The organism is Sphingomonas sp. M6A6_1c (genome assembly GCF_053345135.1).
On sequence record NZ_JBKEZO010000001.1, the window covers coordinates 284,790 to 512,780 of the forward strand.

Consider the following 227,991-nt stretch of genomic DNA (forward strand, 5'->3'; position numbering starts at 1 on the left):
CCGCGCGGTGAGCTTCGACGGGTTCGGCGATACGCTGCGCGCTGACTATCATTCGCACATCGTGCATGCGGTGGCCGAGCTCGGATATGCGATCCCGCTGGGTGGCGGCACCTTCGAGCCGTTCGTGAGCGGCGCCGCCTATCGCATATCCAGCGACGCCTTCGACGAGCGCGGCGGGGCGGCAGCACTGCACGGCGAGGCGACGCATCAGAGCTTCGTCACCAGCTATGTCGGCGCACGCGTGGCGACGCCGATCGTCGACGGTTTGATGGTGAGGGGTAGCGGCGCCTGGCGGCACGGTTTTGACGATCATCGTTATGGAACCGCGACCTTGTCCTTCGCGAACGCGGCGGTGCCGTTCAACGTCGCCGGCGCGCCCTTGTCGCGCGATGCGGCGACGGCCAGCCTCGAAATGGTCTGGGCTCCGTCCGATCGCATCAGGGTCGCGGGCGGTTATGAAGGCGTGATCGGCAACCAGACGGTCGACAACGGAGCCAAGGTCAGTGTGTCCTTTGGCTTCTGACCAGCGTTAGGCAGCCAACGGCGCACCCGGCGGCGGTGCTTTGCAAGCGCGCGGGTCGGGTCCATGGTCCCGCGTTATGAAAACGCTTCTCGACCCGGATCGCGCTCTTGCCGACGCTCTCGCTCGGATCCGCACCGAATTTCAGATTGTCGCCGATTTTCCGCCACTCGTGATCGCCGCGGCGGACGCTGCGGTTCGCCGTTCTCCGACGCAGCATGTCGATCGAACACGGACGCGTTTCGTGACGCTCGACCCGGCCACCTCCAAGGACCTCGATCAGGCGTTTGCGATCGAGCAGGCGGGATCGGACCTGCTGCTGCATTATGCGATCGCTGATGTCGCCTGGTTCGTGGAGGATGGCGATGCGCTCGATATCGAAGCGTGGAAACGGGGAGAGACGCTGTATCTCCCCGACGGCAAGGCGAGCCTCTATCCGCCGATCCTGAGCGAGGGGGCTGTCAGTCTCCTGCCGAACGCGGACCGCCCGGCCGTCGTCTTCGCCGTGCGCGTCGCCCCGGACGGCGCAGCGCGGCTCGACGGTGTCGAGCGCGCGATCGTTCGATCATCCGCCAAACTCGCCTACGATACGGTGCAGCCCGCGGATCTCCCGATCGAATTCGCTGAAATCGCCCGCCGTCTTCAGGCCGCTGAGCTCGCACGCGGCGCCGCCCGGATCGATCCGCCCGAACAGGAAGTGAGCCGGCAGGCCGGCGGTCGGCTGCAACTCGGCTTTCGCCCCCGTCTCCGGTCGGAAGAGCAGAACGCGGCGCTGTCCCTGGCGACGAACCTCGCCGTCGCCGAGACGTTGCAGGCCCACCATACGGGGCTCTTCCGGGTGATGGCGGGACCCGACGATGCCGCAGTGAACCGGCTGCGTCACATCGCTCAGGCGCTGGAGCTGACCTGGCCGGTGGATGTATCGCTCGATACATTCTCGCGCACGCGCGACCCGAACGATCCGACCGACGCAGCCTTCATGCTCGCCATCCGCCGTGCCGGAAACGGAGCCTCCTATGCGCCGTTCAAAGCGGGCGAGATACCTTGGCATGCAGCGGTCGCGGCAACCTACGCCCAGGCGACCGCGCCGCTGCGCAGGCTTGCCGACCGCTACGTCATACGCGCCGCACTCGCTGTCGCGAACGGCGAGCCTGTCCCGGAACCGGTAAACACCGCATTCGAGGCGCTGCCCAAGGTGATGGGCAAGGCCGACGCTCGTGCGGGGCAGATCGAACGCGCCGTCGTCGACGTCGCAGAGGCGGTCCTGCTGTCGGAGCGTGTCGGCGAGGTCTTCGCGGCGACGATCATCGACACGGATGATCGCGGCGCGCGTATCCAGCTCAACACCGTGCCCGTTGTGGCCAGGCTGGCGGGCGCAGGCCGCAAGCCGGGTGAGACCATCGATGTGGAGTTGAGCGAGGTCGATGTCGACCGACGAACGATGCGCTTCGTCGCTGCATAGGGATGGAGCGTCGAATGATCGCGGCTTTCCAAACTTGGACCGCGAAGGTCCGGCAATAGGGCTTTTCGATCGGACCATCCGCCTTGTCATAAAAAGGCAGCTAAATGTTTCCAAACATGTCTGATGTTTATCGTCCGACCGCCTTTCGCGCTCGCGGTGCTGATCGCCGCCGCCACGTCCGCGGCGGTCGGAGCGCAGTCGCTGCCTGCGTCCCCCGCTTCCTCGGTCGAGAAGCCCGGGAAGGAGGAAACCGCCCCCAAGAAGGATGAGACCGGCCTGCTCGTCACCGCGTCGAGCCGGCTGCGCTACGAAACCGTCGATGGCAGGCCCCGGCCGGGCTACGCCACCAGCGAGGACGTCGTCCTGCTGCGAACGGGCATCGCCGCCGAATATGGGCCGGGGCCGTTCGCGATCGGCGCCGAACTCATCGACAGCCGCGGGTACGACATCGGCAAGACGAGCCAGATCGGCCGCGACGACGTCAATGCGCTCGAAGTGCCGCAAGCCTATGTCAAGCTGCGGCTCGACGATACGCCCGGGCTCGGCGGCCGGCTGGCGGTGCAGGCGGGACGGTTCCTGCTCAACCTGGGCTCGGGCCGGCTCGTCGCGACCGACGAATATCGCAACACGGTGAACGGCTTCACCGGCATCCAGGTGGAGCTCGATCCCGATCGCAACCATGCGGTCACGCTGTTCTACGTCCTGCCGCAGGAGCGCCTTCCCGATGCGGCGGAGGCGATCCGGCGGAATGCGGTGAGGATCGACCGCGAGACGTTCGATGACGTGCTGTTCGGCGGTCTCCTCCGGCGAAAGGCGGTGCTCGGCGCGGCGCAGCTCGAACTCGGCTTTTACCGGCTCGTCGAACGCGATTCGCCGGGGCGCACGACCGCCGATCGCCACCTCAACACCTTCGATGCGCGCCTTGCCCGCGAATCCGCAGCGCGGGTCGTCGATTACGATCTCGAGGGCGTCTTCCAGACCGGCCGCGCCAGCGATTCGACGATGGCGACCGCGACCAACGCGCGCGTCGCCGCAGGCTTCGCGCACGCGGCGATCGGCTATACCTTTCCGCATCGCTTCAAACCGCGGGTCAGCCTGTTCTACGATTATGCCAGCGGCGACCGGCCGGGCGGCAGGCTGACGCGGTTCGATACGCTGTTCGGCAGCCGGCGCGACGACCTCGGCCCGTCAGGGACCTATGCGGGCGTGGCGCGCGAAAATCTCAGCGCGCCCGGGGTGCGGTTCGAGGCGAAGCCGGGCAAGCGCGTCGAACTGCTCGCCGATTATCGCGGCCTCTGGCTCGCGTCGCGGTACGACCGTTTCTACAATGTCGTCGATCGCACCGGCAGATCGGGCAGCTTTGCCGGGCAGCAGCTCTCGGGCCGCCTCCGCCTGTGGCTGATCCCCGATCACCTGCGGCTGGAAAGCAATGCGGCACTTCTCTTCAAGGGCCGCTTTCTCAGGGAGGCGCCGCAGGCGCTGGCGCGCGACCACGATCTCACCCGCTTGATCGAGACGAACGTCCAGGTGACGTTCTGACCGTCGGAGCCATTTGCGCTGCCATGCGTAGCGGCAGCACGGGAAGCAGGAGCATCCTAAGATGACAGCAGCATCGGCAATCGACACGACGAAAGCGGATGCCACCGCGCCGGACGAACCGAGGATCCGCCTCGACCACAACGTGCATCCGGCCGCGACGATCGGCTTCCTCGCCGTGCTGCTGGCGGGACTGGCCTATGCCGGAACCAGCATCGTGCTCGACACGCAGCGCGTCGGCGAACCCCTGGCGATCGGCGCGTTCCTGTTCCTCGGGCTGGCGCTGGTGATCGCGCTGGGCTTCGAATTCGTCAACGGCTTCCACGATACCGCCAACGCGGTCGCCACGGTGATCTATACGCATTCGCTCAAGCCGGTGTTCGCGGTCGTCTGGTCGGGGACCTGGAATTTCATCGGCGTCCTCGTGTCGACCGGCGCCGTCGCCTACAGCATCATCACGCTGCTGCCGGTCGACCTGATCCTCAACGTCGGCAGCGCCGGCGGATATGCGATGATCTTCGCGCTGCTGATCGCCGCGGTGGTCTGGAACCTCGGCACGTGGCTGCTCGGCTTGCCCAATTCGTCGAGCCACGCGCTGATCGGTTCGGTGCTGGGCGTCGGCGTCGCCAACCAATGGCTGGCCAGCGGTGCGAGCCCGACCGCGGGCGTCGAATGGGGCCAGGCGGAAAGCGTGCTGCTCGCGCTGTTGGTCAGCCCGGTGATCGGCTTCGTCGGCGCGATGCTTCTGCTCTGGGCGATGAAGCGCGTCCTGCCCGATCGCCGGCTCTACGAGGAACCCAAAAGCGACCAGCCGCCGCCGATCCACATCCGTGCCCTGCTCGTCTTCACCTGCACCGCCGTCAGCTTCGCGCACGGCAGCAACGACGGGCAAAAGGGCATGGGGCTGATCATGCTGATCCTCATCGGCGTCGCCCCCACTGCCTATGCGCTCAACCGCACCATGCCGGACAGCTCGACGCCGGCGTTCGTCCAGACGGCGTCGATGGCGCAAGGCGTCTTCCGCGCCAAAGCGGCAGGCGAGACGATCGCCCCGCGTCGGGCGCATGCGGTCCTGCAAGAGGCGCTGCGCACCCGCCGGACCGATGCGCCCCAGGTATACGCCGCGCTCGACACCGTATCGGGCGAGATCGTCAACGATCTGAAAAGCTATGGCTCGCTCCGCAAGGTGCCCGCGGCACAGACGAAGAACGTGCGCAACGAGATGTACCTCGTCTACGACACCGTACGGCTGATGACCGAGAAAGAGGATGCGGCGGCGGCACGGTTCCCCGACGGCGGCGCCAAGGCGCTGACCGCCTATCAGCATTTGCTGGAGAAGGGGACGCGCTACATTCCGACCTGGGTCAAGATCGCCGTCGCATTGTCGCTCGGGCTCGGCACGATGATCGGCTGGAAGCGCATCGTCGTCACCGTCGGTGAAAAGATCGGCAAAGCGCATCTGACCTACGGCATGGGCGCTGCCGCCGAGCTGATCGCGGCAAGCACGATCCTCCTCGCGCAGTTCAAGGGCATGCCCGTGTCCACCACGCACATCCTGTCGAGCGGCGTCGCCGGCACGATGGTCGCCGATGGCGCCGGACTGCAACGCAGCACGATACGCAACATCGCGCTGGCGTGGATCATGACCCTGCCGGCGGCGATGGTGTTGTCGGCGGGCCTCTACGCTTTGCTCCTCACGCTCGTCCGGCTGATGGGATTGACGTAAATCTCGGCCGACAAGTGGTCATTCGCCTCCCCGGTTTCCCGCTTAGGCGACAATGGTTCGGGCTATGCGCGTGACCATATGCGATTTTATGATCCGAACCCTTCGGTTATGATCCGGATGGCCGGTTCGCTCGTTGGACCATGATGCCGTTCATGTTCCCGAAGCTTTGCCTGGTTCCCCTGCTCATCATCCTGCCCCCCGGAGCGGCGAATGCGGGAACCGGTGGAGCCGGCATTGCCGCCGAACCAGCCACCTCCGCTGCGATCGACAAGACCATTGTTGCTGACCCGCAGCTACGGTCGCTCTACACGCAATCGCAATGGCGGGCGTTGTGGTCGTCGCAAGCCGCGCAGGCATTGACCAAGGCGCTGGCCGACCGCGGTCGGCACGGCCTCGATCATCTGGCGTTTACGGTCGCCGACGCGGGCGATCCGGTCTCCGCCGACGTGGACGTGGCGCTGTCGCGGGCAGCGCTCGACTATGCGCAGGCGCTCGCCGTCGGCCGCGTCGATCCCGCATCGCTGCACGAAGTCTATACGCTGCCCCGCCCGAAGATCGATCTCGTCGCGGGTCTTAGGGGTGCGCTCGCGGCGGGTAATCTGGGTGAGTGAATGGAGTCGCTGGCTCCGCAAGACGCGGACTATCGTGCGCTGTCGGACGCGTATGTACGCTTCGACCGCGCGGCGGAGACCGGCAGGCCGGTCGAGCCCCTGTCGGGCGGGCTCATCCGGGTCGGCGATCGCGACGCGCGCGTTCCCGCCATCGCCGGCCAGCTCGCCGAAAGCGGTTATCTCGTCGCGACGGGACCTGCGGCATCCTTCGATACGGCCGCGCCGGCACTGCCCGCCACAGCCGGCAGTCCGGCACTTTATACGCAGGCAATGGCGGACGCGCTGAAGGGCCTGCAGACCGATTATGGCATCGCCGCCGATGGCGTCGTCGGCCCGGCGACGCTCAAGGTGCTCAACCTCGGCCCCGGCGATCGGGCGCGAAGCCTTGCCGTGGCGCTCGAACGTCGCCGCTGGCTGGCGCGCACGCCGCCGGCGACGCGGATCGACGTCAACACCGCCGCCGCGCAACTCTCTTATTATCGCGACGGCACGCTCACGGATAGGCGCAAGGTCGTGGTCGGCGAGCCGGGCCATGAGACGCCCGCGCTTGCCTCGCCGATCTTCCGGCTCGTCGCCAACCCGACCTGGACCGTGCCGAAATCGATCCAGAACGGCGAAATGGCGAACGTCGGCAGCGACTATCTGCAAGCGCACAACATGATCCTGCGCGACGGCTGGATCGTGCAGCAGCCCGGACCCGACAATGCGCTCGGCCTCGTCAAGTTCGACATGGCGAACGACCAGGCGATCTACCTGCACGATACCTCGGCACCGGCGCTGTTCGAGCGCAGCCAGCGCCACCTCAGCCATGGGTGTGTCCGCGTCGCGGACGCGCTGGGCTTCGCACAGATGCTCGCAGACGACGAAGGCGTGTCCGAAGCGTGGCAATCCGCGCAGGCGAGCGGCGAAACGACGTTCGTGCCGCTGCCCAAGCGCATCCCGGTGCGATTGCTCTATCACAACGTCTATGTCGGCGACGATGGAGCGGTCGCGTTTCGCACCGATCCCTATGGCTGGAATGACCCGATCGCCGAGCAATTGGGCTTTGCCAAGGGATCGGCGCGGCGTGCGGAAGCCCGGGCGATCGACGTTGGGCCCTAGCCGCGACGGTCGCCGTCGCATCCTGACGGCGATCCCGATCCTGTCCGCAACCGTGCGCAGCGCGGTCCGCGACGATTTCGGCATCGCCGCCAGCTCGATCGCCTTCGCCGCCTTCCTCGCGCTCATCCCGTTGATCGGGCTCGTCGCGGGAGCCTATGGCATGTTCGTGCCGCCCGCAGTGGTCGCGGACAATCTCGGCAAGCTCGTCGCGATCCTGCCGCGCGACGCGCAGCGCCTCGTCGCTGCCAATCTCGACACCACATTGCTGAGCGATCGCGGCGGGATCCCGACCTTGATCCTGTCGGTCGGCATCACGCTGTTCAGCGCGCGGCGGGCCGGCCGTTCGCTGTTGCACGGGATAAACCTCGCCTATCGGATCGAACGCGAACGACGCGGCCTGCGACGGCAGCTCGTCTCGACATGCCTCGTATTAGGCTGCGCCGCGCTGGTGCTGACCGCCCTCATCTCACTGTCGATACTCGCCTTCCTGCAAAGCTACGTTCCGGACGGCCTGCCCGGCGCCCGCCTCGCCTCTGCGGTCATCCTGTTCGGTTCGCTGACGCTGGGCGCGGGCGGCGGGCTGATCGTCATCTATCGCTATGCACCCGCTTCCGAGGCGATACCCTGGCGTTGCGCGCTGCCCGGCACGATCGCCGGGGTGATCCTGTGGCTGGCCGCAACGATGGCGTTCCGCGCCTATGTCGCGCGGTTCGCGCGGTTCGACGACACCTACGGCTCGCTGTCCGCGGTGGTGGTGCTGATGCTCTGGCTGATGGTGTCGGCATGGAGCCTGTTGCTTGGCGCCCGCCTGAACGCCGAGGCGATGCGCCATACCGGCGACCGGATAAAGGAGCGCATTGCATGAGACAATATTCATGGATCCTCCGCCGGATCATCAGGCAGATCTGGTTTCGCGCGGCGATCATCAGCCTGTTGAGCGTGGCCCTGGCGATCGTCGCCGGCGTCATCACGCCGTATCTGCCCTATACCTTCACCGCGGACATCGGGCAGCGCTCGGTCGGCACGATCCTCCAGATCATGGCCTCCAGCATGTTGGCGGTCACGACCTTTTCGCTCACCGCGATGGTCAGCGCCTATTCGTCCGCGACGCAGCTCGCCACCCCCCGCGCCACGCAATTGATGGTCAGCGATCCGACGTCGCAGAATGCACTGTCGACGTTCCTCGGCGCGTTCGTCTTCTCGATGGTGGGAATCGTCGGGCTGAATACCAGCGCCTACGGGCATGACGGGCGCATCATCCTGTTCGCCGCGACCGTGGTCATCATCCTGTTGGTCGTCGGCACGCTGCTGCGCTGGATCGGCCACATCACCGCGTTCGGTCGCATGGCCGATGTGATCGACCGGGTCGAGGACGCGGCGACGAAAGCGATGACGGCGTTCGTCGAGCACCCGCATTTGGGAGGGCGTCCTGCGATCCGCATACCCGACGACGCCGTGGCGCTGACCGCCCCGCAGACCGGCTACATCACCCATATCGACGTGGCCGCGCTCGGTGCGCTTGGCCGGCGCCATGATCTGACGATCCACGTTTCGGTTCTGCCCGGAGCGATGATGCATCCCGCCCGCACGCTTCTTCATGTCGAGGGCGACGCAGCCGGCGACGTCCACGCCGCGTTGATCGATGCCTTCACGATCGAGCGACATCGCAGCTTCGATCAGGACCCGCGACTGGGCCTGATCGCTTTGTCGGAAATCGCCAGCCGTGCGCTGGCACCGGCGACGAACGACCCCGGCACCGGCATCGAGGTGCTCAATGCCCTGCTGCGCGTCTTCCTGACGCTCCGTCACGACGCCGCGGCCGCCCCGCACGACGAGAACACCTATCCGGTCCATATCGCGCGGCCGACGATGTCGGACATGCTGGCCGATGCCTTCGGCCCCATCCTGCGCGAGGGAGGTGAGGAGGTAGAGGTGTCGCTGCGCCTGACCAACACGCTGGCGGCGATGCATGCCAACATGCCAGCGGCTCGGGAAGACATCGAACGCTGGGCAACGCGCCATGCGAACCGGGTCAGATCGGCAATGGCGGATCCGGACGACGTGGCTACGTTCGAGCAACGATTCGAAAGCCTATGGCACGCCCGCCGATCGGGCGATGGTTGAGATCAAATACCGGCGCGACCGACCCACAAGCGGACGTTCAGCCTGCCCTTCCCCCGCCCTCGATGTTCTACGATGCTGGATCGGCGGATGTCGGAGCCGATGAGACGGCACTTCCCGCCTCCACAATCGCGCCGTTCCGCGCCCCGGCGTTCGATCGGGCTACCGGGCCGGGATTTCACGCCGGCAGCAGACCCGTCTGTCGATAGGCGTCGACAAGGTTATCGAACAAGCCAATGTCGGACCGGCTTCTCGCCATGAGCTGCGCACCCGCGATCGATGCGAAGATCGCCCGTGCCTGCGCCTCTGCCGCTCCGGTCGAGTCGGCGATCCCGGCGGACACAAGCATATGGCTGAGCCAGGCAACGTTGACGTCGGTGAAGGCGTGGACCTCCTTCATGACGGCCTCCGGCAGATCGTCATGCTCCGCCGACATGAAGCTGCCGAGGCACAGCCGGTTCTCGCTCTCGAGCGACCGGCGAAATACCTCCGGGTATCGCCGCAACGATGCCTTGGGCTCTTCCTCCTCGGCATGGATCGCATCGAGATCGGCCGCGGCATCCTCCCAGTAGCGCTTGGCGACAGCAGCCCCCAGGTCGGCCTTGCTTGCGAAGTGATGGTAGATGCTCGCCGGCTTGATGCCGACGCGGTCGGCCAGTTCGCGAAAATTCATGCCGTTATAGCCATGCGCCTGCGCGATCCGCCGGGCCTCGGTGAGGATGATTTCCTTCACGTTCGTCGTCGCTACCATTTCCGCTCCACGCGCCTACCTAACGATCGTTAGTTAGCCGTTGACGGCTCCATTGTGAAGACCTAACAATCACTCCCTAACGAACGTTAGGTAGGAGGCATTTATGAGCGACGACATCATCTTTTCCGACGCAACCGGTCTTGCCGAGCTGATCCGCACAAAGGCGGTGTCCCCCGTGGAGGTGATGCAGAAGCACCTCGATCGAATCGAGACCGTGAACCCGGCGATCAACGCCTTCGTAACCCTCGCCGATGGCGCGATGACGGCGGCGAGGGTCGCGGAAGCGGCCGTGTTGGCGGGCGAAGACCTCGGTCCGCTGCACGGCGTGCCGTTCACCGTCAAAGACTCGATCGACACCGCGGGCGTATTGACGCAGCGCGGCTCCCCGATCTTCAAAGGCCGGCGGCCGGATGCCGACGCGACCAGCGTCGCCCGCATGAAGACGGCCGGTGCCATTCTGCTCGGCAAGACCAACCTGCCCGAGTTCTCCTATTGGATCGAGAGCGACAACCTTCTCTCCGGCCGATCGAACAATCCATGGGATGTGACCCGCACGCCGGGCGGCTCCAGCGGTGGCGAGTCCGCCGCCATTGCCGCTGGCATGTCACCGATCGGACTCGGCACGGATCTCGCTATCTCGGTTCGCGGTCCAGCGGCACAGACCGGCATCACCTCGATGAAAGCGACGCACGGCCGGGTGCCGATGACCGGCATCTGGCCGCGTGCACCCCGCCGCTTCTGGCACGTCGGCCCGATGGCGCGGTCGGTACGCGACCTCGCCCTCGCCTTCTCGCAGCTTGCGGGTCCCGACGGCCATGATGCCTTCGCGACCAGCACCGTGCAATTCGACGCCGGCATCGGGCGCCAGCCCGATCGCCCGCTGCGCGTGGGCTGGATGGTCGGCCCGGGTTTCGGCCCGGTCGACGCCGAAGTGACGGCGACGGTCAGGGCCGCAGCGGAGGCGCTGAAGAATCTCGGCATCCACGTCGAGCAGGTCGGCATTCCGGCGCTGGAGCGCGACTTCGCCCTGGACGCGTTCAACCGGATCCACGTCATGGAAATGAAGCCCGCCTTCCGCGCGGCGACCACCGGTCACGAAGACCAGATGTACACGATGGCGAAGACGATGCTGTCGCTGCCCGACACGTCGATGGCCGACTTTATCGAGGCCGAGCAGGCCGTCGAACGCATCCGTGACGGCTATGCGGAATATTTCCGCGATTTCGACGCCCTCATCACCCATGTGCTGCCGATCCCGGCACACAAACATGGCGTCGACACCTTCGTCATCGACGGGCAGACCGTCGACGCGACCTATCTTCAGGGTGCCACCGTCCCACTCAACCTCACCGGACTGCCGGGGATTTCGATGCGCTTTGGCACGAGCACGGAGGGCTTGCCCATCAACGTGCAAGTCGTCGGTAGCTGGCTTGCGGAATCCACGATCCTGCACGTGGCTTCGCTGCTGGAAGGCGTCAGCCCGGTGCGCCATCTGCGCCCTCTCCTATGACGGTGAAGTGCCCCCGGTCGGTGTCTCCGGGGGCGCTCGCCGGCTCCGGCCGCCCGAATTCCCGCAAAGCCTCCCGGCGGCGTTCGAAGGGAAACAGCGAGTACCCCTGAGACCGCCGATTGTGTATCGGGTCGTCATGCCGATGACCTTTGCACCTCCCGCACCCCGGCATGAAATGGGCTCGGCTTGAAGTGTCGGAGCGGCTGAATGGCCGATAGTGTCAGACAGGGTCGCGGCGGTGTTCCACCCCGGCCGACGACCTGGCGCGAGCGGCTGGGCGCGCTGCGCAATCTCCCGCCGTTCCTCGCCATGGTTTGGAACAGCAGCCGGCTGCTCACCGCCACGACGGTGGCCGTGCGGCTGGTGCGGGCGTTGCTGCCGATAGCGACGCTGTTCGTCGGCAAGCTCATCATCGACGAGGTCGTGCAACTGACCCACCTGACCGCGCAACCGGTCGGGCTCGCGAGCTGGCTGCGCTCCGGCCTGCTCGGCCGGCTCGAGGCGCTGCTGCTGGCCGAATTCGCTCTGGCGGTCGCCGCGGACCTTCTCGGCCGATTGGTGTCGCTCGTCGACGGTCTTCTATCCGACCGGGTCAGCAATGACGCGAGCGTACGGCTGATGGAGCACGCCGCCACGCTCGATCTCGCCGACTTCGAAGATGCCGCCTTCCAGGATCGCATGGATCGCGCGCGTATGCAGGCGAGCGGCCGCATGTCGCTGATGGGGCAGCTCTTCGGCCAGGCTCAGGACATCGTCACGGTCGTGACCTTCGCCGCCGGCCTCGTCGTCTATGCACCCTGGCTTATCGTCCTGCTCGCCATCGCCCTGATACCCTCCTTCCTCGGCGAGGCTCACTTCAACGCGCTGAGCTACGCGCTCAGCTTTTTGCGTACGCCGCAACGCCGCGAGCTCGACTACGTCCGGCAGGTCGCCGCCAGCGCGGACACGGCGAAAGAGGTCAAGATCTTCGGCCTCAGCTCTTTCCTGATCGATCGCTACCGCACCATCTCGCGCGACACCTACGACGCGAGCAGACGGTTGGCGTTGCGCCGCGCGGTCTGGGGTTCCGGCTTCGCGGCGCTCGGCACGATCGCTTATTACGCCGCTTATGCCTATATCGCCTGGCGCGCGGTCACCGGGTCGATCACCATTGGCGACCTCACCTTCCTGGCGGCGTCGTTCCTGCGGCTCCGCGGGCTATTGGAGGGCCTGCTCACCGGCTTTTCCTCGACCGCCGGGCAGGCATTGTACATCGACGACCTCTTCTCCTTCCTCCGAACCGAACCGGGCATCCGCTCGCCCGAGCAGGCGCTGCCGTTCCCCGACCCGGTTCGGCAAGGCTTCGTCTTCGACGATGTGGGCTTCCGCTATCCGGGCGCCGAACGGTGGGCGGTGCGGCACCTGTCGTTCACGCTGGCGCCGGGTGAGGTGGTGGCGCTGGTCGGCGAGAACGGTGCCGGCAAGACCACGCTCGTCAAGCTGCTGGCTCGGCTCTACGATCCCGTGGAGGGCCGCATCCTGCTCGATGGACGCGATCTGCGCGAATACGATCTCGACGCTCTGCGCGCCGCGATCGGCGTGATCTTCCAGGACTTCGTACGCTACAATCTGCCCGCCGCCGACAATATCGCGGTCGGCCGTATCGAGGCGCGTGATGATCGCGAGCGCAGCCGGGCCGCGGCCGAAGCCTCGCTCGCCGACGGCGTCGTCGCGAAGCTGCCGGATGGCTACGACCAGATGATCGGCAAAGGATTCCGGAACGGCGTCGACCTATCCGGTGGCGAATGGCAGAAAATGGCCATCGCCCGCGCCTATATGCGCAATGCTCAGGTCCTGATCCTCGACGAACCCACCGCGGCGCTGGACGCGCGCGCCGAGTACGAGGTGTTCCAGCGCTTCCGCGAATTGAGCGCCGGACGCTCGGCGGTGCTGATCTCGCACCGTTTCTCCAGCGTGCGCATGGCAGACCGCATCCTGGTGCTCAGCGACGGCAAGGTCGAGGCATCGGGGACCCATGCCGATCTTCTCACGGCCGGAGGTCGCTACGCCGAGTTGTTCGAACTTCAGGCCGCAGGCTACCGGTGACAACTCTTTCCACCATCGACCGTCAGCAAGGATTCCGCCCATGAAGACCATCGCCCTCGCCCTGCTCATCGGCGCCGCTGCCACGCCTGCCGCGGCGGCCGACATCTCGACCCATGTGCTCGATCTCGCCCGCGGCGTCGGCGGCAAGGCGGTGCCCGTCGTGCTTTCCAAGCGTGATGCGGATGGCAGATGGCAAAAGGTCGGTGCCGCTACGACCGATGCCGACGGACGCGTTCGCAGCTTCGGCGATGCCAAGGCTTTCGACGTCGGCATCTACAGGCTCCAGTTCGATATGTCGGGCTATCCCGATGCCGCATCGTCACCGTTCTTTCCCGAAATCACGTTGACGTTCCGGGTCGGCGACAAGGCCGGCCACTACCATGTACCGGTCGTCGTCAGCCCCTATGGCTATTCGACCTATCGCGGGACTTGATCATGAGCGCGGCGCTTGCCGTCACGGCGCCGGTGTTCAAGATCGCGAACCCAATCGGGTTGGATCTGCGCTGCGCGGCGCCGTTGAGGCCATAGGCCGCCGTGCGTGACGCGAAACTGGCCCCGACCGGCCGATCACCCGAAGTGACATCCGGGCGAAGGAAGCGATCGGTACCGGCTTCCCAGCGTTTCGGGAGTGCCGGCGCCGCTGGTTGAGGCGCGCCCCCCCTGCCCTGGGCCCGGCGCTCCTTGCCCACCGGCGACACCCTCGCCCGCCTGTTGTGCCTCCGCGACGAAAGAACCGGGCAACAGCGCCGCACCCGGCACGGCGGCAAGAAAAGTTCGACGACGCATGATGGTTGCTCCCCGGTGCCCGCGCGCATCCTCGCCAAGATGCTGGGCTACGACAAGGCACATCAACGTCCGTCGGACGAACTGGCAGAGTTTCGGGGGGCGCGTCAGCCGATCGGCCGCACCAAGCGCGGCATGAACACCAAGCTGTACGGCGTCAGCGATGCGGACGGGCGCCCCCTGAGCGTCTTCATGACGCCGGACAGGTCAGCGACGACGTAGCGCGGCAGCGACTTCTTCGTAAGAAAAACCGTGAAGGTTGGCTCGGCAGGAGCGCCGGGCCGGCGCTGCTTGGTGTCCGTCGACAGAACCGGAGCTTGTCGTCCTCTCACTTATGCAACAGCGCTCAAACGGTTTGCGATGGAGCCTTCGCCGCGGTCTTCGCAACTGTATAGGCATAATAGAAAAATGGTAAGAATAGGTGTCGTTATCTTTTCTACGTCAAGAATTAAGACAACATTCGACCTTCCCAAGCATAGATTTATAATAAATTGAATATTCATAACCCACGTTTGTTGACTCTTGGGATCGACAGGCAGAAGGCATTGCACCGAGAACAGCGCGACCGCAGACCACGCTTTTCTTATCGACCAAAGCGCCCATGTGGAATGCCCGCAGGTTTACGCACGTGTCTGATGGCCGATCACCTTACTAAAAGGAGGTCGAAAATGAAAAAGATTCTGTTGATCGCAATGTCTGCTTCTCAAATTCTTTTTTCGAACGCCGACGCAAAGAAGCGGATCGAGGAGATTACGGTTACGGCACCGCCGACCGTGCCTGTCTGGGCGGCGAAGCTCTCGCGTAAGCTCGACGACACGATGCGGTACCCGGCTGCCATCCTCGGCACGGACCCCGTGCACGGCTTCGTGCGGATTCGTTTTGCCATGAACGCCGACGGCAGCCTCAGCGGTATGCAGATTACGCGAAGGTCGGGTAGCAGACTGCTGGACAATGCGGCACTTAGCGCCGTGGCGAAGCTCGATCGGATCAGCGTGATGCCGATCGGCATCACGGCCGGCCGCTTTATCGAGGCTCATCTTCTGTTCGCGCAGACCGAGGGTCAAATGCGCGAAGTGGTGGCCGCCAACAAGGCGTATCGCGAAAGTCCTTCGGAGCGGATCGCCAGTGCCAATGACAGGCCGCTTCTCCTGGCCTCCCTGGCTCGGATGCCGGACAAACCTGTAGATTAAACCGGCGTCCTCGGGGGTCGCAGTTCACCGGCTCTGCGGGCGGTGAACTGCGCCTCGCGGAGAACCTGTCGTTCGTGGCGGAAGGCATCGCCCGCTTGAGATAACGGCCTATGGCAATACCGCCGTCGTTACGGTGGTCGCTGGTCCGCAGGAAGAGCCCAATCCAGCCGATCTGGCCTTCGCACCGGCGGCTGCGACCGAAGCGCTGCTCGAGGCGGAAGTGGAGCGTTCCCCGAGCGACGTTGCCGATTACGACTACAGGCGCCCCGATCGGTGGTGACGCTGCGCACGACGTACGCTAGCGCCTGCCATATGGACGAAGGGGACACCCGCGGCGGGGACGGCATCGGACGTGACGCGATCGTCGATGCAGCGATCGATATCATCGTTCGTCGCGGCTTGACCGGATTGACGCTTCGACCGCTCGCATCGAGCCTCGGGGTGAGCGTCGGCGTGATCTCGGCGAAGATCGGCGCCAAGGATCAGCTGATCGAGCGCGTGATCGATCTGGCCGCAGAGCGCGACCAGCATTTCTTCGATCGCTGGGCTGCCCTTGCGGGGCGCATCGCAGCCGGAGACCGCCGCACGCGTGCCGCTGTGGCGGACCTCGCCTTCCGGGATTGGACGATAGCGAGCCGGCAACAGGCGATCATCCTGATCGAGCTCGTTCATCATCGCGCCTTGGGGAACGTCGCTTCGGATAGGCTCGACCAATGGCTGACGCGCGCCGGGATCTTCTGGTCGACGCTGGTGTTCGGCGTGCCCGCGCTCGCCGACCTCGCGCTCGGCTATATGCTCGACGAGGCGGGTTTTGCCCTGGGTGCGGGCGGCGACCCTGCCTATGCAGCGTTGCGCGTGCTGTGCTTGCAGCGGTTCGCCGACGGATCGATCGCGCGCGACCATCGCGGCGGGCCGGAGATCGCACGGCTGATCGCGATGATGGCACCCGACGATCTACCGATCCCGGCCCCGGACGATCCGAAACGCCAGCATATCGCCGACAGCGCTGCCAGGATCATCGTCTCGCAGGGCATGAACGCGGCGACCCATCGCTCGGTGGCCGCCGCCGCCGGGGTACCGGCATCGACCGTCGTCTACCATTTCGGCGGTCGGGCGGCGCTGGTGGTGGCCGGGCTGCATGCGGTCATCGCCCGCTTCCACGGCGCGCGCGATCGCGCCCGCGCCGGAGGAGCTGCGCCTACCGACGACGCCGAGGCCAGCGACTTGGTCAAGGCGACGTCGATGATCGCGCTCGCCAGCATGCGCGAGCCGAGCCTGATCCCCTATGCCCTCGACATGCGGCGACGCCGTGGTGAGAATATCCGGCCGATTGACCTGGAAGCGCTGGGCTTCGGCCCGGGCGCCGCCGCTGGGCATGATCGCGCCGTAGCGCAGGTCGTATCGATCGCTTTGTTCGGCATGCGGATGGTCGCGATGGGAGGCGCGCAGCCGGAAGACGTAAATCATCGCAGTGCCTTTGCCGCCCTCGACGCGTGGAACGCCGGGACCCGGTAATCCCGTCGCGGACGCGGCTGTCATCGAAATGGCATATCCAACGCCTAGGCGGCGCCATGCCACGCCGGCCCACAGATTTGCGCGCGCCGTCGCGCGTGCGGCTGCTCGCGCTTTCGTTACCGACGTTCGTGTTCGCCGGATACGATCTGGCGCGTCGCAGTTTTCTGGCGGCCTATCTCTCCTACGATCTCGGCATGCCGATCGGCGACGTCGGCTGGCTGGTCATGCTCGTCGGGCTTGCATCTATCCCCGCGGAGATGATCGCCGGCGGGCTGTGCGACCGGGGATGGCGGCGGGTCGGCGCACGGACGCTGTGGATGGCCGGAGGCACCGTTTCGAGTGTCGGCGGCGGCGTGGCCCTGCTGGCACTCGACAGGTCGAGCGGCCTCCTCTCCCTTACGCTCGCGATGCTGCCGCTGGTCGCCGGCTGGGCCATCTGTAACGTCACGCATGGCGCCTGGGCGCTGGAGGCTACGCAGGACAATCGGGGCCGCGCGCAGGTGTTCGGTTTGCGCGCGCTTGCGGGTATCGGCGGCGGCGTGGCCTTTTCGCTGATCGGCGTGATGCGGACCGGGCAAATGCCGTCTCCTTTTACCGCGATCCTGATCGCGCTGCTCGTCGCCACGCCGCTTGCCCATCTCGGGCTGATCGCGCTGGTCCCCGACCGGGCCGAACCCGCCGGTGGCTTGCGCCGCGCTGCGCTGTTCGCCCCGATACGCCTGCTATTCGCCACCCGCGGTAACCGCCGGCTGGCCGGCCTGTTCGCGCTCAATGGCGCGCACACCGCGACGACGACTGTCGGCTACCTCTATCTTGTCGGCGCGGCGCTGGCGATCCCCGAATGGGGACCGACGGGCATTCTCCTTCAGTCGATTTGTGCCGCGGTGGGCATCGCCGCCGTCATTACCTATGGGTCCCGCGTGCCGCCTATCCAGACGTTGCGGGCCATATGCTGGATCAATCTGCTGCTGGCGATGGCACTGATCGCACTTCCTCCCGGCCGCCCCGCGGCGCTGATGCTCTGGTCGGCGCTGTTCGGCCTGGTATCGGCGATCGACTTCATGGCGTTGCGGGTCTTGCTGGGCGATCGACACGATCTGGCGGCGCGTGCCGACGATGCGGATGCGCGCGCCGCGGCGTATTATGCCGCCTTCCACCTGCCCTTTAATCTATGCGCCGCGTTGGCCACGGGTGTGCTGTTCGCGGGCTATCGGTTGCTCGGTTTCGATCCGGCCGCGGCGCACGGTGCCGAACACCCGTATGTCGCCGCGCAGCTTATGCCGGCGCTGTATGCGTTGATCTTGATGACCGCATCGCTCCGGCTCGTCCGGCGATACCGGCAGGAGCAGGCGGCGGCCCCCGCACCGCAAGCGCCGGCCGAACCGGAATCAACGTCGACTGAACAAGTGTAATTCTCCTGTCACGGATCACCCGTAGACGATCGCCATGCCTGCCGGCGACTCGACGGCAATCGGGGGATTTCAGAGTGACCATTTCAAAATTAGCGGGCTTGATGACCGGGACCGCCTTGCTCCTCACCAGCGCAGTTGCTGAACAAGCGTTTGCGCAGGCTGCGCCACAGACCAGCGAAAGCGCGCCGGCGCCCGCCCAGTCCACCGACGAGGGCGACAGCCTCGCCGACATCGTCGTCACCGCGCAGCGCCGCCCCGAAAAGGCGCAGTCGGTGCCGATCTCGATCACCTCTGTCAGCGGCGAGCAATTCCAGAAGACCGGCTATATCGGGCTGACCGACCTGCAATATGTCGTCCCCGGCGTGCAATATAACCCGACGCAGGGCGCCGCCTTCCAGATCCGCGGCGTCGGCAGCTCGTCGTTCGATCTCTCCAATGCCAAGTCGGTCAACGTCGTCGTCGACGACATCGTCATGGACAACCAGCGCGACAACGGTCTGATCGGCCTCGTCGACATCGCGCGCGTCGATGTGCTGATGGGTCCGCAGGGGACTCTGTTCGGCAAGAATTCGACGTCGGGCGTGATCTCGCTCACCACCAATGCCCCGGTGATCGGCCAGCTCTCCGGCAATGCCTATGGCAGCTACGGTGAGCGCAACGACCATATCGTCAACGGTACGGTCAATCTGCCGGTCGGCACCAGCGCCGCCCTGCGCGTCTCCGCGTTCCAGCAGGGGCAGGACGGCGCCGGCCGCTACGTCACGCTCGACCGCAATCTCAACCGCGTCGACGAATATGGTGTGCGCGCCAAACTGCTCTACCGCCCGCTCGACGCGCTCGAATTCGTGCTCGCCGGCGAATATACGCGGCATTACGACACCTCGGTGCGGACACCGGTCGGCGGTCCGGCCGGTTCGGTTTTCGCGCCCTCCGCGGCGATCAGCGCACAGATGGCGGCGCTCGGCGTGGTGGCGAACGAGAAGAACACCGACTCGCTTGACAGTTATCTCGGCTCGATCGGCATGACCAACAAAGGCGGATCGCTGCACGCCACTTACGATCTCGGCGACGTAACGCTGACCTCGATCACCGCCTATCGCGAAACGGTCTACGACAACGACACGCCCGCCGATCTGCTGCCGGCGAACGTCAACGCCTATCTGCCCTTCAACATGGGCCGGCTGCGCTCGAACAAAGTCAGCGAGGAGGTCCATATCACCTCGTCGAGCGGGCATTTGCTCGAATATCTCGTCGGCGCCTTCTACAACCGGCTCAACGCCACGCAGACTCAATTGCAATGGGGTCCGCTCGGCGCGCCGGTCTTCGACGCGAACGGCGTCGGCCGCCCCACGCTATCGGCGAACACCGGCGCGAACGATCCCGTCACCGGCGCGCTGCTCGGCAATACGGTGCGGTTCAAATCCTATAACGAAACCGCAGCGGTGTTCGGCCAGACCAAGTTCACCTTCACGCCGCAGCTCAGCCTGACGCTCGGCGGCCGCTACAATTACGACTGGAACGGCCAGTCGATCGGCTATTACGATACCGATCCGCTACCGATCACCGGCTATTCGCCGAGCTTCACCGCGCCCAGCGCGGCGCCGACCGCCGACTTTCGCAACGGGTCGCGCAACGGCGGCAAGTTCACCTACCGCATCGCGCCGCAGTTCGCGATCAGCCCCGACGTGATGCTCTATGCGACCTATTCGACCGGCTACAAGCCCGGCGGCATCGCGTTCGTCGGCAACAAGTTCAATCCGTACAATGCGGAATCGGTGAAGAGCTGGGAAGCCGGCATCAAATCGGAATTTCTCAATCGCCGCGTGCGGCTCAATTTCGATCTCTATTCCTCGACCTATACCGATTTCCAGGCGACGATCCTGACCCCGGTGACCACCGGCATCGGCGGTTTCATCCTCGCCTCGGCGATCGGCAACGCACCGGGCCTGCGCTCGCGCGGCGTCGAGGCGTCGCTGGCAGTGAAGCCGACGCGCGATCTCTCGCTCGGCGGAGCGGTGACCTACAACGACTCGAAATTCACCGACTATGTCGCCAGCCCGACCGCCAATTATACAGGCACGCGCCTGACCAACGCCCCGCGCTGGTCCTTCACCATCAACGGCGATTACAATACGGAGGTTAGCGCAGATCTGAAGGTGAAGGCGCATATCGATTATGCCTATCGCAGTGCCACGCAGACCGTCACCGGCGCGCTGCTCGGCGACTGGCTGGCGCCACCGGTCAGGAATGCAGACGGCACCTCGACGCCGAATGCCAGCTATTCCTTCATCCCCGCTTACGGTCTGGTAAATGCGCGCCTGAGCGTCGCCAAGATCGATGATACGGTCGAGGTCGGCGTGTACGCGCGGAACCTGTTCGATACCTATTTCTCGACCGGCTACCAGATCTACGGATCGCTCGGCCTGCTGCATTACAGCACCCCGGCCGCCTACCGGACGCTCGGCGGCTTCGTGAAAATCAACTTTTGACGGTCGGTCGGCGGTGACGGTGGACATTCTCCGAAAGGGAAAGACGATGAAGAAGCTGGTGATCGGCCTCGCCGCAAGCTGTGCGGCCGCGGCGCTCGCATCCGCGCAAGGCCCCGCATCCGAACCGCGGATCAATCAGATCCAGGTGGTCGGTACGCACAACAGTTATTCGCAGGGCATCGACCCGCGGCTGATGGCGATGGCCGAGGCGATCGTGGGGCCGGCGATGCTTGCGCGCATGAGCAGCCTCACCGGCGCCGCGAAAGCCGCCGCACTCGAATATCACCCCAATCCCGGCACCCTGACCCAGGGGCTCAATTACCGATATACGTCCCTGTCCGCGCAACTCGATGCCGGTATGCGCAGCCTGGAAATCGACATCAACAACGATCCAGAGGGCGGCCGCTATCTGCACCCCGCTGGCTATGCCGCGCTGAAGGCCAAGGGCGTGGTCGATCCATTGCCGCTGGACACCACCGACATGGAGAAACCGGGCCTGAAAGTGTTCCACATCGCCGATTTCGACGTGCGATCGAGCTGCAACCTCTTCCGCACGTGCCTCGGTCAATTGCGTCGCTGGTCGGATGCCCATCCCGATCACCAGCCGATCTTCATCCTCGTCGAGGCGAAGAGCGACGCGTTGCCGATCTTTCCGGGATCGACCGCGCCTCTGCCGTTCGACCGCAAGGCATTTGCGGAGATGGACCAGACGATCTTCGACGTGATCGGCCGGGATCATCTGATCACCCCCGACGAGGTCCGCGGAAGTTATCCCACGCTCGAGGCGGGGGTTCGAGCGCACCACTGGCCTACGGTCCGTGCCGCGCGTGGCAAGTTCGTCTTCCTGCTGCTGACCGCACTCGATCCTGCTGCGCTGGCGGCCTATCATCAGGGCCATCCCAATCTCGAAGGACGGGCCGCCTTCCTGCGCGCGAGCCCGGGGGACAGCTATGCGGCATTCCTGCTGATGGACAATGCGACGATGCGGGCGAAGGAGATCCCGTCGCTCGTCAGGCAGGGGTATCTCGTCCGCGCCCGCGCCGATATCGAGACGTACGAAGCACGGGTCAACGATCGCACCCGCGCCGATCTGGCGTTTCGCAGCGGCGCGCAGATCGTATCGACGGATTTCTATCAGCCGGGCAACGGTTACGGCACGCCCTATGTCGTGCGCCTGCCCGGTGGCGGTGCCGCACGCTGCAATCCGGTCAACGCACCCGCTGGCTGTTTGCTGCAGCGAGGCCGGTGAGAGGAACGGCGTCGGCGAAGGCGACCTCGCCGTCATCGCCTCACGGTTCGAAATTGCCGACTGGTACTCCTGCCCACCAGCCAGAAACCGGACAGAGCCGGTTCCGGACCGCTCCGGCCTAGCCGCGCGCCGCCGCCGCCATGGCACGGTTGCGCGCTGCGGAGGCGGCGAGCGTTTCGGTCAGCAGCGTAACGAGGCGATCGTCGCGATCGAGGACGTTGAGCCCCTCGCGGGTCGAGCCGCCGGGGCTGGCGACGCGATCGGCGAGCGTGGCGGGGGTGACGTCGGCCTCGGCGGCCAGCGACGCCGAACCGGCGAGCGTCGCCAGCGCGAGCCGGGCGGCCTGATCCTGCGGCAGGCCTAACGCCGTGCCGGCCTGCGCAAGCGCGTCGGCGAAGCGGAAGACGAAGCCGGGGCCGCAACCGGCGAGCGCGGTGACGTCGTCGAGTTGGGCTTCGTCGGCGATCCACTCGACGAGGCCGAGCGGCAGCATCCATTCAGTCAGTTCGGCGCGCGCCGCATCATCCGCGGCGGTGGAGAAGAGCGCGACGACACCCTGCCCGATCGCGACCGGTAGATTGGGCATCGCGCGGACCACCGCATCGGCCTTGCAGAGCGTGGCGAGCGTCGCCTCCTCGACACCGGCGAGGATCGACACCAGCACGCGCGGCGCGTGGCCGGCGAGCGGACCATCGCGGAGCAGCGCGAGCTGTTGCGGCTTGAGGCCGAGCAGGATGACGTCGAAGCCACCCTCCCCCGCATCCGGGACCGCCGGCACGACGCGGATGCCGTCGGGCATCGCGCGACCGCTGGGACTGACGACGGTGACGTCGGCGGGCGATAGGCCGGCGGCGAGCCAGCGGCGCAGCATCGCGCCGCCCATGTTGCCGGCGCCGACCATCAGCAGGCGCATCAGGCCTCGCCCTGCGTCTCGATCAGCGCGGCGGCGAGCGCCTCCTTGGGGGTCTTGCCGCCCCACAGGACGAACTGGAACACGGGATAGAAGCGCTCACACTCCTCGATCGCCGATTCGACGAGCAATTCGGTGGCGCCGAGCGACATCGTGCCCTCCTCCTCGCCGTCGATCATCGCGGCATGGCGGTAGAGCAGCACGCCCGAGGACGACCAGAGTTCGAAATGGCCGATCCACAATTGCTCGTTGACCAGACCGATCGCCTCGTACACCGCGGCGCGGCGATCATCGGTGACCTTGATGTCGGGGAAGGCCAGGAATTGCAGGACGCTGTCGTCCTCACGCCAGAGCGCGCGCAATTCGTAGCTGGTCCAGCTGCCCTTGACGGTCGCGACGATCTCGTCGTCGTGACGCTCATGCTCCCAGCCATGCGCAGCATAATAAGCCTCGAGCATGTCGATCGGGGCGTCGGGTTCGGATTCGTGTTCAGCGTGGTCGAGCATCGTTACGCCTCTATCGCACGACAAGGCTGCCTAGGCAAAAACGCCCAGGCAACCCCGTCGTGGACAACACCGTCGATAAAGCTGTGGAAAAGTCGGTCAGGCGGTGGGGACCGGGTCGGCGGACGGCGTCGCGGTGGTGCCGAGCCGCGCTTCGAGCGCGTCCAGCCGCGCTTTCAGCGCGTCATTTTCGTCGCGTGCGGCGACGGCCATTGCCTTCACCACCTCGAATTCGTCGCGGCTGACGAAATCGAGGCCGCCGATCCATTCGCGCGCCCGTGCCCGCGCACCCGATTCGGCTTCGCGGCCGACGCCGGCCAGCGTGCCGGCGGCACCATTCACCAGCTTCACCAGATCGTCGAACAGGCGGTTGTCGGATTGCATATCGAAAGGATCCCGGAAAAACGATGCGAACGTGTCAAAGCATCTGGGAGGTATGCGCCGCCGGCACAAGGGTTTCGGCGTCGGGGTTGAGCTGGCCGATCCGCCAGGTCAGCACGCCGGCGAAGCTGATCCACACCAGATAGGGCACCATAAGCCACGCGGCGAGCGGGCGGATACGACCGAACAACACGGTGGTGATCGTCGCGACGACGAGGATCGCGACGATGACCAGCAGGGCGGCGCCGACCTGGTGCATGCCGAAGAACAAGGGCGTCCACGCCAGATTGAGCACGAACTGGACCGCAAAGGCCGCCAGCGCCAGTCCCCGCCCGCGCGCGCCGCGCGCATGGAGGATCATCGCCACCGCGAGGCCGAGCAGGATGTAGAGCGAGGTCCAGGCGACCGGGAAGACCCAGCCGGGCGGGGTCAGCGCCGGTTTCTGCAACGCGACGTACCAGCCGTTGTCGGCGCCCGCCGGCACCGCCCGTCCGGAGGCGAAGCCGAGCAACAGGATCAGCGGTACGGTAAAGACGGCCCAGCGCAGGAACGACACCCGCAACTGCCCCTTTGAAGCGATCCCGCCCACCCGATGCTCCTCAACAGCGTTCACGTCTGCTTTGCCGCGACGCGCAGCCTTCGTAAAGCACCCGTATCGGTGATCGTTCCCATTGTAGATCAATCGCGTATCGCGGCGACCAAATATTCCACATTGCCCTCAGGCCCGGTGATCGGACTCTCGACCACACCGTCCACCGGCCAGCCCGATGCGGACAGCCACGCGACCACCGTATCGCAGACGCGGGTGCGCACCTCGGGATCGCGGACGACGCCGCCCTTGCCGACCTCGGTCCGTCCCGCCTCGAACTGCGGCTTGATCAGCGCCAGCAGCCGGGCGCCGGGCCGGGCGAAGCTCATCGGCCGTTCCAATACCTTGGCAAGGCCGATGAAACTGGCGTCGCAGACGATCAGGTCGATGGCTTCGGGGATATGCGTGGCGGTGAGGATACGCGCGCTGGTCTGTTCGTGGACGATGACGCGCGGGTCCTGGCGCAGCTTCCAGGCAAGCTGGTTGGTGCCGCTGTCGACCGCATAGACGCGCGCCGCGCCGCGGCTGAGCAGCACGTCGGTGAAGCCGCCGGTCGACGAGCCCACGTCGATCGCCACCGCATCGGCGACGGCCCAACCGAAATGGTCCAGTCCATGCGCCAGCTTGATGCCGCCACGCGACACCCAGGGATGATCGCGGCCGCGCACGTCGAGCGCGACGTCCTCGGGGAACGTCTGCCCCGGCTTGTCGACCTTGCGCGTGCCGGCGAACACGAGCCCCGCCATGATCAGCGCCTGTGCGCGCGTCCGCGATTCCGCGAGGCCGCGATCGACGAGCATCTGGTCCGCACGGGTCTTTGCCATGACGCCCCCTAGCGCCGAACGCGCGCCCGCGTCACCCCGCATACGCCGGCCCTTCGCTCCGGCGCTCACCACCTTCAACTGGGCGCATCGGCGATTGCCTAGCGGAACAGTAGGATTATCTTCGCGGTTGTGCTGGTGTGGAGGACGGAGGGTCCGAACGCCGGCCCGACACGCCCTTTCACACGGAGGGAGATGCAGCCATGACCGGATTTTCCAGTTTCGAAAGCGTGCAACCGACCATCCTGACCGTGCCGGGCCTCGGCGGCTCCGGGCCGTCGCACTGGCAGACGCTGTGGGAGGATTCGCGTCCCGACACGCTGCGCGTCGAGCTCGGTATGTGGAACACGCCGCATCGCAATGCCTGGGTGACCAAGCTCGACCAGGCGATTTCCCGCGCCGAGGCGCCGGTGATCCTCGCCGCGCACAGCCTCGGCTGCCTCGCGGTGGCGTGGTGGGCGGAGCTGAGCCCGCAGCCTTATGGCTGGCCGGTCGCCGGCGCGCTGCTGGTGGCGCCCGCCGACGTCGACCGGCCGGGTGCGCCCGACGAATTGCGCGGCTTCGCGCCGACGCCGCGCACGCCCCTGCCCTTTCCATCGATCCTCGTCGCGTCGAGCGACGATCCGTGGATCGGCATCGACCGCGCGCACAGCCTCTCGGCGCAATGGGGCAGCCATTTCATCGATGCCGGGCCGCAGGGGCACCTCAACGCCGCCAGCGGGATCGGCTGGTGGGAAGAGGGCCAGGAGCTGCTCAACCGGGTGATCGCCGCGGGTACCGACAGAAGCGGCCGCGCCCGCCCGGCGAGCGACGCACGCTCGATCCTCGCGATCAACGCCACCGAAGCGGCGCAGGCGCATTATCTCAGGCGCTGAGGCGTGTCAGCCGGGCGCGAACGGGTTCACGATCCGGACGCGCCCGTCGATGACGAGGCCGTGGTGCATGTCTTCCGAATAGAGAATGTCGCACCCGGCGACGACGGCCGCCGCCGCGATCATCCCGTCGTAGATCGAGAGGGTATAGCGTTCGGCCAGACGCAGGCCGAGTTGGTGGAGAGCAAGATCCAGCACGACGAGTCTCGGACATCGATCGACAACGGTTTCGACGGCCAATCCGATCTTCAGCCAGTCCCAACCCTGCTTGCGGCGCAGGACGTTCGCCAGTTCGTTCAACGATTGTGCGCTCACGACGCCGCCTTGCTGCAGCAGCTGGTAGGCGACCAGGCTTCGCAGATCGTCCGTGAACGCATAGACCAGAATATTGGAATCGAAGAAGGCGCTCATCGGCGCGCGTTGGCTTCTTCCCGGTCGAACTTGTAATCGGGGGGTAATGGGCGAGCGAGCTTCTTCATCCGGTCGATAGCGGAATCCCGTGCCTCGTCGGATACGGGGATGGTTATCACGCCCGGCGGGGTCAGGCTCACATCGTCACCGTCGTGCAGCCCCAACGAGGCCACGACCTCGTCGGGGACCTTCACGATATAGCCATCCGATGTCTTGGTCAGCTTCATGGCCCGCTCATACCATAATATCGTGACAGGTACGAGACGGGGGCGTTCAGCCCCCTTCGCGCTCCTGCTCGCGTCCCCTGGCGGTGGCGGCCTTCATCGCGCGGTAGAGGCGGACGTTGAGGCCGATCAGCACCACCAGCGCGAGGCCGGTGATGACGACGACCGCGGTCCACTCCTTCATGCGCGCGCGCCCTCGGTCACCTCGGTGCTGTTGTGGCGCAGCGTCCGAAGCACGGTCTGGACGATATGGTCCGCGTCGAGGCCCGCTTCGGCATATTGCTTCTCGGGCTTGTCCTGGTCCTGGAAGACGTCGGGGAGGCGCATCGTGCGCAATTTGAGCCCGCCGTCGATCAGCCCCTCGTCGCTCGCCAGCGTCAGCACGTGCGCGCCGAACCCGCCGACCGCATTCTCCTCGATCGTGACCGCGACCTCGTGACTGGTCAGCAGGCGACGGATCAGCGCCTCGTCGAGCGGCTTGGCGAAGCGCAGATCGGCGACCGTGGTCGACAGGCCCTTGGCCTCGAGCACGTCGGCGGCCTTGAGCGCCTCCTCAAGCCGGGTGCCGAGCGACAGGATCGCCACGGTCTTGCCCTCGCGGACGATACGGCCCTTGCCGATCTCGAGCCGCTGGGGCACCTCGGGCAAATCGACGCCGACGCCGTTGCCGCGCGGATAGCGGAGCGCGATCGGACCGCTGTCGTGCAGCGCGGCGGTGTGCGTCATATGGACCAGCTCGGCCTCGTCGGCCGCCGCCATCACGACGAAATTGGGCAGGGTCGCCAGATAGGTGACGTCGAACGAGCCGGCATGCGTCGCGCCATCGGCGCCGACCAGGCCCGCGCGGTCGATCGCGAAGCGCACCGGCAGGTTCTGGATCGCGACGTCGTGGACGACCTGATCGTAGGCGCGCTGGAGGAAAGTCGAATAAATCGCGCAGAACGGCCGCATCCCCTGCGCGGCAAGGCCCGCGGCGAAGGTCACCGCATGCTGTTCGGCGATCCCAACATCGAAGGCGCGATCAGGGAAGGCCTTGGCGAAGCGGTCGACGCCGGTGCCCGACGGCATCGCCGCGGTGATCGCGACGATCGTCGGGTCGCGCTCGGCTTCCCTCACCAGCGCGTCGCCGAAGACGTTCTGATATTGCGGCGGTCCCGGCGGTGCCTTGGCCTGCGCGCCGGTGATGACGTCGAACTTCTGGACGCCGTGATATTTGTCCGCCGCCGCCTCGGCCGGGCCATAGCCCTTGCCCTTCTTGGTGACGACATGGACGAGGATCGGCCCCTCCTCGGCGTCGCGGACATTCTCCAGCACCGGGATAAGATGGTCGAGATTGTGGCCGTCGATCGGGCCGACGTAATAGAAGCCGAGTTCTTCGAACAAGGTACCGCCCATCGTCATGCCGCGGGCGAATTCGTCGGTCTTGCGCGCGGCGGCGTAGAAGGGCCGCGGCAGGCGGCGGGCGAATTTGCGCAGGATGTCGCGGACGCCGAGGAATTCGCGGCTCGACACGATCCGCGACAGATAGGCAGACAGGCCGCCGACCGGCGGGGCGATCGACATGTCGTTGTCGTTGAGGATGACGACCAGCCGGTTGCCCGCCTGTTCGGCGTTGTTCATCGCTTCATAGGCCATGCCGGCGGACATCGAACCATCGCCGATCACCGCGATGCCGCGGCCCGGCGTGCCGGCGAGCTTGTTCGCCACCGCGAAGCCGAGCGCCGCCGAGATCGAGGTCGAGCTGTGCGCGGCGCCGAACGGGTCGTATTCGCTTTCCGACCGTTTGGTGAAGCCGCTGAGCCCGCCACCCTGACGCAGGGTGCGGATCCGGTCGCGACGGCCGGTCAGGATCTTATGCGGATAGCATTGGTGGCCGACGTCCCACACCAGCCGGTCGCGCGGCGTGTCGAAGACATAGTGGAGCGCGGTGGTCAGCTCGACCACGCCGAGCCCCGAACCCAGGTGCCCGCCGGTCGATCCGACCGCCGAGATCGTCTCCTGCCGCAGTTCGTCGGCCAATTGGCGCAACTGCTCGGGCGGGAGTTTTCGCAGCTCTTCCGGTGTGTTGACGGTATCGAGCAGCGGCGTTTCGGGTAATTCGGCCATCGGACCCGTCTACGCGCTTGTACGTTGGGTGTCGATTGTCGGCGCGCGCAACTTCAGGCGCAGTCGGCACACTTGCCGCGCACCTCGATCACGGGACGAATTGGAGCAAAACCAACGGCTTGCGCGGCATTCCTGACACCGCGTGTGACCGTGTCGTCGTCGAGATGCACGGTTTGTCCACACGAATCGCACACGAGAAAGATGCAGTCGTGCAGGCAATCGGGATGCGCGTTGGCCACGTAAGCATTTGAGCTTTCGACCTTCCGCGCCAGGTTGGCGGCCACGAACACGTCGAGGATGCGGTAGATGCTGTTGGCGGCGACGCGGCGGCCCTCGCTCTTCGACATCGCCTCCGCGATATCATAGGCGCTGGCCGGCTTGGTGAAACCGACGAGTGCGGCGAAGACGTTGGCGCGCATCTGCGTCCATTGCTCGCCGGACTTCTCCAGCGTCGCCCGCGCGGCCTTGGTGAGATCGGCGCCCTGCGGCTCGTGATGATCGTGATGCGCGTGGGATGCCATGAGCGGGACTTAGGTGGCGGCGACCGCGATCACAAGCCGCGTCAGATGACGGCGCGGCGGTTGAGATCGTGCCCGAAGGCGAGCAACCCGACGCCGATCACCGTCCACAAGGTCTCGGCGCCACCGCCGCCTTCGTGCGGCAAGGTCATTGCGCCGGCCATGATGCCGAGCCCAAAGGCGCCCATCGACGCCGGCATGACATAGCCATGATCCCAGACGCCGCGACCGAGCGCGACCGCACCGAGGAAGATGGCGATCGTCAGGCCGATCTCATGAAAGATCGGGTTGAGCAGCAGCCCGCCCGCCGCCGACAGCATCGCCAGCAGCACCGCGCTCGCGAGGCAGTGGACGACGCACAGGCCCGACAGCGCGATCGCGGCGCGATCGAGCCAGGCCCAGCCGAAGCGGCGTACAGAATGCGTCTGATGCGTCATTGCTGCCGCCCATCTAGGCCGGCCGGCGAAAGGTTACAATATCACATGTCGCTTGCGGCGGAGATTTTCTCTTAGCGTTTCACCGACAAGCCGGCGTGCTCCGCAGAGGGGGGCGATCGGTCAACTGGCGGCGAGCGACGGATTGTCGGTGCCGGGATGGACCAGCGCCAGCTGGGAGGCACGCGCGTCGCGCACCGGTCCGGGGGAAGACGGCGTGGCACCGAGCTTGAACCCGTCGACATCCTGCGCCAGCGCATCCGCCTCGCCGGCCAGTTCGCGCGCCGCCGCGGTCGCCTGTTCGACCATCGCCGCATTCTGCTGGGTCATGCCGTCCATCTCGCCGACCGCGACATTGACCTGGCTGAGCCCCCTCGCCTGCTGTTCCGACGAGCGCGCGATGCCGGAGACGAGATCGCTGACCTCGCCGATCCTGACGAAGATGCTGTCGAGCGTGCGGCCGGTGTCGGTCACGAGACCGACGCCGTCCTGCACCAGCGCGCCAGAGGCGAGGATGCGGCCCTTGACGTCGCGCGCGGCATCCGCCGACCGCTGCGCGAGCGCCCGCACCTCGGACGCGACGACGGCGAAGCCGCGGCCGGCGTCGCCCGCGCGGGCCGCCTCGACGCCGGCGTTGAGCGCGAGCAGATTGGTCTGGAAGGCGATGCCGTCGATGACCGAGATGATCTCCGATATCTCATTGGACGACCGCTCGATCGCGCCCATTGCCTCGACCGCGCGACGGACGATCGCCCCCGATTCCTCGGTCTCGCGGCGGACGCCGCGGACGATCGTATCGGTCCGGTTCGCGCCATTCGCCGCCTCGCTGACCGCGGAGGTGATCTCGTGGACCGCCGCCGCGGTCTGTTCGAGCGCCGCCGCCTGCTGCTCGGTACGCTGCGAAAGGTCGTCCGAGGCGCTGCGCAACTCGACCGTCGCGACCTTCACCCGCGTCGCGGATTCGGCGACGCGGCCCAGCGTCTGCGACAGTCGTTCCATCGCGGCATCGAACGAGCGCGCCAATGTACCATATTCGTCGGGCAGCGCGTCGCCGATCCGGTAGCTGAGATCGCCATCGCCGAGATCGCCGAGCGCCTTGGTCAGTTCGTGGACGACGGTCTCCTGCTTGCGGGCGTTGGCCACCTGCGCCTGCGCCGCTTCGCGGAACACCTCGACCGCGGCGACCATCGTGCCGATCTCGTCGGTGCGCTCGCCGCCGGTGAGGGAGAGTGTGAGGTCACCATCCGCCATGCGGCGCATCGCATCCGCGGTATCCCCGATCGGCCGCAGCACGCGACGGAGCAGATAGGCGAGCGCCGCCGCGGTCAGCGCGACGAGGATCAGGCCGATCGCCACCAGCAGGGCGACCGTTCTGGCGAGTTGGCGCTGGCCGTGCTCGGCAAGCGCCTGCTGGACCTTGGCGGTGGCGACGACGAGTTGGTCGATATGCTGCCGATGGGTGGCATAGAGCGCCGCCAGCCGCGCGTAGCTGGCCTGCGTCGCCGCGGTGTCGCCACGCCGGACCGCGGGCAGCATGACGTGATCGAGTTCGTCCCAGAACAGCTCGGCATCCTGCACCGCGCGATCGAGCGGCTGCCGGATCGCCGGCTCCGACAGCGACGATGCCTTCCAGCGGGCGACGCTGGCGCGGAACGCCTGTTCGGCGCGGGCGAGCGACGCCTGGCCGCGGGGCAGCGAAGCGGGGTCGCGCGCGAGGAGCGTCGCGTCGAGGAAGGGCTCGATGATATAGGCGGGGGGCGGCAGAATGTCCGCGTCGAGGTCGCTAATCTCCTGATTTTGCCGCGCGATCGGGCCACCGATACGGATCGTGTCAATCTCGAACCCGGCGACGATGCCGCAGAACAGCACCAGCGCTATCGCCGATAATCCTGCTATCCTGCATTTTTCCTTGATATTCATATGAATGATCAGCCCACCCCGACGTGCCGCATGCCGCAGCATTTCATCATATTGCTAGTATAGTTTGGTGGATGCGTTGAAGGCTTTCGCAAACCGTATTGCGCCAGAACAAGCGCTACCGAAATTTCATCTCGTGCAACCTCATCCCAAGCGGCCGGTATCGATCATCGGGAGTATCTCAACCACTTGGCCGACAGCGGACGCGTGCGGACGGCGGCACAGGGCGGTTTAGAAAAACTCCCTCGCCACCCCGCCGCGACCGGCACATGGTCGGGCGCATGAAGGGACCATGGCGTTGAGGACGGTCGGCGAGCTGAGCGCGCGCCATCGTGGGTTGCTGTTCGCGCTGGTGATCACCGCGGGCGTGCTCAATCTGGTCGATCGCCAGATCATCGCGGTGCTCAAGCCGACGATCGCCGCCGAGCTCGGCTGGAGCGACGACGATTACGGCACGCTCGCCGCCTGGTTCCAGACCGGCGCGGCGGTCGGTTTCCTGTTCAGCGGCTGGATCGCCGACCGGCTCGGCGTCAAATGGGCCAATCCGGCGGGCGTCGCGGCGTGGAGCGTCGCCGCGTTGCTGCACGGCTGGGCATTGACCATCGGACAGTTCACCGCGGTGCGGATCGCGCTCGGCGCGACCGAAGCAATGGGGACGCCGACCGGCGCCAAGACCGTCGCCGCGGTGCTGTCGCCGCGCTGGCGGTCGACCGGCTTCGGCGCCACCAATGCGGCGAGCAGCCTCGGCGCGATCCTCGCCCCGCTGGCGATCCCCGCGGTGGCGCTGGCGTTCGGCTGGCGCGGGACGTTCGTCGCTGCCGGGCTCTTCGGGCTGGTGTGGGCGGGCGGCTGGCTGATCGCGGCGCGCGGCGTGCGCTTCACGCCGCATCGGCCCGCCACGGCGACGCCGCTGGCGGCGCTCGATGGGCCGATCCTGCGCGACCGCCGGACCTGGGCGGTGGCGGGCGCCAAGATCCTGTCGGACGCGACCTGGTGGCTGCTGTTGTTCTGGCTGCCCGACTTCTTCCATCGCCAGTTCGGGCTCTCGGGCGTCGCGCTCGGCGTGCCGCTCGCCATCGCTTATGGCGGCGCGGCGGTGGGGTCGCTGCTCGGCGGCAGCGTGTCAACACGGCTGCTCGGCGCGGGCCATGCGGTGGACCGGGTGCGCAAGGGCATAATGCTGGTCGCGGCGCTGGCGGTGGTGCCGATCCCGTTCGCGCTGCTCATCCACGATTACGCGCTGGCGATCGCGCTGATGGCGCTGGCGCTCGCCGGGCATCAGGCCTTCTCGACCAATTTGTTCGCGCTGATCGCCGACATCGTGCCGCAGCACCGGGTCGGGCGGGTCACCGCTTTCGGGTCGTTCTGCGGCAACGTCGGCGGCATCGGCATCGCCAAGGTCGCCGGACTGACGCTGGCGGGGGGGCTCGGCTATCTGCCGCTACTGCTGTTCGCGAGCGTCGCCTATCTCGCCGCGCTCGGATGGATCCAATTGCTGCTGCCCCGCCTGCAGCCGCTGGAGGGCACGACCGGAGACGCGGTGTAAAGCCGCGCTGTCGGCGACCGCGATGCTTCTTTATACCCCAGCGCACAGATGGATTATAAGGTCGCGCGGCCAAAGGGGAATTTGATGAACGCCAACCGTTTGTTCGCGCTGCTCGCCACCACCTGCCTGTCCGCCGCGCTGCCCGCCTTCGCCCAGGAGGCGCCCGCGTCGGCGCCGGCGCCCGTGAACGACGCGCCGGCCGATGCGCAGGACGATCGCGATATCGTCGTCACCGCGCGCTTCCGCAACGAAAGCCTGCAGCAGGTACCGATCGCGATCACCGCGATCAGCGGCAGCTCGCTCGCCGAGCGGCAGTTGAACACGGTCGAGACGATCAGCGCGGCGATCCCCTCGGTCGGGTTCCGCAGCGGCGCGTCGAACAAGGACCGGACGATCTTCATCCGCGGCATCGGCACGATCGCCACCTCCCCCGGCGTCGAGCCGTCGGTGTCGACCGTGCTCGACGGCGTCGTGCTCACCCGGCCCGGCCAGTCGACGCTCGATCTCGGCGAGGTCGAGCGGATCGAGGTGCTGCGCGGCCCGCAGGGGACGCTGTTCGGCAAGAACGCCTCGGCGGGCGTCGTCAACATCGTCACGCGCAACCCCACCGACGACGTCCACGCCTTCGGCGAAGCGGGTGCGACGACCGATCAGGAATATCGCATCAAGGCGGGCGTGTCGGGAGCGATCGTGCCGGGCAAGCTCCAGGCGTTGATCGGCGGCCTCTACAGCGACTTCGACGGCAACACGCGCAACGCGACCACCGGCAACGACACCAACGGCTCGCAGCGTTACGGCGTGCGCGGCAAATTGGTCGCGATTCCGGTCGACGCGCTCAAGCTAACGCTGATCGGCGATTACCTCAACACCTATGAGACGGTCGCGCCGGTCTATGCCTCGACGCGGCAGGTCGCTTATCCCACCGGGATCGTCAGCGTGTCGGCGCCGCTCGCCGCGGTGCTCGCCGACGCCGGGGTGCGGCCGTCCGCGACCAATCGCGTCGCGGCGACCAACATCGACACCAACGTCCGCGACGAAAATTACGGCGTCTCGCTGACCGCCGAACTGTCGCTGGGCGACTATCGCGTCACCTCGATCACCGCATGGCGGCAGTGGCTCAACCATCAGCAGCAGGATTACGACGGCCTGCCGACGCTCACCGCCGCCTTCCCGCAGGGGATCGACGACGGCCGCGTCGACAGCAGGCAAGTCTCGCAGGAGCTGCGCCTCGCCTCGCCGCGCGGCGGGCTGATCGACTATGTCGTCGGCGCCTACTACCTCCACGCCAAGACCGACGAAGTCTACGCCCGTACGCTGACGACGCTCGCCGGCACGGTGCAGACGACGACGAGCGGCGTCGCCGATTACGGCATCACCGACGACAATTACGCGCTATTCGGCGAGGCGAACATCAACTTCACCAAGGCGTTCCGCGGCATCGCCGGCTATCGCTCGACCTGGGACGATCTGTCCTTCTACCATCTGCGCACCTCGTCCGCCGATCCGACCGACAGCGGCGCACCGGCGCTCGATCGCCCCGGCATCCGCGCCTATCACCGGGCGCAGGGCAGCACCGCCCGGCGCGGCGACAGCTATCGTCTCGGCCTGCAGCTCGACCTCGGCGACCATGCGCAGACCTATTTCACCTATTCGCGGGGCTATAAGGGGCCGGCGTACAACGTCTATTTCAACATGCGCTCGCTCAACGCCACCACCCCGCTCGACGAATTGCCGCTGAGCCCGGAGACGTCGAAGTCGTTCGAGATCGGGCTGAAGGGCAGCACCGCCGACCGCACGCTCAGCTACAGCCTCGCGGCGTATACGACGACGTTCGACGGCTATCAGGCGAATTTCGCCGACGTGGTCAATGGCGCGCAGGTGACGCGGCTGATCAACGCCGGCTCGGTGCGCTCGCGCGGTGTCGAGGCGGACGTGACGCTGCGACCGGTCAAGGGCTTCACCGTCGATCTGTCGGGCGCCTTTACCGATGCCAAGGTACGCGACTTCCTCTGCCCGCCGGGCGCGCCGGTCAGCTGCAACGTCGACGGGCAGCCGCTGCCCTACGCACCGCGCATCAAATTGTACGAGACTGCCGCCTATCGCTTCGCGCTGTCCGACGCCTTGTCGTTCGAAGTGCAGAGCGACGTGACCTACAGCAGCAAGGTGCAATATTCGCTCAGCGAGACGGCGAATACGATCCAGCCGGCCTATGCGATCTGGAACGCCAGCGTCGCGCTCGTCCGCCCCGGCGACGGTTGGCAATTGCGCGCCTATGTCAAGAACATCACCGACACGTCCTACGCCAGCTTCCTCGCGCCGGGGACCTTCGCCGGCACCGTCCGCTTCGTACCGCGCGACGACCGCCGTTACGGTGGACTGCTGCTGCGCAAGGACTTTTGAACGACGCCTTCCGTCACGGCCCCCCGCCCGGCAACGGGACGGGGGATCGGGGCGCCGATACCCACGCCGCGCGACGTAGAAGCTGACATATATGGTGCGGGTGGTCGGGCTCGAACCGACACTCCTTGCGGAACGGGATTTTGAGTCCCGCGCGTCTACCAATTTCACCACACCCGCACGGAGCCGCCGATCCGACCATCGTCCGCGGCACCCGAAGGCGTCGCGGGCAACCGGCCCGGTTGCGGCTCTGCTCGTCGCCCGTGGCGCTCTCCGGACCGTGTCCGCGAACCCGCCACCCGGCGATGAGGCAAGTGCCGGTAGCCGGTTGGCGATGCGATCGCAAGCGCCTTGGGCGCGCACTAATGCCCGTTATGCTGATCCATGTCGTTGCGGTCGGGTCGCCAGCCATGCTGGATTGCACGCTCCGCTTACAGATGGTGCGACTGGCATGATGGTCGAGCAGGATACGTTGGAGCAAAAGGTGACGCGCGCGCTGCAACAGGCCGACGCCACCGGGGATTGCCTCATTGCCGCACTCCTCAGCCAGTGTCTGGAGTTGATGCTCCATCGCGACGCGGCACCCGGGCTGGCCGCCGCGGTCAATTGATCGGCGCGCGACGGCGGTAGCTCAGCGCTTCCGCGATGTGGACGCGGGTGACGGCCCGGGCATCCGCGAGATCGGCGATGGTCCGTGCGACGCGGAGGATGCGGGTATAGCCGCGGGCAGACAGCCGCATCGCCTCCGCCGCCTGGGCGAGCAGACGGCGGCCGGCGTCGTCCGGCGTGGCGACGCGGTCGAGCAACGCGCCGTCGGCTTCGGCGTTGGTGCGGATCGCCTCCTGCGCATAGCGTTCGCGCTGGATCGCGCGGGCGGCGGCGACCCGCACCGCGACCTCCGCCGAGCCTTCCACCGGCGGCGGCAGGATGAGATCGACGGCGGTCACGGCGGCGACGTCGACGTGCAGGTCGATACGGTCGAGCAGCGGTCCCGACACCTTGGCCTGATAATCGGCGGCGCAGCGCGGCGCGCGGGCGCAGGCGAGACTCGCATCGCCGAGATGGCCGCAGCGACACGGGTTCATCGCCGCGATCAACTGGACACGCGCCGGGAAGGTGACGTGCGCGTTGGCGCGCGCGACGCTGACGATCCCGGCTTCGAGCGGCTGGCGCAGCGAATCGAGCACCGCGCGCTGGAATTCGGGCAGTTCGTCGAGGAACAGCACGCCGAGATGCGCGAGGCTGACCTCGCCCGGCTTCACCTTGAGCCCGCCACCGGTCAAGGCCGCCATCGAGGCGCTGTGATGCGGGCTGCGGAACGGCCGGTTGCGGGTCAGGCGTCCGCCCGCGAGCGTCCCCGCGACCGACTGGACCATCGACACCTCCAGCGCTTCCGCGGCATCGAGCGGCGGCAGGATGCCGGGCAGGCACGATGCCATCAACGACTTGCCGGCGCCGGGCGGCCCGACCATCAGCAAATTGTGGCCACCGGCGGCGGCGATCTCCAACGCGCGCTTGGCGACCTCCTGCCCCTTCACCTGACGCAGATCGGGGCCGTGGCCGATCGGCTCGACCTCGCCGGCGACCGGTGCGGCGAGCAGGCCATGGCCCTTGAAATGGTTGATGAGGGCGAGAAGGTCGGGCGCGGCGAGCACCTCGATCGAGCCCGCCCAGGCCGCCTCTGCCCCTTGTGCGGCGGGACAGACCAGCCCCCTGCCCTCCGCGCTCGCGTGCATCGCGGCGAGCAGCACGCCCGGGGATGGCGCGATCCGCCCGTCGAGGCCGAGTTCGCCGACGACGACATAGTCGGCGAGATGCTCGACATCGATCACCGCCATCGCCCCGAGCAAGGCGAGCGCGATCGGCAGATCGAAGTGCGAGCCCTCCTTGGGCAGATCGGCGGGCGACAGGTTGACGACGATCCGCTTGGGCGGCAGCGCAAGGCCGAGCGCGGAGATCGCCGCGCGCACGCGTTCGCGGCTTTCCGCCACCGCCTTGTCGCCGAGCCCGACGACGTAGAAGGCCGGTATGCCCGGGATGAGTTGCACCTGTACCTCGACCCCGCGTGCCTCCAGTCCGAGATACGCCACCGTCTGGACGATCGCCGCCATGTCTAACCCCTTTGGCTACACCATAGCGGCGTTCCGGCGCGGACGGTGCGCGTGCGGCGATCGGAGCCGTCTTGCCAGGATAACACACGCTGCCTATCTCACCCGGCATGACGCATCGAAACCCCGCCCTTGCGTTGACTTCCGCCCCCCGTCTGGCTAAGCGCGCCCCATCAAGGCCGTCCGCGTGGCGGCCCTTTTCTATTCAGACGATCAGGGAATGAATCATGAAGCGGACCTTTCAGCCGAGCAATCTGGTGCGTGCACGTCGCCACGGCTTCCGCGCCCGGATGGCCACGGTCGGCGGCCGTGCGGTGATCCACGCGCGCCGCGCGCGTGGCCGCAAGAAGCTGTCGGCGTAAGTCCGGTGCCGGACGTCGGTCCTGCCGATGTCCGGACCCCCTTCGGCGCAGCCGACAGGGTTGCGACCGTCGGCGATGCCGGCAAACCGGCGACCGTCGGCGATGCCGACAAACCGGCGACCGTCGGTTCAGCCGATATACGCACGCTGACGTTGCGCCGCGACTTCCTCGCGGCCAATGCGGGGAAACGCGCACCGATGCCGGGATTCGTCCTGCTGGTGCACGACCGCGGCGATGGCGACCCGGCGATCCGCGTCGGCTTCACCGTCACCAAGAAGATCGGCAACGCCGTCGTCCGGAACCGCATGAAACGGCGGTTGCGGGCGTTGGCGCGCGAGCTGTTGCCCGCGGGCGGCATTCGCGGCGCGGATCACGTGCTGATCGGCCGCGACGGCGGCATCGAGCGCGACCATGGCCTGTTGAAAGCCGAATTCGCTAAGGCGCTGGGCAAGGTAGCACGCGGCGAGGATTCGCCGTCGCGGCCGCGCGGACCGCGTAAAGCCCGCCGATGATCGCGCAGCTCCTCATCTGGATCGCGCGCGGCTGGCAATTGGGGCCGTCGCTGATCCTGCCATCCTCGTGCCGCTATCAACCCTCCTGTTCGGCCTATGCAATCACCGCGCTTCGCCGCTATGGCGCCGCCAAGGGCGGATGGCTGGCGGCGAAGCGGATTGCGCGCTGCCATCCCTGGGGCGGGTACGGACCCGATCCCGTCCCTTGAGCTACGGGGCTGTATTTTGAACAAAGAACGCCAGAATTTCATCCTGTTCGCGGTCTTCGCGGCGGTGATCCTGTTCGCCTGGCCGCTGATCCAGGGCAAGTTCTTCCCCGTGGCCAACCCGCCGGTGACGAAGATCGTCAACGGCAAGTCGGTGCCGGTGACGACCAAGACCGCCGATCCCACCGCGGACGCACCCGCCGCCACGCGCAGCCGGCAGGCGGTGCTCGGCGAATCGCCGCGCGTACGCATCAGCACGCCGACGCTGCAGGGCTCGATCAACCTCAAGGGCGCGCGGATCGACGACCTCGTGCTGGTCAAGTACAAGGAAACGATCGCCAAGGATGCGCAGCCGATCCGGCTGCTCTCCCCCGCCGGCGCGCCCGAGGCCTATTTCGCCGGCTTCGGCTGGCGCGACGACGGGCTGAAGCCGCCCGCCGCCGACGCGGTCTGGACCGCCTCGTCGCAGTTGCTCGCGCCGGGTCGCCCGGTCACGCTGACCGCCGCCAATGCGACCGGCCAGCGGTTCGCGATCGAGCTGTCGGTCGACGACCAATATATGTTCACCGTCAAGCAGACGGTGCAGAACGCCGGCACCGCGCCGGTGCCGGTCGCGCCGTACGGCTATGTCAGCCGCGTCGGCGTGTCGAAGGACCCCGGCACCTGGCAGATCCACACCGGCCCGATGTCGGTCCATGGCGGCGGCGCCGATTACGGCACCAAGTTCAAGGACCTCGACAAGGCGCCCGAGAAGTTCACGACGACCGGCGGCTGGCTCGGCTTTACCGACAAATATTGGCTGACCGCGCTCGTCCCCGATCAGGCGGCACAGTTCGACGGCCAGTTCCGGGCCGGCGCCAACACCGCCTATCAGGCGGATTACGCCTTCGCGCCGAAGCTGCTCCCCGCCGGCCGCGCGCTGACCCAGACCAGCCGCTTCTTCGCCGGTGCCAAGGAGGTGAAGGCACTCCAGCATTACGAGAATGACGCTGGCGTCGCCAAGCTCGACAAGGCGATCGACTGGGGATGGTTCGAGATCGTCGAAAAGCCGATCTTCACCTATCTCGACTGGCTGTTCCGCATGGTCGGAAATTTCGGCCTCGCGATCATTCTGCTGACCTTCACGATCCGCGGCCTGATGTTCCCGATCGCGCAGCGCCAGTTCGCCAGCATGGCCAAGATGCGCGCGATCCAGCCGAAGATGAAGGCGATCCAGGAGCGCTACAAGGACGACAAGCCGCGCATGCAGCAGGAGGTGATGGCGCTCTACAAGACGGAGAAGGTCAATCCCGTCGCGGGCTGCCTGCCGACGCTGATCCAGATCCCGATCTTCTACGCGCTCTACAAGGTGCTGATGCTGACGATCGAGATGCGGCACCAGCCGTTCGTCGCGTGGATCAAGGATCTGTCCGCGCCCGATCCGCTGACCCCGCTCAACCTGTTCGGCTATCTGCACTTCACCCCGCCGCACATGATCGCGATCGGCGTCGTGCCGATCATCCTCGGCATCTCGATGTACTTCCAGTTCAAGCTGAACCCGGCGCCGATGGACGACACGCAGAAGCAGGTGTTCGCGATCATCCCCTGGGTGCTGATGTTCGTGATGGCGAGCTATCCCGTCGGCCTGCAGGTCTATTGGATCGCCTCGAACTTCCTCGCGATCCTGCAGCAGCGCATCCTGTATGCGCGGCACCCCGGCCTCAAGATCGCGGCCGCAAAGTGAGCGAGGATGTCGCCATCCCCGAAGACGAGGGCTTCTCGGCCGAGCTGATCGAGCATGCGCGCAAGACCTTCGCGGGTCCGGTGAGCTTCCTCAAATCGGCGCCCGCGCTCGAACATCTGCCGGCGCCGGTGGTGCCGGAGGTGGCGTTCGCCGGTCGCTCCAACGTCGGAAAGTCGTCGCTGCTCAACGCGCTGACCGGGCGCAACGGTCTCGCCCGCACCTCGAACACGCCGGGGCGGACGCAGGAGCTGAACTTCTTCGATGTCGGCCTGCCGCTCGCCTTCCGGCTGGTCGACATGCCCGGCTATGGCTTCGCCAAGGCGCCCAAGGATGTCGTCAAGAAATGGCGCTTCCTGGTCAACGACTTCCTGCGCGGGCGCGATACGTTGAAGCGCGCGCTGGTGCTGATCGATTCGCGGCACGGCATCAAGGATGTCGATCGCGAGATCCTCGAGATGCTCGACAAGGCGGCGGTGAGCTATCGCCTCGTCCTCACCAAGGCGGACAAGGTCAAGGCGACCGAACTCGCCGACGTGATGGACAGCGTCGCGGCAGAGGCGCGCAAGCGACCGGCGGCGCACCCCGACATCCTCGCGACGTCGAGCGAGGGCGGTATGGGAATCGCCGAACTGCGCGCCGCGGTGCTGGAAGCGGTGGGCTGACCGGTCGGGTCACACCGCTGTTGGTCGGCGGTCGCGGCTATACGTTGCGATTGCTCGCCGAATGGCGGCCCCCTGTCCTATTGCCTGCCTGCCGGGCATAGCGCCCGGCATGACCCGCTCGCCGCGCCGCACCACCCCATTGGCACAGGAATGGAAACGATCGGGCGCGATCGTTTCCATTAAGGTGTCCAACTTGTCCATGTCGGCGGGCGCACCAACGGCTGGACCCGTCGCCCGCCCCCGGCTAGTCCCTTGGCCATGAAGCTCATCATCGGCAACAAGGCCTATTCGAGCTGGTCGCTGCGCGGCTGGCTGGCGTGCAAGCAATCGGCGCTTCCGTTCGAGGAGGTCGTCGTGCCGCTCTACGACGCGGAATGGGACCGCCGCCGCGAGGGCGCCGAATTCGCGCCATCGTCGGGCAAGGTGCCGATCCTGTGGGACGGCGCGGCGGTGGTGTGGGACAGTCTCGCCATCGTCGACTATCTCGCCGACAAGGTCGGCCGCGAGCGCTTCTGGCCCGCCGACGAGGCTGCGCGCGCGATGGCACGGTCGATGGCGGCGGAGATGCATTCGAGCTTCACCGCGCTGCGTCGCAAACATGCGATGAACATCCGCCAGGTCTTCCCGGCCAGGCGCCCCGACGACGACGTGCTCGCCGATCTCGCGCGGATCATGGAATTGTGGGCGCAGGCGCGCGCCCGCTTCGGTGGCGACGGCGACTTCCTGTTCGGCCAGTTCGGCGCGGCGGACATCATGTATGCGCCGGTGGTGACCCGGATCATCACCTACCAGCTGCCGATCGCGCGCTTCGCCACCGGTTACATCGATGCGGTGGTCCGCCATCCGTTCATGCAGGACTGGATCGCCGGCGCACAGGAAGAGGATTGGGTGATCCAGCAATACGAGCAGCAACCCGCGTGACCGATGTCGTCGCGCTGGCGCAGGCGCTGCTGCGGGCGGAGAGCGTCACGCCGGCGCGCGGCGCGGTGTTCGACGTCCTCGACGCGGCGCTGGTCGCGGCCGGCTTCGACGTCGATCGGTTCGTCGTCGGCGAGGCGCCGGACGGGCCGGTCGAGAATCTGATCGCGGTGCGCGCGGGCGCAGGACAGCATCTCGCCTTCGCCGGCCATGTCGACGTGGTGCCGCCGGGCGCGGGCTGGACCGGCTCGCCGTGGTCGGGCGAGGTGCGCGGCGATCTGCTCTACGGGCGCGGCGCGGTCGACATGAAGGGCGCGGTCGCCGCCTTCGTCGCCGCGGCGGCGCACGCGAGCGGACCGACGCTGAGCCTGCTCGTCACCGGCGACGAGGAAGGGCCGGCGACGTTCGGCACCCCGGCGCTGATCGAGCGGATGGCGGCGCGCGGCATCGCGCCTGACCTGTGCCTCGTCGGCGAGCCGACCTCGGTGCGCCAGCTCGGCGACATGGTGAAGATCGGCCGGCGCGGCTCGGTCAATATCTGGATCGTCGTGGCGGGGCGGCAGGGCCATGTCGCCTATCCGCATCTCGCCGACAATCCGGCGGGCAAGCTCGCCAAGGCGCTGGCGGCGTTGCAGGACATGGGGCTCGACCACGGCAACGACTGGTTCCAGCCGTCGAACCTGGAGATCACCGATATCGCGGTCGGCAATCCTGCGCACAACGTCATCCCGGCGCGGGCCGAGGCGCGCGTCAACATCCGCTTCAACGACGGACAGCGCGGCGACGAACTGGTCGAGCGGGTGACCGCGCTGGTGCAGGAACATGCGCCGGGCGCGGTGGTGACCGGCAAGGTGTCGGGCGAGGCGTTCCTCACCGCGCCGGGGCCGTGGACCGCGGTGGTGAGCGCGGCGATCGAGGCGCAGACCGGGTTGGTCGCCGAGCTGTCGACCTCGGGCGGCACGTCGGATGCGCGCTTCCTGTCGCGGCTGTGCCCGACCGTCGAATTCGGGCTGGTCAATGCGACGATGCATCAGGTCGACGAGGCGGTCGCGGTAAGGGATCTGGAAACGCTGACGGCGGTCTATGCCGATGTCATCGGACGGGTCGCCCAGCTCTAGGTCTTCCCACGCCGCAGCACGATGTACAGCGCCCCCTGACCGCCGTGGCGCGGGTGGGCGCCCCTGACCGCGGCGATCGCATCGGCGTGGCGCGACGCCGCGAGCCAGTCGGCGATCGCGGCGCGGATCGCGCCCCTGGCGTGGGGGCGCTCGCTTTCCGGGCGGGGCGGCTTGCCCGTAACCAGCAGCAGGACGCGGTCCCCGCGGGCGATCGCGCGCGACAGGCCGTCGTCGAGCATCGCATGCGCCGAGCTCAAGGTATGGCCATGGAGATCGATCGAGCTGTCGGGGCTGACGATGCCGCGGGTCAGCCTTTTGTCCCAGCTGCCGTCGAGCGTGTTCTGGCGCGGCGGGGGCGGCGCGGCGACGGGTTTGGCCGGCGACGGGCGGACCGCCATCGCGCGGGTCAGCGCCTTCGACGGCTTGGTCGCCTTGGGCGGCGCCGGCGCGGCCGGGGCGGGCGCCGGGCGCGCGGGCGCGGCGACCGCGCGCAGCGGCTTCACCGTCGCCATCACGCGCGCCCAGAGATCGGCCTCGTCAGGGTTGAGCTGGCGCACCGGCCGCTGTCCCATAAACCGACGGATCGGGGATGTAGCGTTGCGGCTGCGTACGCGCGAGCGTGCCGATCGGCAGCAGCAGGAAGGCGGTGCCGCGCGCCGCCATGCCGCCCGCGGTCGCCTCCGCCACCGCGCCCGCACCCCAGAAGGTATCGAAGCGGTTGGCGCCCTTGATCGCACCCCCGGTATCCTGCGCCACCCACAGGCCGCTGGCGTCCTGCCGGTCCATCGACAGGAACACCGGCGCGCCGAGCGGCACGTATTTGACGTCGGCGGCGGCGCTGACCCCGCCATTGACGACATAGCCCATCGCGCCGACCGGCGGCGTGTCGAGTTCGCGGAAGAAGACGAAGCTCTTGTTCTCCGCCATGATCGCGCGACCTTCCTCGGGATGGGCGCGGAGCCAGGCGACGATGCCCTGCATCGAGGTCTGGCCGGGCTGGAGCAGCCCGCGCGCCTTCATCAACGCGCCGATGCCGGTATAGTCGCGGCCGTTCTGCGTATCGTAGCCGACGCGCATGATCTCGCCGTTGGGCAGGCGCAGCCGGCCCGACCCCTGGATCTGGAGGAAGAACACCGACGCCTCGTCGGCGCCCCAGGCGAACACCGGCGCCTTGCCGTCGAGCACGCCGGTGTCGATCGCGGCGCGGTCGTAATAGGGTACGAAAGTGCTGCCCTGAACGCGGCCGCGGATCTTCTTGCCTTTCAGCGCATCGCTGAACTTGCCGAGATCGACGTCGATCAGGTCGTTAGGACGAGCGTAGATCGGCACGGTGTAACCGGCGCGGCGATCGCGCGAGGCGGCGATCTCCGGCTCGTAATAGCCGGTGGCAAAGGCCTTGCCGTCGCCGACCTGTACCGTTTCGAAATAGCCGGCGAAGAAGGCCCGCGCGCCGCCGCGCAGCACGCCGGCGGCGGCGGCGCAGGCCGCCTGCCAGTCGGTGCCGCGGGTGAGGCCGGACGCGTCGGTGCGGCGCATCAGGCCCGGGCAACTGGTGAGGAACGCCTGCCGCGCCGCCTCGGCCTGCGCCTCGGTGATCGGCAGCGTCGCGAGGTTCGGGCCGGGGACGATGCCGGCGGTGGCGGCAGTCGTCGAGCCGGGATTGGCAACGACGGGCGCGGCGAGCAGGGGCGTCGCCCCCTGGATGCGTCCGTCGAAGCTGCGGCCACTGGCGATCTGCTGGCCGGGGCCGCTCGGGCGGGGTGCCGGGCGGCCGGGCTGGCTGGTCGGCTGCCGGCCCGGCTGGCGCGGTGGCGGGGTGTCGGTGCCGAGCGGCACGACGCGGCCGCCGCACGCGCTGAGGGCCAGAGCCAGCGCGATGCTGGCGAATACGCGATTACCGGTCATCCTGATCCCCGTATGTCCGCCCATTGCCTGCGGAAAGGTGCGGCTGTGCCGAAGCGGGCGGGTGGCGACAAGGGCTAAGCGCTCGCAAATGCGGTGCGGCGTGTTGGACGACATGGACAAGATGGACACCTTAACGGAAACGATGGCGGGGGATCGTTTCCATTCCTGTCGTAATCGGCGGGTGGGGAGGTCGGCCGGCATCGTGGCGGCATAGCAGAGCGCGGTGGGTGTAGGACAGCGGTCGGAGGCGGTCTGGTTGCGGGTGTGGTTCTACGGCCGTTGCATGAACCAGGCGGGAGCGACGTTCATCGTCGTAGCGTAAGTCCTCCCCCTGGCGGGGGAGGAATTTGCCTGAATGTCGATCGCCCTAGTGGCTTCCCAACCCCACCGCGTCACCCCGGACTTGTTCCGGGGTCCACCCTGCGGCGAGGAGAAAGGCTTGAGGCGACACCATTCGCGGGCGGCCCGGTGGAACCCGGAACGAGTCCGGGGTGACGAACCTGAAGAGGAAGGCGGGCCGCCTTTATCAACGAGCCCTAAGCAATCACCCTTATTCCTCGTCGGTGTCCGCCAGCTTCCAGTTCGGGTCGCGGCTCTTGAGCGTGCGGGCGAAGGTCCAGACGTCGTGGGTCTCGACCGCGTCGGTCAGCGAACCGGCGATGACCTGGCCTTCGGCGTCGCGGGTGACCGCGGCGATGTCGGCGTCGAAGCGGACGGTGATCCGCGCGTCGCGACCGTCGAGCGAAGCGTCGGCGATCACCGCGCGCTCGATTGAGACCAGCCGGTTCTCCAGCGTCTCGCCGGCCTCGCGGCGGGCGGCGATCGCATCGCCGAAGGCGCGCGCGACGTCGGGCTCGGCGAGATCGGCCAGCGTCGCTTCGTCGCCAGCCCAATAGGCTTCCAGCGTCATGCGATAGGCGGCCTGTGCCCCAGACAGGAATTGGTTGACGTCGAAGCCCTGCTCGCCGGCGATGATCGCGCGCAGACCTGCTTCGGCGCGCGGCTCGATGTTGCGGTTGACCGGCTCACGCGATTCGATCGCGGCATCGATCGGGCGCGGCGCCAGCGCGACCGCAGCGGGGCGATCGTCGGCAGCGCGCGGCAGCGGCTGCTGTTCGTGGCCGGTGCGTTTGCCGAGCACGCTGTACAGGCGCAGCGCCAGGAACGCCGCCACCATCGCGAGTAGAACTACGTAAAACACCGTGCCTCCGATCTTGATGGATACATAGGCCCAAAACCCCTTCAATTCAAACCGGGGCTTTTGCCCCCCAGGCTTTTCGACCCAGCCCGTTGAAACCCGGTTCGGGCGCTGCTAGGCGCGGGCGCCAAAGGCATCGAACGCCCGACATGCGGCTTCGGTCCCCTCTTTTTCCGCTTCATTCGAGGATCATTCTTATGGCCGACCAGGACAACGGCACTTCGATCGATACCCAGTCGCCGCTCAACGGCGCGGACACCGCCCCCGCCGCCGGCCTGATCTCGCAATACGTCAAGGATCTCTCGTTCGAGAACCCCAATGCGCCGGGCATCTTCCAGAACGCCAATCCGCCCGCGATCGACGTCCAGTTCAACATCGGCACCGCGCAGGTCGGCGAAGAGGTGCACGAGGTGCTGCTCAAGATCGACGTCAAGGCCGAGGTCGAGGGCCAGACCGCGTTCATCGTCGATTTGACCTATGCCGGCCTGTTCGGCCTGCGCAACGTACCCGCCGATGCGGTGCAGCCGTTCCTGCTCGGCGAAGCGCCGCGCCTGCTGTTCCCGTTCGCGCGCCGCGTGCTCGCCGATTGCGTGCGCGACGGCGGCTTCCCGCCGCTGCTGCTCGAGCCGATCGATTTCGCGCAGCTGTATCTGCAGCAGGCCGAGCAGAACGGCGCCTTCTCGGTCAGCGACGTCGGCCACGCCTGATCCATCAGGCGGGGGGCGCAAGCGGGTGAATCTGACGAAGGCGCTCGGCTCGGTGGGCGGGCTGACGCTCGCCAGCCGGGTGCTGGCGCTCGTCCGCGATACGTTGCAGGCCTCCTATGTCGGCGCGGGTTTCGCGTCCGATGCGTTTTTCGTCGCCTTCCGCCTGCCCAACATGTTCCGCGCGCTCTTCGCGGAAGGTGCGTTCTCGGCTGCGTTCATCCCGCTGTTCAACCGCAAGGTGGCAGAGGGCGGCGGCACCGCGGCGGGGGTGGATTTCGCCGAGCGCGCCATGGCGGTGCTGTTCCCGGTGCTGCTGCTGTTCACCGCGGCGATGCTGGTCGCGGCCTATCCCGTCACCTGGGCCCTGTCGGGCGGGTTCGAGCGGCAGCATCCCAGCGCGGTGCAATTCGCCTTCGCGGTGTCGCTGTCGCGTTTCACAATCCCGTATCTGATGCTGATCTCGCTGGTGTCGCTGCTCGGCGGCATCCTCAACTCGCTCGACCGGTTCTGGGTGAATGCCGCGGCGCCGATCCTGCTCAACGTCGCGATGGTCGGCAGCCTGATCTTCTTCCATGGCGGCGATCCCTATGCGACCGCCCGCGCGCAGGCGATCTCGGTCACCGTCGGTGGCGTGTTGCAGCTCGCCTGGCTCTGGTGGGCGTGCCGGCAAGCCGGCGTGAGCCTCAAGCTGCGCCGGCCGCGGATCGACGACGACGTCCGGCGGATGCTCAAGCTGATCATCCCCGCCGCGGCCGGCGCGGGTGCGGCGCAGATCAACCTCGCGATCTCCACCGCGCTCGCCGGCAACCTGCTGGCGGCGGGATCGATCTCCGCAATCTATTACGCCGACCGGCTCAACCAGCTGCCGCTCGGCATGATCGGCATCGGCCTCGGCACCATCCTGTTGCCCGTCGTCTCGCGGCTGCTGTCGCAAGGGCGCGATAGCGAGGCGATGGAGATGCAGAACCGCGGGCTCGAACTGGCGCTGTTCCTGACCTTGCCCGCCACCGCCGCCTTCGTCTTCGCGGCGGAGCCGATCGTGCGCGGATTGTTCCAGCATGGCGCATTCGTCGCCAGCGACAGCGTCCGCGCCGCGCAGGCGCTCGCCGCCTTCTCGCTCGGGCTGCCGAGCTATGTGCTGGTCAAGGTGCTGACGCCTGGTTTCTACGCGCGCTCAGATACGAAGACGCCGCTGCGCCTCGCGCTCTATTCGGTGGCGATCAACCTCGTCGGCAATCTGGTGCTGATCCCCAGCCTCGCGCCGTGGAACCTCGGCCAGATCGGGCCGCCGCTGTCGACCGCGATCGCCTCGACCGTCAACGTCGCGTCGCTCTATTTCGTCCTCGCCCGTCGCGGCCATTTCGCGCTCGATCCGCAGGTCAAGCGCAAGCTGCCGCGGCTCGCGCTGTCGGCGCTGCTGATGGGCGCCGCGCTGCTGCTGGTCGCGCCGCTGGTCGATCCCTATCTGACCGGCTCGCTGCCGGTCCGCGGTGCGGCGCTAGCGGTGCTGGTCGGCGCGGGCGTCGCGATCTATACGATCGCCTGTTTCGCTACCGGCGCCTTCCGCCTCGCCGATCTTCGTTCCCTCCTCCGTCGCAGAGCCTCGTCCCGATGACCAAGCGTGTCGTGTCCGGTATCAAACCCACCGGCGATCTCCACCTCGGCAATTATCTCGGCGCGGTGAAGCAATGGGTCGCGCAGCAGGATGCGATCCAGGCCGAGGGCGGCGAGACGCTGTATTTCATCGCCGACCTGCACGGGCTGACCGAGTGGATCGCGCCCGCGGACCTGCGCGCCAACACGATCGAGATGACCGCGACCCTGGTCGCGGCGGGGATCGATCCCGACCGCTCGATCCTGTTCAACCAGGCGCGTGTGCCCGCGCACAGCGAGATGGCGTGGCTGCTCAACAATGTCGCGCGGGTCGGCTGGCTGAACCGCATGACGCAGTTCAAGGACAAGGCCGGCAAGAACCGCGAGGGCGCGAGCGTCGGGCTGTACGATTATCCGGTGCTGATGGCGGCGGACGTGCTGCTCTACAATACGACGCACGTGCCGGTCGGCGACGACCAGAAACAGCATCTCGAGCTGGCGCGCGACATCGCGACCAAGTTCAACGGCGATTATGCCACCGATCTGTTCACCCTGCCCGAGCCGTTGGTGAGTGCCGCGGCGCCGCGGATCATGTCGCTGCGCGATGCGTCGGCGAAGATGTCCAAGTCGAACCCGTCGGAGCAATCGGTGGTCAAGCTGATCGATCCGGACGAGGTGATCGCCGACAAGTTCCGCAAGGCGAAGACCGATCCCGACGTGCTGCCGGCGACCGTCGAGGAGCTGGCGGAGCGGCCGGAAGCGCGCAACCTGCTGACGATCTTCGCCGCGCTCGCGGACCGGACGCCGGCGGACGTGCTGGCGGATTATGCCGGCAAGGGGTTCGGCGCGTTCAAGCCCGACCTCGCCGATCTCGCGGTGGCGACGCTCGGGCCGATCCGCAACGAGATGGTGCGGCTGCTCGACGACCGCAGCGCGATCGATGCGATCCTGGAGAAGGGTGCGGAGAAAGCGCGGGCGCTGGCGGTGCCGGTGCTGCGCCGCGCGCAGGAGGCGATGGGGCTGGTACTTTAGTCCCTTCCCTCCCTGAAAGGCGGGAACGGCGCTCTTAGGCGCCGGCGCCGCCGTTACGCCTCCAGTTCGCGCATCAGCGTGCGGACGGCGGCGTCGATGTCGCGGTCCTGGTCGCGGAGCTCCTCGATCTTGCGGACGGCGTGGATGACGGTCGAATGGTCGCGGCCGCCGAACTTGCGGCCGATCTCGGGCAGCGAGCGCGTCGTCAGGCGCTTGGCGAGATACATCGCGATCTGGCGCGGGCGGGCCACCGCGCGGCTGCGGCGCGCGGAGACGAGGTCGAGCGGCTTCAGCTCGAAATGCTGGCTGACCAGCTTCTGGATCTCGTCGATCGTCACCCGGCGCTGCGCGCCGCGAAGCACGTCGCCGAGCGTCGCCACCGCGAAATCGAGATCGATGCGATCGCCGGTGAGCTGTGCATAAGCGACGACGCGGTTGAGCGCGCCCTCCAGCTCGCGGATGTTGGCGTGGATGCGCGCCGCGAGCAGGTCGAGCACCTCGTTGGGGACCTTCGCCTCGGGCAGGTCTGCGAGTTTCCTGTCCAGTATAGTGCGGCGCAACGTCAGGTCGGGTGCCTTGATGTCGGCGACGAGGCCGACCGACATGCGGCTGACGATCCGCGCCTCGACCCCGTCCAGCGCCTGCGGGCAGCGGTCTGCGGAGATGACGAGGCGCTTGCCGGCGCTCATGATCTCGTTGACCGTGTGGAAGAACTCCTCCTGCGTCGCGTCCTTGCCGGCGATGAACTGGAGGTCGTCGATCAGCAGCAGGTCGGCGCCGCGCAGGCGCTGCTTGAAGCTGTGCGTGTCGCGCGCGCGCATCGCCGCGACGAAATCGAACATGAAGCGCTCGGCCGACATGCACAGCACGGTCGCGTCGGGATGCGCGGCCAGGAAGGCGTGGCCGATCGCGTGCATCAGATGCGTCTTGCCCTGCCCCGTCCCCGAATGGAGGAACAACGGGCTGAAGCGCGGCACGCCGGGCTCGGCGAGCATGCGCGCGGCGTTGAAGGCGACGCGGTTGGCGGCATCGACGACGAATCGGTCGAAGGTGAAGCGCGCGTCGAGCGGCGGGCGCTCGGCGGCCGGGCGGAGCGGCGCGACCACCGGCGCCGGTGCGGGCACAGCGGCGACCGCGGCAGCGACCGGCTCGGGCGTCTCGGCGACCAGCTTGATCGCGACCGGGGCGGCGAGGCGCGTCTCGATCGACACGCCGCGCACGTCGGGCAACAGCGCACGGAATTCGAGCAGCAGCCGGTCGGCGTAATGGTTGCGGACCCAGTTGGTCATGAACGCCGACGGCAGGCCGAGGCGGATCGATTCGGGGTCGCCGTCCTCGATCAGCTCCATCGGCTTCAGCCATTGCTCGAAGAGCCGCGCGCCGGCGGATTCGCGCAGGTTGCAGCGGACGCGAGCCCAGGCGCGCTGCGCCTCAGTCTCCGTCACTGCCGCTGCCTGTCGATCGTTCAACGCATACCCCTTCGTTGCCGAAAGCGACGAAATGTCGCCCGGCGGCCGTATTCAAGACAGACAAATCCCCCTTACGGCCAACGGCCGTCCGGCATGCCCACGCTGTTCAGGTCCCCGACTGCGATGAACATCGCTGCGGTGGAGTCGAGTTATGAAGCCTGGGCCGAGTCGATCAACCCCTGCCCGGGTCACATTGGTGAAATAAACGGGATTGACAGCCCGAAGCCCGCAGAAACGCGTCCGGAAATCGTATAAGCCTTTGAAATCGTTAGATTTTACCGGGGGCATCGCGCATCTCCCGCCGAGGGGGCTCGGCACGAATCGCGGTATTTCCTCGCTTTCCCGGTTCGTTCCTTTTGCGCCCGTTCCGGACATCAAAAAACCCGCCGGGACATGCGTCCCGACGGGTCTAAACTTACTATAAAGTAAGGCTTATGCGAGCGTGCCGACCGCCTTGGTCAGGCGCGAGAACTTGCGGCTCGCGGTATTCTTGTGGAGGACGCCCTTGGCGACGCCGCGCTGCAGCTCGGGCTGCACCGCTGCGAGTGCCGTGTCCGCCGCAGCCTTGTCGCCCGACGCCAGTGCCGCTTCGACCTTCTTGATGAAGGTACGGATGCGGCCGATGCGGTTACCGTTGATTTCGGCGCGGCGATCGTTGCGACGGATGCGCTTCTTGGCTTGCGGCGTATTCGCCATTCGGTACGTCCTTGCGAGTAGATTGGTCGATGTCAGAAGAGGCGCCGGATCACCCTACGCCCTCTCGAAGGCAGCGCCCTTAGCGAAGCCGGGGGTCGGGGTCAACCGTTGCGGGGCGTTTTGCGCCTCGTTCCTCGTCATACTCCGCCCTCCCTGTTTCGTCATCCCGGCGAAGTTGGGTGGCGGGCATCAACTCTTCTGGCATTTCGGGCAATAGAAGGTCGACCGGCCGCTATCCACCCGGCGTTTGACGGTGCCGCCGCAGTGACAGGGTTCGCCCTCGCGGCCGTAGACGAGGAATTGCTTCGAGAAATAGCCGAGCTCGCCGTCGGGGCGGGCATAGTCGCGCAAGGTCGAGCCGCCCGCGTCGATCGCGGCGAGCAACACCTCGCGCACCGCCACCGCGAGCCGGTCGAGTCGCGGCAGCGCGATCTGGCCGGCGGCGCGGGTCGGCGCGATGCGGGCGACGTGGAGCGCCTCGCAGACGTAGATGTTGCCGAGCCCGGCGACGATACGCTGGTCGAGCAGCATCGCCTTGATCGGCGCGGCGCGCGCCTTGAGCGCCTCGCCGAGATAGGCGCCGGTGAAATCCTCCCCCAGCGGCTCCGGCCCCATCGCGGCGAAGGGGGGATAAGCGGCGAGCGCGTCGGTCGCGACGAGATCGAGGAAGCCGAAGCGCCGCGGGTCGTTGAGCGCGAGGCTGCGCCCCTCCCCCGTCTCGATCAGCAGATGGTCGTGGGCGAGGCGCTCGGCGGGGTCGACGCGCCAGCGCCCGGACATGCCGAGATGGAAGATCAGCGTATCGCCGCGGTCGGTGTCGATCATGCCGTATTTGGCGCGGCGGCCGAGCGCGGTGACGGTGGCGCCGGTGAGCCGCTGGCGCAGGTCGGGCGGGATCGCCTTGCGCAGGTCGGCGCGGCGCGGCTCGACGAGGGTCAGGCGCTGGCCGGCGAGCACGGGGGTGAGGCCGCGGACGGTGGTTTCGACTTCGGGGAGTTCTGGCACGTCAAACAGCTAGGTTGCGTTTGCCCCCGCCACAAGCGGCGGCTAGGGCGGTGGCATGACCGACACCGCCACCACCGGAACCGTATCCTTCGGCTACGAGGACGTCGCCCCCGACGAGAAGACCGCGCGCGTCGGCGGCGTCTTCTCCAGCGTCGCCAAGAACTACGACCTGATGAACGACGCGATGTCGGGCGGCATGCACCGGTTGTGGAAGGACCGCTTCGTCCGGCGGGTGCAGCCGCAGGAGGGGCAGCAGATCCTCGACATGGCGGGCGGCACCGGCGACATCGCCTTCCGCCTCGCCGCATCGGGCGCCTCGGTAACGGTGGCGGACATCAACCCGGCGATGCTGGAAGTCGGCATGGAACGCGCCGCCAAGCGGGGTATCGACGGACTGGTGTGGACCGAGGCCAATGCCGAGACGCTGACCTTCCCCGACCGCTTCTTCGACGCCTATACGATCGCCTTCGGCATCCGCAACGTCACCGACATTCCCAAGGCGCTGCGCGAGGCGCATCGCGTGCTGCGCCGCGGCGGGCGGTTCTTCTGCCTCGAATTCTCGACGACGACCTGGCCGGGGTTCAAGGAAGTCTATGACGGCTATTCGCACAAGATGGTGCCGAAGCTGGGGCAGCTGCTCGCGCAGGATGCCGACAGCTATCGCTATCTGATCGAATCGATCCGGCGCTTTCCGGACATGCCGACGTTCAGGGGCATGATCGCCGATGCCGGCTTCGTGCGCACCAAGGCGGAACCGATCCTGGGCGGGCTGGTCGCGATCCACTCCGGGTGGAAGATTTGATGGGGCGCACAATCAAGCCCCTCCCCTCCAGGGGAGGGGTTGGGGGTGGGCGACTTCTCATCGACACAATCGCTCGTGTTCTCCACCCCGACCCCTCCCCTGAAGGGGAGGAGCTTTTTTCATGACCGCATCGGTCGTCCACGTCTGGCGGCTCCTGAAATGGGGGCGCATCCTCGCGCGGCACGGTGCGCTGCGCGGGATCGAGCGCGATCCCAATACGCCGGCGCCGGTGCGGCGGCTGGCGCGGGTCGCGCGGCTGGGCGCGCGGGTGCCCAAGGTGCCGCGCTATGCCGATGCGTTCCAGGCGATCGGGCCGGCGGCAATCAAGCTCGGGCAGACATTGGCCACCCGGCCCGATCTGGTCGGCGAGGAGGCGACGCAGGACCTGCTGCGGTTGCAGGATCAGCTGCCGCCCGTCCCTTATGCGACGATCGCCGCGGCGATGGAGGGCAGCTTCGGCCGCCCGCCGTCGGACCTGTTCGCGAGCATCGAAGAGGAGCCGGTCGGCGCCGCGTCGATCGCGCAGGTGCATCGCGCGATCACCACCGACGGGCGGACCGTCGCGGTCAAGGTGCTGCGCCCCGGCGTGGAGGCGGATTTCACCCGCGCGATCGCGACCTACGAATGGGCGGCGGCGCAGCTCGAGGGGATGAGCATCGAGGCGCGGCGGCTGCGGCCACGGCTGACGGTGGAGAATTTCAAGCGCTGGACCGCGCGCGAACTCAACTTCCGGCGCGAGGCGGCATCCGCCTCCGAACTCGCCGAATCGATGACCGCCGAGCCCGATTTCGTCGTGCCGGCGATCGACTGGCAGCGCTCGACCGCGCGGGTGCTGACCGTCGAATGGATCGACGGGATCAAACTGTCGGATCGCGCTTCGCTGGTCGCGGCGGGCTACGACCTGCCCAAGCTCGCCAATACGCTGGTGCAGGCGTTCCTGCGCCAGGCGATCGCGGAAGGGTTCTTCCACGCCGACATGCATCAGGGCAATCTGTTCGCCTTGCCCGGCAATCGCATCGCGGCGATCGACTTCGGCATCATGGGCCGGATCGACCGGCGCGCGCGGGTGTGGCTGGCGGAGATCCTCTATGGGCTGATCACCGGCAATTACCGCCGCGTCGCCGAGATCCATTTCGAGGCGGGCTATGTGCCGAGCCATCACAATGTCGCCGAATTCGCGACGGCGCTGCGTGCGGTCGGCGAGCCGATGCGCGGGCTGCCGGTCAAGGACATGTCGATCGGGATGATGCTCGACGGGCTGTTCTCGATCACGCGCGACTTCGACATGGTGACGCAGCCGCATTTGTTGTTGTTGCAGAAGACGATGGTGATGGTGGAGGGGGTCGCGACGCGGCTCGATCCCGACATCAATCTGTGGGAATCGGCGGCGCCGTTCGTGCGCGAGTGGATCCGCACCGAATTGGGGCCGGAAGCCGCGATCGCCGACCGGCTGATCGCCGACGTCAAGACCATCGCGGGCCTGCCCGAGCTGATCCGGCGGATCGAGGCGCGCTATCCGGCGCCGGGGGGCGAGCCCCCTGCCCCGCCGCTGCGCGAGATCGAGGTGGTGCGGATCGGCGGCGGCTGGCGCTATGCCGCGGTCGCGGCGGCCAGTGCGGCGGCGAGCGTCGTCGCGACCTGGCTGGTCGTCCATTGAGGCGATGATGCGGCGCGTCCCCGCCCCGCTGTGGCTGGCGCAGCCGTCGCGGTTCGCCGGGCTGGCGCCGCGCAACGCCGCGGCAGCGCTGGTCGCGCTGGCGCTGCTGCTGCTCGCGTGCCTGCTCGTCTTCGCCGCGCCGGTCCCGGCGGCGGCGAGCGGCGATGCCGCGCGGCGCAGCGACGATCAGGCCGATGTCGTGCTGTACGAGACGATCGTCGCCAACGTGCGCCACGGCGGCGCCTATTACGCCACCGCGGCGGATGCGATGCGCGCCGGCGATTACCCGCTCAAGCCGTTCGTCACCTTCCGCCTGCCGACGCTGGCGATGGTGCAGGCGGCGGTGCCGCATGCGATCGTGGTGATATTGCTCTACGTGCTGGCCGCGGCGGTGGCACTCGCCTGGTATCGGCGGCTGGCGCCGGCGTTCGCGCGGCCGCCGCCGCGGATCGTCGCGATGGTGCTGCTCGCCGCGGGGCTGATGGCGTTCGTGCAGCGCGACCTCATCGCCTTCCACGAGATCTGGGCGGGGTTGCTGATCGCGCTGTCGCTGGCGGTGCATCGCGACGGGCAATGGCTGCCCGCGGTCGCCTTCGGCCTGTCGGCGGCGCTGATCCGCGAGACCGCGGGCCTGTACCTGCTGCTGATGGCGATCCTGGCGGTCGCCGGCGGCGACCGGCGCGAGGGCGCGGCATGGGTCGTCGCCGGGGCGATCCTGGCGCTGGCGCTGGCGGCGCATGCGCATGCGGTGGCCGAGGTGGTCGGGCCGCTCGATCCGCAGTCGCCGGGCTGGTCGGGGCATCTCGGCTTCGGCTTCTTCGTGCGGACGATGACGCTGTCGACCGCGCTGATGATCGTGCCCTTGTGGCTCGCCGCGCCCTTGGTCGGGCTGGCGCTGTTCGGCTGGGCGGCGTGGCGCGACGTGCTGGGGCTGCGCGTGCTGGTCGTGATCGCCGCTTATGCCGCGGTGCTGAGCGTGTTCGGGCGGGTCGATACCTTCTATTGGGGGCTGCTGGTGGCGCCGTTGCTGCTCGTCGGCCTCGTCTTCGTGCCCGATGGCGCGCGCGACCTGCTGGCGGCGGTGAGCGACCGGCGGCGGATCACGGTGAAGAGGATCGTTCGATGACGCGTATCCTGCTGATCGTCGGCGGCGGCATCGCCGCCTATAAGGCGTGCGAGCTGATCCGGCTGCTGCGCCGGCGCGGCTATGCGGTGCGCTGCGTGATGACCGAGGGGGCGAGCCATTTCGTCACGCCGATGACGCTCGCCGCGTTGAGCGAGGACCAGGTCTATACCAGCCTGTGGGACCTCAAGGACGAGGCGGAGATGGGGCATATCCAGCTCAGCCGGCAGGCGGATCTGATCGTCATCGCGCCCGCCACCGCCGATCTGCTCGCGCGGATGGCCGGGGGACTCGCCGACGACCTCGCGACGACCTTGCTGCTCGCCACCGACACGCCGGTGCTGGCGGCGCCGGCGATGAACGTGCGGATGTGGCAGCATGCCGCGACCGTCCGCAACGTCGCGCAGCTCCGCGCCGACGGCATCTCGGTGATGGAGCCCGACGCGGGCGCGATGGCGTGCGGCGAATTCGGCCCCGGCCGCTTGCCCGAGCCCGAGGCGATCGCCGCCGCGGTCGACCGCATGCTCGCGCCGCGCGCGACGCCGCTGGCCGGCCGGCACGTGCTGGTCACCGCGGGTCCCACGCACGAGCCGATCGATCCGGTCCGCTATATCGCCAACCGCTCGTCGGGGCGGCAGGGGTTCGCGATCGCCGGTGCGCTCGCCGAGCTCGGAGCGGCGGTGACGTTGGTCGCCGGGCCGGTGACGCTGCCGACGCCGGCGGGCGTGCGGCGGCGGGTCGACGTGGTCACCGCGGCAGAGATGGCGAGCGCGGTGCAGGACGCGCTGCCCGCCGATGCCGCGGTGATGGTCGCCGCGGTCGCCGACTGGCGGGTCGCCGCCGCGCCCCAGAAGGTCAAGAAGGGCGACGCGCCGCCGGCGCTGGTGCTGGCCGAGAATGAGGACATCCTCGCGACGCTGGCGCACGGGCCGCGGCGGCCGCGGCTGGTGGTCGGCTTCGCCGCGGAGACCGAGCGCGTCGTCGAGCAGGCGGTCGCCAAGCGGCTGCGCAAGAACGCCGACTGGATCGTCGCCAACGACGTGTCGGGCGACGTGTTCGGCGGCGACGCCAACACCGTGCATCTCGCCACCGCCGACGGCGTCGAACATTGGGAGCGCTTGCCCAAGGCCGACGTCGCCCGGCGGCTGGCGCAGCGGATCGCGGAGACGCTGTCCGGTTCTTGATCTGTTCGCGCAGGCAGGCTAGCCCTGCGCCATGAGCCACGCCATCGCCATCCGCCTCCGCCGCCTGCCGCACGGCGAGGGGCTGCCGCTGCCCGCCTATGCGACCGCGGGCGCGGCGGGGATGGACGTGGTGGCGGCCGAGGCGATGACGCTGGCGCCGGGTGCGCGCGCGGCGGTGGCGACCGGCTTCGCGATCGCGATCCCCGAAGGCTATGAGGTGCAGGTGCGGCCACGTTCGGGGCTGGCGATCAAGCACGGCATCACCTGTCTCAACACGCCCGGCACGATCGATTCGGACTATCGCGGCGAGGTGAAGGTGATCCTCATCAACCTCGGCGACGCCCCCTTCCCGATCGCCCGCGGCGAACGCATCGCCCAACTCGTCCCCGCCCCGGTTCAGCGCGCGACGCTGGCAATCGTCGACGCGCTCGACGATACCGACCGTGGAAGCGGAGGGTTCGGATCGACCGGCCGATGATCACAGCATTTCTCCTGGCCGCCCAGCTCGCCGGTGCATCGCCCATGCCGATGCCGCCGCAGGATTGGAGCACGCTGCATCCGCTGCCTTACAGCCGCGATCCCGACGATGGTGCCAATCTGTCGAGCTTCGTCCGCGCCGAGGTGAAGGCGGGGCGGTGCACCGCCGCGACACCGTCGCCGCAGGGCTATGTGCTCAAGGTCGATCTCGCCGTGCTGGTCGGCCCCGGCGGCCAGCCCAAGCGGGTGGTGCCGCGGGCGATCGCCTGCCCCTCGGTCGAGCAATATGCCGCCGGCCTCGTCTCCAGCATGGCGCGCGGCAATATCGATCCCGGCGCGGCGGATGCCGATATCTGGTATCGGACCAGCCTCACCTTCTCCTGGCCGGCGTGACGCTCTCCGACGAGGAACTGACCCGCTACGCCCGGCACATCGTCCTGAAGGAGGTCGGCGGCGCCGGTCAGCAGCGCTTCGCCGCCGCGCATGTCGTGGTGATCGGCGCGGGCGGGATCGGATCGCCGGCGATCCCCTATCTCGCCGCGGCGGGGATCGGGCGGCTGACGATCGTCGATGACGATGCGATCGATCTGTCCAACCTGCAACGCCAGACGATCTATGCCACCGCCGATATCGGCGCGGGCAAGGCGGACACGGCAGCGGCGGCGGCACGGCGGCTCAACCCGCACGTCGTCGCGGTGGCGCGGGCGGTGCGGGTCGACGCCGGCAACGTCGCCGCCTTGCTCGCCGATGCCGACGCGGTGCTCGACGGGTGCGACAATTTCGCGACGCGGCTGATCGTCGCCGATGCGGCTTATGCGGCGCGGGTGCCGCTCGTCTCGGCGGCGATCGGCCAGTTCGACGGGCAATTGGGCGTGTTCCGCGGCTGGGAGCGGGGCAAGCCCTGCTATCGCTGCTTCGTCGGCAGCGATCCCGACCGCCCCGGTGCGAGCTGCGCCGAGGACGGCGTGCTGGGGCCGATGGCGGGGGCGATCGGCAGCCTCGCCGCGCTGGAGGTGCTGCGCGCGCTCCATGCCTTCGGCGAGGACAGCGCCGGCAAGCTGCTGCTCGCCGATACGCTGTCGCTGCGCTTCCGCACGCTGACGCTGCCAAAGGACCCCGGCTGCCCGACCTGTGGCTTAGTCCGAAATTAAGCGACGGGCGCTAGTTAGCCGGCATGACCAGCGCCAGCCGCCCCAAGATCCTGACCGTCTTCGGCACCCGCCCCGAGGCGATCAAGCTGTTCCCCGTCGTGCGGGCGCTGCAGGCGGCGGGCGGGATGGAGACGGTGACCTGCGTCACCGCGCAGCATCGCGGACTGCTCGACCAGGTGCTCGCCATCGCCGGACTGTCCCCCGACATCGACCTCGACCTGATGGAACCGGGCCAGTCGCTCGACCGGCTGACCGCGCGGCTGCTCACCGGGCTGAGCGAGGTGATGGACCGGGTGCGGCCCGATCGCGTCGTCGTCCAGGGCGACACCGCGACCGCGATGGTCGGTGCGCTCGCCGCTTATTACCGCAAGATCCCGGTCGCGCACGTCGAGGCGGGACTGCGTTCGGGCGACATCTACCAGCCCTGGCCCGAAGAGGTGAACCGGCGCATCGTCGCACCGATCGCCGATCTGCATTTCGCGCCCACCGACACCGCCGCGGCGGCGCTGGCGCGCGAGAACGTCACCGCGGGCGTTCATGTCACCGGCAATACGGTGATCGACGCGCTGCTCTGGACGCGCGGCCGCATCGCCGAGACGCCGGCGCTGGCCGGCGATCTCGACCCGCTCGCGACGCGGTTCGCGGGGAAGCGCATCGTCCTCGTCACCACGCATCGCCGCGAGAATTTCGGCGACGGCATGGCGGCGATCGCGCGCGGGATCGCGCGGATCGCGGCGCGCGACGATGTCGCGGTGATCTTTCCGATGCACCCCAATCCCAATGTCGGCGCGGTGATGGACGAATGGCTGGGGACGCCGGACAATGTCGCGCGGATCGCGCCGCTCGACTATCCGCATTTCATCCGTGCGCTCGAATTGTGCGACCTCGCGCTGACCGATTCGGGCGGCGTGCAGGAGGAAGCGCCCGCGCTCGGCAAGCCGGTGCTGGTGATGCGCGACACCACCGAACGGCCCGAAGGCGTCGCGGCGGGCACCGCGCGCTTGATCGGCACCGACGAAGACCGCATCGTTTCCGAAGTGTTCACGCTTCTCGATGACAAGGCTGCCTATTCCGCCATGGCGCGCGCCCACAATCCCTTCGGCGACGGCCAGGCCAGCACCCGGATCGCAAGGATCATCGCCGATGATTTCGGACTCTGAACTCAAGGTCGTCGTTCTCGGCCTCGGCTATATCGGCCTGCCGACCGCGGCGGTGATCGCGCGGACGGGGGCGAAGGTGCTCGGCGTCGACGTCACCGAATCGGTGGTCGAGACGGTCAATTCCGGGCGCGTCCATATCGAGGAGGTCGATCTCGACGGCCTCGTCTCCGGCGTGGTGGCGCGCGGATCGCTGCGCGCGTCGACGCGGATCGAGCCCGCCGACGTCTTCGTCATCGCGGTGCCGACCCCGTTCGGCGAGGACCACGCACCCGACATCGCATATGTGCTGCAGGCGGCGACGACGATCGCATCGGTGCTCAAGCCGGGCGACGCCATCATCCTCGAATCGACCTCGCCGGTCGGCACCACCGAGCGGGTGCGCGACCTGCTCGCCGAACTGCGCCCCGATCTGCGCGTGCCCGGCCGCGCCGGCGAGGCGGCCGACGTCGCGATCGCTTATTGCCCGGAGCGCGTGCTGCCCGGCCGCATCCTCGTCGAGCTGATCGACAACGACCGCGTCATCGGCGGCATCACGCCGCGCTGCGCGCGCAAGGCGCTGACCTTCTACCGCCGCTTCGTGCGCGGCGCCTGCGTCACCACCACCGCGCGCGCGGCGGAGATGACCAAGCTGACCGAAAACGCCTTCCGCGACGTCAACATCGCCTTCGCCAACGAACTCAGCCTGATCGCGGATACGATGGGGGTCGACGTGTGGGAGGTGATCCGCCTCGCCAACCGCCATCCGCGCGTCAACATCCTGCAACCGGGGCCGGGCGTCGGCGGTCATTGCATCGCGGTTGATCCGTGGTTCCTCGTCCACGCCGATCCCGCCAACACGCCGCTGATCCGCACCGCTCGGCTGGTCAACGACGGCAAGACCGACCATGTCGTCGCGCAGGCGAGCGCGCTGATCGAGGCGCGGCCCGGCGCGCCGGTCGCCTGCCTCGGCCTCGCGTTCAAGGCGAACATCGACGACTTCCGCGAAAGCCCGGCGCTCAAGGTGGCGCAGGCGCTGGCCGAACGCTTCGGCGAGCGGGTGCGGATCGTCGAACCCTATGCCGCGACCCTGCCCAAAGCGTTCGACGGCACCGGTACGACGTTGATCGACATCGACAGCGCGATCGAATGCTGCCCGATCATGATCGTGCTGGTCGATCACGACGTGTTCCGCTCGGTGCCGATCGAGGAGCGGCGCGACAAGGCGGTGCTCGACACGCGCGGGATCTGGCCGGATCAACCACCGGTCGCCTCGCCGGTGCACGATGTGCTAAGGCTCGTCGGCTAGCCACTTTCACGCGGGTTCAGGCTGTTGCCGCCAGACCTGCGTGGGTATACCTGCCATTCGGCACGATCGACGGGAATCCATGCTCAAGAAGCTGCTCAACGCGCGCCGTTCCACGGTAACGCCGCTGACCGCCATTCCGGAGGGCGAGCGCGTCTATGCGGTCGGCGACGTCCACGGCTGCGCCGATCTGCTCGACCAGTTGCTCGCCAGGATCGATGCGGACGACCGGGCGCGCGGCCCGGCGCGCACGACCATCGTCTTCCTCGGCGACCTCGTCGACCGCGGGCCGGCGTCCGCGGCGGTGATCGAGCGGCTGCGGCTGCTCGCGGCGGAGCGCCCGGACACGCGCTTCCTGCTCGGCAATCATGAGGAGGTGTTCCTCGAATCGCTCAAGGGCGAACCCAAGGCGCTACGCATGTTCTGCCGGATCGGCGGGCGCGAGACGATCATGAGCTACGGGATCGACGCCGCCGATTACGACCGGATGGATTATGAGGAGCTGCATGCGGCGATGCGCGTCCGCGTGCCCGCCGCGCATCAGGCGTTCCTCGAATCGTTCGAGGATATGGTGACGATCGGTGATTACGTCTTCGTCCATGCCGGCGTGCGGCCGGGCACAGAGCTGACCGCGCAACGCGGCGCCGACCTGCGCTGGATCCGCAACCCCTTCCTCGACCACGACCGCGCACTCGATAAGATGGTGGTCCATGGCCATACGATCAGCGCCGGGCTCGACGAGCAGGTCCATCGGATCGGTGTCGATACCGGGGCTTATGAGACGGGCATCCTCACCGCTTTGGGCCTCGAGGGCAGCGCGCGCTGGACGGTGCAGGCGACCCGCGCGGAGTGACCGGCATCCGGCGACGTGTTGCGTCGCCGCCACGGTCGCCGGCCATTCCGAAAGCGGGCGGTTAAACTGTTGTCGCGTCTATATACTTCTGCCATGCAAACCAGTGACGAGCACAAGAGGGAGTTATTTCATGCGTTTCGGTAAGATTGTCATGGCCGCTGCGGCCGCCACCATGGCCGTTGCTCCTGCGGTTGCCGCTCCGGCGAACCCCGCAGCCAGCCTGTCGGTGTCGAAGTCGGTTCGCACCGGTTCGGCCTCGGCCAAGAAGAACGAGCTCGCCGGTGGCGGGATCGTGATCGCCCTGATCGCGGCCGCTGCCGTCGTCGCGGGCATCGTCGTTGTCGCCGACAGCGACGACAATGCGGACAGCAACTAAGCTGACCGTCAGCCTCGGCTAGGGAATAGCGGCCTTCGGGCCGCTATTTTTTTGCCCGGCGCAGGCCGATCGCGGACATGAAAAAGCCGGCGCTGGATGGTCCAGCGCCGGCTTTTCGTCGTGCTGGCGGATCAGCGGCCCCCGGGCATGCCCGGGGGCATCGCGCCACGCGGCATGCCGCCGGGGCCACCGGGACCGCCCGCACCCTGCGCCTGGGCCTGCGCCTGCATCTGGCGGACGACGGCTTCGGGCAGGAAGTCGATCAGCTCGATGTCGAAGACGAGCGTCGAATTGGCGGGGATCGGTCCCTTCGCCTCGGCGCCATAGCCGAGCGCGGGCTTGATCCAGACGCGGTATTTGGCGCCCTTCGGCATCAGCTTCAGCGCCTCGGAGAAGCCGGGGACGACGCCGGCGACGGGCATCGGCGTCGGCTGCTGCGACTTGTCGAAGGTGGTGCCGTTGAGCAGCTTGCCCTCGTAATTGATCAGCGCGACGTCGCTGTCGGTCGGCCTGGCGGCACCGGGCGCGCCGGGCTGGACGACCTTATACTGCAGCCCCGACGGGGTCGTCACCACGCCGCTCGCACGAGCGTTGCGGGTGAGGAAGTCGTCGCCCTGCCGCGCCAGGAGGAAGGCCGCGAGACAGGCGACGACGATGCCTACCCAGAGGTAGACGAGATAGGTCCGCTTGACGGGACGCAATGGAACGGCGGTGACGGTCGACATCTGGGGCACCTGGAGTTGTGGTGCCGGGCCGGCCGTCACCGGTTGAATTCACGAACTTCGCGCGAACACGCATCCGGAGGAAGGCGTGTTCGCGGTCGTCACGATGACTTAGCGCGCACCGTCGCGCTCGGCGCGCTTGCGATCGAGCTTGCGTGAGCGGCGGACGGCGGCGGCGCGTTCGCGCGCGCGGCGCTCCGACGGCTTTTCGAAGTGACGACGCAGCTTCATCTCCCGGTACACGCCCTCGCGCTGCAGCTTCTTCTTAAGCACGCGAAGGGCCTGGTCGACATTGTTGTCGCGGACGACGATCTGCATGGAACTGAAACACTCCGGTCAATAGCTATGGCGGCTGCAGACGAAGGTCCGCGCCGTGCGAGTGGTGCCCGTAGCAGCGCGCGGCGCGATGCGCAACCCGCGCGCCCGCGCCTGCCCGCCGCGCGGCACGCGCGGGGATGATCGGCCCGCCGCGCGCACGCGCGGGGTTAGTCGGCCCGGTGTCTTTCGGCTTGCGGCGCGGATTGTGCAAGCTAATGGTAGCGATAACGAGCTGGGAGAGATGGAAGACGGCGAACGCCGCGGCAAGGGCGAGGGCATCGGCGATGTCCCGCCCGCCGGGCCGGTCGCCGTGCCGTCAGGGCCAGCGTCACCGCCGCGCCCGCCGACCGACGTCCGATCGGCCGGCGCGTCCGATCCGGAGAAGAGCCCAATGCCGATATCCTTCGACCCCGCCGACGCGCTCGGCAGCGACTGGCGCAGCGCGCGCTGGCTCGGCCGCATCGATCTGGGCGCGGGTCCGAGCCCGGTGCTGGTCGTCGACGGCATCGCCTATGACATGGCGCGCGTCGCCCCCACCGTCGCCGAGCTGGTCGCCGGCGGCACCTTCGATCACGCGCAGGGCGAGGAGATCGGCGCGCTCGACGCGATCGGCCTGTCGGTGGACGGACTGCCGCGGCTGCTCAGCCCGATCGACCTGCAATGCGTCAAGGCGGCGGGCGTCACCTTCGCGGTGTCGGCGATGGAGCGCGTCATCGAGGAGCGCGCGCGCGGCGATGCCGGCGCGGCGGCCGAGGTGCGCAGCCGGCTGGAAGGGCGGATCGGCGGCAGCATGCGCGCGGTGGTGCCCGGCTCGCCCGAGGCGGCGGCGCTCAAGCAGGCGCTGATCGACGAGGGTCTGTGGTCGCAATATCTCGAGGTCGCGATCGGCCCCGATGCCGAGATTTTCACCAAGGCGCCGGTGCTGGCGACGGTCGGCTGGGGCGCGGACGTCGGCATCCGCTCGGACTCGACGTGGAACAACCCCGAGCCCGAGGTGGTGCTGCTCGCCGGCCCCGATGGCCGCGCGGTCGGCGCGACGCTGGGCAACGACGTCAACCTGCGCGATTTCGAGGGGCGGTCGGCGCTGCTGCTCGGCAAGGCGAAGGACAATAACGCCTCCTGCTCGCTGGGCGCGTTCGTGCGGCTGTTCGACGCCGACTTCACGATGGACGACGTGCGCCGGGCGGAGATCACGCTGCGCATCGAGGGCACCGACGGCTATACGCTGGACGGCGCCAGCTCGATGAACCAGATCAGCCGCGATCCCGAGGAGCTGCTGCGCCAGGCGTTGAGCGAGCATCAGTATCCCGACGGCCTCGTGCTGTTCCTCGGCACGCTGTTCGCGCCGACGCAAGACCGCGAAGTGCCCGGCCAGGGCTTCACCCATAAAATTGGCGACATGGTGGCGATCGAGACGCCGCGGCTCGGCCGGCTGGTCAACACGGTCAGCACCTCGAAGGCCGCGCCGCCGTGGCGGTTCGGCCTGACCTCGCTTATCCGCAATCTCGCCGGCCGCGGGTTGCTCGCATGACCCTCACGACGGAGACGACAGTGGACAGCAACGACCGGCGCGCGCTTTATCCCTCGCTGCGCGGCAAGCGGGTGATCATCAGCGGCGGCGGTTCGGGCATCGGCGCGGGGCTGGTCGAGGCGTTCGCGCGACAGGGCGCCAAGGTCGCCTTCGTCGACGTCGCCGAGGCGGACAGCCGCGCGCTGGTCGAGCGGCTGGGCGATGTCGCGCACGTGCCGGTGTTCCGCCGGCTCGACCTCACCGATGTCGACGCGCTGGCGTCGGTGTTCGCCGCCTTGCAGGCGGAGCTGGGCGGCGTCGACGTGCTGGTCAACAATGCCGCGAACGACGATCGACACACGGTTGCCGAGGTGACGCCGGCCTATTGGGACCAACGGATGAACGTCAATCTGCGCCACCAGTTCTTCGCGGCGCAGGCGGTGATCCCGGCGATGAAGGCGGCGGGCGGCGGATCGATCATCAATTTCGGGTCGATCAGCTGGCACCTCGGGCTGGAGGACCTCGTCCTCTACCAGACCGCCAAGGCGGCGATCGAGGGACTGACGCGCAGCCTCGCCCGCGACCTCGGCCGCGACAACATCCGGGTCAACACGGTGGTGCCGGGCAACGTCAAGACGCCCCGCCAGGAGAAATGGTACACGCCCGAGGGCGAGGCGGAGATCGTCGCGGCGCAATGCCTCGACGGGCGGATCGAGCCCGAGGACATCGCCGCGCTGGTGCTGTTCCTCGCGTCCGAGGATGCGCGGATGTGCACGGCGCACAATTACTGGATGGACGCCGGCTGGCGGTGACGGGGTGCCGGGCGGTGGTCGAGCACCGCCCCGCCCCGCCGCGGCGTCCAGACGATCCCGGCGTTTGATTCCAAAGGCTTCAGGACAGAGGACGAGCCGCCTGTCAGTTTACCTGTAGCATCGCTTACGGTGAATTTTCGCACAAATCAGCCCTCGCTTACTGCTAGCTGTGGCCGCCGATCGTTAAATCCAGCGACCGACGTAATGCCGATCCGAACCGCTCTATAATGCAGCATAATGCGGTCACCCGCTTGCTACACGCCGACCTTTCGGCTGCCGCCGGCATGTAACCGCAACTTTTGCTTGTCGAGCTGCGTAAAGGATGGTGCAACCTCATGCCCAATGAAATCAATCAAGTTGAATTGGCCAATTTCGTTGCACAATTGGAAAGACGACTGGGCGAAGCGGTTCACGCCTCCATTATCTCCTCTCAAGCTGCCATATTGGCCTATCACGCCGGCACGCAACAACTTCCGATCCTGAGCTTCGCCGGCAATTCGCCTCCGACGCTGCCGGAAGCCGTTATGGAGAAAGCGACCCTTCTGCCAAATCGGGAAACCCTCATCGCGAGATTGCCGAAGGGCGGACGTGGCGTGGAAGTCGGCACACAACGAGGCGCCTTCGCAAAGCATATGCTTCAGGTCGCAGAGCCAGCACAGCTCCATCTCATCGACTCGAATTACACCCTCTTCGACAAACTCTGGTTTGAACCTTACGTTTCATCGTCTCAGGTTATCCTCCACGAAGGCATATCGTGGCTTGTTCTCGAAGATTTCGACCGCAGCAGTTTCGACTGGATATATATCGATGCCGGCCATGATTATGATAGCGTAACAAGAGATATCGCTGCGGCTTGGGACAAAGTGAGGCCGGGCGGCTATCTGATATTCAATGATTTTACCTCATGGTCGCCACTTGAGATTATTCCTTATGGCGTCATGCAGGCAGTATGTGAATTTCTGATCAATCACGCGGATGATTTCGCCATCGCCTGGTTTGCTTTCCATCCACAAGGCTATCACGACATAGCTCTGCGTCGTGAAAAGTAGAGGCCCGGAAACGTCGATGCAGAGCCGCAGCGCCTGACGCTCGCATTTGCCGGCGAGAGAAGCAGATCGGGTGCTTCAGCGGCGTACCGACGGGGTTGTTGCGTTATCGCGATCCGCTCGCTTTGTTACGTGTCTGCCCGTAGACCGGCGTGATTCGACGGAGGGCGTGATGACGGCATTGGTGTGGAGGTGGTGGGTGGCAATGCTGGCGCTGGTTGCGCTGGCGTTTGTCTTACCAGCCGCCGCGCAGACCACGCCGGTCGAGACCGCGAGCCGGCAGCTCGCCGGGGCCGAGGTGGCGCTCGATACCGTCGACAAGGCGCTCGACGGCAAGGTCGATCGTGAGACGCGCGGCACGTTGCGCGATCAGGCGCTGGGCGCGCAGAGCGACGCGCGCGAGGCGGCCGAACAATTGCGCAGCCAGCTCGCGCTGGTCGATGCGCGCATCGCCGGGCTCGGGCCACCGGTCGCCGGCGTGGTCGAGGCGCCGGACATCCGCGCCGAGCGCCGCGCGCTGGCACAGGCACGCAGCGCGCTCGACTCCAAAGCGAAGCGCGGGCAGCTCGTCGCGGTCGAGGCGGGGCAGCTCGTCACCGAGATCGACGAGACGCAGGCCGAGGAGATCAACCAGCGGATCGCGGTACGCACCCCCTCCCCGCTGTCGCCGCATTTCTGGAGCGACATGTTCGCCGCATTGCCGCGCGACAGCCGGCGCGTGTCGACCTTCCTCGGCCGCGAATGGGCGCAGATCGACATCGGGCTGCGCAGCGGCTTTCCGATCGGCGCGCTGCTCGGCACGCTGCTGGCGCTGGTGATGCTGATCCCGGTGCGGCAGTTCCTGCGCCGGATCGGCCAGCGCTATCTGATCGCCGACGCGCCGGGGCATCGCGTGCGGCGCTCGGCCAACGCCCTGTGGCGGGTGCTGATCGGCACGGCGATGCCGATGGCCGCCGCCTTCCTCTTCGTGCAGGGGCTGCGCTGGTCGGCGGTGCTCGCGCCGGCGTGGAACGCGCTGGCCGATGCGCTGGTGCTCGCGGCGGCGTTCAGCGGGTTGACCGCGGCGGTCGGCGCCGCCTTCCTGATGGCGCGGCAGCCGTCGTGGCGGGTGACGACGCTGACCGATGCCACCGCGACCGCGCTGCGCCCGGTGGCCTGGGCGTTCGCGACGCTGACCTTCGTCGTCATCCTCGTCAACCGGTTCAACGTCACCGCCGGGGTCAGCCCGACGGCATTGCTCGGTACGCAGGTGGTCGAGGTGATCGTCCACCTTATCCTGATCGCGGGCACGCTGGTCATCATCGGCCGGCTGCGCGCGGCGGAGGCGGAGGACGGCGAGAGCGAGGCGGAGGCGGCGGCAAGCGCCGGCGTCGGGGCGATCACGCTGGCGGTGTGGCTGGTCGTCGCCGGCGCGGGACTGGCGCTGCTGATCGGCTATGTCGGGCTGGCGATCACGATCACCCAGGCGGTGATCTGGGCGACGTTGCTGGGGGTAAGCACCTATCTGTTGATGGTGGTCATCGACGATGTCGCGACCAGCCTGTTCCAGCGCGACGGCCGCGTCGGGCTGACGCTGCGCCACGGCATGGGGATCAGCGGCAGCGCGGTCGACCAGTTCGGCGTACTGCTGTCGGCGGTGCTGCGGCTGGCGGTGATCGTCGTCGCGCTGGGGCTGCTGCTCTATCCGTTCGGCGCGGGCTTCGGTTCGTTCCTCGACCGGGTCGGCGGGCTGGCGCGCGGCGTCGAGGTCGGCGGCATCGCGATCTCACCGGGAACGATCATCCGCTTCGTCGCGGTGCTCGCCTTGGGGCTGTTCCTGGTGCGGCAATTCACCGGCTGGCTCGACCATCGCTATCTGCCGAGCACCGACCTCGACAGCAGCGTGCGCAATTCGATCCGGCTGGTGGCGCGCTATCTTGCGATCGCGCTGGCGGTGGTGTGGGCGCTCGCCTCGCTCGGCATCGGCATGGAGCGGATCGCGCTGCTGCTGTCCGCTTTGTCGGTCGGCATCGGCTTCGGCCTGCAGGCGATCACCTCCAACTTCGTCTCCGGGCTGATCCTGCTCGCCGAGCGGCCGATCAAGATCGGCGACCTGATCCGCGTCGGCACCGACGAGGGCGACGTCAAGCGGATCAGCGTGCGCTCGACCGAGATCGAGCTGGCGGACCATTCGACGCTGATCGTCCCCAATTCGGAGCTGATCACCAAATCGGTGCTCAACAAGACGCTGGCCGGGCCGATGGGGCGGATCCAGATCCATTTCTCGGTGCCGATCGCCAGCGATGCAGACCGGGTGCGCGCGATCGTGCTGGAGACGTTCGTCGCCGAGCCGATGGTGCTCGACGCGCCGGCGCCGGCGGTGCTGATCGACGGCATCGGCGACGGCCGCATCCTGTTCAACTGCCTCGCGCATGTCGCCAGCCCGCGCAGCACCGGCGAGGCGCGCAGCAACGTGCTGCTGACGCTGCTGCGGCGGATGCGCGACGAGGGGATCGAATTGGGGACGGTGCCGCAGCGGGTGGAATGGGTGGCGGTGCCGCCGCCGCTCGGGGATGCGGGGGCGGGGTAAGCACGGCCTGGGACGCGAGGCCCATTGGTCCTTCCACAGCCCCTCGTAGTGGCACCCGACATTCGGGGGTCTATCAGATAATTCCTCCCCCGCCAGGGGGAGGTGGCATGCCGAAGGCATGACGGAGGGGGAGGTAAGCGACACGCCTGTTCCGCGTCCTCCCCTCCGTCACGGCTTCGCCGCGCCACCTCCCCCTGGCGGGGGAGGAATTTCACTAGTGTCGATTTACCCCTAGCCGATCATCCCGGTGCCGGCGTGCTTCCAGCGGCGATAGCCCTCGCCCAGCGCAGCCGGCGGGGGGAGCGTCGCCGGGGTCGGCGCGGTGCCGGCGAGGCGGTCGATCACCGCGGCGCGGGCGCGGAAGACGCGGCTGCGTACCGTCCCCATCGGCACGCCAAGGCGGACCGCGGCCTCCTCGTAGGACAGGCCCTCCTGCGCGACGAGGACCAACGCCTCGGCCTGGCCGGGGGTGATGCTGTCGAGCGCGGCGTCGAGGTCGGCGAGCATGACGCCCGATTCCTGATCGGCGGGGGTCACCAGCCGGTCGTCGTCGATATCGGGGTTCCACGACACGCTGCGGCCGCCGCGGCGGCGGTCGCTGAGGAACAGGTTGCGCAGGATGCGGAACAGCCAGGCACGGAAATTGGTGCCCGGCTGGAAGCGGGTGCGGGCCGCCCAGGCGCGCGCCATCGTCTCCTGGACGAGGTCGTCGCCGTCGCCCTGGTCGCGGCTGAGGTGGCGGGCATAACGGCGAAGCGACGGCAGCACCGCGTCGATCGCGGCGATGAAGCCGCGTTCGGTGAGCACGTCGGGCGGCAAAGCGGCGGTGGTCATGCGGTTCATCACTCGACACGAGACAGACTGGACGGGCGCGGGGACGAACGGTGTCGGCGCGGGCGTCGCGAGCCCATAGAGGCAGGTATCGAACGATTACAATACTGACCGGTTCCTTTTTATTTTGCGGTGCAGCATCCCGGCAACACCGGCGCGTAGAGCCGCAGGAAGACGTCGAAGCGCGCCGCGAACGCCTGATCCTCGCACAATCCCTCCAGCGCGACGTCGGGCGCGACGCTGTAGCGCATGCGGTTGACCGGGCCGGCGAGCAGGTCGAACAGCATGTTGACCATCCCCTCGACATCGCCCGCGTCGAGCCGGCCCTGCGCCTGCGCGGTGGCGATCGCGCTCTTCATCGGCGCCATCAGCATGACGTGCCATTGCTGGCGGCGGCGCGCGAAGGCGGCGTCGGTGAGCGAGGCGTGGTCGATGAAGATCGCCAGTCCGACGTTCTCGGGCTTGAGCATCATGTCGAACATATGGCGCGCGAAGGTGCGCAGGCTGGCGATCGGTTCGGCGACGCTGTCGGCGGTGTCGCGCGCGAAGGCGTGGATCTGGTCCATCTTGTGGCGGATCGCGGCGTCGATCAGCGCGTCCTTGCTGGGAAAGCGGCGGTAGATCGTCTGTTTGGTGACGCCGATGTCCTGCGCCAGCGCATCGATCGACAGCGTCGCGTAGCGCGCGTCGCGCATCGCCGCGATCGTACCGTCGAGGATCAGCGCCTCAATCGCCTGCGCCTCCTTGCGGCTCGGCCGGCCGGCGCGACGCTGCGCGGCGCCGCCCGCGCTCGCCCGCACCCCGTCATCCGTCGTCACCGTCATCCGCCCGAGTCCTGCTCCGTTTCCGTCGTCCCAACCGTCGCCACCATGGCCACCGTCCCCGGCGATGTCCACCGCCCGCCCGTTGCCGCAACGGCACACAGCGATTAGGGGGCGGGCTTGCAGGAGACAGGCCAGTGACAGCGACGACCGACCCGACCCGCGCCGGCGATCACGTCGCGATCATCGGCGGCGGCTTTTCGGGGACGCTGCTCGCGATCAACCTGATGCGCCACGACGGGCCACGCGCGACGCTGATCGAGCGCCGTCCGACGCAGATGGCGCGCGGCGTCGCCTATAGCGCGGCGCACGAGGAGCATCTGCTTAACGTCCGCGCCGGCAACATGAGCGCGCTGCCCGACGATCCCGGCCATTTCGTCCGCTGGCTGGAGGCCAAGGCGCTGGGCGACGCCAAGACCTTCGTGTCGCGGCGGATCTATGGCGCATATCTGCGCGAGATGCTCGACGCGGCGGTGGCGGCGCATCCCGGGCGACTGACCCTGGTCGAGGGCGCGGTGGTGGCGCTGGCGCGTGACGCGGGGGGCGTGACGCTGACGCTCGACGCGGGCGCTGCGATCGCTGCGGACGTCGCGGTGCTGGCGATCGGCAATCTGCCGCCGCACACGCCGCCCGGCCTCGACCCGGCAAAGCTGCCCGACGGCTGCTATCGCGCCGACCCCTGGGCGGGCGACATCACGGCGGGCCTGGGGCCGGACGATGATGTGCTGCTGATCGGCACCGGGCTGACCGCGATCGACGCGGCGCTGCTGCTGGAGGCGGCGGGGTTCGGCGGGCGGATCGTCGCGGTCTCGCGGCGCGGGCTGGTGCCGCGGCCGCATGCCGATACGCCGCCGCAGCCGGGCCTGCGCGAGCGGCCGGCGGGGACGCTGTCGCATCTGGTGCGCCACGTCCGCAGCCGCGCCGCGATCGTCGGCTGGCGCGCCGCGGTCGACGAGCTGCGGCCGATCACGCAGATGATGTGGGGGGCGGCGGACGCGGCGACGCGGGCGCGATTCCTGCGCCACCTGCGGCCCTATTGGGACGTGCATCGCCACCGGCTCGCGCCGGCGGTGGCGGCGCGGGTCGACGCTTTGTGCGCCGCCGGGCGGCTCCGCTTCGCGGCGGGCAAGCTGGCGGGGGCGAGCGCGGACGGCAGCGGCGCACGCGTGCGCTGGCGGCCGCGCGGGTCCGACGACGGGGTCGAGACGCGTGTGGCGCGGATCGTCAATTGCACCGGGCCGCAGGGCGATCTGATGCGCTCCGACGAGCCGCTGCTGCGCGACCTGCTCGGCCAGGGGCTGATCCAGCCGGACCCGTTGCGGATCGGCCTCGACGTCGATGCGCAATCGCAGGTGATCGGCCGCAACGGGATCGCCGACCCGCAATTGTTCTGCATTGGCCCGATGACCCGCGGCGGGCTGTGGGAAGTGGTCGCGGTGCCTGATATCCGCCAGCAGAACTGGACGCTCGCGCGGCGGCTGGCCAATGCGCAATGGGTGGGTGGCGAGGGCCTGTAGCCCCCGCCCCCTGCCCTCCTACCAGTTGAGGCCGGCGCGGGCGTAGAGATAGCGGCCGTTGAAGCCGAACGGCGAATAGGACGGGAAGCCCAGCACGCCGGTCGAATTGTTCGCCGCGATCGTCCGGTCGGGATAGACGTCGAACAGGTTGCTGACGCCGAGCCCGATCTGCGCGCCCTTGGGGGTGGCGTAGCGCAGTTCGAGATCGGTGATCGCATGCTTGCCGGTATGGACGTCGCCGCTGGCCAGCGTTCCCGGCTGGTTGACGTCGCCGTAATAGGTCACGCGGGCGAGCGCGCCGATCCGGTCGAGCGACCAGTCGATCTGCCCCGTCACCTTCTCGCCCGGCGTGCCCTGTTCCAGCGTCAGGATGCGGCTGCGCGCGAACAGCGTCGGCGCCGGGTCGAGCGTCGCGGTCGAGGTCGGCACGCGGGTCACGTCGACCTTGTTGACGTTGCCCGCCAGCGTGAGGTCGAACGCACCGACGGTGTCGGTCGCCAGCCGGTAATGCGCGACCGCGTCGATCCCCTTGGTGGTCGAGGCGAGGCCGTTGATGAAGAAACGCGCCGCCGCGGCACCGGTGTTGGTCGAGGCGAGCAAGCTGGCGATCGCGGTGTTGACCGCGACCGATTGGGCGGCGGAGGTCGTGATGTTCTCCGACAGGCCGATCTGATTGCGGATATGGATGCGATAGGCGTCGATCGTCAGGTCGAAGCCACCGGCGCGGATCACGGTGCCGGCCGAGAAATTGGTCGACTTCTCGGGTTCGAGCGGCAGACCGCCGAGCGCGGTGCCGACGGGGCTGGTCGAGGGATAGGTACCGGTCAGCACCGGCACGCCGTTGGTCACCACCGAGGCGATCTGGGTGAAATATTGCTGCTGCAGCGACGGCGCGCGGAAGCCGGTCGAGGCGGTGCCGCGCAGCGCGAACCACGGCGTGATGTCATAGCGTGCCGAAGCCTTGCCCGTCGCGGTCGAGCCGAAGTCCGAATAATCCTCGAACCGGCCGGCGAGACCGACGAGGAACTGGTCGGTGACCTGCGCCTCGAGGTCGAGATAGGCGCTGCCGTTGCGGCGGCTGCGCTTGGTCTCGTTAAGGGGCGAGAAGCCGCCGAAGCCCTGCGCGCCCGGCGTTGCATTGGTCGTCGTGGTCGGGATACCGGTGACCGTACCATCCGCCGGATAATCATAGGATGCGCGCTCACCGGCGAGGATCTTGTAGCCTTCGCGGCGTCCCTCGACGCCGAAGGCGACATTGAGCGACTGGAAGACGTCGAACTGACGGGTGACGTCGAGGCCGGCGACATATTGGTCGTAGATCGTCGCGCCGTCGTAGAAGTTGCGCGGCGTCGCAGTACCATAGGCATAATTCGCCGAGTTCAGCGTACGATAGTCGATCCGGTTGCGGCCGTAGCTGAGCGAGAGATCGATATTGAAGCCGCCGACGTCGCCGCGGATGCCGGCTGCCGAATTGATGTCCTTCGACTTCGTGTTGATGATCGGCAGGAAGCCATCGGGATAGCCCGCACGGGTGAGCAGCGCGAGCGCGGCGGCCGACGCGGCGGGGGTGACCGACACCACGCGCGGGAAGGCCGCGCTGCGGCTGTCGCGGTCCTGATAGCCGCCGAAGGCGTAGAGCTTGAGGTTGTCGGTCAGCGAAGTGCCGGCGTTGACGAAGCCGGTATATTGCTCCACCTCGGGATCGCCGTAGCGGCCGGTGACGCGGCGCGGCGACACGCGGGTGTCGAGGTCGGCGCGGTTGGTCGGCTGGCGCTTGGAATATTCGCCCGACACGGTGATGAAGCCGTCGTCGCCGAAGCCGATGCCCTGCCAGGCGGTGGCGGTGACGGCATGTTCGCCTTTCACGTCGCGGCGGTTGTTGGCGGTGTCGACCTGCGTGTCGTAGAAGCCGTAGGTGACCGAGCCACCGCCGCCGCTACGCGCCTCGCGCAGGCGCAGGTTGATGACCCCGGCGATCGCATCCGAGCCATATTGCGCCGAGGCGCCGTCGCGCAGCACCTCGATCCGGTCAAGCGCGACGGTCGGCACGGTATTGAGATCGACCGCCGCCGAGCCGCGGCCGACGCTGCCGTTGGTGTTGACTAGCGACGAGGCGTGCGCGCGGATGCCGTTGATCAGCACCAACGTCTGGTCGGGCGACAGGCCGCGCAGCGTCGCCGGGCGGATCGCGTCGGTGCCGTCGGTCGCCGACGGACGCGGGAAGTCGATCGACGGCGCGATCGCGGCGAGCGCGCTCGCCAATTCGGTCGTCCCCTGCCGCTGCAGGCTGGCGCCGCTCAGCACGTCGACTGGCGCGACGCTGTCGAGGCGGCTGCGCCCGGCGGTGCGGGTGCCGGTGACGATGATGTCGTCGCCCTCATTGCGCTGCGCCGCGGCGTCGGCGACGGGCGCGGCCTGCGCGGGTTCGGCGACCGCGGGGGGCTGGTCCTGCTGGGCGGGCGCGGGTGCGGCTTGCGCCGCGAGCGCGGCGGAACTCGCCGCGAGCAGAAGTTCGCTGATGATCGTCACGATGACCCCCTATATTCGGTCCGTATTCGCTGCGCTGTTGCGCGTGCGGTGCAGCATAGCCGATCAAGCCTATGACTAAGGGCGAAGAAAAACTTTGCGGTGGGTGAGGCTCGGGCGGGGGATGCGCCGTCCCGCGCCGTTCGTCCTCTCCGCCAACGCGGAACCCCTCATGCACCCCGGCGAAGGCCGGGGCCCAGCTGGGAAACCCGTCGTAAGTGACCACGAATGTCACCCAACCGGGCCCCGGCCTCCGCCGGGGTACGGCCTCGATACGGCACGTGCCGACCTTCGCAGAGATCTCGCGACAGCCGAGGCAATCGAAACACGCTATCGCCGACGCGGCGTGTCCATGGGTCCCGGCGTTCGCCGGGATGACGATCTCTCCAATCCGCGAAGGCTGTTTCCCACCAACGCTGCGACGCCGTGATCGGGTTTCGCGCAGAGGCGCAGAGGACGCGGAGGACGCGGAGGTGTCGCGTCCGTCGTTGCGACGATGCGCCCCACGAGCCGTCGAGATCGCAGGTCAAATTGCGTCAAACACTACTCCTCCGCGTCCTCCGCGTCCTCCGCGCCTCAGCGCGAAAAATTCCTACTTCTTCGAACGATCGACATCGCTCCGGAGGCTTGAGACGGGAGAACCGAACGCAAAAGCCGAACCCGGCAAACGACCATCCATCGATCCAGTCACCGCCCCCCGCTGCGCACCGGCGCTGACCCCCGCGCCAGCCGCTCGTAGAAGCCGCCGAACGCACCGTCGATGGTGACCAGATGCACCTCCAATATCCAATAGCGCCGCTGGCCGAACGCGTCGGGATCGCTCAGCGGCAGCGGGTTGGCCGGGCTGATGTGATGCGCCTGCCGCTCGCCGGGCAGGCGCGCGTGCGGGAATTCGGCGACGATATGCCCGGCGATCCGCCCGCCGAAGCGATAGCCCGCAGCCGCCGCACAGGCGCAGGCATGGTCGTACAGCGCCGCGCCGGTGATGTCGGGCTCCGCCGCGAGCCGTTGCTCGATCAGGGCGAACTGGCGCGGCAGTTCGGCGACGAGCGCGTGTTTGGCGGGATCGTCGCCGACCGCATAGCTCCGCCCGACATCGGCCTCCCAGGTGCCGAATACCGGGCCGAGGTCGAGAAAGACGATATCGTCCGGCTGCACCGTCGCGATCAGCGGATTGTCGGCGGCGATCGCCAGCGTATTCGGGCCGGCGCGGACGATCCGTTTGTGCCAGTCGCGCGCGACGCCGAACGCCTCGCGCGCGATGCCGCGAATGTCCTGTTCGATCTCGCGCTCGCTGCGCCCCGGCCGGATCAGCCCGCGCGTCTCGATCACCTCAAGCAGCGCGAGCGCCCGGTCCTCCGCCGCCAGCAAGGCCTCGAAGCGCGGGTCCTGGGTTTGCATCGTCATGTCCATCGCTCCACCCCCGATTGATCCCAAAGCCGCCTATCGCTCGCTCGCGGCGATCATGCCGATCGATGCGGTCATCACCATCGCGATCGCGCCCCATTGCGCCGGCGTCAGCGTCTCGCCGAGCAACGCCGCACCCGCCACCGCCCCCACCGCGGGCTCAAGGCTGAGCAGCACGCCGAGGCTGTGCGCCGGAATATGTTTGAGCGCGACCATCTCCAGCGAATAAGGGATAGCGCTCGACAGCAGCGCGGCGATCAGCCCCAGCCCGATCCACGCCGGGGTCAATAGCAGCGCCCCCGCGTGATAGATGCCGATCGGCACGACGAACAGCGCCGCGCTCGCCATGCCGAACGCCACCGCCTGCCCCGTCGGCAGATGGGCGGTCCGCTTGCCGAAGACGATATAGCAGGCCCAGCCAGTGGCGGCGCCGAGCGCGAACAGGATGCCGACCGGATCGAGCGCCTGCGCGCCAACGCGCAGCGGCAGCAGCAGCGCCAGCCCAGCCACCGCCAGCGCCGCCATCGCGACATGCACCGGCCGACGTGCGTGGAACAGCGATACCGACAGCGGCCCGAGGAACTCGATCGCGATCGTCGGGCCGAGCGGCAACGTCCGCAGCGCCATGTAGAAGCACAGGTTCATCGATCCCAGCGCCACGCCGTAGCGCACGATCCGCGCCGCATCCCCGCGCGCGAGCCCGAACCGCCATGGCCGCACCAAAGCGAGCAGGACGATCGCCGAAAAACCGACGCGATAGGCGCTCGTCCCCTCTGCACCGACCAGCGGAAACAGGCGCTTGGCGAAGGACGTGCCGACGCAAAAGGTCGTGATCGATGCGGCGAGCGCGGCATAGGGCAGCAGGCGGTGGGTCGCGCCGGGTTGAAAGCGGGTCGTCATACCCGTCTTCTAGCGGCGGCCGCGCGACGGCGGTCGCTCGATTCCGGTGTCGCGTGACGGATCGCGGCGTTATTTGGCGGAAGATGACCGAATCCGTTACGCTCGATCCCTTCGACCACCGGCTTCTCGACCTCGTGCGGCGTGATACTCTCATGCCCGCACGCGTGATGGCCGAGCGGATCGGCCTTTCCGAAAGTGCCGTGCTGCGCCGGTTGCGGCGGCTGCGCAGCACCGGCGTAATCGTCGCCGACGTCGCGATCGTCGATCCCGGCCGGCTGCAACCGTCGATCACCATCCACGTCCTCGTCGAGCTGCATCAGAGCAATCTGCGCGCCGAACAGGCCTTTGCCCGCAAGATGCAGCAGCGGCCCGAGGTGATCGGCGCCTGGAACGTCACCGGCCGGACCGACTTCCTGCTCATCGTCGCGGTGCCGACGATCGAGGCCTATCAGCATTTCTCCGACGCGGTGCTCGCCGCCGACGACGACGTCCGCCTGTTCGAGACGCTGGTCAGCCTGCGTGAGATCGTCCGCTACGACCCGACGCGCGGCCGCCCGCTGGTCTGACGGCTCAGGCGCCGCGCAGCGACCACGCCAGCCACAGCCAGCCGCCGATCAGCAGCGCGCCGCCGATCGGCGTGATCGCGCCGAACCAGCGCGGCGCCCCCAGCGCCATCAGGTACAGCGTGCCTGCGAACACCGCACCGCCGACGACGAACAGCCATGCCGGCCCGCGCGCCTCGCAGCGCAGCGCGACCAGCGCCGCCACCGCATGGATCAACTGGTAATGGCCGCCGGTCTTGAGCCATTCGACCGCCGGCCCGCTCGCGCCATGCGCACCGAACGCGCCCGCCGCCACCGCGATCGCGCCCGACAGCGCTGCCAGTATCGCCACGATCATCGCGGATCATTCCCCCATGGCTGTTGCTCGGCGACCATCGACCGCGCCGCGCGGATATCGCCCGCCTCGATCTGGATGCGCAATCGCTCCTTGTCGCGCGCGCGATAGGCTTCCTCAGCGCGATCGATCTCGGCGCCGGCGATGCCGAGGTCGCGCATCGCGACGCGCGCCATCTTCACCGCCGATTCGAGCACCTCGCGCACGACGAACACGCCCGATGACTTCTTGAGCTTGACCAGTGCGCGCCGGTCGAACGCACGCACATAGATGGCGGCATCGGGGAACGCCTCGTGCACCCCCTCCAGCGTATCGGGCTCGATCTGGTCGCCGTCGATGCAGAACAGGATCAGCTCCGCCTCGGCCGCGCCCGCCTGCCGCAACAGGTCGAGGCGGGTGCCGTCGCCGTAATAGACCTTGGCGCCGAACTCGCCGGCGATGTCGATCATCTCGATATCGCGGTCGATCAGCGTCACCGGGATCTTCTGCGCGAGCAGCATCTGCCCCACCGTCTGGCCGAACCGCCCGTAGCCGACGATGATCGCATTGGCGCCGTCGGCCTTGGGTCCGTCGCGCGCCTGGTCCTTGGCGACCGGCTCCTCGCGGAAGCGGCGGGTGGCGCCCATCAGGAACGGCGTCGTCGCCATCGACACGGTGATGATCGCGCCGAACAAACTCGCCGCCTCGGGCGCGACGAGCAGGCCCTGCTGCGCCTGCGCGAACAAGACGAAGCCGAACTCGCCGCCCTGGCTGAGCAGCACGCCGAGCGCCAGCGCGCTGCGCCACGTCATCCGGAACGCGAGGCCGATCCCCATGATAACAGCGGTCTTGGTCGCGATCAGCGCCAGCGCCATGCTCGCCACGAACAGCGGCCGCTCGGCGATCGCGTGCAGGTCGAGCATCATGCCGACCGCGAGAAAGAACAGGCCAAGGAGGATCGAGCGGAACGGCTCGACATCCGCCTCCAGCTCGTGCCGGTACGGGCTGTCCGCCAGCATCACGCCGGCGATGAACGCGCCCAATGCGGTCGACAGGCCCAGCGCCTCCATCACCGCCGCGCTGGCGATGACGGTGAACAGCGCGGCGAAGACGAACATCTCGCGCTCGCCCAGATTGCCGATCAGCCGGAACAGCGGCCGCAGCACGAACCGCCCGGCGAGGATCAGCCCGCCCACCGCCGCGACGGTGTACAGCGCCAGCAGCCAGCCCGGCGGCCCGCCGGCATCGGCGGGGTTGCGGCTCATCGCCGCGACGATCGTGATCAACGGCACGATCGACAGATCCTGGAACAGCAGGATCGAGAACGCCCGCTCGCCGAACGGCGTGCGCAGCCGCCCCGACGATTGCAGCAGCGGCAGCACCTGCGCGGTCGACGACAGCGCCAGCGGCAGCCCGAGCGCGAGCGCCGCGGTCGGCGAGAAATGCGCGGCGCCCCAGACGACCGCGGTGATCGCCAGCCCGCACACCACCACCTGGATCAGCCCAAGCCCGAAAATCTCCTGCTTCATCCGCCACAGCCGGGTCGGGTTGAGCTCCAGCCCGACGATGAACAGCAGCAAGGTGATGCCGAGCTCGGCGACCCCGATCTTCGCTTCGGCATCGCCGACGAGGCCGAGCAGATGCGGCCCGACGACGGCACCGGCGACGAGGAAGCCCAAGGTCGCACCCAGCCCGAGCCGCCGGAACAGCAACACGAAGCCGAGCCCGAACCCCAGCAGGATCACCCCGTCGCGCAGCATCGACGCGCCGCCCGCCGCCTCATGCATGCGCATGCGCCTCGCGTGCCGCCAACGCCGCCTCGGCCGCCGCCTCGAACGCCAGCCGGATCGAGGGATGCCGCGCGGTATAATCGAGCGCCGGCGCGAACACGTCGAGCCCCGGCCAGTCCGGCAGATCGCCCTCGCGCGCCAGCCACCCGGTCAGCGCATCGCGCGCCGCCGCCAGTTCCTCGGGCGTCTTGCCGAGGATTTCGCGCGCGAGCAGCGACGCCGACGCCTGCCCCAGCGCACAGGCGCGCACCAGCAGCCCGACCTCGCTGACCCGGCCGTCGTCGCCGACGCCGACGTCCACCGTCACCCGGCTGCCGCAGATCGGCGAGCGTTTTTCCGCACTCGCCTGCGCATGGTCGAGCCGCGCATGATGCGGGATCGACGCCGCCAGCCGCAGGATCTCGGCATTGTAGAGAGGCGTGGTCATTTCAGGCTGCTCGCATTGTCGGAGGCATCGTCGGATCGAAGGCTCTGCCGCGCGCCGAACACCGGCAGGCCGCGCCGCCGCCGGTCGACGAAATCGGCGATCCCCGCGCTGGTCGCGTTGAGCAGGTTGTAGCAGCGCGAATGCGTCATCCAGTCGGGCCGCTGCGACGGGCCGCCGCGCGCGGTATCGACCAGCAGCGCCGCGACGAGAAAGCCGAGGCTGGCGATGATCAGCCCCTTGAGCGCGCCGAAACCGAAGCCGAGCGCGCGATCGACCGGCCCGAGGATCGACTGGCGCGTGCGTTTGCCGATCGCATTGGCGACGAGCTTGCCGCCGACATAGGTGCCGCCGGCGATCACCACGAACGCCGCCACCGCCGCGCCCGACGCGGTGCCGATCGTGCCCGCGAGCTTGGCGGCGAGCGCGACGTGGAACAGCTTGAGCATCGCGACGATCGCCACCCAGGCGAACAGCGACAGCACTTCGGTGACGAAGCCGCGCTTGAGCCCGAGCAACGCCGCACCCAGCACGGCGACGAGAACGATGATGTCGAGAGCGGTCAGCGCCATGCCAAAGGGAATAGGGATGCGCGGCCGGAGGCGCTAGTCCTTGGTAGTGGTGGGGGCCGTCGTTCGTGGCCCCTGCCGTCGAGGTTCCCCCTTCTTCGTCCGGCCCCAATTCGTCATCCCCCCTCCTTCGTCATCCCGGCGAAAGCCGGGACCCATGGTGGCGGGCGGTGGATGGTGCTTGCCGTCGCTGGCGGCGGCGTGTCCATGCGTCCCGGCCCTCGCCGGGATGACGAATGGGGAGGTCGAGGACCAAGCGGACCGACGACGCCCCCCCGCTCACCGCCCCAACATATGATCCACGAACTCGCCCAGCGTCCGAAACCCCGTCAGCCGCAGCGCGCTCTCCTCCTTGGCCACCGCCGCCGGCACCAACGCCCGCTCGAACCCGAGCTTGCCCGCCTCCTTCAGCCGCAACGCGCCATGCGCCACCGGACGGATCTCGCCCGACAGCGCGACCTCGCCGAACGCCACCGCGTCGATCGCCACCGGCCGCTCCGACAGCGCGGAGACCAACGCCGCCGCTACCGCCATGTCCGCCGCCGGGTCCTGCACGCGATAGCCGCCGGCGATGTTGAGATAGACCTCGGCATTGGAGAAGCTCAGCCCGCACCGCGCCTCGAGCACCGCGAGGATCATCGCCAGCCGGCCGCTGTCCCAGCCGACCACCGCACGCCGCGGCGTCGCCCCGCTCGCCAGCCGCACCACCAGCGCCTGGATCTCGACCAGCACCGGCCGCGTCCCTTCCAGCGCGGGGAATACCGTCGTCCCCGTCACCCCCTCGTCGCGCTGCGTCAGGAACAGCGCGGAGGGATTGGACACCTCCGCCAGCCCCTCGCTCTGCATCGCGAACACGCCGATCTCGTCCGTCCCGCCGAAGCGGTTCTTGATCGCGCGCAGGATGCGATATTGATGACTGCGCTCGCCCTCGAACGCGAGCACGGTATCGACCATATGTTCGAGCACGCGCGGCCCGGCGATCGACCCGTCCTTGGTGACGTGGCCGACCAGCACCAGCGCCGTGCCGCGTTCCTTGGCGAAGCGGATCAGCTCCTGCGACGACGCGCGCACCTGGCTGACGGTGCCGGGCGCGCCTTCGATCAGGTCGGAATGCATCGTCTGGATCGAATCGATCACGAGCAAGGCGGGCGGCGGCCCCATCGACAGCGTCGTCAGGATATCGCGCGTCGAGGTCGCCGCGGCGAGCTGCACCGGCGCATGACCGATGCCGAGCCGCCGCGCGCGCAGCCGCACCTGATCGGTCGCCTCCTCGCCCGAGACGTAGGCGACGCTCTTGCCGGCGAGCGCCAGCTTGGCGGCGGCCTGCAACAGCAGCGTCGACTTGCCGATGCCGGGATCGCCGCCGATCAGCGTCGCCGACCCCTCGACGAACCCGCCGCCGAGCGCGCGGTCGAGTTCGGCGATCCCCGTCGCCATCCGCTCGGGCAGCACGATATCGGCGTCGAGCCCGACCAGCTCGAACGATCGCCCGCCGGTGCGCAGGTCGTGCTTGGCCTGGAACGGCGTGACCACCGCCGCCGCCTCCTCGACCAACGTATTCCATTCGGCGCAATCGCCACACTGCCCCGCCCAGCGATGCGACACCGATCCGCACGCCTGGCACACATATCGTTTCTGCGGTTTCGCCATGCCCGGCAATATAGGCGGAGGAGAACGGGAAGGGAACAGATTTCGGGGCGGGTCCGTCCGGACCTTCGGCGGGGAGCGCGTTCCAACTCCTCCCCGGCACGGGGAGGTGGCACGGCGCAGCCGTGACGGAGGGGGGCTTCCCCAAACGCCGTTCCCCGAGGAAGCCCCCCTCCACCACCGGCTCTTCCGGCGGTCCCCCTCCCCGTACCGGGAAGGATCAGCCGCGATCCGCGCCGCGTCACCGTTCCCTAACGGTAAAGCACCACCCAAGTCCTCCGCCGTCAGGGGGAGGAAGACACGCGTCACTCATGCGGCACGCTCGATCAAGACGAAGAGATCACCCCGGAATCGCCAACCCCCGCTGCACCGCCGGCCGCGCCAGCCCGCGCGCCAGCCATGCATTCACATTCGCGAACCGGTGGATCCCGACCAGCTCGCCCGCCTCATAGAAACCGACCAGCGCATTCACCCAGCCGAGATGCGCGATGTCCGCCACCGAATAATCCGCGCCCAGCAGCCAGTCCTTGCCCGCCAGCGCCGCGTCGATCACCCCCAGCAACCGCACCACTTCGGCGACGTAGCGATCGCGCGGCCGCTTGTCCTCGTATTCGCGCCCGGCGAATTTGTGGAAGAAGCCGAGCTGCCCGAACATCGGCCCCACCCCGCCCATCTGGAACATCACCCATTGGATCGCCTGCCACCGCCCGGCCGGGTCGATCGGCAGGAATTGCCCGCTCTTCTCCGCGAGATAGAGCAGGATCGCGCCGCTCTCGAACAGGCCGAACGGCTGTCCGCCCGGCCCGTCGGGATCGAGGATCGCCGGGATCTTGCCATTGGGGTTGAGCGAGACGAACGCCGCCGATTTCTGATCGTCCTGGCCGAAGTCGATCCGGTGCGGCTCGTACGGCAGCCCCGTCTCCTCCAGCATGATCGACACCTTGACGCCGTTCGGCGTCGGCAGCGAGTAGAGCTGGATGCGATCGGGATGCTGCGCCGGCCAGCGCTGCGTGATCGGAAAGGCGGACAAATCGGTCATCGGCGACACCCTTGGCTGTTGAACCGCCGACATAGTCACGCCGCAATCGCGCCGCTATGGCCGGCGGCAGCATGCAACCCTCCGATCTTCGTGTCGCGCTGTTCAGCGGCAATTACAATTACACGCGCGATGGTGCCAATCAGGCGCTGAACCTGCTCGTCGGGCATCTGCTGGCGCAGGGCGTCACGGTGCGCGTCTATTCGCCGACGATCGATCCGCCCGCTTTCCCGCCGACCGGCGACCTCGTCTCGGTGCCGGCGATCCCGATGCCGGGCGGCCGCGCCGAATATCTGCTCGGCCGCTATCTGCCAGCCCGGACCCGCGCCGATCTCGAAGCCTTCGCCCCCAATCTCGTCCACGTCTCCGCGCCGGACCTGCTCAACCATGGCGCGGTGAGCTGGGCGCGGCGCAACGGCATACCCAGCCTCGCCTCCTTCCACACCCGGTTCGAGACCTATTTCCGCTATTATCGGATCGGCTTCGTCGAACCGTGGATCAAGGCGCTGATGCGGCGCTTCTACAATCGCGTCGACCGGGTGATGCCGCCGAGCCCCAGCATGGGCGCGCTGCTGCGCGAATGGGGGGTGACGACGCCGATCACGATCTGGTCGCGCGGCATCGACCACGATCGTTTCGTTCCCGAACGGCGCAGCCTCGCGTGGCGGCGCGAACTGGGGATCGGCGACGACGAGATCGCGGTCGGCTTCCTCGGCCGGCTGGTGAAGGAAAAGGGCCTCGACGTCTTCGCCGAGGTGATCAAGGACCTCACCCGCCGCGGCGTGCCGCACAAGGTGCTGGTGATCGGCAAGGGCCCGGCGCAGGATTGGTTCGCGCAGCAGGCGCCGGGGGCGATCTTCGCCGGCTTCCAGTCGGGCGACGACCTCGGCCGCGCGGTCGCGTCGCTGGACGTGTTCTTCAACCCCTCGATTACCGAGACGTTCGGCAACGTCACCACCGAAGCGATGGCCGCCGGCGTGCCGGTGGTGGCCGCGCGCGCGACCGGCGCGGTCGACCTCGTCGAGCATGGCGTGACGGGATTTCTGGTCGAGCCGACCGATATCGCCGGCTATGCGGATGCGATCGAGCGCATCGTCACCGAACCGGGGCTCAAGGCGCGGATGGGCGCCGCCGGCGTCGCGCGCGCCGCAACCTATCGCTGGGACACCGCCAACCAGACCGTGCTGGACACCTACCTCGAACTGGTAAGCTCCTAATCCTCCCCCGCCAGGGGGAGGGGGACCGCCCGGCGGAGCCGGGCGGTGGAGGGGGCGGACAGGGCAGAAGCCTTGTTACGACGCTCCCGCCCCATCCTTCCCCTCCGTCAGCGCTTCGCGCTGCAACCTCCCCCTGGCGGGCAGGGCTATCGCATATGGAATTTTTAAGTTGTGATCGTGCGCCGGAGGCCCGCAGCTCAATTGGAAAACTCCAACCTCGCGCGAGGTCACGTACCCATCATTGCGTGGAACGTCATATGCGATAGCCCTGCCCTGGCGGGGGAGGACGTACGCCCCCTACCCCTCCCGCCAGTCGAAGGTCAGCGGCGCCTCGCGGAACGCGAACCGGTCGAGATGGCTCGCCACCACCTCGCGCATCCGCGCATCATCCTCGCTGTCCGGCACGGTCAGCACCAGATCGAGCGTCTCGCTATCCGCCTTCATCGCCAGCAGCGATCCGTTGGGAAAGGCGATGCTGCCTTCCTCGGCGGTGAAGCTGACCTCCATCTTGCGGCTCCAATGCTTCGCCAGTTGCTGGAGATAGCGGCTCGCCGACCCCGTCGGCACCCGGGCGACCGAGACGCTCACTTGAGCCGCTCGATCTTCTGGACGATGCCGTCGATCAGCGCCGCGACCTCGTGCACCGCATCGTCGGACAGGTCGCCCGCCTCGACCCGCTCCATCACCACGTCGCGCAGGTTGCGCATCGCCCGCCGGATCGGCGCCCGATCATGACGCGCACGATGCGCGCCGATCTCGGCCAGGCGCGCCATCAGCATCGCCACCTGCTCTTCATGGTCGGCGAGATGCGCCTCCCCTGCCGCGGTGACGACGAAGCGCTTGCGTGCCGTCTCCGACGGCTGCTCGGCGATCAGCTCCATCTCCGCGAGCATCGTCAACGCCGGATAGACCATCCCCGGCGAGGGCGCATAGGCGCCGCCGGTCAGCTCCTCGATCGCCTTGATCAATTCATAGCCGTGGCGCGGCTCGTCGGCGATCATCCGCAGCAGCACCAGCCGCAGCTCGCCGCCGTCGAACATCCGTCGCCGGCCACCGCCGCCGCCACGTCCTTCGTGGCGAAAGCCCTCGAACCGTCCCTCGGCCTGCGCCGCCCACCGATCCCAGCCGCCGCGCGGCCCGCAGCCGCGTCCACCGCGGCCATGCATATGTCCAAACATCGTCAATCCTTCTGCTATCACGATGCACCGAAGATATATCTTGAGGAGACGAGCGCAAGAACCTCCAAGATATATTTTCGACAATGGCAGGATCGCGCCTTAACGTCAGGTTAGCGAAGTTAGCAGGGGGGTGACGCGCCCGCCCCGCCCGCCTATCTCGGCGCGATGGCAGACCTGCTCACCGGCCTCGAACCGGAGCCGACCCCCCACCTTCCGGGCGCCGACGCCCCCCTCGCCGATCGGCTGCGCCCGCGGACGCTCGCCGACGTCGTCGGGCAGGAGCATCTCACCGGCCCCGACGGCGCGATCGGCCGGATGGTCGCGGCGGGTCGTCTCTCCTCGATGATCCTGTGGGGGCCGCCGGGCACCGGTAAGACGACGATCGCCCGCCTGCTCGCCGCCGCGGTCGACCTGCGCTTCGTCGCCATATCCGCGGTCTTCTCGGGCGTCGCCGACCTCAAGAAGGCCTTCGCCGAGGCCCGCGAACACGCCCGCATCGGCAAGCGCACCTTGTTGTTCGTGGACGAGATCCACCGCTTCAACCGCGCCCAGCAGGACGGCTTCCTGCCGTTCGTCGAGGACGGCACCGTCATCCTCGTCGGCGCGACCACCGAGAACCCCTCGTTCGAGCTTAACGCCGCCGTGCTCAGCCGCGCGCAGGTGCTCATCCTCCACCGCCTCGGCGCCACCGCGCTCGCCAAGCTGCTCGACCGCGCCGAGGCCGCCGGGGGGCGCCCGCTCCCGCTCACCCCGCCGGCGCGCGACGCGCTGCTCGCCAGCGCCGACGGCGACGGCCGCTTCCTGCTCAACCAAGCCGAGACTTTGTTCTCGGTCGCCATCGACGCGCCGCTCGACCCCGCCGGCCTGTCGAGCTTCCTCCAGCGCCGCGTCGCAGTCTACGACAAGGACCGCGAGGGCCATTACAACCTCATCAGCGCGCTCCACAAAAGCATCCGCGGCTCCGACCCGCAGGCGGCGCTCTATTATCTCGCACGCATGCTCACCGCCGGCGAGGAACCGCTCTACCTGCTCCGCCGCCTGACCCGCGCCGCGGTCGAGGATATCGGCCTCGCCGACCCGCAGGCGCTGGTCCAGTGCATCGCGGCAAAGGACACCTACGACTTCCTCGGCTCGCCCGAGGGTGAATTGGCGATCGCGCAGGCCTGCCTCTATCTCGCCACCGCACCCAAATCGAACGCGGCCTATATGGCGCAGAAGAAGGCGTGGCGCAGCGCCAGGGAGACGGGATCGCTGATGCCGCCCGCCAATATCCTCAACGCACCCACCAAGCTGATGAAGCAGATCGGCTATGGCGCCGATTACGCCTACGATCACGACACCGACGACGCCTTCTCGGGCGCCAATTACTGGCCCGACGAATTGCCGCCGCAGACCTATTACGAACCGAGCGGCCGCGGCTTCGAGGCGCGGTTGCAGGAACGGCTCGCGCATTGGGACGCGCTGCGCCGCCAGCGGCAAAGCCCTCTGGACTAGCCGCACCGCTTGATCCATGGAGTGCGCCGATTGCCGGTTTAGCTCAGCTGGTAGAGCAGCGGTTTTGTAAACCGAAGGTCGCGGGTTCGATTCCTGCAACCGGCACCACGTTTTCTGCGGTTTTCTGCCATTTTTTCCCAGCGCGAACCGCGCGAAACGCGCGACAGACCACGGTTAGCGTCGGCACAACGGGGGGCACAGTCTGTTCCCGAAACACCCCTATTCCGGCGGCATCTACGCCTTGAAGCGGCGCAAGCCAGCTCCATTCCTGCTGACGGGACCGCGACTGACGGTGGCACAAAAAGGGGCACAATTTGTGCCACCCGCTCTCAAAGACGAATATGTGCGCGGGAAAACCCCAACATCCCCAACATCGACGGTTTTCTGCGGGTTTCAGGCCAACATTTACCCCAACATTAGTATAACCTGATTATACCTTTTAGACCCAACCTACCGGCTTGAAAAAACCGTGCAAAATCAATGACATTGGGTTTTCAGCCGGAAAATGTTGGCGAAGGTTGGGGTAAGAGCCCAACACCGTTTTCCGCAGATTTCTGCGGGTTTGAGGCAGAAAAATATGCCGGGTCGGCGATGTTGGGGTTTTCCCGCCGGCACCCCCTGTCTGACGCTTCGGATGTGCGGCGGAGCAATCCTCATGGGGGCTACCGTTTAGCCGTGATTCACCCACAAGCAGACGTTCCGCTAACGCCCATTGCTTGCCGTTCCCGGCCACCGACACGCTTCCCGATTGCGGACGATCGTTCAGCAAGGCAGCATGACGCGGTGACGAACAATCCCGCCATCCTTGACCAGCTACCACTTTCCGAGATCGACGCAGTCATTTTCTACAAGCGCGACGAGATCACGACGGACCTGATCTGCTGCGACGTGGCGATACAGGGCCGTCTCCGGACCTTCCACGAAGAAGCGGCTGAGTGGCAGGCACTGACTGCCCACCTCTCTGCTCTGCCGGGATTTCGCAACGATTGGTACGAGGCGGTGGTCAATCCGCCTTTCGCGACAAACGAGACAATTGCATTCAAGCGACGATGATCGCCCAGTAGCGGACAGCACCGGCCCCGCCTATCATTCGACGGCTCTTCTCGAGGAAGCAAAGAGTGGCGAACCGAAGAAGACAGCATCATGGACGGTTGACTAACTGGTGCCGCCTCGGCGGCGAACCACTTCTGACACTGGCAGGGCTTGTCGAGGAACGGCTCGTGCCGCCACTAATTGAGAGAGGGTTTGAATGGGCGGAGACCTCCTGGGCCGATCTCGATCAGCCAGTCAGCGGCGGCGAGATAAATCTAGTGCGCAGGCTCGGCAATGAGATCGACGACATCGTTTTTAACTTTGACAAGCATCACCGACCCGCGTTCCAGGTTCACCTGACGCGGCGTAAGGCCGCGTTCCCTCATACCTGGATTCGCTCGGGCAACCTCGTGCAGCGGCCGAGCGAGTATCTCCATTTTTGGGGAAAGCCATGGTGGTTACCGACGCGCTTCTGGACAGCGCACGACTCGCAACGGCTGGTAGAGCAGTTAACCGGTCATCTAAACAGAGCGCTCACCTTTCTGGAAAACGGCGTACGCAGCCGGAACATCAGTCGACGGCCTGACACCTGAAAATAGCCCCCGCCGGGGAACAGTCATCGGCAGCCAACAATCCACGAGCGCACCTTCCGCAATTGCCCAATCTCGGTCATTCAGCAGGCGAAGCAATCTGCCGACAAACGGACGCTCAAGGGATCGCGGTCTCATCGATCCGTAAGCTATCGACCCATTTGTTAGGCCGGCCGGCGAAGTGGTCGCGAAGTCGGTCCTCGACGTGCTCGGGTTCCCATACGGCGGCAGCCTCCAACCCATCGCATTCGCCTAAGGTTGCTGTTCGCTCCCAGTCCGTTGCTGAAAACATCGAATGGTAAAGCGATAATCTCCCGGTCACCGCGTCTTGCTTGTAGAAAAACGGCTCTAAGCGGATTTCAGGGCCAAGCGGGGCGCGACCGATTAGTCGATCTTGGTCAGCCCGCGCACCTTGCCGACCAGCAACTGGCAGACCGCATCGCCGATGCCGTTCGCGTCGATCCCGAAATAGGTGCAATTGTACCGGGCGAGCCGCGCGATCACGAACTCGGCCTGTTCCTGATAATCGCCGCGGAGTTGGTGCCGCTCCAGCAACCGGAACTTGCCGCCCGGCCCGCTCGGCGGCAGCGCGATCACCAGCGCGGCATTGTCGCCGTCGACGCTGCCCTGCGGATCATAGCCGGCCCAGACGGGCTGGTCGCCGACCGGCCGCGCGGCGAGGACGTCGAACCATTTCCACTCGATCTGGGTGTCGACGGTGCAGGCGAGGATGTCGTTGAACTTGAATGCCGACAGGCTGTCGTCGACGAACTGGCAGCCGTAGAGGTTGGCATATTCGTCGGGCGCATTCTCGTCGCGCACCTCGGCGAGGTCGAACAGGTCGCAGCCCTGCTGCGCCGCATCCTCCAGCGTCAGCATATGGCGCCAGATCCGGTCGGCGCCGAGTGCCCCGCCCTTCAACGCGTCGTAGCTGACGTCGATCGTGACCTGATCGGCCTTCTTGCGCCGGCGATTGTAGGACGCGCCCGTCCACAGCCCGTATGCCTGATGCGCGACGGTCGACGGCGTCGACAGGTACGTCTTGCGCCAGTGCTTGTGGCTGGCCATCGCCTTGGCGACCTTGTTCAGCTCGTCGAAGCCGAACGTCCAGAAGAACTCGTCGAAATAGAAGTTGCCGGTATCCGCGGCAACGCTCCTGTCGTCGCTCGATCTTGTCACCGCCGGGGGCGGCGCAGCCTTTCAGAAGGCAGTGTCGGCGCCGGCGTTCACCGCTACCGGAAACATCGTCGCCGGTGCGACGGTCACCGCCAACTCTTTCGTCGTCGGAGGATTGCCCGTCTGGCATCCCGGCAACGATGGCGCCGGTTCCGGACTCGACGCCGATCTAGTGCGCGGACAGGCGCCCTCGTCCGGCGAAGGCGGCAGCACCGTCATGACGCGCGACGCCAACGGCGATACGTCGGTCCGCCACCTCAACCTCTTCGCGCCCGTCGAGGCGATCAACGTCACCAACGTCGTCGTCACCGCGGCAGACGGCCGCACTTTGCGCAAGGTGTCCGCAGCCACGTTGGTTTCGTCGCTGGATCTGGTCACCGCAGGCGGCGGGGCGGCGTTCCAAAAGCCGGTGTCGGCACCTTCGTTCACGGTGGCCGGCAACATCGCCGCAGGCGCGACCGTATCGGCCAATGCCGTCTTCGTCGGATCGAGCCCGGTCTGGCATCCGGCAAACGACGGCGCCGGCTCCGGCCTCGACGCCGATCTGCTCGACGGCCAGGACGGCGCATGGTACGCCGATATTGCGGCGCGGCTTGGCTTCACCCCGGCCAAGAAGTCGGGTGATACCTTCACTGGCGCGATCCGCCGCGATGCCGATTTCGGGATGGACATCACCGGCGGCAACGCGGTCATGACCTTTGGCCCGAACGCCTCGATCGTCTACGATCGCACGAACAACGCTTTCCGCTTCCTGATGGGCGACGAGCGCCTCGTGCTTACGCCGAACGGCCTCTACGCCCTGACACCCCTAATCAAGGGCAATGCCGGCCGCTTTATCCACTATGCCAGCGATCAGATCGCCGGCGACAGCATCACCCGAGGCACGGCGGCGCCCGCCGGCGGGGCCGATGGCGACATCCATTTTCAGGCGGACACGGCCAGCGGGACGGTGCGGATCTGGCACAATTACGGCGGCACTTGGCTGCACACGTAGGAGAACGGACGATGAAGACGACGATCGGCAAGCATGATCCCGAAACCCGGCAGGTGCCGGTGGTGTTCGATCCTGACGGGGTCGCGCACCGCCGCGCCGTGAACGCCTGCTATACCGAGGACGGCAGCTATGACCGCAAAGCCACGGTGGCGCGCGTGGCGCAGGTCGCGCTTGGCGTCGCGGCAAAGATCAACCTCGGCGTAATCCAGCCGCCGACTGATAATGAAATCTCCGACGATGCGGCGCCCGCAGCTTGACCCGATTGGTCACAAACTTCTGCCATTGAGCGTTTGCGGCGGCCGCTTTCGATGTCCGCTTCGCAGATCGTGAAGGTCTGAAAGTGGTGGTTAGCGGACGTTTGCTGGTTGCCTAGATCGGCGGAGAAAGACCGCCGAGGCGACCGTGAGAACTGCCAGAAATAGCAAGCTGTAGGCTGCGCCAAGGTCATCGTTAGAGCCCAGCGTGAACATCGGGCTGGCGAGTGCCAAAGCAGGGGAACTGTAGGCCGTCACCAGCCACCAGCCGAAGTCACCGTCATACTGCCAACCTGCGGCGGAGTTGATGGCAAGCGCAGCAGCAGCGGTCCAGAAATAGACCAAACACCAGACAAGGGCGCGTCTCATCCAAGGCCGTTTAATGGTCATAGCGCCAGATCAACACGCCTGCCCGGTGTCCGCAAGTGGGCTTGAGCGGAATGTCCGCTCGTGGGTGGCTAGCGGACATTGCGATACCAGAGTGTTATGGCGCAAGCACACCAACGCGCTCGCCATTCTGAACTATGAGAGGCGACGGGTAGGCGCAGGGTTCGCCCCAATTCCAGAGCATAATCTCACCATTGCTATATCGCGTAAAGGCGTCAGGCATCACGGAATAGGACCGCATTTTGGCGGGAGCAGACTTAGCAACTAGCCTCCAATGCTGCCCGCGATGGAGCGAAATTTTTTCCAGTCAATTTCGTCTAAGAATTCTACGGGATAGATCGATCGCTGGCGCGCGCCCTTTTCAGTCCAATAGCCGATTGATGCAGATGCCAGACACCCGTTCTGCTCATTGTTGCGGCGTACCTTGATTGTCGCCGGGCTTAGGAGTGCGGCACGACCTTTCGCGCCAGTTTTTCCCTGCGTGTTCGTGTCAAACGTGATTCGATCCATACGGGGTTTTCCGCCCACTGTGGCGGGCCAAGCAGCAAGACTATGGCCCTCGCCATCAAGGCAAGCCAAAATCTCTTCCCAAGTGTAGAACCATCGATTGGGCTTGTCAGGAATAGAATAGTCTTCGAAAATCTTCATCCCGGGCACGGTAAATAGCCAGCGCCAGACTTGGACTAGATCTACATCGGTGGCGAAGAAGGTCGCGGTCATGGGGTCATGCATGCCATACGGGACAAACCTCAGCAAATAGGTCCAAAGGTTTTATCGATCGCCCGCCCAACGCAAACGGCCGGACGTGGGCGAAAGCGGAATGACCGCTGATGGTGGAAAGCGGATGTAACTTTACCGAAAGCCGAGGCATATCAACGCTGCGGAGGCGGCCGACCAGCTTAGTGCAAACAAAGCGACGTTGAGGCCGACGCTGTGCTTGGATAGCTTGAGACCAAAGAACAACGCCACCGGGGAGAGAAGGAGGCCGGTCTGTAAGGTCAAGCCAGCGACGTTTGACTCAGTCGTCCAAATCGAAAAGCCGGATGCCACAACGAGCATCAACCAAAAGAGCGCGATCACCGCCGCCGCAACCAGTAGCAGCCATAGGGACATTCTCATCAAGGGAACTGCGTTCACCGGCATAGTAGCAGACTACGGCATGCGGCGAGTGTCCGCAAATGGGCGTAAGCGGAACGTCCGCTGTTGGGAGGAAAGCGGTCATACGTTCCAGTGACGAACCGCAATCGCGATCCCTAACACACCGAATAATGCCCACGATGCTGCGAATGCCCAGAATGTGGTTGGGGACGCCTCGCGGCTGGTATCTAACGCCTTATAGTTGAACGGCATTGCACCTGTTGCGAATCCGGTCCCAAGCACAATGGCGGATATAAAGGTTAGCAGTATCCCGCTCGCAGCCGCTTCGTTCATTGCTGGATGGTATCGCGTGCCGCAATGTCTGCAAGTGGGCGTTAGCGGCCAGTCGGTCGGAGAGCGGCGACGTGATCTCGCATCCGCTCGCGCTTGGAGGCGGCGTAGCGTTCATCCCATTGACGTATGTCCGCGTCGTCAGTCCAATGGCTCAATTCTTCCCACGCGGCCTTCTCCGCTGCATCGAGGGCAAATGGATCGGGTACCGCTGTGTCGAGTTCAGATTCGGCTACGTCCCCGCCATCAGCGACCCGTTGCAGGACTTCAAGAAGGAAGGCGCGGGCAACCGTCATTTGCACAGTGTGACCGACATGCCGAACGTCTGCAAATGGGCGTTAGCAGAGCGATAGTCGAATAATTCACAATACCCGAACGCTGCACATGGCCAGACTATGGGCCGCATTTCGCCGCTGCCACTTGATCGTCGAGCTTCCGGTCGGCGGACGATGCTTGCTCGCCATAGGCTTTTAGCAAGCAAAGGTATTGATCCCTTTGTTGCTCCCTGTTTTGCTCGCTCTCCTGCACGGCCCTAAGCAATTCACCCGATGCCATGTCCGCCCGAGCGCTGTCTGCGATCGCCTCAATCTGCTCGAGTGACACGTCCTCTTGCCCTGCCTGATCGACGACCGCGTTAAGAACTTCGTAATCGAATGTCGGCTTTGCCCTCGCGGCATTCGACTGCCCACCTGCAAAATCGTACACCTGATCCCAACTGTTACGCCCAGGCATCAACTGCATCAGGCCACGCGCTCCGTTGGATTGAGGCTGCCGTGTCGGAGGATGCCGGATTTCCTGAATGGTTCGGACAAGCAACGCTCTGAACTCCGGCGTAATTCGATGCATACTGCCGCCGGCAAGAAGGTTGTTTCTGATAGCGGCATTGCTCCATCGCGGCCCACCGTAATAGACCGCAGCATACATCATGCGGGCAAGCGACGGAGAGACCCCCGATGCGAGCATCGCTTTATAGAACATCAGATGAACGGAGTGCCATGGCTTGATTCTTCGATCGCAGAAATAGTCATGGATTACGGAAGCATTGCGGTATTTCCCTTCCCATGGCCCTATCAAAGACCACGCAGCGCGGGGGATCGACGCGCCGTCGACTTCGCTGCCGCTCGGGACGGCCCATGTCTCGCAATTTTCATCGATGAAGGCATATGGCTGGGCCAGTATCATCGTCCGCCCGTCATCGGTGGGCTGCAGTGTGAGCGTACCGGCGTATTGCGCTCGACACTCCGGACCGGGAGGCGGCGCCGCGGCGTTCGACGCTTGCACCAGTAGAATGGCAACGAGGCTAGACAGCGCCATGGCTTGGATCTTCCCTGTTCCGAATTAAGCTGGCCCGCATTCGGAGTGCATCAAGATCACTCAAATATTTGCGGGCAGCAAGAACGTTTTTCGAAGGGCTTTCGCTGGTCGATCGACTCCGGGGCTTCGATCTGAATATTCGCGGATTACCATAACGGGACAGTTTAGAGCGGCGGCCTGTGAAGGGATCGCCGGTTGCGAATTCGTGACGCCCAGCGATCGGCACGCGGATTCGCCCCCTTGTAGAAACCCTCTCTACAAGGGGAGCATCGCGCCATCCCCGCCGGGGCGCGCCAATGTCGCCCGTCATGAGCGACCTGCCCGATCCTCGCCGCGTGATCGGCAACATCATCCAGATCGGCACGATCGAAACCGTCGATCTCGCCGAGGCGACCTGCCGTGTGCGCGTCGGCGAAACCGTCACCGGCGAAGTCTGCTGGATCGTCCAGCGCGCCGGCAAGACGCGCACGTGGTCGCCGCCCAGCGTCGGCGAACAATGCCTCCTGATCTGCCCCGAAGGCGACACCGACGGCGCGCTCGCGCTGCTCGGCATCTTCTCCGACGCCAACCCCGCACCGTCGGATAAGCCGATCGACCTGATCCGCTTCGAGGACAGCGCGCTCGTCTCCTACGACGCCGCTGCCCATCTCCTCGTCGCGCAGCTTCCGCCTGGCGGCAGGGTGCAGATCGATGCGCCGGGCGGGGTGAAGATCACCGGCCCCGTCGAGATCATCGGCCCGGTGAAGGTCACCGGCGACGTCGGCATCACCGGCAAGGCCGAGGCCACCGACGACGTGATCGGCGGGGGCAAGAGCCTCAAGAGCCATAAGCACCTCGGCGTTACCGCCGGGGGTGGCGTGTCGGGATTGCCGCAATGATCGGCATGGACGCCGCCACCGGCAAGCCGCTCGCCGGCATCGAGCACCTCGAACAGTCGGTGGGCGATATCCTGTCGACGCCGATCGGCAGCCGCGTCGGTCGACGCGATTACGGTTCGCTGCTGCCCGAGCTGGTCGATCAGCCGATGAACGCGCTCGGCCGCATGCGGCTGATGGCGGCGACCGCGCTCGCGATCATGCGCTGGGAACCGCGCCTCAAGCTCTCCGCCGTCGTCATCCGGCAGACCGGCCCCGCCGCCATCGCCGCCGTGCTCGAAGGGCAGCGCACCGACGTGTCCGGGCCGAACGCCCGCGCCCGCCTTTCCATCCCCCTGCCGCGCTCCGGCAGCCTCTCCGCCCCCGCCTGAAGGAACGTCCATGCACGGCATCACCATCACCGAATCCACCAGCGGCGCCCGCTCGCTGGTCACCGTCGCCACCGCGGTCGTCGGCCTCGTCGCCACGGCCACCGCGCCGGCCGGCGCCGCCAGCGCCAAGCTCGACGCGGCCTTTCCGCTCAACCGCCCCGCGCTGATCACCGATCTCGCCGCGGCGATCGGCGTCGCCGGCACCGGCGGGACGCTCGCCCCGGCCCTGCGCGCCATCGCAGATCAGGCGAAGGCGCCCGTCGTCGTCGTGCGCGTGGCCGCCGGCGCGGATGCCGCCGCCACCACCGCCAACGTCATCGGCGCTACGGTGAACGGCCTCAAGACCGGCCTGCAGGCGCTGCTCGCCGCGGAGGCGCAGCTCGGCGTCAAGCCGCGCATCCTCGGCGTGCCGGGCCTCGACACCCAGGCGGTGACCGCGGCGCTCGCCGTGGTCGCCCAGAAGCTGCGCGGCTTCGCCTATGCCAACGCGATCGGCGCCGACGTCACCGCCGCCACCGCCTACCGCGCCAACTTCTCGGCGCGCGAGCTGATGCTCGTCTACCCCGACTTCGTCTATTTCGACACGAACGCCGCGGCGAACGCGACCAGCTTCGCCGTCGCCCGCGCGCTCGGCCTGCGCGCCCGCATCGATCAGGAGCAGGGTTTCCACAAGACGCTGTCGAACGTGCCCGTCGAGGGCGTGGTCGGCCTGACCAAGGACGTCCAGTTCGACGTGCAGGACCCGGCCTGCGAGGCGATGCTGCTCAACGACAAGCAGGTGACCGCGCTGATCCGCGCGGGCGGCGGCTTCCGCTTCTGGGGCAACCGCACCTGCGACGACGTGACGTCGCCCTTCTCGTTCGAAAGCGCCACCCGCACCGCGCAGGTGCTGCTCGACACGATCGCCGGCGGCATGATGTGGGCGATCGACAAGCCGCTGCGCCCCAGCCTCGCCAAGGACATCGTCGAGACGATCAACGGCACCCTGCGCAATCTGGTCAGCGCCGGCCAGCTCATCGGCGGCAAGGCATGGTTCGACGCCGACAAGAACCCGCAGGCCTCGCTCGCCGCCGGCAAGCTGGCGATCGACTACGACTTCACCCCCGTGCCGCCGCTGGAGCAGCTCTCGCTGACCCAGAAGATTACCGACACCTATCTCGCCGACTTCACCGTCGCCTGACGCTCCGGCGCTGCCCTTTCCCCTACACGATATCAGGAGCTGATCGATGGCCCTTCCCCGCAAACTCAAGAACATGAACCTGTTCAACGAAGGCCAGAGCTATCTGGCCGAGGTGCAATCGGTGAAGATGCCGAAGCTCGCCCGCAAGATGGAGGACTATCGGGGCGGCGGCATGGACGCGCCGGTCAAGATCGACATGGGCGCCGAGGCGATGGAAATGGAATGGACGCTCGGCGGACCCGATCGCACCGTCGTGCGCCAGTTCGGGCGCCCCGGTCTCGCCGGCACCTTCCTGCGCTTCGTCGGCGCCTACCAGAACGATCAGACCGCCGCCTACGACACGATCGAGATCACCGTGCGCGGCCGGCATGAGGAGATCGACCGGGGTGAGGCCAAGATCGGCGAAGGCGGCGAGTGCAAGGTCAAGACGCAGTGCGTCTTCTACCGCGAGGAGTGGAACGGCCGCGTCGAGGTCGAGATCGACGTCCTCAACATGATCCACATCGTCGACGGCGTCGACATCCTTGCCGAGCAGCGCGCCGCCATCCTCTGACCGCCACCCGCCGTGGGGCGGCGCCGATCGCGCCGCCCCCGATCATCCCGCCCGACGCGAGTAACCTCCCATGACCGACACTTCCCTCCTCGCCGCCACTGCCGCCGTTGCCGCCATCGCCACGGTGACGCTCGACTTCCCCTTTCAGCGTGGCGACCAGACCATCGACAAGGTGCAGGTGCGCCGCCCGCGCTCGGGCGAACTGCGCGGCCTCAACATCACCGATCTGGTGCAGATGAACGTCGCCGCCACCACGACGCTGCTGCCGCGCATCACCATGCCGCCGCTGACCCAGCAGGAGGTTTCCGACCTCGATCCCGCCGACTTCACGCAGTTCGGCATGGAGATCATGGATTTTTTGCTGACGAAGGCCGCGAAGGGGGAGGCCTCCCCGCAAGCGTAGACGAGGCGATGGCGGATCTCGCCGTCGTCTTCCACTGGCCCCCCGATGCCATGAACCCCATGAGGTTGCCCGAACTCATGGGGTGGCACGCGAAGGCGCTCAAGCGGCACAACCCGGAGACCTGACCGATGGATCGCGACCTGCGCATCCGCATGCTGCTCGAAGCGACCGACCGCGTCACCCGCCCGCTACGCGACATCGCCGGCGGCAGCCGCACGGCGACGGCAGCCGTCGCCCAGGTCAAGCAACGGCTCGACCAGCTGAAGCGCACCAGCGACGACATCGACGCCTTCCGCAAGCTCAAGACCGAAATGCGCGGGTCGGAATCCGCCATGCAGCAGGCGCAGACCCGCGTCGCCGCGCTGGCCCGGCAGATGCAGGAAGCCAGCTCGCCCAGCCGTCAGCTCGCGCGCGATTTCGAGAAGGCGAAGCGGGAAGCCGCGGCGCTGCGCGGCGAGCACGAACGGCAGGGCGAGTTGCTCCAGCAGATGCGCGACCGTCTGCGCGCGGCCGGCGTCGGCACCGCCGATCTCGCCCGCCACGAGCGCGACCTGCGCGCGGCGATCAACCGGACCAATCGCGAGCTGACCGAACAAAGCGACCGGCTGCAGCGTGCCGACTCCCGCGCCCGCCGCTTTGCCTCCGCGCGCGCGAGCTTCGGCCGGGTTCAGGGCATGGCCACCGGACTCGCCGCGGGCGGCGCTGCCAGCATCGGTGTCGGGATGACGATCGCCCGCCCGATCCTCGGCGGCATCGGCGAGGCGCAGAAATATGAATCGGTCATGACCGACATCGCCCAGAAGGCGAACCTGTCGCGCGTGCAGGCGGCGGCCATGGGTCGCGAGCTGCTCGGCGCGGCCCGGGCGGCCAACCAGCTCCCCGACGCGCTGCAGGAAGGCGTCGATACGCTCGCGGGTTTCGGCCTCGATCCCCGGCAGGCGGTCGCGATGATGAAGCCGATCGGCCGCGCCGCCACCGCCTACAAGGCGGAGATCGCGGATCTCTCGGCCGCGGCGTTCGCGGCGAACGACAATCTCAAGGTGCCGATCCAGCAGACCGGCCGCGTTATTGACGTGATGGCCGAGGCGGGCAAGCAGGGCGCGTTCGAGATCAAGGACATGGCGGGCGCCTTCCCCGCGCTCACCGCCGGCTATCGCCGCGGGACGTGCATCGCGCGTTCGCCGAGGTGACGCAGGCAGCAGCAGCGCTTGACGCCGTGCAGCGCCGGCTCGCCAGCTTCCTTCCGTCCGCCATGGGGTCGGCCGCGGGGAATACCGGGGGTTCCAATGACTAAGCCGATCGACCGCACGAGGCTTCCGGGCATCAAATGCCCACACTGCAAGAACAAGACGATCGTCCGCGACAGTCAGGAGCTGACGCCGTCGGTGCGCGAGCTGCGCATCGTCTGCACCGATGACGATTGCGGGTTCAGCTGCGTCGCGCAGCTCTCGCTGATCCGCCAGATCCGCGCCAGCGCCAAGCCGAACCCGGATATCCGCCTGCCCTTCGGCCACTGGCCGGCCAAGCCCGCCAACGAGAATCATCCCGACCCGGCGAACGATGCCGATGAGGCCAGCGAGAAGGCCGCGATCATCGGCGACGCGCTCGCCAGCATCATGACCACCTGACGCCCGCGCGGCCGCCCGCCGCGCCCAGCCCTGCCGACCCCATCCCCCGCCGGAAGCTCCCGCTTCCGGCAACGCCACCCGCTTGTTCCGAAAGATCGCCCCGCTCGTGCAAACCGACGTTCTTCGCGAAGTCCTCTCCAAATTGAAGGCCGACTATGGCTTCGCGGAAAAGGGCAAGTACCTGCAGGAGGGCAAGTGCCCCGCCTGCGGAAAGCGCGAGCTTTTCACATGGGCGGACAAGCCATTCGTGCTCCGCTGCGGCCGGGAAAACCGGTGCGGCGAGACGTTTCAGGTCAAGCCGCTCTACCCCGAGATCTTCGACGATTGGTCGAAGCGCCACGTCCAGACCCGCGAGAACCCCAACGCCGCGGCCGACGCCTAAACCGAGCACCAAAGTCACCATGTCGAACCTCTACACCCGCAGCGAGATCTATTGGGCGCGTTTCAAGGTCCGGGGCGTCGAATACCGACACAGTCTACGAACGCGTACTAAATCGGTCGCCGAAAAGCGCCTGAAGAAGCTGCGCGAGTCGATCGAGAACGAGGCGCATTTCGGCATTGCCGGGCCTGTGACATGGCAGGCGGCGGTCATATCGTGGAATGAGGGGATCGGTCGCTCGATCGCACCCAAGACCCTCGACCGTTACATCACCAGCCTCGCCCAGCTTCGTGCTTGGCTGGACAACAAGCTCGTGCAGGACATCGACGCCGGCGCCCTGCGCGACCTCGTGAAGGGGCGGCAGCGCCAAGGCGTCACCAATGCCACGATCCGCCGCGACCTCACCGCGATATCCAGCGTCCTCGCCCACGCGATCGACGAGGGGTGGCTCGAAGACAATGCCGCCGCGTCGTTCAACCGCAAGCGCATCCCCGAGCGCCGCGATCCCGTCATGCTCCCGACCGAAGCCGACATCACGCTGACCGTCGGCCCCAGCGCGACGCGGTTCGGCGATATGATGCTGCTCGCGCGCGAGACCGGCATGCGCGAGGAGGAGATCGCCGGACTGGAGCACGACGCCTACGATCGTCAGGCGCGCACCCTCACCTTCGTCGGCAAGCGCAATAAGCTGCGCTCGATCCCATTGTCGCCGGCCGCGATCAAGATCATCGAACGCCAGCCCCGCCACCTGAAATGCAGCTACGTCTTCTGGCACCTAGACGAGGACGACGAGGGCAAGCCGATTGCCAAGCGCTATACCAACGTCGCCTCGAACTTCGCCGACTATACGAAGCGCGCGGCCGGCCGCGCGGAGAAGGCCGGCAAGCCCTACCGCCGCTTCCGGTTCCACGACATCCGCCACCTGTTCGCCGTCGACTATCTGCGCTCTGGCAAGGGCGGGATTTACGACCTGCAACGCATCCTCGGCCACACGTCGATCAAGACGACGGAGGTCTACCTGGACTATCTGACCCCCGAACAGGCGAAGGCCGCTATGGTGGGGGTGGCACAAAAGGCGGCACACAAGCGCCGGTCTGGCACAGCGGCCTAGCAAAAAATCGCAGATTTCTGCGGCTGCTAGGTCGGTTCGTCCAACCCATCATTGGGTTTTGTAAACCGAAGGTCGCGGGTTCGATTCCTGCAACCGGCACCATCCCCGCCCGGCAGGCCTGGTCCGATCGGCCGGTGGTCGAGGATCAACATTGCCGGGCACGGCGCTTCCGTCTGTTTACATGAACCTTCGACGCACTCGTCTTCGCCCACGGGAAGATCGGATTGGCGCTTGCGTCCCCCATCGCCCCGCGCCTAAGGGAGCCACGCGTCGGGGAGTGGCGCAGTCCGGTAGCGCGCCTGCTTTGGGAGCAGGATGTCGCAGGTTCGAATCCTGTCTCCCCGACCATCTGCTGCAGGTTCTGGTTTCGCGTTCTAATGTCGGCGATCAGGCATGGCAGCGTTTCCCGCAGACGATCCCGCGCCGTGACCGTGACGTCAGCGATCCGGCCGATCGTCGCAGCGCGATAAAGCCGTCCAGAAGCCGACATCCCGCTCAGCGGGTCTCGAACAGATCCACCACGCTCGCAGGCGCGTCCGGGCCGAAGAAGGAAAACAGATTGCTGGCGCTGAGCCGTGCGATCGGTGGGCTGCGTGCGAACAGCTGATGCTCGTAAGCGGCTAACGCATCTTCCCGATCGTGATGGTCGATCAACGCGCGCGCAAGCTCCGCTCCGTCAAGCATTGCCAGATTGGCGCCCTCCCCTGCGAACGGCGACATGAGGTGCGCGGCGTCCCCCAGCAGCGTCACGCCCGGCACACGCGGCCAGGCCAGCGACGGCGGCAGCGCGTAGACGGGACGTATCACCGGAAGCTCCTCACCGCCGGCGATCAAGGCACGCAGCGATTGCGCCCAGCCGTCGAACAGGGTCGCCATGCGGACCGCCGCAGTCGACAGATCGGCAGCCAGCCACTCCACAGGCCGGTTGGCCGCCACATAGGTGTGGATGCTGCCGTCGGCATTATGGTGCGCGAGGATGCCCTGGCCTGGTGCCACCGCGATCAACGTGCCCGCACCGATCACCGCCGCGGCGGAGGCCGCACGCGGATCGTTCGCGTCCAAGTGAAGCTCCAGAAAGCACGTGCCGGTATAAGCGGGCCGGGCGTCGGTCACGAGCGGACGGACGCGCGACCAAGCGCCGTCCGCGCCGACCAGCAGCGTCGTCTCCACCGTGGAATTGTCGGTGAATGCGACCATGTGGCGACCATCGCCCACATTCTGCACCGACGCGACCTTGCGGTCCCAACGCACGATCCCCGGCGGCAGGGCATCCAGCAGCAGCCGGCGCAGGTCACCACGGTCCACCTCCGGGCGAGCGCAGTCGGAATTGCCCGGTCGATCGAGCAGCACCGTGCCATGCCGGTCGACGACCCGCTTGGCATCCTCGCCCGGCCGGACCAGCTTCAGGAACGCGTCATGCAATTCGAGGGTGTGTAGAACTTGCTGACCGCTGTTTGCATGCAGATCGAGCAGGCCGCCCTGGCCGCGCGCGTCCGGAAATGGTTCGCCTTCATGGACGACGACGCCGATGCCGCGGCGATGGAGCGCGCCGGCGAGCACCAAGCCGCCCAGCCCTGCGCCGATGATCGTAACGTCTTCCAGCATTCGGCCGCGCTCCCAGCCCGCGCAGGTCGAGCCTGCGTTGCCATCATGGAGCCGCTCGCCGGCTATCGACCGGCGTGTGCGCGAGGGTGGTGTCGACCACGCCGTCGTTTTTCGCAGCGGGCGTGGTCTAGGATGGGATCGTCCGTAACGCAAACGCGCTGACCACAAGCAGCGTCGTCCCCGGCTTCGGACGCTTCAGGCTGCCCGGTTGGCGAGCACCACATCCAGAAGGCCGGGGAAGCGCCGGTCGAAATCCGAGCGTCGCAGCGTGTTGATCATCTCGCGCCCGGCTTGGGTCGTCTCGATCAGCCCCGCGGCGCGAAGCAGTTTCAGATGGTTGGACAGCGTGCTCTTGGGGATCGAGTCGCACGGCGCGGCACCGGTGCAGCTCAGCCGCTCGGTCGCGGCGAGGCGCGCCACCATAGCCAGCCGATTGGGATCGGCCAGCGCATGGAGTGCCAGATCGAGTGGAACGTCCTCCAGCCTGGGATGCGTGAAGCGAGGCATCCGCCTCATATAGGAAGACCGTACAATTTTAATAGTTCGGATATGTTGAACTGTCGAAGCATCGCCTTATCTTCTCCCCTGCCGACAGCGCACGACGGCGTGATCGCGGGCCACATTTCGGAGTATCGACATGTCACTTCAGGGCAAAAAGGCGCTCGTCACCGGTGGATCGCGCGGCATCGGTGCGGCGATCGCCAAACGGCTGGCGGCCGACGGCGCGACCGTCGCGATCACCTACGCCGGCAACAAGGCTGCCGCAGACGCTACCGTGGCGGCGATCGAGAGCGCCAGCGGCAGCGCCTTTGCGTTCCAGGCCGACGCCGGCAACCCGGTGTCGCAGCGCGCGGGCGTCGAGCAGGCTGCCGCCGCGCTGGGCGCGATCGACATCCTGGTCCACAACGCGGGGGTGGCCGAATTCTCGGCGGTCGCCGACGATACGGACGAGACCTTCGATCGTCAGTTCGGCGTCAACGTTAAGGGCCTGCACGTCGGCACGCGCGCGGCGTTGCCGCATTTCAACGATGGCGGGCGGATCATCCTGATCGGCAGCGTCTCGGGCGAACTCGCCTTCCCGGCGACCGCAGTCTACAGCGCGACCAAGGCGGCGGTGGCGGCGCTCGCACGAGGCTGGGCGAAGGATCTCGCAGCGCGCAATATCCTGGTCAACACGGTGCAACCAGGTCCGATCGATACCGATATGAACCCCGCCGACGGCGCGTTCGCGCAGCAGATGATCGGATTCATTCCGCTCGGCCGCTACGGCAAGGTCGAGGAGATCGCGGGTGCGGTCTCGTTCCTCGCCGGGCCCGATGCGAGCTACATCACGGGCACCACGCTCAACATCGACGGAGGTGCGGCTGCCTGAGGGCTAGGCCGGATCGGCATTTGGGATTTTGGTAAATGCCTCTCCCGCCAGGGAGTGCCGGGGGAGGCAATCGAAACGTCTGTTCCGTGCCCTCCCCCTCCGTCATGCCTGCGGCATGCCACCTCCCCCTTGCGGGGGAGGAATTTCGCTACGCCGATGCATGGCGATCCCGCCTCGTTCTGATCGATATCGGAGCGCGGCCGGCCCGACCGGCGGCACACGGAAGCGCCGCCGGTACATCCGGTGTCAGGCCGCGACCTGATCCGAGGTGGCGGGCGCGGCGATGATAGTGAGCGCCGCCGAGAGCGATCCGACATAGCCGTCCGCGCCAAGCTCGCGCTGGATCGCCGCATCGGTCAGCGCCGCCTCCCCTTGCGGCCACAGGCCGACGATGATCCGCGCCGCAGGCGCCTTGGCGCGCAGACGCCGCACCAAATAGCGCAATTGCGCAGGCGACCCGTTCAGCTCCAGATACGACACCATGATCGTCGTCACACCGGCAAGATCCAAACTGCCGATGGTCTCGCGACCGACATCGCCATACGGGATCGTCCTGGCCGCGATGTCGCGCTGCTCCAAGAGCTGCGCCATCATGGCGGTCACCGCTTCGTCGAACGCGCCATGGCCGGCGACACAGGCGACCGTCCCGACGCGGACGGCGGGCTGATCGTGCGCAATACCGTGCGATTTCAACTCGCCGATCACCGAGAGCATCGAGCGCGTCATGCTCCGCGCGCCGGCGCGATCGATCGTGCCGCGCGCCTGATCCTCGACCGCGAGCTTCAGGCCTGCCAGCACGACCCCGTCGTAATAATCCGCCAGCGACCGATCGGCGAGCAGCGTCTCGGCCTGCGCCAGCGCCTCGTCCGGATTGTCGGCGAGGATGCGCTGGTAGAAGCTTTCGACCGGCGTCAGAGCGGGGCGATCACCGAGCAGTACGTCGAAGAACTCCAGGCTTTTGACGTGCCGGCCCATCACGACTAGGCACAGCGTCAGCGGCGTCGACATGATGAGGCCGATCGGGCCCCACAGCCACGTCCAGAAGATCGCCGACACGATCACCGATACGGGCGAGAGCCCGGTCGAATGGCCATAAAGCAGCGGCTCGACGACATAGCCGGTGACCGGCTCGACCACCACGAACAGCGCCACCACCTCGATCGCCATGCCCCAGCCCGGGTCGACCGCGGCGCCGAGGGCGGCGGGCGCAACCGCGGCGAGGAACGAGCCGATATACGGCACGAAGCGCAGCAGCCCCGCCATCACGCCCCACATCGCCGGCGACGGTACGCCGATCACCCACAGGCCGATGCCGATGACCAGGCCAAAGCAGGTATTCACCGCCAGCTGCGACAGGAAGTATTTGCTCAGCCGCTGACCGGCGTCGTCGAGCGCGCGCGTCGTCCGGTGGAGATCGCTCGACCCGAACACGCGAATGAAGCGGTCGCGCAGATCCTCCTTCTGCATCAGCACGAAGATCGCGACGATCAAGACGATGATCGTCGTTTCCAATGGCCCCAGAATCGGCTCGACCACCGTCCGCGCGATCGTGAAGGGCGATGTGCTCTCCTGCACGACCTGGACCGGTACGGGGCGCCGCTGACCCGCAGCGGGCTGCGCCGCGCCGGCGGCGAGCGTGGGGGCGGGTGCGGCGCCGCGCGGAGCGGCCGCGTGCCGGCCGCCGCCCAGCTCCTTGGTGATCGATGCCATCCGCGACAGCGCGAACCCCTGCACCTTCTCGACCTTGGCCTGGATCGTCTGCGCATATTGCGGCGCGTTGGCGGTGAGCGAGGCGGCCTGGCTGCCGATCAGCGTACCGAAGAGCCCCAGGATGCCCAATGCGGCCAGCACCGTGAGCATCACGGCGGGCGCCCGCCACAACCGCAGGCGCTGAAGCAGGTTCACGACGGGCGACAATACGAACGACAGCATGACCGCCAGCGTGATCGGGATCAGCACCTCCTGACCAAAATAGAGTGCCGCGATGACCAGCGTACCGACCGCGACCCCCGCGAGCGTCCTCAACTCCGGCGCGGAGGCCGGAGCTATCTTCGCCGCGCCTCCGGCCTCGTCCGGTCCGTCGCGGCTGCCGGTCAGGACGTCCTTGTAGCCGGCAACGCTGTCTCGATCGCTCATTATGACATGCCCTAATCTTCAGGCATCCTGTGCCGATCGCGCAGCTTAGGCCAACCGGCGCGCCGCGTCATCCTCGGCTGGCGCTATCATCGGTGCACGGATGCTTCCGAACTGTCGCAGGCGCGCGACGCGTCGCTCGACCAGGCGGGATCGACCTTCATCGTCGTAGTAAAATTCCTCCCCCGCCAGGGGGAGGTGGCATGCCGCAGGCATGACGGAGGGGGAGGTAAGCGACACGCCGGTTTCGTGTCCTCCCCCTCCGTCACGGCTTCGCCGCGCCACCTCCCCCTGGCGGGGGAGGACTTACGTCACGAAGATGAATGTCGCTCGGCTAGGCTGTCGGGTCGACGTCGTTGCGAGCGCGTGGAGCGCATCGCCATGCCGCCCGTTCAAGGCGCAGGGATCACGGCGCGAGGCGGCTTATGGACGATACGAAGGCCAGCACGAGCGACTGGCGTGCCGAACTGCCGGCGAATGCCTTCGACAAGGTGGACGACGGTGACGATCTCGCCTTCTACGCGCCACCACGCCTCGTCTCGCACATCGACGACGCAGCGGTTGCGGCGCTGACCGCTTGTTATGCGCGCATCATGCCGGCGCAGGCCGTCGTGCTCGATCTCATGTCGAGCTGGATCAGCCACCTGCCCGCGACGCCAGCCACTGCCGAGGTCATCGGCCACGGCATGAACGCGGTCGAACTCGCCGCCAATGATCGGCTCGACCGCTGGTTTGTCAACGATCTCAACGCCACGCCGATATTGCCGCTGTCCGATGCGAGCATCGACGTCGCCTTGTGCTGCGTCGGCGTCCAATATCTCCAGCAGCCGGTGCCGGTGTTCGCCGAGGTTCGCCGCGTCCTGCGAGCGGGCGGACGTTTCGCCGTCAGTTATTCCAACCGATGTTTTCCGACGAAGGCGGTGCGGATCTGGCGGGCGCTCGACATTGCCGGACAGGCGCAGCTGATCCGCCTCTACATGGAGCGATCGGGGTTCGGCGCGGTCGAAACGGAGGTACTGGCCGATGGTAGCAGGGGCGATCCGCTGGTCGTCGTCGCCGGCACGAAGTGACCGGTGCGGTGCATCCGCTTATGGCCCGCAATCGCACGATCCGTTTCGTGCCGCGGCGCCTTGCCGCACCCGGGCGATTGCCGTTGCTCCCGTTGATCGAATTGGAGATGTAATTGCGCGGTCTGGATTTCAGCTCCTGGCAAAACCTGGTCGTGACCATCTTCGGGCTGACGTTGGTCACGCTGCTCGGCGTCGGCATCCGTCTGCTCACCCAGATGACGTTCCAGCAGCGTCGCGAGCGCATGAACCGGCAGATCAACGAGCGGCTCCGGACGCTCATCGCCGCGTATAAGGTGCTGGGGGGCTCGTTCACCGGCGATCTCACGGTCGATCCGGCACACCGGCGCGATCTGCGACGGCGCGACCAGGGCGGTGGCGCGACGGAGCCGATGGCGGCGCTGGACCTCAGCGCGGAGGGCGCATCGCGATCGGACCGTACCCGCCGCATCCGCGACGCCGTGGAAGCCGCGCTGTCGGACATCATCCTGCTCGGCACCGAGGAGCATGTCCGGCTGGCGGACCGGGCGATCCGCGAGCTGGTCGCGGGACATCCCGTGCATACGCACGAGCTGGTCGTCTCGCTGCGCGCGTTCGTGCGCGATGCCCTCGATCTCGATCCGATCCCGGCCGACCTGACCATCGCGATGCAGGGACCGGCACGGCCCGCATCGTCGGGCGCCGGCAAAGGCGGCGGCAAGGACGATGGTGGCCGAAGCGGAGGCGGTGGTTCTGGAGGCGGGGGCGGAGCCGGAAGCGGGTTCGGGGGCGGGTCCGGCGGCGCGGGGATCGGCGGCGCTGGCTTCAGCGACGATCCGCACGATGCAGGGGCGCCGAACGCCGGGCGATAGGCTATACGCCGACGGTGCACCATCATCCAACGGCCTTGGCCCAACCGGGCGCGCCCGACCCGACTCCCGTCCCGGGCGACGCCGAGGCGTCACCTGCCCACGCCGGATGGGTCCTCGCGGCGACGATGCTCGCGTCGAGCCTCGCCTTCATCGACGGCTCCGTTACCAACGTCGCGCTGCCGTCGATCGGGCGCGACCTGCACGGCGACGCCGCCTCGCTGCAGTGGATCGTCAACGCCTATCTCCTGCCGCTGTCGGCGCTGCTGCTGGTCGGCGGTGCGGCGGGGGATCATTTCGGCCGCCGCCGCATGCTGATCCTCGGCACGGCGCTGTTCGCCGCAGCATCGGTCCTCTGCGCGCTGGCGCCCGGCCTGCCCCTCCTGCTCGCCGCGCGCGCTGCGCAGGGGGTCGGGGCGGCGATGCTGATGCCCAACAGCCTCGGGATCCTCGGCGCGTCGTTCCGGGGCGAGGCGAGAGGACGGGCGGTCGGCACCTGGGCGTCCGCCGGCGCGATCGCGAGCGCGGTCGGGCCGCCGCTTGGCGGCTGGCTGGTCGGCGCGGCGGGCTGGCGGGCGATCTTCCTCATCAACGTGCCCGTCGCGCTCGTCGCGATCCTCCTCGCCTGGCGCCATGTGGAGGAGAGCGCGGAGGGCGAGCAGCCGCTCGACGTGCCCGGCGCGGTCCTCGCGACGCTGGCGCTCGGCACGCTCACCTGGGCGCTGACGCTCTGGTCCAGCACGCATGCGGGGTCGCCGCGGATCTGGGCGGGGCTGATCGGCGGCGTCCTGCTCATGACGCTGTTCGTGTGGGTCGAACATCGCCGGCATGGCGATGCGATGATGCCGCTGGCGATGTTCGCGTCGCGTCCCTTCGTCGGCCTGACGCTGCTGACCTTCCTGCTGTACGGCGCGCTGGGCGGGCTGCTCGTGCTGCTGCCGTATCTGCTGATCGTCGGCGGCGGCTATTCACCGCTCCACGCCGGATTGGCGTTGCTTCCCTTCTCGCTCGTGATCGGCGCCGCGTCGCGGCTGATGGGCAGGACCACGGAACGGATTGGGCCGCGCTGGCCGCTGACCGTCGGGCCGATCGTCACCGGGCTTGGCTTCCTGCTGCTGGTCCGCGTCGATCCGACCGGCAGCTACTGGACGAGCGTGATGCCGGGCATGATCGTCGTCGCGCTCGGCATGGCGGGGGCCGTCGCGCCGCTGACCACCGCGGTCCTGTCGTCGGTCGATCAGGCGCACACCGGCACCGCCTCGGGGTTCAACAGCGCGATCGCGCGGACGGGCGGATTGATCGCGACCGCGCTGGCCGGCGCGGTGATCGCGCAGACCGGTGCGGCGCTGGTCGAGACGTTCCGGTCGGCGGCGATCCTGGCGGCGGCGCTGGCGGTCGCTGCGGGTTGCGTCGCGTTCGCCACGCTCGGATCGCTGCGTCCCGCGCGGGCGGGGCGGACCGGTTAGGCGATCAGGTCGCCACGCTCTCGCCGCCGGGTGCCGACGCCCGCGGCAGCTTCCACTTCGGCCGCACGAAGTGACAGGTATAGCCGTTCGGCCGACGCTGCAGATAGTCCTGATGCTCCGGCTCGGCTTCCCAGAATTCGCCCAGCGGCGCCAGTTCGGTGACCACACTGCCCGGCCAGAGCCCGGAGGCCTCGACGTCCGCGATGGTCTCCTCGGCGACCGCCTTCTGCCCGTCGTCCGTATAGAAGATGGCGGACCGATAGCTGGCGCCGCGATCGTTGCCTTGCCGGTCGACCGTGGTCGGATCGTGGATCTGGAAGAAGAATTCGAGCAACGCGCGGAAATCGGTACGGGCGGGGTCGAAGACGATCTCGATCGCTTCGGCATGGCTGCCGTGCTTGCGATACGTGGCATTGGCCACATCGCCGCCCGAATAGCCGACCCGCGTCGAGAGGACGCCGGGCAGCTTGCGGATAAGGTCCTGCATGCCCCAGAAGCAACCGCCGGCGAGTACCGCACGCTGCGTGATCGCGCACGGCGCCGCGATCTGGTCCAGATAGGCGCCATAGCCCTGCTCGGCCATCTCGGCGCGCGGCACGAAGCGCAGCGCCGCCGAGTTGATGCAATAACGCAGGCCGCCGCGGTCGCGCGGCCCATCCTTGAACACGTGGCCGAGATGACTGTCCCCCTGCGCCGAGCGCACCTCGGTACGCGGGATGAGCATCGACCAGTCCCGCCTCGCCTTCACATGGCCGGCGTCGATCGGCCTGGTGAAGCTGGGCCATCCGCAGCCGGACTCGTATTTGTCGTCGCTGGCGAACAACGGCTCGCCCGAGACGATGTCGACATAGATGCCCGCGTCCTTGTTCTTCAGGAGCGGACCGGTGCCGGGGCGCTCCGTGCCGTTCTGCTGGGTGACGCGGAACTGCTCCGGAGTCAGGGCGGCAATGGCCTCGTCGGTCTTGGCGTAGCTGTTCATGGGGTGGATGTGGGGCGCCGCCCTGCCGCTGTCGAGCGCGTTACCTGCCGGGCCCATTCCGCGATCCACGACGTTGAGGGGGTTCAGTCGCTTTTCCGAACCAGGCGGAGCACCTGCCCACACGGAGACGATTCATGCGCGCATTATGCTGGCACGGTAAGGGTGACGTTCGCGTCGACACCGTTGCAGACCCCGAGATCAAACATCCGCGCGACGCGATCATCAAGGTCACCGCGTGCGCGATCTGCGGATCGGACCTCCACCTGCTCGATGGTTATCAGCCCACCATGGAGGCGGGCGACATCCTCGGCCACGAGAATATGGGCGAGGTCGTCGCGCTGGGCTCCGAGGTCACCAACCTGCGGATCGGCGACCGCGTGGTGGTGCCGTTCACGATCAGCTGCGGCGACTGCTGGTTCTGCCGCAAGGGTCTGTTCGCCGCGTGCGACCGGACCAATCCCAATGCCGAGATGGCCGCCAAGGCGATGGGCCACTCGCCCGCCGGCCTGTTCGGCTTCAGCCACATGCTGGGCGGCTATTGCGGCGGCCAGGCCGAATATCTCCGGGTGCCCATGGCCGACATCGGCCCGATCAAGATCCCCGACACCGTCACTGACGACCAGGCATTGTTCCTCTCGGACATCTTCCCGACCGGCTATATGGCCGCGGAGAACGCGCAGATCGAGCCGGGCGACACCGTCGCCATCTGGGGCTGCGGCCCGGTCGGCCAGTTCGCCATTCGCTCCGCGCTGATGATGGGTGCGGGGCGCGTGATCGCGATCGACGAGCTGCCCGAGCGGCTTGCCATGGCGGAAGCCGGCGGCGCCGAGACGATCAACTTCGCCGAGACCGACGTTTACGACGAACTGCAGGCACGCACGAAGGGGCGCGGCCCCGACAGCTGTATCGATGCGGTCGGCTGCGAGGCGGCCGGGCACGGCGCCGCCGACGCGGTCATGGACAAGGTCAAGGCCAGCGTGATGCTCGCCACCGATCGCGTCCACGTCTTGCGCCAGGCGATCATGAGCTGCCGAAAAGGCGGCACCGTCTCGGTGCCCGGCGTCTATGTCGGCATGGGAGACAAATTGCCGATCGGTGCCGCGATGAACAAGGGGCTGACGATCAAGCTCGGCCAGACCCACGTGCAGCGCTACACCAAGCCGCTGCTGGAGAAGATCGTAGCCGGCGAGATCGACCCGAGCTTCGTCATCACGCATCCGGCCAGTCTGGAGGATGCGCCCGAAATGTACGCCAAATTCCGCGACAAGGAAGACGGCGTCATCAAGGTGGTGATGCGTCCGCACGGCTGAGCGGCGAGCCCCGAGTGGTGTTCTAGGCGAAATAGACATTCATCGTCATAGCGTAAGTCCTCCCCCGCCAGGGGGAGGTGGCATGCCGCAGGCATGACGGAGGGGGAGGTAAGCGACACGTCTGTTCCGTGTCCTCCCCCTCCGTCACGGCTTCGCCGCGCCACCTCCCCCTGACGGGGGAGGAATTGTCATCGTCCGCGAGTTGAATGTCGATCGACCCTAGTTTCTAACTTCGGTCTCGATCCGGGTTGGAACGTGCCTCCCTCAGCGTGGCGTAGCCCGCGTTGCGTACGGGATCCCGTCAGACGAGGTGGAGAACCGGTACCGAGCCCGCGTGGAGATAACCGGGGTCGAAATCGCCCTCGCGGTGCAATTTGGCGACGTTCGGGATGGTGATGACGCGATCGCCCGCCTCGATCAGGCCCTGGTCGCGCAGTTCGCGCATCATGCGGTTGACGTGGACCGAGGTGAGACCGAGCACGTCGGCGAGATGCTCCTGCGTCAGCGGCAGGCGGAAGCGGCTGCGACCCTGGTGTTCCGCCGCCAGCCGCGTGCTCAGCTCACATAGGAGATGCGCGAGCCGCGCCCGTGCCGACCGGCGGCCGAGCGACAAGGTCCATTGGCCGAGCGTCGCATTGTCCTGGATCGCGAGCCAGGTGAAGCTCCGGGCGATACCGGCGTGCTGCGCTGCGAGCGCCGCGACGTCGCCGCGGCGCAGCCGGACGATACTGGCTTCGGTCAGCGTCAGCACGCCATAATCGAGCCGGTCGAACAGCAACGTGTCGAGGTTGGCGACGTCGCCGGGCACCAGCAGCGCGAGGAACTGGCGGCCGCCCTGACGGGTGGTCGCATAGCGCCCTCCCCAGCCGTGCGCGATCAGGATCAGGTCGCCGGCGCGGCCGTCCTCGCGCACCAGATCGGTATAGGCCGACACGAGCGTGGGCGACCCCATCGCATCGCGCAGAGCCTGCCGCTCGACGCGCGAGAGGAACGGCGAGTCGAGCAGGCGGCTGTCGAAGACGGGCGGCGACGGCCGGGGCGGGACGGTGATGTCGAGCACGCGATCGGGACGGACCGGAACACCCCCCTGCGCCCGAGCGGACACCATACGATTGACGTATCGTGGGTCCGTCTTGTTCTCGTCGGTCATCGGTCCGCCTTGGGGTAAATCCGGAACGGATCACGATCCGACGCATCGCCATTCACGCGGTCGGTGACAATCCAATGTGCGACGCCGGACGGTTCCCCGCGGGCGATGATATAGGCCGGCACCCTTCACCTATGTGCTTGGTGTCGGGGGTGCCGCCGCCTACCCCGGTGCAATCCTTCGCCGTTGATCAGGGCGCGAATGACCGGGAGTCGCCGACGCTTTCGCCCCAAGACAAGGTGCGCGTCCATGCCGCACTTCAACGGTCACGATACGATGAACATCCTGCTCGCATCCTTGCTGCCCGAGGATCTGGCGCTGCTCGCGCCGCATCTGGCGCGCGAGGCGTTGCAGGTGAAACAGGTGCTGGTGCCGCTCAACCAGCCGATCGAACACGTCTGGTTCCTGGAAGGCGGCGTCGGATCGGTCGTCGCGGTGTCGACGGACATCAGCCCGACCGAGGTCGGCATCTTCGGCCGCGAGGGGTTCGCCGGCACCGCCCTGCTGCTCGGCGCGGGCATCTCACCGTATGAGATCTTCATCCAGGTCAACGGCCACAACGGGCTCAAGATCGCCGCGGCGCCGTTCCTCGCCGCGGTGGATCACAGCCGGACGTTGCGGATCGCGCTGCTGCGCTACGTCCAGACCGTGATCACGCAGGCGGCCAACAGCACGGTGTCGAACGCGCATCAGCGGATCGAGGCGCGGCTCGCGCGCTGGCTGCTGATGTGCCACGACCGCTACGACAGCGACGACATTCCGCTGACCCACGAATTCATGGCGATCATGGTCGCGGCCGAACGATCGGGCGTCACCGTCTCGCTGCACGTGCTGGAGGGCGCGGGGATGATCCGCTCCAAGCGCGGCCGCGTCGTCATCCTCGACCGGCAGAAGCTCGAGGAGCTCGCCGGCGACGGCTATGGCCAGCCCGAGGCGGAATACAGCCGGCTGATCGCGCCGTTCGGCAAGCTCGCGCCGCGCATCGCCGCGGCCTGACCTGCGCTCAGCCGCCGCCCTGCCCCGCGACGAGCGTGCGGGTCACGCCGCCGACCCACACCTGCCCGTCGCCGTCCTGCGACACGTGGATGCGACCCGTCCGCCCCAGCCGGGTGCCCTGCGCGGCGACATAGCCGCCCTGCACGCGGCCGCTGGCGAACAGCCATTGGCCGACGGACGCGTTGAGGCTGCCCGTGACCGGGTCCTCGATCAGCCCGCCATGCGCATCGCTGAAGATCGCGCGCAGCTCGAACGCGGCGTCGCCGCCGGGCGCGTGCGCGCCGACGACGCCGATGTCGACCCGGCCGGGATGATGCCGCGCGGGCTCGATCGCGAGCACCGCCGCGGCGGAGCGGAGCATCACCGCGATCCAGCCGGGGCCGTTGTCCACCCAGGCGGCATCGACGATCGCGTCGCGCTCGATCCGCAGGATCGCGGCGACCTCGGCGATCTCCGCCTCGCTCGGCGGCCCGCTGCGCAGCAGCGGCGGCGCGGCGAAGGCCAGCCGCCCGCCCTCGCTACGGATCGCGACGAGGCCGACGCCGCATTGCTGGACGATCGTTCCGTCCGCTTTCGCCACGCCGCCCGCCTCCAGCCAGGCGTGCGCGCTGCCCAGCGTCGGATGACCCGCGAAGGGCAGTTCGTGCGCCATGGTGAAGATGCGCACGCGGTAATCCGCGGCGGGATCGGTCGGCGGCAACAGGAAGGTGGTCTCCGAGAAGTTCAGCCAGCCGGCGATCCGCTGCATGTCCTCGGTGGTCAGTCCCTCGGCATCGGCGACGACGGCGAGCGGGTTGCCGGTATAGGGGTCGGTGCCGAACACATCGACGAGACGAAACGGACGGGTCACACGGCCTCCTGCAAGATTAAGACGCATCATGCCGGCACCGGCGGGGCCGTGACAAGCGCGCGCGACGGGGCAGCGCCGATTGCGTTCCGGCGCCCCGCCCCGCATGATGCGCGCAAGCCGAGGGGGAGTGGAGCGATGCGGGGCAGTTGGACTTTGGCGATGCTGCTGGCCGTGCCGGCAAGCGCGGGGGCGCAACAGGTGCCGCCGCCCGCCGCCGCGCCGGGGGCGGGCAGCGCGCAGGGCGACGTGTCCGTCACCATCTACAACAACGACGTCGCGCTGGTGCAGGACGTCCGCACGCTCGATCTCGCCGCCGGGCGGGTGCGGCAGGGCTTCCCGGACGTCAGCGCGCAGATCCGGCCCGAGACGGTGTCGCTGTCGGTGCCCGACGCGACGATCGTCGAACAGAATTTCGATTTCGACCTGCTCAGCCCGTCCAGCCTGATGGAGAAAGCGGTCGGCGAGACGATCACGCTGGTGCGGACCAATCCGGCGACCGGCGCCGAAACGCGCGAGCGGGCGAAGGTGCTGGCGGTCAACGGCGGCGTCGTGCTCGACATCGCCGGCCGGATCGAGGTGCTGCGCGACGACGGCCTGCCGGTCCGGGCGGTATTCGACCGGGTGCCCGATTCGCTGCGCGCGCGGCCGACGCTGACGGTCACGCTGGCGAGCAGCCGCGCCGGCACGCGGCCGGCGCGATTGTCCTATCTCAGCCGCGGTCTCGGCTGGAGCGCCGATTACGTCGCGCTGTTCGACGACAAAAGCGGAACGATCGACATGCAGGGCTGGGTAACGCTGCGCAACACGAGCGGCACGACCTTCAACGCGGCGCGGACGCTGCTCGTCGCGGGCGACGTCGGCAGCGGCGACACCGACGACGAGAACGGCTATCGCCCGAGGCCGCGCCGGCCGGTGCGGATGCAGCCCGGCACGGAGAGCGCGACGCGCGAGCAGCTCGGCGACTTCTACGTCTATCCGCTCGCCGAGCGGACGACGATCGCCGACAAGCAGACCAAGCAGGTCAGTTTCCTCGACGCCAAGGACGTCACCGCCAGCGCCGGCTATCGTTTCGAGAATGGCTGGCTCGGCGCTGCCGACGAACCGCGCAGCGCGCAGAGCATCCTGCGCTTCGCCAATTCGGGGGCGGCGGGCCTCGGCGATGCGCTCCCCGCCGGCGTCGTGCGCGTCTACGTCCGCGACGCGCGCGGCCAGCCCCAGTTCACCGGCGAGAACCGTATCGACCATATCCCGCAGGGGTCGACGATCGCGCTGCCGACCGGCGACGCCTTCGACGTCAAGGTACAGCCGATCATGCTGTCGCGGACCAAGCTCGGCAATATGCGCTGGCGCACGCAAATGCGCTATCGCCTGACCAACGCCCGCAACCGCGGCGTGACGGTGGAGCTGGCGCAGGCCGGGCTCGATGCGGGCGACGACCGGATCGTCGAGGAAAGCCGCAGCAGCGAACGGCGCAGCGCCGGCACGGCGATATGGCAGGTGCCGGTGCCCGCCAGCGGGGAAGCGGTGGTCACCGCCACCTTCGACACCCGCAACTGATGCTCGCCGCCCTGCTGCGCGCCGCGCTAGCGACGACGCTGCTGCCGATCGCGGCGGCGGTCGCCGGTCCGGCGCTCGCCGAGCCGGTGGTGACCTCCGCCGCGCCGCAGCGGGTGGCGCTGACCGTCTATCGTGCGGCTTATGGCCGCGGCGCGATCGACCTGCGCTGGCTGGGCGGCTTCGCGCAGGTCACCGAGACGCGCCGCATCGCCCTGCCGCGCGGCCGCGCGACGCTGCGCTTCGAAGGCGTCGCCGACGGGATCGTGCCGGCCAGCGCGGTGATCGACGGCCTGCCGGGCGGCGTGGTCGAGAAGAACCGCGACCTGCGGCTGCTGTCGCCCGCGGCGCTGGTCGACGGCACGCTCGGTCGCCAGGTGACGCTGACCCGCACCGACCGCGCCACCGGCCGCACCAGCAGCGAAAACGCGACGATCGTCGCCGGGCCGCACCCCGGCGTGGTGCTGCGCACCACCACGGGGATCGAGACGCTGCGCTGTTCCGGCCTGCCCGAACGGCTGTCGTTCGCCGGCGTGCCCGCCGGCCTGTCCAGCAAACCGGTACTGAGCGTCACCACGATCAGCCCGACGGCGCGCACGGTGACGGTGCGGCTGAGCTATATCGCCAGCGATTTCGACTGGCGCGCCGCATATGTCGCGACCCTCGCGCCCGACGGGCGAACGCTCGATCTGTTCGCCTGGCTGACGCTGGCCAACGGCAATGCCGGGGCGTTCGCGCACGCGGATGTCGCGGCGGTCGCGGGCACGCTCAACCGCGTCTACACGCCACAATTGCGCGCCGCGGTGGGGGCGCTGTCGCTGCGCTGCTATCCGCTGGGGACGACGACGTCGGACCTGTCGTCGACGGCGTCCGCCGACATCATCGTCACTGCCGCACGGGCGATGCGCGGCATGCCCGCGCCGCCGGCGCCGGCCGCACCGCCGCCCCCGCCCGAGGATCTCGGCGACCTGAAACTGTATAGCGTGCCGGAGCCGGTGACGGTCGGCGCACGCGGGCAGAAGCAGGTCGCTTTGCTCGCGCGGACCGCGGTGCCCTTCGAACGGCGCTATCGGCGGCAGCTCGACCCGGGCGCGACGACGCCGCCGATGCCGACCGCCGTGACGCTGGTGCTGCGCAACCGCGCGCAGGGCGGCCTCGGCCTGCCGCTCCCGTCGGGCAGCACCGCCGCTTATGCCCGTCGCGGCGACGACCGGCTGCTGATCGGCCTGGGATCGCTCGGCGACAAGGCGGAGGGCGAGACGATCCGCATCGCCGCCGGCACCAGCGAACAGGTCACCGTCGCGCAGACCGCGCTCGGCCCGAAGGCGGCGCTGATCGAGGCGAGCAACGCCTCGCCGCGGCCGGTGCAGCTCGACGTGCCGATCGGCCGCGCCGGGCAGACGATCACCGCAGACGATGCGACGCTCCGCCCGGTGGATGGCGTGGCGACCTGGTCGGTGGAGATCCCGCCCGGCGCCCGCGCGGCGTTGCGCATCCGCTATTGATCGCCGTCGCACACCGCGGCAGCCGCCAATCAGCCGTATGACGGCTGGATGACAAGTGTTTGCTTACGATAGCCTTACGATCGCGTATACGATAATTCTCATTGCGAAATTAGAGACTTAGAGGTCATGACAGCATTCATGTCCATGACGGACTATGGTGTATCCGTCATTATCCGTAGCGGCCGGGCAACACCGGATTTCCTTCCGAAAACCCGCTCGTCCCAGTCGTTTACACCGGGCTCGGCACCCTCCTAACTCGCCCGACAGCGAGTGCTGCTTCCGCACGCGACACGACAATGGGCCGTGTCGCCGGTCCCGCGGATGTCAGGTGGAGTATCTAGCCTTGACCCGAGTTTCCCTGATCCGGACGTCCCTGATGCGCGGTGCGGCGCTGCCCGTGCTGCTGCCCGCAGCGATGATCGGCATGACGATCGCGGCCAGCCCGGCCGCCGCGCAGGACACCGCCGCCGCGCCAGACCAAGCGGCGCCGCCGCCTGCCCAGTCGACCACCCCGGCGACCGGGACCGACATCATCGTCACCGGATCGCTGTTCCGCCGGACGGATACCGAGACGCCCTCGCCGGTCACCACGCTGACCGCGGAATCGCTGGCCAAGGCGGGCATCACCACCGTCTCCGACGCGATCCGCTCGATCTCGGCGGACAGCAGCGGCTCGATCCCGACCGCTTTCTCCTCGGGCTTCGGCGCGGGTTCGTCGGGCGTGTCGCTGCGCGGGTTGACGGTCAATTCGACGCTGACCGTGATCGACGGGCTGCGCACCGCCAATTACCCGCTGTCCGACGACGGCCAGCGCTCGTTCGTCGATCTCAACACCATCCCCGATGCGATCGTCGACCGGGTCGAGGTGCTCAAGGACGGCGCCTCGTCCAGCTATGGCGCCGATGCGATCGGCGGCGTCGTCAACATCATCATGAAGAAGGAGATCACCGGCGTCTACGGCACCGTCGAGGGCGGCGTGTCGCAGCGCGGCGACGGCGGCGAGCAGCGCGCGACGCTGACGCTCGGCACCGGTCACCTCAAGGACAAGGGGTTCAACCTCTACATCAGCGGCGAATATCAGCACGACGACCCGATCTGGGCGCGCAACCGCGGCTTCCCGCTCAACACCGCCGATCTGAGCGGCATCGGCGGCGACAACAACAATGCCGGCTCCGCCGTCCCCGGCACGACGAGCAGCGCGGTGGTCGCGCCGACGACGCAGCTCACCCCGGGCAACATCCTGTCCGGATCGGGGCTGGCGAACGGGCCGTTCCAGGTGCTCAACCCCAATGGCTGCACCGGTTCGACGACGCCGATCAGCGGTAGCGCCGGCAATGGCTGCCAGCAGAACCTCGTCTCCGACTATGGCCAGATCCAGCCCGAACAGACTCGCTTCGGCGTCACCGTCCACGCGACGGCGCAGGTCAACGACCAGACCCAGGCCTATATCATGGCCTCCTATTTCCAGAACGAGGTGAAGGCGTCGAGCAACGCCGCCAACATCCGCTCGTACAATCCGATCAACACGCAGAACATCGTCCTGCCGGTGCTGCTGAGCAACGGCCAGCTCAACCCCAACAATCCCTTCGCCGCCACCGGCCAGCCGGCGTCGATCTATTACCGGTTCGGCGACATCCCCGGTTCGTCGGATTACAAGAACCACGTGCTGCGCGGGGCGGCGGGGATCGACGGCCGGTTCGGCGACGGCTGGGGCTATTCGGTGTCGGCGACGGTCGCGCACTCCTGGCTCGACATCACCCAGAACGGCTATCTCAACCTCAACGCGCTGACCAACGCGATCAACACCGGCAGCTACAATTTCGTCGACCCGACGCAGAACAGCGCGGCGGTGCGCAGCGCGCTGTCGCCGGCGGTGCGGACGCAGGCGACCAGCGACCTCGACATGATCCAGGCGACGATCACCAAGGACCTGTTCGCGCTGCCCGGCGGTCCGCTGCAGCTCGGCGTCGGCGGCTCGTTCCGCTACGAGGCGCAGAACGATCCCAACCAGAACCCGAATCTCACCACGATCGGGCTCAACCAATATACCGCGGTGGGCAGCCGCACGGTGGAATCGGGCTATTTCGAGGTCAACGCGCCGGTGCTGACCAGCCTGGAGATCAACGGTTCGGGCCGGTTCGATCATTATGAGGAGGGCTACAACCGCTTCTCGCCCAAGATCGGCGCCAAGTTCACGCCGTTCCGCCAGCTCGCGATCCGCGGCACCTTCTCGAAGGGCTTCCGCGCGCCGAGCTTCGCCGAGACCTCGGGCTCGGTGATCGGCTTCACCACCACTAAGGCGCCCTGTTCGATCCAGGCGCAGCATGGCGGCACCGTCGCCGCCGACGGCACCTGTTCGGGCGGCAGCGCCTACAACCAGAGCTATTCGATCGGCTTCAACACCGTCGGCAATCCCAACATCAAGCCCGAACTGTCGCGCAGCTTCACCGGCGGCGTCGTCGTCCAGCCGCTGCGCTGGCTCAGCTTCACCGCCGATTACTACAACATCAAGAAGACCGACGTGATCTCGGGCGGTCCGCTGTCCAACCAGGCGCTCGCGGCTTATTATGCCGGCACCCAATTGCCCAACGGCTATTCGGTGACGCCGGATGCAATCGACCCGGCCTTCCCCAACGCGCCGCAGCGCGCGCTGTTCGTCAACTCGCCCTTCGCCAATGCCGCGGCGCTCAAGACCTCGGGGATCGACGTATCAGCGCTGGTCCAGCTCCATCCGAGCGACGACCTGCACTTCACCAGCCGCGCGGAGGCGACCTACATCCTCCACTATCTGTTCAAGCCGAGCGCCGACCAGCCGTACAGCGACTTCGTCGGCACGCAGGCGCCCTATATCACCTCGTCGGGCGCGGGCACGCCGCAATGGCGCGGCAATTGGCAGAACAGCGTCGAATATGGCGCCTATACGCTCACCGGCACCGCTTATTACGTGGCCGGCTACAAGGCGGTCGCCTACGATCAGTTCGGCACCACCGACTGCAACGGCGGCAGCACCTATGGCGGCAGCGATCCGAACTTCAACTGCCACGTCCGCCGCTTCATCGACGTCGACCTGACCGGCAGCGTCAAGGTCAACGACAAGTTCAACTTCTACTTCAACGTCATCAACCTGCTCGATGCCAAGGCACCGCTCAACGCGGGCAATTACGCCGCGACCAACTACAACCCGACCTATACGCAGATCGGCGCGGTCGGCCGGACCTTCCGCTTCGGCGCGAACGTCCACTTCTAGGCGGGATCGACATTCATCGTCGTAGCCAAATTCCTCCCCCGCCAAGGGGAGGAATTGTCATCGTCCACGAGTTGAATGTCGATCGGCCCTATGCGGCGGAGGGCCGGCACCCGATCCGATATCGACGACGTCGAGCCGCGCCGCCGCACCAGCCGCGAAAAACGGCCCCGCTGCGCACACCGCGGCCACGCCGCCGGCATAGCGCTGCGGCACCGGCGGCCCGGCCGCCCCAAGCCGAGCGATGCCGCGGCCAACAATTCCTCTGTCCGCCAATCCGATCCGTCCGGTAGGAATCATCGCTCATGCCGCAATCGGCAGACGGGGACGACGGGCGACACGCCCGCGACGGGGGTATCATGGCAGTATTTCGATCATCGGCGCCGCACGTCCTGTGCGCGCTCGCGCTCGGCACCGGCATCGCCGCCGCCCCCGCCGCGGCGCAATCGGTCGCGCCCCAGCCGGATGCGGTCGCGAGCCCCGCACCGTCGGAGATCGCCGAGATCACCGTCACCGCCCGCCGCCGCACGGAAAGCCTCGCCACCACGCCGGTCTCCGCCACCGTCCTGTCCGGCAGCGACCTGCTCCAGCAAAACGTCCGCACCTTTCAGGACCTGCGCGGCGCGGTCTCCAACCTCGAACTGGTGCCTCTGCTGTCGGGCGGGACGAGCTTCACCGTCCGCGGCATCGGCCAGACCTTCAACCAGGTCAATTCCGATACCAAGGCCGGCTTCTACATCGACGAGATGTACGTCAGCCGGCAGGAGGGCAACGACCTCTATTTCTACGACATCGCATCGTTGCAGGTGCTCAAGGGGCCGCAGGGCACGCTGTTCGGCAAGAACACCACCGCGGGCGCGGTGCTGCTGACCACGCAGCGGCCGACCGACCGGGTCGAAGGCTATGCGCAGGTCCGCGCCGGCAGCCTGCGCCGCATCGATACCGAGGGCGCGCTCAACCTGCCGCTCGCCGACGGCATCTACGCCCGCGCCAGCTTCCGCACGCAGAGCGTCCGCGGCTTCATCAAGCACCTGCTCGACGACGGGCGCAGCGGCAACGTCAACAACCAGTCGGGCCGGCTGCAGTTGCGCTTCGACAAGGGCGGCCCGCTCACGGTCGATTTGCTCGGCGAGTACAACCGCTCCTCGACCGACGGCGGCGCGACCATCCCGCTCGCCTGCCTGCCCGGCGCGGACTATATCCAGAATTACGATGCGCTGCATCGCGTGCCCTATTGCACCGCTTATCCGGTGCTCGGGCGCAGCGACACGGTCTATGGCGGCGCGACGCTGCTCGCACCGACCAGCGCCGCGGTCACCGACCTCGCCCGCGGCGGCGATGCCGACGGCGCGGGCCGCTATCGCGGGCTCGGCCCGTCCAACCGCACGACGGCGACGACGTTCAACGGTCGCCTCGGCTACGATCTCGGCGGCGGCATCTCGCTGCACAGCGTCACCGCCTATCGCCGCTCGCGCGCGCGTTTCTACACGCCGGTCAACGATGCCCCCAACGACATCTACGCCGAATATGACGACACCCGCACCAGCCAGTTCACGCAGGAAGTGACGATCGGCGGCACCGTCGCCGACGATCGCCTCACCTTCCTCGCCGGCGGTTTCTACTTCCAGCAGAAGACCCGCTTCCTGCAGGACACCGGCCCCGACTGGATCGATCCGCTCGGCTATGTCTACGATGCCGCATTGACCTACCGCAGCTACGCCGGCTTTGCGCAGGCATCGTACAAGGTCACGCCGAAGCTCGAACTGACGCTCGGCGCGCGCTACACCTACGATCGCAAGACCGGATCGAGCTACGTCTTCTTCGCCGGCCGCGCCAACACCTTCCTCTACAATGGCGTGCCGACGTCGTGCGGCTATTTCACCGGCGACTTCCTCGGCGGCATCGCCAATTGCGGCGGCGCGCCGTTCACCGCGCGCGGCCGGGATCATTGGGACGGCTTCGATCCCAAGATCCAGCTGTCCTATCGCTGGTCGAACACCGTGTTCACCTATCTCACCGCGGCGCACGGCTATAACGCCGGCGGCTTCAACCAGCAGATCGGCGGCCCGTCGAGCGACGGCCGCTTCCCCTCCTCCTACGATCCCGAGAAATTGTGGTCGTACGAGGCCGGCATCAAGCTCGACCTGCTCGCACGCCGCGCGGTCATCAACCTGTCCGGCTTCTACCAGAAATATACCGACATCCAGGCGGGCGTGAACGTGCTGATCGGCAACGTCTCGACCCGCCAGGTGCAGAGCGCCGCCTCCGCGCACGAGGCGGGGTTCGAAGCGGAGGTGGTGCTGCGCCCGGTGCCGGACCTCACGCTGCGCGGCAACGCCGCCTATCTGACGCAGGGCTATGACAGCATCCGTCCCAATGCGGTGACGCTGACGCTCGACACGCCGGTCAATTCCGCGCCCAAATATACCTATAGCGCCGCGCTGGCCTATGATTTGCACCTCGGCGACGGCGGCACGCTGACACCGAGCGTCGACGTGCGCGGTGTCGGAGCCAAGCCCGCCTGCCAATCGGGGGCGGACTATGTCTGCCGCCTGCCCGCCTATGCCTTGGTCGGTTTCCGGCTCGATTTCGCCCCGCGCGCCGACGGGCCGTGGCGGATCGGCCTGTGGGGCACCAACCTCTTCGACAAGGTGACGCAGCAGGCGCGCACCGGCTTCTTCGGCGGCTTCGGCATCGATCGCTTCACCCCCGGCCGGCCGCGCGAGATCGGCGTGGAGAGCTCGCTGCGCTTCTGACCGCATCGATCCAAATCGCCGCTCGGGCGTTCGATGCGATATGAAGACGATTGCCCTGCCCGACGGCACCGCTGTTCCCGCGCTCGGTCAGGGCAGCTGGATGATGGCCGAGGACCCCGCGCGCCGCGCCGACGAGATCGCCGCGCTGCGCGCCGGGATCGACCTCGGCCTGACGCTGATCGACACCGCCGAAATGTATGCCGACGGCGAGTCCGAACGGCTGGTCGGCGAGGCGATCGCCGGCCGACGTGATTCGGTGTTCCTCGTCAGCAAGGCCTATCCGCAGAACGCCTCGCGCGACCGGCTGCCGCAGGCATGCGAGGCGAGCCTGCGCCGGCTCGGCACCGACCGGCTCGACCTCTATCTGCTGCACTGGCGCGGCGGCGTTCCGCTTGCCGAGACGGTCGCGGCGATGGAGCGGCTGGTCGACGCGGGCAAGATCCTGCGCTGGGGCGTCAGCAACCTCGATACCGACGATATGGAAGAGCTGGTCGCCGCCGGCGGCACCGACTGCGCCACCGACCAGATCCTCTACAATCTCACCCGCCGCGGCCCCGAACACGATGTGCTGCCCTGGCTGGCGCAGCGGGGGATCCCGGTGATGGCCTACAGCCCGGTCGAACAGGGCCGCCTCGCCGCCCACCCCGCCCTCGGCGCGCTGGCGGCGGACAGGCATGTGACGGCGGCGCAGCTCGCGCTCGCCTGGCTGCTGGCCCGCGACGACGTCATCGCCATCCCCAAAGCGGGCACGCTCGCCCACGTCCACGCCAACCGCGCCGCCGCCGACCTGACGCTTACCCCCGCCGACCTCGCCCGCCTCGACCACCTCTTCCCCCGCCCGCCCCGCCCGGTACCGCTCGAGATGCTGTGACCGGCGGCTAGAGGAAGCGATTGTCCTTGAGCCACCGTTCGAGCAGCCCGGTCCAGCCATCGACGGCAAGACCGGTGCGCCGCAACGCGAAGGCGTGGCCGCCCTTGCCGAACAGATGAACCTCCGCCGGCACCCCGGCCTCGTCCAGCGCGCGCGCATAGACGATGCTGTTGCAGATCGGATCGGTGGGATCGTCCCATGCCTGGACCAGCAGCGTCGGCGGCGTGCGGGCGGACACGTGGATACCCGGATCGAGCGTGGCGCCGGCGCGACACAGGTGGCCGGGATACAGCGCCACGGCGAGGTCGGGCCGGCTGCTCACCCGGTCGATCGCATCCACCGGCTGGTAGGCGGGGGTGAGGATGTTGCTGGTCTGCGCCACCAGATAGCCGCCAGCGGAAAAGCCGATGACGCCGATCCTGTGCGGATCGATCCGCAGCGTCGCCGCGCGGCTGCGGACCAGCCGGATGGCGCGCTGCGCATCCTGCAACGCGAGCAGACGCTTCGGCGTCACGGCGCATTTGCAGACGGGGTCCCAGTGATGGTTGCTGTTCGGCACGCGATATTTGACCAAGATGCAGACGATGCCGCGGGCGGTCAGCCAGTCGCACGCTTCGCTGCCCTCCAGATCGATCGCCAGCATCTGAAACCCGCCGCCCGGAAACACCAGCATCGCCGCATGGCTGGCGATGCCCTTCGCCGGGAAGACGGTGATCGTCGGCGCGGTGACGTCGAAGACGCCGGTGACCGGCCGCCCGGCAAAGCGCTGCGGATTGATGCTGGTCTCGCTATGCTCGGCTGACCGGCCGGCCGCTGCCATGTCGGGCGCCGCACCGGGCCAGATCGGCTCCTGACGCAGGCCCGACGGCGGTCGCCAGATCCCGCTCCGCTGGACGGGGGTCGGCGCCGCGCCGCCGATCATCCCCGCCAGCCCCAGCAGCCCGGCCCACCTCGTCCAGCCACGACGCCGCATCGCTTCCGCCTCCGCTCGATACCGGAAGCTTAGCGATAAGAGCCTGCCGGGAGCAACGTCTCAGTCGCGCGCCAGCCAGAGCAGGCCGTAGGCCGGGATCGTCTCGCCCGCCGGTGCGCAGGTCAACATGTCGACACGACCGCCGCCGCGATCGATCGGCCGCGCCGCGTCGTCGAAATTGGCGAGCACCAGGACGTCGCCGCGATCGATCGCCAGTACGCCGTCCGCCGTCACCTCGGCGCGCGCCGGCGCCGCGGCGGCGAAGGCGGGGCTGCCGGCGCGCGCCGCGATCAGCGCGCGGGTGATGCGGAGGAACGGCGCGCCCGGACCGTCGTCGTTCGCCGCCGCCTCGGCACGGGTCCAGTCCATCGCCGGCCGGTGCAGCCAGCGCGCATCGAGCGCCGCCGCACCCGCTTCGTCGTTGGGCAGGCCGATCTCGTCCCCCATATAGAGCATCGGCATGCCCGGCAACGCCAGCAGCACCCCCAGCATCAGCCGATAGCGGGCGAGCGTCGCCGCGCCCTCGCCGCCGAGCAGCGACGCGAGCATGCCGACCGTCGCGACCGGCGCGTCGGCGCGCGCCTGGAACGAGCGGCCCTGCGCGTAGCTGCCCGCGCCGGCGAAGAAGGCCGAACAATCGCGCAGCACCGCCTCGGGCACGATGCCGCGCAACGCGGTCCAGATGATGTCGTCGTGGCAGCGCAGATAGGTCAGCCACGCGGTGTCCGGGCGCGCCAGCCGCGTCTGGTCGAGCACGGTGACCAGCGGCGCCGCATCCCCGGTCGCCAGCGCGGTCCACAGCGCCGCCATCGCGCCGTTGTGATAGGCGATCTGGCAGGCGCGGCTGCCGTCCGCCGGCTCCAGATAGGGCAGCACCTCGCGCGTCTGTTCGATCGCCTCGGCGAGCAGCGCGACGCCGGGCGCCACCGCGTCGAGCCCGGCACGCAGCGCGGCGACCAGCCGGTGCGTCTCGGGCAGGTTGCGCGACGCCGTGCCCTGCCGCTTCCAGAGGTAGGGCGCGCTGTCGAGCCGGAACACGTCGACGCCGACGTTCGCCCAGAACAGCAGCACGTCGAGCATCTCGCGGAACACCGCGGGGTTCGACCAGTCGAGATCCCATTGGAACGGATAGAAGGTCGTCCACACCCAGCCGCCGAGCGCCGGCTCGTGGGTGAAATTGCCCGGCGCGGTATCGGGAAAGACCTCGTCCAGCCCGGCCTCCCACGCGGCGACCTCTTCGGCCTGCGCGACGATCCGGAAATAGCCGCGCTTGTCGGCATCGCCCGCCAGCGCCGCCTGCGCCCAGGCGTGATCGCGCGCGCAATGGTTGAGCACGCAATCCATCGCCAGCGCCATGCCGCGCTCGTGCAGGTCGCGGGCGATCGCGCGCACGTCGTCGACGCTGCCGAGCCGCGGATCGACCGCGCGATAATCGGCGACCGCGAAGCCGCCGTCGCTGTCGCCCGCTTGCGGCAGCGTCATCGGCAGCGGGTGGAGCAACCGCACCCCCAGCCGGTTGAGCCAGCCGAGCCGCAGTTGCAGCCCCGACAGATTGCGCGCGAAGCGATCGACGTAGAAGCTGTAGCCGATCATGTCGGGTGCCCCGAACCAGCGCGGGTCCCCGGCGCGATCGCGGTCGAGCGTGCGCAGATCATAGGCGCGCGCCTCGGCGGCGGCATCGAGCATTCCGCGCAGCCGGACCTGCTCGTCGGCCCAATGCGGATGATCGCGATACAGCGGATCGAGCAACGCGATCAGCGCCGCGCCGCGATCGGCGGGCCCGCCGCCCGCCGCTGGTGAACCCCACATGCCCGTCCTCCCGTGCGCCGCCCGCATCAGCCCCTGCCCCGATGATGCGCGCCGCCTTTCACAATCGATTGTGGTCGTCAAGCCGAGCGCATATGACGGCGGCTCCGGGGGAGGGGCGACGATGCACGACGGCACAAGCGGCACGACGAGGGCGCGGCTCGAAATCTGGCATATCGTCCAGATGAACCTCGGCTTTTTCGGCCTGCAATTCAGCTTCGGGCTGCAACAGGCCAATATGGGGCCGATCTACGGCTATCTCGGTGCCGACGAGGCGACGCTGCCTTTGCTCTGGCTCGCCGGACCGGTGACCGGGCTGCTCGTCCAGCCGATCGTCGGCGCGCTGTCCGATCGCACGGTGAGTCGCTGGGGGCGGCGCACGCCCTATTTCCTGATCGGCGCAGTGCTATGTTCGCTGGGACTGCTGGCGATGCCGTACAGCCGCAGCCTGTGGATGGCGGCGAGCCTGTTGTGGATCCTCGATGCCGCCAACAACGTCACGATGGAGCCCTATCGCGCCTATGTCGGCGACCGGCTCGACGCGCGGCAGCGGCCGCTCGGCTTCCTGATGCAGAGCGCGTTCACCGGCCTCGCGCAGACGCTCGCCTATCTGTCGCCGTCGCTGCTCGTCGCGCTCGGCATGAGCCGCGACGCGGTCGACGCCAATGGCATTCCCGACATCACCCGCATCGCCTTCCTGATCGGCGCGGCGCTGTCGCTCGGCACGATCCTCTGGTCGGTGTGGCGGGTACCCGAGGTGCCGCTCGATCCCGCGGCGGTCGCGGCGATGCGGCGCCGGCCGCTGTCCGCGGCGACCGCGCTCGCCGACATCGCGGTGGCGATCCGCGAGATGCCGCTGGCGATGCGCCGCTTGGCGATCGCGATGTTCTGCCAATGGTATGCGATGTTCGCTTATTGGCAGTTCATCGCGCACGGCGTCGCCGTCTCGCTCTATCAGACCAGCGATCCCGCCAGCGCCGGCTTCCGCCAGGCGGCGCTCGACGTCGGGCTGCTCGGCGGAGTCTACAATTTCGTCGCCTTCGTCGCCGCCTTCGCGCTCGTGCCGTTCACCCGCCGTGCCGGGCCGAAGATCGTCCACGCCGCCTGCGTCGCGCTCGCCGGCGTCGCGATGCTCGCCATCCCCGTCTGCCCCGATCGCTGGACGCTGCTGCTGCCGATGATCGGCATCGGCTTCGGCTGGGCGAGCCTGATGGGCAATCCCTATGTCATGCTGACCGACAGCATCCCGGCCGAGCGCAACGGCGTCTACATGGGCATCTTCAATATGTTCATCGTCGTGCCGATGATGATCGAGAGCGTGACGATGCCGTTGCTCTACCGTTCGCTGCTCGGCGGCGATCCGCGCCACGTCGTCATGCTCGCCGGCGGTCTGATGATCGCCGCAGCGGTCGCGACCCTGGCCGTGGTCGACACTCGACCAAAGTCCTCCCCCGCAAGGGGGGATCTTTCGACCGAACCCTGAACGCCGGTCGCGACCCCAGCACCGGTTCGACATTCAACTCGTGGACGATGAAAATTCCTCCCCCGCCAGGGGGAGGTGGCGCGGCGAAGCCGTGACGGAGGGGGAGGACACGGAACAGACGTTTCCCTTTTCTCCCCCTCCGTCATGCCTGCGGCATGCCACAGTGCCGGGTCGGTCATGCCCCCGGCGTGACCTTGAACGGCCGGGGGCCGTTCAACCCGGCACTCCCTGGCGGGGGAGGAATTTTCTCAAGATGTCTGAACGTCGATCCCACCTAGCCGTCCGCAGCCCGCGCCATGCCGGCTGAGACGGTCGAGCCGCGCACGACCAGTTCGGCGGGCAGCAGGCAGGACGGCGCGGCCCGCCCGGCGAGCCGTTCGAACAGCGCCGCGACCAGCCGCCGCGCGCCTTCGGCGACGTCCTGGCGGATCGTCGTCAGGGCGGGCGTGACGTGCGCCGCCATCGTCACGTCGTCATAGCCGACGATCGCGACCTCTTCCGGCACCCGCAGTCCCGCCGCGACCAGCGCCTGCATCGCGCCGATCGCCGCGACGTCGGACGCGGCGAACAGCGCGTCGGCGCGCCCGCCGCTTTGCCACCAGTCGCGCACCGCCGCACTCGCCGCATCGAGCGTCGCCGCCGCCGGCACGATCGCGACTTCCGCCCCCGCCAGCCCCTCGCGGAAGCCGGCGAGCCGCTGGCCGAACTCGGGCAGCCCGGTATCGCCGACGAAGGCGAAGCGTTGCCGCCCGAGCCCGCGCAGATGCCGCGCCGCGACCCGCCCGCCCTCGCGATTGTCGGACCCGACCGTCGGATAGCCCGCGTCCGGCAGTTCCGCACCCCACACCACCAGCGGCGGATAGCGCCGCGCCACCCGCGCGATCGCCTCGGCCTGATCCGACTGGCCGATCAGGATCAGCCCGTCGATCTTGCCCGAATCGACCAGCCGGTCGAGCCAGTCCCCGTCCGCCGGCAGCACCCGGCTGAGCACGATGTCGTAACCGTGCATCACCAGCGCATCGGCGACATGCCCCAACAGGCTGAGGAAGAACGGATCGGTGAGATGCTGGCCGACCGCATGGCCGAGCGGCCAGGCGATGCCGATCGCGTTGGTCCGCTGCAAGCGCAGGTTCCGCGCCATCTCGTTGGGGCGATAGCCATGCGCCTCGGCCAGATCGCGTATCCGTTCGCGCGTGCCCTCGGCCACCGACCAATGGCCCGACAGCGCGCGCGAGATGGTGGAGATCGACAGGCCGCTCAGTCGGGCGAGATCGGAAAGGCTCTTGGCACGCATGGCGACGACTAACCCCGTGGCCTGCGGGCAAAGTCAAGTCTGCGGCGGCACGTTCGCCGCGCGTGTCACAGGCAGCCGAGGCCGGCGAGCGTCGCCCGCACCGCCGTCTCCAGCGGCGTATGCGGCTCCTCGCCGAGCGCCGCGACCAGCCGGGCGTTGCCCAGCCGGACCGGCCGCTGCCACAGATAGCGCATCTCCATCATCTCGCGCGGGGTCGTCGCGACCAGCGCGGCGAGCCGCAGCAGCCACCACGGCAGCGGCCGGATCGGCACGCTGGGGTCGCCGAGCGCCCGCGCGATCGTCTCGACCATCCGGCGGCCGTCGCCATCCCATTGCCCCTCCATATGGAAGCGATCGAAGGCGGACGATCCCGGCCGGTCGAGCAGCCGCACCATCGTCTCGGCGACATCGGGCAGATACGCCCATTGATGGCCGACGCCACGCCGCCCCGGCTGGCGGATCACCTTCGGGCGCGCGCCGGGCGCGATCAGCCCCTGCGCGAACCAGCTGTTCGCGGCGCCCGGTCCGAAGAAGTCGCCGGCGCGGACGATCAGCACCCGCGCCTCGCCGCGCTCCGCCGCCGCCTGCAACCGCCGTTCCAGCGCCACCCGGATCGCACCCTTGCGCGTTACCGGCCGCTGCGGCGCCTCCTCGTCGATCGGATCGCCGGCATCGGCGCCGTAATTGTAGACCGTACCGGGCAGGACGATGCGCGCGCCGCTGCTCCGCGCCGCGGCGATCGTCGCGTCGATCATCGGCAGCACCAGCCGCTGCCAATTCCGATAGCCCGGCGGGTTGACCGCATGGACGATCACCTCCGCGCCGCGCGCCGCGGCGTCGACCGCCGCCGGGTCCATCGCATCGCCGATCACCGGCACGCAGCGCGGGTCGAGCCGCGCCGCGCCCTGCCGGACAAGCGCGCGCACCTGCCAGCCGTCGTGCAGCAGCCGCTGCGTCATCGCGCCGCCGATCCCGCCGGTCGCGCCCAGGATCAATGCCGTCCGCTGTGTCATCACCATCTCCATCATCGTTCGATCGATGGAATGGGCGCATCCCCGCACAACGGGAATTGTCGAAAGCCGGTGGGATGCTATACGCAAATGGATGAACAGCGAACCGAGTTGGGACGTCTATCGCAGCTTCGCCGCGGTGCTGCGCGAGGGTTCGCTGTCCGCTGCCGCCCGGGCGCTCGGCATGACCCAGCCGAGCATCGCCCGCCACGTCGACGCGCTCGAACGCGCGGTCGGCGGCACATTGTTCGTCCGGTCGCAGCGCGGGCTGTCGCCGACCGACCGCGCGCTCGCGTTGCGGCCGCATGCCGAGGCGCTGGCGGTGGCGGCGGACGCGCTGCGCCGGACCGGGACCGGCCGGCCCGACGCGGTCGACGGCGTGGTGCGGATCAGCGCCAGCCATTCGGTCGGCGTCGCGCACCTGCCGCCGATCCTCACCGCGCTGCGCCGGGACCATCCGCGCCTGATCGTCGAGCTGGCTTTGTCGAACGAGGTCGACGACCTGTTGCAGCGGCGCGCCGACATCGCCGTCCGCATGGTCGAACCCGTGCAACAGGCGCTGGTGGCGCAACGGATCGGCGCGCTCCACGTCGGCTTCCACGCGCATCGCGACTATCTCGACCGCCGCGGTGTGCCGGCCGCCGCCGCCGACCTGCGCGCACACGACCTGATCGGCTTCGATACCGAGACCCCGTTCATCCGCACCGCGATGCGCCATCTGCCCGGGATCGACCGCGACGCCTTCGCATTACGCGTCGACAGCGAGGCGGCGCAACTCGCGGCGATCCGCGCCGGGTTCGGCATCGGCATCTGCCAGGTCGCGATCGCCCGCACGGATCCCGCGCTGGTCCGCCTGCTGCCCGACGTGCTCGACCTGCCGCTGCCGGTATGGATCGTGATGCACGAGGATCTGCGCCGCGGCGAACGCTATCGCGCGGTCTTCGACGCGCTGGTTCAGGGCCTCTCCGCCGTCGCCGCGAACGGCTGAGGCAGCGCCTCGCCCGCCACCGGTCGCTTGAAGCGGATCGTCGCGCGCAACCCGCGCCCGTCGTCGCCCGCGCCGATGTGCAGCCGCCCGCCGTGCGCCGCGGCGACGCGCTGGACGATCGACAGGCCCAGGCCGAAGCCCTCGGTACGCGCGGTGCCGGCACGCCAGAAGCGCGTCGCCATCCGTTCGAGATGCGCCGCGGCGATCGGCGGGCCGTCGTCGCCGACGCTCACCTCCGGCCCCGGCCCGACCCGCACGGTGATCCGCGTCCCCGGCGGCGTATGCCGGGCGGCATTGTCGATCAAATTTTCCAGCGCCAGGCCGATCGCCCCGGCATAGCCGGGCAGCGCCGGCGCGTTGCGATCGTCGAGCGCGATCCGCCGCCCGCCCGCGATGATCGCCGGCGCGCGGTCCGCGACCACGTCGGCGGCCACCGCGATCAGGTCGATCGCCGCCCCCGCGCCCTCGATCGGCCGTTCGAGTTCCGCCAAGACGAGCAGTTGCGCGATCACCCGCGCCGCGCGATCGACCTCGGCGAGCAGCTTCCGGCGGATGGCCTCGTCGGGGATCGCATCGGCGCGCAGCCGGATCGTCGCCAGCGGCGTGCGCAGCTCGTGCGCGACGTCGGCGGCGAAGGCGGTCTGCGCGGCGAACGCCTGTTCGAGCCGGTCGAGCGCGGCATTGGTCGCCGCCGCGAGCGGCTCGACCTCCCACGGCAACGTGCCGTGCGGCAGCCGCCGGTCGAGCGTCTGCGGGCCGATCGCCGCGGCGATGTCCGACGCCGCGGTCATCCGCCGGGTCAGCCGCCGCGTCAGGCCGACGCCGACCAGCGGCAACAGCACGACCAGCGGCAGCAGCAGCAGCGCGAAGCGGGCGAGGAAGGCGTCGACGATGTCGTCCGCCACCACCTCCGGCGCGGCATCGTCCTGCGCCACCACCACCCAGCGCCCGCCCGCCGGCCGGCTCACCGCCGCCAGCGTGCCCCGCCGCACGATCCGCAACTGCCGGTCGAGCGGCACCGCGGCGATGATCGCCGGCCGCGACCGCCCGCGCTGCGCGAGGATGCGCCGGCCGCCATCCACCACGGTCAGCGTCAGCCCGCCCGCCAGGATGTCGGCCGCCTCGATCGCCTGGCCGGGATCATGGTCGCGCAGCAGCGTCGCGACCCCCTCGGCCTGCTGGCGCAGCACGTCGCGCTGGTAGTGATGCGCGACGCGATGCAGCATCATCGCGCCGAGCGGCAGCATCGCCGCCGCGATCAGCGCGGTGACGCCGTGCAGCAGCGCGAACTGCCCGGCGAGCGAGCGCGGCGCGCGCAGCCTCACGCCGCGGCGCGGAGCAGATAGCCGACGCCGCGCACCGTCTCGATCCGCGCGCCAGTCTCCGCCTCGTCGAGCCGCTTGCGCAGCCGGTGGACATAGACCTCGACCGCGTTCGAGCCGAGGTCGCCGCCGGCGCCGAACAGATGATCCTCGACCAGGCGCTTGGGCACGACGTTGCCGCCGCGGCGCAGCAGGAGTTCGAGCAATTCGGTTTCGCGCGCCGACAGCGGCAGCAGGGTCTCGCCGACCCGCGCCACCCGCGTCTCGACGTCGAACGCCAGCCGCGCGCAGCTCAGCGACGCGCCGAGATAGCCGCCCTGCCGGCGCAGCACCGCGAGGATGCGCGCGTGCAGCTCGTCGGGATCGAACGGCTTGACGATATAATCGTCGGCGCCGCCGTGCAGCCCGCGGATACGCGCATCGACGCTGCCGCGCGCGGTCAGCGCCAGCACCGGGCGGACGTTGCCGCCCGCGCGCATCCGCCGCAGCAGCGCGAGCCCGTCGCCGTCGGGCAGGCCGAGGTCGAGCAGCACCGCGGCATGGTCGATCGCGGCGAGATACGCCTCCGCCTCCTCGATGCTGGCGGCATGGTCCACCGTCATGCCGCGCTGGCGCAACGCACCGGTCAGCGCGTCGGCGAGCGCGGCATCGTCCTCGATCAGCAAAATCCGCAAACTTCCTCCCGCGCCGCAGCATTCGTCAGCGTGCTGTAAGCCAGCCCGCCTATCGGCTCCAGGCTTCATCGCATGCGCAGGTCCCCGATGCACGCCACCGAACACCCCGAACCCCTCGCCCCCGCCACCACGCTGTCCCGATCGGCGCAATGGCGCTGGCTGGGTATCGTCGCGGTCGTGCTGGCGGGCGTGGTGCTGCTCGTCCTGCTCGTCGGCAAGCTCACCCATCATGAGGAGACCGCGCCGCCGCCCCCGCCGCCGGGCACCTTTCGCCCGAGCAAGGACCAGATGGCGACGCTCACCACGATGCGGGTCGGCATGGGCGCGTCGGACGCGCGCACGCTGGCCAGCGGCGCGATCACGGTAGACGGCGACCACAGCACGCCGGTGCTGATGCCCTATACCGGGCAGATCGTCCGCGTGCTGGTCGACGCCGGCCAGCGCGTCACGCAGGGGCAGCCCTTGCTGCTCGTCCGCACCAGCGACTTCGTCGACGGCCGCAATGCGCTGTTCGCGGCGCGCGCCGCCTATCAGAACGCGCAGGCGCAGCTCGCCACCGCGCAGCGCACCGCCGAACGCCAGCGGCTGATCTACGAGACCGCGGGCGGCGCGCAGAAGGACTATCAGCAGGCGCAGACCGATCTCGCCGCGGCACAGGCGACCGCACGCACCGCCGCCGCCGCGCTCGGCGCCGCGCGCGACAAGCTCGCCGTGCTCGGCAAGTCCCCGGCGGAGATCCGCCAGCTCGAAGGGGCCGGCGAAGTCTCCGGCATCCACGACGTCACCACGCTGCACGCGCCGATCAGCGGCCTGATCGCCTCGCGCGACGTCTCCGCCGGCCAATACGTCAGCCAGGGCGGCGACAAGCCGGTGATGACGATCACCGATCCCTCGCGCGTCTGGCTCGTCGCGCAGGTCGCCGAGAGCGATGCCGAGGCGATCCACGTCGGCGATTCGGCGACGGTGACCACCCCCGCGCTGCCCGGCCGCCGCTTCCAGGCGCGCATCGACCTCGTCGGCGCCGCGCTCGATCCGCAGACCCACCGCCTGCCGGTCCGCGCCGCGATCCCCAACCCCGACGGCGCGCTCAAGCCGCAGATGTTCGCCAGCTTCCAGATCCACCGCGCGCAGGCCGGCGACGCGATCCGCGTCCCCGCCGCCGCGGTGATCCACGAGGGCGACCAGGCGCGCGTCTGGGTGGTCCGCCCCGACGGCCTGCTCGTCGCGCGCGACGTCGTCGCCGGTGACGCGCAGGACGGCCGGGTCGTCATCGCAAAGGGGCTCAATCCCGGCGAGCGCATCGTCACCGCCGGCGCGCTGTTCGTCAACGAGGCGGGGATCGGCGAATGAACCGCATCGTCGCTTTCGCCCTGCGCCAGCGGCTGCTCATCGTCGGCGTCTTCGTCGCGATGCTCGCCGCCGGCGTGATCGGCTTCGTCAACCTCAATATCGAGGCCTATCCCGATCCCGTCCCGCCGATGGTCGAGGTGATCACCCAGACGCAGGGCCTGTCCGCCGAGGAGATGGAGCGCAACGTCACCATCCCGATCGAGGTCGGCATGGCGGGCATCCCGCACCTCACCGCGATCCGCGCGATCAGCCTGTTCGGCCTGTCCGACATCAAGATCCAGTTCAGCTACGATTTGACTAACGACCAGGCCAAGCAGCAGGTGATCAACCGCCTGTCGCAGCTCCCGCCGCTCACCGGCGGCGCGCAGCCGACGCTGTCGCCGACGAGCCCCGTCGGCGAGATCTACCGCTACAAGATCAGCGCGCCCAAGGGCTATTCGGTGATGGACCTCAAGACGTTGCAGGATTGGGTACTGCAACGCCGGTTCAAGCGCATCCCCGGCGTGATCGACGTCACCGGCTGGGGCGGCAAGCTGCGCGCCTATGACGTGGTGATCGACAACGACCGGCTCGCCGCGCACAACGTCACCGTCAGCCAGGTGCTCGCCGCGATCGCGAAAAGCGACGGCAACGTCGGCGGCCAGACGATCAACTTCGGCAGCCAGGCGGCGATCGTCCGCGGCGTCGGCCTGATCCAGACGCCCTCGGCAATCGAGAACGTGCTCGTCGGCACCGCCGGCGGCCAGCCGGTGCAGATCAGGGACGTCGCCCGGGTGACGATCGGCAACAGCCCGCGGCTCGGCATCGCCGGCTACAACGACCAGGACGATATCGTGCAGGGCATCGTGCTGATGCAGCGCGGCGCCCAGTCGATGCCGACGATCCAGGCGGTGCAGAAGGAGGTCGCCAACATCAACGATTCGGGCGTGCTGCCGCCCGGCGTCCATCTCGACCGCATCTACGACCGGTCGGACCTCATCCACCTCACCATCCACACCGTGCTCGAGAATATGGTGGTCGGCATCCTGCTGATCTTCGCGCTTCAATGGCTGTTCCTCGGCAATCTGCGCAGCGCGATCATCGTCGCCGCCACCATCCCCTTCGCGCTCGCCTTCGCGATCCTGATCCTCGTGCTGCAGGGGGAAAGCGCCAATCTGCTTTCGGTCGGCGCGCTCGACTTCGGCCTCGTCGTCGACGCCTGCGTCATCATGGTCGAGAATATCTTCCGCCACATGGTCGAACGCTCGGCCCACGTCGAAAGCGGCCGCGGTCACTATACGCTCGCCAACCGCTTCTCCGCCGTGCTCGGCGCGAGCAGCGAGGTCAGCCGCGGCATCTTCTTCGCCGCCGCGATCATCATCGCCAGCTTCCTGCCGCTGTTCACGCTGACCGGCGTCGAGGGCCATATCTTCGGCCCGATGGCCAAGACCTATGCCTATGCGATCACCGGCGGCCTGCTCGCGACCTTCACCGTCGCACCGGTGCTCGCCACCCTGCTCCTCCCCGACAAACTGTCCGAGGTCGAGACCTGGATCGTCGGCAAGCTGCGCCGCGCCTACGAACCCGCCGCCGCCTTCGCGCTCGGCAACCGGGTGCTGGCGCTGGGCGGCGCGGCGCTGATGCTGCTGATCGCGGTGATCGGCGTGCGCACGCTCGGCATCGAATTCCTGCCGCACCTCGAAGAGGGCAATATGTATATCCGCGCCACGCTGCCCGGCTCGATCAGCCTGGAGGCGGGCGACCCGACGGTGAACGGCATCCGCCGCATCATCGCCGGTTATCCAGAGACGACCGCGGTGCTCTCCGCGCACGGCCGCCCCGACGACGGCACCGACGCGACCGGCTTCTTCAACGCCGAATTCTTCGTGCCGCTCAAGCCCGCGGACGAATGGCCACACGGCGTCACCAAGGAGACGCTGATCGCCGAATTGTCGAAGAAGCTCGCCGCCAAATATCCCGGCGTCGACTTCTCCTTCTCGCAGATTATCGAGGATAACGTCGAGGAGGCCGCATCGGGCGTGAAGGGCGCCAATTCGATCAAGCTGTTCGGCCCCGATCTCGCGACGCTCGAAAAATACGCCAACCAGATCAAGGACCAGATGAGCCAGGTGCGCGGCATCGAGGATCTCGGCGTGTTCCAGTCGCTCGGCCAGCCGACGGTGCGCGTCGACGTCGATCGTGCCCGCGCCGCGCGCTACGGCCTCACCCCCGACGACGTCAACGCGACCGTCGCCGCGGCGGTGGGCGGCAGCTCGTCCGCCGACCTGTACGAGGCCGGCACCGACCGCCACTTCCCGATCATCGTCCGGCTGAAGCCCGAACAGCGCGATTCGCTGGAGGCGATCCGCCGCATCACGATCGGCGCGCCCGCATCCGACGGCAGCAACACCACGATCCAGGTGCCGCTGTCCGAGGTCGCCGACGTCCACCTCACCTCGGGTGCCTCGTTCATCTACCGCGAGCATCAGGAGCGCTACATCCCGATCAAATTCTCGGTGCGCGGCCGCGATCTCGGCGGCGCGGTCGACGAGGCGCGCGCGCGGATCACGCAAAAGGTCCATCTGCCCGCCGGCTACCACCTCGAATGGGCGGGCGAACTCGACAATCTCAACAACGCCATCGCCCGGCTGGAGATCGTCGTACCGATCAGCCTGCTGCTGATGCTGCTGCTGCTCTACGCCAATTTCGGCTCGATCCGCGACAGCCTGCTCGCCTTCGCGGCGATCCCGATGGCGGTGGTCGGCGGCGTGCTCGCGCTGGCGCTGACCGGCACCGCGTTCAGCATCTCCGCGGCGATCGGCTTCGTCGCGCTGTTCGGCATCGCGGTGATGGACGGCATCCTCGTCGTCACCACCTTCAACAATGCGGTGGACGAAGGCGTCGACCGCGCCGCGGCGATCGGCACGACGGTGCGCCACAGCCTGCGCCCGGTGGTGATGACCTGCCTCGTCGCGGCGATCGGCCTGCTGCCCGCCGCGCTGTCGACCGGCATCGGCAGCCAGGTGCAAAAGCCGCTCGCACTCGTCGTCGTCGGCGGCATGGCGCTCGCGCCGCTGCTCATCCTGCTGGTGCTGCCGGTGCTGATCGACCGCTTCTCGAAGCGCGTCCCGCCGGAGGATCGCGGCGCGCACGGTCGCGACGTCGGCCACGCGCCGCCGCACGGCGATGCCGCCGGGCCGGAGGTGCTGGCATGAGCCGCGCCCTCGTCCTGCTGCTCGCCTGCGCCACCGCCGCCTGTGCAAGCGGACCGCATGATCTCGACGCGCACGCACCGCTGCCCCCCGCCGCTACCCCGGCGCCGATCGTACCGGCGACGGGCACGCCGCAGACCTTTACCGCCGCGCCGGCGCGCGCCGATTGGTGGACCGCCTTCGCCAGCCCGCAACTCGACGCGCTCGTCGCCGAGGCGCTCGCGCACAACAACGACATCGCCAGCGCCGATGCCTCTCTGCGGCAGGCCCGCGAACTGGCCGGTGCCGCCGCCGGCGCCGCATTGCCACAGGTCGATGCCGGCTATCAGGCGGAACGCGCCCGCGTGTCGAACGCACTCTCGCCGCCGGTCGCCGATCAGGCGCAGCAACTCTACACGTTGCACACCGCGCAGGTGACCGTCAGCTACGCGCCCGATCTGTTCGGCGGCACCCGCTCGCGGGTGCGCTCGACGCGCGCCACGGCGGAGGTGCAGCGCCAGCGCTTCGGCGCCGCGCGCACCACCGTCGTCGCCAACGTCGTCCAGGCGGTGATCCTGCGCGCCGCATTGGCGGATCAGATCACGGCCGCGCAGACCGCGGTCGCGGTCAACCGCGACATCCTCAACAGCCTGCTCCGTCGCCAGCAGCTCGGCGCGATCGGTGCCGCCGACCTGGCGACACAGCAGACCGCGCTCGCCACCGCCGAGGGCGCCTTGCCGCCGTTGATCCGGCAGGAGGCGCACCAGCGCGTCGTCATCGCGACATTGCTCGGCCGTGCCGCCGGCGCCCCCTTGCCGGCGCTGCCCTCGCTCGCGGCGCTGACTTTGCCCGCAGACCTGCCCGCGGTGCTGCCCTCCGACCTCGTCGCGCGGCGGCCGGACGTGCTGGCGGCGCGCGCGCAGCTCGAAGGCGCCGGGGCCGACGTCCGCACCGCGATCGCGGCGCGCCTGCCGTCGATCACGCTCAGCGGCAATGCCGGCGGCTCCGCGCAGCGGTTCGGCGACATGTTCAAGGATGGCAATCCGTTCTGGACGCTGATCGGCGGCATCACCCAGCCGATCTTCCACGCCGGCGCGCTAAGACACCAGCAGCGCGCGGCGGAGGCGGCGCTCGACGGCGCCAAGGCCGCCTATCGCAACGCGGTGCTGCAGGCGTTCGGCGACGTCTCCGACGCGCTCACCGGCCTCGCCACCGACGCCGGCGCGCTCGATGCGGCGACGCGCGCCGCGGACGCCTCGGACCGCGCGCTGACCTACGTCCGCCGCCAGCTCGCGCTCGGCGACGTCGGCACGCTCGCGCTGCTCAACGCCACCGCTGCCGACGCGCAGGCCCGTGCGCAACTCGTCCAGGCGCGTGCCGCCCGGCTGACCGACACCGTCGCGCTGTTCCAGGCGAGCGGCGGCCCGGTCGCCACGACGCGCTGATCCGCAAAGCGGCCGGGGCGGCAAGGCGATCGCCGCCCCGGCACCGCTCGAATAGTCATACTGCTTGCAACGGTTATCGAGCGATTCGCGCAACTTTGCGCCGCCAGTAGGATGCAGCTGCCGTCATCCCCCTGATCGCCAAAGAACAATCCGCAGGCCTGTCCTACATCTTCGTCGCAGTGGTAGGCGTCCGCAAACAGCGCTCATGCTCTTTCTCATCGCGACCACGACATAGGTTCAAGAATGGAAACGATGAGGGGCTGATCGTTTCCATTAAGGTGTCCATCTTGTCCATGTCGTCCAACACGACGAGCCCGTCACAAGCACTGGACCGACGCATTTTGGCAAGCTGGCGCAGCGACCTCGACACCCATCGATCCGTCACCCCGGACGTGATCCGGGGTCCCGCTACGTCCTGTAACGATGCCGATCGAGAAGAAGCGAGACGAAAGGCCAAGCCCAGCGTTACGAAATCGAAGCGCTCCGACTTCACTAAACGTCGACCCGCCGGCCCCAGAATCAACAAGGGGAGCCGAAGCTCCCCTTGCGTCACGTTCCGATCGACGGCGCCGCGAAGGCACCGCCGGTCTGCGAACGATCTTAGTTGCTGTCGCTATTGTCGTCGTCGGCGACGATCACGATGCCAGCAACGACGGCAGCCGCCGCGACGAGCGCGATGATCAGACCGCCACCGGCGAGCTCGTTCTTCTTGGCCGAAACCGAACCGGTGCGAACCGACTTGGCAACCGACAGGCTCGCCGCCGGGTTGGCAGGAGCAGCGGCGGCCGGAGCGACGGCCAGGGCGGCTGCAGCAGCCGCCATCAGATACTTGGCAACCATGATGGTCTCCCCTCTACGTAGTGAGCCGTCCCCTTGGCAGCGAGCCGAAGAAAACACAATCCGAAAAGTTCGCGCTACCATCAAATAGGCGATGAATTGCACCGTGCGGCACGACGAACCGCCCGCGTTACGACCGATGAGGCAGCAATAGCGGTTGCCTATCCCACGCAAAGCAAAGCTTGCTTGTCAGGACTGGGCCAATGCGGAAGATGCCGGCAGCAAGGTGGTTTGTTGCACTTTGAAGTCGCGATCTTAATCTTGCGGCAACATCTGCCGCGACGACGATTGCTTTGCCGGTCGGGGCGTCAGGTGGCCGCATCCGCCGCCGCGACGATGTCGTCGATGTCCGCCGGCTTCACCCCGAGCGCGTCGAGCAGATCGAACATCAATGCCCACCACGTCCAGAATTGTGCGAGATCGTCGCGGCTGCGCACATAGGGCGTATGCCCGGGCACCAGGCTCGGCGAATGGAAGGAGAAACTGATCAGCCGCTGCCCCTCCTCCTCCACCGCGACGCGGACGGCGGCCAGGGCATCGGCGATCGGCATATCCTCGGGCGTCAGCGCCACCCGCTGCAACAGCCCCGTACGCGCCATCGCGCCCCGCCCGCGCGGCACGCGCGCCAGCGCGGGATAGATCGCCGCACCCTGCCGGCGCAGCCGCCCGGTGAATACGGTGGTCAGCGGCACCTCGACCAACGATCCGATCCGGAACGCGTCATTGCCCACCGCCGTGAAATCCGGCCCGAGGTCTCTGCGATAGTCGTAGCGCGCCCGCATCGAACTCTCGACGCGATAACCGCGATCCGCGAGCAGCCCGGCGGTCGCCGGCCCGATGCCATAGCGCCCGGCACGATAGGCGAGCGGCGGCCGCCCGAACGCCTCGGTCAGCAGACCGGTCAGGCTGTCGAGCTTGCCCGCCTCCAGCGCCGGCGACAGATTCCCCGCATAACTGTCGCCAGCCACCGGCGTCGCATAAGGCGGGGTCACCCAGGCATGAAGCTGCGCCCCCAGCGACGCGCGCCCGTCCGCCAGCACCCCGCGCAGGATCTCCACCGCCGCCGCATCGCTCGCCACGGGATGATCGACCATATAGGCCGGCCCGATCCCCCGCTCCGCAAAGCGCGCATGCGCATCGGGCAGCGCGCGCATCGCCGTGACCGCGCGATGCGCCGGATCGAGCGGCGCCGACCAGTCGAACTCCTCCTCGACATCGACGAATACGACGAAGCGGCGCCCGAACGTCGCCGGCCAGCGGATCAGCGCCTCGCGCGCCGGCGCAGCCACCCGATACGGCGAAGCGGCGCCGCCTCGCCCGGTCAATGCGTCGCCTGCGCCACCGTCTCGTCGACCGCTGCGGGCAGCCGCAGCGTCAGGAGATGCTCGCCGAACACCAATTCGCCGCCCAGCTCGACCGCGAGATTGCGCGCCAAGCGCAGCGCGAAGCCGGTGCCGAGCAGCGGCGCGCCTTCGGTGTCGGTCGGTCCCGCGCCCTCGCTGTCGAGGCTCAGCAACGCCTCCTCGCCATCGGCGGACAGCGCCAGCGGCCGGGCGAAGCAGATCGCCACCTGCCCGTCGGGCGCCGGCGCCTCGGCGATATCGATCCGCTCGCCCGCCACCGCCGCCGCGGTCAGCGCCGCCAGCAACCGCGACAACAGCCGCTCCAGCGCGCGATCGTCGCTCAGCGCGGCATGGTCGCCCATCGGGTGGATATCGAGCACCGTGCCCCGCAACGCGGCCAATGGCGCGAGGTCCTGCGCGATCCGCTCCAGCAGCGGCTCGAGCGCGACCGGGCCGGGCCGCAGATCGAGCGCCTTGCCCTCGATCCGCGCGGCGGTGTCGAGATCCTCGATCGCGCCGAGCAGGCTCGCCGCCTGCTGGCGAATGGTCACCGCATGTTCGCGATAGACGGGCGCGACCGGGCCAAGCAATTGTGCCTCGATCAGCTCGGCGAAGCCCGCGATCGCATTGGTCGGCGTGCGTAGCTCATGAACCAATTGGCGCAGTGAATCGGACACCATCTTGCGCGGCGAGAGACTCGCCTCCTCGTCGGCGCGCGGCCGGCGGGCGATCGCGACATAGCCGGTGAAGCGCCCGCTCTCGGCATCGAATTGCGGCGTGCCGGCGACGCGCCATGCCCCCGCCGCATCCGAATGACCGCCGACGTCGAGCCGCGCGCCGGCGAAACGCTGGCGCTGGCGCAATGCCCCGGTGATCACCGCGTCGACGCGGACCTCCCCCTGCGGCAGGCCGACCGCGAGCGAGGCACCGATCAGCGCGCCCCGCGTCACACCATCCACCGCGCGGATGATGCCGAGATGGTCGGTATCGAAATGGAAATAGCTCGGCGGCTCGCTCGCGACCGCGGCGATCGGCTCGTTGGGGTCGCGCTGCTTCTGGAAGGCGTCGATCCGCGCGACGAGATCGGCGATCTGGAAACCACCTTCGGCATCGGGTTCCGGTGGCGGCGGCGGCGCGGGTGGTTGGGGCTGCGGGAAGAGCGCGACCGTGTCCGTTGGCGTCACCGGCTCGGCCAGGTCATTGGCCGGAGCCGGCGCATCGTAGCGCAGCACGAAATCCGCCGGACCGAAACTGGCAAGCCCGCGTTCGACCGCGCCCGGCAGGTCGCGGCGATGGCGTAGCAGGGCGCGGCCGTGTGCATCGAGCCGGGGCAGCAGCGCGAGCCAGTCCAAATCCGCCAGTTGCGCGGTGCGCAGCAACGGCGCGGCGACCTCAATCGCATCCTCGGCGAAGAAGCCGATCAGCGCCGCGGGCGGGCGCGCGAAGGCCAAGGCGCGCGCACTCGCGGCGCGAATCGCCAGCGGCACCACCGATCGCAGCTCGCGCAGCCGGTCCAGCGACGCCGCATCCGCGGGGATACGCCCGCGCCCCATCAGGTCGGTCAGCTGCCGCCACGCCGATTGCGCGCCGAACCCACTCTCCATGTCGGCCGAAAGCACCGTTTTCAGGCTATCGTCGAAACGCACACCAACTCCTGGAGACCGCCCCACCTGAACGATGTGCGCGCTGATCCCTTAACGATCGGGGCACGCGAGAGGAACTGCCGATTTGTCGGCTGCCGGCGACACGTCGCATAGTGGGACAATTGCGTTGCGCCGCAATTTTCTTATGCTTAGGGGGAGCCGCCGTTTACATCCGGCCTGTTCCTGGAGTTTGATACGCAATGTCCTTCGATCGGATCGATCGTCAGATTCTCGCCCACCTGCAGCAGGATGGGCGGATGACCAATGTCGAACTGGCCGAACGCGTCGGGTTGACCGCGCCGCCCTGCCTGCGCCGCGTACGCGCGCTGGAGGAGGCAGGCGTGATCCGCGGCTATCACGCCGACCTCGATCCCGCCAGCCTCGGCTTTCCGATCACCGTCTTCGCGATGGTCTCGCTGCGCAGCCAGGCCGAGCACGACCTCGCCGCGTTCGAGGCGCATGTCGCGGACATTCCCGAGATCCGCGAATGCCACATGCTCAACGGCGAGATCGACTTCATCCTGAAGATCGTCGCCAGCGATCTGAAGAGCTTTCAGGAAATCCTGACGACGCACCTGACGCCGGCGCCCAACGTCGCCAGCGTCAAGACCTCGCTCACCATCCGCACCGCCAAGTCGACCTCGGGCATCCCCGTCGTCATCGACTGATCCGCGACGGCGGACGACGAACGAAAAGGGGGCGGCCCGTCACCGGACCGCCCCCTCTTTGCGTCGATGCCGGTCGATCAGGCCGGCGTGGCGGGCGTAGCAGGCGTGGCGCCGACCTGGGTCCAGGTGTTCCACAGCGCGGCGATGCCCGCACGCGGATTGCCGGTGACCGCACCGAACGCCGCCTGCGCGCCGGCCTTGTCGCCCGACTTGGCGAGCGCGATGCCGAGGCGGGTGTTCACCTCATTGGCGTCGACGCCGCCCTTGCCGAGCGCCGCGCGATACAATTCGATCGCCTTGGCGTAGTTGTTCTGGCCGAGATAGGCGTCGGCGGTCGATGCGGCGATCTTGCCGTCCTTCGATGCCATTGCGGTCTTCTCGCTGCTCGCCAGCGACCCGTCCGCCTTGATCGCGGTGTTCGCCGCGGTCAGCAGGCTCTTCGAGAACGTGCTGGTCGCCGGAATCTTGCCCGAGGCCATACCCTCCTTCAGCACCGCCGCCGCCTCATAGGGGTTGCCGCGGTCGTAGACGTTCTTGGCATAATCCTCGTACATCGCCTGGTCCGGCATCGCGCCGGCGGTACGCAGCAGGCGATACAGATCGACCGTCTGCGCCTTGTCCGGCGCGGCGAGGCTGTTCTGCGCGAAGGCATATTGCAGGATGACGTCGCGCCACACCCGCGCATTGGGATAGGCCGAGACGTACTTCTGCATCCAGGCGAGCGTTTCCGGCGCCATCTTCTTGTTGTTCGCGGTGGCGATGCCGAAGCGGTAATAAGCCTCCGGCACGGTCTGGCCCGCCGCCTTCTGAGCGGTGATGAACCGGTCGAGATCGGCGAGGCCGCCGGCGGTGTCACCGGCCTGCACCTTCACCTTGGCGAGCTGCAGATCGAAATCGGGGCTGTTGTAGCCGGCCGCCTTCGCCTGGGTGAAATATTGGGTCGCGACCGGATATTGCCCGCTGTTGTAGGCGAGCTGACCACGACGGAACAGATATTTGCCGCGATCGGCGGCAGGCGTGTTCTTAGCGGCGATCAGCGCATCGAGCGGCTTGGCGAGCACGGTCTCGTCGAGCGGCGCCTTGGGATTGGCCTCCTGCGCGATGACGAGCTTGGTGTTCTCCAGATCGTAGCGGAGCGCGGCGGCGATATATTTGTCGTCGTCGGTGGTGGCGGCGGCCTCCACCTGCGCGACCAGCGGCTCGGCGGTAGCGGGATTGCGTGCCTTGACGGCTTCCTGCGCCTGGAAGGCGATCGCCTGCACCGGCTTGCTGAGCTTGAAGCCAGGAGCCGCCTGCTCTTCCTTCTTGTCCTTGGCGGCCGCGGGGGCGACGATCGCCAGGCCGCTCACGCCGGTGGCCAGCACCGCGACCAGCGCGAGCTTCGAAAGGGTCTTCATGCTAACTCTCTCTCCAGATAGTGAGGCATCGCTGCCGCTAACGTCTGCGGGGCTGTAACGGTCCGTCGCAAGCCGTTCAAGCGATGCCATGCCCGCCGCGGTTGCAGCATGCGCACTGAACGGCGATTGAACGGGCGCCACGGGGCGGCTACCGGCGGGCACGATGATCGCCGTCCTCTCCCCCGCCAAGACGCTCGACTATGAGTCGCCCATCCCCGATGTCGCGCCGACCCGGCCGCGCTTCGCCAGGGAGGCGGAGACGCTCGCCGTCGCCGCGTCGCACCTGACGCAGAAGAAGCTGTCGGAGCTGATGCACATCTCGCCGGCGCTGGCCAAGCTCAACGCCGACCGCTTCCGCGACTTTCCGGACGCGCCCGAACGGCCGGCGATCTTTGCCTTCGACGGCGACGTCTATACCGGCTTCGACGTCAAGACGCTGGAGGAGGAGGCGCTCCCCTTCGCGCAGGATCATCTGCGGCTGCTCTCGGGCCTCTACGGCATGCTGCGCCCGCTCGACCTGATGCGCCCGTATCGGCTGGAGATGGGGACGCGCTGGGCGCCGCGACGCAAGAAGCTGACCGACTGGTGGGGCGACCGCATCGGCAAGGCGCTGGCCGAGGACGTCGCCGCCGACGGCGAACGCGTCGCGCTCAACCTCGCCAGCCAGGAATATTGGGCGGGGGTCGCGGGCCACCTGCCCGCAGACGTACGCGTGGTGGCGATCGATTTCCGCGACGGCGATCGCTTCGTCAGCTTCCACGCCAAGAAGGCGCGCGGGTTGATGGCGCGCTGGATGGTCGAGCATCGCATCACCGACATCGACGCGATGCGCGGCTTCGACAGCGACGGCTATGCCTATGACGCGGCGGCGAGCAGCGATGACCAATGGCGGTTCTCGCGTTGAGCGCCGCGGTCGTCATCGGTGCCTCCGGCGGGATCGGTGCCGCGTTGCACGAGGCGCTGGCCGACGAAGGGGCCTATGCGCGCGTCCATGCACTGTCGCGGTCGGGCGCCGCGCCGATCGACATCACCGACGAGGCGAGCATCGCCGCCGCGGCGGCGCGGATCGCCGACGGGCCGGCACCGTCGCTCGTCATCCTCGCCACCGGTCTGCTGCACGATGCGGAGCACGGCCCCGAAAAAAGCTATCGCGAATTCGATCCGGCTTGGCTCGAACAGGTGCTGCGCGTCAATGCGGTCGGGCCGGCGATGGTCGCCAAGCATCTGCTGCCGCTGATGCCCAAACAGGGGCGGACGGTGTTCGCCGTCCTTTCGGCGCGGATCGGCAGCATCTCCGACAACCGGCTCGGCGGCTGGTACGGCTATCGGATGGCGAAGGCCGCGCTCAACCAATTGGTGCGGACGCTGAGCATCGAGGAGAAGCGGCGCAACGATCGCTCGATCATCGTCGGCCTGCATCCGGGCACGGTCGACACCGGGCTGTCGAAGCCGTTCCAGGGCAACGTGCGCCCGGGAACGCTGTTCACGCCGGATCGCGCGGCGTCGCAATTGCTCGACGTGATCGACGGCCTGACCGTGACCGACGGCGGCAAGCTGTTCGACTTCGAGGGCAAGGAAGTCGCGCCTTAGGCGTCTGGTGGTTGCGACACCTGACCTAATTCCGATGCACAAGGCTGTGGTGATGAGGCTCGATTGGGCTTCACCACCCGATGTCGCCCCGAACTTAGACCGCATCCCCTGCACAACCCCACCAGTGCTCCTGCGAAAGCAGGAGCCCAGGGACCGGAACGCCGTCAGCTGTTGTTCCGCTTGACCCTGGGTTCCTGCCTCCGCAGGAACACTGCACGGCATGGTGGGCGAGTGGACATTCGAGGAATTCCCGAACCGGTCCGAGGGGGCGGGTGGGCCGGAAACGCCATCGCCCAGCCCCACGCCGGGAGGCGACGGGTAGGCCAGTAAGCCCGCAAACATGACAGAATCGTCACGTTTCAGCCATTTACGCGTTAGCTCGGCACGCGCATCCTTGCCGCCACGACGACGCGATCCACGCGTCCGCCGGTGGAGATGATGCCATGACCAAGTCCCTGCCCTTTGCGATGCTGGCCGTCGCCTCGCTGTGCTGCGGTTCCGCCGCGCTCGCCACGCAGGCCGCCACGCCGAAGACCACCGCCAAGACGGTGGCGACCAGCCGCACGACGACGACCACCAAGCCCGCGGTCGGCCGCCCCACCGCGACGACCCGGACGACGACCCGCACCGCCGCCGCCGCCAAGGGCCGGATGGTCACCACCAAGACCAGCACCGGCAAGACCGTCACCTACGATTGCAGCAAGGCCGGCAACGCCACCAAGGCCGCCTGCAAGAAATAAGCGCCGCCACTCCTGTATCCCGCGCGCACGCGTATGTGCGTGCGCGCGTGACTTTCGGTCCGGGTGGTCCTACAAGATCGGCACACTTCTGTAACAATCCGAAAGCGTATAGCCTTGGCCGACGAGACCACCCTCGCCGAACCCTCCGACATTTCGACGATTTCCATCGTCGACGAGATGAAGTCGAGCTATCTCGACTATGCGATGAGCGTCATCGTGGCGCGCGCGCTGCCCGACGTGCGCGACGGGCTGAAGCCGGTCCATCGTCGCATCCTGTTCTCGGCGCAGGAAAACGGCTTCCTGTTCAATCGCCCGTACCGCAAGTCGGCGCGCATCGTCGGCGACGTGATCGGTAAATACCACCCGCACGGCGACACCTCGATCTACGACGCCTTGGCGCGGATGACGCAGGATTGGGCGATGCGCCTGCCGCTGATCGACGGTCAGGGCAATTTCGGCTCGATGGATCCCGATCCGCCCGCCGCGATGCGCTACACCGAGGCGCGCCTCGCCCGCGCCGCCAATTACCTCATGGAGGATCTCGACAAGGATACCGTCGATTTCCAGCCCAATTACGACGCCAGCGAGCGCGAGCCGCAGGTCCTGCCGGCACGCTTCCCCAATCTGCTCGTCAACGGTGCGGGCGGCATCGCGGTCGGCATGGCGACCAACATTCCGCCGCACAATCTGGGCGAAGTGGTCGACGCCTGCATCGCCTATATCGATGCGACGATGGCCGGCGGCACGATCTCGATCGACGAACTGATCGAGATCGTCCCCGGGCCCGATTTCCCGACCGGTGCGATCATCCTCGGCAAGGCGGGCGCGCGCTCGGCCTATCATACCGGCCGCGGCTCGATCATCGTGCGCTCGCGCCACATCGTCGAGGAAAGCCGCGGCGACCGGCGTTCGATCGTGCTCACCGCCATCCCCTTCCAGCAGGGCAAGAACGCGCTGGTCGAGAAGATCGCCGAGGCGGCCAAGGACAAACGGATCGAGGGCGTCAGCGACATCCGCGACGAATCGAACCGCGAGGGCGTGCGCATCGTCATCGACCTCAAGCGCGACGCGACGCCGGACGTGGTGCTCAACCAGCTCTGGCGGCACACGCCGGCGCAGGGCTCCTTCCCCGCCAACATGCTCGCGATCCGCGGCGGCCGGCCGGAGACGCTGAACCTCAAGGACATCATCCAGGCGTTCGTCCAGTTCCGCGAACAGGTCATCACCCGCCGCTCGAAGTTCGAGCTCAACAAGGCGCGCGACCGGGCGCATATCCTGCTCGGGCTGGTGATCGCGGTCACCAATCTCGACGAAGTGGTGCGGATCATCCGCGGCTCGTCGAGCCCGGCGGAGGCGCGCGCCGCGCTGCTGGCGCGTGAGTGGCCGGTCGCCGAGATCGCCCCCTATCTCAGCCTGGTCGAGGCGGTCGAGGGCATCCAGGTCGGCGAAAGCTATCGTCTGTCCGACGTGCAGGTCCGCGCGATCCTCGATCTGCGCCTGCATCGCCTCACCGCGCTTGGCCGGGACGAGATCGGCGACGAGCTCAAGGGCCTCGCCGATTCGATCGCCGCGCTGCTCGAGATCCTCGGCAACCGCAAGCGCCTCTACGAAGTGATGCGCGAGGAGCTGGTCGACGTCCGCTCGATCTTCGCAACGCCGCGCCGGACCGAGATCGCCGCCGCCGCCGACGGCATCGACGACGAGGATCTGATCGAGCGCGAGGACATGGTCGTCACCGTCACGGTGCAGGGTTATATCAAGCGCACGCCGCTCGACGCCTTCCGTGCGCAGAAGCGCGGCGGCAAGGGGCGCGCCGGCATGGCGACCAAGGAAGAGGATGCGATCACCAGCCTCTTCGTCACCTCGACGCACACGCCGGTGCTGTTCTTCTCCAACCTCGGCAAGGTCTATCGCAAGAAGGTCTGGCGCCTGCCCGAAGGCGGGCCGGCGACGCGCGGCCGGCCGATGATCAACCTGCTGCCGCTGGCGCCGGGCGAGACGATCTCGACCGTCCTGCCGCTGCCCGAGGACGAGACGCGCTGGGGCGACCTGCACGTCATGTTCGCCACCGCCAACGGCACCGTGCGCCGCAACGCGATGGACGCCTTCGCCAACATCCCGTCGAACGGCAAATTGGCGATGCGCTTCGACGAGGAGTCCGACGACAAATTGATCGGCGTCGCGGTGCTGACCGAAAGCGACGACGTGCTGCTCGCCACGCGCAACGGCAAGGCGATCCGCTTCGCCGCCACCGACGTGCGCGAATTCCAGAGCCGCACCTCGACCGGCGTACGCGGCGTCAGCCTCGGCGAGGGCGACGAGGTGATCTCGCTCTCGATCCTGCGCGGCGTGCCGTTCGATACCGACACGCGCGACGCCTATCTGCGCGCCGCACCGTGGAAGGAGGGCGAACGCGAGACGACGCTCGATGCCGAGACGCTGGACGCGATGGAGAAGGCGGAGGAGTTCATCCTCACCGTCACCCAGAACGGCTATGGCAAGCGCACGTCCGCCTACGAATATCGCCGCACCAATCGCGGCGGCCAGGGCATCACCAACATCGTCTCCGCCGGCCGCAACGGTCCGGTGGTGGCGAGCTTCCCGGCGCATTCGGGCGAGCAATTGATGCTGGTCACCGATCAGGCCAAGCTGATCCGCATGTCGGTAGGCGACGTCCGCGTCACCGGCCGCAACACGCAGGGCGTGACGCTGTTCAGCGTCGCCAAGGACGAGCATGTCGTCTCGGCTGCGCGGATCGACGAGGAGGAAGAGCCCGAGAACGAGGCCGAGGCGGTGATCGCCGAGGAACTGGGCGGCACCCCCGCGCTGCCGGGCGAGGACGATCTGGTGGTCGACGACGGCACCGGGCCGCAGACGATGGACGAAAGGGTCGACGAAAGCGACGACGGCGAGAGCGGGGACGCGGCATGAGCGAGCGTCCCACCACCGCCTACAAGGTGCTGACCGCCGAGCAGATGGCCACGCTGGAGCGGGACCGCCAGTTCGCCGGGGCGCCCGTCGACCTGGCCGACGGCTACATCCATCTGTCGACCGCGGCGCAGCTCACCGAGACGGTCGACAAGCATTTCGCCGGGCAAGGCGATCTGCACGTCGTCGCGGTCGATCTCGGCAGCTTCGGCGACACGCTGAAGTGGGAGGAATCACGCGGCGGCCAGCTTTTCCCGCATCTCTACGAGCCGCTGCTGCTCGAAACCGTCATTGCCTATGGTCCGCTGGAGCGTGCTGCGGACGGGACGGTCCGATTGCCGATCGCCGGCTGATCCCGGTTCAGGCTCCGCTCGCCGAGAAAGGCGGGCGGAACCGCATTTGGAGCACCATCGTTACCCCGTCACAACGACCAAGATGGGAGAATTCCAATGCGTACCCTGGCCCTGACGATCGGCAGCCTGATGATGGTGCCCGCCGCGGCTCTGGCACAGCAAGCCCAGCCTGCCCCCGGCGCCGCTGCGACCGCCACCGGTTCCGCCACCGCCACCGCGCCCACCGTCGGCGCGACGATCTATGACAGTGCTGGCGTCGCGCTCGGCACCGTCGCCAGCATCACCCCGCAAGCGGTGATCCTCAACACCGGCACCGCGCAGGTGCCCGTGCCCCCCGCCTCGATCGGCAAGACCGACAAGGGCTTCGCGATGGCGATGACCAAGGCCGATCTCGACGCCGCGGTCGCCAGCTCGCAGGCGCAGGCGCAGGCGGCGGTGAAGTCGAAGCTCACGCCGGGCACGTCGGTGACCGGGCTCAACGGCGCGACGCTCGGCACGATCAAGTCGGCCGACGCGCAATTCGTCACGCTGACCACCGCCAAGGGCGACGTGAAGCTGCCGATCGCCGGCTTCAGCGCCGATGCGAGCGGCAAGATCGTCGCCGGCATCACCGCCGACCAGCTCGCCGCGGCCACCGCCGGCGCGGCGAAGTAACGGATCGGGGAGGGTTCGCCCTCCCCTTTTTTTTCCGACGTAGGACGGCTGGACCGGATCGACATCCGGTCAAATTCCTTCCCTGCCAGGGGGAGGACTTGCTTCAGGCCTGAACGTCGATCCTCGTGTCGACCATCAGGCTCACCGCCGCCTCACCAACGCAAAGACGATCTTCAGGCCGCGACAGCCTGTTCGGTCAGCGCTGCGCGGATCGCCTCGATCGCGTCCGCCGCTTTCGCCCCATCGGGGCCGCCACCCTGCGCCATGTCGGGCCGGCCGCCGCCGCCCTGCCCGCCGAGCACCGCGACCGCGCGACGCAGCAGATCGACCGCATTGACCTGACCGACCAGATCGTCGCTCACCCCGACCGCGATCGAGGCGCGGCCGTCGTTGACCGCGACCATCACCGCGACGCCCGCGCCGCCGAGCCGCTGCTTGGCATCGTCGACCGCACCGCGCAGCCCCTTCGCCTCGAAGCCGTCGAGCACCTGGCCGATGAAGGCGACGCCGCCGACCTGCTCCGGCCCGGCGGCCGCACCGCCGCCACCGCCGCCCATCGCGAGCGCCTTCTTCGCCTCGGCGAGTTCACGCTCCAGCCGGCGCCGTTCGTCGAGCAGCGCGATCACCCGCGCCGGCACCTCGTCGGGCGTCGTCTTGAGCGCGCTCGCCGCCTCGCGCAGCCGCTCGTCGCGGCCGTTGAGATAGGCGCGCGCCGCCTCGCCGGTCAGCGCCTCGACGCGCCGCACGCCCGACGACACCGCGCCCTCGCCGACGACCTTGAACAGGCCAATGTCGCCGAGCGCATTGACGTGGGTGCCGCCGCACAGCTCGACCGAATAGGTCTTGCCGCCATCCTCGGTCCCCATCGACACGACGCGGACCTCGTCGCCGTATTTCTCGCCGAACAATGCCATCGCGCCCTCGGCGATCGCCTCGTCGGGGGTCATCAGCCGCGTCGTCACGCTGCCGTTGCCGCGGATCTGCGCGTTGACCGCGACCTCGGCGTCGGCCAGCTCCTCGGCAGTCATCGCCACCGGATGCGACACGTCGAACCGCAGCCGCTCGGGCGCCACCAGCGAGCCCTTCTGCGCGACGTGCGTACCCAGCCGCTGGCGCAGCGCCTCGTGCAGCAGATGCGTCGCCGAATGGTTGGCGCGGATCTGCGCGCGGCGCGCGACGTCGATCTGGAGGCGAACGGCATCGCCGACCTTAATCGACCCGCTCTCGACCTTCGCATGATGGACGAAGACGCGACCCAATTGCTTGGAGGTTTCAGTCACCGCGGCGCGCAGGCCGCCGTCGGTCGCGATCGTACCGGTATCGCCGACCTGCCCGCCGCTCTCGCCATAGAAAGGCGTCTGGTTGACGATCACCGCGACGGTGTCGCCGGCCGCCGCCTGATCGACGCGCGCGCCGTCCCTGACCAGCGCGACCACCTCGCCCTCGCCGACGTCGGCGCCATAGCCGATGAACTCGGTCGATCCGGTTTCCTCGGCGATGTCGAACCACAGATCGTCCGACGCCTTGGCGCCCGAGCCCTTCCATGCCGCGCGCGCCGCGCGCTTCTGCTCGGCCATCGCCGCATCGAAGCCGGCGCGGTCGACGGTCAGCCCGCGCTCGCGCAGCGCGTCCTCGGTGAGGTCGTAGGGGAAGCCGAACGTGTCGTTGAGGCGGAACGCGGTCTCGCCGGCGAGCGTCGCGCCCTCGGCCATGTCCGCGGTCGCTTCGTCGAGCAGCTTCAGCCCCTTGTCGAGCGTCTTGCGGAACTGCGTCTCTTCCTGGCGCAGCGTCGCCTCGATCAGCGGCTGCGCGCGGACCAGTTCGGGATAGGCGGCGCCCATCTCGGCGACCAGCGCCGGCACCAGCCGGTGCATCAACGGCTCCTTGGCGCCGAGCAGATGCGCGTGGCGCATCGCGCGCCGCATGATCCGGCGCAACACGTACCCGCGGCCTTCGTTGGCGGGCAGCACGCCGTCGGCGACGAGGAAGCCCGACGAGCGCAGATGATCGGCGATGACGCGATGCGACGCGCGCCGCGGCCCCTCGGCATCGGTGCCGGTCAGCGAGGTCGAGGCGGCGATCAGCGCCTTGAACGTGTCGGTATCGTAATTGTCGTGGACGCCCTGCAACACCGCCGCGATCCGCTCCAGCCCCATACCGGTGTCGATCGACTTCTTGGGCAGCTCGCCGACGATCTCATTGGCCTCCTGCTCATATTGCATGAAGACGAGGTTCCAGATCTCGACGAAGCGGTCGCCGTCCTCGTCCGGGCTGCCGGGAGGGCCGCCGGGGATATGGTCGCCGTGATCGTAGAAGATCTCCGAACAGGGGCCGCACGGACCGCTGTCGCCCATCGCCCAGAAATTGTCCTTGGTCGCGATGCGGATGATCCGCTCTTCGGGCAGATATTTGGTCCACAGGCCGAACGCCTCGTCGTCGGTATGGTAGACGGTCGCGGTCAGCTTCTCGGCGGGGATGCCCCAGACGCTCGTCAGCAAGGTCCAGGCGTGGTGGATCGCCTGTTCCTTGAAATAATCGCCGAACGAGAAATTGCCGAGCATCTCGAAGAAGGTGTGATGCCGCGCGGTATAGCCGACATTGTCGAGGTCGTTGTGCTTGCCGCCGGCGCGCACCGACTTCTGGCTGCTGGTCGCCGTCGTATAGGGCCGGCTTTCAAGGCCGGTGAAGACGTTCTTGAACGGCACCATCCCGGCATTGACGAACATCAGCGTCGGGTCGTTCTGCGGCACCAGCGGCGCCGAAGGCACGATGGCGTGGCCCGCGCTAGCGAAATAGTCGAGGAAGCCGCGGCGGATGTCGTTGGTCGAGGTCATAGACCAAGCGACTTAGGCGAGAGACGGCCCGCCCTCAAGCGTCGTTACGCGCCACCACACATGTGCTGCGAATCGGGCAGCGTCCATGATTCCATCGTGCGCAGGTTGGTGGTCGTATAGATCCGGCCGCGATCGTCGCCCGGCGGGCAATGCCGTGGGATACTGACGAGACAGGCGAGCACGCGATCCCCCCGCCGCGCATTCTGTGCCGCCGCGACGCGGCTGTAGGAGACGCCGTACAGGCCGTTGGCGAGCGATATGCTCGTACCGCTCTCGGGCACCGGCCGGCCCGATCCATCCTCCAGCCGCGCGGTAACGTTGCGCACCGTGCTGAACACGCATGTCCCGACTTGCTTCGGCAAGCCCGGCGGCTGCGCCGCGACCGCAGGTCCTGCAAGCGACAGCAGAGCGATGGCGTAAGCACAGGAAAGCCGCATATGTTGGTCCTTCATCCGAATGGCTGATCGATCGATTTGGGCGGCGTGCTGAACCAGCGCGGCCCTTCCGCGGTCATGTGGAAGCAATCCTCCAGCCGGACGCCGAACCGGCCGGGCAGGTAGATGCCGGGCTCGTTCGAGAAGCACATGCCGGCCGCCAGCCGCGTCGTCTCGCCGCGGACGAGGTTGACGGGTTCGTGCCCGTCCATGCCGATGCCGTGACCGGTGCGATGCGACAGGCCGGGCAGCTTATAGTCGGGGCCATAGCCGAGCCCCGTGTAATAGCGCCGCACCGCATCGTCGACGCTGCCCGCGGCGACGCCGATCCGCGCCGCGGCGAGCGCGACCTGCTGGCCGCGCGCCGCCTGATCCCAGACCTTGCGCTGCGCAGCGGTGGCGCTGCCCTGCGGCACCCAGGTGCGCGAGATGTCGGACTGATAGCCCTGCACCGTGCAGCCGCAATCCATCAGCAGGATCTCGCCCGCGGCGATGCGATGCACCTCGCGGCTGCCGTGCGGCAGCGCGGCGGCGAAGCCGATCAGCGCCAGCGCGAATTCGGGATCGCCGCCGAGCCGGGTGGTCGCGGCGGTCATCAGCGCGCCGATCTCGCTGCCGGTCATCCCCGCCTCGACCCGCGGCGCCAGCCAGCGATAGGCGGCGAGCGTCACCTCGGTCGCGGTCTGCATCAGCGCGAGTTCGGCGGGCGTCTTGATCATCCGGCAGCCGCGCACCACCGGATTGGCGCTGACCTGTCGCGCGTCGGGGGCGAACCGGGCGAGGTCGGTGGGGATGAAGACGCGCGTCGTCTCCTCGATACCGATCGGCAGCCGGTCGAGCCCGCGCTCCTTCAGCCAGCCCGCGACGACGGCGAGCGCGTTGCCGTCCTCCTGCCAGACGCGCACCTCGGCCGGGACGCTCAGCGTCTGGCGGACCGACGGCTCCTCGAAGAAGGGCGTGACGATCAGCGGTTCGCCCTCGCGCGGCAGGATCGCCAGCGTCGGCCGTTCGCTGCGCCCCCAGCGCACACCGGTGAAATAGAGCATCGACGAGCCCGGCTCGATCAGCACCGCGCCGAGCCCACTCGCCGCCATCAGCGCCTGTGCCCGCGCCAGACGGCCGGCGCGCTCGTCGCGGCCGATCGGCACCGCGCCGGCGGTGATGTCGCGCAAGGCGGACAGGTCGGGCTCGGCGGCGCGGAGCAGCCCCGACGACAGGAGCGGCACCGCCGCGGCGGCGGCGAGGAGCGAACGACGCGAGGGCGTGAAGACCATACGCCAGCGATACGGCGCTTGACCCGGCGGCCGCAATCCCCTTCCCTAACGGCGAATCCTGGAGTTTTCGTGCATGGCCAAACGGCTGACCTTGTTTATCGTGATCGGCCTGTTGCTCGGCGTCGTGGTGGGACTGGCGATCAACGGCTGGCTCGACGACGGTTCGCCGGCATCGGCAGCGCGGCTGAAGGGCATCGCCGGCTATTTCGCGATCGGCACCACCGTCTTCCTGCGGCTGATCAAGATGATCATCGCGCCGCTCGTCTTCGCCACGCTGGTCAGCGGCATCACCCAGATGGGCGATACGTCGGCGCTCGGCCGGGTCGGGGCCAAGGCGATCGGCTGGTTCGTCTCGGCCAGCCTGTTGTCGCTCGGGCTCGGGCTGGTGCTGGTCAATCTGATCCGGCCGGGGGTCGGCATCAACCTGCCGCTGCCGCCGGTGACCGCCGATGCCGGCATCGCGACCGCCGCGTTCAGCCTCGACACGTTCATCACGCATATCGTCCCCGCCTCGATGGTCGAGGCGATGGCGACCAACGAGATCCTCCAGATCGTCGTCTTCTCGATCTTCGTCGGCGTCGCGATCACCGCGGTCGGCGAGCGCGCCGCGCCGCTGACCCGCGCGATCGACGGGCTGGTCGCGGTGATGTTGCGGATCACCGATTACGTGATGCGCGTCGCGCCGCTCGCGGTGTTCTGTGCGGTCGCGGCGACGCTGACCGAGCGCGGGCCGGGCGTGATCGGCCAGCTCGCCTTCTTCATGGGCAGCTTCTACCTCGCCTTGCTGTGCCTGTGGGCGATCCTGCTCGGCATCGGCTTCCTGTTCATCGGGCCGCGCATCCGCGACCTGATCCGCTACGTCCGCGAGCCGTTGCTCGTCGCGTTCACCACCGCCTCGTCGGAAGCCGCCTATCCGCGCATGCTGGAGGCGCTCGACAAATTCGGGGTGCCGCCGCGCATCGCCAGCTTCGTGCTGCCGCTCGGCTATTCGTTCAACCTCGACGGCTCGATGATCTATATGACCTTCGCGTCGCTGTTCATCGCCCAGGCCTATGGCATCGCCCTGCCGCTCGGCACGCAGATCGCGATGCTGTTGTTCCTGATGATCTCGTCCAAGGGCATCGCCGGCGTCCCGCGCGCCAGCCTCGTCGTGATCGCTGCGGTGCTGCCGGTGTTCAAGATCCCCGAAGCGGGCCTGTTGCTGATCCTCGCGATCGACCATTTCCTCGACATGGGGCGGACCGCGACCAACGTGATCGGCAATGCGGTGGCGGCATCGGTGGTGGCGAAATGGGAGGGCGGGTTCGATCCGCGCGAACCCGCGACGATCGACCCCGCGGTGGCGGAGGGGCCGGCGGCACCGGCGGCGACCAGCTTCCGGCACTAGCCCGCATCAGGCGTAGGCGTAGCGGCCGCCCTTCTCCAGCGCCGCGCGATAGGCCGGCAGCGCGTGGACCTTCTCCAGCCACGCGATCGTCGCCGGGCGCGAGGCGTCGAGGCCGGCGCGGCTGCGCGCCGCCTCGATCGGGAAGCTCATCATGATGTCGGCGGCGGTCATCACCTCGCCGGCGAACCACGGACGCTGCGCCAGCTCCGCCTCGACATAGTCGAGGTGGACGTCGATCATCGGCTGGATGCGCTTGACCGCCGCCTTGCCCATCAGCGGGATGCGGCCGAGTACCAGCTTGAGCAGCAGCGGCGGCATCATCGAGCCTTCGGCATAATGGAGCCAGAACCGGTAGCGCAGCACCGATTCGCGATGCGCCGGCGGCCCGAGGCGGCCATCCGCCTTCTCGACGAGATATTCGACGATCGCCCCCGTCTCGGCGATCACCCGGCCGCCGTCGGCGTCGAGGTCCTCGATCACCGGCGACTTGCCGAGCGGATGAACGCGTTTCAGCTCCGGCGGCGCGAGCATCGTCTTGGGATCGCGTTCATATCGCTTGATCTGATAATCGAGCCCCAGCTCCTCGAGCATCCACAGGATACGCTGCGAGCGGCTGTTCTCGAGATGGTGGACGATGATCATATTGTCTCCCCTGTCGCGCGGGCGGTCCATAGCCATGCCGCAGCAGGGAAATCCACAACGCTGCCATTTCGTTGCGCGGCCAGCGCCGCGCGCAGCCGGGCGAGAAGCGCCGGGCGGTCTGCCGGGGCGGCGTCGCGCAACCGCGAGGCGGCGGGGCCGATGCGGGTCAGGAAGGCGACGGCATCCTCGACGGGATCGTCGCCCTCGCCGACGCGATAGGCGAAACGGACCAGCGTCGGCGTCGCCTCGGCCCAGCCGGCGTTGGCGAGGATAGCGGCGCATCGATCGCGATCGGCGAACGCGAACGGGCCGGGGACATAGCCGGATGCGCCTTCGGCCGCGGGGGTGACCAGTGTCGCCCAGGGATTGTCGGCAACCGCGGCGAAGCAGCTGAACACGATCCGGCGGCCGGAGCGGGTCGCACCCCGTAGCCGGGCGAAGGCGGCGACGGGATCGGCGAAGAACATGACGCCGTGGCGCGAGACGAGCAGGTCGAGCGGCGCGAGAGCGGCGGCGGTGTCGAGCGCGTCGCCGATGCGGAAGGCGAGATTGGCGTGCCGATGACGCGCCTCGGCGACGGCAAGCAGGTCCGCCGACAGGTCGGCACCGGTGACATGCGCGTCCGGTCGGACGGCGGCGAGTGCGGCGGCGGTGGCACCGGCGCCGCAGCCGATGTCGAGCGCGGCGAACGGGCCGGCGGGCGCCGCGGCGCGGATCGCAGCGTCAAGATGGGGAGCGAGGCCAGCGAAGGCACGGTCGGTGTTGCGCCATTCCTCCGCCCAGACGGTGCCGACACGCGCGCTCCAATCCAAAGCGGTGGTCACGGGGACGAACTCCTTTCCGACCGCTGCCGATGTGCGACCCCGTCGCGACCGGCAACATGGACAAGTTGGACACCTTAATGGAAACGATCCGGGTTCATCGTTTCCATTCTTGGATCATTGCCCGGTATCCCCAACGCAAAAGAACCCGCCGTTACCGGCGAGTTCCCTGCGAAGCGTCTGGCGGATCGCCCGCATCAGATGTCGTCGTCGGCTTCCGGACCGGCCATCATCTCCTCGGCGACCTTTTCGGTGCGCTGGCGGATCGCCTTTTCGAGGCGGTCGGCCATTTCGGGATGTTCGCGCAGATAAGTCTTCGAATTCTCGCGACCCTGGCCGATGCGGACGCTGTCGTAGCTGAACCAGGCACCCGATTTCTCGACCAGCCCCGCCTTGACGCCGAGATCGAGGATCTCGCCGATCTTGGAGATGCCCTCGCCGTACATGATGTCGAACTCGACCTGCTTGAACGGCGGCGCGACCTTGTTCTTGACGACCTTGACGCGGGTGGCGTTGCCGGTGACCTCTTCCTTGTCCTTGATCGCGCCGGTGCGGCGGATGTCGAGACGGACCGAGGCGTAGAATTTCAGCGCGTTGCCGCCCGTCGTCGTCTCCGGGTTGCCGTACATCACGCCGATCTTCATGCGCAGCTGGTTGATGAAGATCACCATGCAGCGCGAGCGGCTGATCGAACCGGTCAGCTTGCGCAGCGACTGCGACATCAGACGGGCCTGCAGGCCGACGTGGCTGTCGCCCATCTCGCCCTCGATCTCCGCGCGCGGCACGAGTGCGGCGACCGAATCGACCACCAGCACGTCGATCGCGTTCGAGCGGACGAGCGTGTCGACGATCTCGAGCGCCTGTTCGCCGGTGTCGGGCTGCGACACGATCAGCTCGTCGATGTTGACGCCGAGCTTCTTGGCATAAACGGGATCGAGCGCATGTTCGGCGTCGACGAAGGCGGCGGTGCCGCCGCCCTTCTGCGCCTCGGCGATGACGTGCAGCGCGAGCGTCGTCTTGCCCGACGATTCGGGGCCATAGACCTCGATCACGCGGCCGCGCGGCAGGCCGCCGACGCCGAGCGCGATGTCGAGACCGAGCGAGCCGGTCGAGATCGTCTCGACCTCCATCGACTGTTTCGCGCCGAGCTTCATCGCCGAGCCCTTGCCGAAGGCGCGGTCGATCTGGGCCAGCGCGGCGTCGAGCGCCTTCTGCCGGTCGGTGGATGCGGTTGCCATGCCGGTGTCGATCACTTTCAGATTGGCGGCCATCGGGAGGTTCCTCGCTAGAGCAAGCGCGTCGCCGGGGCAACGCGTCTGTTTCGCTATGTACGACGTTTGTTCCTGCGGAACAAGAGGGGAACGGCAGGATTGTGATCCTTTATCGGATCGCCGCCCCGCTTCTCGAAGCCTGAATTCAGGTCAGGATCGTCGCCAGCGTCCACCAGCCGCGCGACGACGCGTGTTTCGCCGCCGTATCGCGTGCCTCGACCGACTCGAACAGCGCGAAGCAGGTCGCGCCGCTGCCCGACATGCGCGCCAGCCGCACGCCCACCGCCGCATCGAGCAACGCCAGCACCGCGGCGATCGCCGGCGCGATCGCCACCGCCGGCGCCTGCAGGTCGTTGCGCCCCGCCAGCGCCCGCGCGAGCAGATCGCCGTCGGCGGCGATGCCGCCGCGATCCACGCCATCCCAGCGGCCGAACACCGCCGCGGTGCTCACCGCGACGCCGGGATTGACCAGCAGCAGCGGCATCCCCGCCAGGCCGTCTACCGGCAGCAGCGCCTCGCCCTTGCCCGTGCCGAGCGTCGCGCGGCCGAGCAGGCAGGCGGGGACGTCCGCACCCAGCGCCTCGGCGATGACGAACAGCCGCGGGTCGTCGGGCGCGATGGCATGGAGCCCGGCGAGCGCACGCAGCGTCGCCGCGGCATCGGCCGAGCCGCCGCCGATCCCCGAGGCGATCGGCAGATGCTTGTCGAGCGTGATCGCATGCGGCTGCGCGATATCGAACGCCGCGCGGAAGGCGTGCGCGGCGCGAATCACCAGATTGTCCGCCTCCGGGGCGCCGGCGAGCGCCGCGGCGAACGGCCCGGTGATCGCAAACCGGTCGGTCGCGTCAGGCACCACGGTCACGGTGTCGCCGTCGGCGGCGAAGACGAACAGCGTCTCCAGATCGTGATAGCCGTCCGGGCGGCGGCGACGGACGTGGAGCGCGAGGTTGATCTTCGCGGGCGCGGGCTCGACGATCATTTGCGCGGCAATCCCTGCGCGGCCTTGGCGGCGAGCCGCGTCGCATCGTCGGCCGAGGCGGTCAGCGCCGCGGCACGCCAGGCGTAGCGCGCCTCGTAGCGGCGGCCGCGCGTCCAATAGAGGTCGCCGAGATGCTCGCCGATCTCGGCGTTGATCGGATCGCCCGCGGCGGCGCTTTCGATCAGCGGCTGCGCGCGGGTAACGTCGCCACCGATGAAATAGGCCCAGCCGAGCGAATCGGCGATCGAGGCATCGTCGGGCTTCAACGCATGCGCGCGTTCAAGCATCGCAATGGACTGCGGCACGTCGACGCGCCGCTCCGCCTGCGCATAGCCGAGATAATTGAGTGCGAGCGGTTCGCGCGGCGCGATCGCCACCGCTTTCTGCAAAGCGATGCGCCCCGCCGGCCAATTACCCGCCTGTTCGAGCGCGCCGCCATATTGCAGCCAAGCGCTCCACGCGGTCGGATCGGCGTTGACGACGCGGCGATACCAGTCCGCTGCCTCGCGATGGCGGTTCATCGCGCTGAGCTGGTCGGCATAGGTTTGCCAGTCGCTCTCGCCCGCCCCTGCCCGCTCGGCACCGCTGCGGGCGAGCGCCAGCGCGTCGTCGGGGCGGCCGGCGGTGGTGAGGATGCTGATCCGCGTCGCGGCGGCGGTCGAGGCATAGGCGCTGGCCGGGCCGATGCCGTCGAGCGTCGCCAGCGCGCGCGGGATCGCCTTGTCCTTGGCGAGTGCGGCGGCGAGCAGCAGCCGGGCGCGGTCGTTGGCGGGCCAGGCGATCACCGCGGTGCGCGCGAGCGCGATCGACAGATCGGTCGCGTCCTGATCGGCGAGGTCGCCGGCGATCCGGCCGAGCAGCCGCGACACGCCGAACCCCAGCGTCGGCTGCGCGGCATCGCCGGCGCGGACCGCCGCGAACACCGGATCGCCGCCGGCGAGCAGCGCGCGCGCGCGATCCGTTTCGCCGCGGCCGAACAGCAACTGGCCCGCGGACAGGCGCAGGTCGACCGGCGATCCGGTCTCGCGCAGCGCCTGGACAGTGGCGAGCCCCTGGGTGGTGTCGCCGCGCGCGATCTGGAGCAGCGCCGCGGTCTCGGCGGCGAGCCGCTGGCTGACCGGGTCCTTGCCCGCCCGCGCGATCTGCGGCGCGGGATCGTTGCCTTGCGCGAAGGCGATCCATCCACGCAGCGACGGGACCAGCACCGCCAGCGGCGTCGAAGCGAGCGCATCGGTCGCTGCGCTCGCGCCGGCGAAGTCCTGTTTCGCCGCCGCGACGGCGAGCGGCAGCAGCGGCAGTTCGGCGGGCGCCTCCGGCCGGCCGCGCAGCACCGCGGCGGCGCGGGTGGCGAGCGCGACATCGCCCGCCGCCAGCGCCTCGCGATAGGCGCGCAGCGCGACCGCGGTGCTCGCCGGCGCGGCGGCAAGCGCGCGGGCGTAGCCGGCGGCGGCGATATCGACCCGCCCATCGGCATCGGCGGCGCCGGCCTTCAGATATTCGGCAAGGTGGCCGGTGTCGGCCGCCGCCGGAAGGACCGCGCCGAGGCCCAGCAGCGACGCGAGGAACAGGCGTTTACATGTTGGGATAATTGGGGCCTCCACCACCCTCCGGCACCACCCAATTGATGTTCTGGGTCGGGTCCTTGATGTCGCACGTCTTGCAGTGGACGCAGTTCTGCGCGTTGATCACGAACTTGGGATCACCGGTGTCCTGGCCCACGATCTCGTAAACGCCGGCCGGGCAATAGCGTTGCGCGGGTTCGTCGTAGAGCGGCAGGTCGTATTCGACCGGCACGTTGGGGTCCTTGAGCGTCAGATGGACCGGCTGGTCCTCCTCGTGGTTGGTGTTCGACAGGAACACCGAGGAGAGGCGGTCGAAGGTCAGCACGCCGTCGGGCTTGGGATAGACCGGCGGCTTGACCAGATCCTTGCGCCACAGGCTCTCGTGATCGGGATGATGCTTCATCGTGAACGGCATCCTGAGCCCGAAATGTTCGAGCCACATCGTCACGCCGGCAAGGCCCGAGCCGAGGAAGTCGCCGAACTTCTTGACCAACGGCACGACGTTGCGGACGACCGACAGCTCCTTGTGCAGCCACGACGTCTCGAATGCCGCCGGATAGGCGGCGAGTTCGTCATGCTCGCGCTGCGACAGGATCGCCGCGACCGCGGCCTCGGCGGCCATCATGCCCGACTTCATCGCGCCATGCGTGCCCTTGAGCCGCGGCACGTTGAGGAAACCCGCCGAACAGCCAATCAGCGCGCCGCCGGGGAAGACCAGCTTCGGGATCGACTGCAACCCGCCGTCGTTGATCGCGCGCGCGCCGTAAGAGACGCGCTTGCCGCCCTTGAGGATCGCCGCGATCTCCGGATGCGTCTTCCACTTCTGCATCTCCTGGAAGGGCGACAGATAGGGATTGGTATAATTGAGCCAGGTGACGAAGCCGAGGCTGACCTGCCCGTTCGCCTGATGATAGAGCCAGCTTCCGCCGTTGGCGTCGTCGCCGAGCGGCCAGCCCTGCGTGTGGATGACGCGGCCGGGGCTGTGCAGCGCGGGATCGATGTCCCACAATTCCTTGATGCCGAGGCCATAGACCTGCGGCTGGGCGTCCTTCGCCAGATCGAAGGTGCGGATCGCCTCCTTGGTGAGGTGGCCGCGCACGCCTTCGGCGAAGAAGGTGTATTTGGCGTGGAGTTCGAGGCCGGGGGTATAATCGGATTTGTGCGTGCCGTCGCGCGCGACGCCCATGTCGCCGGTGGCGACGCCCTTCACCCTGCCCTGTTCGTCGAACAGGATCTCCGCCGCGGCGAAGCCCGGGAAGATCTCGACGCCCAGTTCCTCGGCCTTGCCCGCCAGCCAGCGGCACAGATTGCCGAGGCTGCCGGTATAGGTCCCCTTGTTGTGCATGAACGGCGGGGTGAGGAATTCGGGCAGATTGCGCTTCTTGGTCGCGGTGAGCACCCAATGATGGTTCTCGGTCACCGGCACCTCGGCGAGCGGACAGCCGTCCTCGCGCCAGTTCGGCAGCAGCTCGTCGAGGCTGCGCGGATCGATCACCGCGCCCGACAGGATGTGCGCGCCGACCTCCGAGCCTTTCTCCAGCACGCAGACCGACAGGTCCGCGCCCTGTTCGGCCGCGACCTGTTTGAAGCGGATCGCCGCCGACAGGCCCGCCGGGCCGGCGCCGACGATCACCACGTCATAGGGCATCGATTCGCGTGTCGACATCATTCCACTCCCGGCACCATCCGCGGTGCGTCACGCTTGTATGTTGTCGGCGGCGGCAAAAGCGTTCAGGCGCACGACGACAACGGCTCGTCTCCGGCCCGCGATCGGACAAGTTGACGCAAACGTCAACCTGGAGAAGGATCGTCGCAACAAAAAGGAATAATGTGGGGGCCGATCAGCATATCGACTGGATGAGCAGCGTCGGCAGCGCGCTCGACTGGTGGCAGGAGGCGGGCGTCGACACGCTCGTCGAGGACGTTCCGCGCGACTGGCTGAGCCAGCCGATGCCGGCGCCCGCCGCCTTCGCCGCCGCAGCCACCGCCGCCGCGGTGCCGGCCGCCCCCGCCGCCGCGGCGATGCCCGACGCGCTCGCCGATTTCATCGCGTGGCGGCTGGGCGATGCGGTGCCCGAGGTCGAGTGGCGCGGCGTGTCGATCGCCGCCAGCGGCCCGCCCGACGCCGCGATCATGGTCCTGGTCGACTGCCCCGACAAGGAGGACGGCGAGGCGGGCACGTTGCTGAGCGGTGCGGCCGGCGCCCTGTTCGACCGGATGCTCGCCGCGATCGGCCTGTCGCGCGAGACGATCCACCTCGCCGCGGTGTGCGCCAAACGGCCCGTCGCCGGGCGGATGCCGCGCGATACCGAGACGCGTCTGTCCGACATTTCGAAGCATCATATCGGCCTGGTCGCGCCGAAAAGGCTGCTGCTGCTCGGCAATGCGGCGAGCCGTGCCATTCTGGGGGCGGAAATGCCGGGGACGCGCGGGTCTTTGCATTCATTTAACCATAAGAGCGGAGAGACCGGGGTCGTCGCCAGCTTTCACCCGCGCTTCCTGCTCGAGAAGCCCGTGGCGAAGGCGGAGGCCTGGAAGGATCTGCAATTGCTGATGGGAAACCTGCCCACATGACCCGCACGCTCGCGCTGACCCTGGCGCTGATCGCGCTGCCCGCCGCCGCGCACGCCGCCGGGCCGTCCGAACCCGCCGGCGACGCCAGGCTGCCCGCCGCCGCCGCGCCCGCCGATCGCATCCCCGATCAGCTCGATACGGTGCAGCGCGACGGCTATCGCGCGGTGTTCCAGGCGATCCGCGACGGCAAATGGCAGGACGCGCAGCTCGGCCTCGACGCGATGAAGCCCGGCCCGCTCCATGCCATCGCGCGTGCCGAGCTGTTCACCGCCAAGGGCTCGCCGCGGGTCGAGATGGAACCGCTCGTCGCGTTGCTCAACGAAGCGCCCGAGCTGCCCGAGGCCGAATCGCTCGCCCGCCTCGCCAAGGCGCGCGGCGCGGTCGAGCTGCCGCCGCTGCCGCAGGCGCAGCGGCTGATCTGGCAGGACGGCGCCCCCCGCCGCGTCCGCGCCAAGGCCACCAAGAGCGACGAGATCGCCGCCGAACTGGCGCTCAAGATGCAGCCGTTCGTCAAGGCCGACATGGGGGCGGAGGCGCAGGCGCTGCTGGAGACGACGCCGGGCCTCACCGTCGAGGCGCAGACCGAATGGCAGGCGAAGGTCGCCTGGATGTATTTCCTCACCGGTGACGACGTGAACACGCGGGCGATGGCGGCGAAGGCCGCCGCCGGCTATGGCGACTGGGCGGTGCAGGGCCGCTGGACCGGCGCGCTCGCCGCCTGGCGGCAGAACGATTGCGCCGCAGCGGAAAGCGGCTTCGAGGGCGTCGCCGCGCGCGCGACCGACGTCGACCTGCGCGCCGCCGCGCTGTATTGGACGTCGCGCGCCGACATGGTCTGCGGCCGCCCCGACAAGGTGCAGGCGCGGCTGCAATCCGCGGCGCAATTCTCCGAGAGCTTCTACGGCCAATTGTCGCGCCAGGCGCTGCTGATCAAGGACAAGGGCAAGCCGTCGACGCAGATCGTCGCCGCCGACTGGGCGCGGCTCGACAAGCGGCCCAACATCCGCGTCGCCGCCGCGCTCGCCGAGATCGGCGAGACCGACCTCGCCGACACCGTCGTGCGCCAGCAGGCGCGGATCGGCGACCCGTCGGAGTTCGGCAGCCTCGTCCGCGTCGCCGAGGCGCTGAGCCTGCCCGCCACGACGGTGTGGCTCGCGCACAATTGCCCGCAGGGCGTCGTCGCCACCGCCGAGGCGCGCTATCCGACGCCGAACTGGACGCCGTCGAGCGGCTGGCGCGTCGACAAGGCGCTCGTCTACGCGCACACGCTGGAAGAAAGCGGCTTCCGCAACAAGGTGGTGAGCCCGGCCGGCGCGTACGGCCTGATGCAGATCATGCCCGCCGCCGCAACCGATTATTCGCGCGAACGCGGCCTGCCGCTCGACAAGACCGCGCTGACCAAGCCCGCCACCAACATGGATATCGGCCAGCGCCATCTCGAACGGCTGCGCGACATGGCCGGGGTGACCGGCGGGCTGCTGCCCAAGGTGATCGCCGCCTATAATGCGGGGCCCCGCCCGGTCGGCGACTGGAACGCGATCGTCCACGATAACGGCGATCCGCTGCTCTATATCGAGAGCATCCCGTATTGGGAGACGCGCGGCTATGTCACGACGGTGCTGCGCAATTACTGGATGTACGAGGCGCAGGGCGGCCGCAAGGCATCGGTCAGCCGCTCCGCGCTGGCGCAGGGCCTGTGGCCGCGCTTCCCCGGCCTGCCCGGCGCCGCGGCGGTCCGCATCGCGGGACGCCCGAGCAACACCGCGATCGCGGTGAACGGCAGCGTGAGCCCGCAATCGCGGACGGTGACGGGGAACTGAGGCGGAGGGTCGCGTTAAGGCCGGACGTATCCAATTCCTCCCCCGCCAGGGGGAGGAATAAGCGAGCAATCCTTCGTCACGGCTCGTGAGCTTGCCTCATCTCCTTCCTGCGGTATGGTTCGGTCCGATGTGGGATGACCCCCGCGCGCCATGGGAAAGGACGAATCGATGCTCGGCGGGATGCAGGATTTCGAGCTGCGGGTATCGACCCTGATCGATCACGCCGCACGCGAGCACCCGACCCGCGAGATCGTCACGCACTGGGCCGACGGCAGCGAGACGCGCAGCGACTGGCGCACCCTGTCGCACGACGCCAAGCGGCTGGCACAGGCGCTCGAACGGCTCGGGGTGCGGCCCGGCGAGCGGGTGGCGACGCTGGCGATGAACCACGGCAACCATCTCGCCGCCTGGTATGCGACGATCGGCATGGGCGCGGTGATCCACACGATCAACCCGCGGCTGTTCGACGATCAGCTCGTCTATATCGCCAACCATGCCGAGGATCGCGTGTTGCTCTACGATCGCGCCTTCCAGCCGATCGTGGACCGGCTGCGCGCGCGATGGACCAGCATCGACCGTTATGTGGTGATGGACAGCGACGGCGCCGACGGCGTCGCCGCGCTGATCGCGCCCGAGGATGGCGATTATGCCTGGGTCACCGGATCGGAGCGCGAAGCCTGCATGCTCTGCTACACCAGCGGCACCACCGGCCATCCCAAGGGCGTGCTCTACGACCACCGGTCGATCCTGCTCCACGCGCTGCTCGTCGCCTCGCCCGCGGTGCTCGGCCTGTCGTCGGCGGCGGTGCTGCTGCCGGTCGTGCCGCTGTTCCACGCCGCCGCCTGGGGTACGCCGTTCGCCGCACCGCTCGCCGGGGCGAAGCTCGTCTTCTCCGCGGTCAACGACGCCAGGGTGCTGTGCGATCTGATGAACCGCGAAGGCGTCACGATCTCGTCGGGCGTGCCGACGGTGTGGCTGGCGATGTTCGCGCATATCGACGCGACCGGCGAGACGCCGCGCGCGCTCAGGATGGCGACGATCGGCGGCTCGGCGGCGCCCCGCGCGATGATCGCGCGGCTGATCGACATGGGCGTCGAGGTCAAGCATCTGTGGGGGATGACCGAGACCTCCCCGGTCGCCACCGCCGCCGCACCGCCGCCGGACTGGCCGAGCTGGCCGCGCGACCGCCAACTCGACCTGCTCACCAAACAGGGCAGCGTGCCTTATGGCGTCGAGCTGGTCGTGCGCGACGACGACGGCACGCCGCTGCTCCGCGACGGCACCAGCGCGGGGCGGCTGCACATCCGCGGCCCGTGGGTGATCAAACGCTATTTCCGCGCCGAGGCGGATGCGATCGACGCCGACGGCTGGTTCGACACCGGCGACGTCGCGGTGATCCACCCCGACGGCACGATGCAGATCACCGACCGGTCGAAGGACGTGATCAAATCGGGCGGCGAGTGGATCAGCTCGGTCGAGCTGGAAAATGCCGCGATCGGCTGCCCCGGCGTCGCCGAGGCGGCGGCGATCGGCATCGCGCATCCCAAATGGGACGAACGGCCGCTGCTCGTCGTCGTCCGCAAGCCGGGCAGCGACGTCAGCGCGCGCGCGATCCTCGACCATCTCGCCGGCGTGGTGGCGAAATGGTGGCTGCCCGATGGGATCGCGTTCGTAGATACGCTGCCGCACACCGCGACGGGCAAATTGCTCAAGACCGCGCTGCGCGAGCAATTCCGGGACTATCGGTTCGCGGAAACGAAGTGACCGATCCCCTCCCCGGCTGCGTGATCGCCGAAATCGCAATCATCGGCTGACATTTCCCGGCTGGTGCCTACAATCCCCTTATGGCGATCGGACTGGATAATGCGGGCTTCAGCGACGCGCTGGTGATCCTGGGGGCGGCGGGGCTGGTGATCCCCGCCTTCGCGCGCTTCCGGGTCAGCCCGATCATCGGCTTCATCCTCGTCGGCATGCTCGTCGGCCCCGACGGGCTCGGCGCGCTGACCGGCCGCGCGCCGTGGCTCTATTACCTCACCATCTCCAACCCGCATTCGATCGAGCCGTTCGCCGAATTCGGCATCGTGCTGCTGCTGTTCTCGATCGGGCTCGAACTCTCGTTCAAGCGCTTGTGGTCGATGCGCGCGCAGGTGTTCGGCACCGGACCGGCCGAGCTGATCGGCTCGGCGGCGCTGATCGCGGTGGCGGTGCATCTGCTCGGCCAGGATTGGGGCGGCGCCGCCGGCCTCGGCCTCGCGCTGGCGCTGTCCTCGACCGCATTGGTGCTGCCGCTCGTCGGCACGACCAGCCCGGTCGGCCGCGCCGCCTTCGCGATGCTGCTGTTCGAGGATCTCGCGCTGGTGCCGATCATCTTCGCGCTCGGCGCGATGGCGCCGACCGCCAGCCCCGACGGCTGGGTCGGCATCGCCGGCGTCGCGTTGCGCGGGCTGGCGACGGTGGTGGTGATGTACCTCGGCGGCCGGCTGGTGCTGCCGCGCCTGTTCGCACAGGCGGCGCGCACCAAGAGCCCGGAACTCTTCCTCGCCGCCTCGCTGCTCGTCGTCATCACCGCCAGCGTCGCAACCACCGCCGCCGGCCTGTCGCCGATCGTCGGCGCGTTGCTCGCCGGGCTGCTGATCGCCGAGACCGAATACCACACCGAAGTCGAGGTGATGACCGCGCCCTTCAAGGGCCTCGCGCTCGGCGTCTTCCTGATCACCGTCGGGATGAGCGTCAACCTGCGCGAGGTGCTGGCCAATTGGCCGTCGCTGCTCGGCGCGGTGGTCGCGGTGGTCGGGGTAAAGGCGGTCGTCACTTATCTGCTGCTCCGCGTCGCGCAGACCGGGCGCGGTATCGCCGCCGAGACCGGGCTGCTGATGGGCAGTCCGTCGGAGACGACGCTGATCGTGCTCGCCACCGCGGCGCAGGCGCAGCTCATCCTGCCGTCCACCGCCGCCTTCTGGCAGACGGTGACCGCGATCGGCCTGACGATCACGCCGCTGCTCGCCAAGGCCGGCCAGCGCTTGTCGCGCGGGATCGACCGCTTCACCCCCGGCGACGGCCTGCCCGAGGACGCGCTCGGCGAGGGGCCGGGTGCGGTGGTGATCGGCTTCGGCCGCGTCGGGCGGATGGTGTCCGACATGCTCGCGGTCCACGGCCAGCGCTATATCGCGGTCGAGGCGGATATCGACACCGTCGCCGAGGCGCGGCGCAGCGGCCATCCGGTGCTGTTCGGCGATATCGCGCGCGGCGATTGGGTCGAACGGCTCGACCTCGCCCGCGCCCGCGCGCTGATCCTGACGATGGACGATCCGGTGCTGACCGTGCAGCTCACCCGGCGGATGCGCGCGCTCGCCCCCGATCTGCCGATCATCGCCCGCGCCCGCGATCCGCGCCACGCCGCCGAACTCTATCGCGCCGGCGTGACCGACGCGGTGCCGGAAACGCTGGAGAGCTCGCTGCAATTGTCCGAGGCGGTACTGGTCGACCTCGGCGTCGCGATGGGACCGGTGATCGCCTCGATCCACGAGAAGCGCGACGAACTGCGCCAGTCGATCCGCGCCGAGGCGGAGATCGACCGCGAACCCCGCATCCGGCGCGTCCGGCGGCTGGGGGAAGCCGTGCCGGGCAAGGTGTGAACGGTCCTACCATCACGCCGTTCGCCCTGAGCCTGTCGAAGGGCAAGTGAGTCTCAAGACACTTCGACAAGCTCAGTGCCAACGGCGGCAAAAACCGCCGCTCATGTATACAGGTCGACAACCTCCGCCCCCTCACCGACCGCCTCGAGCAGCAGCGTACGATGGCAATGTTTCGGGTCGCGCTCGAAGCAGAGCAGCGCGCTCGGCGTCTCCGCAGCCAATCCCAGCATGATGGCGGCAGCCGCCTGCGCCTCGGGCAGTTCGAGTTGCTCCTCATACACCGCCTCCAGCGTCGCCACGTCGCCCTTCTTGGCGGCGTCGCGCCCGCGCTTGGGGGTGCCGAGCGCCTTGAGGTGGACATAGGCGATCCCCGCCTCGGCGAGGCTGGCGGCGAGCGAGGATTTCGAGAAGCCGGGCCGCCGCGACAACGGCAGCGCGCGCACGTCGATCACCCTTTTCACCCCCGCACGGTGCAAAGCGGCGAGGAAGTCGGCCATCGTCGTGGCTTCATAGCCGATGGTGTAGATCGTGGTCATGCCGGCCGAACGCACGAGCCGACCGCCGCGTTGCCCGCCGCCGCGGTGCGGCCTAAGGCACCCATATGACCCATGATATCCATATCGTCGGCGGCGGCCTCGCCGGTTCGGAAGCCGCCTGGCAACTCGCCGAGGCGGGTTATCGCGTCCGCCTGTCGGAGATGCGCGGCTCGGGCGAGCGCACCCCCGCGCATCAGACCGACCATCTCGCCGAACTCGTCTGCTCGAACAGCTTCCGCTCGGACGATGCGGAGGCCAATGCGGTCGGCCTGCTCCACCAGGAGATGCGCGCGATGGGGTCGCTGATCATGCGCCAGGCGGACGCGCATCGCGTTCCCGCCGGGTCGGCGCTGGCGGTCGACCGCGACGGCTATTCCGCCGGCGTCACCGCGGCGCTTGCCGATCATCCCAACGTCACGCTCGTGCGCGAGCGGGTCGACACGCTGCCGGAAGGGCCGGCGATCCTCGCCACCGGGCCGCTGACCGCGGCGGGCTTGGCGCAGGCGATCGGCGGCGCGACGGGGGCGGAGGCGCTCGCCTTCTTCGATGCGCTCGCCCCCATCGTCCACGCCGACACGATCGACATGGACGTCGCGTGGAAGGCGTCGCGCTGGGACAAGGGCGAGGCCGATTACATCAACTGCCCGATGGACAAGGAGCAATATCTCGCCTTCCACGCCGCGCTGATCGCCGGCGAGAAGACCGAGTTCAAGGATTGGGAAAAGGACACGCCCTATTTCGAGGGGTGCATGCCGATCGAGGTGATGGCCGAGCGCGGGCTCGATACGCTGCGCTACGGCCCGATGAAGCCGGTCGGCCTCGACAATCCCCGCACCGGGCGCTGGCCCTATGCGGTGGTCCAGCTCCGCCAGGACAATGCGCAGGGCACGCTGTGGAACATCGTCGGGTTCCAGACCAAGCTGAAGCACGCCGAACAGGTCCGGCTGTTCCGCACCATCCCCGGCCTGCAGAATGCGGACTTCGCACGGCTCGGCGGGCTGCACCGCAACACCTTCATCCGCTCGCCCGAGCTGCTCGACCCGACGCTGCGGCTAAAGAGCCGCCCGAACCTGCGCTTCGCCGGCCAGATCACCGGCTGCGAAGGCTATATCGAAAGCGCCGCGATCGGCCTGCTCGCCGGCCGCTTCGCCGCGGCGGAATCGGCGGGCGAGACGCTCGCGCCGCCGCCGGTGGAGACCGCGCTCGGCGCCTTGCTCGGCCATATCACCGGCGGCGCGGAGGCCGAGACCTATCAGCCGATGAACGTCAATTTCGGGCTGATGCCGCCGATCCCCGGCCGCACCAAGAAGGCCGACCGCAAGCGCATGTATACCGATCGCGCGCGCACCGCCTTCGCCGGCTGGCTCAACTCTCCTCCGCCGGCGCCGCAGCCGGCGGACATTTCGGCCGGGACGATGGCTTCCGCTTGACCGCGGTGGTGGCGAATTCGGCGGCGTCCATCGCGCCGGATTGGTCATGGTCCGCGGCGACGAACTTGGCGGTCGCCTTGGCCGCCCATTCGTCGAAGTCGAGCCGGCCGTCGCCATTGGCGTCGAGCTTGGCGAAGCCCTTGCGCCGGTTGGCGAGATATTCGTCGCGCGTCACCTTGCCGTCCTGATCCCGGTCGTAGCGCGCGAAGCGTTTCTGCTCGCGCGTCGCCTCGGAGGCTTCGGGCACCGGGTCGGCGTCGGCCGTGCCCCCGACGGGCGCCGCCGCCGCCGCCTGCACCGCGGGCTGCGCGGGCAGCAGCGCCGGTCGTACCGATCCGCCGAACAGCATCACGCCCCCCGCCACCGCCGCGAGCACCGCCGCACCGATCGCCCAATATCGCCACATCATACGTCCCCCTCTGTCTCAGCCCTCGCTCATCCCAGCGACAGGCCGCGCGGCGGGTCCGGCCAGCGGCCCCCCGCCCCACGCGCCACATCGCGCCGGGGATCGAGCCATTTGCCCAATTCGCCTGCGTCGATCGTGCTCGAGCGATCGCGATCCGCCGCGTCGAACTGCGGATCGGCCCATTCCCCCAGATCGAGCCGGCGGTCGCCATCGGCATCCAGCCGGGCGAACGCCGCCCGCGCGGCGGCGCGATATTCGTCGCGCGACAGCACGCCGTCGCGGTTACGATCGTGCGCGGCCAGCCGGGCATGCGCGGCCGCCGCGGCATCCGGCGAGGTCGGCGGCCACGCCGGCCTGTGCAGGGTTTCCGCGGGCGGCACGGTCGACGGTCCATCGGCGTGCAGCACCGCGACCAGGCCGACGCTACAGCCGACGAGTAACGCCACCTCTTCCATCAGCCGTCGCCGCATCGCCGAGTCCCCCGCCGCAAGTCGAGGCTAGCATGGCGAGCGGTCACCGCAAATGTTCATCGACCGGTTATTCTAAACCGCCCTACCTTCAAAGCCTTGGCAAGTGCCGATCCGGGGGCGGCATCCAGCCGCGCGATCAGGCTCAACACACCGATCGGGCGCAGCTTTGCTGGCCAAGGCGCTGAAAAAGCTTGCGACAACTCGCGCTGCGCGGCGTCTGCTGCGAGTCCGGCCGCCGCCGGCGCGGACAAATGCCCGGCGAGATCGGCGAGCGCCCAGCCCCGCCCCGCCGGTGCGAGTAGCGGCGAGTCGCCCCCGAGCACCACCGCCGCCGCCGCGAACAGACCGCCCCCCCGCGCCTCGGCGTGACGGTCCAGCGTCTCCGCGGCAAGCGGATCGGACACGATCAACTCCTCCCACCCGTCGATCATTCCCGCCACCCGCGCTCCGCTCACCCCCGCCGGCAGCAGATGCCGCTGGACGTCGCGCAGCAACGGCTCGGCAGGCGCCGGCTCGCGATCGAGCTTGGTCAGCGCCTCGTGCCACCACGTCAGCCGCATCTGCCCGACCATCGGCTCCCGCGTCGCGCGGACGATCCCGGCAAGACGGCTGTCGAGCGCGAAGAGCGCCTCGATCGGCGGGCGCGCGGGCGCGGCGGCAACGAGCAACGCAAGCGCGCGGCCGTCGGTGGCCGCCTGCGGCCCATTGGCGCGTGGATCTTCGTTAACCATGCCGTTTGACTGCGATTTCATACCACCCGGTTAACTGGGAATGTCCAACAGAACAAACGAGAGCCGATTTCAGGCCATGTCCACGTCGCGGTCGTCCTCTTCCCCCGGTCTCCTGACCCGGCTGCGCCGCGACATCCGCGGCAACACGCTGGCGATCATGGCGGCCGCGTTGATCCCCTTGATCGGGTTCGCCGGATCGGCGGTCGACATGGCGCGACTGTACGTCGTCAAAGTGCGGCTTCAGCAGGCCTGCGACGCCGGCGTGCTCGCCGGGCGCAAGGCGATGATCGACACGCAGATGTCGACGCCGCTCGAAACTGCCGCGGCGACGCAGGCGACCGCCTTCTTCAACAACAATTTCCGTCCCGGCTGGTATCAGAACCGCAACGTCAGTTTCTCGACCAGCAAGGCGTCGGTGAACACCACCGCCGGCGTCGCCAATGCGGTCAGCGGCACCGCCTCGACAACGTTGCCGATGGCGCTGATGCAATTTTTCGGGGTGAGCGCGCGGACGCTGACGGTCACCTGCCAGGCGGTATTCGATGTCGGCGATGCCGACGTCATGTTTGTGCTCGACATCACCGGCTCGATGAACTGCTACCCCAGCGATCCGGCAACCTGCGGCAATGCGACGGAAAAGCCGGCCTATGGCTGGGGCAATGCGATCACTTATTCGAAGATCGAATCGCTGCGCCAATCCGTTCTGCTCTTCGACAATACGATGCGGTCGAGCACCGATCCGTCGACGCGCATCCGCTACGGGTTCGTGCCCTACGCCTCCGCGGTCAACGTCGGCCGGCTTATCCCCGCGCAATATCTCCAGCAGAGCTGGACCTACCAGAGCCGCCACCTCTCACCGCTGATCGGCGCGGTCGGCTGGGGCGGCAGCGACAAGATGCTGCCCGGCGATTATGCCCCCTATCAGCTGCTTGCCGTCCCCTTTTCGCTTTCCAACATCCCCAAGGCGATGTGCGTTGCGCAGCGCTACCCGGCGACCGGCTTCACGACGAGCGGACCCAATTGGAACACCAATTATCCACAGGCGATGAAATATTACAACGTGAGCTGGAGTGCCTCGTCGGGCGGGACATGTTCGGGCTGGCAACAGCCGCTCCGCCCCTATTGGCGCTACGAGCCGGTGCAATGGGATGTTTCGCAACTGCTCGGCACGATCAACGGCGGCACGGTCGCCGACCCGACGCGGTTCGACGGGTCCACGTCGGGCTGGAAGGGCTGTATCGAGGAACTCAACACCTCCAAGGGTGCAACCTTCGACGTGAACGCGCTGCCCGACGACCTCAACCCGGACGTCATCCCCGCGGCGTCGACGAACAAGTGGCGGCCGCTGTGGCCGGATGTCGTCTACCAGCGCAACAACACCGGTTTCCAGGATATCACCGACGAGAACACCAACGACAACAGCAACAGCTATCGCGCCGGCTATTCGCTCGCGAACAGTGCCTATACGGCCTGCGGCATGCAGGCGCAGCGGCTGACCGTCATGAGCGCGCAGGACGTCAATGATTACGTCTACAATAGCGACTTCAAGGCGGTGGGCGGCACCTATCACGACGTCGGGATGATCTGGGGCTTGCGGATGCTGTCGCCCAACGGCGTGTTCGCCGCAGATACCAGCGCGCGACCAGGACGGCCCGCGCCGTCGCGCAACATCGTCTTCATGACCGATGGGACCATGTCGCCCAACGGGGAGATCTATGGCCAATATGGTGTCGAGGACTGGGACAATCGTACCGGCGGCGCAAATAACGACAATCAGGATTATGCCAATCACACCGCGCGCTTCCGCATCGAATGCGATGCGGCCAAGAAGCGCGGCATCAGCATCTTCGTCGTCGCGCTCGGCACGAGCATCACCCCGGACCTGACCTATTGCGCGTCCCCCGGCCAGGCGTTCCAGGCGAGCAGCACCGATGCGGTCAAAGGTGCGTTCCGCACGATCGCACAGCGGCTGGCGATGCTGAGGATCAGCCAGTGAGACGGCGGCTGCGCACGCTCGCAGCCAACGCCCGCGGCGCCACGATCATCGAATTTGCGATGGTCGTGCCGGTTATGCTGCTGCTGATCATGGGTCTGGGCGACATCGCCTATCAGGCCTATCTGCAGGCGGTGTTGACCGGCGCGGTGCAAAAGGCGGGGCGCGACGGCACGATCCAGAACAATGCCTCGGCGAATGCGGGCACGACGCTGGACCAGCGGGTGATGAGCCAGGTCGTCGGCGTCGCCAGGACGGCGACGGGCACCTCGTCGCGCAAGAGCTTCGGCCAGTTCGGCTATATCGCCGCGGAGCCGTTTCAGGACAACAACAACAATGGCGTGTACGACGCGGCGACCGAATGCTTCACCGACGTGAACGGCAACGGCACCCGCGATCTGGATCCGGGCATCGCCGGCCAGGGCGGCGCGAATGACGTCGTCGTCTACACGATGACCGTGCAATTCTCCCGCCTGTTCCCTTTGGCGAAGATGATCGGCTGGCCGCAACGCGCGACGATCAGCGCGACGACGATCCTCAAGAACCAGCCCTATGCGACACAGGCCGGCCCGACCGCGCAGCTGGTGTGCCCGAAATGACGACGATTCGGATCCGGCGGCGGGCACGCGACCTTGCCCGAGAGACGGGCGGCCTCGCGCTGCTCGAATTCGCCCTGACGCTGCCGCTGGTGCTCGGCATCGGCGCCTGGGGCACGGAGATGGCCTGGCTGGCGATCACCAACCTGCGCGTCAGCCAGGTCGCGCTCAATCTGGCCGACACCGCATCGCGCGTCGGCGTGATGGGCAACAGCGGCATCACCCAGTTGCGCGAGGCCGACATCAACGACGTGCTGACGTCGGCACGGCTGCAGGGCGCAGCGCTCGATCTCACCAATCGCGGCCGCATCACCATTTCGAGCCTCGAACAGCTGACCGCCGGCAGCCAATATCTTCATTGGCAGCGCTGCCTCGGCAAACGCAGCGGCACGGGCTACGATTCGACGTACGATCGCAGCAAGGGCACGATGGATCGCGGCGATGGCATCGGCACCGACGCGAGCAGCGCCGGCGTAGCGCAGCCCGACGGCATGGGCGACACGAGTGGCACGAAGGTGAACGCCCCGGTCGGATCGGCCGTGATGTATATCGAGGTCAGCTACGATTACCGGCCGATCTTCAGCGCGGCCTGGGTGCCCGGTGGCGCGGCGGTGACTCGCATCCGCTACACGGCCTCCTACGTCGTCCGCGACCGGCGCGATTTCACCCAGATCTACAATCCCAACCCCGCCGCGACGCAATATTTCTGCGACCTCTATACGGCGAATTGACCGTAATGTGGCGCTCCGCCAGGCGGGGCGTCGCCGGACCGCAACGCAAAAGGCCGGGCACGATGGCCCGGCCTTTCCCGATGCAGCGAACGAAAACCGTTCACGCCACCGCGATCAGACGATCTTCTTCACCGTGGCGACGACGCGCTTGGCGTCGATCAGCGCCTTCTTCTCGAGGTTGGCGGCGTAGGGCAGCGGCACGTCCTCGTTGGTGACGCGCAGCACCGGCGCGTCGAGATCATCGAACCCCTCTTCCATCACAATCGCGGTGATCTCCGACGCGATCGAGCAGGTCGGCCACCCCTCTTCCACCACAACGAGGCGGTTGGTCTTGGCGAGGCTCTTGAGCACGGTGTCCTTGTCGAGCGGGCGCAGCGTGCGCAGGTCGATCACCTCCGCCTCGATGCCCTCGCCCGCCAGCGTCTCGGCGGCTTCGAGCGCGAGGCCGACGCCGATCGAATAGCTGACCAGGGTGACGTGCTTGCCCTCGCGCATGATCCGCGCCTTGCCGATCGGCAGGACGTAATCGTCGAGCTTGGGAACGTCGAACGATCGGCCGTACATCAGCTCGTTCTCGAGGAAGACGACCGGGTCTTCCGACCGGATCGCCGCCTTGAGCAGGCCCTTGGCGTCGGCCGCGTCATAGGGCGCGATGACGATCAGGCCGGGGACACTGGCATACCAGGGCGCGTAATTCTGGCTGTGCTGCGCGCCGACGCGGCTCGCCGCGCCGTTGGGGCCGCGGAAGACGATCGGGCAGCGCATCTGGCCGCCGGACATATAGTTGGTCTTGGCCGCCGAATTGATGATGTGGTCGATCGCCTGCATGGCGAAGTTGAACGTCATGAATTCGATGATCGGCTTCAGGCCGCCCATCGCCGCGCCGGTGCCGACGCCGGCGAAGCCATATTCGGTGATCGGCGTGTCGATGACGCGGCGGTCGCCGAACTCGTCGAGCAGGCCCTGGGTGACCTTGTAGGCGCCCTGATATTGCGCGACCTCCTCGCCCATCACGAAGACGCGGTCGTCCTTGCGCATCTCCTCCGCCATCGCGTCGCGTAGCGCTTCGCGGACGGTGGTCTTCACCATCTCGGTGCCTTCGGGGATCGCCGGGTCAGCCACACCCTTCTTCTCGGCGGAAGCGACGAGCTTCTGCGTACCGCTCTCCTGCTCGGCCGCCGCGGCGCCCTCCGGCATCGGCGGTGCGGCCTGGTCGGTCGCCTCGTTCTTGGGCGCGGGATTGGCGCCCTCGCCCGCGGTCGAGCCGGCGGTGGTCGCCGCATCGGCGCTTTCGCCGTCTTCGAGCAGCACGGCGATGACGTCGCCGACCTTCACATTGTCGGTGCCCTCGGCGACGACGATCTTGCCGATCGTGCCTTCATCGACGGCCTCGAACTCCATCGTCGCCTTGTCGGTCTCGATCTCGGCCATGATGTCGCCGGACTTGACGGTGTCGCCTTCCTTGACGAGCCATTTGGCGAGCGTGCCCTCCTCCATCGTGGGGGAGAGGGCGGGCATCTTGATCTCGATTGCCATCTTAGTACGTCTCCACCAGCACGTCGGTATACAGCTCGGCCTCGGCGGGCTCGGGCGTGCTTTCGGCGAAATCGGCGGCTTCGTTCACGGTCTTGCGGATCTCTTGTTCGATGGTCTTGAGGTCGGCCTCGGTCACGCCCTGCGCATCGAGCAGCTTCTTGACGTGCTCGATCGGATCGGACTTGTCGCGCACCCCCTGCACTTCCTCGCGGCTGCGATATTTGGCGGGGTCGGACATCGAATGGCCGCGATAGCGATAGGTCTTCATCTCGAGGATGACCGGCCCCTTGCCGGCGCGCACCCAGGCGAGCGCCTCCTCGGCGGCACCGCGGCAGGCGAGCACGTCCATGCCGTCGACCTGGATGCCGGGGATGCGGAAGCTCTCGCCGCGGCGATACAGCTGGTCCTCGGCCGAGGCGCGGTTGACGCTCGTACCCATCGCATATTGGTTGTTCTCGATCACGAAGATGATCGGCAGCTTCCACAGCTCGGCCATGTTGAAGCTCTCGTACACCTGGCCCTGGTTGGCCGCACCGTCACCGAAATAGGCGAGGCAGACGCCACCGTCGTTGCTGTACTTGTGACCGAAGGCGAGACCGGTGCCGAGCGACACCTGCGCGCCGACGATGCCGTGGCCGCCGTAGAATTTATGCTCGGTCGAGAACATGTGCATCGAACCGCCCTTGCCGCGGCTGATGCCGGCGGCCCGGCCGGTCAATTCCGCCATGATGAGCTTGGGATCGATGCCGTAGGCGAGCATGTGGCCGTGATCGCGATAGCCGGTGATCACCGAGTCCTTGTCGCCGTCCAGCGCCGACTGCAGGCCGACCGCGACCGCTTCCTGACCGATGTAGAGGTGGCAGAAGCCGCCAATGAAGCCCAGGCCGTACAGCTGGCCGGCCTTTTCCTCGAACCGGCGGATCAGCAGCATGTGCTTGTAGAAATCGAGCAATTGCTCCTTGGTCGCCTCGAACGGCTTGGGATCGGCGGGACGCTCGCGATTGGTGAGCGGTACGGCGGGAGGAGCAGGCGATTTGGCCACGTATTACCTCAACGGTCCTGGGGGATGTGGCGCTGCCTATAGTCCCCCTTCTGCCCGAACATCAATTCCCTGAGGCAAGAAGGTCGTGCGGGACCGGGATGGGACCGATCCGATCGCATCCCGCGCGGCACCCGTCGATCCGGACGTGCTCCGAGGTCCATGCCGCGGCGAGAAGAAGAATCTGAGGCGAAACCGTTCCCTGCAGCCCCGTGGACCCCGTACAAGTTCGCGACCTCTGCAAAACACCGGATGTACCCCGGCCCATCCGTCTCCGCCAATCTAGCCCGCGGCGCGGCGTCCGTCGGGTTCGTGGGCGTGGACGCGGGCGAGCGCTTCGCCCTCCAGCTTGGCGAGATCGGCGAGCGTCTGGTCGAGCGTGTCGCGCTGCTGCTCCAGCTCGGTGATGCGCTGGCGCACGCGCTCGGCGAGCGCGCGCATCTGTTCGAGATGCTGCGGATCGGCGTCGTAGAGGTCGAGGAATTCGGCGATATCGGTCAGCGAGAAGCCGAGCCGCTTGCCGCGCAGGATGAGCTGCATCCGCGCGATCTCACGCCGGCGATAGACCCGCGTCGTCCCGATCCGGGACGGTTCGATCAGTCCCTTGTCCTCGTAGAAGCGCAGCGTCCGCGGCGTGATGCCGAGCATGTCGGCCACCTCCTGGATTCCCTGCAGGTCTCCGCCCTCGTCCATCATCCGCTCCCCGACGCCTACCCCTGCCCGACCGCTTATCGCGCCGCCTTGGCGAGTTCCTCCTCGACAAGCTCCTTCTTGGAAAGCTTGCCGATCAAGGTCTTGGGAAGAGTGTCGCGGATTTCCACCTCGCGGGGAAGCTCGATCTTGCTGATCTTGTCGCGCAGGAAATCGCGCAATTCCGCCGGCGTCGCGGCGCCGGGCGGGTTGAGCACGACGAACGCCTTGGGCGCCTGGCCGCGATGCGCGTCGGCGACGCCGATCACCACCGCCTCGACCACCGCGGGGTGTTCGTACAGCGCCTCCTCGATGACGCGCGGATAGACGTTGTAGCCGCCGCACAGGATCATGTCCTTGATCCGGTCGACGATGAACAGATAGCCGTCGGCGTCGAGATAGCCGACGTCGCCGGTGCGCAGCGCGCCGTCGGCGAACGCCGCCTCGGTCTCCGCCGGCTTGCGCCAATAGCCCGACATGATCTGCGGCCCGCGCGCGCAGATCTCGCCCTTCTCGCCCGCCGGCACGATCTGCGCCGGGTTTTCTCGGTCGCGGATCTCGATCGTCGTGCCGGGGAACGGCAGGCCGGCCGAGCCTTCCTTGTTCACCCCCTCGAACGGGTTGCAGGTGATGATCGGCGAGGCTTCGGACAGGCCATAGCCCTCGACCAGCTTGGCGCCGGTGTTGGTCTCGAACGCATGCCGCACCTCGACCGGCAGCGGCGCGCCGCCGGAGATGCAAACCTTGATCGCCGACAGATCAGGACGCTGCTCGGCCGACAGATTGGCAAGCGCGTTGTAGATCGTCGGCACCGCCGGGAAATAGGTCGGGCGGGTGCGCTTGAGCGTCGCCAGCAATTGCTTCAGTTCGAAGCGCGGCAGCAGGATCATCTCGGCGGCGACGAGCGTCGAGAAGGTCAGCACGTTGGTCAGCGCGAAGACGTGGAACAGCGGCAGTACGCCGAGCACGCGATCCTGATCGGGCACCTCGCCGCCGCAATGGACCAGCATCGCATCGGTATTGGCGACGATATTGGCATGGCTCAGCATCGCCGCCTTGGGCACGCCGGTGGTGCCGCCGGTATATTGCAGTACCGCGACCTCGTGCGGGTCGACCGCGACCGATTCGGGCGTGCCGCCCTTCGCCATGAAGTCCGCGTAATAGAGGTGGCGGGCGCTCGCCGGCGCGCGGCCGATCTCCTTGCGCTTGACCAGTTTGTAGCCGAGTTTCTTGAGCCCCGGCAGCACGTCGGCGATCGGGCAGCTGATGACGTGGCGGATGCCCGTCTCGCCCGCGACCTTGAGCACGCGCGCCTGGATGTCGGCGATGTCGCAGGTGGCGATGATCTCGGCGCCCGAATCCTCGATCAGATGCGTCAGCTCGCGCTCGACGTAGAGCGGGTTGACGTTGACGACGATGCCGCCCGCCTTGAGCGTCGCGTAGAACAGCACCGGATAATACGGCGTATTGGGCAGGCACAAGGCGACGCGCGTCCCCTTGACGACGCCGAGCGCCTGCAACGCCGCGGCGGCGCGATCGACATCGGCGGCGAGCGCACCCCAGGTCGTGATCCGCCCCATGAAGTCGACCGCCGGCCGATCGGGAAAGCGCGTCGCCGACCGGGCGAGCAGGTCACCCAGCAGCCGCGGCTGCGCGACCAGCGGCACGCCGTGCCGGACCGCCAGCGGCGCGGCAACAATGGTGCTCGTGTCTCGGCTCGCGTCGTCGCTCATCCGTCCATCCTCTCATCATATCCATCGAGCATATTGTCCGCTCGTGCCACTTGACGTAATGGGAAGGTATCGCACCTATACGGCATCCCGCAAGTCTCGGTTGCCTGCAAAAGAGAGGATTCCATGACCAACGTCGTCATTGCCGGTTATGCGCGCTCGCCCTTCCACCTCGCCGGCAAGGGCGCACTCGCCCGCGTCCGCCCGGACGACCTCGCCGCGCAGACGATCCGCGGGCTGATCGACAAGACCGGCGTCGACGCGTCCGAGATCGAGGACATCATCCTCGGCTGCGCGTTCCCGGAGGGCGAACAGGGGCTCAACGTCGCGCGGCTGATCGGCCTGCTCGCCGATCTGCCGCTGTCGGTCGGCGGCATGACGGTCAACCGCTTCTGCGGGTCGTCGATGAGCGCGATCCATATCGCGATGGGCCAGATCCAGATCGGCGCGGGCGAGGCGTTCATCTGCGCCGGACTCGAATCGATGAGCCGCATCCCGATGGGTGGCTACAATCCCCTTCCCAATCCGGTGCTCGCGAAGGCGAACCCCGGCGCCTACATGGGAATGGGCGACACCGCCGAGAACGTCGCGACCAAGTATCAGATCACCCGGGGCGAGCAGGATGCGTTCGCGGTGAAGAGTCAGCAGAAGGCCGCTGCGGCGCGCGCCGACGGCCGCCTCGCCGACGAGATCGTGCCGATCACCACCAAGGCCGGCACGGTCAGCGAGGACGGCACGATCCGCCCCGACACCACGGTCGAGGCGCTCGGCGCGCTCAAGCCCGCGTTCAGCCAGGACGGGTCGGTGACCGCCGGCACCTCGTCGCCGCTGACCGACGGCGCGTCGGCGGTGCTCGTCACCTCCGAGGAGTTCGCGAAGAAGCACGGTCTCAAGATCCTCGCCCGGATCAAGGCAGTGGGCGTGTCGGGGATCGAGCCCGAGACGATGGGCCTCGGCCCGATCAGCGCCTCGCAAAAGGCGCTCGCCCGCGCCGGCGTGTCGGTCGCCGACCTCGATGTGGTCGAGATCAACGAGGCGTTCGCCAGCCAGGCGATCGCCTGCATCCGCGACCTCGGCCTCAAGGACGATACGATCAACAAGGACGGCGGCGCGATCGCGATCGGCCATCCGCTCGGCGCGACCGGCGCGCGGATCGTCGGCAAGGCGGCGGCGCTGCTCGAGCGCGAGGGCGGCCGCTATGCGCTGGCGACCCAGTGTATCGGCGGCGGTCAGGGCATCGCCACGGTACTGGAGCGCGCATGATGGCCGACGCTATTCGCAAGGTCTGCGTGATCGGCGCCGGCGTGATGGGCGCGGGGATCGCCGCACAGGTCGCCAATGCCGGCATCCCCGTGCTGCTGCTCGATATCCCCGCCCGCGAGGGTGACGATCGCGACGCGGTCGCCAAAAGCGCCGTCGCCAGGATGCTCAAGACCGATCCCGCGCCGTTCATGTCGATCGGCGCGGCGAAGCTGGTCGAGACGGGCAATATCGACGATCATCTGGACCGCGTCGCGACATGCGACTGGATCATCGAGGCGATCGTCGAGCGGCTCGACATCAAGCAGTCGCTCTACGCCAAATTGGAGGCGCTGAAGCGGCCCGGCACCGCGGTGTCGTCGAACACCTCGACGATCCCCCTGGCCAATCTGGTCGAGGGGCGTTCGGACCAGTTCAAGGCCGACTTCCTCATCACGCATTTCTTCAATCCGCCGCGCTACATGCGGCTGATCGAGATCGTCCGCGGCGAACATACCGATGTCGCGGTGGCGGAGAAGGTCGAGGCGTTCGTCGACCGCTTCATGGGCAAGCGCATCGTCCGCGCCAAGGATACGCCGGGCTTCATCGCCAACCGTATCGGCACCTATTGGCTCGCGGTCGCGATCAACGCGGCGATGGACCAGGGCCTCACGATCGAGGAGGCCGACCAGATCGGCGGCCGGCCGATGGGCGTGCCCAAGACCGGCATCTTCGGCCTCGTCGATCTCGTCGGCGTCGACCTGATGCCGCTCTTGTCGAAGAGCCTGTCCTCGACGCTGCCGCAGGGCGACCCCTATTTCGATACCGTCCGCCCGATGCCGCTGGTCGACCGGATGATCGCGGACGGCTTCACCGGCCGCAAGGGCAAGGGCGGCTTCTACCGCTTCGACAAGGCGACCAGGACCAAGCTCGCGCTCGATCTCGCCACCGGCGACTATCGCGAGGGGATCAAGCCCGCCGCATTGCCGCCCAAGGCGGAGAAGGACCTCGCCGCGCTGATCGCGGTCCCCGGCAAGGTCGGCGATTACGCGTGGGAGATCCTCGGCAAGACGCTCGCTTATGCCGCGATGCTGGTCGGCGAGGCCGCCGACGATATCGTCGGTATCGATGATGCGATGAAGCTCGGCTACAATTGGAAGTTCGGGCCGTTCGAGCTGATCGACAAGATCGGCGCCGCCACCTTCGCCACGCGGCTGCGCGACGAGGGCCGCAGCGTCCCCGCGATCCTCGACACCGCCGGCGATCGTCCCTTCTACCGCGTCGTCGACGGCAAGCGCCAGTTCCTCACCCTTGAGGGCGACTATGCCGACGTCGTGCGCGGCGAAGGCGTCGTGCTGCTCGAGGACATCAAGCTCGGCGCCGAGCCGATCGTCAGGAATGCCTCCGCGGCGCTGTGGGATATCGGCGACGGCGTCGCGGCGCTCGAATTCACCACCAAGATGAACGCGCTCGACGGCGAGATCATGGCGCTGATCCAACAGGCGATTCCGATCGTCGAGGCGCGGTTCAAGGCGCTGGTGATCTACAACGAGGGCTCGAACTTCTCGGCCGGCGCCAATCTCGGCATGGCGATGTTCGCCGTCGCCGCGGGGATGTGGGGCGAGATCGAGAAGCTGATCGCCGGCGGTCAGCAGGCGTTGAAGGCGCTGAAATACGCCCCCTTCCCCGTCGTGTCGGCGCCGGCCGGCATGGCGCTGGGCGGCGGCTGCGAAGTGCTGCTCCATTCGGACGCGGTGCAGGCGCATGCGGAAAGCTATGTCGGCCTCGTCGAATGCGGCGTCGGCCTGCTCCCCGGCTGGGGCGGCAACGGCGAGATGCTCGACCGGTTCGCGAAGGCGCCGATGATGCCGCGCGGGCCGATGCCCGCGGTCGCCAAGGCGTTCGAGACGATCTCGACCGCGCAGGTCTCCAAATCCGCGGCGCTCGCCAAGGAGATGATGTTCCTGCGGCCGGACGACGGCATCACGATGAACCGCGACCGGCTGCTCGCCGACGCCAAGGCGAAGGCGTTGTCTTTGGTCGAGAGCTATGCGGCGCCGGAGAAGCCGACCTTCCGCCTGCCGGGCGAGAGCGGCCGCGGCGGCATCGCCGGCGTGGTCGACGGCTTCCGCAAGAAGGGTCTGGCGACCGAATATGACGAGATCGTCTCGGGCCGGCTGGCGATGGTGCTGACCGGCGGCGACGCCGACCTGGTCGACATCGTGCAGGAGGACGACCTCCTGACGCTGGAACGCGAAGGCTTCATGGCCGCGGTAAAGGACCCGCGGACGCAGGCGCGCGTCCAGCAGATGCTGACGACGGGGAAACCGTTACGGAACTGACCTTGGCCGGATCGACATTCGGAGTTTTGGCTAAATTCCTCCCCCGCCAGGGGGAGGTGGCGCGGCGAAGCCGTGACGGTGGGGGAGGACACGGAACCGAGGTGTCGCTTACCTCCCCCTCCGTCATGCCTGCGGCATGCCACCTCCCCCTGGCGGGGGAGGACTTACGCTATGACGATGAATGCCGATCCGGCCTAAGTCCTCCCCCGCAAGAAAGTGGCAGGCCGAAGGCCTGACGGAGGGGGAGGATACGGCGAACGAGGTCGTATGGGGAAACGCCCCCTCCACCACCGGCCTGCGGCCGGCGGTCCCCAGCGTGAGGTCGATCGTGCCCCCGGCACGATCTTGGATTGCCGGGGGCAATCCAACCTCACGTTCCCGCTTCGCGAGGGAGGAATTCTACCCGTGGCTGCCACGCCGCACGTGCCTCAAAACCCGCCATCCCCACCCAAGCCGCGCTTGACACCCGACGCCAGCGGGTTAGGCGGGCCGCAGGTTGCCGTATACGGCATCCTGTTAGCCATTAGGTCATCGTTCATCTCTGACCGGCAATGATGGCGACATACCGCGACCGTACAGATGCGGCGCGAAAGCTTTTGGAAGGCTTGTTCGATGCATGCGGCTGTTAGCGTGCATCCCGGAGAGGAGAATCATCATGTCCCTGCTTTTGCTCGGCGCCCTGCTCGCAGCGGCCCCTGCCCCCGCCGCCGACACGGCGATCGGTCGCTGGAAGACGGAGACGAAGAACGGCATCGTCGAGATCCAGCGCTGCGGCCCGTCGATCTGCGGCCGCCTGCTGACCTCCGAACTGCTCCGCCGGCAGCCCGACCTCAAGGACGCCAACAACCAGAACGTCGCGCAGCGCAGCCGCCCGCTCAAGGGCCTGCTGCTGATCAGCGGCTTCACCGCTGACGGCGACGGCTGGTCCGGCGGCCAGATCTACAATCCCGACGACGGCAAGACCTACAAGGCAAAGGTGACGCCGGTCGACGCGAACACGCTCAAGGTCCGCGGCTGCGTCTTCGTGCCGCTCTGCAAGACGCAGACCTGGACCCGCGTCCGCTAATCCGCTCCATTCCCAGTCAGCTTTAGGATTACCCCAATGACATTCCGTAAGACTTCCCTGCTCGCCACCGCGGTGCTCGGCTCGTTCGGCTTCGCCACCGTCGCGCATGCGCAGGCCTTCTACCTTCAGGAACAGTCGGCGCGCGGCGCCGGTCGCGCCTTCTCGGGCGAAGTTGCCGATACCGGCCCGCAGTCGCTGTGGTGGAACCCCGCGTCGATCGCCGGCATGGAGAATGGCGAAGCCGCCATCAACGCTTCGGGCATCCTGCCACGCGGTAAGGTCGTCGATAACGGCACCGTGGTACAGCGCACGCCGGCCGGCGCATTCGCCCCGGTCAACGGCACGGCCGGCGCCAACAGCGTCGCCCGCAACCCGATCGACAACGGCCTGCTGCCCTCGGGCGCGATCGCGATGCCGTTCGGCCCGGTTGCGATCGGCCTCGCAGTGACCTCGCCGTACAGCTTCACCACCGATTACGATTCGACCAGCTGGACCCGCTACAGCGCGACCCGCACCAAGCTGCAGACGATCGACATCCAGCCGTCGATCGCCATCGCGCTGACCGACTGGCTGCGCGTCGGCGGTGCTGCCAACGTCGAGCACGTCTACGCCAGCCTCGGCAACAACCTGCCCAACATCACCTCGGCGACCGACGGCCGGCAGAAGCTGGAAGGCGACGGCTGGGATCTCGGCTGGACCGCAGGCATGCAGATGCATAACGACTGGGCGACGGTCGGCGTCAGCTACAAGTCGCGCATCGAGCATACGCTGAAGGGCGATCTGCTGGTCGAGGGTCTCGTCGGCCCGCTCGCGACGCAGAACCGCACCGTCAACGATGTCGAGGCGAGCTTCTACACCCCCGCGCAAGTCATCGTCGGCGCACGCATCCGCGCCACGCCGCAGTTGACGCTCAACGGTCAGGCCGTCCGCTACAATTGGAGCAAGTTCGACGCGATCCGTCTCGGCGCACCGATCAACACCGCGCTGCCCGAAAATTATCGCGACAGCTACAGCCTCGCCGGCGGCGTCGATTATGCCGTCTCGCCGCAGCTGACGCTGCGCGCCGGCGTGCAGCGCGCGACCACCCCGACGCAGGACGGCCTGCGCGACGCGCGCGTGCCCGACGCCAACCGCTGGAACTACGGCGCCGGCGGCACCTTCCAGCTGACGCCGAAGATCGGCATCGATCTGGCGGCGAACTATGTCGACTTCTCCGACACGACGATCGACCGTCGCACCGGCGCCTACCTTGGTACCGCTGCGCAGACGATCGTTGCTACCAATGGCACGTTGCAGGACGCGCACGCGATCGTCCTCTCGGCGGGCGCGCATATCGGCTTCTGACCAAAAAGTCCGGGTTTCGCCTATGTTAGGTGGAACCCGGACCTATCCTGCCGCGTACTCTCCCCAAGCGTTTGCTTTGGTTGGATAAGGCAGGATAAGCCCCACCGGAGCCAACGGACGATCGGGATCATAGAGGTTCCGACGCTCGCAGCATAACGGGGGCCACGATGAGCCAGAATGAATTCCAGATGTCCCGCCGCGGGGTAATCGCGGTCGGGACCGTCGGCGTGGCCGCAACCGCGCTGCCCGCCGAAGCCGCGACGCCGCAGATGCAGGATCGTGACCCGATCCCGACCGTGCCGGTGACGCTCAAGGTCAACGGCCGCACCAGCAAGCTCGACCTCGACACCCGCACCACGCTGCTCGACGCGTTGCGCGAGCATTGGAAGCTGACCGGCACCAAGAAGGGTTGCGATCACGGCCAATGCGGTGCCTGCACCGTGCTGGTCGACGGTCGCCGGATCAACTCCTGCCTGACGCTCGCGGTGATGCACGACGGCGACGAGATCACCACGATCGAGGGGCTCGGCAAGCCCGACGACCTGCACCCGATGCAGGCTGCCTTCATCAAGCACGACGGCTATCAGTGCGGCTATTGCACGCCCGGCCAGATCTGTTCGGCGGTGGCGGTGCTCGACGAGATCAAGCGCGGCGTCCCCAGCCACGTCCAGGCCGATATCGCCGGCCAGCCGACCGCCTCCGCGACGGAGATGCGCGAGCGGATGAGCGGCAACATCTGCCGCTGCGGTGCCTATTCCAACATCATCGAAGCGATGAGCGAAGTCGCGGGGGCAAAAGCATGAAGGCCTTTACCTACGAGCGGGCCGAAACGCCCGCGGCCGCTGCCGCGGCGGTCGCGGCCAAGCCCGGCGCCAAGTTCATCGCCGGCGGCACCAATCTGCTCGACCTGATGAAGCTCCAGATCGAGGAGCCGGTGCATCTGGTCGACGTCAACCGCCTCGCGCTCGACAAGATTGAGCCGACGCCGGATGGCGGGCTGCGCATCGGCGCTCTGGTCCGCAACACCGATCTCGCCGCCGACGCCCGCGTCCGCCGCGATTACGGCGTGCTCACCCGCGCGATCGTCGCCGGTGCGAGCGGTCAGCTTCGCAACAAGGCGACGACCGCGGGCAATCTGCTCCAGCGTACCCGCTGCCCCTATTTCTACGATACCAATCAGCCGTGCAACAAGCGGAAGTCCGGTTCGGGCTGCGCCGCGATCGGCGGCTACAGCCGTCAGCTCGGCATCATCGGCACCAGCGACGCCTGTATCGCAACTTATCCCGGCGACATGGCGGTGGCGATGCGCGTGCTCGACGCGACGGTGGAGACGGTGCAGCCCTCGGGTCAGACCCGGCGCATCCCGATCGCCGACTTCCACCGTCTGTGGGGCAACACGCCGCATATCGATACCAATCTGCAGCCGGGCGAGCTGATCACCGCGGTGACGCTGCCCAAGCCGGTCGGCGGCACGCACATCTACCACAAGGTGCGCGACCGCGCCTCCTACGCCTATGCGCTCGTCTCGGTGGCGGCGATCCTCCAGCGCGACGGCAGCGGCCATGTCGCGATCGGCGGCATCGCGCCCAAGCCGTGGCGCGTCGAGGCGGCGGAAGCCGCGCTGCCGCAGGGGGCGAAGGCGGTCGCCGGCCGCCTGCTCGCGGGTGCCCGCCCGACCTCCGACAATGCCTTCAAGGTGCCCCTCGTCGAGCGCACGCTCGCCGCGGTCATGGCCGAAGCGAAAGACGCAGCATGAAGTTCGACCAACCCGCCGGCCAGAATCCGATCGACCAGCTCAAGGTCATCGGCAAGCCCACCGATCGCATCGACGGCAAGTTCAAGACCACCGGCACCGCGCCCTATGCCTATGAACGCCACGATGTCGTTCCCGATGCGGCCTATGGCTATGTCGTCGGTGGCGGCATCGGCAAGGGACGCATCGCGTCGATGGACCTCGCCGCCGCCAAGGCCGCGCCGGGCGTGCTGACGATCGTCACTGCCGACAGCGCCGGTGCGCTCGGCAAGGGCGACATGAACACCGCCAAATTGCTCGGCGGCCCCGCCGTCGATCATTATCATCAGGCGATCGCGCTGGTGGTGGCGGAAACGTTCGAACAGGCGCGTGCCGCCGCATCGCTGATCCGCGTCGATTACGCCCGCGGGCAGGGCCGCTTCGATCTCGACACCGCGCTCAAGACCGCTCCGCTGAAGGGCGACAGCAGCGGCGAGGGCAGCTCGGCACCGCCCGTCGACCGCGTCGGCAATTTCGAAAAGGCCTTTGCCGCCGCCCCGGTCCAGCTCGACGCGCTCTACGAGACGCCCGACCAGAGCCACGCGATGATGGAGCCGCACGCGAGCATCGCGCGCTGGGAAGGCGACAAGCTGACGCTGTGGACCTCCAACCAGATGATCGCCTGGGGCAAGGGCGACGTCGCCAAGACGCTCGGCATTCCCAAGGACAACGTCCGCCTGATCTCGCCCTATATCGGCGGCGGTTTCGGCGGCAAGCTGTTCGTCCGGGCCGATGCGGTGCTCGCCGCGCTGGGCGCGCGCCAGGCCGGTCGTCCGGTCAAGGTGACGCTGCAGCGTCCGCTGATGTTCAACAACACCACCCACCGCCCGGCGACGCGCCAGCGCATCCGCCTCGGCGCCGGCAAGGACGGCAAGCTCACCGCGATCGCGCACGAGAGCGGGTCGGGCGATCTGCCCGGCGGCGGTCCCGAGACCGCGGTGTCGCAGACCAAATTGCTCTACGCCGGCGCCAACCGCCTCACCTCGATGCGGCTTGCGGTGCTCGACCTGCCCGAGGGCAATGCGATGCGCGCCCCCGGCGAGGCCCCTGGCCTGATGGCGCTTGAGGTCGCGATGGACGAGATGGCGGAAAAGCTGAACATGGACCCCGTCCAGTTCCGCATCCTCAACGACACCCAGGTCGATCCCGAAAAGCCCGGCCGCAAATTCTCGCAGCGCCAGCTCGTCGAATGCCTGCGCATGGGCGCCGACAAGTTCGGCTGGTCGCAGCGTCAGGCCAAGCCCCGCTCGGTCCGCGACGGCCGCTGGCTGGTCGGCATGGGCGTCGCCTCGGGCTTCCGCAACAACATCACGATGAAGTCGGGCGCCCGCGTCGGCATCGACAAGAAGGGCATGGTCACCGTCGCCACCGACATGACCGACATCGGCACCGGCAGCTATACGATCATCGCGCAGACCGCCGCCGAGGTAATGGGCGTGACCCTCGACAAGGTGAACGTCCTGCTCGGCGACAGCAGCTTCCCCGTCGCCGCCGGTTCGGGCGGGCAATGGGGCGCGAACAGCTCGACCGCGGGCGTCTATGCCGCCTGCATGAAGCTGCGCGAGACGGTGGCGCAGAAGCTCGGCTTCAACTCCGCCGACGTCGAATTCGCCGACGGGAAGGTGCGCTCGGGCAACCGCAGCGTGCCGCTGGCGCAGGCGGCGGGCGATGCCGGCCTCTCCGCCGAGGATATCATCGAGTTCGGCGATCTCGCCAAGAAGGAACAGCAATCGACCTTCGCCGGCCATTTCGTCGAGGTCGGCGTCGATGCCTATACCGGCGAGATCCGCATCCGCCGCATGCTCGCGGTCTGCGCAGCGGGCCGCATCCTCAACCCTAAGTCGGCGCGCAGCCAGGTGATCGGCGCGATGACGATGGGCGTCGGCGCGGCGCTGATGGAGGAACTCGCGGTCGACAAGCGCTTCGGCTTCTTCGTCAATCACGATCTTGCCACCTACGAAGTGCCGGTACACGCCGACATCCCGCATCAGGAGGTGGTCTTCCTCGACGAGGTCGATCCGATGTCCTCGCCGATGAAGGCCAAGGGCGTCGGCGAACTCGGCCTGTGCGGCGTCGGCGCTGCGATCGCCAATGCGATCTACAATGCCAGCGGCGTGCGCATCCGCGAATATCCGATCACGCTCGACAAGGTCATCGCCGGCAGTGCGATGATCGTGTGATCCGTCTTCCCCTCTCCCGGGAGAGGGGCAAGGACGCTCATATCGCCCTCATGCCGGACGTGATCCGGCATCCCGCTTCTTCGTACCGCCCGAAGAAGCGGGACCCCGGCGCAAGGCCGGGGTGACTGACCGGGTCGGGACACGACCGAATACCACAGACGTTTATGGAACGCTTACCCGTCCCGCGCCACCGCCACCGCGGCGACGTGCAGCGGATAGTCGCGGTCGTCCTCCGCCATCCATATGCTGCCCGCGCGATCCCTGAGGTAGAAGCGGCAATAGATGCTGCGATCCCCCGCGAAGCGCAGGCACACCCGATCCGGCGTCACGCGGTAACGCCCCGCTGAATCGGGCTTGTCGTTGTAGCGCAGCGTATAATCCTCGCCCACCGCCGCGAACCGCTCGACCGGCGGCACCGCCCCGCCGCGCGTCTGCACGCTGCCGCGCACCAGCCGTTCCAGCGCCGCGCCGCGCACCAGCGTCATCTGCTCGGCACCGCGGATCGGCACGGGCAGTCGCGGCGGCGTCGGCGCGGGCGCGGAGGGCGAACAGGCACCCAGCATCGTCGCCGCGATCATGATCCGCTTCATCGTTTCGTCCCTCATCCTATGCCGCCGCCCTAGCACGGCCGACGCAGCGCGAAACGCCCCACGGGAACCGCGCACCGCGCCCGAACGCTTCACCCCGCGATGACCGAAACGACCCTGCTGTGGCTGCGCCAGGACCTGCGCCTCCACGACCAGCCCGCCCTCGTCGCCGCCGCGCATGCCGGTCCGGTGATCCCCGTCTACATCCTCGACGACGACGCGCCCGGCCAATGGCGGATCGGCGGCGCGCAACGCTGGTGGCTGCACCACAGCCTCGAATCGCTCGGTAAGGATCTCGCCGCCAAGCACAGCCGCCTGATCCTGTGCCGCGGCGACGCCGTCGCGATCCTCAGGCACCTGCTCGAGGAGACCGGCGCCACCCGCATCCACGCGATCCGCCATTACGAACCGTGGTGGCGCAAGCAGGAGGATGCGCTCGGCGATGTGCTGGAACTGTACGACGGCAACCGCCTGTCGCGGGTCGAGGACGTTACCACCGGTGCCGGCACGCCGTTCCGCGTCTTCTCGTCCTTCTGGCGCGCATTGCAGGCGCAACTGCCACCCGAGGAGCCGCTCGCCGCGCCGCGCGCCATCCCCGCGCCCGACCATTGGCCGAAGAGCGATGCGCTCGCCGACTGGGACCTCCTCCCCACCAAGCCCGACTGGTCGATGGCGTTCGACGCCGACTGGACGCCGGGTGAGAAGGAAGCGCTCGCCAAGGCGAAGGACTTCCCCGCCGAGGTCGCCGCCTACGACCGCCGCCGCAACCTCCCCTCGGAGGAAGGCACGTCGCGCCTCTCCCCCCACCTCCACCACGGCGAGATATCGCCGCGCACCGTCTATCATGCGTTAGGCCACGGTGCCGAGGCGGCGGCCTTCCTGCGCGAGCTGGCGTGGCGCGACTTCACCGCCGGCGTGCTGCTCGCGCTGCCCGATTACGGCAGCGTCAACGGCCGCCACAAATATGATGCCTTGCCCTGGCGCGACGACGCCGCTGCAAAGCGCGACCTCGAGGCGTGGCAGCAGGGCCGCACCGGTTATCCGATCGTCGACGCCGGCATGCGCCAGCTCTGGCAATCGGGCTGGATGCACAATCGCGTGCGGATGATCACCGCCAGCTTCCTCGTCAAACATCTGCTGATCGACTGGCGCGAGGGTGAGCGCTGGTTCTGGGACTGCCTGATCGATGCCGATTACGGCAACAATTCGGTCAACTGGCAGTGGATCGCCGGCACCGGCGTCGACGCCAATATGTTCGGCCGGATCATGGCGCCGCTCGGCCAGTCCGAGAAGTTCGACGCTGCCGACTATATCCGCGAATGGGTGCCGGAGCTGGCCGATCTGTCCGACGAGACGATCCACGATCCCGACGCGCATGGTACCCGCCCCGACGCCTATCCCGCCAAGATCATCGGCCACCGCGAAGGGCGCGAGCGCGCGCTCGCCGCGGCAAAGACGCTCCCATAGGCCTGACCAAGTCGACTCTTCTGCGAAACTACCCCAGTGCTCCACCAGCGACGCTCCCTCGGTCCCGACCCGCGGAAACGATAAAAACCGCACGGAAAAACTTCAATCCGACCCGCCGGTCCCTATATGGAGAGCAGCGAAGGCCCCGCCTGCGAGACCCGGCCACGCTCCTCCCGGAGAGGCCGACCCCGCGAGAAAGCCTTACCCTTCGCATGCACCTCCACCTTCCCGCCGCCCTTGATCCGCGCCTCTATCTCAGGCCGCGGCGGCGCGGGATCGCCTCGGTCAATGCCGAGGTGCGCGACGGCATCGTTCCCGCCGGCGACGATATCGCGCAGACCGCCGACCATAGCGGCGGCGAGGCACCGACGCGCAATTACCGCACGGTGGCGCTGATCATCGCCACCGCGATGTTCATGGAAAATCTCGACGCGACGGTGCTCGCCACCGCGCTGCCGACGATGGCGCGCGACTTCGGCGTGCGCGCGCCCGAGATGAGCATCGCGCTCACCTCCTACCTCCTGGCGCTGGCGATGTTCATCCCCGCGTCGGGAACGATGGCGGACCGGTTCGGCGCGCGCCGCGTGTTCCGCGCCGCGATCGGACTGTTCGTCGTCGGCAGCCTCGCCTGCGGCCTGTCGCCCAGCCTTGAGATAATGGTCGCCGCCCGTTTCCTGCAGGGGATCGGCGGCGCGATGATGATGCCGGTCGGGCGGCTGGTGCTGCTCCGCTCGGTCGCCAAGCGCGACATGGTTTCGGCGATGTCGTGGCTGATCATGCCGGCGCTGATCGGGCCGATCGTCGGGCCGCCGGTCGGCGGGTTGATCGTCACCTATCTCGACTGGCGCTGGATCTTCTGGCTCAATCTGCCGATCGGCATCGCCGGCATCGTCCTCGTCGGCCGCTTCATCGCCGACGTGCGCGAGGACACGCCGCATAAGTTCGATCCGCTCGGCTTCCTGCTGTCGGGCGCCGCGCTCGGCTGCCTGCTGTTCGGGTTCGAGATGGCGAGCCGCCCCGGCGAGGGCCGGCTGGCGGCGACGCTGATCGCCACCGGCGCGGTGTTCGGCCTCGGCTATTGGCACCATGCGAAGCGCACCAAACATCCGATCCTCGATCTGTCGCTGATGCGCATCCCGACCTTCCGCCTGTCGGTTCTCGGCGGCTCGCTGGCGCGGATCACGCAGGGCGCGCAGCCGTTCCTGCTGCCGCTGATGATGCAGCTCGCCTTCGGCCTTTCCGCCGCGCAGAGCGGCGCGATGACCGTCGCCTCGGCAATCGGCTCGTTCGGGATGAAGGGCGTGGCGCGGCGCATCCTCAAGCGCTTCGGCTTCCGCAACAGCCTCGTCGTGATGGGAGTCGCCGGCACCGCCGCCTATGCCTGTTGCGGGCTGTTCGATCCCGCCTGGCCGCTGCCCGCGGTCTTTGCGGTGCTCGTCGTCTCGGGCTTCCTGATGTCGTTCCAGTTCACCGCCTACAACACCATCGCCTATGACGAGATCGCCAAGGACCGGATGAGCGCGGCGACCAGCTTCTATTCGACCTTCCAGCAATTGATGCTGTCGCTCGGCATCTGCATCGGCGCGACCGCGCTCCACGTCTCGATGCTGTGGCGCGGGGCGAGCAGCGTGACGTTTCCGGACTTCACCTTCGCCTTTTGGACGGTGACGGCGATCTCGCTGACCGCGATCCTCGTCAACGCCAGATTCGATCCGCAGGCCGGCGCCGAACTGAGCGGCCGGGCGAAAGCCTGACCGCCGACGCCGAACGCACAACGACCCGGAACGGCATGGCCGCTCCGGGTCGCCCTCACCCCAATACGCGGGTGGAAACGGTCAGCGCTTCGCCGCCGCCTTCTGCGCGCGGGCCTGCTTGGCGTAATGGTGGTGCATCGCGACGCAACCGGCGGCCGCGCCCATCACCGCATGGCCCTTGCCGACATAATGGCCCGCGACCCCGCCGGCGGCGGCGCCGCGGATACAGCCTTTGGCGAGCGCCGGCTGTGCGCCGACGAGGGCGGTGGCGGCGGCGAGGAACATCAGACTCTTCATTGCGAACTCCTGTAACGAAACCTTGCTGCGACAAGCCGTGACGCAACCGTCATGTTCCATGAATTCGGCGTCATGCCGGTGTCATCGCCTCCCAACGCCGCGGATCGATCGTCTCGCGCAGGAAGGCGACGAAGGCGTTCACCGCCGCCGGCACCGCCGGGCTGCGCAGATGCACCGCATAGATGCCGACCTCCGTCGACCCCTCCCAATCGGCGAGCACGCGCACCAGCCGCCCGTCGCGCAAGGCGTCGCCGACATCCCATAACGAGCGCAGCGCGATCCCCACGCCGCCGAGCGCGAGTTCGCGCACCATCTCGCTCGAATTCGTCCGCACATGGCTCGCGCGTTCGATCGCGACGGTCTTGCCGGCGGCGACCAGCCGCCACGGCATCTGCCCGTCGGCGGCGAGCAGGCGATGGCCGGCGAGATCGCCGATCCGGTCCGGCGCGCCATGGTCGGCGAGATAGGCCGGCGCCGCGCACAATACGCGCCGGCTCTCGCCGAGCCGGTGCGCCACGACGGTCCCCGGCACCGCCCCCGCGATGCGGATCGCGCAATCGACCCGCTCGCCAAGCAGGTCGACGAAATGGTCGCTGAGGTCGAAGGCGAGGTCGATCCGCGGATACGCCGCCAGAAACGCGCCCAGATGCGGCGCGACGTGCAGCCGCCCGAACGACGTCGGCGCCGAGACGCGCAGTGGCCCTGACGGCTTGCCACGCGCGCCGGTCACCCGCGCCTCCGCCTCGCCCAGCGCGGCGAGCACCCCGTCCAGATCGTCGCGAAACCGCGCCCCCGCATCGGTCAGCGCCAGCCGCCGCGTGGTCCGGTGAACGAGCCTGACGCCCAGTCTGTTCTCCAGCCGTTGCAACCGCTTGGAGGCCATGGCCGGCGAGATGTTCAGGCTGCGCGCCGCGGCCGACAGGCTGCCGCCCGCCGCCACAGCGACGAACAGCGCATAGTCCGGATCGAACGCCATTCGTTCCTCACAGGATAAACTGCTTCAACATCTTCATGGCTAGCGAACGGCCGGCCATCGGTCTAGCCTCGCTGCTCATGCGAGAGGATAGAGAATTTATGACCCGCGCCGGCCTCGTCATCGCCCCCCCGCTGGCCACCTTCATCGAGGAAAGCGCCCTCCCCGGCACCGGCCTCGACCCCGCGGCCTTCTGGTCCGGCGTGGCCGCGCTCCTCGCCCGCTTCGCCCCCGATAACCGCGCCCTCCTCGCCGAACGCGACCGGCTCCAGGCGGCGATCGACGCCTGGCATCGCGCCAACATTTTCGACCCCGCCGCCTATCACGCCTTCCTGACCGACCTCGGCTATCTCATCGCGGAGCCCGCCCCCTTCGCGATCGACCCCGCGGGCGTCGATGCCGAGATCGCGACGATGGCGGGACCGCAACTGGTCGTCCCGATCCTCAACGCCCGCTTCCTCCTCAACGCGGCCAACGCCCGCTGGGGCAGCCTCTACGATGCGCTCTACGGCACCGATGCGCTCCCCGGCACGCCCGCCCCCGGCGGCTATGACGCGGCGCGCGGTGCCGAGGTGATCGCCTGGGCCAAGGCGTTCCTCGACGACGTCGTCCCGCTCGCCACCGGCAGCTGGACCGACTGGCGCGGGGGCACCCCCGATCTTGTCGATCCCGCCCAGTTCGTCGGCCGCGCCGGCGACACGCTGCTCCTCCGCCACCACGGCCTGCACATCGAATTGGTGATAGACCGCACCCACCCGATCGGCGCCGGCGACCCCGCCGGCATCGCCGACGTGCGCCTCGAAAGCGCGCTCACCACGATCTGCGACCTCGAAGACTCGATCGCCGCGGTCGATGCCGACGACAAGGTCACCGCCTACGCCAATTGGCTCGGGCTGATGCGCGGCGACCTCACCGCCAGCTTCGCCAAAGACGGCGAGACGCGCAGCCGCATGCTCGCCTCCGACCGCAGCTACACCGCCCCCGACGGCAGCACGCTGACGCTGCCCGGCCGCAGCCTGCTGTTCGTCCGCAACGTCGGCCATCTGATGACGACCCCCGCGGTCCGCCTGCCCGACGGCAGCGATGCACCCGAAGGTATCCTCGACGCGATCGTCACCGCGCTGATCGCGCGCCACGATGCCGGCCGCAACAGCCGCACCGGTTCGATCTATATCGTCAAGCCCAAGATGCATGGCCCCGCCGAAGCCGCCTTCACCGATCGCCTGTTCGACGCGGTCGAGGATTTGCTCGCGTTGCCGCGCCACACGATCAAGGTCGGCCTGATGGACGAGGAACGCCGCACCAGCGCCAATCTCGCCGCCTGCATCCATGCGCTCCGCCACCGCCTCGTCTTCATCAACACCGGCTTCCTCGACCGCACCGGCGACGAGTTGCACACGTCGATGCACGCCGCCGCGATGATCCCCAAAAGTGAGATGAAGGCGAGCGCATGGATCGCCGCCTACGAAAACCGCAACGTGCAGATCGGCCTCGCCTGCGGCCTGTCGGGCAAGGCGCAGATCGGCAAGGGCATGTGGGCCGCGCCCGATCGCATGGCCGACATGCTCGACCAGAAGATCGGCCACCCGCACAGCGGCGCCAACACCGCCTGGGTCCCCTCGCCGACCGCCGCGACGCTGCACGCGACGCATTACCACCGCGTCGACGTCTTCGCCCGCCAGCGCGAGCGCAGCGCTGAGGCCCCCGCGCCGCTCGCCGACCTGTTCGCCATCCCCGCCGCCGAATCAGGGCGCAACTGGTCGGCGGACGAGGTGCGCGCCGAGCTCGACAACAATGCGCAGGGCATCCTCGGCTATGTCGTGCGCTGGGTGGATCAGGGGATCGGCTGTTCCAAGGTCCCCGACATCAACGACATCGGCCTGATGGAAGACCGCGCGACGCTGCGCATCTCGTCGCAGCATATCGCGAACTGGCTGCTGCATGGGGTGGCGTCGCCGGCCGACGTCGATGCCGCCTTCGCGCGGATGGCGGCGAAGGTCGACGCGCAGAATGCCGGCGATCCGCTCTATCGTCCGATGCACGGCAACGAGGACACCAGCCTCGCCTACCAGGCCGCCCGCGCGCTCCTGTTCGAGGGGATCGACCAGCCCAATGGCTATACCGAACCTCTGCTCCACCGCTTCCGCGCCGCGCGCAAGGCGGCGGACGCTCAGTAGGGCGGCGCCTTCACCGCCCGTTGCGCCCGCGCCGCCTCGGTCCACCATGCGAGGTCGTCGGCGAAGCGCGGGAACGCCTTGGCGAGGCTCGCGCCGCCGTCGCCGACCGGCTCGGCCTCGGCGGTGAGCGCATGGCCGATGCCGCCGACCGCGAGGCTGCTCGACACCACGACCATCCCCATCTCCGACAGGATGCCGTGCCACGCCAGCCCCGCACGCGCACCGGCGAAGCGCCCGGCCGAATAGCTGGCGATCGCCGCCGGCCGCCAATACCATTCCTCGAGGAAATGGTCGGTCAGGTTCTTGAGGCCCGGCTGGACGCTCCAATTATATTCGCCGGCGACGAAGACGAAGGCGTCCGCCGCCTTGATCTTGCCCGCCAGCGCCTCGAGCGCCGCCGGCGCCTCGCCTGCGGGATATTCCTTGTACATCCGGTCGAGCATCGGCAGGTCGAGCGCCTTCGCGTCGATCAGCTCGGCATCGGCGCCACGCGCGCGGAATGCGTCGACCAGATAATGCGCGAGGCGGATGCCCTGCCGGTCGGACCGGTAGGACCCGTAGAAGATCAGGATGGTGTCGCTCATCAATACCCCTTCGCGGCAAGTGCCGGGGAGCGCAAGGCGCGCTCCCCGGTCGGGGTCAGGCGGCGTCGACCAGGACGATCTCGGCATCCTCGGTCGCGGTGATGCGGATAACCGACTCGTCGACGATCGCCGCGCCGTCGCGCGCGTCGAGCGCCACGCCGTTGATCTCGACCTTGCCGGTCGCCGGCACCAGATAGGCGTGGTGGCCGGCACCCAGGGCATATTCCGCCGTTTCGCCCGCCTTGATCGTCGCGCCGACGATGCGTGCGTCGGTGCGGATCGGCAGCGCGTCGGTATCGTCGCCGAAGCCGCTGGCGAGCGTCACGAACGTGCCCGAGCGTTCACCCTTGGGGAAGGGCTTGGCGCCCCAGGACGGTGCGGCGCCGCGCGTCTTCGGCTCGATCCAGATCTGGAAGATCGTCGTCGTGCCGGGCTCGCGGTTGTATTCCGAATGGCGCACGCCCGATCCGGCGCTCATCACCTGCACGTCGCCCGCCTCGGTACGGCCGATATTGCCCAGGCTGTCCTGATGCGTGATCGCACCTTCGCGGACATAGGTGATGATCTCCATGTCGGCATGCGGATGCGGCGGAAAGCCGGTGCCGGCGGCGATCGTATCGTCGTTCCACACGCGGATCGGGCCCCAGCCCATCCGCTTGGGATCGTAATAGTTCGCGAAGGAGAAATGATGCTTGGCATCGAGCCAGCCGTGGTTGGCACCGCCGAGGCTGGCGAAGGGGCGACGGTCGATCATGGTCTGTCTCCTGTGGAAGCCGGGACGCTTCCTGTTGAGCCCAAGATGGGGGAGCGGGCGGCTTGACGAAACGGCAATGATGGCATCTCATCATTGCCGAATATGACACGTCGCCTTCCCGATTTCGAAGCCTGGGCGATCTTCGCCAAGGTCGCCGAGCGCAACTCCTTCGCGGGCGCGGCGGAGGCGCTCGGCCTCGCCAACCCGACCGTGTCGAAGGCGATCGCGCGGCTGGAGGCGCGGCTCGGCGTCGCCTTGCTGTCGCGCACCTCGCGGCGCCTGTCGCTGACCGAGGCGGGGCGCGCGGCGCTCGCCCGCGCCGGTCGCATCCTGCAGGAGGGCGAGGCGCTGGAGGACGAGGCGGCGGAGCAGTCCGACGTCGCGCGCGGGCTGGTGCGGATCAGCGCGCCGCTGTCGTTCGGCACCGCTTATGTCGGCGCGACGCTGCCCGACTTCCTCTCCGCCTATCCCGAGATCACGCTCGACTTCGCGCTCAGCGACCGCCGCGTCGATCTCGTCGCCGAAGGCTTCGACCTCGCGCTGCGCATCGCCGCGCTGGAGGACAGTTCGCTTCTCGCACGACGGCTGTGCACGGTGCGCATCCTGCTCGTCGCCGCACCCGCCTATCTCGACGCACACGGGCGGCCGAGCCATCCGGCGCAGCTCAAGGATCATTGCGCGCTCGCTTATACCGGCGGGTCGAGCCGCGGCGTCTGGCGCTTCGGCCATCCGCAGTTTGGCGAGGAGACGGTCGAGCCGCCGGTACGCGTCTGGACCGACAACGCCGATATGCTCAACCCGGCGCTGCTCGCCGGTCAGGGGCTCGCGTTACAGCCAGAGTTCCTCGTCTGGCGCAAGATTCGCGAGGGGCGGCTGGAGGTGGCGATGCCCGAATGGAGCGTCGCGCCGCTCGGCCTCCATCTCATCACCCCGCCGAGCCCGCTGCGCCCGCGCCGTGTCGCGGTGGTGATCGACCATCTCGCCAAAGCGCTGGCGAAAGCGCCCTGGGCGACGGCGTCGTAGCGGGATCGACATTCATCGTCGTAGGTTAAGTCCTCCCCCGCCAGGGGGAGGAATTGTCATTGTCCACGAGTTGAACGTCGATCGGCCCTTAGATCCGGTGATAGGCGCGATACCAGTCGACGAAGCGCGGCACGCCGACGTCGATCGTGGTGGTCGGCCGATAGCCTAGATCGTCGGCGATCGCGGTGATATCGGCGAAGGTCCGCACCACGTCGCCGGGCTGGATCGGCAGGTCGCGACGCACCGCCGGCCGGCCGATTGCCGCTTCGAGCAACCCGATCACACGGCCGAGCGGCTCGGAGCGGTTGTTGCCGATGTTGTAGAGCCGGTGCGGCGCGACGCTGCCGCCCGCCTTCTCCTGCCCGTCGTCGGGCGGCGGCTGGTCGTGCGCGGCGATCACCCCGGCGACGATATCGTCGATGAAGGTGAAGTCGCGCTCCATCTGGCCGTTGTTGAACACCGGGATCGGCTCGCCCGCGAACATCGCGCGGGTGAAGATCCACAGCATCATGTCCGGCCGCCCCCATGGGCCGTAGACGGTGAAGAAGCGCAAGCCGGTCTGCGGCAGCCGATAGAGGTGCGCATAGCTTTCGCTCATCACCTCATTGGCGCGCTTGGTCGCCGCATAGAGCGACACCGGGCGGTCGACGCGATCCTCGACGCGGAACGGCACCGAGGTGTTGCCGCCGTAGACCGACGAGGAGGAGGCGTAGACCAGATGCGCGACCCGCCGCGTCCGGGCGAGTTCGAGGATGTTGAGATGGCCGACGAGGTTGGACTGGCCATAGACCTCGGGATGCTCGATCGAATAGCGGACGCCGGCCTGCGCGCCGAGGTGGACGATGCGTTCGAACGCATGCGGTGCCAGCGCATCGCGCAGCGCCGCGGCATCGGCGAAATCGACGGGAAGGAAGGTGAACCGGTCGCCGTGGCGCGTGGTGAGTTCGGCGAGACGCGCCCGCTTCAAGGCCGGATCATAGTAATCGTTGAGCGAATCGATGCCGACCACGCTGTCGCCGCGCGCGAGCAGCGCCTCGGCCGTGTGCATTCCGATAAAACCCGCCGCACCAGTCACCAACGTCTTCGGCATCGTCTGTCTGCTCCGTCATCGCGAGGCCATCGACGGCCGCGCATGCTCGCTAGCCGACGATGCGCCGCTTGACGATGCCCTGCACCCAACAAGCTGAGCGATCTCCGTGACAAGCAGGCCTTGGCTTGCCAAATCCTACTCAATTGATGGAGATTGCTGATCGAACGTCAGGAGACTCTATGCCCCGGCCCGACACTCAACGACGCGCCGCGGCGGGCGTGGACTGGCCAACCATTGCCGTTGCAGTCGCCGTCTACGGCGGATGGCTGGCGATCACCGCCTGGCACGCGCTGCTGCCGCTGCCGGCGCTCGTGCTGCTCGGCGGCGCGATCGTCGGCTGGCAGGGGTCGTTGCAGCATGAGACGATCCACGGTCATCCCACGACGCGGCGCTGGCTCAACGACATGATCGGCATGCCGCCGCTGAGCCTGTACCTGCCCTATGCGATCTACCGACGCTCGCACCTCGCGCATCACGGCTGCGGGGCGATCACCGATCCCGCCGCCGATCCCGAATCGCGCTACCATGCCGGTCGCGGCATGGCGCGGCGGCTGGCGGCGGTGCAGGCGACGCTGGTCGGCCAATTGCTCGTCGGGCCGGCGATCGTGATCGGGCGGTTTTTCGCCGGCGAGATCGTGCGGATGCGGCGCGCGCCGGGCGCGGTGGCGCGCGACTGGCTGCCGCATCTCGCGGGCGCAGCGCTGCTGCTCGGGTGGCTCGGCCATGTCGGCCTGCCGATCGGCACCTATCTCATCGCCTTCGTCTACCCCGGCATCGCGCTGACGCTGTTGCGCAGCTATGCCGAGCATCGCGCCGACCTCGAGACCACCGCCCATGCGGCGATCGTCGAGCGTGGAGGACCGTTCGCCTTGCTGTTCCTCAACAACAATCTCCATGTCGCGCATCATGAGCGACCGGGCCTGCCCTGGTATCGCCTGCCCGCCTATCACCGCGCGCATCGCGAGCGATTCCTCGCCGAAGGCGGCCGCATCTATCGCGGCTATGGCGAGGTGCTGCGCCGCTTTGCGTTCGACCCGCACGACGATCTGCACCATCCCGCCTATCGACCGGATCAGCCGGCGTGACGCTGGTTGCGTCGCTCGGGATGTACGACCATCCGGCGCAGCGAGCGGCGAACGATGCGCTCTGGCACGGTATCGCGCACCGGTTGCGGGACGCGGGCATTCCGGGCGTGCCCGACGATCTCGACCGGTCGCGATCGGTCGAGGCGATCTGGCACGATTCCCGGCTGCTGCTGGCGCAGGCGTGCGGCTATCCGCTGACTGCGACCGACGCGCCGGCGGTGCGGCTGGTCGCGCTGCCGGTCTACGACGTGGCCGGCTGCGACGGTGCGACCCATAGCAGTGTCATCGTGGTGCGAGAGGCGGATCGCGCCGCTGCCGTCGCCGACTTGCGGGGACAGCGGGTGGCGATCAACGCGGCGACCTCGAACACCGGCATGAACCTGTTGCGTGCCGTAGTCGCACCGCTGGCCAATGGGGCGGCGTTCTTCTCGCAGGTCGTCGTGACGGGCGGCCACCGCGCCAGCGCCGAGGCGGTCGTGCGGGACGACGCCGATACCGCTGCGATCGACTGCGTGACCTGGGCGGCGCTGCGGCGCCATGAGCCGGGGTTGACCGAGCGGCTGCGAGTGATCGCAGCGACGGGCGCCACCACCGCGCTGCCCTTCGTGACCGCAGCGGCGACGTCCGATGCGCATATCGCCGCGATCCGGGCGGCGCTTGCGGCCGTGGTTGCCGATCCCGCCCTCACGACCGCGCGTGACGCGCTGTTCCTGCGCGATATCGTGCCGGCGGACGAGACGTCGCTGGCGCCCGTGCGATCGACCGAGCGCGAGGCGATCGCGCTCGGCTATCCCATGCTGCGATGATCGTCCCGCCTGCCGCCCGGTTCGGCGCGGAGGACGGTGTCGGGGCTGGCCAGTCGTCAGGAAGCGTTCATACTTCGTCCTTCGCCGAGTCGCCCGGCCTTGAGGAGTGAGACGCGCATGAACGCCATCGCCCTGCCCTTCGCCGCCCCCCGCCTGTCGATCGTCACGATCGGCGACGGCGAGGGCATACCCGCCTGGCAGCGCATGTTCGGCTGGCCTGCGGGCGGATCGGGTGCGGTGCCGCTCGATGCACGCTCGCCGGCGACGCGCAACATCTGGGCGGCGAAGCTCGACCGGGCGGTGCGCGAGGCGGACGCGCGCGTGCTGATCGTCGCCGAGGGACTGGGCTGCGCGGCGAGCGCGTGGTGGGCGCGGCTGTCGCCGGCCGACGACGTCCGCAAGGTCGCCGGCGCGCTGCTGTTCGCGCCGCCGGCCGATGCGGGCGGACTGTTCGCCTCGCCCCGATCGCATCTGCCGTTCCCGTCGCTCGTCATCCGTCCCGGCGGCGTGCCGGACGATCTGGCGGCGGCGGTCGACGATTGGGGCAGCCGCCTCGTCGTCGGCGATCGCGTTCGCGACCGGCGGGCGGGCGCGGTCGCGTGGCGGCAGGCGCAGCGGCTGTTCCTGCGTCTGACGCAGCAGATGGTCGACCATGACGTCGACCGCGTACGGGCTATCACCGGCTGGCGCTGAGGCGGACGTGGAGCCTTGTCGATCCCGGCCTCCCCCGCCTATCTTCGGGAGGATAGGACCATGGAGACGGCGATGCGTAAGGAATTGATGCTGATGCTGGCCGCGGCGCTGACCGGATGCGGGTCGCAACCCGAACCGCAAGCGGCCAACACCGCCAGCGCCGCCCCGAAAGAGAGCGGCTATATCGCCAAGGTCACCGCGCTGCCGCCGCGGCAGCTCAACGGCGTGCTCTACCGGGCGATCGACGATGCCAAACAGCCGTGCCAGGGCGTCGCCGCGGTGACCCGACAGGCCGACCGCAAGGGCAAGCCGGTATGGGCGGTGCGGTGCATCGAGGGCAGCGCCTGGCTGGTCGCGCTCGGCGACGACGGGGTGGCGGAGGTCACCGGCATCCCCGCCCGCGCCGGCGGTTGATCCAATGGGCGGAGCGGCCCCGGGGCCGCTCCGCATCCGTCAGGCGCCCTTGCCGAGCCAGGTCTGGACGGCGGGACGCAGACGCTCCGCCGCCGCCTTGCGGACGGCGATGCTCGACACCACCCGCTTGGCGGGACCACGCGAGGTTTCCGGCATCGTCGCGGCGAAGGCGGTGATCTTGCCCGGCATCGCCGGATCGACCGAGCCGCCGCCGAGGCCGACGATGAAGCTCGCCTTGCTGCTGTCCTCGATGAACCCCTCGACCAAGGCACGGTTCGCCACCGCCCAGTCGAACGTCATGTCGGGATGCTCGCCCGACACCGCACGCAACAGCGCGGCGCGCTGCGGCGCGGTGAAGGTGTCGGTCTTGAGCAATTCCAGCGCGCGCGCCGCCAGCGCATCGTCCTTGGCGTAGCCGAGCAGCGAGACGAAGCGGTTCTTGGCGACCGGGTTCGTTTCCGCCTTGGTCAGGCGCAGCAGCAGGTCCCAATCCGCCGCGCTCGCATTGGCGGCGAAGGTGGCTAGGATCGGCTGGCGGATCGCCGGCGGGATCGCGGTGGGATCGGTGGACAGCTTGGCGACATAGCTGCGCGCCTGCCGCAGCACCTCGGGATCGCCGTTGGCGCCGAGCTGGCCGACCAGGTTCTCGCGCAGGTTGCCGACCAGCGGCGATTCGTCCGGCCGCGCGGTGTAGCCGATGCGTTGCAGCACCGGGCCGAGGATCGCGACGGTGCGCGCGCGCAGCGGCGCGGACAGCGGCGTGCCCTCGAACAGGCCGTTGAGCCCGCCGAGCCGGCCCGACACGAGCGACCATTCGAGCGGATCGGCGTTGGTGCCGACCTGACCCATCAGCGCGAAATAGCGCGACAGATCCTGATAGCCCCCTGCCGCCAAGGCATAATCGTCGGCGAGCGTTCCGAGCCGGTCCTCGAGCGGCAGCCGCGTATAGTCGCGGACCAGGGCGTCATGGCCGGGCTGGTCGTAGAGGACGCGGGTATAGCTGCCCTTGCCCTTGTTGATCAGCAACGTGCCGCATCCCTTGACCGAGACATTGGTCGCCGGGCCGGTGACGATCGTCCGCGTCTCGCCGCCGCCGATCGTCGCGACGACCAGCGGCACCTGCCACGTCTGCGGCGTCTTCGAGGCCGCGTCGAGCCCGAAGCGGCCCTGCGCGAGCGTCGCGGTGGTCGTGCCGCCGGTGCAGCGCGCGCCGGTCAGCGTCACCAATGGAACGCCGCCCTGCAGCGTATAGCCGTGGGCGATCTCCGCCACCGGCTGGCCGGCCGCGGCCGACAGCTCGGCCCAGAGCTGTTCGGTGACGGTGTTGCCGAACTTGTATTTGGCCATGTAGCGGCGGATGCCGTCGCGGAACTTGTCGGGGCCGAGCGTCGATTCGAGCATGCCGATGACGGCCTGCCCCTTCGAATAGGTAATACCGTCGAACGCCTCGCCGATCTGGTCGACGGTTTCGATCTTGCGGATGATCGGATGGGTCGCGGCGGTCGCGTCGATGCCCATCGCCGCCTCGCGATCGGTCGACACCGCGGCGGCATCCGCCTTCCACGCCGGATTGAGATCGGCGGCGGACTTGTTCTCCATCCACGAGGCGAACCCCTCGTTGAGCCAGAGGTCGTCCCACCATTTCATCGTGACGAGATCGCCGAACCATTGGTGCGCCATCTCATGCGCGACGACGGTGAAGATGCGCTGACGACCGCTTTCGGTGGCGCGCTTCGGATCGAACAGCAATTCGGGCTCGAAATAGAAGATCGCGCCCCAATTCTCCATCGCGCCGAAGAACTGGCTCGATCCGGGGCCGGCGACCATGTCGAGCTTGGGCAGCGGATAGGGCTGGCCGAAATAGCTGTTGTAATAGGGCAGCAGCCGCTTCGCCTCGGCAAGCGCGTAATCGCCCTGGTCGACGACGCCGCGGCGGGTGATCACGCCGATCTCGACGTTCCCCGCCTGCACCGTCTTGCGCTCCAGATCGCCCATGCCGAGGTAAAGCAGATAGCTCGACATCACCGGCGTCTCGGCGAAGCGGTAGAGCTGCGTGCCGTCCGCCTGCCTGGCGACCGAGGCGGCGGGCATGTTGGAGAAAGCGAGTTGGCCGGCGGGCGCGGTCGCGGTCAGCCGGAACTTCGCCTTGAACGCGGGCTCGTCCCACATCGGAGCGAAGCGGCGCGCGTCGGGCGCCTCGAACTGCGTCGCGAGCATCCGCGCCTTCGACCCGTCCTGATTGGTATAGTCGATCGCGAACAGTCCGGCGGCGGACTGGTTGATCTTGCCGCTCCAGCGGAAGCCGACGATGTGGCGGCCGACTTTCGCGGGGGTGGGTAGCGTCAGGACGAGTTGCTGCTTGTCCTTGTCGAGCGCGAAGGGCACCGCCTTGCCGTCGACCGTCGCCGCGGCGATCGCCAGATCGGCGGCGTTGAGCGTGATCGTACCGGTCGCCGCCTTGACGTCGATCTGAACGGTCTCGCTGCCGGTGAAGGTCATCGCCTGCGCATCGGGCGTGACATTGATGTCGTAGAGCACCGGAACGACGGTCGCGGGCAGGCTGCCGGCGGCGAGCGCGGGGGTGGAGACGGTCAGGGCAAGGGCGGCGGCGACGGCTAGCTTCATGGAAGGACACACTCCGGAAACACTGTATCATCCGGCCCATACGCCTTTGTTCGGCGCGGGCAAGACGGGGCTTGCTGGACAGGCCGATCGGTTGCGCTAAACAACCGATCCAGAGAGGAAGCCGCCGCCATGACACCCCCGATCTTCGACCGCCTGCGCCTGCCCGTGATCGGTTCGCCGCTGTTTATCATCTCCGGTCCCGAATTGGTGATCGCGCAGTGCAAGGCGGGGATCGTCGGTTCGTTTCCGGCGCTCAACGCGCGGCCGCAGACGCTGCTCGACGAGTGGTTGCATCGGATCACCGAGGAACTGGCGGCGCACGACCGCGACCATCCCGAGGCGCCCGCCGCGCCGTTCGCGGTCAACCAGATCGTCCACAAGTCGAACGACCGGCTGGAGCAGGACCTTACCACCTGCGCCAAATGGAAGGTGCCGATCGTCATCACCTCGCTCGGCGCGCGCGAGGACCTCAACACCGCGGTACATGGCTGGGGCGGCATCACGCTCCACGACGTGATCGACGACCGGTTCGCGCGCAAGGCGATCGAGAAAGGCGCGGACGGGCTGATCGCGGTCGCGGCGGGGGCCGGCGGCCATGCCGGTACGCTGTCGCCGTTCGCGATCGTGCAGGAAATCCGGCAATGGTTCGACGGGCCGCTGGCGCTGTCGGGATCGATCGCCAGCGGCGGCGCGATCCTCGCCGCGCAGGCGATGGGCGCCGATTTCGCCTATATCGGATCGCCGTTCATCGCGACGACCGAGGCGAATGCCGCGGCCGACTACAAGGCGTCGATCGTCGAGAGCCGCGCGTCCGACATCGTCTATTCCAACCTGTTCACCGGCGTGCACGGCAATTACCTGCGCAGCTCGATCGCCGCATCGGGGCTCGACCCCGACAATCTGCCCGAGGGCGACCTCAAGACGATGAACTTCGGCGGCGGCGACGGCAGCAAGGCCAAGGCGTGGCGCGACATCTGGGGGTCCGGACAGGGTATCGGCGTGATCGACAAGGTCGAGAGCGTCGCCGACCGCGTCGCGCGGTTCGGAGCGGAATATGCCGCGGCAAAGGCGCGCCTGCTCGGTTGAGCGACGCGTCGTGTCGGACGACATGGACAAGATGGACACCTTAACGGAAACGATCGGGCTTCGATCGTTTCCGTTTTTGACATGATGCGGCATCGCCCAGGGGTTTGCCGGACGTTCGGCAACGGGTGTCGCGCCTCGCGTCGCCACCCCCGGCGCTTGCCTTGCAGGGAGGGGGGAGAGACGGGGAGTCGGGGGCGCCATGTCGCCGGTCTAGCGGGCGGCACGGATGTAGGACAGGCCGCGGGTCAGAAGGCCAGCGCGAGACGATCCTGAAGCCGATGGACCGGACTCGGCGTCGGGTGCGGCACCTGCGCATCGTCGAGCAGGCCGACGCGGCGGTGGAGATTGGCGCTCGCGGCGACCAGCCCCTGCGCGCGCACCGGCAGCGCACGGACGAGGTCGGCGTCGAACTGCGGCGCGCTACCGAGCCGGCGTGTCGGGTCGAGCGCCTCGCGCGGCTGGATCTCGCCGGCATCGATCGCGCGCTGGGTGAGCAGCCAGGCGATGACGTGCATCAGCCGGGTCGTGATCTTGAGCGATTCGCAGGAGAAGCCGACGCGGATCAGCGGATCGAGCGTCTCGCGTTCCAGCCGGCCTTCGGCGTCGAAATAGTCGCGCGCCTCGTCGGCGAGCAGCATCGCCTCGGTATAGAGCGAGTCGATCAGACGATCGTGGATGCGTGATTCGCTGCTGCTGCGGGTCATGACCACCGGGTGACACAAGCCCGGCGGCTTGGACAGGTGCCGCAACGGTCCCGATTGTGCCGGTTGTGCCGAAGTGATTCGGTCCGGGACGAAATAATGTCAGGCGATGATGTCGGGGATCAGTTGATCCTCGCAATTGGCGATCTCGTCGCGCAGCCGCAGCTTGCGCTTCTTGAGTCGCGCGACCTGCAACTGATCGGGCACGCCGGTCGCGGTGAGCGCGTCGATCGCGGCATCGAGATCGCGATGCTCGGTCCGCAGCGCGTCGAGCCGGGCGATGATCTGTGCTTCGTCCATGCCTAATCCCCTGCCCCTGCGTCGCTCCCCTAGCCCAGCCGCGGGCGCGGACCAAGTCGTCGCACGTAGCCACTCGGCTAATCGCGTTCACCGAATTGCGATGAGGACTTTTAACCTCTTCGATGGTTTACTCAGTCCCCCAACACGCATGCATCAGGAGGACACCGAAATGCAGACGACGCATCAACAGGCTCTGGAGACCAAGCATGCCGCGCTCGACCGCCGCATCGCCGACGAAGCCCACCGCCCGATGCCCAACGCCGCGATCCTCACCGACCTGAAACGCAAGAAGTTGAAGCTCAAGGAAGAGCTCAGCGGCCTGTAAGGCCCTTCGGCCCCTCCCGTCGCGGAGGGGCTTTTTGCATGAGCGCCGTTCGGCGCGCCCGGTGCAGGCGCGCGTGGCAGTCTCGTTGGTCGACACCTTCGGTCCGTCACCCCGGATCAAGTCCGGGGTGACGCAAGGGCGGGACTTCGGCGATCCCCATCGTCCGGAAACGACAACGATATAAGTATCGATCCCGCTTAGGCTTTTGCCCCGCTGACCGGCTTGCGCGCCTTCTTGGGATCGATCGGCGAATCGAGCGCGATGCCGATCCGGCCTTCGGTGCACCAGGCGACCTTGCCGGTCACCTTGCCGATGCCGCGCAGCTCCAGCGCCACTGGCGTGCCCGGTTCCTTGACGCGGGCGCAGTCGACCATCAGCCCGCCTTCCGACAGGTTGCGGACGCGGACGTCGCGCACCGTCGTCTCTTCCTCGAAGCGCAATTGCGCCATGAGGAACAGGCTGTCGCGCGACCGGCTGCGCTGCGACCCACTGGCCGCGTCGGCCTTGTCGAACGGGTCGTGGGAGTAGCTGTCCATAAACGAAGCCTGTGTGACCGGTGCGGGTTAGGCGCCGGCGCCTAATGGCCGATGGTGGCGAAAGCGTTAACCGCCCACGCCGGTTCAGTCCTCGCGCGAGATCTTCTCGTTGCGCTCATGCCGCTCCTGCGCCTCCAGCGTCATCGTCGCGATCGGGCGCGCCTCGAGCCGGCCGAGGCTGATCGGTTCGCCGGTCACTTCGCAATATCCGTATTCGCCCTCGTCGATGCGGCGGATCGCCGCCTCGATCTTCGAGACCAATTTACGCTGGCGATCGCGGGTGCGCAGCTCGATCGACCAGTCGGTCTCGCTGGACGCGCGATCGGTAAGATCCGCCTCGCGCAGCGAATCGACCTGGAGCTGGTTGAGCGTGCCTGCCGCATCCTGAAGGATCGCATCCTTCCAGCGCAGCAGCTTGTTGCGGAAATACGCCTGCTGACGCCGCGTCATGAACGGTTCGTCGTTGCTGGGTCGATAGCCATCGTCGGCATCATTGGCCGCCGGCGGGTTGGTCGTTACATCGTCTATCTGACTGACTTGCGTTGCCATACCACTCTCCCTCCGGCCCCATGATGACCTCGGGGCCGCCCCCAAATGGTTGAAGCGCCTATAATCGCGCCCGGAAGGAACCACAAGCGATGAGAGTTGCCGAATCGTACGTCCCGGCGTTATTTTATTGCAGCATGGCGGGCGACGGATTGCGACGGCCGGGCGACGGGCCGGTCGTGGTTAACGACGGATCAAACATCTGTTCCACTCTGGTACGTTAACGGCGATCCCCAGACATCGCTTTGGTGAAAAGGCGATATCCCCGCAACAAAGTGCCGAAGGTCCTTGCACTTAATCGTTTCTTTGGCCCTTGGTCGTATGGCAGCACCGCCGTGCTGCGAGCGGGATTCTGGGGCATGGGCGCCAGCAACGAGAAAGAGACCTTATGTCCGTAAGGATGGCCTTGGCGAAATTATGCGCTTGCGCATGCGGGGGAGCGTTGATCGGTGGCGGTGCGGTGCACGTCGCCGAGCGACCGAACCGACCCGTCTACGTCAAGCAGGTCAAGAAGCGCGTCGTCGTCCGGCGGCAGGTCGCCGCGGTCCAGCGCCAGGGCGTGCGCCGCCGCGTCGTGACGACGACCACGACCAGCTGCGCGCCCGCGGTGGTGACGGTGGCGAGCCAGGCGGCCCCCGTTCCGGTGCCGCTGCCCGCGGCGCAGGGCTTCATCGGCGGCGGTGGCGGCGGCGTGCCCGTGGTGGTCGGCGGCAGCGGCGGGTTCGGCGGTGGCTTCGGCGGCGGGTTCGGCGGCGGCTTCTTCGGCGGCGGATCGTCCGGATCGAGCGGCAGCGTGGTGATCTCTTCGACGTCGAGCGGCGGATCGAGCTCGACCAGCAGTTCCTCGTCGGGCAGTTCCTCATCGTCGGGCAACGTGTCGAGTTCGTCCTCGGGCAACGTGTCGAGCTCGTCCTCGACCAGCAGCTCGACCGGCGGCGCCAATGTCGACATCAACAACAATAACAACAACAGCAATCAGAATTCGAACAGCAACCAGAATTCCAATAACAACCAGAATTCGAACACGAACAACAACAGCAATAATCAGAGCCAGAACCAAGGCCAGAACCAGAACCAGAACCAGGGTCAGAACCAAAATCAGGGCCAGGGCCAGAACCAGAACAATTACGGGTCGAGCTCGAAGGGCTGGAGCACCAGCGGCGGCTGGTCGTCGAACGGCGGCTGGACGTCGAGCGGGCATCACGGCGGCCCGCCGTCGGGTCCGCCGGGATCGTCGGGTGGTCCGCCGGCACCGGTGCCGGCACCGCCGATGGTGCTGCTGTTCGGCGCCGCCGCGGCCGCGCTGGTCGCCCGCAAGCGCTTCGCCAAGCCGCAGGCGGCCTGACCGACGGATAGGCAAAGGGGTGCCGGACTCGCGTCCGGCACCCCTTGTCGCATCAGGCCATCGTCAGGCGGCGCTGAGCGCCTTCTCGATGTCGGGCACGGGATGGCCGGTGAGATCCTTGGCGAGTTCGCCAGCGAGGCGGTTGCTGACTTCCTTGTGATAATGGCGGCGCAATTCGCCGAGCGTCTTGGGCGGCGCGACGATGATCAGCGAATCGAACTCGTTGGCGAGCGCGCGGCGCTTGAGCATGTCGGCGGTGTCGGCAGCGAAGCGGTCTTCCTCCTGCTGGTGGAAGTCGACCTCGTCCATCGTGCCCATCTGCGTCGCGCTGGCACCGCCGGCGGCGTCGGTCTTCTGGTCGCGATCGGCGGGATTGACGCGTTCCTCGGCGTGTTCGACCTGCAGGTTGGGGAAGTCGGCATCGCCCTCATTGCGGAAGAACAGAGCCTTGCGCCCGTCGGCGACCAGTACGAAGGCGTTGTGGGGGACCTGCATCGGGTTACTCCTGATCGTTGGACTCGGGGGGTCAACGCCGCCGGGGGCGATGGGGTTGCCGACTTGCGCGGCGGGAGGCGCGTCGGCATAGCCGCGCAATCATGCACGACATCCGCGCCATCCGGGACGAACCCGCCGCTTTCGACGCCGCCCTCGCCCGCCGCGGCGTCGCCCCGCAGGCCGCCGCGCTGCTGTCGCTCGACGACGCGCGCCGCGCCGCGATCGCCGCCGCGCAGGACGCGCAGACCCGCCGCAACGACCTGTCGAAGCAGATCGGCCAGGCCAAGGCGCAGAAGGACGAGGCGCGCGCGCAGGCGCTGATGGCCGAGGTCGCCGCGCTCAAGGACCTGCTGCCGCAGCTCGAGGCGAGCGAGACCGATGCGGCGGAGCGGCTCAACACCACGCTCGCCGCTCTGCCCAATCTGCCCGCCGCCGACGTGCCCGCCGGCGCGGACGAGAGCGGCAACGTCGTCGTCCACCAGCGCGGTACGCCGCCGGCCTTCGCCTTCGCGGCGCGCGAACACGATGCGATCGGGCCGGCGATCGGCCTGGATTTCGAGACCGGCGTGGCGATCGCCGGCGCGCGCTTCACGCTGGTGCGCGGGCCGGCGGCGCAGCTGCAACGGGCGCTCGGCCAGTTCATGCTCGACACGCTGACCCGCGACCATGGCTTCGAGGAAGTGGCGCCGCCCTTGCTGGTCAAGGACGAGGCGGTGTTCGGCACCGGGCAATTGCCCAAATTCGCCGAAGACCTGTTCCGCACGACCGACGGCCGCTGGCTGATCCCGACCGCCGAGGTGTCGCTGACCAATATCGTGCGCGAGGCGATCCTGCCGGCGGGCGAGCTGCCGCTGCGCTTCGCGGCGCTGACGCCGTGCTTCCGCTCGGAAGCGGGCGCGGCGGGGCGCGACACGCGCGGCTATATCCGCCAGCATCAGTTCGACAAGGTCGAGATGGTGTCGATCGTCGCCGAGGAGGCGTCCGAGGCGGAGCACGAGCGGATGACGCAATGTGCCGAGAGCATCCTCGACGCGCTCGACCTGCCCTATCGGCGGATGCTGCTGTGCGCGGGCGACATGGGCTTCACCGCGCGGCGTACCTACGACCTCGAAGTGTGGCTGCCCGGGCAGGACACGTATCGAGAGATTTCGAGCTGCTCGACCTGCGGCGACTTCCAGGCGCGGCGGATGAACGCGCGCTACCGTGCCGAGGGCGAGAAGGCGCCGCGCTTCGTCCATACGCTCAACGGGTCCGGGCTGGCGGTCGGCCGGACGCTGGTCGCGGTGCTGGAGAATTATCAGCAGGAGGACGGCTCGGTCGCGGTGCCGGCGGTGCTCCGGCCGTATCTCGGCGGGCTCGACCGGCTCGAAGCCAAGCGCTGACGGCGTGGCGCGGGGGCGGATCGCAGGCAGTCTGGCGCTCGCCGGCCTGACGCTGTCCGCCTGTATCCCGAGCGTCGAGGCCCCGCCCTCGGTGCAGCGCCCCCCGCCGCCGTACCGCGCCCCACAGCGCAGCGTGCCGGCGCCGCGCGACGAACCGCCGCCGCAACGCGTCGATCCGCCCGTCCGCCGTCTGCCGACGACCCGCCCCGCCGCGCGCGGCGACGTGGCCCGCCCCGCCGCGCGCGGCGATGTGGCGATGCCGCGCACCGCGCGCCCGGCGTGGGAGGCACGGCCGGTCACGCCCGATGCGCAGGTCGTCGCCGAGCAGAGCTATGTCGTCGCACCCGGCGATTCGCTCCGCCGCGTCGCCGAGCGCACCGGCGCGGGATCGGAGGCGATCGCGCGCGCCAACGGGCTGGCGCCGCCCTATACGATCCGCGCCGGGCAGCGGCTCATCATCCCCGGCGGCCGCTATCACCTCGTCCGTCCCGGCGAGACGGGCATCGCCATCGCCCGCGCCTATGGCGTCGCGTGGTCGCGGATCGTCAGCGCCAACCAGCTCGAGGAACCCTATGGCCTGCGTGCCGGGCAGCGCGTGCTGATCCCCGGCGATCCCGGCGCCCCGCCGAGCCGCGCCGAACGCGCGGCGGCGTTCAAGCTCGACATCGACGACATCCTGACCGGCGGCGAGCCCGCCGCAGCACCGCGACAGGCCCCCGCCAGACCGGTCGCCAACCCCGGCCGCGTGCTGCCGCCGACCGCCGTCGTCGCTGCACCGGCGCGGTTGCAGGGCGGCTTCGTCTGGCCGGTCGACGGCAAGGTCGTCCGCCGCTTCGGGCCGGGCAAGAGCGGCGAACGCAACGACGGGATCAAGATCGCCGTACCCGTGTCGACGCCGGTGCACGCCACCGCGGACGGCGTCGTCGCTTATGCCGGCGACGGCATCGCCGCGCTCGGTGGCCTCGTCATCGTCCGCCACGGCAACGGCTGGACCAGCGTCTACGGCCATGCCGCCAAGCTGCTCGTCCAGCGCGGACAGAGCGTCAAGCGCGGCCAGACGATCGCGCTGTCCGGCGACACCGGCTTCGCCGACCAGCCCGAGCTGCATTTCGAACTGCGCAAGGGCCGGACCCCGGTCGATCCGCAGAGCCAGTTGCCACGGCGGTGACGTCCCGCCGCTACGACAGGTGACGGGCGCCGCATCGCTTGCTAACCGGCGCGGATGACCTACCAGTCCGACCTGCTGAGCACGCTCGCCTCGCGCGGCTATATCCACCAGCTCACCGACGCGACCGCGCTCGATGCGCTCGCGGCGAAGACGGTGGTGCCGGGCTATATCGGTTTCGATCCGACCGCGCCGTCGCTCCACGTCGGCAGCCTCGTGCAGATCATGCTGCTGCGCCGGCTGCAGCAGACCGGCCACAAGCCGATCGTGCTGATGGGCGGCGGCACCGGCAAGATCGGCGATCCCAGCTTCAAGGACGAGGCGCGCAAGCTGCTCGGCGAGGATGGCATCAAGACCAACGTCGCTTCGATCAAGCGGATCTTCGAACGCTTCCTGACCTTCGGCGACGGCCCCACCGACGCGGTGATGGTCGACAATGCCGAATGGCTCGACCGGCTGGAATATATCCCCTTCCTGCGCGACGTCGGCCAGCATTTCTCGGTCAACCGGATGCTGTCGTTCGATTCGGTCAAGCTGCGGCTCGATCGCGAGCAATCGCTGAGCTTCCTCGAATTCAACTATATGATCCTGCAGGCCTATGACTTCCTGGAGCTGTCGCGCCGCGCCGGGTGCCGGTTGCAGATGGGCGGCAGCGACCAATGGGGCAATATCGTCAACGGCATCGAGCTTGCCCGGCGGATGGACGGCGCCGAGGTGTTCGGCGTCACCACGCCGCTGATCACCACCGCCGACGGCGGCAAGATGGGCAAGACGATGGCCGGCGCGGTCTGGCTGCACGAGGACCAATTGCCGCATTTCGATTACTGGCAATTCTGGCGCAACACCGACGATCGCGACGTCGGCCGCTTCCTGCGCTTGTTCACCGACCTGCCGCTCGACGAGATCGAAAGGCTGGAAGCGCTGCCGGGGGCGGAGATCAACGAGGCCAAGAAGGTGCTCGCCAACGAGGCGACCGCAATGTGCCGCGGCCGCGCGGCGGCGGAACAGGCGGCGGAGACCGCGCGGCGCACCTTCGAGGAGGGCACGAGCGGCGATGCGCTGCCGAGCGTCGCCGTACCCGGCGAGTCGATCGCGGTGGTCGATGCCTTGGTCGCGCTCGGTTTCGCCAAGTCGAAGGGCGAGGCGCGGCGGCTGATCGCCGGCGGCGGCGCGCGCATCGATGGCGAGAAGGTGAGCGACGAGGCGGCGACGATCGCGCTCGGCGATGCCGAGGTCAGGGTGTCGGCGGGCAAGAAGCTGCACGGGCTGCTAACCCCGGCGCGGTAAGGACTCGTAAACGCATCACCTTGTACGGATAAGTCCGAAATGGTCCGGAGCCGGATCATTTCGGAGGAGCCTAAAGGTGATTGCAGCGACCCTGTCCGACGACCGCAGCGAGCCGCGCGACGAGGTGCATCATCGCAGCAGCGCGATGCTCGCCGACGAGCGTCGCGTCTCGGTGCTGATCGTCAATCTGTCGCCATCGGGTCTGATGATCCGCAGCGACGTGGCGGTGGGTGCCGGCGACTGGCTCTTCATCCGGCTGCCCGCGATGGGCGACGTGCGCGTCGTCGTCCGCTGGGCGCTGGGCGGCCGGATCGGCTGCCAGTTGGAGCGGCCGATCCCCGCGAACCGCTATCATGCCGTGCTGGGGGCAATGGCAGGGTAGCGGTTCCTGGGGGGCGCGGAACTTCCGCCCTGTCCTCCCCCTCCGTCACCGCTGCGCGGTGCCACCTCCCCCTTGCGGGGGAGGAATTAGGCTGGATCGACATTCGGGCAAATTCCTTCCCCGCCAAGGGGAGGTGGCATGCCGAAGGCATGACGGAGGCATGACGGAGGGGGAGGATACGGCACGCTCCCTTGGGCGCGTCACCCGGATCGCAGCAACGCGACCCCGGCATCGCGGTCGAACAGGTAGAGCGCCACGCGCGCCGCCTGCCCGCGCGGCCCCTCCAGCCCGCCGTCGCGGTCGATCAGCAGCCGCGCATCGTCCTGCGCGCATTGCAGGAGGTCGGCGAGCATCTCGGGCAAAGCTAGGCGGAAGGTCACCTCGCCCGACTGGCGCGTGCCGAGCAATTCGCCGCCGCCGCGCAGGCGCAGATCCTCCTCGGCGATGCGGAAGCCGTCGTTGCTCTCGCGCATCAAGGCGAGCCGTGCGCGCGACGTTTCGCTCAGCGAGGCACCGCGCAGCAGCAGGCAGCGCGACAGGCCGCCGCCGCGCCCGACGCGGCCGCGGAGCTGGTGGAGCTGGGCAAGCCCGAACCGGTCGGCATGCTCGATGACGATCAGCGTCGCATTGGGGACATCGACGCCGACCTCGATCACCGTCGTCGCGACGAGGACGCTCAGGCGGTTGGCCGAGAAGGCCTCCATCACCGCGTCCTTCTCGGCGGGCTTCATCCTGCCGTGGACGACGCCGATCCGCTCCTGTCCATCTTTGGCACCGAAGCGGTTGCGCAGCGTCTCGGCGCGCATCTCCGCCGCTGCGAGGTCGCTCTTCTCGCTTTCCTCGACCAAAGGGCAGACCCAATAGGCCTGACCGCCGTCGGCCATGTGGCGGCCGATCGCATTGATCACCTCGTCGAGCCGGTCCTCGGAGACGACGCGCGTCTCGATCGGCTCGCGGCCGGGCGGCATCTCGTCGAGCCGGCTGACGTCCATCTCGCCATATTGCGCGAGCGTCAGCGTGCGCGGGATCGGCGTCGCGGTCATCGCGAGCAGATGCGGCGGCGCCTTGCCCTTGGCTTGCAGCAGCATGCGCTGCGCGACGCCGAAGCGATGCTGTTCGTCGACGACGACCAGCCCGAGATCCCGGTATCCGACCGCCTCCTGGAAGATCGCATGCGTGCCGACGAGGATGTCGATCTCGCCGCTGGCGAGCGCCATCAGCGTCGCCTCGCGCGCCTTGCCCTTGTCGCGACCGGTGAGGACGGCGATCTCGATCGGCAGGCCGGCGAGCAATTTGCGCAGGCTGTCGTAATGCTGGCGGGCGAGGATTTCGGTGGGAGCGAGCATCGCGCCCTGTGCGCCGGCCTCGACCGCGATCAGCAGGGACATCGCAGCCACCAGCGTCTTGCCCGAGCCGACGTCGCCCTGCAGCAGGCGCAGCATCGGCGCGGTCTGCGCGAGGTCGCCCTCGATCTCCGCCACCGAGCGGGTCTGCGCGCCGGTCGGCGTATAGGGCAGGCGCAGCAGGTCGCGCAGCCGGCCGTCGCCGACCAAGGCCCTGCCCCGCCGCTTGCGCGTGTCGGCGCGCACCAGCGTCATCGCGAGCTGGTTGGCGAAGATCTCGTCATAGGCGAGGCGTTCGCGCGCGGTCTTGTCGGCGGGGTCGGCGTGGATGCGCTGCAACGCCTCGCGCCAGTCGGGCCAGCCGCGCTTGGCCTTGAGGCCGGGCTCGATCCATTCGGCGAGCTCTGGCGCGCGCTCGATCGCCTGCGCGGCGAAGCCCGCGAGGCGGCGCGAGGTGAGGCCTTCGGAGAGCGGGTAGATCGCCTCGCGCTCGCGGAACACCTCGTCGGGCTCGCCCAGATCGGGATGGACGATCTGGAGCGTCTCGCCGTAGCTTTCGAGCTTGCCGGAAACGCGGCGCGGCTCGCCGAGCGGCAGCAGCTTCTTCACCCAGCCCGACGAGCCGCCGAAATACACCAGGTTCACGCTGTTGCCGGCGGTGTCGGTGGCCTGCACCCGCGTCGGGCCGCGGCCGGCGCTCGTCTTGTAATCGCGCGGCGTCAGCGTGATCGCGATGATGCGGCCGGCGTCGGCGACGTCGAGCTCCTCGCGCGGCAGGCGATCGATCCAGCCGCTGGGCAGATGGAAGGCGACGTCGACGACGCGGGCGAGGCCGAGCCGGTCGAGCGGCTTGGCGAGGCCGGGACCGACCCCCTTCAGGGCGGTGACCTCGGCGAACAGCGGATTGAGGATATCGGGGCGCATGACTACATGACCGCTATACCGTACCCGACCGCCGCGACCAGCGGTTGCCGGGCTATTTGCATGGGATTGTCGATGGATCACGCCACCCGCCTCAAGCGCATGAAGTTCCGTGCCTGGCATCGCGGTACCAAGGAGGCCGATCTGATGATCGGCGGCTTCTTCGACGCGCACGGCGCGGACTGGACGCCGGAACAGCTCGACTGGTTCGAAACGCTGCTGGAGGAGCAGGACGTCGACATCATGGGCTGGGCGATCGGATCGCTGCCCTGCCCGCCCGAATGGGACGGGCCGATGATGACGCAGATGCGCTCGCTGAGCTACGTGCCGGTCAGCCGCTGACGGCATGACCCGTGTTCCTGCGCAGGCAGGAACCCAGAGCGGCAAACGATGTCGCTCATGACCCTGAGCTCCTGCGTTCGCAGGAGCACGATAGCAGAAGACCATGCCTTGCCCGATCTGAAGACGATCCTGTCCGCCAAATCCCCGTTGACGCTCGCCGGCGTGCCCGCCGGATTCCAGCCGGCGCTGCTCGCCGATCTCGCGCGTGCCGCCGCCCATAACGGCAAGGGCGCGCGCGCGGTGTTCATCGCGCCGGACGATGCGGCGATGCGCGCGGTGGCGGCGACGGCGGCGTTCTTCGCGCCCGAGCTGGAGGTGATCAGCTTCCCGGCGTGGGACTGCCTGCCCTATGATCGCGCGAGCCCGACGCTGCGCATCATGGCGGAGCGGATCGCGGCGCTGTGGCGGTTGCAGAAGCCCGCCAAGACCCCGCAATTGGTCCTGACCACCGCCAATGCGGCGACGCAGCGCGTGCTGACGCCGTTCCGCATCCGCCAGCTCGTCGCGACGCTGGAGCCCGGCGCGCGGATCGATCGCGACGATCTCGCCCGGCTGCTCCAGGCGAACGGCTATGTCCGCACCGAAACGGTCCACGACCAGGGCGAATATGCGGTGCGCGGCGGCATCGTCGACCTGTTTCCGAGCGGCGAGGAGCAGGCGCTGCGGCTCGATTTCTTCGGCGACGAGATCGAGACGGTGCGCACCTTTTCCCCCGAGGACCAGCGTACCACCGGGCGGATCGAGGGCTTCACGCTGCTCCCTGCCTCGGAGGCGCTGCTCGACGAGGAATCGATCAAGCGGTTCCGCACCCGCTATCGCGACAAGTTCGGCGCGACCGCGACCGGCGATCCCCTCTATCAGGCGATCAGCGACGGGCGGCGGCTCGCTGGCATGGAACATTGGCTGCCGCTGTTCGAGGACAAATTGGCGACCCTGTTCGACCATCTGGCCGAAGGCGACGTGGTGGTGCGCGACTTCGGCGTCACCGGCGCCGCCGAGGGGCGGATGGAATCGATCGCCGATTATTACGAGAACCGCCAGCGCGCCGAGGCGGCGCAGCCGGGCAGCTATCGGCCGCTCGCCGCCAGGACGCTGTATCTCGACGCCAAGGAATGGGCGGCGAGCCTCGACACGGCGCACGCGCATCTGACGACGCCGTTCCACGAGCCGGAAAGCGCGACCGTCCTCGACTTCGACGTCGACGGGCCGCGCGACTTCGCCCCCGAACGGTCGGCGAGCGCCAACGTCTACGAGGCGGTGGTCGATCACCTCAAGGGCCTGCGCAAGGCGGGCAAGAAGCCGGTGCTGGCGAGCTATTCGGTCGGCGCGCGCGAGCGGCTGGGCAATCTGCTCAAAGACCATGGCCTCACCGGCGGCAAAGCGGCGGAGAGCTGGCAGGAGGCGCTGGGGATCGCCGATACGGGCAAGTCGGCGGGTGTCGCGCTCGTCGTGCTGCCGCTCGACCACGGCTTCACCGCGCCCGACGTCGCGGTGCTCACCGAGCAGGACATGCTCGGCGACCGGCTGGTGCGGCGCGCCAAGCGCAAGAAGTCGGCCGACGCCTTCCTCGCCGAGATCGCCGCGCTGACGCCGGGCGACCTCGTCGTCCACAGCGATCACGGCATCGGCAAATATCTCGGCCTGACCTCGATCCCGGTCGGCAAGAGCCCGCACGATTGCGTCGCGGTGGAATATGCCGGCGGCGACAAATTGTTCGTGCCGGTCGAGAATCTCGAAGTGCTGTCGCGCTACGGCTCGAACGAGGAAGGCGCGAGCCTCGACCGACTCGGCGGCGAGGCGTGGCAGCGGCGCAAGTCGAAGATGAAGGAGCGCATCCGCGAGATCGCGGGCGAGCTCATCAAGACCGCCGCCGAGCGCGCGCTGCATCCCGGCGACGTGCTCGAACCCGATGTCAGCGGCTATCCGAGCTTCGTCGACCGTTTCCCTTATGCCGAGACCGACGATCAGGATCGCGCGATCGAGGACGTGCTCGGCGACCTGTCGGCGGGCAAGCCGATGGACCGGCTGATCGTCGGCGACGTCGGCTTCGGCAAGACCGAGATCGCGCTGCGCGCCGCCTTCGTCGCGGCGATGGCGGGCAAGCAGGTCGCGGTGGTCTGTCCGACGACGTTGCTCGCGCGCCAGCATTACAACAATTTCAGCGCGCGGTTCGAAGGCTTCCCGATGAACATGGGGCGGCTGTCGCGGCTGGTCCCCGCGGGCGAGGCCAAGACGGTGAAGGAAGGGCTCGCCGGCGGCACGGTCGACGTCGTCATCGGCACGCATGCGCTGCTGGCGAAGAATATCGACTTCAAGCGGCTGGGCCTCGTCATCGTCGACGAGGAGCAGAGGTTCGGCGTGACGCACAAGGAGCGGCTGAAGGCGTTGCGCGCCGACGTGCATATGCTGACGCTGACCGCGACGCCGATCCCGCGCACGCTGCAGATGGCGATGAGCGGTATCCGCGAGCTGTCGGTGATCCAGACGCCGCCGGTCGACCGGCTCGCGGTGCGCACGTACGTGATCCCGTGGGACCCGGTGGTGCTGCGCGAGGCGCTGCTACGCGAACATTATCGCGGCGGGCAGAGCTTCATCGTCACGCCGCGCGTTGCCGATCTACCCGATCTGGAGGACTATCTGCGCAACGAGGTGCCGGAGATCCGCTACGTCGTCGCGCACGGCCAGATGAGCCCGACCGAGGTCGAGGAACGGATGAGCGCCTTCTACGACAAGAAGTTCGAGGTGCTGGTGTCGACGACGATCATCGAGAGCGGGATCGACATCGCCTCGGCAAACACGATCATCGTCAACCGTGCCGATCGCTTCGGGTTGGCGCAGCTCTATCAGCTCCGCGGGCGGGTCGGGCGGTCGAAGACGCGCGCCTACGCCTATCTGGTGACGCCGCCCGAGCGGCAGATGACCGAGACCGCGGAGAAGCGGCTCAAGGTGCTGTCCGACCTCGACTCGCTCGGCGCGGGGTTCCAGCTCGCCAGCCACGATCTCGACATCCGCGGCGCGGGCAATCTGCTCGGCGACGAGCAGTCGGGGCATATCAAGGAGGTCGGCTACGAACTCTACCAGTCGATGCTGGAAGAGGCGATCATGGACGCCAAGGCCGGCGGCATGGCGCTGCGCCCGCGCGATTTCTCGCCGCAGATCACCGTCGATGCGCCGATCCTGATCCCCGACGATTACGTGCCGGACCTCGATCTGCGGATGGGCCTGTATCGCCGGTTGAACGAACTGGAGGACCATCGCGAGATCGAGGCGTTCGCCGCCGAGATGATCGACCGGTTCGGGCCGCTGCCCGATGCCACCGACAATCTGATCCGGGTGATCGAGATCAAGTTGAACGCGAGGCGGGCGTGTATCGCCAAGATGGACGTCGGCCCGCGCGGGGTGCTGGTCGGCTTCCACGACGATACGCCGCCGAACGTGCCCGGGCTGCTGGCCTATGTCGAGCGGCTGAACGGCGTGGCGAAGCTGCGGCCGGACAGCAAGCTGGTGCTCCAGCGCGCGTGGCCGGATGCGAAATCGCGGCTGCACGGCGCGCTGCAATTGTCGAAGGGGCTGGCGAAGGCGGCGGGGTAGTCATTCCCTCCGCCAACAGGTCATGCCGTCGGGTACCTCATCGAGGCTTCCGCCCCATCCTCCCCCTCCACCGCTCGGCTCGCGCCGAGCGGTCCCCCTCCTCCTGGCGGGGAGGATTTGGAAGGGCCGGCTGCGAGAATTGGTTGCGCACGCCAAAGCTTCGGCGCGGGGAACCGTGCCCAGTCCTCCCCCGCCAGGGCAGGGCTATCGCATATGGAATTTTTAGGTTGTGATCGTGCGCCGGAGGCCCGCAGCTCAATTGGAAAACTCCAACCTCGCGAGAGGTCACGTACCCATCATTGCGTGGAACATTGCGTGGAACGTCATATGCGATAGCCCTGCCCGCCAGGGGGAGGTGGCGCCGCGAAGCGGTGACGGAGGGAGAGGATAGGCGGGAGCTGGCTGATCGAACGCCGCCCTATTCCGCTCAACTGCTATGGTCGGAGACGATCTTCCAGCCCGCCGCCCGGCGCTCGAACAGCAGCGAAGTCACGCCTGAATCCTGCTTGCCGCCGGGATAGTCGAGCCGCCAGTTCGCCCAGAGCATGTGATGGGCCGCGTCGATCCGGCGGAAACCGAGCGTGCGGAACGACAGACGCCCCCGCGCGGCGGGATCGGCACCGTAGTTCTTCGCATAGCGTGCGGCGATCGCCGGCTTACCGCGGACGAGGCCGTCCCGAGTCGCGAACACGGCGTCGTCGGCATAGACCGCGAGGAAGCGCGGCATGTCGCCGGCGGTCCACCCCGCCGCGCTGTCGGTCATCACCGCGGTGATCGCCGCTTCGGCCGTCGTCGGCGCCGCGGCGGCCAGCAATATCGGTACGATCAGCATCCGTCCTCCTTCACCATCGCCGCGAGCGCGGCCTCGTCGAGCGGCTCGGCGAGCCAATAGCCTTGCAGATAGGCGCAGCCCTCCGCGGCGAGCAGCGCCCGCTGGGTATCGGTCTCCACCCCCTCGGCGATCACCGGCAGGTCGAGGGAGCGCGCCAGCGTCATCACCGCGCGGACGACGCCGCGCTGGCGCGCGGTCGCGGCGATGCCGCAGGCGAGCGCCTTGTCGAGCTTGAGATAATCGAGCGGCAATGCGGTGAGATAGGCGAGGCTGGAATAACCGGTGCCGAAATCGTCGAGCGCCACGCGGACGCCCGCAGCGCGCAGCGTGGCGAGGACGTCGGCGGCGGCCTCCAGATTGCGGATCGCGCCGGTCTCGGTGATCTCGACGGTGAGGCGGTCGAACGGCACGCCGCTCGCCGCGACCCGGTCGAGGAACAGCGCGGCGAAGCCCGGCCGGCCGAGATCGCCGGCGGTGAGGTTGAGCGAGACGCGCAGGGCCGACAGCGCGGCGGGCCAGGCGGCGACGCGGGCGAGCACCAGCCGCTGGATGTGATCGGACAAAGCGATGCCGAGGTCGGCGCGATCCGCGGCGGCGAACAGCGCGTCGGCGCCGAGCGGACCGAGCCGGCCGTGATGCCAGCGCGCCAAGGCCTCGACGCCGATGATCGTCCGCGCGTCGATCCGTGCCTGCGGCTGGAAGAGTACGTCGATCTCGCCGCGTTCGATCGCGAGGTGGAGGTCGATCGCCAGCGAATCGAGCGGCGCGGCGCCC

208 protein-coding genes and 3 tRNA genes (2 of these 211 running past the window's edge) are annotated in these 227,991 nt (G+C 68.1%); 123 read left to right on the plus strand and 88 right to left on the minus strand.

Annotated features, from left to right (window positions below):
• From ACLBWH_RS01250 to ACLBWH_RS01285, 8 genes are all read left to right on the plus strand, one after another.
• Nucleotides 1-523: the 3' portion of an autotransporter outer membrane beta-barrel domain-containing protein gene (locus ACLBWH_RS01250; RefSeq protein ID WP_447796200.1), read on the plus strand. Its footprint begins 2,465 nt before the window's first position; only the last 523 of its 2,988 coding nucleotides appear in the window; its start codon lies beyond the left edge, outside the window; it ends in the stop codon at nt 521-523.
• 76 nt (nt 524-599) lie between these two features.
• Nucleotides 600-1,982 carry an RNB domain-containing ribonuclease gene (locus tag ACLBWH_RS01255; RefSeq protein WP_447796201.1) on the plus strand — a complete coding sequence of 461 codons (1,383 nt, stop codon included), beginning with the start codon at nt 600-602 and terminating at the stop codon, nt 1,980-1,982.
• 123 nt (nt 1,983-2,105) lie between these two features.
• Nucleotides 2,106-3,521, plus strand: coding sequence for an alginate export family protein (locus ACLBWH_RS01260; protein ID WP_447796203.1), 1,416 nt, complete (start codon nt 2,106-2,108; stop codon nt 3,519-3,521).
• A 61-nt stretch (nt 3,522-3,582) separates the two neighbouring features.
• The gene (locus ACLBWH_RS01265) at nt 3,583-5,244 is read left to right on the plus strand and encodes an inorganic phosphate transporter (RefSeq protein ID WP_447796204.1); all 1,662 of its coding nucleotides are present in this window, start codon (nt 3,583-3,585) and stop codon (nt 5,242-5,244) included.
• Between the two features lie 140 nt (nt 5,245-5,384).
• Nucleotides 5,385-5,855: a hypothetical protein gene (locus ACLBWH_RS01270; RefSeq protein WP_447796206.1), complete on the plus strand. Its 471-nt coding sequence runs from the start codon at nt 5,385-5,387 to the stop codon at nt 5,853-5,855.
• On the plus strand, nt 5,856-6,956 hold the full coding sequence (locus tag ACLBWH_RS01275) for a L,D-transpeptidase family protein (protein WP_447796207.1): 1,101 nt from the start codon (nt 5,856-5,858) through the stop codon (nt 6,954-6,956).
• Nucleotides 6,957-7,008: 52 nt separating this feature from the next.
• Nucleotides 7,009-7,821, plus strand: coding sequence for a YihY/virulence factor BrkB family protein (locus ACLBWH_RS01280; RefSeq protein WP_322849161.1), 813 nt, complete (start codon nt 7,009-7,011; stop codon nt 7,819-7,821).
• Nucleotides 7,818-9,080 (plus strand): DUF2254 domain-containing protein, encoded by a 1,263-nt coding sequence (locus ACLBWH_RS01285; protein ID WP_447796689.1) that lies wholly within the window; start codon nt 7,818-7,820, stop codon nt 9,078-9,080. The genes ACLBWH_RS01280 and ACLBWH_RS01285 overlap by 4 nt, the downstream gene beginning before the upstream one ends.
• A gap of 175 nt (nt 9,081-9,255) precedes the next feature.
• Here ACLBWH_RS01285 and ACLBWH_RS01290 read toward each other — a convergent pair whose 3' ends face one another.
• Entirely contained in the window at nt 9,256-9,828 is a 573-nt protein-coding gene (locus ACLBWH_RS01290; RefSeq protein ID WP_447796209.1) for a TetR/AcrR family transcriptional regulator, read from the minus strand.
• 103 nt (nt 9,829-9,931) lie between these two features.
• Between ACLBWH_RS01290 and ACLBWH_RS01295 the strand changes: the two genes are divergently transcribed.
• The 9 genes from ACLBWH_RS01295 (at nt 9,932) to ACLBWH_RS01335 (ending at nt 22,061) form a co-directional block, all read left to right on the plus strand.
• Complete coding sequence (locus ACLBWH_RS01295; RefSeq protein ID WP_322849159.1) at nt 9,932-11,338, plus strand: amidase; 1,407 nt, start codon at nt 9,932-9,934, stop codon at nt 11,336-11,338.
• A 207-nt stretch (nt 11,339-11,545) separates the two neighbouring features.
• Nucleotides 11,546-13,423: an ABC transporter ATP-binding protein gene (locus ACLBWH_RS01300; RefSeq protein WP_447796212.1), complete on the plus strand. Its 1,878-nt coding sequence runs from the start codon at nt 11,546-11,548 to the stop codon at nt 13,421-13,423.
• 40 nt (nt 13,424-13,463) lie between these two features.
• Nucleotides 13,464-13,856, plus strand: a complete 393-nt coding sequence (gene uraH / locus ACLBWH_RS01305; RefSeq protein WP_447796214.1) for a hydroxyisourate hydrolase — start codon at nt 13,464-13,466, stop codon at nt 13,854-13,856.
• 248 nt (nt 13,857-14,104) lie between these two features.
• Nucleotides 14,105-14,428, plus strand: coding sequence for a hypothetical protein (locus ACLBWH_RS01310; RefSeq protein ID WP_447796215.1), 324 nt, complete (start codon nt 14,105-14,107; stop codon nt 14,426-14,428).
• A gap of 446 nt (nt 14,429-14,874) precedes the next feature.
• Complete coding sequence (locus ACLBWH_RS01315) at nt 14,875-15,396, plus strand: energy transducer TonB family protein (protein ID WP_322849156.1); 522 nt, start codon at nt 14,875-14,877, stop codon at nt 15,394-15,396.
• Nucleotides 15,397-15,669: 273 nt separating this feature from the next.
• Nucleotides 15,670-16,911: a TetR family transcriptional regulator gene (locus ACLBWH_RS01320; RefSeq protein ID WP_447796216.1), complete on the plus strand. Its 1,242-nt coding sequence runs from the start codon at nt 15,670-15,672 to the stop codon at nt 16,909-16,911.
• 56 nt (nt 16,912-16,967) lie between these two features.
• On the plus strand, nt 16,968-18,323 hold the full coding sequence (locus ACLBWH_RS01325) for an MFS transporter (RefSeq protein WP_447796217.1): 1,356 nt from the start codon (nt 16,968-16,970) through the stop codon (nt 18,321-18,323).
• 101 nt (nt 18,324-18,424) lie between these two features.
• Nucleotides 18,425-20,812, plus strand: coding sequence for a TonB-dependent receptor (locus tag ACLBWH_RS01330; RefSeq protein WP_447796219.1), 2,388 nt, complete (start codon nt 18,425-18,427; stop codon nt 20,810-20,812).
• Between the two features lie 46 nt (nt 20,813-20,858).
• A complete protein-coding gene (locus tag ACLBWH_RS01335; protein ID WP_447796221.1) occupies nt 20,859-22,061 on the plus strand; it encodes a Ca2+-dependent phosphoinositide-specific phospholipase C in 1,203 nt (400 codons plus the stop codon).
• 118 nt (nt 22,062-22,179) lie between these two features.
• Here the strand turns inward: ACLBWH_RS01335 and ACLBWH_RS01340 are convergent, their stop codons facing one another.
• The 5 genes from ACLBWH_RS01340 to ACLBWH_RS01360 form a co-directional block, all read right to left on the minus strand.
• Nucleotides 22,180-22,974: a pyrroline-5-carboxylate reductase family protein gene (locus tag ACLBWH_RS01340; protein ID WP_447796223.1), complete on the minus strand. Its 795-nt coding sequence runs from the start codon at nt 22,972-22,974 to the stop codon at nt 22,180-22,182.
• The gene (locus ACLBWH_RS01345; protein ID WP_038658848.1) at nt 22,974-23,477 is read right to left on the minus strand and encodes a type III secretion system chaperone family protein; all 504 of its coding nucleotides are present in this window, start codon (nt 23,475-23,477) and stop codon (nt 22,974-22,976) included. Before ACLBWH_RS01345 ends, ACLBWH_RS01340 begins: the two co-directional genes overlap by 1 nt.
• Nucleotides 23,478-23,573: 96 nt before the next feature.
• Complete coding sequence (locus ACLBWH_RS01350; RefSeq protein WP_447796225.1) at nt 23,574-23,858, minus strand: accessory factor UbiK family protein; 285 nt, start codon at nt 23,856-23,858, stop codon at nt 23,574-23,576.
• 34 nt (nt 23,859-23,892) lie between these two features.
• On the minus strand, nt 23,893-24,444 hold the full coding sequence (locus tag ACLBWH_RS01355; RefSeq protein WP_322849149.1) for a TspO/MBR family protein: 552 nt from the start codon (nt 24,442-24,444) through the stop codon (nt 23,893-23,895).
• 89 nt (nt 24,445-24,533) lie between these two features.
• Nucleotides 24,534-25,268: a TlyA family RNA methyltransferase gene (locus tag ACLBWH_RS01360; RefSeq protein WP_447796227.1), complete on the minus strand. Its 735-nt coding sequence runs from the start codon at nt 25,266-25,268 to the stop codon at nt 24,534-24,536.
• A 200-nt stretch (nt 25,269-25,468) separates the two neighbouring features.
• Here ACLBWH_RS01360 and ACLBWH_RS01365 point away from each other — a divergent pair, with 200 nt between their 5' ends.
• A complete protein-coding gene (locus ACLBWH_RS01365; protein ID WP_447796228.1) occupies nt 25,469-26,140 on the plus strand; it encodes an RBBP9/YdeN family alpha/beta hydrolase in 672 nt (223 codons plus the stop codon).
• A gap of 6 nt (nt 26,141-26,146) precedes the next feature.
• Here ACLBWH_RS01365 and ACLBWH_RS01370 read toward each other — a convergent pair whose 3' ends face one another.
• The 7 genes from ACLBWH_RS01370 to ACLBWH_RS01400 form a co-directional block, all read right to left on the minus strand.
• Nucleotides 26,147-26,548, minus strand: a complete 402-nt coding sequence (locus ACLBWH_RS01370) for a PIN domain-containing protein (RefSeq protein ID WP_322849146.1) — start codon at nt 26,546-26,548, stop codon at nt 26,147-26,149.
• Complete coding sequence (locus tag ACLBWH_RS01375) at nt 26,545-26,775, minus strand: hypothetical protein (RefSeq protein ID WP_322849145.1); 231 nt, start codon at nt 26,773-26,775, stop codon at nt 26,545-26,547. Before ACLBWH_RS01375 ends, ACLBWH_RS01370 begins: the two co-directional genes overlap by 4 nt.
• Before the next feature lie 46 nt (nt 26,776-26,821).
• Nucleotides 26,822-26,956 (minus strand): hypothetical protein, encoded by a 135-nt coding sequence (locus ACLBWH_RS01380; protein ID WP_447796230.1) that lies wholly within the window; start codon nt 26,954-26,956, stop codon nt 26,822-26,824.
• Nucleotides 26,953-28,878, minus strand: a complete 1,926-nt coding sequence (gene dxs / locus ACLBWH_RS01385; RefSeq protein ID WP_322849143.1) for a 1-deoxy-D-xylulose-5-phosphate synthase — start codon at nt 28,876-28,878, stop codon at nt 26,953-26,955. The genes ACLBWH_RS01380 and dxs overlap by 4 nt, the downstream gene beginning before the upstream one ends.
• Before the next feature lie 53 nt (nt 28,879-28,931).
• The gene (locus ACLBWH_RS01390) at nt 28,932-29,399 is read right to left on the minus strand and encodes a Fur family transcriptional regulator (protein WP_447796231.1); all 468 of its coding nucleotides are present in this window, start codon (nt 29,397-29,399) and stop codon (nt 28,932-28,934) included.
• A 41-nt stretch (nt 29,400-29,440) separates the two neighbouring features.
• Entirely contained in the window at nt 29,441-29,833 is a 393-nt protein-coding gene (locus tag ACLBWH_RS01395; RefSeq protein ID WP_322849141.1) for a MerC domain-containing protein, read from the minus strand.
• Between the two features lie 120 nt (nt 29,834-29,953).
• A complete protein-coding gene (locus ACLBWH_RS01400) occupies nt 29,954-31,750 on the minus strand; it encodes a methyl-accepting chemotaxis protein (protein WP_447796233.1) in 1,797 nt (598 codons plus the stop codon).
• Nucleotides 31,751-32,039: 289 nt separating this feature from the next.
• Between ACLBWH_RS01400 and ACLBWH_RS01405 the strand changes: the two genes are divergently transcribed.
• Entirely contained in the window at nt 32,040-33,293 is a 1,254-nt protein-coding gene (locus ACLBWH_RS01405; RefSeq protein ID WP_447796235.1) for an MFS transporter, read from the plus strand.
• A gap of 84 nt (nt 33,294-33,377) precedes the next feature.
• Nucleotides 33,378-35,693 carry a TonB-dependent receptor gene (locus tag ACLBWH_RS01410; protein WP_447796237.1) on the plus strand — a complete coding sequence of 772 codons (2,316 nt, stop codon included), beginning with the start codon at nt 33,378-33,380 and terminating at the stop codon, nt 35,691-35,693.
• 92 nt (nt 35,694-35,785) lie between these two features.
• Here the strand turns inward: ACLBWH_RS01410 and ACLBWH_RS01415 are convergent.
• Nucleotides 35,786-35,870 (minus strand) — tRNA-Leu (locus tag ACLBWH_RS01415).
• Between the two features lie 271 nt (nt 35,871-36,141).
• Here ACLBWH_RS01415 and ACLBWH_RS01420 point away from each other — a divergent pair.
• Nucleotides 36,142-36,300, plus strand: a complete 159-nt coding sequence (locus tag ACLBWH_RS01420) for a hypothetical protein (RefSeq protein ID WP_322849137.1) — start codon at nt 36,142-36,144, stop codon at nt 36,298-36,300.
• Here the strand turns inward: ACLBWH_RS01420 and ACLBWH_RS01425 are convergent.
• Nucleotides 36,293-37,801, minus strand: a complete 1,509-nt coding sequence (locus tag ACLBWH_RS01425) for a YifB family Mg chelatase-like AAA ATPase (protein WP_447796238.1) — start codon at nt 37,799-37,801, stop codon at nt 36,293-36,295. The genes ACLBWH_RS01420 and ACLBWH_RS01425 overlap by 8 nt on opposite strands.
• A gap of 224 nt (nt 37,802-38,025) precedes the next feature.
• On the opposite strand from ACLBWH_RS01425, the gene rpmH reads away from it, so the two are divergent.
• The 7 genes from rpmH to dapE all read left to right on the plus strand — a co-directional run bounded on the left by rpmH (nt 38,026) and on the right by dapE (nt 43,299).
• On the plus strand, nt 38,026-38,160 hold the full coding sequence (rpmH, locus tag ACLBWH_RS01430; RefSeq protein ID WP_031393806.1) for a 50S ribosomal protein L34: 135 nt from the start codon (nt 38,026-38,028) through the stop codon (nt 38,158-38,160).
• Between the two features lie 5 nt (nt 38,161-38,165).
• A complete protein-coding gene (rnpA, locus tag ACLBWH_RS01435) occupies nt 38,166-38,672 on the plus strand; it encodes a ribonuclease P protein component (RefSeq protein ID WP_447796240.1) in 507 nt (168 codons plus the stop codon).
• Nucleotides 38,669-38,881 (plus strand): membrane protein insertion efficiency factor YidD, encoded by a 213-nt coding sequence (gene yidD, locus ACLBWH_RS01440; protein ID WP_322849134.1) that lies wholly within the window; start codon nt 38,669-38,671, stop codon nt 38,879-38,881. The genes rnpA and yidD overlap by 4 nt, the downstream gene beginning before the upstream one ends.
• Nucleotides 38,882-38,897: 16 nt before the next feature.
• Nucleotides 38,898-40,601 carry a membrane protein insertase YidC gene (gene yidC / locus ACLBWH_RS01445; protein ID WP_447796242.1) on the plus strand — a complete coding sequence of 568 codons (1,704 nt, stop codon included), beginning with the start codon at nt 38,898-38,900 and terminating at the stop codon, nt 40,599-40,601.
• A complete protein-coding gene (gene yihA, locus ACLBWH_RS01450) occupies nt 40,598-41,263 on the plus strand; it encodes a ribosome biogenesis GTP-binding protein YihA/YsxC (RefSeq protein ID WP_322849132.1) in 666 nt (221 codons plus the stop codon). The genes yidC and yihA overlap by 4 nt, the downstream gene beginning before the upstream one ends.
• A gap of 258 nt (nt 41,264-41,521) precedes the next feature.
• Nucleotides 41,522-42,184: a glutathione S-transferase family protein gene (locus ACLBWH_RS01455; RefSeq protein ID WP_447796245.1), complete on the plus strand. Its 663-nt coding sequence runs from the start codon at nt 41,522-41,524 to the stop codon at nt 42,182-42,184.
• Nucleotides 42,181-43,299 carry a succinyl-diaminopimelate desuccinylase gene (gene dapE / locus ACLBWH_RS01460; protein WP_322849130.1) on the plus strand — a complete coding sequence of 373 codons (1,119 nt, stop codon included), beginning with the start codon at nt 42,181-42,183 and terminating at the stop codon, nt 43,297-43,299. The genes ACLBWH_RS01455 and dapE overlap by 4 nt, the downstream gene beginning before the upstream one ends.
• Here dapE and ACLBWH_RS01465 read toward each other — a convergent pair.
• The 3 genes from ACLBWH_RS01465 to ACLBWH_RS01475 all read right to left on the minus strand — a co-directional run bounded on the left by ACLBWH_RS01465 (nt 43,296) and on the right by ACLBWH_RS01475 (nt 46,405).
• A complete protein-coding gene (locus ACLBWH_RS01465) occupies nt 43,296-43,871 on the minus strand; it encodes a Smr/MutS family protein (RefSeq protein ID WP_447796247.1) in 576 nt (191 codons plus the stop codon). The genes dapE and ACLBWH_RS01465 overlap by 4 nt on opposite strands.
• A complete protein-coding gene (mltA, locus tag ACLBWH_RS01470) occupies nt 43,837-45,204 on the minus strand; it encodes a murein transglycosylase A (RefSeq protein WP_447796249.1) in 1,368 nt (455 codons plus the stop codon). Before mltA ends, ACLBWH_RS01465 begins: the two co-directional genes overlap by 35 nt.
• Before the next feature lie 550 nt (nt 45,205-45,754).
• Nucleotides 45,755-46,405 carry a Tim44/TimA family putative adaptor protein gene (locus ACLBWH_RS01475; protein ID WP_447796251.1) on the minus strand — a complete coding sequence of 217 codons (651 nt, stop codon included), beginning with the start codon at nt 46,403-46,405 and terminating at the stop codon, nt 45,755-45,757.
• Nucleotides 46,406-46,599: 194 nt separating this feature from the next.
• Between ACLBWH_RS01475 and secB the strand changes: the two genes are divergently transcribed.
• Genes secB through trpS form a run of 3 tightly spaced genes read left to right on the plus strand, consistent with a single transcriptional unit; the run spans nt 46,600 to nt 49,734 of the window.
• Complete coding sequence (gene secB, locus ACLBWH_RS01480) at nt 46,600-47,109, plus strand: protein-export chaperone SecB (RefSeq protein WP_322849126.1); 510 nt, start codon at nt 46,600-46,602, stop codon at nt 47,107-47,109.
• Nucleotides 47,110-47,134: 25 nt separating this feature from the next.
• Entirely contained in the window at nt 47,135-48,724 is a 1,590-nt protein-coding gene (gene murJ / locus ACLBWH_RS01485; protein WP_447796253.1) for a murein biosynthesis integral membrane protein MurJ, read from the plus strand.
• Complete coding sequence (gene trpS / locus ACLBWH_RS01490) at nt 48,721-49,734, plus strand: tryptophan--tRNA ligase (protein WP_322849124.1); 1,014 nt, start codon at nt 48,721-48,723, stop codon at nt 49,732-49,734. Before murJ ends, trpS begins: the two co-directional genes overlap by 4 nt.
• A gap of 53 nt (nt 49,735-49,787) precedes the next feature.
• On the opposite strand, the gene dnaA is transcribed toward trpS, so the two are convergent.
• From dnaA to mutM, 3 genes are all read right to left on the minus strand, one after another.
• Entirely contained in the window at nt 49,788-51,203 is a 1,416-nt protein-coding gene (gene dnaA / locus ACLBWH_RS01495; RefSeq protein WP_447796255.1) for a chromosomal replication initiator protein DnaA, read from the minus strand.
• Nucleotides 51,204-51,635: 432 nt separating this feature from the next.
• A complete protein-coding gene (gene rpsT / locus ACLBWH_RS01500; protein WP_038658785.1) occupies nt 51,636-51,899 on the minus strand; it encodes a 30S ribosomal protein S20 in 264 nt (87 codons plus the stop codon).
• Between the two features lie 189 nt (nt 51,900-52,088).
• Entirely contained in the window at nt 52,089-52,904 is an 816-nt protein-coding gene (gene mutM / locus ACLBWH_RS01505) for a bifunctional DNA-formamidopyrimidine glycosylase/DNA-(apurinic or apyrimidinic site) lyase (protein WP_447796257.1), read from the minus strand.
• Between the two features lie 55 nt (nt 52,905-52,959).
• Between mutM and ACLBWH_RS01510 the strand changes: the two genes are divergently transcribed.
• The 11 genes from ACLBWH_RS01510 to ACLBWH_RS01560 all read left to right on the plus strand — a co-directional run bounded on the left by ACLBWH_RS01510 (nt 52,960) and on the right by ACLBWH_RS01560 (nt 62,969).
• On the plus strand, nt 52,960-53,706 hold the full coding sequence (locus tag ACLBWH_RS01510) for a class I SAM-dependent methyltransferase (protein WP_447796259.1): 747 nt from the start codon (nt 52,960-52,962) through the stop codon (nt 53,704-53,706).
• Nucleotides 53,707-53,827: 121 nt separating this feature from the next.
• Nucleotides 53,828-55,363, plus strand: a complete 1,536-nt coding sequence (ubiB, locus tag ACLBWH_RS01515) for a 2-polyprenylphenol 6-hydroxylase (RefSeq protein WP_322849121.1) — start codon at nt 53,828-53,830, stop codon at nt 55,361-55,363.
• A 4-nt stretch (nt 55,364-55,367) separates the two neighbouring features.
• Nucleotides 55,368-56,489 (plus strand): hypothetical protein, encoded by a 1,122-nt coding sequence (locus tag ACLBWH_RS01520; protein WP_447796261.1) that lies wholly within the window; start codon nt 55,368-55,370, stop codon nt 56,487-56,489.
• Nucleotides 56,486-57,670: a bifunctional phosphopantothenoylcysteine decarboxylase/phosphopantothenate--cysteine ligase CoaBC gene (gene coaBC / locus ACLBWH_RS01525; RefSeq protein ID WP_447796262.1), complete on the plus strand. Its 1,185-nt coding sequence runs from the start codon at nt 56,486-56,488 to the stop codon at nt 57,668-57,670. Before ACLBWH_RS01520 ends, coaBC begins: the two co-directional genes overlap by 4 nt.
• A 31-nt stretch (nt 57,671-57,701) precedes the next feature.
• Complete coding sequence (gene dut / locus ACLBWH_RS01530; protein WP_447796264.1) at nt 57,702-58,148, plus strand: dUTP diphosphatase; 447 nt, start codon at nt 57,702-57,704, stop codon at nt 58,146-58,148.
• Nucleotides 58,145-58,540: a hypothetical protein gene (locus ACLBWH_RS01535; RefSeq protein WP_447796266.1), complete on the plus strand. Its 396-nt coding sequence runs from the start codon at nt 58,145-58,147 to the stop codon at nt 58,538-58,540. Before dut ends, ACLBWH_RS01535 begins: the two co-directional genes overlap by 4 nt.
• The gene (locus ACLBWH_RS01540; RefSeq protein WP_447796267.1) at nt 58,537-59,298 is read left to right on the plus strand and encodes a HesA/MoeB/ThiF family protein; all 762 of its coding nucleotides are present in this window, start codon (nt 58,537-58,539) and stop codon (nt 59,296-59,298) included. Before ACLBWH_RS01535 ends, ACLBWH_RS01540 begins: the two co-directional genes overlap by 4 nt.
• A gap of 23 nt (nt 59,299-59,321) precedes the next feature.
• Nucleotides 59,322-60,458 (plus strand): non-hydrolyzing UDP-N-acetylglucosamine 2-epimerase, encoded by a 1,137-nt coding sequence (wecB, locus tag ACLBWH_RS01545; RefSeq protein ID WP_447796269.1) that lies wholly within the window; start codon nt 59,322-59,324, stop codon nt 60,456-60,458.
• The gene (gene wecC, locus ACLBWH_RS01550) at nt 60,442-61,743 is read left to right on the plus strand and encodes a UDP-N-acetyl-D-mannosamine dehydrogenase (protein WP_447796271.1); all 1,302 of its coding nucleotides are present in this window, start codon (nt 60,442-60,444) and stop codon (nt 61,741-61,743) included. Before wecB ends, wecC begins: the two co-directional genes overlap by 17 nt.
• A 79-nt stretch (nt 61,744-61,822) precedes the next feature.
• Nucleotides 61,823-62,593: a metallophosphoesterase family protein gene (locus ACLBWH_RS01555; RefSeq protein WP_322849113.1), complete on the plus strand. Its 771-nt coding sequence runs from the start codon at nt 61,823-61,825 to the stop codon at nt 62,591-62,593.
• A 130-nt stretch (nt 62,594-62,723) separates the two neighbouring features.
• On the plus strand, nt 62,724-62,969 hold the full coding sequence (locus tag ACLBWH_RS01560; RefSeq protein WP_447796273.1) for a hypothetical protein: 246 nt from the start codon (nt 62,724-62,726) through the stop codon (nt 62,967-62,969).
• A 131-nt stretch (nt 62,970-63,100) separates the two neighbouring features.
• On the opposite strand, the gene ACLBWH_RS01565 is transcribed toward ACLBWH_RS01560, so the two are convergent.
• Together ACLBWH_RS01565 and rpsU are read right to left on the minus strand one after the other, a co-directional pair.
• Complete coding sequence (locus tag ACLBWH_RS01565) at nt 63,101-63,694, minus strand: FKBP-type peptidyl-prolyl cis-trans isomerase (RefSeq protein ID WP_447796275.1); 594 nt, start codon at nt 63,692-63,694, stop codon at nt 63,101-63,103.
• A 108-nt stretch (nt 63,695-63,802) separates the two neighbouring features.
• Nucleotides 63,803-64,009, minus strand: a complete 207-nt coding sequence (gene rpsU / locus ACLBWH_RS01570; protein WP_038658749.1) for a 30S ribosomal protein S21 — start codon at nt 64,007-64,009, stop codon at nt 63,803-63,805.
• A 391-nt stretch (nt 64,010-64,400) separates the two neighbouring features.
• Here rpsU and ACLBWH_RS01575 point away from each other — a divergent pair, with 391 nt between their 5' ends.
• The 4 genes from ACLBWH_RS01575 to ACLBWH_RS01590 all read left to right on the plus strand — a co-directional run bounded on the left by ACLBWH_RS01575 (nt 64,401) and on the right by ACLBWH_RS01590 (nt 69,946).
• Nucleotides 64,401-65,540, plus strand: coding sequence for a fumarylacetoacetate hydrolase family protein (locus tag ACLBWH_RS01575; RefSeq protein ID WP_447796277.1), 1,140 nt, complete (start codon nt 64,401-64,403; stop codon nt 65,538-65,540).
• The gene (locus tag ACLBWH_RS01580; protein WP_447796279.1) at nt 65,537-66,331 is read left to right on the plus strand and encodes an SDR family NAD(P)-dependent oxidoreductase; all 795 of its coding nucleotides are present in this window, start codon (nt 65,537-65,539) and stop codon (nt 66,329-66,331) included. Before ACLBWH_RS01575 ends, ACLBWH_RS01580 begins: the two co-directional genes overlap by 4 nt.
• A 335-nt stretch (nt 66,332-66,666) precedes the next feature.
• Nucleotides 66,667-67,380 (plus strand): class I SAM-dependent methyltransferase, encoded by a 714-nt coding sequence (locus tag ACLBWH_RS01585; protein ID WP_322849109.1) that lies wholly within the window; start codon nt 66,667-66,669, stop codon nt 67,378-67,380.
• A 169-nt stretch (nt 67,381-67,549) separates the two neighbouring features.
• Nucleotides 67,550-69,946 (plus strand): DUF3772 domain-containing protein, encoded by a 2,397-nt coding sequence (locus ACLBWH_RS01590; protein ID WP_447796282.1) that lies wholly within the window; start codon nt 67,550-67,552, stop codon nt 69,944-69,946.
• A gap of 231 nt (nt 69,947-70,177) precedes the next feature.
• Here the strand turns inward: ACLBWH_RS01590 and ACLBWH_RS01595 are convergent, their stop codons facing one another.
• The gene (locus ACLBWH_RS01595; RefSeq protein ID WP_447796283.1) at nt 70,178-70,780 is read right to left on the minus strand and encodes an RNA polymerase sigma factor; all 603 of its coding nucleotides are present in this window, start codon (nt 70,778-70,780) and stop codon (nt 70,178-70,180) included.
• Nucleotides 70,781-70,899: 119 nt separating this feature from the next.
• Nucleotides 70,900-71,601 (minus strand): TetR/AcrR family transcriptional regulator, encoded by a 702-nt coding sequence (locus ACLBWH_RS01600; protein ID WP_447796285.1) that lies wholly within the window; start codon nt 71,599-71,601, stop codon nt 70,900-70,902.
• Nucleotides 71,602-71,735: 134 nt separating this feature from the next.
• On the opposite strand from ACLBWH_RS01600, the gene ACLBWH_RS01605 reads away from it, so the two are divergent.
• Complete coding sequence (locus ACLBWH_RS01605; RefSeq protein ID WP_447796287.1) at nt 71,736-73,115, plus strand: FAD/NAD(P)-binding protein; 1,380 nt, start codon at nt 71,736-71,738, stop codon at nt 73,113-73,115.
• An 18-nt stretch (nt 73,116-73,133) separates the two neighbouring features.
• Here the strand turns inward: ACLBWH_RS01605 and ACLBWH_RS01610 are convergent, their stop codons facing one another.
• From ACLBWH_RS01610 to ACLBWH_RS01620, 3 genes are all read right to left on the minus strand, one after another.
• Nucleotides 73,134-75,644, minus strand: coding sequence for a TonB-dependent receptor plug domain-containing protein (locus ACLBWH_RS01610; RefSeq protein WP_447796289.1), 2,511 nt, complete (start codon nt 75,642-75,644; stop codon nt 73,134-73,136).
• A gap of 684 nt (nt 75,645-76,328) precedes the next feature.
• Nucleotides 76,329-77,048, minus strand: a complete 720-nt coding sequence (locus tag ACLBWH_RS01615) for a M24 family metallopeptidase (RefSeq protein ID WP_447796290.1) — start codon at nt 77,046-77,048, stop codon at nt 76,329-76,331.
• Nucleotides 77,049-77,084: 36 nt separating this feature from the next.
• Nucleotides 77,085-77,948, minus strand: a complete 864-nt coding sequence (locus ACLBWH_RS01620) for an EamA family transporter (RefSeq protein WP_447796292.1) — start codon at nt 77,946-77,948, stop codon at nt 77,085-77,087.
• An 83-nt stretch (nt 77,949-78,031) separates the two neighbouring features.
• Between ACLBWH_RS01620 and ACLBWH_RS01625 the strand changes: the two genes are divergently transcribed.
• A complete protein-coding gene (locus tag ACLBWH_RS01625; protein WP_322849100.1) occupies nt 78,032-78,514 on the plus strand; it encodes an Lrp/AsnC family transcriptional regulator in 483 nt (160 codons plus the stop codon).
• Between the two features lie 4 nt (nt 78,515-78,518).
• Here ACLBWH_RS01625 and ACLBWH_RS01630 read toward each other — a convergent pair whose 3' ends face one another.
• From ACLBWH_RS01630 to ACLBWH_RS01655, 6 genes are all read right to left on the minus strand, one after another.
• Complete coding sequence (locus tag ACLBWH_RS01630) at nt 78,519-78,848, minus strand: DUF423 domain-containing protein (protein WP_447796294.1); 330 nt, start codon at nt 78,846-78,848, stop codon at nt 78,519-78,521.
• Nucleotides 78,845-80,611, minus strand: coding sequence for a cation:proton antiporter domain-containing protein (locus ACLBWH_RS01635; RefSeq protein ID WP_322849098.1), 1,767 nt, complete (start codon nt 80,609-80,611; stop codon nt 78,845-78,847). Before ACLBWH_RS01635 ends, ACLBWH_RS01630 begins: the two co-directional genes overlap by 4 nt.
• A complete protein-coding gene (locus ACLBWH_RS01640; protein ID WP_322849097.1) occupies nt 80,604-81,041 on the minus strand; it encodes an iron-sulfur cluster assembly scaffold protein in 438 nt (145 codons plus the stop codon). The genes ACLBWH_RS01635 and ACLBWH_RS01640 overlap by 8 nt, the downstream gene beginning before the upstream one ends.
• Nucleotides 81,038-81,610 (minus strand): CvpA family protein, encoded by a 573-nt coding sequence (locus ACLBWH_RS01645; protein ID WP_447796296.1) that lies wholly within the window; start codon nt 81,608-81,610, stop codon nt 81,038-81,040. Before ACLBWH_RS01645 ends, ACLBWH_RS01640 begins: the two co-directional genes overlap by 4 nt.
• 276 nt (nt 81,611-81,886) lie before the next feature.
• Nucleotides 81,887-83,257, minus strand: a complete 1,371-nt coding sequence (gene radA / locus ACLBWH_RS01650; RefSeq protein ID WP_322848037.1) for a DNA repair protein RadA — start codon at nt 83,255-83,257, stop codon at nt 81,887-81,889.
• A 337-nt stretch (nt 83,258-83,594) separates the two neighbouring features.
• Nucleotides 83,595-84,293, minus strand: coding sequence for a glutathione S-transferase N-terminal domain-containing protein (locus ACLBWH_RS01655; RefSeq protein ID WP_447796298.1), 699 nt, complete (start codon nt 84,291-84,293; stop codon nt 83,595-83,597).
• A gap of 56 nt (nt 84,294-84,349) precedes the next feature.
• Here ACLBWH_RS01655 and ACLBWH_RS01660 point away from each other — a divergent pair, with 56 nt between their 5' ends.
• Nucleotides 84,350-85,507: a glycosyltransferase family 4 protein gene (locus tag ACLBWH_RS01660; RefSeq protein ID WP_447796299.1), complete on the plus strand. Its 1,158-nt coding sequence runs from the start codon at nt 84,350-84,352 to the stop codon at nt 85,505-85,507.
• A gap of 297 nt (nt 85,508-85,804) precedes the next feature.
• On the opposite strand, the gene ACLBWH_RS01665 is transcribed toward ACLBWH_RS01660, so the two are convergent.
• Entirely contained in the window at nt 85,805-86,095 is a 291-nt protein-coding gene (locus tag ACLBWH_RS01665) for a DUF2218 domain-containing protein (protein ID WP_447796301.1), read from the minus strand.
• Complete coding sequence (locus tag ACLBWH_RS01670; protein WP_447796303.1) at nt 86,092-86,685, minus strand: PadR family transcriptional regulator; 594 nt, start codon at nt 86,683-86,685, stop codon at nt 86,092-86,094. The genes ACLBWH_RS01665 and ACLBWH_RS01670 overlap by 4 nt, the downstream gene beginning before the upstream one ends.
• A 165-nt stretch (nt 86,686-86,850) precedes the next feature.
• Here ACLBWH_RS01670 and ACLBWH_RS01675 point away from each other — a divergent pair, with 165 nt between their 5' ends.
• The 4 genes from ACLBWH_RS01675 (at nt 86,851) to ACLBWH_RS01690 (ending at nt 89,804) form a co-directional block, all read left to right on the plus strand.
• Nucleotides 86,851-88,179, plus strand: a complete 1,329-nt coding sequence (locus ACLBWH_RS01675) for a replication-associated recombination protein A (RefSeq protein WP_447796305.1) — start codon at nt 86,851-86,853, stop codon at nt 88,177-88,179.
• Nucleotides 88,180-88,211: 32 nt separating this feature from the next.
• Nucleotides 88,212-88,287, plus strand: a tRNA-Thr gene (locus ACLBWH_RS01680).
• 372 nt (nt 88,288-88,659) lie between these two features.
• Nucleotides 88,660-89,232 (plus strand): hypothetical protein, encoded by a 573-nt coding sequence (locus tag ACLBWH_RS01685; RefSeq protein ID WP_447796306.1) that lies wholly within the window; start codon nt 88,660-88,662, stop codon nt 89,230-89,232.
• Between the two features lie 98 nt (nt 89,233-89,330).
• A complete protein-coding gene (locus ACLBWH_RS01690; RefSeq protein ID WP_447796308.1) occupies nt 89,331-89,804 on the plus strand; it encodes a hypothetical protein in 474 nt (157 codons plus the stop codon).
• Nucleotides 89,805-90,185: 381 nt separating this feature from the next.
• Here the strand turns inward: ACLBWH_RS01690 and ACLBWH_RS01695 are convergent, their stop codons facing one another.
• Nucleotides 90,186-90,980, minus strand: coding sequence for a terminase large subunit domain-containing protein (locus tag ACLBWH_RS01695; protein ID WP_447796309.1), 795 nt, complete (start codon nt 90,978-90,980; stop codon nt 90,186-90,188).
• On the opposite strand from ACLBWH_RS01695, the gene ACLBWH_RS01700 reads away from it, so the two are divergent.
• Nucleotides 90,934-91,971, plus strand: coding sequence for a hypothetical protein (locus tag ACLBWH_RS01700; protein WP_447796310.1), 1,038 nt, complete (start codon nt 90,934-90,936; stop codon nt 91,969-91,971). The genes ACLBWH_RS01695 and ACLBWH_RS01700 overlap by 47 nt on opposite strands.
• 11 nt (nt 91,972-91,982) lie before the next feature.
• On the plus strand, nt 91,983-92,228 hold the full coding sequence (locus tag ACLBWH_RS01705; RefSeq protein WP_447796312.1) for a hypothetical protein: 246 nt from the start codon (nt 91,983-91,985) through the stop codon (nt 92,226-92,228).
• Nucleotides 92,229-92,318: 90 nt separating this feature from the next.
• Here the strand turns inward: ACLBWH_RS01705 and ACLBWH_RS01710 are convergent, their stop codons facing one another.
• Nucleotides 92,319-92,594, minus strand: coding sequence for a hypothetical protein (locus ACLBWH_RS01710; RefSeq protein WP_447796314.1), 276 nt, complete (start codon nt 92,592-92,594; stop codon nt 92,319-92,321).
• Between the two features lie 282 nt (nt 92,595-92,876).
• Complete coding sequence (locus ACLBWH_RS01715; protein WP_447796315.1) at nt 92,877-93,332, minus strand: hypothetical protein; 456 nt, start codon at nt 93,330-93,332, stop codon at nt 92,877-92,879.
• Nucleotides 93,333-94,114: 782 nt separating this feature from the next.
• On the opposite strand from ACLBWH_RS01715, the gene ACLBWH_RS01720 reads away from it, so the two are divergent.
• On the plus strand, nt 94,115-94,393 hold the full coding sequence (locus tag ACLBWH_RS01720) for a hypothetical protein (protein WP_447796316.1): 279 nt from the start codon (nt 94,115-94,117) through the stop codon (nt 94,391-94,393).
• A gap of 40 nt (nt 94,394-94,433) precedes the next feature.
• Here the strand turns inward: ACLBWH_RS01720 and ACLBWH_RS01725 are convergent, their stop codons facing one another.
• Nucleotides 94,434-95,354, minus strand: coding sequence for a DUF1353 domain-containing protein (locus ACLBWH_RS01725; RefSeq protein WP_447796318.1), 921 nt, complete (start codon nt 95,352-95,354; stop codon nt 94,434-94,436).
• Nucleotides 95,355-95,662: 308 nt separating this feature from the next.
• Between ACLBWH_RS01725 and ACLBWH_RS01730 the strand changes: the two genes are divergently transcribed.
• From ACLBWH_RS01730 to ACLBWH_RS01780, 11 genes are all read left to right on the plus strand, one after another.
• The gene (locus ACLBWH_RS01730; RefSeq protein ID WP_447796320.1) at nt 95,663-96,232 is read left to right on the plus strand and encodes a phage baseplate assembly protein V; all 570 of its coding nucleotides are present in this window, start codon (nt 95,663-95,665) and stop codon (nt 96,230-96,232) included.
• Complete coding sequence (locus tag ACLBWH_RS01735) at nt 96,229-96,600, plus strand: GPW/gp25 family protein (RefSeq protein WP_447796322.1); 372 nt, start codon at nt 96,229-96,231, stop codon at nt 96,598-96,600. Before ACLBWH_RS01730 ends, ACLBWH_RS01735 begins: the two co-directional genes overlap by 4 nt.
• 10 nt (nt 96,601-96,610) lie before the next feature.
• A complete protein-coding gene (locus tag ACLBWH_RS01740; RefSeq protein WP_447796324.1) occupies nt 96,611-97,780 on the plus strand; it encodes a phage tail sheath subtilisin-like domain-containing protein in 1,170 nt (389 codons plus the stop codon).
• 46 nt (nt 97,781-97,826) lie between these two features.
• Nucleotides 97,827-98,333: a phage major tail tube protein gene (locus ACLBWH_RS01745; RefSeq protein WP_447796326.1), complete on the plus strand. Its 507-nt coding sequence runs from the start codon at nt 97,827-97,829 to the stop codon at nt 98,331-98,333.
• Nucleotides 98,334-98,403: 70 nt separating this feature from the next.
• The gene (locus ACLBWH_RS01750; protein ID WP_447796328.1) at nt 98,404-98,736 is read left to right on the plus strand and encodes a phage tail assembly protein; all 333 of its coding nucleotides are present in this window, start codon (nt 98,404-98,406) and stop codon (nt 98,734-98,736) included.
• Between the two features lie 8 nt (nt 98,737-98,744).
• The gene (locus ACLBWH_RS01755) at nt 98,745-98,861 is read left to right on the plus strand and encodes a GpE family phage tail protein (RefSeq protein ID WP_447796330.1); all 117 of its coding nucleotides are present in this window, start codon (nt 98,745-98,747) and stop codon (nt 98,859-98,861) included.
• A 3-nt stretch (nt 98,862-98,864) separates the two neighbouring features.
• A complete protein-coding gene (locus ACLBWH_RS01760; RefSeq protein ID WP_447796332.1) occupies nt 98,865-99,926 on the plus strand; it encodes a phage tail tape measure protein in 1,062 nt (353 codons plus the stop codon).
• 96 nt (nt 99,927-100,022) lie between these two features.
• Nucleotides 100,023-100,364, plus strand: a complete 342-nt coding sequence (locus ACLBWH_RS01765) for an ogr/Delta-like zinc finger family protein (RefSeq protein ID WP_447796334.1) — start codon at nt 100,023-100,025, stop codon at nt 100,362-100,364.
• Between the two features lie 82 nt (nt 100,365-100,446).
• Nucleotides 100,447-100,746, plus strand: a complete 300-nt coding sequence (locus ACLBWH_RS01770) for a hypothetical protein (RefSeq protein ID WP_447796336.1) — start codon at nt 100,447-100,449, stop codon at nt 100,744-100,746.
• Nucleotides 100,747-100,765: 19 nt separating this feature from the next.
• Complete coding sequence (locus ACLBWH_RS01775) at nt 100,766-101,854, plus strand: tyrosine-type recombinase/integrase (protein ID WP_447796338.1); 1,089 nt, start codon at nt 100,766-100,768, stop codon at nt 101,852-101,854.
• Between the two features lie 271 nt (nt 101,855-102,125).
• Nucleotides 102,126-102,202, plus strand: a tRNA-Pro gene (locus ACLBWH_RS01780).
• 147 nt (nt 102,203-102,349) lie between these two features.
• Here ACLBWH_RS01780 and ACLBWH_RS01785 read toward each other — a convergent pair.
• Both ACLBWH_RS01785 and ACLBWH_RS01790 read right to left on the minus strand, forming a co-directional pair.
• Nucleotides 102,350-103,459, minus strand: a complete 1,110-nt coding sequence (locus ACLBWH_RS01785; RefSeq protein ID WP_447796339.1) for an FAD-dependent oxidoreductase — start codon at nt 103,457-103,459, stop codon at nt 102,350-102,352.
• Nucleotides 103,460-103,654: 195 nt separating this feature from the next.
• On the minus strand, nt 103,655-103,966 hold the full coding sequence (locus ACLBWH_RS01790) for an ArsR/SmtB family transcription factor (protein ID WP_447796341.1): 312 nt from the start codon (nt 103,964-103,966) through the stop codon (nt 103,655-103,657).
• Between the two features lie 130 nt (nt 103,967-104,096).
• Here ACLBWH_RS01790 and ACLBWH_RS01795 point away from each other — a divergent pair, with 130 nt between their 5' ends.
• On the plus strand, nt 104,097-104,831 hold the full coding sequence (locus ACLBWH_RS01795) for an SDR family oxidoreductase (RefSeq protein ID WP_447796343.1): 735 nt from the start codon (nt 104,097-104,099) through the stop codon (nt 104,829-104,831).
• A gap of 246 nt (nt 104,832-105,077) precedes the next feature.
• On the opposite strand, the gene ACLBWH_RS01800 is transcribed toward ACLBWH_RS01795, so the two are convergent.
• Nucleotides 105,078-106,967 (minus strand): AI-2E family transporter, encoded by a 1,890-nt coding sequence (locus ACLBWH_RS01800; RefSeq protein ID WP_447796344.1) that lies wholly within the window; start codon nt 106,965-106,967, stop codon nt 105,078-105,080.
• Nucleotides 106,968-107,389: 422 nt separating this feature from the next.
• On the opposite strand from ACLBWH_RS01800, the gene ACLBWH_RS01805 reads away from it, so the two are divergent.
• The 3 genes from ACLBWH_RS01805 to ACLBWH_RS01815 all read left to right on the plus strand — a co-directional run bounded on the left by ACLBWH_RS01805 (nt 107,390) and on the right by ACLBWH_RS01815 (nt 110,345).
• Nucleotides 107,390-108,034, plus strand: a complete 645-nt coding sequence (locus tag ACLBWH_RS01805) for a class I SAM-dependent methyltransferase (RefSeq protein WP_447796346.1) — start codon at nt 107,390-107,392, stop codon at nt 108,032-108,034.
• Nucleotides 108,035-108,147: 113 nt separating this feature from the next.
• Nucleotides 108,148-108,882, plus strand: a complete 735-nt coding sequence (locus ACLBWH_RS01810; RefSeq protein ID WP_447796348.1) for a hypothetical protein — start codon at nt 108,148-108,150, stop codon at nt 108,880-108,882.
• 35 nt (nt 108,883-108,917) lie between these two features.
• On the plus strand, nt 108,918-110,345 hold the full coding sequence (locus tag ACLBWH_RS01815; protein ID WP_447796350.1) for an MFS transporter: 1,428 nt from the start codon (nt 108,918-108,920) through the stop codon (nt 110,343-110,345).
• Nucleotides 110,346-110,349: 4 nt separating this feature from the next.
• Here the strand turns inward: ACLBWH_RS01815 and ACLBWH_RS01820 are convergent, their stop codons facing one another.
• On the minus strand, nt 110,350-111,324 hold the full coding sequence (locus ACLBWH_RS01820; protein WP_447796352.1) for a bifunctional methionine sulfoxide reductase B/A protein: 975 nt from the start codon (nt 111,322-111,324) through the stop codon (nt 110,350-110,352).
• A 134-nt stretch (nt 111,325-111,458) separates the two neighbouring features.
• On the opposite strand from ACLBWH_RS01820, the gene ACLBWH_RS01825 reads away from it, so the two are divergent.
• Nucleotides 111,459-112,634 (plus strand): zinc-dependent alcohol dehydrogenase, encoded by a 1,176-nt coding sequence (locus ACLBWH_RS01825; protein WP_322847962.1) that lies wholly within the window; start codon nt 111,459-111,461, stop codon nt 112,632-112,634.
• 301 nt (nt 112,635-112,935) lie between these two features.
• Here the strand turns inward: ACLBWH_RS01825 and ACLBWH_RS01830 are convergent, their stop codons facing one another.
• Entirely contained in the window at nt 112,936-113,784 is an 849-nt protein-coding gene (locus tag ACLBWH_RS01830; RefSeq protein ID WP_447796354.1) for a Crp/Fnr family transcriptional regulator, read from the minus strand.
• Between the two features lie 246 nt (nt 113,785-114,030).
• Here ACLBWH_RS01830 and ACLBWH_RS01835 point away from each other — a divergent pair, with 246 nt between their 5' ends.
• Nucleotides 114,031-114,777, plus strand: a complete 747-nt coding sequence (locus ACLBWH_RS01835; protein WP_447796355.1) for a Crp/Fnr family transcriptional regulator — start codon at nt 114,031-114,033, stop codon at nt 114,775-114,777.
• A gap of 7 nt (nt 114,778-114,784) precedes the next feature.
• On the opposite strand, the gene ACLBWH_RS01840 is transcribed toward ACLBWH_RS01835, so the two are convergent.
• Nucleotides 114,785-115,627, minus strand: coding sequence for a PhzF family phenazine biosynthesis protein (locus tag ACLBWH_RS01840; RefSeq protein ID WP_447796357.1), 843 nt, complete (start codon nt 115,625-115,627; stop codon nt 114,785-114,787).
• 135 nt (nt 115,628-115,762) lie between these two features.
• Here ACLBWH_RS01840 and ACLBWH_RS01845 point away from each other — a divergent pair, with 135 nt between their 5' ends.
• From ACLBWH_RS01845 to ACLBWH_RS01865, 5 genes are all read left to right on the plus strand, one after another.
• The gene (locus tag ACLBWH_RS01845; protein ID WP_447796359.1) at nt 115,763-117,184 is read left to right on the plus strand and encodes a DUF4139 domain-containing protein; all 1,422 of its coding nucleotides are present in this window, start codon (nt 115,763-115,765) and stop codon (nt 117,182-117,184) included.
• Nucleotides 117,184-118,686, plus strand: a complete 1,503-nt coding sequence (locus tag ACLBWH_RS01850; RefSeq protein WP_447796361.1) for a DUF4139 domain-containing protein — start codon at nt 117,184-117,186, stop codon at nt 118,684-118,686. The genes ACLBWH_RS01845 and ACLBWH_RS01850 overlap by 1 nt, the downstream gene beginning before the upstream one ends.
• Nucleotides 118,687-119,062: 376 nt before the next feature.
• Nucleotides 119,063-121,933, plus strand: a complete 2,871-nt coding sequence (locus ACLBWH_RS01855) for a TonB-dependent receptor domain-containing protein (protein WP_447796363.1) — start codon at nt 119,063-119,065, stop codon at nt 121,931-121,933.
• Between the two features lie 356 nt (nt 121,934-122,289).
• Nucleotides 122,290-124,686: a TonB-dependent receptor gene (locus ACLBWH_RS01860; protein WP_447796364.1), complete on the plus strand. Its 2,397-nt coding sequence runs from the start codon at nt 122,290-122,292 to the stop codon at nt 124,684-124,686.
• A 40-nt stretch (nt 124,687-124,726) separates the two neighbouring features.
• Nucleotides 124,727-125,557, plus strand: coding sequence for an aldo/keto reductase (locus ACLBWH_RS01865; RefSeq protein WP_447796366.1), 831 nt, complete (start codon nt 124,727-124,729; stop codon nt 125,555-125,557).
• A 7-nt stretch (nt 125,558-125,564) separates the two neighbouring features.
• Here the strand turns inward: ACLBWH_RS01865 and ACLBWH_RS01870 are convergent, their stop codons facing one another.
• Nucleotides 125,565-126,530 carry an alpha/beta hydrolase gene (locus ACLBWH_RS01870; RefSeq protein ID WP_447796368.1) on the minus strand — a complete coding sequence of 322 codons (966 nt, stop codon included), beginning with the start codon at nt 126,528-126,530 and terminating at the stop codon, nt 125,565-125,567.
• A 60-nt stretch (nt 126,531-126,590) separates the two neighbouring features.
• Entirely contained in the window at nt 126,591-128,339 is a 1,749-nt protein-coding gene (locus ACLBWH_RS01875) for an alpha-amylase family glycosyl hydrolase (protein ID WP_447796370.1), read from the minus strand.
• A gap of 121 nt (nt 128,340-128,460) precedes the next feature.
• Between ACLBWH_RS01875 and ACLBWH_RS01880 the strand changes: the two genes are divergently transcribed.
• Nucleotides 128,461-129,819, plus strand: a complete 1,359-nt coding sequence (locus ACLBWH_RS01880; protein ID WP_447796371.1) for an MFS transporter — start codon at nt 128,461-128,463, stop codon at nt 129,817-129,819.
• Nucleotides 129,820-130,093: 274 nt separating this feature from the next.
• On the opposite strand, the gene ACLBWH_RS01885 is transcribed toward ACLBWH_RS01880, so the two are convergent.
• Together ACLBWH_RS01885 and ACLBWH_RS01890 are read right to left on the minus strand one after the other, a co-directional pair.
• Complete coding sequence (locus ACLBWH_RS01885) at nt 130,094-131,113, minus strand: LacI family DNA-binding transcriptional regulator (RefSeq protein WP_447796373.1); 1,020 nt, start codon at nt 131,111-131,113, stop codon at nt 130,094-130,096.
• Nucleotides 131,114-131,178: 65 nt separating this feature from the next.
• Nucleotides 131,179-132,126, minus strand: coding sequence for an NAD-dependent epimerase/dehydratase family protein (locus ACLBWH_RS01890; RefSeq protein ID WP_447796375.1), 948 nt, complete (start codon nt 132,124-132,126; stop codon nt 131,179-131,181).
• A 91-nt stretch (nt 132,127-132,217) separates the two neighbouring features.
• Between ACLBWH_RS01890 and ACLBWH_RS01895 the strand changes: the two genes are divergently transcribed.
• On the plus strand, nt 132,218-133,111 hold the full coding sequence (locus tag ACLBWH_RS01895) for a LysR family transcriptional regulator (protein WP_447796377.1): 894 nt from the start codon (nt 132,218-132,220) through the stop codon (nt 133,109-133,111).
• Here ACLBWH_RS01895 and ACLBWH_RS01900 read toward each other — a convergent pair.
• Nucleotides 133,078-134,436 (minus strand): sensor histidine kinase, encoded by a 1,359-nt coding sequence (locus ACLBWH_RS01900; protein ID WP_447796379.1) that lies wholly within the window; start codon nt 134,434-134,436, stop codon nt 133,078-133,080. The genes ACLBWH_RS01895 and ACLBWH_RS01900 overlap by 34 nt on opposite strands.
• A complete protein-coding gene (locus tag ACLBWH_RS01905) occupies nt 134,433-135,107 on the minus strand; it encodes a response regulator (RefSeq protein ID WP_447796380.1) in 675 nt (224 codons plus the stop codon). The genes ACLBWH_RS01900 and ACLBWH_RS01905 overlap by 4 nt, the downstream gene beginning before the upstream one ends.
• Before the next feature lie 87 nt (nt 135,108-135,194).
• Here ACLBWH_RS01905 and ACLBWH_RS01910 point away from each other — a divergent pair, with 87 nt between their 5' ends.
• The 3 genes from ACLBWH_RS01910 to ACLBWH_RS01920 are packed head-to-tail and all read left to right on the plus strand — an operon-like array spanning nt 135,195 to nt 141,072.
• Nucleotides 135,195-136,457, plus strand: a complete 1,263-nt coding sequence (locus tag ACLBWH_RS01910; protein ID WP_447796691.1) for an efflux RND transporter periplasmic adaptor subunit — start codon at nt 135,195-135,197, stop codon at nt 136,455-136,457.
• Nucleotides 136,454-139,651: an efflux RND transporter permease subunit gene (locus ACLBWH_RS01915; protein ID WP_447796382.1), complete on the plus strand. Its 3,198-nt coding sequence runs from the start codon at nt 136,454-136,456 to the stop codon at nt 139,649-139,651. The genes ACLBWH_RS01910 and ACLBWH_RS01915 overlap by 4 nt, the downstream gene beginning before the upstream one ends.
• Nucleotides 139,648-141,072: an efflux transporter outer membrane subunit gene (locus ACLBWH_RS01920; RefSeq protein ID WP_447796384.1), complete on the plus strand. Its 1,425-nt coding sequence runs from the start codon at nt 139,648-139,650 to the stop codon at nt 141,070-141,072. The genes ACLBWH_RS01915 and ACLBWH_RS01920 overlap by 4 nt, the downstream gene beginning before the upstream one ends.
• A 600-nt stretch (nt 141,073-141,672) precedes the next feature.
• On the opposite strand, the gene ACLBWH_RS01925 is transcribed toward ACLBWH_RS01920, so the two are convergent.
• The 3 genes from ACLBWH_RS01925 to ACLBWH_RS01935 all read right to left on the minus strand — a co-directional run bounded on the left by ACLBWH_RS01925 (nt 141,673) and on the right by ACLBWH_RS01935 (nt 144,898).
• A complete protein-coding gene (locus ACLBWH_RS01925) occupies nt 141,673-141,912 on the minus strand; it encodes a hypothetical protein (protein WP_171009465.1) in 240 nt (79 codons plus the stop codon).
• A 305-nt stretch (nt 141,913-142,217) separates the two neighbouring features.
• A complete protein-coding gene (locus tag ACLBWH_RS01930; protein ID WP_447796385.1) occupies nt 142,218-143,198 on the minus strand; it encodes a polysaccharide deacetylase family protein in 981 nt (326 codons plus the stop codon).
• Between the two features lie 32 nt (nt 143,199-143,230).
• On the minus strand, nt 143,231-144,898 hold the full coding sequence (locus ACLBWH_RS01935; protein ID WP_447796387.1) for a sensor histidine kinase: 1,668 nt from the start codon (nt 144,896-144,898) through the stop codon (nt 143,231-143,233).
• Nucleotides 144,899-145,095: 197 nt separating this feature from the next.
• Here ACLBWH_RS01935 and ACLBWH_RS01940 point away from each other — a divergent pair, with 197 nt between their 5' ends.
• Complete coding sequence (locus ACLBWH_RS01940) at nt 145,096-145,563, plus strand: Lrp/AsnC family transcriptional regulator (protein WP_038658436.1); 468 nt, start codon at nt 145,096-145,098, stop codon at nt 145,561-145,563.
• A 77-nt stretch (nt 145,564-145,640) separates the two neighbouring features.
• Here ACLBWH_RS01940 and ACLBWH_RS01945 read toward each other — a convergent pair whose 3' ends face one another.
• Complete coding sequence (locus ACLBWH_RS01945) at nt 145,641-146,960, minus strand: hypothetical protein (protein ID WP_322847941.1); 1,320 nt, start codon at nt 146,958-146,960, stop codon at nt 145,641-145,643.
• A 163-nt stretch (nt 146,961-147,123) separates the two neighbouring features.
• Here ACLBWH_RS01945 and yaaA point away from each other — a divergent pair, with 163 nt between their 5' ends.
• From yaaA to ACLBWH_RS01975, 6 genes are all read left to right on the plus strand, one after another.
• The gene (gene yaaA, locus ACLBWH_RS01950) at nt 147,124-147,864 is read left to right on the plus strand and encodes a peroxide stress protein YaaA (protein WP_447796389.1); all 741 of its coding nucleotides are present in this window, start codon (nt 147,124-147,126) and stop codon (nt 147,862-147,864) included.
• Complete coding sequence (locus ACLBWH_RS01955) at nt 147,846-148,550, plus strand: SDR family NAD(P)-dependent oxidoreductase (RefSeq protein WP_447796391.1); 705 nt, start codon at nt 147,846-147,848, stop codon at nt 148,548-148,550. Before yaaA ends, ACLBWH_RS01955 begins: the two co-directional genes overlap by 19 nt.
• A gap of 443 nt (nt 148,551-148,993) precedes the next feature.
• On the plus strand, nt 148,994-149,290 hold the full coding sequence (locus tag ACLBWH_RS01960; protein WP_322847938.1) for a hypothetical protein: 297 nt from the start codon (nt 148,994-148,996) through the stop codon (nt 149,288-149,290).
• A 114-nt stretch (nt 149,291-149,404) separates the two neighbouring features.
• Nucleotides 149,405-152,221, plus strand: a complete 2,817-nt coding sequence (gene gyrA, locus ACLBWH_RS01965) for a DNA gyrase subunit A (RefSeq protein ID WP_447796393.1) — start codon at nt 149,405-149,407, stop codon at nt 152,219-152,221.
• Entirely contained in the window at nt 152,218-152,571 is a 354-nt protein-coding gene (locus tag ACLBWH_RS01970) for a DUF952 domain-containing protein (protein ID WP_447796395.1), read from the plus strand. The genes gyrA and ACLBWH_RS01970 overlap by 4 nt, the downstream gene beginning before the upstream one ends.
• A 96-nt stretch (nt 152,572-152,667) precedes the next feature.
• Nucleotides 152,668-153,225, plus strand: coding sequence for a hypothetical protein (locus ACLBWH_RS01975; RefSeq protein WP_447796396.1), 558 nt, complete (start codon nt 152,668-152,670; stop codon nt 153,223-153,225).
• 173 nt (nt 153,226-153,398) lie between these two features.
• On the opposite strand, the gene alaS is transcribed toward ACLBWH_RS01975, so the two are convergent.
• From alaS to ACLBWH_RS01990, 3 genes are all read right to left on the minus strand, one after another.
• Nucleotides 153,399-156,059 (minus strand): alanine--tRNA ligase, encoded by a 2,661-nt coding sequence (alaS, locus tag ACLBWH_RS01980; RefSeq protein ID WP_447796398.1) that lies wholly within the window; start codon nt 156,057-156,059, stop codon nt 153,399-153,401.
• Between the two features lie 44 nt (nt 156,060-156,103).
• Nucleotides 156,104-156,397, minus strand: a complete 294-nt coding sequence (locus ACLBWH_RS01985) for a hypothetical protein (RefSeq protein ID WP_447796400.1) — start codon at nt 156,395-156,397, stop codon at nt 156,104-156,106.
• Nucleotides 156,398-156,507: 110 nt separating this feature from the next.
• On the minus strand, nt 156,508-157,767 hold the full coding sequence (locus ACLBWH_RS01990) for a M24 family metallopeptidase (protein WP_447796401.1): 1,260 nt from the start codon (nt 157,765-157,767) through the stop codon (nt 156,508-156,510).
• Between the two features lie 73 nt (nt 157,768-157,840).
• Between ACLBWH_RS01990 and ACLBWH_RS01995 the strand changes: the two genes are divergently transcribed.
• Complete coding sequence (locus ACLBWH_RS01995) at nt 157,841-159,154, plus strand: dicarboxylate/amino acid:cation symporter (protein ID WP_322847931.1); 1,314 nt, start codon at nt 157,841-157,843, stop codon at nt 159,152-159,154.
• 6 nt (nt 159,155-159,160) lie between these two features.
• On the opposite strand, the gene ACLBWH_RS02000 is transcribed toward ACLBWH_RS01995, so the two are convergent.
• From ACLBWH_RS02000 to ACLBWH_RS02025, 6 genes are all read right to left on the minus strand, one after another.
• Nucleotides 159,161-159,796 carry a glutathione S-transferase family protein gene (locus ACLBWH_RS02000; RefSeq protein ID WP_447796404.1) on the minus strand — a complete coding sequence of 212 codons (636 nt, stop codon included), beginning with the start codon at nt 159,794-159,796 and terminating at the stop codon, nt 159,161-159,163.
• Nucleotides 159,793-160,620 carry a methyltransferase domain-containing protein gene (locus ACLBWH_RS02005; RefSeq protein ID WP_447796405.1) on the minus strand — a complete coding sequence of 276 codons (828 nt, stop codon included), beginning with the start codon at nt 160,618-160,620 and terminating at the stop codon, nt 159,793-159,795. Before ACLBWH_RS02005 ends, ACLBWH_RS02000 begins: the two co-directional genes overlap by 4 nt.
• A 194-nt stretch (nt 160,621-160,814) precedes the next feature.
• Nucleotides 160,815-161,888, minus strand: coding sequence for a recombinase RecA (gene recA / locus ACLBWH_RS02010; RefSeq protein ID WP_038658396.1), 1,074 nt, complete (start codon nt 161,886-161,888; stop codon nt 160,815-160,817).
• A 145-nt stretch (nt 161,889-162,033) separates the two neighbouring features.
• Nucleotides 162,034-162,867 carry a 4-(cytidine 5'-diphospho)-2-C-methyl-D-erythritol kinase gene (locus ACLBWH_RS02015; RefSeq protein WP_447796407.1) on the minus strand — a complete coding sequence of 278 codons (834 nt, stop codon included), beginning with the start codon at nt 162,865-162,867 and terminating at the stop codon, nt 162,034-162,036.
• Nucleotides 162,864-164,468 (minus strand): tetratricopeptide repeat protein, encoded by a 1,605-nt coding sequence (locus tag ACLBWH_RS02020; RefSeq protein ID WP_447796409.1) that lies wholly within the window; start codon nt 164,466-164,468, stop codon nt 162,864-162,866. The genes ACLBWH_RS02015 and ACLBWH_RS02020 overlap by 4 nt, the downstream gene beginning before the upstream one ends.
• On the minus strand, nt 164,440-166,095 hold the full coding sequence (locus ACLBWH_RS02025; protein ID WP_447796411.1) for an electron transfer flavoprotein-ubiquinone oxidoreductase: 1,656 nt from the start codon (nt 166,093-166,095) through the stop codon (nt 164,440-164,442). The genes ACLBWH_RS02020 and ACLBWH_RS02025 overlap by 29 nt, the downstream gene beginning before the upstream one ends.
• 164 nt (nt 166,096-166,259) lie before the next feature.
• On the opposite strand from ACLBWH_RS02025, the gene ACLBWH_RS02030 reads away from it, so the two are divergent.
• The 4 genes from ACLBWH_RS02030 to ACLBWH_RS02045 all read left to right on the plus strand — a co-directional run bounded on the left by ACLBWH_RS02030 (nt 166,260) and on the right by ACLBWH_RS02045 (nt 172,458).
• A complete protein-coding gene (locus tag ACLBWH_RS02030) occupies nt 166,260-167,003 on the plus strand; it encodes a uracil-DNA glycosylase (protein WP_447796412.1) in 744 nt (247 codons plus the stop codon).
• A gap of 830 nt (nt 167,004-167,833) precedes the next feature.
• Nucleotides 167,834-168,823, plus strand: coding sequence for a lytic transglycosylase domain-containing protein (locus ACLBWH_RS02035; protein ID WP_447796693.1), 990 nt, complete (start codon nt 167,834-167,836; stop codon nt 168,821-168,823).
• Nucleotides 168,824-168,991: 168 nt separating this feature from the next.
• On the plus strand, nt 168,992-170,587 hold the full coding sequence (locus tag ACLBWH_RS02040; protein WP_447796414.1) for a long-chain fatty acid--CoA ligase: 1,596 nt from the start codon (nt 168,992-168,994) through the stop codon (nt 170,585-170,587).
• Between the two features lie 80 nt (nt 170,588-170,667).
• Nucleotides 170,668-172,458, plus strand: a complete 1,791-nt coding sequence (locus ACLBWH_RS02045; protein ID WP_447796416.1) for a cation:proton antiporter domain-containing protein — start codon at nt 170,668-170,670, stop codon at nt 172,456-172,458.
• A gap of 101 nt (nt 172,459-172,559) precedes the next feature.
• Here ACLBWH_RS02045 and ACLBWH_RS02050 read toward each other — a convergent pair whose 3' ends face one another.
• Nucleotides 172,560-172,994: a DUF488 domain-containing protein gene (locus ACLBWH_RS02050; RefSeq protein ID WP_447796418.1), complete on the minus strand. Its 435-nt coding sequence runs from the start codon at nt 172,992-172,994 to the stop codon at nt 172,560-172,562.
• A gap of 65 nt (nt 172,995-173,059) precedes the next feature.
• On the opposite strand from ACLBWH_RS02050, the gene trmFO reads away from it, so the two are divergent.
• Nucleotides 173,060-174,424: a methylenetetrahydrofolate--tRNA-(uracil(54)-C(5))-methyltransferase (FADH(2)-oxidizing) TrmFO gene (gene trmFO, locus ACLBWH_RS02055; protein ID WP_447796420.1), complete on the plus strand. Its 1,365-nt coding sequence runs from the start codon at nt 173,060-173,062 to the stop codon at nt 174,422-174,424.
• Here the strand turns inward: trmFO and ACLBWH_RS02060 are convergent.
• From ACLBWH_RS02060 to ACLBWH_RS02070, 3 genes are read right to left on the minus strand one after another with little or no spacing between them, the layout of a single operon-like run.
• Nucleotides 174,360-174,830, minus strand: a complete 471-nt coding sequence (locus ACLBWH_RS02060) for a histidine kinase (protein ID WP_447796695.1) — start codon at nt 174,828-174,830, stop codon at nt 174,360-174,362. The two genes, trmFO and ACLBWH_RS02060, sit on opposite strands and share 65 nt — an antisense overlap.
• Nucleotides 174,831-174,859: 29 nt before the next feature.
• Entirely contained in the window at nt 174,860-175,300 is a 441-nt protein-coding gene (locus tag ACLBWH_RS02065; protein ID WP_447796421.1) for a hypothetical protein, read from the minus strand.
• A 56-nt stretch (nt 175,301-175,356) separates the two neighbouring features.
• Nucleotides 175,357-176,031 (minus strand): squalene/phytoene synthase family protein, encoded by a 675-nt coding sequence (locus tag ACLBWH_RS02070; RefSeq protein ID WP_447796422.1) that lies wholly within the window; start codon nt 176,029-176,031, stop codon nt 175,357-175,359.
• A 76-nt stretch (nt 176,032-176,107) separates the two neighbouring features.
• Here ACLBWH_RS02070 and ACLBWH_RS02075 point away from each other — a divergent pair, with 76 nt between their 5' ends.
• The 3 genes from ACLBWH_RS02075 to ACLBWH_RS02085 are packed head-to-tail and all read left to right on the plus strand — an operon-like array spanning nt 176,108 to nt 179,351.
• Nucleotides 176,108-178,027, plus strand: a complete 1,920-nt coding sequence (locus ACLBWH_RS02075) for a TadE/TadG family type IV pilus assembly protein (RefSeq protein WP_322847916.1) — start codon at nt 176,108-176,110, stop codon at nt 178,025-178,027.
• Nucleotides 178,024-178,623 (plus strand): TadE/TadG family type IV pilus assembly protein, encoded by a 600-nt coding sequence (locus tag ACLBWH_RS02080; protein ID WP_447796424.1) that lies wholly within the window; start codon nt 178,024-178,026, stop codon nt 178,621-178,623. Before ACLBWH_RS02075 ends, ACLBWH_RS02080 begins: the two co-directional genes overlap by 4 nt.
• A complete protein-coding gene (locus tag ACLBWH_RS02085; protein WP_447796426.1) occupies nt 178,620-179,351 on the plus strand; it encodes a TadE/TadG family type IV pilus assembly protein in 732 nt (243 codons plus the stop codon). Before ACLBWH_RS02080 ends, ACLBWH_RS02085 begins: the two co-directional genes overlap by 4 nt.
• Before the next feature lie 114 nt (nt 179,352-179,465).
• Here the strand turns inward: ACLBWH_RS02085 and ACLBWH_RS02090 are convergent, their stop codons facing one another.
• The 4 genes from ACLBWH_RS02090 to ACLBWH_RS02105 all read right to left on the minus strand — a co-directional run bounded on the left by ACLBWH_RS02090 (nt 179,466) and on the right by ACLBWH_RS02105 (nt 184,349).
• Entirely contained in the window at nt 179,466-180,887 is a 1,422-nt protein-coding gene (locus tag ACLBWH_RS02090; RefSeq protein ID WP_447796428.1) for a pyruvate dehydrogenase complex E1 component subunit beta, read from the minus strand.
• Nucleotide 180,888: 1 nt separating this feature from the next.
• Nucleotides 180,889-181,929: a pyruvate dehydrogenase (acetyl-transferring) E1 component subunit alpha gene (gene pdhA / locus ACLBWH_RS02095; RefSeq protein WP_322847912.1), complete on the minus strand. Its 1,041-nt coding sequence runs from the start codon at nt 181,927-181,929 to the stop codon at nt 180,889-180,891.
• A 279-nt stretch (nt 181,930-182,208) separates the two neighbouring features.
• Nucleotides 182,209-182,619: a MerR family transcriptional regulator gene (locus tag ACLBWH_RS02100; protein WP_416222372.1), complete on the minus strand. Its 411-nt coding sequence runs from the start codon at nt 182,617-182,619 to the stop codon at nt 182,209-182,211.
• 35 nt (nt 182,620-182,654) lie between these two features.
• Entirely contained in the window at nt 182,655-184,349 is a 1,695-nt protein-coding gene (locus ACLBWH_RS02105) for a long-chain-fatty-acid--CoA ligase (protein ID WP_447796431.1), read from the minus strand.
• Nucleotides 184,350-184,472: 123 nt separating this feature from the next.
• Here ACLBWH_RS02105 and ACLBWH_RS02110 point away from each other — a divergent pair, with 123 nt between their 5' ends.
• The 7 genes from ACLBWH_RS02110 (at nt 184,473) to paoC (ending at nt 194,309) form a co-directional block, all read left to right on the plus strand.
• Nucleotides 184,473-185,609 carry a thiolase family protein gene (locus tag ACLBWH_RS02110; protein WP_322847909.1) on the plus strand — a complete coding sequence of 379 codons (1,137 nt, stop codon included), beginning with the start codon at nt 184,473-184,475 and terminating at the stop codon, nt 185,607-185,609.
• A complete protein-coding gene (locus tag ACLBWH_RS02115; protein ID WP_447796434.1) occupies nt 185,609-187,927 on the plus strand; it encodes a 3-hydroxyacyl-CoA dehydrogenase NAD-binding domain-containing protein in 2,319 nt (772 codons plus the stop codon). The genes ACLBWH_RS02110 and ACLBWH_RS02115 overlap by 1 nt, the downstream gene beginning before the upstream one ends.
• Before the next feature lie 655 nt (nt 187,928-188,582).
• The gene (locus ACLBWH_RS02120; RefSeq protein WP_322847907.1) at nt 188,583-188,993 is read left to right on the plus strand and encodes a DUF2147 domain-containing protein; all 411 of its coding nucleotides are present in this window, start codon (nt 188,583-188,585) and stop codon (nt 188,991-188,993) included.
• 36 nt (nt 188,994-189,029) lie between these two features.
• On the plus strand, nt 189,030-190,337 hold the full coding sequence (locus ACLBWH_RS02125; RefSeq protein WP_322847906.1) for an OmpP1/FadL family transporter: 1,308 nt from the start codon (nt 189,030-189,032) through the stop codon (nt 190,335-190,337).
• A gap of 167 nt (nt 190,338-190,504) precedes the next feature.
• The gene (paoA, locus tag ACLBWH_RS02130) at nt 190,505-191,140 is read left to right on the plus strand and encodes an aldehyde dehydrogenase iron-sulfur subunit PaoA (RefSeq protein WP_322847905.1); all 636 of its coding nucleotides are present in this window, start codon (nt 190,505-190,507) and stop codon (nt 191,138-191,140) included.
• Nucleotides 191,137-192,093: an FAD binding domain-containing protein gene (locus tag ACLBWH_RS02135; RefSeq protein ID WP_447796436.1), complete on the plus strand. Its 957-nt coding sequence runs from the start codon at nt 191,137-191,139 to the stop codon at nt 192,091-192,093. Before paoA ends, ACLBWH_RS02135 begins: the two co-directional genes overlap by 4 nt.
• A complete protein-coding gene (gene paoC / locus ACLBWH_RS02140) occupies nt 192,090-194,309 on the plus strand; it encodes an aldehyde oxidoreductase molybdenum-binding subunit PaoC (RefSeq protein WP_447796438.1) in 2,220 nt (739 codons plus the stop codon). The genes ACLBWH_RS02135 and paoC overlap by 4 nt, the downstream gene beginning before the upstream one ends.
• Nucleotides 194,310-194,482: 173 nt before the next feature.
• Here the strand turns inward: paoC and ACLBWH_RS02145 are convergent, their stop codons facing one another.
• Nucleotides 194,483-194,899, minus strand: a complete 417-nt coding sequence (locus ACLBWH_RS02145; protein WP_447796440.1) for a hypothetical protein — start codon at nt 194,897-194,899, stop codon at nt 194,483-194,485.
• A gap of 99 nt (nt 194,900-194,998) precedes the next feature.
• Between ACLBWH_RS02145 and ACLBWH_RS02150 the strand changes: the two genes are divergently transcribed.
• Nucleotides 194,999-196,363: a cryptochrome/photolyase family protein gene (locus tag ACLBWH_RS02150; RefSeq protein ID WP_447796442.1), complete on the plus strand. Its 1,365-nt coding sequence runs from the start codon at nt 194,999-195,001 to the stop codon at nt 196,361-196,363.
• Between the two features lie 212 nt (nt 196,364-196,575).
• Nucleotides 196,576-198,117 carry a DHA2 family efflux MFS transporter permease subunit gene (locus tag ACLBWH_RS02155; protein ID WP_447796444.1) on the plus strand — a complete coding sequence of 514 codons (1,542 nt, stop codon included), beginning with the start codon at nt 196,576-196,578 and terminating at the stop codon, nt 198,115-198,117.
• 81 nt (nt 198,118-198,198) lie between these two features.
• Here ACLBWH_RS02155 and ACLBWH_RS02160 read toward each other — a convergent pair whose 3' ends face one another.
• Nucleotides 198,199-198,414 carry a hypothetical protein gene (locus ACLBWH_RS02160; protein ID WP_322847899.1) on the minus strand — a complete coding sequence of 72 codons (216 nt, stop codon included), beginning with the start codon at nt 198,412-198,414 and terminating at the stop codon, nt 198,199-198,201.
• A 70-nt stretch (nt 198,415-198,484) separates the two neighbouring features.
• On the minus strand, nt 198,485-199,390 hold the full coding sequence (locus ACLBWH_RS02165) for a LysR family transcriptional regulator (protein ID WP_322847898.1): 906 nt from the start codon (nt 199,388-199,390) through the stop codon (nt 198,485-198,487).
• Between the two features lie 77 nt (nt 199,391-199,467).
• Here ACLBWH_RS02165 and ACLBWH_RS02170 point away from each other — a divergent pair, with 77 nt between their 5' ends.
• Nucleotides 199,468-201,564 carry a malate synthase G gene (locus tag ACLBWH_RS02170; protein WP_447796446.1) on the plus strand — a complete coding sequence of 699 codons (2,097 nt, stop codon included), beginning with the start codon at nt 199,468-199,470 and terminating at the stop codon, nt 201,562-201,564.
• Here the strand turns inward: ACLBWH_RS02170 and ACLBWH_RS02175 are convergent.
• Together ACLBWH_RS02175 and ACLBWH_RS02180 are read right to left on the minus strand one after the other, a co-directional pair.
• Nucleotides 201,558-202,148 (minus strand): NADPH-dependent FMN reductase, encoded by a 591-nt coding sequence (locus ACLBWH_RS02175; RefSeq protein WP_322847896.1) that lies wholly within the window; start codon nt 202,146-202,148, stop codon nt 201,558-201,560. The genes ACLBWH_RS02170 and ACLBWH_RS02175 overlap by 7 nt on opposite strands.
• 55 nt (nt 202,149-202,203) lie before the next feature.
• Nucleotides 202,204-202,902 carry a pirin family protein gene (locus tag ACLBWH_RS02180; protein ID WP_447796449.1) on the minus strand — a complete coding sequence of 233 codons (699 nt, stop codon included), beginning with the start codon at nt 202,900-202,902 and terminating at the stop codon, nt 202,204-202,206.
• A gap of 102 nt (nt 202,903-203,004) precedes the next feature.
• Between ACLBWH_RS02180 and ACLBWH_RS02185 the strand changes: the two genes are divergently transcribed.
• Nucleotides 203,005-203,925 carry a LysR family transcriptional regulator gene (locus tag ACLBWH_RS02185; protein ID WP_447796451.1) on the plus strand — a complete coding sequence of 307 codons (921 nt, stop codon included), beginning with the start codon at nt 203,005-203,007 and terminating at the stop codon, nt 203,923-203,925.
• 88 nt (nt 203,926-204,013) lie between these two features.
• On the opposite strand, the gene ACLBWH_RS02190 is transcribed toward ACLBWH_RS02185, so the two are convergent.
• Nucleotides 204,014-205,015, minus strand: a complete 1,002-nt coding sequence (locus ACLBWH_RS02190) for an NAD-dependent epimerase/dehydratase family protein (protein ID WP_447796453.1) — start codon at nt 205,013-205,015, stop codon at nt 204,014-204,016.
• 179 nt (nt 205,016-205,194) lie between these two features.
• On the opposite strand from ACLBWH_RS02190, the gene ACLBWH_RS02195 reads away from it, so the two are divergent.
• The 4 genes from ACLBWH_RS02195 to ACLBWH_RS02210 all read left to right on the plus strand — a co-directional run bounded on the left by ACLBWH_RS02195 (nt 205,195) and on the right by ACLBWH_RS02210 (nt 208,013).
• Nucleotides 205,195-206,100 (plus strand): fatty acid desaturase, encoded by a 906-nt coding sequence (locus tag ACLBWH_RS02195; protein WP_447796455.1) that lies wholly within the window; start codon nt 205,195-205,197, stop codon nt 206,098-206,100.
• Complete coding sequence (locus ACLBWH_RS02200; protein WP_447796457.1) at nt 206,097-206,906, plus strand: phosphate/phosphite/phosphonate ABC transporter substrate-binding protein; 810 nt, start codon at nt 206,097-206,099, stop codon at nt 206,904-206,906. The genes ACLBWH_RS02195 and ACLBWH_RS02200 overlap by 4 nt, the downstream gene beginning before the upstream one ends.
• A 117-nt stretch (nt 206,907-207,023) precedes the next feature.
• Nucleotides 207,024-207,599, plus strand: coding sequence for an alpha/beta hydrolase (locus ACLBWH_RS02205; RefSeq protein ID WP_447796459.1), 576 nt, complete (start codon nt 207,024-207,026; stop codon nt 207,597-207,599).
• 72 nt (nt 207,600-207,671) lie between these two features.
• A complete protein-coding gene (locus ACLBWH_RS02210; protein ID WP_447796460.1) occupies nt 207,672-208,013 on the plus strand; it encodes a hypothetical protein in 342 nt (113 codons plus the stop codon).
• A gap of 39 nt (nt 208,014-208,052) precedes the next feature.
• Here ACLBWH_RS02210 and ACLBWH_RS02215 read toward each other — a convergent pair whose 3' ends face one another.
• Nucleotides 208,053-210,638, minus strand: coding sequence for a M1 family metallopeptidase (locus ACLBWH_RS02215; protein WP_447796462.1), 2,586 nt, complete (start codon nt 210,636-210,638; stop codon nt 208,053-208,055).
• A 129-nt stretch (nt 210,639-210,767) separates the two neighbouring features.
• Between ACLBWH_RS02215 and ACLBWH_RS02220 the strand changes: the two genes are divergently transcribed.
• Complete coding sequence (locus ACLBWH_RS02220; RefSeq protein WP_322847887.1) at nt 210,768-211,724, plus strand: NAD(P)H-dependent flavin oxidoreductase; 957 nt, start codon at nt 210,768-210,770, stop codon at nt 211,722-211,724.
• Between the two features lie 245 nt (nt 211,725-211,969).
• Here ACLBWH_RS02220 and ACLBWH_RS02225 read toward each other — a convergent pair whose 3' ends face one another.
• Both ACLBWH_RS02225 and ACLBWH_RS02230 read right to left on the minus strand, forming a co-directional pair.
• The gene (locus tag ACLBWH_RS02225) at nt 211,970-212,428 is read right to left on the minus strand and encodes a DUF1465 family protein (protein WP_322847886.1); all 459 of its coding nucleotides are present in this window, start codon (nt 212,426-212,428) and stop codon (nt 211,970-211,972) included.
• 99 nt (nt 212,429-212,527) lie between these two features.
• Nucleotides 212,528-212,725 carry a YdcH family protein gene (locus tag ACLBWH_RS02230; protein ID WP_038658294.1) on the minus strand — a complete coding sequence of 66 codons (198 nt, stop codon included), beginning with the start codon at nt 212,723-212,725 and terminating at the stop codon, nt 212,528-212,530.
• Nucleotides 212,726-212,894: 169 nt separating this feature from the next.
• Here ACLBWH_RS02230 and ACLBWH_RS02235 point away from each other — a divergent pair, with 169 nt between their 5' ends.
• Nucleotides 212,895-213,050, plus strand: coding sequence for a DUF465 domain-containing protein (locus ACLBWH_RS02235; RefSeq protein WP_322847885.1), 156 nt, complete (start codon nt 212,895-212,897; stop codon nt 213,048-213,050).
• Between the two features lie 197 nt (nt 213,051-213,247).
• Here the strand turns inward: ACLBWH_RS02235 and ACLBWH_RS02240 are convergent, their stop codons facing one another.
• Nucleotides 213,248-213,586, minus strand: coding sequence for a PilZ domain-containing protein (locus tag ACLBWH_RS02240; RefSeq protein WP_447796464.1), 339 nt, complete (start codon nt 213,584-213,586; stop codon nt 213,248-213,250).
• Nucleotides 213,587-213,670: 84 nt separating this feature from the next.
• Nucleotides 213,671-214,135 (minus strand): RNA polymerase-binding protein DksA, encoded by a 465-nt coding sequence (gene dksA, locus ACLBWH_RS02245; RefSeq protein ID WP_038658291.1) that lies wholly within the window; start codon nt 214,133-214,135, stop codon nt 213,671-213,673.
• Nucleotides 214,136-214,574: 439 nt separating this feature from the next.
• Between dksA and ACLBWH_RS02250 the strand changes: the two genes are divergently transcribed.
• Nucleotides 214,575-215,477, plus strand: a complete 903-nt coding sequence (locus ACLBWH_RS02250) for a hypothetical protein (RefSeq protein ID WP_447796466.1) — start codon at nt 214,575-214,577, stop codon at nt 215,475-215,477.
• Between the two features lie 63 nt (nt 215,478-215,540).
• Here ACLBWH_RS02250 and ACLBWH_RS02255 read toward each other — a convergent pair whose 3' ends face one another.
• Nucleotides 215,541-215,972 (minus strand): host attachment family protein, encoded by a 432-nt coding sequence (locus ACLBWH_RS02255; RefSeq protein ID WP_322847881.1) that lies wholly within the window; start codon nt 215,970-215,972, stop codon nt 215,541-215,543.
• Between the two features lie 101 nt (nt 215,973-216,073).
• Here ACLBWH_RS02255 and serS point away from each other — a divergent pair, with 101 nt between their 5' ends.
• The 4 genes from serS (at nt 216,074) to ACLBWH_RS02275 (ending at nt 220,188) form a co-directional block, all read left to right on the plus strand.
• Nucleotides 216,074-217,354: a serine--tRNA ligase gene (gene serS / locus ACLBWH_RS02260; protein ID WP_447796468.1), complete on the plus strand. Its 1,281-nt coding sequence runs from the start codon at nt 216,074-216,076 to the stop codon at nt 217,352-217,354.
• 4 nt (nt 217,355-217,358) lie between these two features.
• Nucleotides 217,359-218,522, plus strand: coding sequence for a peptidoglycan DD-metalloendopeptidase family protein (locus tag ACLBWH_RS02265; protein ID WP_447796470.1), 1,164 nt, complete (start codon nt 217,359-217,361; stop codon nt 218,520-218,522).
• Nucleotides 218,523-218,576: 54 nt separating this feature from the next.
• Complete coding sequence (gene tyrS, locus ACLBWH_RS02270; protein WP_322847878.1) at nt 218,577-219,806, plus strand: tyrosine--tRNA ligase; 1,230 nt, start codon at nt 218,577-218,579, stop codon at nt 219,804-219,806.
• 76 nt (nt 219,807-219,882) lie between these two features.
• Nucleotides 219,883-220,188, plus strand: coding sequence for a PilZ domain-containing protein (locus ACLBWH_RS02275; protein ID WP_322847877.1), 306 nt, complete (start codon nt 219,883-219,885; stop codon nt 220,186-220,188).
• A 200-nt stretch (nt 220,189-220,388) separates the two neighbouring features.
• Here the strand turns inward: ACLBWH_RS02275 and recG are convergent, their stop codons facing one another.
• Nucleotides 220,389-222,455, minus strand: coding sequence for an ATP-dependent DNA helicase RecG (gene recG / locus ACLBWH_RS02280; RefSeq protein ID WP_447796472.1), 2,067 nt, complete (start codon nt 222,453-222,455; stop codon nt 220,389-220,391).
• Nucleotides 222,456-222,527: 72 nt separating this feature from the next.
• Between recG and ACLBWH_RS02285 the strand changes: the two genes are divergently transcribed.
• Together ACLBWH_RS02285 and mfd are read left to right on the plus strand one after the other, a co-directional pair.
• A complete protein-coding gene (locus tag ACLBWH_RS02285) occupies nt 222,528-222,794 on the plus strand; it encodes an FAD assembly factor SdhE (RefSeq protein ID WP_322847875.1) in 267 nt (88 codons plus the stop codon).
• Between the two features lie 108 nt (nt 222,795-222,902).
• Nucleotides 222,903-226,385, plus strand: coding sequence for a transcription-repair coupling factor (mfd, locus tag ACLBWH_RS02290; protein WP_447796474.1), 3,483 nt, complete (start codon nt 222,903-222,905; stop codon nt 226,383-226,385).
• A gap of 427 nt (nt 226,386-226,812) precedes the next feature.
• Here mfd and ACLBWH_RS02295 read toward each other — a convergent pair whose 3' ends face one another.
• Together ACLBWH_RS02295 and ACLBWH_RS02300 are read right to left on the minus strand one after the other, a co-directional pair.
• Nucleotides 226,813-227,217, minus strand: coding sequence for a YybH family protein (locus ACLBWH_RS02295; protein ID WP_447796476.1), 405 nt, complete (start codon nt 227,215-227,217; stop codon nt 226,813-226,815).
• On the minus strand, nt 227,211-227,991 hold the end of the coding sequence (locus ACLBWH_RS02300; protein WP_447796478.1) for an EAL domain-containing protein. It continues 878 nt past the right edge of the window; the window shows 781 of its 1,659 coding nt (coding positions 879-1,659); its start codon lies off the right edge, out of view — the gene reads right to left on this strand; the stop codon is at nt 227,211-227,213. Before ACLBWH_RS02300 ends, ACLBWH_RS02295 begins: the two co-directional genes overlap by 7 nt.

Bases quoted from the DNA above. Each gene is read 5' to 3' on its own strand.
- yidD (WP_322849134.1), top strand. From the start codon at position 38,669: ATGATCGCGCAGCTCCTCATCTGGATCGCGCGCGGCTGGCAATTGGGG.
- ACLBWH_RS02025 (WP_447796411.1), bottom strand. From the start codon at position 166,095: ATGTCGACACGCGAATCGATGCCCTATGACGTGGTGATCGTCGGCGCC.
- ACLBWH_RS02150 (WP_447796442.1), top strand. From the start codon at position 194,999: ATGACCGAAACGACCCTGCTGTGGCTGCGCCAGGACCTGCGCCTCCAC.
- ACLBWH_RS02210 (WP_447796460.1), top strand. From the start codon at position 207,672: ATGCGTAAGGAATTGATGCTGATGCTGGCCGCGGCGCTGACCGGATGC.
- ACLBWH_RS01870 (WP_447796368.1), bottom strand. From the start codon at position 126,530: ATGCGGCGTCGTGGCTGGACGAGGTGGGCCGGGCTGCTGGGGCTGGCG.
- ACLBWH_RS01735 (WP_447796322.1), top strand. From the start codon at position 96,229: ATGATCGGCATGGACGCCGCCACCGGCAAGCCGCTCGCCGGCATCGAG.
- ACLBWH_RS01345 (WP_038658848.1), bottom strand. From the start codon at position 23,477: ATGCTCGACCACGCTGAACACGAATCCGAACCCGACGCCCCGATCGAC.
- ACLBWH_RS01920 (WP_447796384.1), top strand. From the start codon at position 139,648: ATGAGCCGCGCCCTCGTCCTGCTGCTCGCCTGCGCCACCGCCGCCTGT.
- ACLBWH_RS02185 (WP_447796451.1), top strand. From the start codon at position 203,005: ATGACACGTCGCCTTCCCGATTTCGAAGCCTGGGCGATCTTCGCCAAG.
- ACLBWH_RS01375 (WP_322849145.1), bottom strand. From the start codon at position 26,775: ATGAAGCTGACCAAGACATCGGATGGCTATATCGTGAAGGTCCCCGAC.
- ACLBWH_RS01800 (WP_447796344.1), bottom strand. From the start codon at position 106,967: ATGAGCGATCGAGACAGCGTTGCCGGCTACAAGGACGTCCTGACCGGC.
- ACLBWH_RS01785 (WP_447796339.1), bottom strand. From the start codon at position 103,459: ATGCTGGAAGACGTTACGATCATCGGCGCAGGGCTGGGCGGCTTGGTG.
- ACLBWH_RS01380 (WP_447796230.1), bottom strand. From the start codon at position 26,956: ATGAAGGAGTGGACCGCGGTCGTCGTCATCACCGGCCTCGCGCTGGTG.
- ACLBWH_RS01410 (WP_447796237.1), top strand. From the start codon at position 33,378: ATGAACGCCAACCGTTTGTTCGCGCTGCTCGCCACCACCTGCCTGTCC.
- ACLBWH_RS01580 (WP_447796279.1), top strand. From the start codon at position 65,537: ATGACCCTCACGACGGAGACGACAGTGGACAGCAACGACCGGCGCGCG.
- ACLBWH_RS02285 (WP_322847875.1), top strand. From the start codon at position 222,528: ATGGATCACGCCACCCGCCTCAAGCGCATGAAGTTCCGTGCCTGGCAT.
- ACLBWH_RS01825 (WP_322847962.1), top strand. From the start codon at position 111,459: ATGCGCGCATTATGCTGGCACGGTAAGGGTGACGTTCGCGTCGACACC.
- ACLBWH_RS02165 (WP_322847898.1), bottom strand. From the start codon at position 199,390: ATGGCGTTCGATCCGGACTATGCGCTGTTCGTCGCTGTGGCGGCGGGC.
- ACLBWH_RS02205 (WP_447796459.1), top strand. From the start codon at position 207,024: ATGAACGCCATCGCCCTGCCCTTCGCCGCCCCCCGCCTGTCGATCGTC.
- ACLBWH_RS01560 (WP_447796273.1), top strand. From the start codon at position 62,724: ATGCGTTTCGGTAAGATTGTCATGGCCGCTGCGGCCGCCACCATGGCC.
- ACLBWH_RS02070 (WP_447796422.1), bottom strand. From the start codon at position 176,031: ATGGTTAACGAAGATCCACGCGCCAATGGGCCGCAGGCGGCCACCGAC.
- ACLBWH_RS01860 (WP_447796364.1), top strand. From the start codon at position 122,290: ATGGCAGTATTTCGATCATCGGCGCCGCACGTCCTGTGCGCGCTCGCG.
- ACLBWH_RS01510 (WP_447796259.1), top strand. From the start codon at position 52,960: ATGACCGACACCGCCACCACCGGAACCGTATCCTTCGGCTACGAGGAC.
- ACLBWH_RS01970 (WP_447796395.1), top strand. From the start codon at position 152,218: ATGAGCGAGCGTCCCACCACCGCCTACAAGGTGCTGACCGCCGAGCAG.
- ACLBWH_RS02295 (WP_447796476.1), bottom strand. From the start codon at position 227,217: ATGCTGATCGTACCGATATTGCTGGCCGCCGCGGCGCCGACGACGGCC.
- ACLBWH_RS02160 (WP_322847899.1), bottom strand. From the start codon at position 198,414: ATGAAGAGTCTGATGTTCCTCGCCGCCGCCACCGCCCTCGTCGGCGCA.
- ACLBWH_RS01600 (WP_447796285.1), bottom strand. From the start codon at position 71,601: ATGACGGTGACGACGGATGACGGGGTGCGGGCGAGCGCGGGCGGCGCC.
- ACLBWH_RS01990 (WP_447796401.1), bottom strand. From the start codon at position 157,767: ATGGTCTTCACGCCCTCGCGTCGTTCGCTCCTCGCCGCCGCCGCGGCG.
- ACLBWH_RS02035 (WP_447796693.1), top strand. From the start codon at position 167,834: ATGGTCTGCGGCCGCCCCGACAAGGTGCAGGCGCGGCTGCAATCCGCG.
- recG (WP_447796472.1), bottom strand. From the start codon at position 222,455: ATGCGCCCCGATATCCTCAATCCGCTGTTCGCCGAGGTCACCGCCCTG.
- mltA (WP_447796249.1), bottom strand. From the start codon at position 45,204: ATGACCGGTAATCGCGTATTCGCCAGCATCGCGCTGGCTCTGGCCCTC.
- ACLBWH_RS01370 (WP_322849146.1), bottom strand. From the start codon at position 26,548: ATGAGCGCCTTCTTCGATTCCAATATTCTGGTCTATGCGTTCACGGAC.
- ACLBWH_RS01995 (WP_322847931.1), top strand. From the start codon at position 157,841: ATGGCCAAACGGCTGACCTTGTTTATCGTGATCGGCCTGTTGCTCGGC.
- ACLBWH_RS01830 (WP_447796354.1), bottom strand. From the start codon at position 113,784: ATGACCGACGAGAACAAGACGGACCCACGATACGTCAATCGTATGGTG.
- ACLBWH_RS01685 (WP_447796306.1), top strand. From the start codon at position 88,660: ATGACATTGGGTTTTCAGCCGGAAAATGTTGGCGAAGGTTGGGGTAAG.
- tyrS (WP_322847878.1), top strand. From the start codon at position 218,577: ATGACCTACCAGTCCGACCTGCTGAGCACGCTCGCCTCGCGCGGCTAT.
- ACLBWH_RS01740 (WP_447796324.1), top strand. From the start codon at position 96,611: ATGCACGGCATCACCATCACCGAATCCACCAGCGGCGCCCGCTCGCTG.
- ACLBWH_RS02015 (WP_447796407.1), bottom strand. From the start codon at position 162,867: ATGATCGTCGAGCCCGCGCCCGCGAAGATCAACCTCGCGCTCCACGTC.
- ACLBWH_RS01260 (WP_447796203.1), top strand. From the start codon at position 2,106: ATGTTTATCGTCCGACCGCCTTTCGCGCTCGCGGTGCTGATCGCCGCC.
- ACLBWH_RS01645 (WP_447796296.1), bottom strand. From the start codon at position 81,610: ATGGCGCTGACCGCTCTCGACATCATCGTTCTCGTCGCCGTGCTGGGT.
- ACLBWH_RS02255 (WP_322847881.1), bottom strand. From the start codon at position 215,972: ATGCAGGTCCCCCACAACGCCTTCGTACTGGTCGCCGACGGGCGCAAG.
- ACLBWH_RS02065 (WP_447796421.1), bottom strand. From the start codon at position 175,300: ATGCGGCGACGGCTGATGGAAGAGGTGGCGTTACTCGTCGGCTGTAGC.
- ACLBWH_RS01350 (WP_447796225.1), bottom strand. From the start codon at position 23,858: ATGCAATCCGACAACCGCCTGTTCGACGATCTGGTGAAGCTGGTGAAT.
- ACLBWH_RS02145 (WP_447796440.1), bottom strand. From the start codon at position 194,899: ATGAAGCGGATCATGATCGCGGCGACGATGCTGGGTGCCTGTTCGCCC.
- ACLBWH_RS01620 (WP_447796292.1), bottom strand. From the start codon at position 77,948: ATGACGACCCGCTTTCAACCCGGCGCGACCCACCGCCTGCTGCCCTAT.
- ACLBWH_RS01940 (WP_038658436.1), top strand. From the start codon at position 145,096: ATGTCCTTCGATCGGATCGATCGTCAGATTCTCGCCCACCTGCAGCAG.
- ACLBWH_RS02090 (WP_447796428.1), bottom strand. From the start codon at position 180,887: ATGGCAATCGAGATCAAGATGCCCGCCCTCTCCCCCACGATGGAGGAG.
- ACLBWH_RS01915 (WP_447796382.1), top strand. From the start codon at position 136,454: ATGAACCGCATCGTCGCTTTCGCCCTGCGCCAGCGGCTGCTCATCGTC.
- coaBC (WP_447796262.1), top strand. From the start codon at position 56,486: ATGACGCGTATCCTGCTGATCGTCGGCGGCGGCATCGCCGCCTATAAG.
- ACLBWH_RS01590 (WP_447796282.1), top strand. From the start codon at position 67,550: ATGACGGCATTGGTGTGGAGGTGGTGGGTGGCAATGCTGGCGCTGGTT.
- ACLBWH_RS01615 (WP_447796290.1), bottom strand. From the start codon at position 77,048: ATGACGATGCAAACCCAGGACCCGCGCTTCGAGGCCTTGCTGGCGGCG.
- ACLBWH_RS01335 (WP_447796221.1), top strand. From the start codon at position 20,859: ATGAAGAAGCTGGTGATCGGCCTCGCCGCAAGCTGTGCGGCCGCGGCG.
- ACLBWH_RS01850 (WP_447796361.1), top strand. From the start codon at position 117,184: ATGCTCGCCGCCCTGCTGCGCGCCGCGCTAGCGACGACGCTGCTGCCG.
- dksA (WP_038658291.1), bottom strand. From the start codon at position 214,135: ATGGCAACGCAAGTCAGTCAGATAGACGATGTAACGACCAACCCGCCG.
- ACLBWH_RS01315 (WP_322849156.1), top strand. From the start codon at position 14,875: ATGAAAAAGATTCTGTTGATCGCAATGTCTGCTTCTCAAATTCTTTTT.
- ACLBWH_RS01455 (WP_447796245.1), top strand. From the start codon at position 41,522: ATGAAGCTCATCATCGGCAACAAGGCCTATTCGAGCTGGTCGCTGCGC.
- yaaA (WP_447796389.1), top strand. From the start codon at position 147,124: ATGATCGCCGTCCTCTCCCCCGCCAAGACGCTCGACTATGAGTCGCCC.
- ACLBWH_RS02230 (WP_038658294.1), bottom strand. From the start codon at position 212,725: ATGGACGAAGCACAGATCATCGCCCGGCTCGACGCGCTGCGGACCGAG.
- ACLBWH_RS01945 (WP_322847941.1), bottom strand. From the start codon at position 146,960: ATGAAGACCCTTTCGAAGCTCGCGCTGGTCGCGGTGCTGGCCACCGGC.
- ACLBWH_RS01535 (WP_447796266.1), top strand. From the start codon at position 58,145: ATGATCACAGCATTTCTCCTGGCCGCCCAGCTCGCCGGTGCATCGCCC.
- ACLBWH_RS01400 (WP_447796233.1), bottom strand. From the start codon at position 31,750: ATGAATATCAAGGAAAAATGCAGGATAGCAGGATTATCGGCGATAGCG.
- ACLBWH_RS01660 (WP_447796299.1), top strand. From the start codon at position 84,350: ATGGCCGGCGGCAGCATGCAACCCTCCGATCTTCGTGTCGCGCTGTTC.
- ACLBWH_RS01300 (WP_447796212.1), top strand. From the start codon at position 11,546: ATGGCCGATAGTGTCAGACAGGGTCGCGGCGGTGTTCCACCCCGGCCG.
- ACLBWH_RS01555 (WP_322849113.1), top strand. From the start codon at position 61,823: ATGCTCAAGAAGCTGCTCAACGCGCGCCGTTCCACGGTAACGCCGCTG.
- ACLBWH_RS02050 (WP_447796418.1), bottom strand. From the start codon at position 172,994: ATGACCACGATCTACACCATCGGCTATGAAGCCACGACGATGGCCGAC.
- ACLBWH_RS01330 (WP_447796219.1), top strand. From the start codon at position 18,425: ATGACCGGGACCGCCTTGCTCCTCACCAGCGCAGTTGCTGAACAAGCG.
- ACLBWH_RS01285 (WP_447796689.1), top strand. From the start codon at position 7,818: ATGAGACAATATTCATGGATCCTCCGCCGGATCATCAGGCAGATCTGG.
- ACLBWH_RS01960 (WP_322847938.1), top strand. From the start codon at position 148,994: ATGACCAAGTCCCTGCCCTTTGCGATGCTGGCCGTCGCCTCGCTGTGC.
- ACLBWH_RS01585 (WP_322849109.1), top strand. From the start codon at position 66,667: ATGCCCAATGAAATCAATCAAGTTGAATTGGCCAATTTCGTTGCACAA.
- ACLBWH_RS01855 (WP_447796363.1), top strand. From the start codon at position 119,063: ATGCGCGGTGCGGCGCTGCCCGTGCTGCTGCCCGCAGCGATGATCGGC.
- recA (WP_038658396.1), bottom strand. From the start codon at position 161,888: ATGGCCGCCAATCTGAAAGTGATCGACACCGGCATGGCAACCGCATCC.
- ACLBWH_RS01790 (WP_447796341.1), bottom strand. From the start codon at position 103,966: ATGCCTCGCTTCACGCATCCCAGGCTGGAGGACGTTCCACTCGATCTG.
- ACLBWH_RS01745 (WP_447796326.1), top strand. From the start codon at position 97,827: ATGGCCCTTCCCCGCAAACTCAAGAACATGAACCTGTTCAACGAAGGC.
- dxs (WP_322849143.1), bottom strand. From the start codon at position 28,878: ATGGCCGAATTACCCGAAACGCCGCTGCTCGATACCGTCAACACACCG.
- paoA (WP_322847905.1), top strand. From the start codon at position 190,505: ATGAGCCAGAATGAATTCCAGATGTCCCGCCGCGGGGTAATCGCGGTC.
- alaS (WP_447796398.1), bottom strand. From the start codon at position 156,059: ATGACCTCGACCAACGACATCCGCCGCGGCTTCCTCGACTATTTCGCT.
- ACLBWH_RS02045 (WP_447796416.1), top strand. From the start codon at position 170,668: ATGGCGATCGGACTGGATAATGCGGGCTTCAGCGACGCGCTGGTGATC.
- ACLBWH_RS01635 (WP_322849098.1), bottom strand. From the start codon at position 80,611: ATGCATGAGGCGGCGGGCGGCGCGTCGATGCTGCGCGACGGGGTGATC.
- dut (WP_447796264.1), top strand. From the start codon at position 57,702: ATGAGCCACGCCATCGCCATCCGCCTCCGCCGCCTGCCGCACGGCGAG.
- ACLBWH_RS01805 (WP_447796346.1), top strand. From the start codon at position 107,390: ATGGACGATACGAAGGCCAGCACGAGCGACTGGCGTGCCGAACTGCCG.
- ACLBWH_RS02190 (WP_447796453.1), bottom strand. From the start codon at position 205,015: ATGCCGAAGACGTTGGTGACTGGTGCGGCGGGTTTTATCGGAATGCAC.
- ACLBWH_RS01265 (WP_447796204.1), top strand. From the start codon at position 3,583: ATGACAGCAGCATCGGCAATCGACACGACGAAAGCGGATGCCACCGCG.
- ACLBWH_RS01865 (WP_447796366.1), top strand. From the start codon at position 124,727: ATGAAGACGATTGCCCTGCCCGACGGCACCGCTGTTCCCGCGCTCGGT.
- ACLBWH_RS01465 (WP_447796247.1), bottom strand. From the start codon at position 43,871: ATGGGACAGCGGCCGGTGCGCCAGCTCAACCCTGACGAGGCCGATCTC.
- ACLBWH_RS01575 (WP_447796277.1), top strand. From the start codon at position 64,401: ATGCCGATATCCTTCGACCCCGCCGACGCGCTCGGCAGCGACTGGCGC.
- ACLBWH_RS01675 (WP_447796305.1), top strand. From the start codon at position 86,851: ATGGCAGACCTGCTCACCGGCCTCGAACCGGAGCCGACCCCCCACCTT.
- ACLBWH_RS01270 (WP_447796206.1), top strand. From the start codon at position 5,385: ATGATGCCGTTCATGTTCCCGAAGCTTTGCCTGGTTCCCCTGCTCATC.
- trmFO (WP_447796420.1), top strand. From the start codon at position 173,060: ATGACCCATGATATCCATATCGTCGGCGGCGGCCTCGCCGGTTCGGAA.
- ACLBWH_RS02135 (WP_447796436.1), top strand. From the start codon at position 191,137: ATGAAGGCCTTTACCTACGAGCGGGCCGAAACGCCCGCGGCCGCTGCC.
- ACLBWH_RS01880 (WP_447796371.1), top strand. From the start codon at position 128,461: ATGCACGACGGCACAAGCGGCACGACGAGGGCGCGGCTCGAAATCTGG.
- ACLBWH_RS01565 (WP_447796275.1), bottom strand. From the start codon at position 63,694: ATGTCGACCGTCACCGCCGTTCCATTGCGTCCCGTCAAGCGGACCTAT.
- ACLBWH_RS01630 (WP_447796294.1), bottom strand. From the start codon at position 78,848: ATGATCGTGGCGATACTGGCAGCGCTGTCGGGCGCGATCGCGGTGGCG.
- ACLBWH_RS01640 (WP_322849097.1), bottom strand. From the start codon at position 81,041: ATGACCACGCCTCTCTACAATGCCGAGATCCTGCGGCTGGCGGCGTCG.
- ACLBWH_RS01655 (WP_447796298.1), bottom strand. From the start codon at position 84,293: ATGACCGATTTGTCCGCCTTTCCGATCACGCAGCGCTGGCCGGCGCAG.
- rpsU (WP_038658749.1), bottom strand. From the start codon at position 64,009: ATGCAGATCGTCGTCCGCGACAACAATGTCGACCAGGCCCTTCGCGTG.
- ACLBWH_RS01765 (WP_447796334.1), top strand. From the start codon at position 100,023: ATGACTAAGCCGATCGACCGCACGAGGCTTCCGGGCATCAAATGCCCA.
- ACLBWH_RS01775 (WP_447796338.1), top strand. From the start codon at position 100,766: ATGTCGAACCTCTACACCCGCAGCGAGATCTATTGGGCGCGTTTCAAG.
- ACLBWH_RS02100 (WP_416222372.1), bottom strand. From the start codon at position 182,619: ATGGACGAGGGCGGAGACCTGCAGGGAATCCAGGAGGTGGCCGACATG.
- ACLBWH_RS01420 (WP_322849137.1), top strand. From the start codon at position 36,142: ATGATGGTCGAGCAGGATACGTTGGAGCAAAAGGTGACGCGCGCGCTG.
- ACLBWH_RS01325 (WP_447796217.1), top strand. From the start codon at position 16,968: ATGCCACGCCGGCCCACAGATTTGCGCGCGCCGTCGCGCGTGCGGCTG.
- ACLBWH_RS01730 (WP_447796320.1), top strand. From the start codon at position 95,663: ATGAGCGACCTGCCCGATCCTCGCCGCGTGATCGGCAACATCATCCAG.
- ACLBWH_RS01820 (WP_447796352.1), bottom strand. From the start codon at position 111,324: ATGAACAGCTACGCCAAGACCGACGAGGCCATTGCCGCCCTGACTCCG.
- ACLBWH_RS02180 (WP_447796449.1), bottom strand. From the start codon at position 202,902: ATGATCGACCGTCGCCCCTTCGCCAGCCTCGGCGGTGCCAACCACGGC.
- ACLBWH_RS01875 (WP_447796370.1), bottom strand. From the start codon at position 128,339: ATGTGGGGTTCACCAGCGGCGGGCGGCGGGCCCGCCGATCGCGGCGCG.
- ACLBWH_RS01365 (WP_447796228.1), top strand. From the start codon at position 25,469: ATGACCGGATTTTCCAGTTTCGAAAGCGTGCAACCGACCATCCTGACC.
- ACLBWH_RS01395 (WP_322849141.1), bottom strand. From the start codon at position 29,833: ATGACGCATCAGACGCATTCTGTACGCCGCTTCGGCTGGGCCTGGCTC.
- ACLBWH_RS01405 (WP_447796235.1), top strand. From the start codon at position 32,040: ATGGCGTTGAGGACGGTCGGCGAGCTGAGCGCGCGCCATCGTGGGTTG.
- rpmH (WP_031393806.1), top strand. From the start codon at position 38,026: ATGAAGCGGACCTTTCAGCCGAGCAATCTGGTGCGTGCACGTCGCCAC.
- ACLBWH_RS02075 (WP_322847916.1), top strand. From the start codon at position 176,108: ATGTCCACGTCGCGGTCGTCCTCTTCCCCCGGTCTCCTGACCCGGCTG.
- ACLBWH_RS01425 (WP_447796238.1), bottom strand. From the start codon at position 37,801: ATGGCGGCGATCGTCCAGACGGTGGCGTATCTCGGACTGGAGGCACGC.
- ACLBWH_RS02215 (WP_447796462.1), bottom strand. From the start codon at position 210,638: ATGAAGCTAGCCGTCGCCGCCGCCCTTGCCCTGACCGTCTCCACCCCC.
- ACLBWH_RS02000 (WP_447796404.1), bottom strand. From the start codon at position 159,796: ATGATCATCGTCCACCATCTCGAGAACAGCCGCTCGCAGCGTATCCTG.
- ACLBWH_RS02195 (WP_447796455.1), top strand. From the start codon at position 205,195: ATGCCCCGGCCCGACACTCAACGACGCGCCGCGGCGGGCGTGGACTGG.
- ACLBWH_RS01955 (WP_447796391.1), top strand. From the start codon at position 147,846: ATGGCGGTTCTCGCGTTGAGCGCCGCGGTCGTCATCGGTGCCTCCGGC.
- ACLBWH_RS01290 (WP_447796209.1), bottom strand. From the start codon at position 9,828: ATGGTAGCGACGACGAACGTGAAGGAAATCATCCTCACCGAGGCCCGG.
- ACLBWH_RS01670 (WP_447796303.1), bottom strand. From the start codon at position 86,685: ATGTTTGGACATATGCATGGCCGCGGTGGACGCGGCTGCGGGCCGCGC.
- ACLBWH_RS01390 (WP_447796231.1), bottom strand. From the start codon at position 29,399: ATGGCATCCCACGCGCATCACGATCATCACGAGCCGCAGGGCGCCGAT.
- ACLBWH_RS01360 (WP_447796227.1), bottom strand. From the start codon at position 25,268: ATGGCAAAGACCCGTGCGGACCAGATGCTCGTCGATCGCGGCCTCGCG.
- ACLBWH_RS01845 (WP_447796359.1), top strand. From the start codon at position 115,763: ATGCGGGGCAGTTGGACTTTGGCGATGCTGCTGGCCGTGCCGGCAAGC.
- ACLBWH_RS01275 (WP_447796207.1), top strand. From the start codon at position 5,856: ATGGAGTCGCTGGCTCCGCAAGACGCGGACTATCGTGCGCTGTCGGAC.
- ACLBWH_RS01595 (WP_447796283.1), bottom strand. From the start codon at position 70,780: ATGACCACCGCCGCTTTGCCGCCCGACGTGCTCACCGAACGCGGCTTC.
- radA (WP_322848037.1), bottom strand. From the start codon at position 83,257: ATGGCGAAACCGCAGAAACGATATGTGTGCCAGGCGTGCGGATCGGTG.
- ACLBWH_RS02235 (WP_322847885.1), top strand. From the start codon at position 212,895: ATGCAGACGACGCATCAACAGGCTCTGGAGACCAAGCATGCCGCGCTC.
- ACLBWH_RS01760 (WP_447796332.1), top strand. From the start codon at position 98,865: ATGGATCGCGACCTGCGCATCCGCATGCTGCTCGAAGCGACCGACCGC.
- ACLBWH_RS01750 (WP_447796328.1), top strand. From the start codon at position 98,404: ATGACCGACACTTCCCTCCTCGCCGCCACTGCCGCCGTTGCCGCCATC.
- ACLBWH_RS02155 (WP_447796444.1), top strand. From the start codon at position 196,576: ATGCACCTCCACCTTCCCGCCGCCCTTGATCCGCGCCTCTATCTCAGG.
- ACLBWH_RS01705 (WP_447796312.1), top strand. From the start codon at position 91,983: ATGAAGACGACGATCGGCAAGCATGATCCCGAAACCCGGCAGGTGCCG.
- ACLBWH_RS01295 (WP_322849159.1), top strand. From the start codon at position 9,932: ATGAGCGACGACATCATCTTTTCCGACGCAACCGGTCTTGCCGAGCTG.
- ACLBWH_RS02115 (WP_447796434.1), top strand. From the start codon at position 185,609: ATGGCCGACGCTATTCGCAAGGTCTGCGTGATCGGCGCCGGCGTGATG.
- ACLBWH_RS01340 (WP_447796223.1), bottom strand. From the start codon at position 22,974: ATGCGCCTGCTGATGGTCGGCGCCGGCAACATGGGCGGCGCGATGCTG.
- wecB (WP_447796269.1), top strand. From the start codon at position 59,322: ATGACCAGCGCCAGCCGCCCCAAGATCCTGACCGTCTTCGGCACCCGC.
- ACLBWH_RS02240 (WP_447796464.1), bottom strand. From the start codon at position 213,586: ATGGACAGCTACTCCCACGACCCGTTCGACAAGGCCGACGCGGCCAGT.
- ACLBWH_RS01890 (WP_447796375.1), bottom strand. From the start codon at position 132,126: ATGACACAGCGGACGGCATTGATCCTGGGCGCGACCGGCGGGATCGGC.
- serS (WP_447796468.1), top strand. From the start codon at position 216,074: ATGCACGACATCCGCGCCATCCGGGACGAACCCGCCGCTTTCGACGCC.
- ACLBWH_RS01895 (WP_447796377.1), top strand. From the start codon at position 132,218: ATGAACAGCGAACCGAGTTGGGACGTCTATCGCAGCTTCGCCGCGGTG.
- ACLBWH_RS02110 (WP_322847909.1), top strand. From the start codon at position 184,473: ATGACCAACGTCGTCATTGCCGGTTATGCGCGCTCGCCCTTCCACCTC.
- ACLBWH_RS01255 (WP_447796201.1), top strand. From the start codon at position 600: ATGAAAACGCTTCTCGACCCGGATCGCGCTCTTGCCGACGCTCTCGCT.
- ACLBWH_RS02120 (WP_322847907.1), top strand. From the start codon at position 188,583: ATGTCCCTGCTTTTGCTCGGCGCCCTGCTCGCAGCGGCCCCTGCCCCC.
- ACLBWH_RS01975 (WP_447796396.1), top strand. From the start codon at position 152,668: ATGCGTACCCTGGCCCTGACGATCGGCAGCCTGATGATGGTGCCCGCC.
- ACLBWH_RS02125 (WP_322847906.1), top strand. From the start codon at position 189,030: ATGACATTCCGTAAGACTTCCCTGCTCGCCACCGCGGTGCTCGGCTCG.
- ACLBWH_RS02085 (WP_447796426.1), top strand. From the start codon at position 178,620: ATGACGACGATTCGGATCCGGCGGCGGGCACGCGACCTTGCCCGAGAG.
- ACLBWH_RS01625 (WP_322849100.1), top strand. From the start codon at position 78,032: ATGACCGAATCCGTTACGCTCGATCCCTTCGACCACCGGCTTCTCGAC.
- ACLBWH_RS01755 (WP_447796330.1), top strand. From the start codon at position 98,745: ATGGCGGATCTCGCCGTCGTCTTCCACTGGCCCCCCGATGCCATGAAC.
- ACLBWH_RS01520 (WP_447796261.1), top strand. From the start codon at position 55,368: ATGATGCGGCGCGTCCCCGCCCCGCTGTGGCTGGCGCAGCCGTCGCGG.
- ACLBWH_RS02105 (WP_447796431.1), bottom strand. From the start codon at position 184,349: ATGAGCGACGACGCGAGCCGAGACACGAGCACCATTGTTGCCGCGCCG.
- ACLBWH_RS01925 (WP_171009465.1), bottom strand. From the start codon at position 141,912: ATGGTTGCCAAGTATCTGATGGCGGCTGCTGCAGCCGCCCTGGCCGTC.
- paoC (WP_447796438.1), top strand. From the start codon at position 192,090: ATGAAGTTCGACCAACCCGCCGGCCAGAATCCGATCGACCAGCTCAAG.
- rpsT (WP_038658785.1), bottom strand. From the start codon at position 51,899: ATGGCGAATACGCCGCAAGCCAAGAAGCGCATCCGTCGCAACGATCGC.
- ACLBWH_RS02060 (WP_447796695.1), bottom strand. From the start codon at position 174,830: ATGTGGCGATATTGGGCGATCGGTGCGGCGGTGCTCGCGGCGGTGGCG.
- ACLBWH_RS01835 (WP_447796355.1), top strand. From the start codon at position 114,031: ATGCCGCACTTCAACGGTCACGATACGATGAACATCCTGCTCGCATCC.
- ACLBWH_RS01795 (WP_447796343.1), top strand. From the start codon at position 104,097: ATGTCACTTCAGGGCAAAAAGGCGCTCGTCACCGGTGGATCGCGCGGC.
- wecC (WP_447796271.1), top strand. From the start codon at position 60,442: ATGATTTCGGACTCTGAACTCAAGGTCGTCGTTCTCGGCCTCGGCTAT.
- ACLBWH_RS02040 (WP_447796414.1), top strand. From the start codon at position 168,992: ATGCTCGGCGGGATGCAGGATTTCGAGCTGCGGGTATCGACCCTGATC.
- ACLBWH_RS02175 (WP_322847896.1), bottom strand. From the start codon at position 202,148: ATGAGCGACACCATCCTGATCTTCTACGGGTCCTACCGGTCCGACCGG.
- uraH (WP_447796214.1), top strand. From the start codon at position 13,464: ATGAAGACCATCGCCCTCGCCCTGCTCATCGGCGCCGCTGCCACGCCT.
- ACLBWH_RS02225 (WP_322847886.1), bottom strand. From the start codon at position 212,428: ATGACCCGCAGCAGCAGCGAATCACGCATCCACGATCGTCTGATCGAC.
- secB (WP_322849126.1), top strand. From the start codon at position 46,600: ATGGCCGACCAGGACAACGGCACTTCGATCGATACCCAGTCGCCGCTC.
- ACLBWH_RS01910 (WP_447796691.1), top strand. From the start codon at position 135,195: ATGCACGCCACCGAACACCCCGAACCCCTCGCCCCCGCCACCACGCTG.
- ACLBWH_RS02170 (WP_447796446.1), top strand. From the start codon at position 199,468: ATGCGAGAGGATAGAGAATTTATGACCCGCGCCGGCCTCGTCATCGCC.
- ACLBWH_RS01725 (WP_447796318.1), bottom strand. From the start codon at position 95,354: ATGGCGCTGTCTAGCCTCGTTGCCATTCTACTGGTGCAAGCGTCGAAC.
- ACLBWH_RS01715 (WP_447796315.1), bottom strand. From the start codon at position 93,332: ATGACCGCGACCTTCTTCGCCACCGATGTAGATCTAGTCCAAGTCTGG.
- ubiB (WP_322849121.1), top strand. From the start codon at position 53,828: ATGACCGCATCGGTCGTCCACGTCTGGCGGCTCCTGAAATGGGGGCGC.
- trpS (WP_322849124.1), top strand. From the start codon at position 48,721: ATGACCAAGCGTGTCGTGTCCGGTATCAAACCCACCGGCGATCTCCAC.
- ACLBWH_RS02220 (WP_322847887.1), top strand. From the start codon at position 210,768: ATGACACCCCCGATCTTCGACCGCCTGCGCCTGCCCGTGATCGGTTCG.
- ACLBWH_RS01710 (WP_447796314.1), bottom strand. From the start codon at position 92,594: ATGAGACGCGCCCTTGTCTGGTGTTTGGTCTATTTCTGGACCGCTGCT.
- ACLBWH_RS01885 (WP_447796373.1), bottom strand. From the start codon at position 131,113: ATGCGTGCCAAGAGCCTTTCCGATCTCGCCCGACTGAGCGGCCTGTCG.